Raw genomic sequence first — 229,982 nt, 5'->3', positions numbered from 1 at the left:
GACCGCAGGGACGGCCGTGGGCAGCGACTACGACCCCATGCTGGCCAAGGCGGTGGCCTGGGCCCCCGATCGGGCGGGCGCGCTCGCGGCCCTCGACCGGGCGCTGGCCTCGACCGTGATCCTCGGGGTCACCACGAACATCGGGTTCCTGCGCGCGCTGCTGGCCGACCCGGAGGTCGCGGCCGGGCGGCTCGACACCGGGCTGGTCGAGCGGCGGCTCGGCGACCTGGTGACCGGCGGGGTGCCGGACGAGGTGCTGGCGGCGGCCGCGCTCGTCTTCCACGCCGGGTTCCACGTCTCCGGGCGCACGACGGACGACCCGTGGGACGTCGCGGACGGCTGGCGCGTCGGGGAGCCCGCCTGGACCGTGCACCGGCTCGGCGTGCCCGTACGGGTGCGGGGCGCCGCCGATGACGCGGAGATCGAAGTTAACGATCGTTCACTCGGTCGTGCGCGGTTGCAGTGGACCGGCTCCGATGAGGCGACGGTCACCCTCGGTGGCGTCACCCGGAGGTACGCGGTGGCCCGGAACCGCGACACGGTGTGGCTCGCCGAGGGTGGCCGCGCATGGCCCGTCACCCGGCACGATCCCGGCGACCCGAAGGACCGGGAGGGCGGGGCGCTCGCCGGCGACGGGGTCGTACGCAGCCCGATGCCGGGAACGGTGCTGCTCGTGAAGGCGGCGGAGGGCGACCGGGTCACGGCGGGGCAGCCGCTGGTCGTCGTGGAGGCGATGAAGATGGAACACACCCTGACGGCGCCGGCCGACGGCGTGCTCGCCGAGCTGCGGGCCCGGCCGGGGCAGACGGTGGAGCTGGACGCGGTCCTGGCGAGGGTGACGCCGTGCGAGTGACGATCTACGAGGTCGGCCCGCGCGACGGCCTGCAGAACGAGTCGGCCGTCGTGCCCGTCGAGGTCAAGCGCGAGTTCATCGGGCGACTGGCCGAGGCCGGGCTGACGACCGTCGAGGCGACGAGCTTCGTCCACCCCAAGTGGGTGCCCCAGCTCGCGGACGCGGGCGAACTGCTGGAGAGCCTGCCCCGGGTGCCGGGAGTCCGTTACCCGGTGCTCGTTCCGAACGAGCGGGGTCTCGACCGCGCGCTCGAGCAGGGGGTGACCGACATCGCGATCTTCGGCAGCGCCACCGAGTCGTTCGCCCAGCGCAACCTGAACCGGACCGTCGAGTCGCAGTTCGAGATGTTCGCCCCCGTCGTCGAACGGGCCCTCGCCCACGGCATGCGGGTCAGGGCGTACGTGTCGATGTGCTTCGCCGACCCCTGGGAGGGACCGGTCGCGCCCGAGCAGGTCGCACGGGTCGGGCGCAGACTGCTCGACCTCGGCTGCTACGAGCTGTCGCTGGGCGACACGATCGGCGTCGGCACGCCCCGGCACGTCGAGGCGCTGCTCGACGCCTTCGCCGAGACCGGCGTCGGGCCCGACCGGCTGGCCGTCCACTTCCACGACACCTACGGGCAGGCCCTCGCCAACACGCTCACCGCGATCAAGCGGGGGATCACGGTCGTGGACTCCTCCGCCGGCGGCATCGGCGGCTGCCCGTACGCCAAGAGCGCCACCGGCAACCTCGCGACCGAGGACCTGGTCTGGATGCTCGACGGTCTCGGCGTCGAGACCGGGGTGGACGTCAGGTCGCTGACCGCCACCAGCCTCTGGCTCGCCGAGATCCTGGGCCGGCCGAGCCCCTCCCGCGTCGTCCAGGCTCTGGCCAAGGAGATTTGAGATGCTCAACGACGAGCACGTCGAACTGCGCAAGTCGGTCGAGGAGTTCGCCCGCGAGGTGGTGGCCCCCGTCATCGGGGACTACTACGAGCGGTGCGAGTTCCCGTACGACATCGTCCGCAAGATGGGCGCGATGGGCCTGTTCGGCCTGCCCGTCCCGGAGGAGTACGGCGGCATGGGCGGCGACTACTTCGCGCTGTGCCTGGCCCTGGAGGAGCTGGCGAGGGTCGACTCCTCGGTGGCGATCACCCTGGAGGCGGCGGTCTCGCTGGGCGAGATGCCGATCCTGCGGTTCGGCACGGACCCCCAGAAGCAGCGGTGGCTGCCGAAGATGGCGGCGGGGGAGACCCTCGGGGCGTTCGGGCTGACCGAGCCCGGCGGCGGGTCGGACGTGCCGGGCGGCATGCGCACCACGGCCGTCCTCGACGGCGGCGAATGGGTGATCAACGGCTCGAAGGCGTTCATCACCAACTCGGGCACCGACATCACCGGCGTCGTCGCGGTGGCGGCGATCACCGGTCGCAGGGAGGAGGGCAGGCCGGAGATCTCCACGATCCTGGTGCCGTCGGGCACGCCGGGCTTCATGGTGTCGAAGAAGTACTCCAAGGTCGGCTGGTCGGCCTCGGACACCCGGGAGCTGTCGTTCGCCGACTGCCGGGTGCCGGAGGAGAACCTGCTGGGCGAGCGCGGCCGGGGCTACGCGCAGTTCCTCCAGACGCTGGACGAGGGCCGGGTGGCCATCGCCGCGCTGTCGGTGGGCCTCGCCCAGGGCTGCGTGGACGAGTCCCTCCGGTACGTCCGGGAGCGCCGGGCCTTCGGCCAGGAGATCGGCCGCTACCAGGCCATGCAGTTCAAGATCGCCGATATGGAGGCCAGGGTGCACACGGCCCGGCTGGCCTACTACCACGCCGCCGAGCGCATGCTGGCCGGTCTGCCGTTCAAGAAGGAGGCGGCGATCGCCAAGCTCGTGTCGTCCAACGCCGCGATGGACAACGCCCGCGACGCCACCCAGATCTTCGGTGGCTACGGCTTCATGAACGAGTTTCCCGTCGGCCGCTTCTACCGGGACGCGAAGATCCTGGAGATCGGCGAGGGCACCAGCGAGGTCCAGCGCATGCTCATCGCCCGCGAACTCGGCCTGCCCGCCTGAGCCCGTTCCGCCTGGTCCGGATCACTCGCCCCCGGCCGTGTGCCCGTTGGTCGACTGACTTCGATTCCTCCCCGTCGTCCCAAGGGACCGGCGGGGATTTTTCCGTGCGGTGTGGCGAACCCTGGTATCAGAGAGTAGTGACCCCCGCACGCCTCGTACTGTTCCTGGACTACCAGAACGTTCACGGCTCGGCCTTGCGTGCCTTCTGGCCTCGTGGCACGCACCCGGCAGAAGGCCACGTCGACCCTCACCGCCTCGGCACTCTCATCGCACGTGCACGTGACGCCCGTGGTGTCACTGGCTGAGCGAGGAGGGCTGCCACGCCGTCCCCGATTCCATCGACTATGGCCGGTCACGAAGCTGAAGGACGCCGGAGGGGTTCAGCGGGTGGCGAAACGCCGGAAACCTGTCCGGGGCGTCGAGCACCGTGGGTGCCTGCGGGGAACGGAGGGCCGGCATGGCGGTCGAGATCGTGTACGAGACACATTCGATCACGGAGGACAACGGGAGGGGCATCGCCACGGGATGGCTGCCGGGCAGGCTCTCCGAAGCAGGGCGGCGGCTCGCGGCCGAGCTCGGCGAGCGGCGCGGGAACACGGGCCTCGCGGCCGTGTTCGTCTCCGACCTGCACCGTGCGGTGGAGACGGCCCGGATCGCGTTCGAGGGCACGCCGATCCCCATCCACCTGGATCCACGGCTGCGCGAATGCGACTACGGCCCGCTCAACGGCGGGCCGGTCTCGCTGGTCGCCGCCCGGCGGGCCGCGCACATCGACGTGCCCTTTCCCGGCGGCCAGAGCTACCGCCAGGTGGTCGAGGCCACGGAGAGCTTCCTGCGTGATCTGGCCGCCGACTGGGACGGCGCCCGCGTGCTCGTCATCGCCCACTCGGCCAACAGGTGGGCGCTGGACTGCCTGCTGACCGGCGCGCACCTGGAAGACCTGGTGGACGCCCCCTTCGACTGGCGCGAGGGCTGGCATTACACGCTACCCACCGGCTGGCGCGGGTCCGGAGACTGATCCTCCATCGGTGCGGGCGCCGCCGACGTCGTCCGCTGCGCGCCGCTACCCGATCCCCGTGCCGCCTCAGCCGGTCGATGGGCCGATCCACGGCGGTTGGCGGAACGTCGCCTCCGCATAGGGCGTGGGGCTGATGATCCGGTGTGCGCCGCCTTGGACCTGGAAGATGAGGTGCGCCTGACCGAGCGAGGGGTCGGCGATCTCGTCGGGGAAGGCCACGCTGGTCTGCCCGCCCCGGTCGAGGTCGTAGACCCCGTTGACGCCGCGGTAGACGAGTGCGCGCAGGTCGCGGGCGACGGCGTCGAAATCTTGGGGGCGCCCGCACGATGCCCAGGCCAGGGCCAGCAGGTTGATCTGGTCGTAGGCCGCGCTCGCCACGGCCCTGCCCGGCGCGGCGCCGTACTTCCTGGTGAAGCGGTCGACGAAGGCGCGACCCCGGCTGTCGCCGTAGAGGCCGGTGACGGTCGCCCACACGACGCCTTCCGCCGCTTTCCCGGCCAACCGCAGGAATTGCGGTACGGCCGGCGTGTAGACCATGTAGACCAGCGTCGGCGACGGCTCGCGCACGAACTCCCGTTGGAACGCGGCCGCCTCCTCTGCCAGGTGATGCGTGATCATCACCGCGCCCGGCGTGTGGGTGCGGATGGCGCGCAGCGCCTCGTTCCAGTCGTCGTACGGCGGGGTGAGCCTGACGACGAAGTCGATGGTCAGCCCCGCCTGTTCGATCAGCCGCGAGGTCTCCTCGTTGAACGCCTGCGTGTCCGGCATCGTGGTCTCGACGAAGCCGACACTCCGCCGACGCGGTCTGAGCTCGTGCAGGAAACGGGCGAAGCCCTTGCCGTAGTTGCCGCGAGTGGGGCCGGTCTGGAAGATCCGGCCGAACCTGTCCGGCTCCTGCCGCACCCACGCGGCCTGCAGATCGCTGGTGGCGATGTTGAGGTAGGGCGCGCCATAGTCGGCCACGATCTCGTACGAGGCCCGCTCGTCGGTCAGCAGATAGCCGCCGACGATGGCCGACACCTCCCTGGCCGCGAGCTCCGCCAGGCCCGCCGAGACCGACTCGGCGTCGAGCGCGTCCACAGCGGTGACATAGGTGCGCACAGGCCTGCCCGCCACGCCGCCGCGCGCGTTGAGTTCCTCAACGGCCAGCTCGGCTCCGCGGCGCATCTGCTCGCCGTCGTCCCCCGAGGCGCCCAGCAGCGGCAGCAACAGCCCGACTTCGTGCGGCGCGACCGCGACCGGCCGGCGTGGCACCACCCCGAAGGTCGCGAACGCGGGCAGGGGCCCCGCGGTGTGCATCAGCTTGTCCACGGCACCCACCGCGAGGGCGGCCAGTTCCGGACAGCGGCCGGGGAGCGGCAGCCGGAGAAGGCCGTGGTCGACCGCGAAGGCGGCGGCGCCGCTGCGGGTCGCCTGGCCGAGCTTGGCAAGCACGCTCTCCACCTGTTTGGAAACCGTGCGCGGACTGGTGCCCAGATAATGCGCCACGTCGGTGTTGGTGAGCCCTCCGGCCAGGAGGGTCAGCACGTCGAGCTCGCGCGGGGTGAGCCCGTACGGCGGCGGCACCTCGACCGCGGACACCACCACGTCGTCCGTCTCGCGCGCGACCGTCATCGAGACGTGCGTCCAGCACTCGTCCCGCTCGACCTCCAGGAAGGTGAGGGCGTCGCGTCCCGCCCGCAACAGCGCGATCGCCGCCCTTACCAGCATCGGCCTGCCGGAGAGGTCGACGCCGATGTCGTCCAGCCGCATCACCGTGCCGTCGGCGCAGACGCGTGCCATCCCCGGCAGGGAGGACACATCCACGGGCGTCTCCTCGTACTTCAGGCGGTGCGGTCCCGGCAAGGGTTGTCCATAGGGTAATCGACGTATTGCCGCAGATAGTAGGCCATGTGACCGTTTCTCCAATCGACAGAGAGGACTGCGATGAGACTCGGCGTGGAGTGCGGCGGAACCTTCACCGACCTGGTGTTGCTCGATGACGTCGGACGGCTTGTCGCCACTGGGAAGGTGTTCTCCACCCCGGCCGACCCGTCCCTCGCTGTGCTGGAGGCCATCTCCCGTCTGGAGACGGTTGACCTGTCCGGTACGCCGCTCCTGCATGGTTCCACGGTCGCCACGAATGCCGTCCTCGAGCGGAAGGGACCGAAGCTCGGCCTCATCGTCACTCAGGGCTTCCGCGACGTCCTTGAGCTGCAACGGCACGACCGCGACGTGATGTACGACCTGCATTACCGCAAGCCGCGGCCACTCGTGCGGCGTGAGCTGGTGCGCGAGGTGCCGGAGCGGCTCGACGCGAACGGCAAGCCGCTGGTCGCGCTCGACGAACAGGCCGTCCGTGAAGCGGTGTCCGAGCTGGCCGGGCTCGGCGTCACCTCGATCGCCGTGTGCTTCCTGCACAGCTACCGCAACCCCGCCCACGAGCAGCGGGTCCGTGAGCTCGCCGCCGAGGTCGCGCCCGCCCTCGACGTCTCGCTGTCCAGCGAGGTCGTGGCGGAGTTCCGCGAGTACGAGCGGGCCAGCAGCACCACCATCGACGCCTTCGTCAAGCCGACGGTCGACAGCTACCTGAGCCGCCTGGAGCGTTCCCTCGCCGAGCGTGGCATGGGCGCGGTGTCGATGATGCAGTCGAACGGCGGTGTGGTGCCCGCCGCCTACGTACGGCGGCGGCCGATCCACGTGCTGCTCTCGGGCCCGGCCGCCGGGGTTGCCGGCGCCGTCGCGGTCGCCGCCGCGGCGGGCATCGGCGACATCGTCACCATGGACATGGGCGGCACCAGCACCGACGTCTGCCTGGTGACGGGAGGCCGGCCCCAGATCACCAACGAGTCCATGATCGACAGGATTCCGGTCAAGCTCTCCATGGTGGACATCGCCACCGTGGGTGCGGGCGGCGGCAGCATCGTCCAGCTCGATCCGGGCGGCATGCTCCAGGTCGGCCCGCGGAGCGCCGGCGCCGACCCGGGTCCCGCGTGCTACGGCCGAGGGGGAACGGTCCCGACCGTGACGGACGCGAACGTCACCCGCGGACTGATCCGTCCCGGTCATTTCCTCGGCGGCAGGCACGCGCTCGACCGGCCGGCCGCCGTGCGGGCGCTCGACGTGCTCGCCGGTCCGCTGGGACGTACGCCCGCCCAGCTCGCCGAGGACGTCTTCCGCATCGCGAACGTCGCGATGGCGGGAGCGATCAGGCTGGTCTCCACCGAGCGCGGTCACGACCCTCGCGATCACACGCTCGTCGCCTATGGCGGCGCCGGCCCGCTGCACGCCGCCGCGGTCGCCGGCGAGCTGGGCATCAGGACCGTGCTGGTCCCGCCGCACGCCGGCCTCATGTCCGCGTACGGCCTGCTCAGCTCCGACTTCCAGCGCCGCTTCGCGGTCACCCGGGTGGCGGACCTGCACGAGCTGGCACCGGGCGAGCTCGACGACGTCTTCGCCGAGTTGCTCGCCGACGCCCGCGCCGAGATCGCCGCCCAGGACATGAACCCGGACGACATGCTCGTCGAACACGAGCTGGATCTGCGTTACCGGGGCCAGGGCTTCGAGCTGACGGTCCCGGTGCCGAGGGGATCGGGGCCGGCCGAGGCCGCCGAGCTGTTCCACGATGCCCACACCCTCAGGTATGGCCATGCCACTCGGGGCAAGCCGGTTCAGGTCGTCACCTACCGGCTCACCCTCCGGCTGCCCCGGCGCGACACGGCGTTGCCCGCCGTACAGGTGGAAGGCTCCGCGCGCCGCGAGGACCTGCCCGTCGTGATCGACGGGAGGGAACAGACCTGCGCGTTCCTGTGGAGGGCGGGGCTGCCGCCCGGCTTCGCGATCAACGGACCCGCGGTGATCGAGGAGGACTCCGCCACCACCTATGTGCCGCCCGGCTGGACAGCCGCCGTGGACGACGCCACCAACCTGCTGCTGACGCGAGGAGCCTGACATGACGGTCGATCCGGTCACCCTGAACATCGTCGGCACCGCGCTGGCGGCGATCCCCCGGGAGATGGCGGCGAACCTGCGGCGTGCCGCGTTCTCCTCGGTCGTGCGGGAGGCACGGGACTACGCGGTGGCGCTCGTCGATCCACACGGCAACGTGGTCAGCCAGGCCGAGGCCATCCCCATCATGACCGCCGGCATCTCGCATGCGATCGCCGCCGTGCTGGCCGGCAACGACCCGCGCACTCTCACGGCCGACGACGCGATCCTTTACAACGATCCCTTCAACGGCGGTCAGCACCTGCAGGACATCTATCTGTTCACACCCGTCTTCCATGAGGACCTGCTCGTCGGGTTCGCGGCCAGTGTCGCGCACCACGTGGACATCGGAGGCGGCGAGCCGGGACTGACCATCAACGCCAAGGAGGTCTTCCAGGAGGGGTTGCGCCTGCCCGGCCGGCCGTTCTCGGTCTCCCGTGACTGGCACGGCGGCTTCGTCGAGCAGCTGTTCCGGCTCAACGTCCGGGTTCCCGACCTCGTGGTGGGCGATCTGAACGCGCAGTTCGCGGCCAACAGCGTCGCCGCGGAACGGCTGCGCGAGCTGGTCTCCAGACATGGGGCCGAGCTCACCTTCGCGGTGATGGAGGAACTGCAGAACTACGCCGAGCGGCGGCTGCGTGACTCCATCTCCGAGATCCCGGACGGCGACTACTCCGCCGAAGAGATCATCGACGCGTCGTCCTGGGGAGGCGATCGGCACCACGTCAGGGTCTCCGTCCGCGTGCGGGGCTCCGACATCGAGGTCGACTTCGCCGGCACCGACCCTCAGGTCGGCGCCAACCTCAACTGCCCGTTCGCCTCGACGGTCTCCTCTGTGCAGAGTGCGATCCGCGGCCTGCTCAGGGACAAGGACATCCCGTTCAACGAGGGCTGCAACCGGCCCATCACGGTGAAGGCCCCTTACGGCTCGATCCTCAACCCGGCCGCGCCGGCCGCCGTCCGGGCCAGGCTCACCCCGGCCAGCCGTGCGTTCGACGCGGTGATCCGGGCGCTCGCCGACGCGCTGCCCGACCGTGTGGTGGCCACGGGCTACGACACGACCAGCGCCGCGGCGCTCAGCTACCTCGACCCCGACAGCCACGAATACCAGGTGGTCCTGGAGGTGCTCGGCGGCGGCTGGGGCGCGGGTCCCGGACAGGACGGCGCGGACGGGCTCGACAATCCGATCTCCAACTGCGCCAGCGCCCCCGTCGAGGCGCTGGAGATCGACTACTCGCACTTCAGGGTGACGGAGTTCGCCCTCGTCCCCGGCTCGGGAGGCGACGGCCGCAACCGCGGCGGCCTCGGCTTCGTGCGTACGTACGAGGCGACCAGGGACGGCGTCACCTTCTCCGCCTACTCCGACCGGCACCGCTACGGCGCCCGCGGCCTCTTCGGCGGCGGCGACGGCGCCACCGGCGGGCTCGAGGTGACCAGGTCCGACGGGACCATCCAGCGGCTGTCCCACATCGACGCGGTCAAGCTCGCCGCCGGTGAACGGATCAGCCTGCGCACCGGCGGAGGCGGAGGCTACGGCCCGCCCGCCGAGAGGCCGGTGGCAGACCGCGAGGCCGACCTGAGGGACGGCTTGATCGTGAAGGAGACCCCCCAATGACGAAACCGCAGATGCGCCGTGTGGCACTCGCGTCCGCGCTCGGCACGAGCATCGAATGGTACGACTTCTTCATCTACACGACCGCGTCCGCGCTGGTCTTCAACAAGCTGTTCTTCCCCACGCTGTCTCCGATCGCGGGCGTGCTGTCGGCATTCGCCACGTACGCCGTCGGCTACGTCGCCAGGCCACTCGGCGCCGTCGTGTTCGGTCACTTCGGGGACCGGATCGGGCGTAAGAAGTCGCTTGTCTGGACGCTGCTCATGATGGGCACCGCGACCTTCCTGGTCGGCTGCGTGCCCACATACAGCGGCATCGGCGCGCTCGCACCTCTGCTGCTCGTCGTCCTGCGCTTCGTTCAGGGCCTGGCGGTCGGTGGTGAGTGGGGCGGCGCGGCGCTCATCTCCGTCGAGCACGCGCCTGCGCGGCGGCGCTCGTTCTTCGGCGCGTTCGCGCAGATCGGCTCGCCGGTCGGGCTGCTCCTCGCCACCGTCATGTTCACCGTGCTCAACGGCCTGCTGACCGCCGAGCAGTTCGAGAGCTGGGGCTGGCGTCTCCCGTTCCTCGTCTCCATCGTGCTGGTCGTGGTGGGCTTCCTGGTGCGACTGAGGATCGAGGAGACCCCCGACTTCCAGAAGTCCACGCGATCGGACACGCTGCCCATCGTCGAGTGCCTGCGCACCTCATGGCGGCAGATCGTGGTGGGCCTGGGCATCTTCGCGGGCGGCTTCGTCGCCTACTACCTGCTCACCACGTTCATGCTCGCCTACACCACGACTCAGCTGGGCCTGCCCAAATCCACCGCACTGGCCGGGCAGATCGTGGCAGCGGTGGTCGAGGCGGCGCTCATGTTCGTCTTCGCCGCCATGGGCGACAAGCACGGCAAGGCCAAGGTGATCGGCTGGGGCGCCGTGGCGGGGCTCCTTTGGGCGGTGCCGCCGTTCTGGCTCTTCGGGACCGGCAGCGCCTTCTGGCTCTGCGTGGGCGTCGGCGTCGGGCTCATCGGCGTGACCGCCACCTACTCGGTGGGCGCGGCGTACGTGGCCCAGTTGTTCGCGCCGCGCGTCCGCTACACCGGCATGTCGCTGTCCTACCAGCTCGCCGGGGCCATCGGCGGAGGCGTCGTGCCGCTGTTCTCCACCGCGTCGCTGGAGTGGACCGGCGGCCACTACTGGCCGGTCGCCCTGACAACCGTGCTGTTCTACGCGTTCACGCTGGTCTGCCTGCGCATCGGGCGCGTCCGCGAGGGCGCGGCCGTGCCCGCTCCTGCCGTGGGGGTGGCGCGGTGACCGTCAACGGAGGCGTGTCGTTCTGGTATCGCGAGATCGGCCTGCCCAGCCGTCGCAGGCCGCTCGACCGGTCCCTCGACGTCGACGTGTGCATCGTCGGCGGCGGCTACACCGGCCTGTGGACCGCGTACTACCTGAAGAAGGGCGATCCGGCCCTCCGGATCGCGGTCCTCGAGCGCAGCTTCGCCGGCTACGGCGCCTCCGGTCGCAACGGCGGCTGGATCACGGCGGCCCTCGCCGGGTCACGGCGGCGCTTCGCCGCCACGCACGGCCGGCAGGCCGTCCTCGACCTTCAGCGGGCGATGAACGGCAGCGTCGACGAGATCGTCGCGGTGGCCGCCGCCGAGGGGATCGAGGCCGACATCGTGAAGAACGGCATGCTGCGCGTGGCGCACGCACCCGCCCAGCTGCCCAGGCTGCGTCAGCAGGTCGTCACCGCCCAGGCGTGGGACGACGACGTGGTGCTGCTCGACGCGGAGGAGACGGTCGCCAGGATCGGCGTCGCCGGTGCGCTCGGCGCGTCCTACACCCCGCACTGCGCCCGGGTCCAGCCGGCCAAGCTGGTCCAAGGGCTGGCACGGGCCGTGGAGGGGCTGGGCGTCGAGATCTACGAGTCCACCCCGGTGACCGGAATCGCCCCCCACACGGCCGAGACGCCGTACGGGACCGTCAAGGCCCGGTTCGTGATCAGGGCGACCGAGGGATTCACCGCCGGACTGCCGGGTGAGCGGCGCACCTGGCTGCCGATGAACTCCTCGCTGATCGTCACAGAACCGCTCGGGGAGCGGTTCTGGGCGCGGATCGGCTGGACGGGCAGGGAACTGCTCGGCGACGTGTCCCATGCGTACATCTACGCGCAGCGGACCGCGGACGACAGGATCGCGATCGGCGGGCGGGGCTGGCCCTACAGATTCGGATCGAGGACGGACAACGACGGCCGAACCCGGGCGGCGACCGTACGGCAGTTGCGGGACGCGCTCGTCAGGCTGTTCCCGTCCACCGCCGACGCCGAGATCGCGCATGCCTGGTCCGGCGTGCTCGGCGTGCCCCGTGACTGGTGCTCCACCGTCGGGCTGGACCGGCGCACGGGACTCGGCTGGGCGGGAGGCTATGTGGGGCACGGCGTGGCCACGGCGAATCTCGCCGGCCGCACGCTCCGCGACCTCGTTCTGGGCGCCGACACGACGCTGACCAGGCTGCCCTGGGTGGGCAGGAAGGTCAGGAAGTGGGAGCCCGAGCCGTTGCGCTGGCTGGGCGTGCAAGGGATGTACATGGCCTACCGCGAGGCCGATCGTCAGGAAGTGGTCGCCGGACGGGTGACCTCTTCGCCCCTCGCCAGAATCGCCGACAAGGTCGCCCGCCGCGACTGATTGTCACCGACGGTGCCGGGCACTGCGCCTGCGGCGCGCGGCGGGGTCCCCGCGGGCGAACGCGGATCTCTACGGCATGGTCCGGGGCGGGAGGACGGTGAGGTACAGCGGGGCGTGGCCGTCGTAGCCGAGCCCGTGCTGGTTCCACGGGACGTCCGCGGGCCGGGGCTGGACGTTGCCCGCCTTGTCGCGGGCCCGCGACATCACGCGGTATCGCCCCGGCCGCGCCCCTCGCCACGGCACCTCGAACCGCACCCAGATCAGCGGTTCGGGCGGGGTGAGGAGTCTCGCCCCGCGCCAGGGCGTCTCCGCCACCCAGCGCCCGGGGGCGATCAGCCGCTCGATCGCGACGTCGACGTGGTCGATCGCCCCGGCGCCGGACCAGGCCCGGCCGTGCAGCGTGTGGTCGCCGGGCGGGAGCGTGACGCCGTCGTCGAGTTCGAGGGCGCTGCGGATCCGGCCGACGGTCGGCCGGACGGGGGTGGGATAGGAGGGGCCCACGAGCACCTGGTTGCGCTGGAGCCCCTGCGCGGGCAGGCGCCGTACGGACGCCTCGATGGTGCCGAGCCACTTGACCGCCGTGTTGGCGCCCCACCCGGACATGAGGGCGCGCAGCGGGTAGCCGTGGTCGACGGGCAGGTCGGCTCCGTTCATGTGATGCACCAGCAGGCTGTCGTCCCGCAGGGCCTTGCCCGCGGGGATGACCTCCGAGTAGTGCACGGTCCCCTCCGGGGTGGCGATCTCGTCCAGGCCGGTGAACCGCACGTCCACGGCGTGGCCGAGTCCGGCCGCCGCGAGCACGTCCCTGACCCGTACGCCGGTCCACTCGGCGGCGCCGACCGCGCCGAAGTGCCACTGCGTGTAACCGGTGGGAAGCCATCGGCCGTCGCCCGACGGCGGGAGCTCGGGGAAGAAGGCCGAGCAGTTCGCGCCGCAGTCGAGGGTGCGGCGCAGGGTGACCTGGGGCAGCGCGAGCAGGTCCGCGTACGAGAACGACCTGGGACGCGAGACCGCGTCACCGGTGATCTCCAGGTGCCACGACGAACGGTCGATGTGCGGCGGACGGGCCCGGTTGTGGATATAGAACCGGTCGTTGGGAATCAGGTCCCCATATCCGCCGACCGGACCCCACTTCATCTCTTCCGAGCCGTTTCCCCGGTGGGAGAAGTATCGGGACGGGGTCTCCTGCACGACGAAGTCCTGCCGGGCGGTCCCAGGGGCGGCCTGCCGCGGTGGCGCCTGCCGTACGGCGGCGAGGGCCAGCGGTCCCGCGGCCGAGTAGGCGAGGAACCGGCGGCGGGAGCAACCCGTCTCTCCGCTCTCGGCCCAGTCCTGTCGACGACGATCTTCCATGGCCCTCACCCCGACCTATACCTGCCCATTCCTGGACAAATGCCTCGTCGGGTCCGCGGGTTCGTTCAGGCGATGGTGTAGCGGAGTTCCGGGCGGCCCGGGCCGCCGTACTGCGGGACCCGGCGCGCGACGCCGGTGTCGACGAGGTGTTCCAGGTAGCGCCGGGCCGTCACCCGGGACACCCCCACGGCCGCGCCCACGGCCTGGGCCGACATGCCGCCGGCGGCGTTCCGCAGCGCGCCCGCCACCGCCTCCAGGGTGTCGCCCGTCATCCCCTTGGGCAGATGGGGGCGGGCGGTCCCGCGCAGGGTGGACAGCGCCCGGTCCACCTCGCCCTGGCCGCTGACCTCGCCCGGCCCGCTGATCGACGACCGGAACGCCGCGTATCGCTCGAGCTTCTCCTGCAGCAGGGCGAAGGTGAAGGGCTTCAGCAAGTACTGCACGACCCCGGCGGAGACGGCCGACCTGACCACCGACAGGTCCCGCGCGGAGGTGACGGCGATGACGTCACAGGGAAGGCCCGCGGCCCGCATGGCCCGGCAGACGTCCAGCCCGTGCATGTCCGGCAGGTAGAGGTCGAGGAGCACGAGATCCACCGGTTCGCGGCGCAGCGCGCGGACGGCCTCGCCTCCGGACCTGGCCACGCCGGCGACCCGGAAGCCCGGCACCCGCTCGACGTACAGGCGGTTCGCCTCGGCCGTGAGCTCCTCGTCCTCCACGATCAGGACCGTGATCACGGCCGCACCTCCTCGCGCGCCGGGTCGCCTGTCACGCCATCGTGGGCCGGCCGGGGCGGCAGCGGGAGCCGTACGGTGAAAATCGCGCCCTGACCACCGGGGCCCTGACCACCGGTGCCCACCTCGATGCCGCCGCCCAGGCGCCGGGCCGCCTGCCCCGCCATCGCGAGGCCGAGCCCCCGGCCGTCGCCCTTCGTGGACCAGCCGCGCCGGAACACGTCCCGTACGACTCCGGGGTCGAGCCCGGGACCGCTGTCGGCGACCCGGATCAGGAACGTGCCGTCCTCGGCGCGCAGGTGGACGCGGACCCGGGCGGGCGGCGCGCCCTGCACCGCGGCGTCGATCGCGTTGTCGATCAGGTTGCCGACGATGGTCACGAGGTCGCGGGCGTCGAGGGCGACGTCGTCGAGCTCGCTGCCGGGACTGATCACGAGGTCGACCCCGCGTTCGGCGGCCGCCGCGCTCTTGCCGAGCAGCAGCGCCGCGAGGACGGGTTCGCGGACCGCGCCCACCACGCGGTCGGTGAGCCGCTGGGCCGCCCGCAGCTCCGCGGTGGCGAACTCCACCGCCTGGTCGGCGCGGCCCAGCTCCACGAGCGCGACGACCGTGTGCAGCCGGTTTGCGGCCTCGTGCGCGGCCGAGCGGAGCGACTCGGCGAAGCCGCGTTCGGCGTCGAGCTGCCCGGTGAGGGCCTGCAGCTCGGTGTGGTCGCGGAGCGTGACCACCGTGCCGAGCGAGCGCGTACCGGAACGGACCACGGCGGCGCTCGCCACCAGCACGCGCTCCCCGGTCAGGTGGATCTCGTCGGACCGGCTCTCCCCGGAGCCGAGCATCGCGGCCAGCGAGGGCGACAGGCCCAGGTCGCCCACGTGCCGTCCCTCCGCGTCCGCGGGCAGGCCGAGCAGCTCGCGGGCGCCGTCGTTGGCGAGGGTCAGCCGGCCGTCGCGGTCGACGAGCAGCAGCCCCTCGCGCACCGCGTGCAGGATCGCGTTGTGGTACTCGTACATGCGGCTCAGCTCAGCCGGGCCCAGCCCGTGCGTCTGACGGCGCAGACGGGCGCCCACCAGGTAGGCGCCCGCGATGCCCGCCGCCAGGCCGAGCAGTCCGGTGAGTACGGCCGAGCCGATCTGTTCGCGCACCTCGGCACTGATCTTCGCCACCGTGATGCCGGCGCTGACCAGTGCCCGGACCCGGCCGGTGGCGTCCCGTACGGGGGTGACGGCCCGTACGGACGGCCCCAGGGTGCCGGTGTAGGTCTCGGTGAACGTGCGCCCGGCCAGCGCGGGCGCGATGGTGCCGAGGAAGCGCCCGCCGATCTGCCGGGGGTTGGGATGCGTGTACCTGCGGCCATCCCTGTTCATGATCGTGATGAAGTCGAGCCCGGCCTCCGCGCGCACCCGCTCCGCGTACGGCTGGAGCACGGCCGAGGGGTCGGGGTCGTCCAGCGCGTCGAGCACGGTGGGCGCGTCGGCCACACTGATCGCCACCGCCCTGGTCGTCCTCGCGGCCTCGTCGCCGAGTAGCTCGCTCGTACGCAGGAGGCCGAGAAGCGTGGCGCCGGCCACGGTGATCCCGACGACCAGGATCTGCAGCACGAGCACCTGCCGGGCCAGGCTCCAGCGTCCGAGCCTGGTGGTCATCGTCGTCACGGCCTCAGCGTCCTCGTTCCACGTGCGGGTCTGCGCGGGTTCACCGGGGCGCGCCGGTGAAAACCGCCGTGAACGAAATGTACGCAATAGTGACCCAGGTCACTACCGCGGCGCATAGTCACCGACCAGATCGCATCTCCGCCCGCGCCGTCGCGGGCCCGCATGAGGACGAGGAGGGTCGTGTGACGACCACGATGAGCCGGGCGCCCCGGGACCGGACCCATTATCTGTACCTGGCGGTGATCGCCGCGGTCGTCCTCGGCATCGCCGTGGGGCTGGCGGCGCCGGACGCCGGGGCCGCGCTGAAGCCGCTGGGCACGGCCTTCGTCGCCCTGATCAAGATGATGATCAGTCCGATCATCTTCTGCACGATCGTGCTCGGCGTCGGATCGGTGGCCCAGGCCGCGAAGGTCGGCAAGGTGGGCGGGCTGGCCATCGGATACTTCATGGTCATGTCCACGGTGGCGCTGGCCATCGGCCTGCTCGTGGGCAACGTCCTGCACCCCGGCGAGGGGCTCCAGCTGACCGACGAGCTGCGCAAGGCCGCCGAGGAGCAGGCGGCCAAGGGCGGCGAGAGCGACACGACGTCGTTCCTGCTCGGCATCATCCCGGCGACCTTCGTCTCGGCGTTCACCGAGGGCCAGGTGCTGCAGACCCTGCTGGTCGCGCTGCTGACCGGCTTCGCGCTGCAGGCGATGGGGGAGCGTGCGGCGCCCATCCTGCGAGGGATCGGCCACCTGCAGCGGCTCGTCTTCCGCGTCCTTGCGATGATCATGTGGGCGGCCCCGGTCGGCGCGTTCGGCGCCATGGCCGCCGTGGTCGGCGCGGGCGGTTTCGACGCGCTGCGCAGCCTGGCCGTGCTGATGGGCGGGTTCTACCTGACGTGCCTGCTGTTCGTGGGGGTCGTGCTCGGCGCGGTGCTGTGGCTGGGCGCGCGGATCAACCTGCTGTCGCTGCTGCGCTACCTCGGCAGGGAGTTCCTGCTCATCCTGTCCACGTCCTCCTCCGAGTCGGCGCTGCCGCGCCTGATCGCCAAGATGGAGCACCTGGGGGTGAGCCGCACCGTCGCCGGCATCACGGTCCCGACCGGCTACTCCTTCAACCTCGACGGCACCGCCATCTACCTGACCATGGCGACGCTGTTCGTGGCCCGCGCGACCGGTGCCCCGCTCTCCGCGGGGGAGCAGATCGGCCTGCTGGTCTTCATGATCATCGCGTCCAAGGGGGCGGCGGGCGTCACCGGTGCGGGCCTCGCCACGCTGGCGGCGGGCCTCCAGTCGCACCGGCCGGCCCTCGTGGACGGCGTCGGCCTGATCGTGGGCATCGACCGGTTCATGTCGGAGGCCCGGGCGCTGACCAACTTCGCGGGGAACGCGGTCGCCACGGTCCTGATCGGCACGTGGGTGGGCGACTTCGACCGCTCGCGGGCGGAGGAGGTGCTGGCCGGCCGGGCCCCCTTCGACGAGGCGACGTTCGTGGACGACGAGGGCGCCGCCCCGGCCCCCGAGGCGGGCCCCGCCCCCGCCCCCGCCCCGGCGGCCCACCCGTAACCGGATCAGCGGGCGGGCGGCGCGAACTCCGGCTGGTCGAGCACCCGCAGCCAGCTTCCGTCGGGCTGGCGCCGTACGACCTGGGCCCGGGCGCCGGCGCCGTCCTTCGGCGGGGTCGAGGTCAGCGCGATGTCGCCGCTGACCAAGGTCGGCAGTGGCTCCTCGGGCTCGAAACGGGGGCGGTTCGCCAGCACCTTCTCCCACAGGGCGCGGATCGCCTCCCGGCCGACCGTCACGCCGCCCGGCGGGTAGGCCAGCACCGCGTTCTCCTCGTACAGGGCCGCCACACCCTCGGCGTCCCCGGCGTTGGACCGCTCGACGAACAGGCGGGTGATGTCCTCCGGCCGCATGGCCTTCTCGTACTCCGGCATGGGTTCCTCCCGATCTCTCGTACGGCCTCCAGCCTGCCGATCCGCCCGTCAGAAGTCCAACAGATAGATCTGATGGGAACTAGAATCAGTAGTTATGGAACTGCGCCAGCTGGAGTATTTCGTCGCGGTCGCCGAGGAGCGCAACTTCACCCGGGCCGCCGAGCGGGTGCACATCAGCCAGTCGGGCGTCAGCGCCCAGATCCGGCAGCTCGAACGCGAACTCGGCGCCGAGCTGTTCGACCGGTCCGCGCGGAGCGTCACGCTGACCGTCGCGGGGAAGGCCGCGCTCGACCACGCCCGCGCCGCGCTCGCCGCGGCCGGGGCGCTGGGGCAGGCGGTGGGCGAGGTGACCGGCCTCATCCGGGGCCGGCTCACCGTCGGGATGGTCGTCGGCTGCACCGTCACGCCGCTGTTCGACGCCCTCGCCGCGTTCCACCGAGCCCACCCGGGGGTCGAGATCTCCCTGCTGGAGGACGGCTCCGACCGGCTCGTCGAGGGGGTGCGCTCCGGCGCCCTCGACCTGGCCCTCGCCGGGCTCGCCGCCGCTCCGGACGGCCTGGAGACGCTGACGGTCATCAGCGAGCGGCTCGTCGCCGCCGTCCCGCCCGGCCACCCCCTCGCGGGCCGGGACGGCGTCACCCTGCGCGACCTCGGCTCGCACCCGATCGTCTGCATGCCGTACGGCACCGGCCTGCGCGCGGTGTTCGACGAGGCCTGCGCGGCCCGGGGCCTCCAGCCGGTGATCGCACTGCAGGCCGGGGCGGCCGACGCCGTCGCCGGCCTCGCGGCCCGTGGGCTCGGCGTCGCCGTCCTCAGCGAGTCGATGGCCGCGGCTCACCGCGACCGGCTCACCGCGCTCACCATCGAGGACGTCGAGACGCCCGCGCTGCTCGCGCTGGTGTGGCGCGGCGGGCAGGGCCCCGCCGTACGCGAGTTCGTGCGGCACGCCCGGCGGTCCTTCGCCGTCACCGCCGTCTGAGGGGCCTTCCCGTCTGCCTCCGGTCTCGGGACGTGGGCTTGGATTGGACGTATGTGCCCAGGTACTCCTAGAGTCCCTTTCATGACGTCTGGTGATCTCCAGCTCCGGAGGGCCGAGAAGACCGACGCGGACGAGATCTTCGCGCTCGCCCGCGAGTTCGCGCTGACGTTCCGGCCCGAGCGTGCGCCGTTCGACGCGGCGCTGCCGCAACTCCTGGAGAACGAGGACGCCTTCCTCATCGTCGCCACGGTCGAGGGGACCGTACGCGGCTACCTGCTGGGCTTCACCCACCTCACGCTGTTCGCCAACGGCAGGGTCGCGTGGGTGGAGGAGGCGATGATCGAGAGCGGCTATCGCCGCCACGGCATCGGGCGGCGGTTGCTGGAGGAGTTCGAGACGTGGGCGCGCTCACGGCAGGCCGGATACGTCGCGCTGGCGACCCGGCGGGCCGCCGAATTCTATGGCGCCCTCGGCTACGAGGTGTCGGCCACCTACTACCGCAAGATGCTCAGACCGAAGATGTGAGCCCGTTATCCGGGGCTCGCGGGATCCGGAAACTCCTGATCGCCGTGAGGGCGGCGATGATCGAGTCTATGATTCCCGGATGTCCCCAAGATCCCTATTGCCACTTCTGGTGCTTCTCAGTCTCCTCGCCGGCTGCGGCGCGGCGGCCCGCACGAGCGGCGCGGACGACGTCGTGTCTCCGGAGCCGTCCGCCTCGCCCGCGGAGTCGATCCAGGGACGCTGGTGGACGTGGGCGTCCTCCGAGACCGAGAGCACCAACCCCGTCGCGGACGACACCGGAGAGTTCTGCGATCGCAACCAGCCGGAGGACGTCTGGTTCCTCGCCGGGACCTTCGGCGGCACCGTACGCCGGACGTGCGCGCTTCCCGCGGGGAGGCCGCTGGTGTTCCCGCTGGTGAATCTGGTCGGCGACCAGGCGGACTGCGAGGACTTCATGGCCACGGCGAAAGGCGGCGCCGTCCTCGACGGCCGGCCGGTCACACCGGAACGGATGGAAGAGGACGACGTCGCCGTGACCGGTGTGGCGGGCAATCCTCTGACCGGTGTGGAGGGAACGGAGACGTACTACGCGTGCGGGCTCTGGGCGCGTCTGGACCCACTGAGGCCCGGCCGCCACACGCTGACCATCCACGGGTCCTCCGGAGGCTTCCGCGTCGGCGCAAACTACACGCTCATCGTCGGGACCGGGCTGCGGGCATGACCCGACCGGCCCTTCCGGAGAGATCCCGCGCGTCGCGCCGTACGCCACGCGCCGCAGGGACGGTCAGACGGTCGAGGTGAGCTGGGCGTCCAGGCGGTAGCCGTCCACGGTCACGTAGACCGAGTCGCCGGGCCGCGCGTTCAGCCGCATCAGGACCGGCTGGAGCGAGTCGAACACCGGCTGCCGGTCGCGCCACACCAGCACGACGGCGTTGTCTCCCGGGCCGGTGACCGACAGCAGCGTCCCCGGGCGCATGCCGAGCTGGGCGGCGTACCCCTCGGGGACCGCCACCGGCTCGCCGCGCAGATGGCCGCTGGTGACGTCGATCCGCTGCCAGCGGCGGGGGTCGGAGGCCGGGCTGGAGGTCGGGCGGGGGTTCGGCACCAGATGCGGCCGGGGCACGCCCCCCGCCAGGTTCCCGTTCAGGTTGCCGTTCGTGAGCGCGTTGAGCGCGGCGAGCGCGGTGGCGGCGTCGGGCCCGTTGTTGGCCTGCGAGGGGATCGGGACCCCGCCGCGGCCGTGGTGGTGCCCGTTCGCGCCGGGCGTACGGCGGGGCAGCGGCGTGGGCTTCGCCGTCTGGTCGGGGCCGTGCCGGGTGGGCAGGGGGCCGGGCTCGGACGGGGAGCTCGCCTGCGGCATCGAGTCCAGCCACGCCTTGGCGGAGTGGGCGCGGATGCCGAGCTGGCCGAGCAGCTCCACGACGTCGGCGTCCGCGGGCTTGCTCGCCAGCAGCTGGCGGGTCTTGTCCCGCAGCCCCGCGAGGTCGCCCACCACGAGCCAGCCGTCCTGCAGGCGGCGGTCGGGCATCAGCGTGACCAGCACCCGCCACAGCGGCGTGCCGAGGGCCGGGACCTCGATGGGGTGGGACGGGTCCGCCGAGATGAGCTGCTCCTGGGTGGCCGCGGCGCCCAGCCACTCGGTGAGCCCGAACAAGTGGCCGGTGAGCGGCGCGGAGTCGGGGGAGCGCAGCCACAGCAGCACCCGCTCCTCGGCCGTGCGCTGGGCCTGGGAGAGCAGTTCGCGGTCCACGTTGAGGTTGTGCGCCAGCGTGCGCAGGCTCACCGGCTCGGCGGCGAACAGCCGCTCGGCCGCGACGGCCCTGGCGAGCGGGTCCCAGCCGCGGAACAGGCCTTCGACGACCGCGACCATCGGGTGCGCGCTGAGGTCGGCCGGCTGCCGCTCCCGCGCCGCCTCGGCCGCGGGCTGCTGGGCGGGGGCGGCCGCGGGCGGCGGGATCGAGGCCCCCGGCTGCCGGGCGAAGGGCTGGGTGGCGGGCTTGGCCGGCTCCGCGACAGGCGCCTGCGACGGCGCGCCCCGCCCGGGCCGGACGGGTGCCTGCCCCTGCTGAGCGGGCGTCTGGGTGGGCGTCTCGGCGGCCTGCCCGGGCGCCGGCGAGGCAGGCCGGCCGAACGGCTGCGAGGTGGTTCCCGGGGCGGCGACCTGCGGGAAGGGCTGGGAGGAGGTCCCGGCCTGCGGGAACGGCTGTGACGTTGTTCCCGGCGCGACCTGGGGGAACGGCTGAGACGTCGTCCCGGGCGCGGCCTGGGGAAGGGACTCGGAGGCGGGACCGGCGGGTGCCTGTGCCTGTGCCTGGACCTGTGCCTGTGCCTGTGCCTGGACCTGTGCCTGGGGCGCGGGCTCGCCCCCTGCGAGCGCCTGCTCGGACCGCCCGGACGCCAGCTCGCTCTCCAGGCGCCCGAACACCTCCCGGAACACGGTGGTCAGGAGGACCTCGGGCGAGGCGGGAGCGGCCGGGGCCTGGAGATCGCACGGTGTCAGGCGGCGCAGCCGATACCACCCGCCGAGGTGGTTGACCACCGTGCGTACGGGATCAGGCCAGCCGGGCATGGCCGGGTCCACGGTGTGCACCTGGAGCGCCGGGAGCAGGTCGGTGAGGGGCAAATGATCCCAGCGGCCGACGGCGAGGCGGGCGAGCCGCTCGCAGAGCCAGTCAACGCCGGTCGCCCGCATCGCGCGGCCGATCCCGACGGAGGCCCACCAGCCGCCGGGCAGGCGCGGGTCGGCCAGCATCTCGGCCACCTGCTGAGGACGGCTCCAGCGCAGGGCCGGGACCAGGTCGCTCAGGCAGATCGTTGACTCGGCGTCCATCGGTATGACCGCACCCTCCCGAGAGTGACGCATGTTGCTAATGGTGCAGCTTACGCCGCAAACCAGCAATTGGTGTCAATAGGGTAAAGTTCCCAGGATCCGGCCGGGCGCCGACCTGCGCGACCGCCGCCGCGCCCGCCTCACACCCCTTGCGCAGGGCTTCCTCGGGCGTGCTCCCGGCCATCGAGGCGACCAGGAACCCCGCGGCGAACGCGTCTCCCGCGCCCGTCGAGTCGACCACCTCCGCCGGGGGCGCGGCCGCTCTGGCGACTATACGGCCATCGCGGGCCAGCAGGGCACCGCCGGCCCCCAGCTTGACCACCGCCGTGCCGTAGTGGGCGCTGAGGGTGCGGGCCGCCGCCTCGGGATCCACGGCGTCCGCGAGCAGCAGCGCCTCCTCCAGGTTGGGGATCACGACGCTCGCCGGGGCCGTCTCGCGGAGGAACCGCTCGGTGCCGAACGCGCGCAGGGGCCCGCAGGAGGCCGGATCGACGCTGACGGGGATCCCACGCCCGGCGGCCTCGCGCATGGCGAGCCGCACGAGTTCCAGGCCCGGCTCGGCGAACATCGTGTACGCCGACAGGTGCAGATGCCCGACCCCGTCGAGCAGGTCGGGCGTCCAGTCGCCGACCCCGATGTGGCCGCTCGCCCCTCGGTTGGTGAGCATGGACCGCTCCCCGGTGGAGTCGACCATGGCGATCACGACGGCGGAGGGCCGCTCCGGGTCGATCCGCAGGTGCGGCCGGACTCCGGCCTTGGTCAGCTGGGCCGCGTGCCACTCGCCGGTGTCGTACCCGGCCCGCGCCAGCAGGCGGGTGTCGGCGCCGAGCCGGGCGGCCCAGGAGGCGGTGTTCGCCCCCGAGCCGCCCGGGCGCAACGCGATGTCGGCGGGCGTGTCGGTGCCGGTGGCCGCGGGGCCGTCGTGCAGCGCGACGACGTCGGTGACCACGTCGCCGATCACCAGCAGACCGCTCACCCGGCCGCCCAGGCGGCCGCGATCTCCCCGGCCAGGCGGGTGTTGCCGCGTACGGCCGCGAGGTTGGCCTCCAGCGACGCTCCACCCGTGCCCTCGACCAGGTATTCCAGCAGGAACGGGGTGATGGCCTGCCCGGTGACCCCGCGCTCCTCGGCGGCGCGCAGGCCCTCCGCGAGCACCCGGTCGTGCAGGTCCGGGTCGAGCTGGAGATCGACGGGAACCGGGTTGGCCACGATCAGCGCCGTGTCCAGCCCGCCGAGCGTGTCCTGGGCGCGCATGACGCCGGCGGCCTCCTGCGGCGTCTCGATGCGCCAGTCCACCGGCTCGCCGGAGCTGTGCAGGTAGAAGCCGGGGAACTCGTCGGTCCGGTAGCCGACGACGGTGACCTGCTTGGTCTCCAGCCGCTGAAGCGTCGCGGGCACGTCGAGGATCGACTTCACGCCGGCGCACACCACGGTGATCCTGGTGCGGCTGAGCGTGTCGATGTCGGCCGACTCGTCCTGCACGGTGGTCCAGCCGCGGTGGACGCCGCCGAGACCCCCGGTGGCGAACACCCGCACACCCGCCCTGGCGGCCAGGAACGAGGTGCCGGAGACGGTGGTGGCACCGCTCAGCCCGAGCGCGGCGGCCGGGGCGAGGTCGCGGAAGCCGAGCTTGCGCAGGCCCGGCTCGGTCGCGATCCGCTCCAGCCCGTCCTTGTCCAGGCCCACCCGCGGGACGCCGTCCAGCACCGCCACCGTCGCCGGCACGGCCCCCGCCTGCCGGACGATGTCCTCCAGTTCGAGGGCGACCTGGAGGTTGCGGGGCTGGGGAAGCCCGTGGGAGATGATGGTGGACTCCAGGGCGACGACCGGACGGCCGGCGGCCAGCGCCTCGGCGACCTCATCGGAAACGCGCATGTCTCTCCTGTCTCCCGCTTGGGGTTCTTTCGTTGGCGGAGGATTGTCCGCTTCGGCATATTCTGCCCGGGTATTGCGGGGGACTTTGCGATACGTTGCGGGCATCCGCTCAGGTCCGCCGACGCCACATCCTCCCGTCACCCCTCCGAGACCCTCCCACGCCCGCCGCCGCGACTCGCATCCGGCCCGCATACAACCGCGACACCGAGCCACGTACGACCCGGGAGAACGCTCCATGCCACGCTCGCACTACGACGTCGTCATCGCCGGCGCCGGGCACAACGGCCTCGTCGCCGCGGCCTACCTCGCCAGAGCCGGGCGCAGCGTGCTGGTCCTGGAACGCCTCGATCACGTGGGCGGCCTCGCCGTGTCGGCCCGCGCGTTCCCCGGCGTGGACGCGCGGCTGTCGCGCTACTCCTACCTGGTCAGCCTGCTGCCCACGAAGATCGTGAAAGAGCTCGGGCTGCGCCTCGACCTGCGCCGCCGCCGCTTCGCCTCCTACACACCGGTCGGCGACACCGGCCTGCTCGTGGATAACGAGGACGCCGCGCGCACCGCCGCCTCCTTCGAGGCGGTGACCGGAGGACGGCACGACCTGGCGGCCTGGGAACGGTTCTACGGGATGACCGCTCACGTGGCCCGGCGGGTCGCGCCGACGCTGCTCGAACCGCTGCGCGGCCGTACGGCCCTGCGGGAGGTCGTGGGGGACGACGAGGCGTGGCGGGACCTGTTCGAACGGCCCGTCGGCGAGGTCGTGGACGAGCGGTTCGCCGACGACACGGTGCGCGGGGTCGTCCTCACCGACGCCCTGATCGGCACCTTCGCCGATCCGGCCACCGACCTGCTGGCCAACCGGTGCTTCCTCTACCACGTCATCGGCGACGGCACGGGTGACTGGAACGTGCCGGTCGGCGGCATGGGCGCGGTGACCACCGAGCTCGCCGAGGTCGCCCGGCGGCACGGCGCCGAGATCCGCACCGGGGCCGAGGTGCTGGCGATCGACCCCGGCACCGGGGAGGTCACGTTCGACGACGGTGCGGAGCACGCGGTGACCGCGGGCAAGGTGCTGGCCAACCTGCCGCCAGCCGTGCTCGCCCGGCTGCTCGGGGAGACGCCCGAGCGACCCGAGGGCGCGCAGCTCAAAATCAACATGGTGCTGTCGCGGCTGCCCCGGCTGCGGGACCCCGCCGTGGACCCCGCCGAGGCGTTCAGCGGCACCTTCCACATCAACGAGAGCCGCGACCAGCTCGCCGCGGCGTACGCGCAGGCCGCCGCGGGGAAGGTGCCGGACCTGCCGCCCGCGGAGGTCTACTGCCACTCGCTCACCGACCCCTCGATCCTCGGTTCGGAGCTGCGGAAGGCGGGGGCGCACACGATGACGCTGTTCGGCCTGCACATGCCGGCGCGCCTGTTCGCCGACCCGGCGGCCAAGCGGGAGGCGCTGGCCCGCACGCTCGCCTCCATCGACTCCGTGCTCGCCGAGCCCATCGAGGACTGCCTGCTGCGCGCGCCCTCGGGCGAGCCCTGCCTGGAGGCCAAGACCCCGCTCGACCTGGAGCGGGACGCGGGCCTGCCCGGCGGCCACATCTTCCACCACGACCTGTCCTGGCCGTACGGCGAGGAGCGCGACCACGGGGCTCGGCCTGCTCAGTGGGGCGTCGAGACGGCGCACGAGCGGGTGCTGCTGTGCGGCGCGGGCGCCCGGCGCGGCGGCGGCGTCAGCGGCATCCCCGGGCACAACGCCGCGATGGCGGTATTAACGGAACCTTCATGACGCTCGGGTAGCTTGTGCCGGTGCGTGAGGAATCGGCGAAACTGCTGGTAGTGGACGACGAGCCCGCCCTCAGGGAGGCGTTGCGCAGCAGCCTGGAGTTCGAGGGCTACACGATCGAGACCGCCCCCGACGGGCTGACCGCGCTCGACCTCCTCGACCGCGCAGCACAAAACGGGGGCGCGTACGACGCGGTGCTTCTCGACGTCATGATGCCCAGGCTCGACGGGCTGACGGCCTGCCGGCGGCTGCGCGCCTCGGGCAACCGGCTCCCCGTCCTCATGCTGACCGCGCGCGACGCCGTCGGCGACCGCGTCTCCGGCCTGGACGCCGGGGCGGACGACTACCTGGTGAAGCCGTTCGAACTCGACGAGCTGCTCGCCCGGGTGCGGGCGCTGCTGCGGCGCGGCGGGCAGTACGCGCAGGACGACAGCGGCGGCGACGTCCTCGCCTTCGGCGACCTGCGCATGGACACCGTGAGCTGGGAGGTCACCCGGGCCGGGCGCAGGCTCGACCTCACCCGCACCGAGCACCTGCTGCTCGAACTGTTCCTCACCCACCCCCGCCAGGTGCTGACCCGCGAGCAGATCCTGCGTGAGGTGTGGGGCTTCGACTTCGAGCCGTCGTCGAACTCGCTCGACGTGTACGTGATGTACCTGCGGCGCAAGACCGAGGCGGGCGGACTGCCCCGTCTGATCCACACCGTGCGCGGTGTGGGCTACGTGCTCCGGTCGTCGCCATGAGACACCGATCCCTCCGGTCCCGCCTCACGCTGCTGATCGCGGCCGCGGTCGCCCTGGCCGTCGCGGTGGCGGCGGCGGTGTGCTGGCTGCTCGTCCGGGGCGAGATGCGTGGTCAAATCGTCGACTCGATCACGCACCTGCAGCCGCCGGCGCAGCAGGTCGGGTTCGCGCTGCGGGACTGCGCCGGTCAGGGACGCAGGGAGGGCCACCCGAGGCCCGACTGGGACCCCTCCGGACGCAGCTGGCAGGTCGTCCTGGCGGACGGCTCGGTGTGCGTCGCGTCCGGATCGGCGCGGGTGACGCCGACGGCGCGGGAGCGGGCGATGGCCTTCTCCGGCGGCACGCCCGTGCTGCGCGACGCGGTCACCACCGACGGCACCTCCGTGCTCGTCTACACCTTCAGGTATGAGCCGCGTCTCGGCGGCCCGCCTGGCGACGCCGCGCAGTTCGCGGAGCCGCCCCTGCCGCAGGGCCCGGTGACGGTCAGCGTGTTCCGCTCCACCGCCGAGATGGACCAGACGCTCCGCATCCTCGCCCTCGTCTTCGGCTCCGTCTGCGTGCTCGGCGTGCTCGGCGCCGCCGTGGCCGGCCTCTGGCTGGCCCGTACGGCCCTGCGCCCGGTGGGGCGGCTGACCCGCGCGGTCGAGCACGTGGCCAGGACGGAGGACCTGAGCGTGACGATCCCGGTGGAGGGGGAGGACGAGATCGCCCGCCTCAGCCGGTCGTTCAACACGATGACCGCCGCCCTGTCCAGCTCGCAGGAGCGCCAGCGGCGGCTCGTCGCCGACGCCGGGCACGAGCTGCGCACCCCGCTGACGAGCCTGCGCACCAACATCGACCTGCTGCTGCGCAGCGAGAACACCGGCCGCGCCATCGAGCCCTCGGCCAAGCGGCGGCTGCTGGCGAACGTCAAGGAGCAGTTCGAGGAGATGTCGAGCCTCATCGGCGACCTGCTCGAGCTGTCGAGGAAGGCGGAGAGCGGCGAGCTGTCGTCCGACATCGACCTGCACGAGGTGGTCGCGTCGGCGGTCGAGCGGGCCAGGCGGCGCGGGCCCGGGCTGCGCTTCGACGTGGACCTGGAGCCGTGGCAGGTCCACGGGGACGCCCGGGGTCTGCAGCGGGCCGCGGTGAACGTGCTCGACAACGCCGTGAAGTTCAGCCCGCCCGGGGGTCTGGTGACCGTGCGGCTCAAGGGCGGCGTGCTGACCGTGCGCGACGAGGGCCCAGGCATCCCCGAGGACGAGCTGCCGCACGTCTTCGAGCGGTTCTGGCGCTCGCCGTCGGCGCGGAGCCTGCCCGGCTCGGGTCTCGGCCTGTCGATCGTGGCGCAGGCCGTACGGGACGCCGGGGGACGGGTCGCGATCGAGAACGCGCCCGGCGGCGGCACGCTCGCCACGGTCGAACTCCCCGGCGGACCGCCGGGGGCCTGACCTGGCTCGGGCTTCTGCCGCCGGCGTCGCCGTGGCCGGGCCGGGGCTCGAGGGACCAGCGTCAGGGAGCCTCGGCGTGACGGGCCGGGCACGCCCCGGCGTTCCCGATTCGGCGGAATACGCAGGTGACGACCACTAGGGTGGCGGGTTAACGCGACGGGAACGACGGATGACGAGATCCCGCTCGCTCCACCAGATCCGAGCCCGTCCGGGAGACGCGACAGGATGACCAGCCCGAAGGCCACCGTCGACGTGGTGGTGCTCACCATGAACGACCGGCCGGAGCCGTTCGAACGGGCGATGGAATCCCTCCTGGCCCAGCGGGACGTCGACCTGCGCGTGGTCATCGTCGGCAACGGAGTACAGCCCGATCACGTGCCCGCCGGGGTCCGCACGGTGGTCCTGCCCGTCAACGAGGGCATCCCCGCCGGGCGGAACGCCGGCGCCGACGCCCTCGCCGGGCCGGACGCCGGCGAGTTCGTCTTCTTCCTCGACAACGACGCCGTCCTGCCCGCCACCGACACCCTCGCCCGGCTCATCGCGGTCGCCCGCCGCCACCCCGGGGCGGCGTACATCCAGCCGCGCATCGCCGACCCCGGCACCGGGGTCACGCTGCGCCGCTGGGTGCCCCGCCTGCGCGCCGGCACGGTCACGCGGCCGGGCACCATCACCGTCATGGCCGAAGGCGTCGTCCTCGTCCGCCGCGCCGACTACGAACAGGCCGGCGGCTGGCCGGGACACTTCTTCCTCTTCCACGAGGGCATCGACCTGAGCTGGCGGCTGTGGGACCTCGGGCGCACCGGCCACTACGCGCCGGACATCGTCATCCACCACCCCGCGACGAACCCGGCCAGGCACGCTCCCTTCTACCGACTCGTCGCCCGCAACCGCGTCTGGCTCGCCTACCGCCGGCTCCCCGTCCCGCTCATCCCCGTCTACCTGGCCGTCTGGACCGTGGTCAGCATCGCCCGGATCCGCTCCCGTGCGAACCTCGCGGTCTGGTTCCGGGGGCTGCGCGAGGGCCTGAGGGGCGGGCACGGGCAGCGCGCCCCGATGTCCTGGGCCACGGTGGCACGGCTCACCCGCGCGGGCCGTCCCCCGATCGTCTGATCGGAGCCTCTCGGGGCGTTCTCATCCGGGCTTAATGAACGCCTCAGGGCCGTCCCATCCCCGCCCGCGAGCGTGGGCCCATGAGCGAGCGAAGTGAGCGACTCAACAGGCACAGCGCGATTTGCGCCGGCGTCATCGGCGCGCCTCCGGCGCGACGCCACTCCGAGCCGTCTGGCGAGGAGGAGGCATGAGCATGACGATGGTTGCCGGGCCGGCGGCGGGGGCGTCCCGCAGGACCCGCCTGGTCGAGGTTGTCGTCCCCGTGTACAACGAGGAGCGGGTCCTGGCCGCGAGCGTGGGGCGGCTGCACGCCTACCTGAGCGGTGACTTCCCGTACGGCTTCCGCGTGACGATCGCCGACAACGCGAGCACGGACGGCACGTGGACGATCGCCCAGCGGCTGGCCCGGGAGCTGCCGGAGGTGCGGGCCGTCCACCTCGACCAGAAGGGCCGGGGCCGGGCGCTGCGGCGGGTGTGGGAATCCAGCGACGCCGACGTGGTCGGCTACATGGACGTGGACCTGTCGACCGACCTGGACGCGTTCCTCCCGCTGATCGCGCCGCTCATGACCGGCCACAGCGACCTGGCGATCGGGACCCGCCTGTCCCCGTGGTCCAACGTGGTGCGCGGCCCCAAGCGCGAGATCATCTCCAGGTCGTACAACCTGCTGCTGCGCTCGCTCATGGGGGCGCGCTTCTCCGACGCGCAGTGCGGGTTCAAGGCGGCCCGCACCGAGGTCGTGCAGGCTCTGCTGCCCGCCGTGCAGGACGAGGCGTGGTTCTTCGACACCGAGCTGCTGCTGCTGGCCGAGCAGCACGGGCTGCGCATCCACGAGGTGCCGGTCGACTGGGTGGACGACCCCGACAGCCGGGTGGACATCGTCAGGACGGCCGTGGACGACCTCAAGGGCATGTGGCGGGTCGCCCGGGGGAGCCTCTCGGCCCCCGCCCCGTCGCCGTCCCGGACGTCGGTGCGCACGCAGATCCCCACGTTCGCGCTGATCGGGGCGATCAGCACCGTGGCGCACCTGGCGCTGTTCTGGCTGTTGCGCTCGGTGCTGCCGCCCGTGGCGGCCAACGCGATCGCGTTGTTCGTCACCGCCGTCGCCAACACCGCGGCCAACCGCCGCTTCACCTTCGGCGTACGGGGCCGGGCTGGGGCCCTGCGGCATCACCTCGGCGGGCTCGTCGCGTTCGTCGCAGGCCTCGCGCTGACCAGCGGCGGCCTGGCCGCGCTGCCCGGTGGCGCGTCACGGGCGGCCGAGCTGGCCGCCGTCATCGTGGCGAACGGTCTCGCCACCCTGCTGCGCTTCCTGCTCCTGCGATCCTGGGTCTTCGCGCCCCGGAAGGACTCCCGATGACCCTTCTCGCCTCCGTGACCCCGGTACGCCACCGGGCTCCGGCGGACAAGGCGACCCCGCTCCTGCGCTGGGGGAAGTGGGCCGTTCTCGTCCTCGCCGCGGTGCTCTACACGTGGGCGCTCGGCCGCAACGGGTACGCCAACGACTACTACGCCGCCGCGATCTACTCCGGCACGAAGAGCTGGAAGGCGTTCTTCTTCGGCGCGCTGGACGCCGGGTCGTACATCACGGTCGACAAGCCGCCCTTCGCGCTGTGGGTGATGGGCCTGTCGGCCCGGATCTTCGGGTTCGGCACGTGGAGCATGCTGCTGCCGCAGGCGGCTGCGGGGGTGGCGTCGGTCGCCCTGGTCCACTCCGCCGTACGGCGGGCGCTGCGCGGGCTCGGCGCGGGTGCGGCCGGGGCCGCGGCCCTGCTGGCGGCGCTCGTCATGACGCTGACCCCCATCACCGTGGCCATCAACAGGGACAACAACCCGGACACCGTCCTGGTGCTGCTACTGGTCGCGGCCGGATGGTTCTGCCTGGAGTCGATCCGCACCGGGCGCCTGCGCACGCTGCTGGTCACCGCCGTGCTGGTGGGCCTCGCCTTCAACACCAAGATGCTCCAGGCGTACCTCGTGCTGCCGGCGTTCGCGCCGACCTATCTCCACGCCGCGCCGGGCACGTTCGTACGCCGGATCGGGCGCCTCCTGGCCTCCGGGGCCGTTCTCGTGGTCGCCAGCGGGTGGTGGATGGTCGTGGTCGACCGGTGGCCCGCGTCCTCGCGGCCGTACATCGGCGGCAGCACGGACAACACCGTCTGGGACCTGGTGATCGGATACAACGGCCTGGGCCGGATCTTCGGTGGCGCGGGCAACGGCGGCGGCCCGGGACGACTTCCCGCCGACGCTTCGGAGGGAGTGACACGGGCCTTCGCCGGCGGCATGGGCGGCGGCCCGGGTGGTGGCGGCTTCGGCGGCGCGTCCGGCGCGGGCAGGCTGTTCAACGACGTCATGGCCGGGCAGATCTCCTGGCTGCTCCCGTTCGCCGCCGTGGCCCTCGTCTGCGGCCTCGTCCTGGTCGCCGGGCCGGCGCTGGGGACCGCCAGGGACGCGGTGCGCGCGTCGCTGCTGCTGTGGGGTGGCTGGCTCGTCGTGCACTACGCCGTCTTCAGCTTCTCCAGCGGCACCTTCCACCCGTACTACACGACCGCGATGGCTCCCGCGGTCGCCGCGCTGACCGGCATCGGCGGCGTGCTGATGTGGCGGGCGGCACGCGCCTCGGCCGCCTGGCGGCTGATCCTGGCCGCCGCGGTCGCCCTGACCGGGGCCTGGTCGTTCGTCGTGCTGCGCCGTACGCCGGAGTTCGTGCCGTGGCTCGCCTGGGCCGTCGTGGGCGGCACGGTGGTCGCGGTGCTCGCCCTGGCGGTCACGGCGCGCGCCGCCACGGCACCGGACGCGGGAAGCGGTGGCCCGGCCGGGCGTGGGGGCCGGGCGGCCGCGCGGATCACGGCGGTGGCGCTGGCCGCGGCGGTCGCGGCCGGGCTGGCCGGTCCGGCGGCGTACGCGGTGACGCCGCTCGGCGCGGCGATGAACGGCAGCAACCCCACGGCGGGGCCTTCACAGGGCGTGGGAGGACCGTTCGGCCGCGGCGGCTTCGGCGGCATGAACCCGCCGACGGGCATGACTCCGCCCGGTGGGAACAGGCAGGACGGGGCCGGGCAGGACGGGGCGGCGCGGGGCGGCCGCGGCATGCGCGGTCCCGGCGGCCAGGTGGACGCGGCGATGGCGGCGTACCTGAAGCGGAACAAGGGGAGCGCCACCTGGCTGGTGGCGGTGGACAGCGCGCAGAGCGCGTCGTCGCTGATCCTGTCCACCGGCGAGCCGGTCATCGCGATGGGCGGGTTCACCGGGTCCGACCCGGCGATGACGGTCGAGAAGCTGCAGCGGTACGTGACCGAGGGGAAGCTCACGTACATCCTGATCGGCGACGGCGGCTTCGGGCCCTCCCGCGGCGCGAGCTCCGACGTCACGGCGTGGGTGAAGAAGCACGGCACGCAGGTCGAGGCGGCGGAGTACGGGGGCACGGACGGTAGCGGCTCCTCGCTCTACAAGCTGGGCTGACGGCGTTCGGCCGCCTCCTCAGCGGGTACGTGATGGGCCTTCCAACCGACGAAAGGACGACGTCAGATGGACACGGAGGGCTTCATCGCCCTGCTCAACGAGGACCTGGAGAGCGAGTACCGCTCGATCGTGCAGTACGTGCAGCACGCGGCCACGATCAAGGGCGCGGAGTATCTGTCGATCATCGAGGAGCTCAAGCAGCACCTCGGCCAGGAACTCAACCACGCGACCACGCTGGCCGAGCAGATCGACTTCCTCGGTGGCGTCCCGAGCGTCCGCGTTCCCGAGGTGCCGGTGGCGACCGACGGCGCCGACGCCCTCCGGCTCGACCTGGAGTTGGAGCAGGAGCAGCTGCGCCGCTACCGCGAGCGCGTGGAGCAGGCCCAGGAACTCGGCCTGAGCGACGTGGCCGAGGCGCTGCGCCCGCTGCTGCAGCAGACGCAGGACCACGTCATGGACCTGCAGACCGCCCTGGGGAAGTGACGGACGGCCGCGGGTGGAGCGAGGCGGGACGTCGCGGCCGGGGCCGGGCCGCGACGGACCCGCACGGCGCGCTTCGCGGCCGCGCGCGCGTTCGCGAGGAGCGGCGCTACGCCGTGTGCGCGGCCACCGGGCCGGTTCCACCGCCGCCGAACATCGTCGCCGCGGTCTCCTGGCCTATCGCCTGGTTCTCCTCCACGTAGGGCCGCAGTTCCGCCTCGTAGGCGGCGAAGGCGGCCGCGTGGTCGCCGCCCGCCGAGGCCAGGGCGCGTGCCAGCGTCCGGGCGCCGATCAGCGCCTGTGAGGTCCCCATGCCGCTGGTCGGCGCGGCGCAGTATCCCGCGTCGCCGACCAGGGCGATCCGGCCCGACGACCAGTGGTCCAGGTGGACCTGGCAGGTCGAGGAGAAGTAGAAGTCGTCGGCCTCACCCATCGCCTCAAGCAGCCGGGGCACCTGCCAGCCGCGCCCGGCGAAGGCGGCCCGCACCGCCTGCTCCTGCTCGTGCCGGGGCCGCCGGTCGAGCGCGGGTGAGTCGGTGGAGAAGGAGAGGCTGACCGTGAGCCGCTCGGCGTCCCCGGCGCTGAGCAGGAAGATCGCCCTGTCCTTGCCGTGCTGCAGCATTCCGCTGCGGCGCAGGCCGAGGTGGTTGGCGGTGCTGAAGCAATCGGCTACCACTTCGGCTCCAAGGACGCCCTGCTCACCCAGGCCCTGGTGGAAGCGGTCGACGAGCTCTCCCAGGAACTCGCCTCTCGTGCGCCGTCCGGCAAACCCGAGGACGGCTGGCAGGCGCTGATCGACAGCTTCACCACCCACCGGGCGTTGTGGGTGGCCCAGCTCGAGGCCGTGGTGCAGGCCGAGCGGTCACCGGAGGTACGCGAGCACCTCGCCAAGGGGCAGCGCGAGGGACGGGAGGGACTCGGCGGCTCGGTGCCGCTCGCCCTGCTGACCGGCCTGATGCTGCAATGGCTGGTGGATCCGGACCGCGCGCCCAGCGGCGCGGAGGTGATCGCCGGGCTTCGCTCGCTCGCCGCCGAGCTCTGACCGGCTCCGGGCCCGCCGACCCGCCGAGGGGACCTCTCGGTGAGCGTACGGCAGGCGGGTCAGCGCGGCCGGGCGTAGTCGTCGAGGGCACGCACGATCAGCGCCCTCGCGTCGTCGCGGAAGGCCGCCACCTCGCAGAACTCCTCGAACGCCTGCGCGTAGAAGGCGATGTCCTCGGCGTCGCGCAGCAGCAGGTCCCTGGTCCTGGTCGCCACCCCGACCATGCAGTCGTCGTAGATCCAGAACGAGTTCATCAGGGCGGACGGCAACTGCGCCTCGAACGGCAGCAGCCCGAACTCCACGTTCGGCAGCGTGGTCACCGCGATCAGCCGGTCGAGCTGGCCGCGCATCACGTCCGGGGGCGCGAGCCGGTAACGCAGCACCGCCTCCGGCATGACGAACCGGAACCGCCGTGCCGGGTCGTACAGGATCTCCTGGCGCCGCATGCGGACGCGGATCGCGTCGTCCACGTCGTCGGTGGACTCGTACACCCGCCTGACCTTGCCGAAGATGTGCCTGGCGTACTCGGTGGTCTGCAGCAGGCCGATCACCACGCCCGGCTCGAAGGCCCGGAACAGCCGCGTGCGCGTCTCCAGGTCGCGGACGTCCTCCTGCAGCGCGGCGAGGCCGTTCCTGTGCCGCTGCCGCCAGGAGTCCTGCCGCTCCAGCAGGCCGGCCGCCTGCCGGATCAGGCCGTCGATCGTCTGCGGGTCGGCCTCCACGGCCTTTCCCCACAGGGCCACGTCGTCCTCGGTGGCGGTCTGCCGGGCGTTCTCGATCCGCGAGACCTTCGACGGCTGCCAGCGCAGCCGCTCGGCGAGGTCCTTCCCGGACAGACGGGCGTTCTCCCGCAACTGGCGTAGCTGGGCTCCCAGGTCCATGCGGGCCTGATGGAAACCGCTCAATGCCACCTCCGGCCGTGGTGCGGTCCAAGGTAGACCCGGCACGCCGGATCATGCCAGAGGGAAGCTCTCAATCGTGATCGGGCAGGACCCGCCGGGCGATCTCGACGAGGAGTTCTCTCGGCACCTCGACCGCGGTCTCCCCGTCGAGCACGTGGCGCAGGTCGGCGCGGGCCTCGCGGTCCACGACCTCCAGGCCCTGGACGACGATCGTGCCGCGGTCGGTCTCGTAGAGGGAGGGGCAGGCCCCCGCCTCCGACGTGGAGCCGAGAAAGCGCAATCGCATGTCCTTCCCCCCAATTCGCACCCGATCGCGGGCAATCCTAGTCACGCGGGAATGGGCACGCACACGGCGCGAAGACGCTCGCCGAGCGCCTTCGCCTGGGCGTCGAGGAGCGGGCTGGCCGCGACGCCTCTGCCCAGCAGTCCGTGGACGACGAAGTTGAGCGCGTGCAGGTTCGGCAGCGCGAACCGCTCGATCGGCAGATCGCCGACCTCCGGCAGCAGGTCCCTGAGCCGATCCACGGTCAGGAACGCCGCGAGCCACGGATAACGGGCGGGGTCGCGCACCCAGACGCCGAGGTTGGCGTCGCCGCCCTTGTCGCCCGAGCGGGCGCCGACGACCGTGCCGAGCGGCGCGACCGGCCCGGCCGCGAGATCCCCGGCGTACGGCGGAATCGCGGCGCCGGCCGCGTCGCCGGGCGGTGGCCCGCCGGCCTGCTCACCCAGCACCGGACCGGACGGCGGCACGTGCGGCACCTCGACGCGGACTCCGTCCACGGTCACCACCGGGAGCACGGCCCGCGCGTCGGCCGACGAGGGCCAGTAGACGCCGTAGGGCGAGGCGTCGCCGGGCGGCGTCAGGCCGTAGAAGCCGGGGTAGCTCGCCAGGCCGGTCTCCACCACGGCGGAGGAGAACGCCCGCCCGGCCCTGCGCGGATCGGGGTCCATGACCGTGATCCGCAGCAACGCGGTCCCGGCGTCGTCCCCGCGATCCACCTCCGCACGGTCGCCGCTCTCGCCCACGCCGAGGGGGGTGAGCTCCACGTGGACCCGCTCGAACGACTCGCGGGGGACGCGGGCCCAGACCGCCTCCTGCGCGATCCGGGCCTTGGCCGCGATGTCGAGGCCGGTCAGCACGAGCGTCATCGTGTTGCGGTAGCCGCCGAGGTAGGTGACGGCGACCTTCAGCGTGTCCGGCGGGGGCTCGCCGCGCACCCCCGTGATCCTGACCCGGTCGGGCCCCTCCTGCTCCAGCCGGATGGTGTCGAAGCGGGCGGTCACGTCCGGCCCGAGGTAGCGGGGCGAGGCGATCTCGTACAGCAGTTGCGCGGTCACGGTGCCGGTCGAGACCAGCCCGCCGGTGCCGGGGTGCTTGGTGATCACGCTCGACCCGTCGGCGTACAGTTCGGCGATGGGGAAGCCGCAGTGGGCGAGGTCCGGCACCTCCTCGAAGAAGGCGTAGTTGCCGCCGGTCGCCTGGCAGCCGCACTCGATCACATGCCCGGCGACGACGGAACCGGCCAGCGGGTCGAGGTCGCCAGGATCCCAGCCGAACCACCACATGCCGGGCCCGGTGACCAGCGCGGCGTCGGTGACCCGCCCGGTGACGACGACGTCCGCGCCGTGCTCCAGCGCCACCGCGATAGGCCGGCCGCCGAGGTAGGCGTTGGCGGTGAGCGGGGTCGCCCGCAGGGTCTCGCCGGTGTCCGCGTTGACCGGCGGCTCGGCGAGCGGCATGAGGTCGTCGCCGGTGACGTGGGCGACGGCCGCGCGCAGCCCGAGCCGGTCGGCCAGGGCCGAGACGGCCTCAGCGCAGCCGGCCGGATCGAGGCCGCCCGCGTTGGCGACGACTCTGATTCCCCGGTCGAGACAGGTGCCGAGGACCTGCTCCATCTGGGTGAGGAACGTACGGGCGTAGCCGGGGCGGCCCTTGAGCCGGTTGCCGGCGAGGATCGACATGGTCAGCTCGGCCAGCCAGTCGCCCGTCAGCACGTCGATCGGCCCGCCCTCGACCATCTCCCGGGCGGCCGACAGCCGGTCGCCGTAGAAGCCGCCGCAGTTCGCGACCCGCATCGGTCCCGGCCGCCCGGCCTCCGCGGTCATCGCCCGGCTTCTGTTGCCGGGGCCTCGGCGGGAACCCAGGCCGCGGGCCGTTTCTCCGCGAAGGCCCGGATGCCCTCCTGCCCCTCCTCCGAGGTGAAGCGCTCGGCCGACAGGGCGGCCATCGCGCGGAACCCCTCCTCGACCGGCAGCAGCGGCACCTCCCGCACGAGCCGCTTGGTGATCGCCAGCGCCTCGGGGCCGCCGCGCAGCAGCATGCCGGTGTAGTGCGCCACGGTCGCGTCGAGGTCCTCCTCCGGGACGGCCCGGGTCAGCAGGCCGATCTCCACCGCGCGTCCGGCGGTGAAAACCTCGCCGGTGAGGAAATACTCGGCCGCGGCCCGGGGCTCCAGGCGGCGCAGGCAGGTGACCGCGATCATCGCGGGGGCCACCCCGAGCCGCACCTCGGTGAAGGCGAACGACGCGGTCGCCGGGGCGATGGCGAAGTCGCAGGCCGCCACCAGGCCGAGGCCGCCCGCTCGCGCCGTGCCGTTGAGGCGGCACACGACCGGCTTCGGGCTCTCCCAGATCCGCAGCATGATGTCGGGGAACGACGCGGTGACCGGCGCCCCTCCGCCGCGCTGCTCCTTCAGGTCGGCGCCCGCGCAGAACACCGGTCCCGTGCCGGTCAGCACGACGACCCGTACGGCGGGCTCGTCCAGCGCCCACGACAGGGCGTCGTCGAGCTGCCGCAGCAGCCGGGACGACAGGGCGTTGCGGTTGTGCGGCGAGTCGAGCGTGATCGTGGCCACGCCGCCCGCCTGCTCCCGGCGGACCAGCACCTCCTGCGGTTCGCTCACGGCCTCGTCGCCTCCCCGCCGATCTCCCTGCCGATCTCTGGACCCCCTTGCGTGCCCGGGTCCGCGCCCGTCTCGGTGCCGGAAGGAACTGCCGCCTCCAGGCCCGGCCCCGGGCCGGTTGCCGTCCCCGGACGCCCGCCCGTGTCCGTTCCCGTCGCCGGGCTCGTGTCCGGGCTCGTCTCCGGTCCGCCTTCCGCGCCGAGGTGGTCGCCGCGATCCGGGTCCGAACCCGCGCCGGTCGCTGTGCCGGGCTCCGTCGCGGGCTCCGTTCCGGTGCCTTCCGCGTGCGGGCCGCCGTCCGGTCCCGGCCGCGACGGCTCGATGACGGCGAGTGGCACGCCCGCCTCGACCTGCGCGCCCGGCGTCACGTGCAGCGCGGCCACCGTGCCCGAGGCGGGGGACACGATCAGGTGCTCCATCTTCATCGCCTCCAGCACGACCACCGGCTGCCCGGCCTCGACCACGTCACCGGGCTTGACCTCGACACGCAGGACCGTACCCGGCATCGGGGCGGGCAGCGCACCCGGCGTCACCCGCGCCTCCGGTTCGGGCAGCCGCTCGACCGGGATGAGCCGCACCGGACCGAGCGGAGAGTCGACGTGCACCATGCCGGGGTCCGTGCCGGGGCCCATGCCGGGGTAGGCGGCCACCTCGAAGGTGCGCCGCAGACCCGCCGTCTCCAGCACCACCCGGCCGGGTTCCGCCGTCACGAGCGTGACGTCCTCGAAGCCCTCGGCCCGCAGCCCGTCCCTGGTCAGCCGGTAGGCGACCTCCAGGCGTCCGCCGTCGTCGGTGCCGAACGCCGTGCGTTGCGGCTGGGAGGGGACGTTGCGCCAGCCGCTCGGCAGCCCGCCCAGCACGCCGTGGCGCCGGGCGGCCGCGCGATTGGCCGCCGCCCCGGCGAGCGCCGCCGCGAGCGCGGACAGCCGTACGGCCTCGGGACCGGCGAGCGGGGCCGCCGCGGGATGCCGGTCCAGGAAGCCGGTGTCGAGCGCCCCGGACAGGAAGTCCGGGTGCCGCAGCACTCCCACGAGCAGGTCGCGGTTGGTCGTCAGCCCGTGGATGCGCGCCCGCGCGAGCGCGTCCGCCAGCCGCCGGGCCGCCTCCGCCCGGTCCCGGCCGTACGAGACGACCTTGGCGAGCATCGGGTCGTAATGGACGCCGATCTCGGTGCCGGAGACCACTCCGGAGTCGAGCCGCAGCCGTGCCCCGAGACCGAACTCGCCGTCCACGCCGGGGATCTCGAAACGGTGCAGCACGCCGCTCTGCGGGCGGCCTCCGGAGTCCTCCGCGTACAGGCGGGCCTCGATGGCGTGCCCGACCGGGCTCGGCGGCAGCGCGGCGAGGTGGGCGCCCTCGGCCACCTCGATCTGCAGCCGGACCAGGTCGACCCCGTAGACGCACTCGGTGACCGGGTGCTCCACCTGGAGGCGGGTGTTCATCTCCAGGAAGAAGAAGCCCTCGTCCGACAGCAGGAACTCGACGGTGCCCGCGCCCTGGTAGCCGATCGCGCGGGCGGCCCGGATCGCCGCCTCGCTCAGCTCGCGGCGCAGTTCGGGGGTGACCGCGGGGGACGGAGCCTCCTCGATCACCTTCTGGTGGCGGCGCTGGATGGAGCACTCGCGCTCGCCGAGCGCCCAGACCGTGCCGTGGGCGTCGGCGAGGATCTGCACCTCGATGTGGCGGGCGCCCTCCAGCAGGGGCTCGGCGAACAGTGTCCCGTCGCCGAAGGCCGACAGCGCCTCCCGCCGGGCCGACTCGACGGCCCCGGCCAGATCGGCCGGGTCGCGCACCACCCGCATGCCGCGCCCACCGCCGCCCGCCGACGCCTTGACCAGCACGGGAGCCGTTATCTCCACCGGGCCGTCCGGGGACAGCGGGATGGTCGGCAGGACCGGCACCCCGGCCTCCGCCATCAGCGCCTTGGCCTCGATCTTCTTTCCCATCGCGGCGACGGCCTCGGGGGAGGGGCCGATCCAGGTCAGCCCGGCGTCCAGCACGGCGCGGGCGAACCCGGCGTTCTCCGACAGGAAGCCATACCCCGGATGGACCGCGTCGGCTCCCGTCCTGCGGGCCGCCTCGACGATCCGCTCCGGGTCGAGGTACGCCAGGGGGGCGCCCAGCCGTACGGCCTGGTCGGCCTCGGCGGTGTGCGGGGCGGACGCGTCGGCGTCGGTGAAGACGGCGACCGTCTCGATCCCCAGCTCACGGCAGGTGCGGAAGACCCGGCGGGCGATCTCCCCGCGGTTCGCGACCAGCAGCCGCCCGATCATGACCTCTCACCCCCGTCGATCTGCGTGAACACGGTGCCGATGAACACGGTGCCGATGAGCATGCCGGTCACATCCGGAAGACGCCGTAGCCGGCCCGGCCGGGGTCCGGCGCTCCCGCCACCGCCGACAGGCACAGCCCGAGCACCGTACGGGTGTCGCGGGGGTCGATGACCCCGTCGTCGTACAGCCGACCGGACAGGAAGAACGCCGCCGACTCCGACTCGATCTGCGCCTCGACCGCCGCGCGCATCGCCGCGTCGGCCTCCTCGTCGTAGACCTGCCCCCGCGCCTGCGCGGCGGCCCGGCCCACGATCGACATGACGCCCGCGAGCTGGGCCGGTCCCATGACGGCCGACTTGGCGCTCGGCCAGCTGAACAGGAAGCGGGGGTCGTAGGCCCGCCCGCACATCCCGTAGTTGCCCGCGCCGTAGGAGGCGCCCATGACGATCGTGATGTGCGGCACGGTCGAGTTGGCCACCGCGTTGATCATCAGGGCGCCGTGCTTGATGATGCCGCTCTGCTCGTACTCCCTGCCGACCATGTACCCCGTGGTGTTCTGCAGGAAGACCAGCGGCGTACGCGACTGGTTCGCGAGCTGGATGAACTGGGCGGCCTTCTGGGACTCCGCGCCGAACAGCACGCCGCTGGCGTTGGCGAGGACCCCGACCGGGTGGCCGTGGACGCTCGCCCACCCGGTGACCAGGCTCGGCCCGTAGAGCGGCTTGAACTCGTCGAAGTCGCTGCCGTCCACCACCCGGGCCAGGACCTCGCGGGGGTCGAAGGGGACCTTCAGGTCCTCCGGCACGATCCCCAGCAGTTCGTCCTCGTCGTACCGCGGTGCCGAGTAGCCGGAGGCCGGAACGTTCCCGGTCTTGCGCCAGCCGAGCCGCCGCACGATGCGGCGGCCGATCCGCAGCGCGTCGTACTCGTCGGCGGCGAGGTGGTCGGCCAGCCCGGAGGCCCGCGCGTGCATCTCCGCGCCGCCCAGCGACTCGTCGTCGGACTCCTCGCCGGTCGCCATCTTCACGAGGGGCGGGCCGCCGAGGAACACCTTGGCCCGCTCCCGCACCATGACGACGTGGTCGCTCAGGCCCGGCACGTACGCGCCGCCCGCGGTGGCGTTGCCGAAGACCAGCGCGATCGTCGGGACGCCCTCGGCCGACAGCCGGGTCAGGTCGCGGAAGACCTGGCCGCCGGGGATGAAGATGTCCTTCTGCGACGGCAGGTCCGCACCGCCCGACTCCACCAGGTTCACGTACGGCATGCGGTTGCGCAGCGCGATCTCGGCGGCGCGCAGCGTCTTGCGCAGCGTCCAGGGGTTGGACGCGCCGCCGCGTACGGTCGGGTCGTTGGCCGTGACGACGCATTCGACGCCCTCGATCACCCCGATGCCGGTCACGACGCTCGCGCCGACGGGATACTCGGTGCCCCAAGCCGCCAGCGGGGACAGCTCCAGGAACGGCGAGTCGGAGTCGACGAGCAGTTCGATCCGCTCGCGGGGGAGCAGCTTGCCGCGCTCCCGGTGCCGCTCGACGTACTTCGGCCCGCCTCCGGCGACGGCCTTGGCGTGCTCGGCCTCGAGCTCGGCGAGCTTCGCCAGCATGGCCTCGCGCCGCGTGCCGTACTCGCCGCTGGAGGTGTCCAGCCGGCTCACGAGCACTGTCATGGCACCACCGAACCGAGTTCTGTCACCTGATGATCCTCCGTGGTGAGCCGCCGTCACGTCAACGAGCCGGGTCCGGCTCCGTCTGAGCCGGCCCCGACGTCCTCAATCAGCCCCAACGATCAGCCTCAACGATCAGCCCTGGCGATCAGCCACAGTGTGACCACGTGCTGCTCCAGGCGGCGGTGCCGTAGCCGCCGCCCCAGATGACGCACTTGCCCTTGGCCGGCAGCCGGAGCGGCCCCGCGTAGGTCGTGTAGGAGCCGGAGTCGGCGGCCGACGAGCCGTTCTGGACCTTGAGCACGGCGCTCATCTTGATCTTCCCGGGCACGACGTACTTCGACATGGTGATCACGCAGTTGTAGCCGTTGGACGAGTTGTAGAGCAGGTACGTCGTCGCCTGCCCGTAGGAGTGCGAGTCGACGACGGCGTAGCCGCTGCCGCACACGCCCTTGGCGGTGTAGGGGTTGAGCTTGGGCGCCGCGGTCTTCGTCGGGGTGGCCGTCGCCGTCGCGCTGGGCCTGGGCGCCGTGGTGGTCTTCGTCGGCGCCGGGGTGGCCTTGGGTGGCGCCGTCGTGGCCTTCGCGGACGGAGTGGTCTTGGGGGCGGGACTGGGCTTGGCCGGGGTCGGGACCGCGTGGGAGGGCGACGGCTGCGACCGGCGGGTGTGCGTGGGGGAGACGGGCGGTTTCGCGCTGACGCTGGGCCGCCGTGCCGCCGGACTCGGCGAGGGTTTCCTGGTCTTGGGCCGCGCGGGGGCGGTGACCAGCTCGGACGGCTGCGGGATGGGCAGTTCGTCGTCCTGGGACGCCGTCACCGTGGGCGACGCGGTGGGGCCGAGGGCGTCCTCGGAGGAGATCTGCTGGGTGGACACCCACGTCGGCACGAGGAAGGCCGCCGCCGCGAGGGCCGACACCCCGATTCCGGCCGCCGTCCACGTCAGCACCGGCCGCCGCGGCCTCGACCTGTCGGGGCCGGGCCCGCGCCGCACGGGCGGCGTGGGCGCTCCGGCACCCCGAGGTCCCGGTGCGGGTGCGTGCGGGCCGGGCGCCGGCGCGGGACCCTGATGGCCCGGCACGGGGCCATGCGGTGCGGCGCCCCGCGGTCCTGCCGGGGGCACCTGCGGCCCGGGCCCGGGGGCCTGCGGTCCCGGCGCGGGCGGGTGCGGTGCGGGCGCAGGCGCTGCGGCGGCGGGCCGTACAGGCACGGTGGGCTGCCCGGTGAGCCGCGCGACCACCGCCTCGGCCGAGGGGCGCAGCGCGGGGTCCTTGGACAGGCAGGCGGCGACGATGTCCCGCAGCGGCGCCCCGAGGTCGCCCAGGTCGGGCTGCGCGTGCAGGATCCGGGTGATCACCGAGGGAATCGAGTCCGCTCCGAAGGCGGGCCTGCCGGTGGCGGCGAACACCATCGTGACGCCCCAGGCGAACATGTCGGCGGACGCGCCCGCCGTGCCGCCCGAGAGCACCTCGGGGGCCAGGTAGGCGGGTGTGCCGATGGACGCGCCGGTCGCGGTGGACTGGGGCGAGTCGGGCGCCCTGGCCACCCCGAAGTCGATGACGACCGGGCCCTCGGGGCCCATCAGGACGTTGGCCGGCTTGAAGTCGCGGTGGGTGATCCCCGCCCGGTGGATGGCGGCCAGCGCCGTCGCCGTGCTGATGGCGAGCCGTTCGAGCGCGGCGCCCCGGCGCGGCCCCTCCCGGTCCACGAGCTGCCGCAGCGACGGCCCGGACACGAACTCGCTGACGATGAACGGCTGGTTGCCGGCGAGGTCGGCGTACAGGACGGGGGCCGTGCAGAAGGGCGCGACCCGCTGCGCCAGCGCGACCTCGCGCAGGAACCGCTCCCGTGCCTCGGGATCGGCCGTCAGCCGGGTGTGCAGCAACTTGATCGCGACCTGCTCGCCCGCCGGGCCGCGCCCGAGGAAGACGACCCCCTGGCCGCCCTCCCCGAGCCGGTCGACGAGCGTGAACGGGCCCAGGCGGTCGGGATCCCCAGCCTCTAACGCCACCATCGCCCCCGATTACCCCTGCAACCTGACAATGGCACCAAACGCTACCAGTGGTCAGATCGCCTTACCGGGGTTGAGGATGTTCAGCGGGTCGAACACCTGCTTGATGCCCTGGTGCAGTTCAGCGGCCACCGGGCCGGTCTCCAGGCCGAGCCAGCGCTTCTTCAGCAGGCCGACACCGTGTTCGCCGGTGAGTGTCCCGCCGAGGTCGAGCGCGGCGCGGAAGACCTCGTCGGCCGCGGCCCAGACCTCCTCCGGCGGCTCGGCGAGGCCGCGGTCGAACACGAACACCGGGTGCACGTTGCCGTCCCCCGCGTGGGCGACCGTCGCGATCATCACGCCGTGCCGGGCCGCCACCTCCTCGATCGTGGTGATCATCTCGGGGAGCGCCGAGCGGGGCACGCACACGTCCTCCACCAGGCACTGGCCCAGTCGCTCCTTGGCCTGGTAGGCCAGGCGCCTGATGCCGATGAGCTCGGCGGCCTCCTCCGGCGTGGACGAGACCGCGACGAACGACGCGGCTCCGCACAGGTCCGCCATCCGGGCGGCCATCTCGTCCGCCGAGCCCTCGGCCTGGGCGATGAGCATCGCCCTGGTGGACGGCTCCAGCCCGATGTTCTTCCAGTCGTCGATGGCCTGCAGGGTCGTGCGGTCCATCAGTTCGAGCATCGACGGCTGGCAGCCCGCGGCGACGATCGCCGACACGGCCGCCGCGGCGTCACGCAGCGAGGTGAACTCGGCGGCGACCGTGGCCATCTCGAGCGGCGCCCGCCGCAGCCGCACCGTCGCGGCCGTGATCACGCCGAGCGTGCCCTCCGAGCCGACGAACAGGCCGGTCAGGTCGTAGCCGGTCACGCCCTTCATGGTCCGGCGGCCGGTGTTCAGCACCCGCCCGTCGGCCAGCACGACCTCCAGGCCCAGCGCCGAGTCGCGGGTCACGCCGTACTTCACGCACCGCAGGCCGCCCGCGTTGGTCGCCAGGTTGCCGCCGATGGTCGAGATCTCGTACGACGAGGGGTCGGGGGCGTACATCAGGCCGTGCTCGCGGGCCGCCCGGTCGAGGTCGGCGGTGATGACGCCGGGCTCCACGACCGCGATCTCGTCCTGCGGCGACAGCTCGCGGATCGCGGTCATCCGCGCGAGGGACAGCACGACGCAGCCGTCCACGGCCGTCGCCCCGCCGGCGAGCCCGGTGCCGGCGCCGCGCGGAACCACCGGCACCCGGTGCTCGCTCGCCCAGCGCATCGTGGCCACGACGTCGTCGCGCGACTGCGCGAGCACCACGCCGAGCGGCCTGCCCGGCGGCACGAACGTGCGGTCTCTGGCGTACGAGTCGATGACGTCGGGATCGGTGAGGACTCGCCCGTCCGGCAGCGCCGCGGCGAGCGCGGAGGTCAGCTCGGTCACGTCTGGACTTTACGGCACGGTTCGGTATCGGGTGCCATCCGGAATTATTAACGGTTTTCGGTACAGATCACATTTTGACAACCATGCCGGTTGCCTCTTTACCCGCCCTTTACCCCCTCGTTTAAGGTCCCGCATGCGCGCTCATCCCGGCGCGCCGTGCATGGGTGTCCGGGGAACCCGGACGGGAAGGGATCTCGTTGTCCAGAAGAATCCGGCGTCTCGCCGCGATCGTGCCCGCGCTCGGGCTGGCGGCAGGAGGTCTGGCGGCGGCCGGTGCGGCTGCGGCGCCCACGGCGGGCTACCAGCCCTCCGCCAAGGACCACTACATCAACTACGCGCCGCCGCGCGTGCAGGGCGACTTCACCACGACCGAGGAGAAGGTCCCGGCCAAGGGCGCCAAGCGCACCGCGGCCCTGGCGCAGGCCGTCGACCACAAGTTCGCGAGCGGCAACCCGGTCGCGGCACGTGTGCTGGCCAAGCACGAGAAGCAGGCGATCAGGACCGGGAAGAACCCCTTCGACTTCATCTACAAGAAGGCGAAGACGACCCGGACCGCCAAGCTCCTCACGCTGCTGGTCGAGTTCAACGACCAGGCCAACGACGACTTCTCCGGCTGGTCGCACCCGAAGACGATCGACGACGTCGACGACTGCGTGACCGAGCCGCCGGGCACCAAGCTGAACGGCCCGCTGCACAACAAGATCCCCAACCCCGCCACCGCGGGCGGTGGGGGCAAGGACAACAACTCCATGTGGGTGGCCGACTTCAACACGGCCCACTACAACAACATGCTCTACACCTCCAAGGGGATCACGACCCGGGTCCGCCCGGACCTGACCGACCCCCGGGACGGCAAGAAGGGCATCGACATCTCCGGCTCCACCATGAAGAACATGTACGAGGAGATGTCGAAGGGCGCCTACACCGTCACCGGTGAGGCCGTCGGCTGGATCAAGGTCCCGCACTCCGAGGCCTGGTACGGCGCGGGCAAGTGCCACACCTACCCGCAGGACATGACCGGCCACCCGGACAACCCGCGCGGCGCCGCCCAGCTGGCGGTCGACGCGGTCGACGCGCTCGTGAAGTCGAACCCGAACTTCCCGTGGGCGGACTACGACGTGGAGGACACCTCCGACGCCGACGGCGACGGCAACTACGACGAGCCCGACGGCGTCGTCGACCATCTCGTGCTGATCCACGCCGGCGAGGACAAGTCGGGCGGCGGCGGCGCCGAGGGCACGATGGCCCTGTGGGCCCACTCCAGCGACGTGGCCGGCGGCTACACGGTCCCGGGCACGAACGTGAAGATCTCCAACTACATCCTCCAGCCCGAGGACTCCGGCGTCGGCGTGTTCGCCCACGAGTACGGCCACGACCTCGGCCTGCCGGACCTGTACGACACCACCGGCGCCGGCGACTCCGACGTCGACTTCTGGGACCTGATGTCGAGCGGCTCGCACTCCGGGCCGATCTTCCAGTCCCTGCCCACCCACATGGGCCTGTGGGACAAGTGGGTGCTCGGCTGGGCCAACCCCAAGATCATCGAGCCGGGCGGCAAGAACCAGCTCGTGGCGGTCGGCCAGACCTCGCGTACGCCGAAGGGCACCGAGGACGGCGTCCGGATCAACCTGCCGGACAAGCTGAACATCATGTCCACCCCGCACAGCGGATCGAACCTGTGGTGGTCCAACAGCGACCAGGACTGGGCCGACAACAAGCTGAGCAGGACCGTCGACGTCCCGGCCGGTCCGGACGCGAAGTTCTGGTGGTGGAGCGACTGGGGCATCGAGGCCGACTGGGACTTCGGCTTCTTCGAGATCTCCGCCGACGGCGGCGCCACCTGGACCGAGCAGAAGATCTACAACGAGGACGGCAGCCTCGCCAGCACCGGCGACGACTACACCGACCCCAACGGCCGCCTGAAGGACTACGGCGGCAAGAAGTACGGCCTCACCGGTGAGAGCGGCGGCTGGCACCACCTGTACGTCGACCTCGCGCCGTTCGCGGGCAAGTCCGTCCAGATCCGCCTGCGCTACGCCACGGACGCGGCGTCCGTGCAGCGCGGCTGGTTCAACGACGACTTCTCGCTGAACAACGGCGCCACCGCGGTCTGGACCGACGACGTCGAGGGCGGCGCCAACGGCTGGACGACCGCCAAGGGCACGTTCACCGACACCACCGGCGCCGGCTGGGTCATCCACTCCGGGCAGGAGCAGGCGGCGCAGTACTACCTGGCCGAGTGGCGCAACTTCGACGGGTTCGACAAGGGCCTGCAGTACGCCTACGACACGACCTGGCTGCGCGACGGCGCGTGGAAGGTCGAGAAGGTCAAGTACAACGCTCCCGGCCTCCTCGTCTGGTACCGCGACACCTCCGTGGCCAACAACGACGTCTCGGGCCGCACGTTCGACCTGCCGTCGGTGGGCCCGAAGGGCGAGCTCCTCATCGTGGACTCGCACTTCGACCCGCTGCGCCGTACGGGTGAGGCGGCCGCGCACGACCCGAGCACGCTGAAGAACCTGCAGTCCCGCCCGCAGTCGTCCAACGCGGCGTTCAACTTCGTCGGCACCTACCCGTTCAAGGAGTGCGTCGAGGGCGAGCCGTTCACCGAGTACTGCACCTCGTTCGGCAAGCAGGCCGCGGTCACGACGTTCACGGACGCCAAGGGCTGGTATCCCGGCCTGGAGGTCCGCGACGGCAGCCTGTACTACCGTCAGCGTGACTCCTCGGCCGTCGTCCCGTCCAAGGACAACCAGCCGTACTCGACCCGGATCGTCCACGCGGACGGCACCCCGGCGACGGAGCTGTACGGCACCGACATCGGCGGCGCGATCCTCGGCACCGGCAACCCCGGCGACGAGGGCAAGCAGCTCGGCGTGCAGATCAAGCTGATCAGCCCGCTGCCGGCCAACATGGGGGCGATCGTCCAGATCACTCCGGCGAAGAAGTAACCGCCACCGGCTCGTAGAGCACGTGGTCTCCGTGCCCGGCCGCCGTCCGCTCCGGACGGCAGCCGGGCACACTCATGTGCGGGTTCCGCGGAATGCGCGCCCGCGCCCGGCGGCCCCTAGCATGTGAGCGTGCGGAGCAAGGCGGATCACACGGCGGCAATCCACCGCGAGCGGAGGGCCGCCGTCGTCGTGAACACGAAGTCCCGGCGAGGCCGCCGCCACTACGCCGAGGTGCTGCGGCTGCTGAAGGAGCGGGACTTCCGGCTCACCGGCGTCCACCCCGTGACCGACCCCTCGCGGCTGCGCGACATCCTGACCCGCGCGCTCGACTCCGGCCCCGACCTGCTCGTCGTCGGCGGCGGCGACGGCACGCTGAGCAGCTCGGTCAGGCACGTGGCGGGCCGCGACGTCGCCCTCGGCGTGCTGCCGCTCGGCACCACCAACAACTTCGCCCGCAGCCTCGGGCTGCCGCTCGACCTGGCCGGGGCGATCGGCGTGTTCACCGAGGGCAAGGTGGCCGACATCGATCTCGGCGTCTGCGGCGACCGGCCCTTCGCCAACCTCGCGAGCTTCGGCGTCTCGGTCGAGGTGGCGGGCACCGTCAAGCCGTGGCTCAAGCGGATGCTCGGCCGGGCGGCCTACCCGCTGACCGCGCTCACGATCCTGCCGAGGCACCGTCCGTTCCGCGCCTACATCACGGTGGACGGCAAACGTCACGAGCTGCTGACCCACCAGCTCAACATCGCCAACGGCCGCTTCCACGGCGGCTGGCAGATCGCCAGGGACGTCAGCATCGACAACCGCAAGCTGGTGGCCTACCAGCTCGGCTCCGGCAAGCGGCTGCGCCTGCTCGGGGAAACCCTCGTGCGGGCGACCACCGGCAAGTGGACCAGTCTCGCTGGCGGGCCGTTCGTGACCGGCCAGGAGATGCTCCTGGAGACCGACCCGCCGATGGCGGCCGACATCGACGGCGAGGTGCGGCTGCGCACGCCGCTCGTGCTCAGGACCATCCCGAACGGCGTGCGGGTGATGGTTCCGCAGAGTTTCGAGGACACCTGACCGCTGCCCCCTACTCGGCCCCCTCGTTCTCCTCGTTCCCCTGGGCCGCGAGGGTCCGGTACGCGGGCCGCAGCAGGTCGAGCAGCGGGATGTGCCTGGCCTTGACCTGCGGCGGGTCCAGCGCGCGCAGCAGCAGGTCGGGAGGCGACCCGGGGTCGGCCGGCGGGCCGAGGCGGGCCGGTGAGGCGCCGGACTCGTAGAAGTCGCCGACCCGATCGGCGAACGGGACGTCGGCCACGTCGAGAAGCCCGGGTATCCCGCCGCCAGGCCCACCCTGAACGTCGCCGCCGTGGCCGCCTTCGCCGGTGGCGCGGAGGGCGTCGAGCAGCGCGTCCCTGGCCATGCCCCGCCAGGCCAGCACCAGGAACGGGTCGTCGTCGAACGCCTCGGCCAGCAGGTAGAGCACGGCCGACAGATGCTTGCACGGGAAGCCCCAGTCGGGACAGGAGCAGGCCATGTCCAGGCCGCGCTCGCCGGGAAACAGCGGCAGCCCGCACCCGGAGAAGACGTCCTCGATCTCCGGCGGCATCTCCCCGGCGAGCAGCTTGGCCCGGTGGAGTGCCTGCGCGGCCAGCGCCTCGACCAGCCCCGCCCACTCCCGCGCGCCGTACGCCGTGATCCGCACGCTCACGTCGTACGGCGTCGGGCGCGAGCCCTGCACCCGGGCCTTCACCAGGCCGGGACCGAGGTCGAGGTCGAGCACCTGGCCCCGTCGCGCGTACGCGCGCCCCCGGCTCAGCCTGCCCGCGTCGCAGACACGCTCCAGGATGTCGATGAAGCGCCGCGACCACCACCGCTCGCCGATGGACCCCCGCTTCGAGCGCGCCTTGATGCCGCCCTCGACCCTGATGGGCCGCGCGGCCTCGAACCAGCCGTCCCGCCCGACCGGCATTCAGCTCACCGCCTCGGGGGACAGGCGGAACAGCTCGCGCAGCTCCGCGGTGGACAGCCCGGCGATCCAGTCCTCGCCCGTCCCGACGACGCTCTCGGCCAGGGCCTTCTTGCGCTCGATCATCTCGTCGATCCGCTCCTCCAGCGTCCCCGCGCAGATGAACTTCCTGACCTGCACGTTGCGGGTCTGCCCGATGCGGAAGGCCCGGTCGGTGGCCTGGTTCTCCACGGCCGGGTTCCACCACCGGTCCACGTGCACGACGTGGCTGGCGGCGGTGAGGTTGAGCCCGGTGCCGGCGGCCTTGAGCGACAACAGGAAGATCATCGGTTCGTCCTCGGTCTGGAACCGCTCCACCAGCGCGTCACGCGTCTTCTTCGGCAGCCCGCCGTGCAGCCACAGCACCGGGCGGTCGAGACGCGCCGCCAGGTAGGGCTGCAGCATCGAGCCGAACTCGGCGTACTGCGTGAAGACCAGCGCCTTGTCGCCCTCGCTGAGGATCTCCTCGGCCAGCTCCTCCAGCCGGGCCAGCTTCCCCGACCGGCCGGTCAGCCGGGAGCCGTCCTTGAGCAGGTGGGCGGGATGGTTGCAGACCTGCTTGAGCCTGGTCATCGCCGCGAGGACGTTCCCGCGCCGCTCAATGCCCTCGCTTCCGGCGATCCTGTCCATCATGTCCTCGACCACCGCCTGGTAGAGGCTCGCCTGCTCAGGGGTGAGCGTGCACCAGACCTTCATCTCCATCTTGTCCGGGAGGTCTGAGATGATCGTCTTGTCGGTCTTGAGGCGCCGGAGCACGAACGGGCCCGTGGCCCGCTTGAGCGCGGCGGTCGCCGTCTCGTCACCCCGCCGTTCGATCGGCTCCTGGTAGCGGTCGCGGAAGGCCCTCGCCGATCCGAGCAGGCCGGGGTTGCAGAACTCCATGATCGACCACAGCTCGGCCAGATGGTTCTCGACCGGTGTGCCGGTCAGCGCCAGCCTCGTCCGCGCCGGCAGCGAGCGCACCGCCTGGGCCTGCCGGGCGGCGGCGTTCTTGATGGCCTGGGCCTCGTCGCACACGACCCTGGCCCAGGTGAACCCGGCCAGGGCGTCGCGGTCGCGCAACGCCGTGCCGTACGTCGTGAGGACGAGGTCGGCCCCACCGATCCGCTCGGCCAGTTCCTCGCCGCGCAGGCGGCCCGTGCCGTGATGGAGGTAGACGTCCAGCGAGGGCGCGAAGCGGGCGGCCTCCTTCTGCCAGTTGCTGAGCAGCGACATCGGGCACACCAGCAGCGTCGCCCCGGCCCGCTCGCCCGACTCGCGCTCTTTCATTAGGAGTGAAAGCGTCTGGGCGGTTTTGCCCAAGCCCATGTCGTCCGCGAGGATGCCGCCGAGTCCGATCTGGGACATGAAGCTGAGCCAGGCAAGGCCCCGCTCCTGGTAGGGCCGCAGCGTGCCGTGGAAGGCGGCCGGGGTCGCGACGGGTTCGAGACGGCGGTCGGCCTCGCCGGACAGCAGGTCGCCGAGCAGGCCGTCGGCGTCCACCTCCACGAGCGGAAGCTCGTCGTCCCCGCCGTGGACCACCTCCTGGATGACCTCGCCGATCGTCATCTGTCCCGAACCGCGGCGCTCCACCGCCTTCAGCGCGGCCCCGAGCTGCCGGGCGTCCAGCTCGACCCACTGCCCGCGCAGCCGGACCAGCGGCACCTTGAGCCGGGCCAGCTCGGCCAGCTCCGCCTCGCTGATCGTCTCGTCGCCGACGGCCAGCTCGGCCCGGAAGTCCACGAGCTGCGCCAGCCCGAACCCCTGGTCGGCGGCGGCGCCCGGCCCGGAGCGGGACCGTGCGGTGAGCTTCAGGCCGAGCCGGGCGCGGCCCGCCCACGCGGGCAGCTGCACACCGAACCCGGCCGACTGGAGGAGGGGCGCGGCGTGCCGGAGAAAGTGGAAGGCCCCCTCCACGTCGAGACCGACGTGCGCCGGCCGGGCCTCCCGGAGCGCCTCGTCGATCCTCGGGTAGAGACGGGCCGCCCGGCCCAGGCCGGCGAGCAGCGTCTCGTCCGGCCGCCCGGGCAGGCCGGGCACGGTCTCGCCCGCCCAGACGAGGGGAGCGGGCACGTAGAGGCTCGGGTCCTCGGCAGACTGGAGGGCGAACTCGACCCGCCAGCCCGCCGCGCCCGCTCCGGCCGCGGCGTCCCTGTGCGATGCGGTATCCGCAGCGGCCGTGGTGCCCGCCTGGGTCCTGATGTCTGCCCGGGCTAGCGGCTCCGCCTGGGCCGCGGCGTCGTCTGCCGCCCCCGGGCTCGCGGTCGCCTCGTGGCCCGGCTGCTCCTCGGCCAGGAGGGGCTCGACGAGGCGGAAGCACACCTTGACCGGGCCGTCGAGCTGGTGGGCCGCCCTGAACCAGTCCTCCAGCGGCCGGGCCAGCGCCTCCGCCTCCTCCCGGCGCGCGCCGGGAAGGGCCGCCGTGTCCCCGGTGAGCGCCACCGTCCACCGGTCGGCCAGGGGGCTGCGCGACCCGGGACGGTGCCCGCCGAGCAGGCGCTCCGGCAGCGCCTGCCGTACGGCGGCGTCGGCGAGACCCGCAAGCGCCTCGATCAGCACATGGGCGGACGGCCGCTCCTCGCCCACGGCACGGCAGACCGGCGGCATGGCGGCGGCGAGTTCGCGGACGCGGTCGGCGTGCGCGCCGGTCAACACCGGCCGCCAGCGTGCCGCGTAGCCGCCGTCCTCCGCGACGAGCTGGGGCAGCACCCGGCCGCGCCGCACCAGGTCGCGGGCGTGGGCGGCGACGATCGCGAGATAGCGCAGGGACGGCCCGGCGGCGGGCGGCGGCTCGAACGCCCCCGTCAGCAGCCGCAGCGCGGGCCCCGGCTCGACCAGCAGCGCGGGCACCCGCCACGGACTGATCCTCGGGCGCCGCGCGGTGATTCGCAGACCGGTCTCCGGCGAGGGAAGGGGACTCGTCGCCGAACTCGGCAGCAGCAGCACCGCCTCGCCGGACACGGCCTTGCCTGCCGCCTCGGCCGCGGCGTCCCCCCAGCGCGACAGCTCGGCGGCGAGGGTGGTCGCGGGGGCGGCGAAGGGGTGGGGGCGCACCTCGGCGCGGGAGGCCACCGGCTCCGCGCCGGCCGTCTCCTCCGCCCAGAGCACGAGTTTCCCGCCGTTCCAGGCGGCGTGGATCACGAGCACGCCGTCTCCTTCGCCCGGAGTGCGAGCCGCCCGCTGTCGCAGGCCACGTGTATCACGAGCACGCCGTCTCCTCCCGCCATCCGGAACGCTAGCAGCGGAAACGGGGCTCCCGATCCGCTCCCGCCGCGCCTGTGGACAACGCTCCGCCCTCGCATGGCCGGAGCGGAACCGCATCAGGCGCCGCGGCCCCGCTCGGGCATGGTGGTGTAGCCCGTGAATCCGACCACGTTGCCCCAGGAAGCGGCGACCTCGACGGTCCAGCCGCGCGGAAAGGCATGCCGAGCTGTGGTTCGGCGCGGGCGAGCGCCGAAGCCCGGCCGAGGCTGTTTAGCCGCGCTAAACGTGTCTTGAGACATTGGGCGTTGTCGGGCCGGAGCGGTAGCTGCCAGCGTGTCGGGGGGCGCGCAGGAGATGCTGCTCGTCCATCGAATGCGGCCTGCTCAGCTGCCCGTCGCGCGGCGGTCGATCGTCGGCCTGGCCGCACCCCTTCCTGCTCTGGAGGAGTCCCGACATGCCCCTACGTGAACAGGTGACCTTCGCCGGTGATGCGGCGAAGCTCGCCGGTCACCTCTTTCTGCCCGATGCCGCGGGCACTGACGACGCCGCCCCGGTGGCGGGTGTCGTGGTCGCCGGAACCTGGACCAGCGTCAAGGAACAGATGGCCGACCGGTACGCCGAGCGACTGGCCCGGCCGCCATCCCGGACGGCGCCCGCCGCTTCCACGACAACCTCGCAGGGCCCAGGCACTTCCTGTGGACCGAGGGCACTCAGTTCGACTTCTACGACCAGTCACCCCAGGTCGACTTCGCCGTGGACGCGGCGGCCGAGCACTTCGCCCGCACGCTGTGAACACCTCGCACCCACACCTACTTCGTCGCCCCGACAGGAGTCCCTTCGCCATGTCCGAGTCCTTCGAGGCCGCCGCGCCGTCCCCGGCCGAGACCAGGATCGAGGTCGCGGAAACCTGCACCCGGATGGCCGTTCACGCGGACCGCCGGGAATGGGGGTCCCTGCGCAGGTTGTTCGCCGACGATGTGCTCCTCGACTACACCAGCCTCAACGGCGGCGAACCGGTCCGGCTCACTCCTCAGGAGATCGTCGATGCCTGGTCGGCGACGCTCGGCGGCTATGACGCCACCCAGCACCTGATCGCCAACCACCTGGTCGAAGTCGAAGGGGACCGTGCCGTGTGCACCGCCTCCTTCCAGGCCACCCACCGCCTCACCACCCCCCATGGGGCTCCGCTGTGGACACTCGGCGGCGACTACCGCTGGGAATCGGCACGGACCGGCGGTCGATGGCTGATCAACTCCGTGGTGATGACGGCGACGTGGGGTGACGGCAACAAGGACCTGCCGGCACAGGCAGCCCGCTGCCCACGCCTCACGTCGGGCGGCGGGGCCCGCGCCGTCCGGGTCCCCTCACTTCACCGCGCCAGGGTGCTCCCGCTGCCAGCCGACATGTCAGCGGTCGCCCCTGACCTCCGATCTCGGTTGCACATCTACACGAACGTCTCAGGAGTGCCTTGGTGAAACCCCTGCTCAAGTCCTCCCCGGCCGCCGGCGCCGAGGCCACCGCGGGCGCCGCGCCGGAGGCGGCGCGCGGCGGATCCCCTGTGGTCCTGGGAGCCGCTCTGCTGGGCTTCTTCCTCATCTCGTTGGACGCGCTCATCGTCACTGTCGCGCTGCCCGACATCGGCCGCGGCCTCGGCGGCGGGATGTCGGGCCTGCAGTGGGTGGTGGACGGATACACGCTGATATTCGCCGCCCTGATGCTCTCCGCAGGCGCCCTCTCCGACCGCATCGGGGCCCGACAGGCGTACGGCGGCGGGCTGGTGCTCTTCGCGCTGACCTCGGCCGCGTGCGGGCTCGCGCCCAACCTCGGCGTGCTGGTAGCGGCGCGGCTGGTGCAGGGGGGCGCGGCGGCCGTGATGATGCCGGCGTCGCTGGCGCTGGTCCGGCAGGGCTTCCCGGACCAGGCGAAGCGGGCGAGGGCGATCGCCATCTGGACCGTGGGCGGCGCGGCCGCGGTGGCGGCCGGGCCGGTGCTCGGCGGAGCACTCACTGCCTCCGTGGGCTGGCGGTGGATCTTCTTCGTCAACCTCCCCGCAGGTCTGCTGGCGCTCGCCCTGCTCTCGCGCGTGCCGGCCTCCCCGCGGCTGCCCGCCCGACTGGACGTGGCCGGGCAGGTGACGGCGGTGGTCGCGATGGGCGCGCTGACCTACGGCGTGATCGAGGGCGGCGACAAGGGCTTCGGCCGGCCGCTCGTGGTGGTGTCGCTGCTGGTGGCCGTGGCCGCGGCAGTCGCCTTCCTCATCGCGCAGGCCAGGAACGCGCACCCGATGCTCCCGCTGCCGCTGTTCCGCTCGCGGGTGGTGGCGGTGTCCATGGTGGTCGGCTTCATGCTCAATGCCGCCTACTACGGCGGGGTGTTCGTCTTCAGCCTGTACTTGCAGCAGGAGCGCGGGCAGACGGCTCTGCACGCGGGCCTGATGTTCATACCGATGACGGCACTGGTCGCCCTGGTGAACCTCGCCTCGGCGAAGCTGGCCGGGCGGTTCGGCCCGCGAGTGCCCATGGTGGCGGGACAGCTGATCGGGGTGGCCGGGCTGGTGGCGCTGCTCACCGTCGGCGCGCACACCAACGTGTGGGCGGTGGCGGCGCTGATGGTGCCGGTCGGCCTCGGCGGGGCGCTGACGGTGCCGGCGCTGACCGCGATGCTCCTCGACGCGGTGCCCGCGGACCGGGCGGGCACCGCCTCCGCCGTGCTCAACACCGGCCGCCAGGTCGGCGGAGCGATCGCGGTGGCAGTCTTCGGGGCGCTGCTGGCGGGGGCGGACACGTTCCTCGCCGGAATGCGATGGAGCATGCTGCTCGCGGCGGCCGGGCTCGTCCTGACGGCGGGCACGACACTGACCCTGCCGCGGGGCGGGCACGGGGACACCGAGGCGTAAGACATGCCGCTGGCCGGCCCTCCCCGTTCCGGCGGCGCCCGTGCCGGATGAGGCGGCCCTGGGGGGTGCGGCAGGGGAAGAAGGCGTCGCGCCAGGCGCGGGACACCCCGGCAGCCGTGATCAGCGGCAGGACCGAAAGGTCCTCCGGCGACACCGTTTCCTGTGTCGCCAAGGGGTGGTCGGCGGGCACGACGAGGGCGCGGGGTTCGGAGAACAGGACGGGGCCCACGGTGATGGCCGGATCTTCGACGGGAGGCTCGGCGACCAGAAGGTCGATGTCCCCACTCTGCAACGCCGCGATGGCCTGGTCGTACGTCACTTCCTGCAGCTCGACGGTGAATCGGGGATGGCGCTGGTTGAACGCCTCCGACGCCCGCACGATGAGGGCACCGGACCATGAGGCGGTGAATCCGACGCGCAGCACACCGCCAAGGCCCCGAAAGGCCGCCGAGGCCGCGTCTGACCGTCTTCGGCAGGATGCCGCGCTTGCGGGACACCTTCGACAGTTCCGGCGAAGTCGGAGGCGAACATCCGCGCCGTCTCGCTCGCCACGCCGTGATGATGCGCCGCATGATCGCGCGGCATTCCCTTCCGGAGGAGGCGTCCCCCCGAGCGTCACTCGGTGGGCGGGATCCGTACGGCGGTGTAGCGGCGCAGATCGTCGCCGTCGAGCGGAGTTCCGGGGAGGGGCGATCCCCGGTCGGCGCGCAGGCCGTCCAGCATGATCTCCACCACGCGCGCCATGGCCGGCTCGCCGGGCAGGGCCGGTGGCGTGTAGACGTTCAGGGTCATCAGGACGGCGATGTCGCCGGGGCCGACGTCGGCGCGCAGCGCGCCGTCCGCCTGCGCCCGTTCGATCATCCGCAGGACGGTGGCGATCACCCGCTGCCGCATCTCGTGGAGGTCGGGGCCGACGCGCATCCGCTGATGCAGGTGCGGTTCGAGCTTCGCCGGCAGCACGCCCAGCCGCAGGGCGACCGAGCCGCGCAGGAAACGGCACAGCGCGTGCCAGGCGTCCGGTTCCTCGCGCCAGGCCGTCTCCGCCAGGTCCACCAGGCGGCGCAGGCTCTCCTCGCCGACCGCCCGGAGCAGCGCGTCCCGGTCCGGGAAGCGGCGGTAGAGCGTGCCGACGCCCACGCCGGCCCGGCGGGCGACCTCCTCCAGCGGCACGTCGACGCCCTGCTCCAGGAACAGCTCCTGGGCCGCGGCGACGATCAGGTCCCGGTTGCGGCGCGCGTCGGCGCGCAGCCCCTTCTCCACTGCCACCTCTCTTCGAGCGGGATCTGGACGATTTTCCTCCGGTTAGGATACCGTCGTTTATGCGGAGGAAAATCTTCCGGTTAGGGGGTACGTCATGAGCACAGTGTTGATCTCGGGGGCCGGGATCGCGGGGCCGACGCTGGCCTACTGGCTGGCCGGGCACGGATTCCGGGTCACGGTCGTGGAACGCGGGGGGAAGCCCCGGTCCAGCGGCAACCCGGTGGACGTCAGAGGGCCGGCCGTCACGGTCGCGGAACGGATGGGCGTCATGCCCCGGCTGCGCCGGGCCGCCACCGGCACGACCGGGGTCAGCTTCGTCGACGCGGCGGGCAGACAGGCCGGCCGGATGGACATGCGCGCGGTGCAGCGGCCGGACGAGGTCGAGGTGCCGCGCGGCGACCTCGCGTCGATCCTCTACGAGGCGAGCCGCGACCACGCCGAGTTCCTCTTCGACGACTCCGTCACGGCGCTCGGCCAGGACGAGCACGGGGTGGACGTCACCTTCGAACGCGCCGCCCCTCGCCGCTTCGATCTGGTGATCGGGGCCGACGGCCTGCACTCGGTGACGCGGCGCCTCACGTTCGGCCAGGAGACGGGGACGCCGCAGAGCGGGCTCGTGCGCCACATGGGGCTGTACGTCGCGACGATGCCGCTCGGCGACGGAGCGGCCGGGGCCGGCCGGGACATCCTCATGCACAACACGCCCGGCAAGGCGATCGCCGTCAATCCCAGGCCCGCGGTCGCGTTCTTCCTCTACCGGAGCCCCGAGGAGCCCGGCTTCGACCACCGCGACACCGAGCAGCACAAGCGGATGCTGACCGACGCCTTCGCGGACGTGTCCTGGCGGGCGCCGGAACTTCTCGAACGCGTACGCGCCGCCGACGACCTCTACTTCGACTCCGTCAGCCAGGTGCGCCTGCCCCGCTGGTGGAAGGGCCGCGTCGCGCTCCTCGGCGACGCCGCCTCCTGCGTGTCGCTGTTCGGGGACGGCTCCACCCTGGCCATGGCGGGGGCGTTCACCCTCGCCGAGGCACTGGCCGCCCACTCCGGCGACCCCGGGGCGGCCTTCCGCGCGTACGAGGCCGCGCACCGGCGCCTGGTGGACCCCAAGCAGCGCAACGTCGCGCAGGCGTCGGCCCTCCTGGTCCCCGCGACGCGAGGCGGCATCCTCGCCCGGAACCTGGCCACCCGCCTGTGGCCGGCCATGGCCGCCGCCACACGCCTCAGGCACGCCCTCGCGTCCTGAGGGCGGGTGAGGGCGGCGGCCGCCACCGGGCAGAACCCGCGCGTCGTCCCGTCAGAGGCCGGACGTCCGCCAGGTGGCGCCGGCGGCGGTGACGGCGAAGGCCTCGTAGCCGTCCAGTTCCTCCACCCACTCCCGGGCGGCACCGCCCATGGCGAAGGCGCCGGTGGCGTACGCGTCGGCCAGGGCGAGGTCCGGCCCGACGACCGTCACCGAGGCCAGCGCGGTCGCGGGCCTGCCGGTGTGAGGGTCGACGACGTGCGCCCCGCGCTCCGCGGTGCCCGAGGTGGCGACGGCGAGGTCGTTGCCCGACACCACGGCGGCCAGGTCTCCCGGGCGGAGCGGGTGGGCGACGCCGACCCGCCAGGAACGGCCGGGGCCCGCCGAGCCGGACAGCCGCACGTCCCCGCCGCCGTTCACGCAGTGGTCCGGCACGCCCGCCTCGCGCAGCATGGCGGAGGCCCGTTCGACCGCCCATCCCTTGACGATGGCCGAAGGGTCGAGCCGGCCCCCGGGGTAGGCGGTGAAGTATCCGTGCGACCGGTCGCTCACCGATTCGCACATGCGGAGGATGTCGGCCACCTCAGGCGGGCAGTCGGCCAGGGTGATCTCGCCCCGGCCCAGCCGGCTGACCGGGCTGTCCGGCTTGTAGGTCGAGAAGACCTCGTCGACGTGGTGCAGCCAGGCCACCGCCTCCGCGACACACGGCTCGGCGTCGGCGTGGCGTCCGTCGGAGCGGCGTACGTCGAAGGAGAAGACGGTGCCCATCACGTGCTCGACGTGGCGGGTCAAAGGCCGGCCTTGTCGAGCGCGCTCTGCAGGGAGCGGATGTACCCGTCGCTGGTGTAGGTGGCGCCGGAGACCGTGTCGATCTGGGCGGACTGCGCCGACAGCGCCTCCTCGTTCAGGATCGGCAGCGCCTCGTTGTTGATCTCGAGGTCGCGGCGGTTGTTCGCGGGAGCCACCGGCACCTTGATCCCGGCCAGCTTCCCGCCGGAGATCACGATCTGCACCTGCACAGGTCCCCAGCGGGTGTCGGCGGAGTCGCCGGTGACGGTCTTCTCGCCGCTGGTGGCGCCCGCGGTGGCGCCCTGCCCGGTCCACGCCGACCCGGAACCCGAGGAACCCGAGGAGTCCGGGGAGCCCTCGCCGAAGCGGTCCCCGTTCCCGCCGCCGAACTCGTCGTGGCCGTGGCCGAAGAATCCGTCGCCCGGGCCCTGCCCGGCTCCCTCCTCACCGGGGACGCGGTCGCCGTCGCCGGAGTCCCCGCCCTGGGTGACGGCGGCCGGACGCTCGGCCAGCGAGGTCACCTCGTGCGGTTTGAAGGACAGCAGCAGCACGAGACCGACGGCGGTCGCGAGCACGGCCAGAATGGCTCTGCGCATGGAACTCCCATCCAGGGTGATCAGAACTCGAACGATTCGTGGTGGATGCGGCGCTTCGGCATCCCGGCGGCCCGCAGGGCGGCGGTGACGGCGCTCGTCATCTCGGCCGGCCCGCACACGTACGCCTCGTGGCCGGGCAGGCCGGGCACCAGCCCGACGAGCGTCGCGGGCGTGAACGGGTCGCCGATCACGGCCCGGGGGCCGACGCAGTAGTGCAGGGTCGCGCCGCGCGCCGTGGCGATCTCCTCGAGCTCGGCGCGGAACACCAGGTCCCGTTCGTCGCGCGCGCGGTAGAGGAGGGTCAGGTCGCCGGGGGCGGCCGGCACCGACTCGAACAGCGCGCGCAGCGGCGTGATGCCGACGCCGCCCGCGACCAGCAGCACCTTGCGCGCCCGGCGCCCGCTCGCGGTGAACGCGCCGTACGGCCCCTCGGCGAGCACCCGGGTGCCGGGCCGCAGGCCGGCGAGAGAGCGGCTCTGGTCGCCCAGGTCCTTCACCGTGATCCGCATCTCGCTCGCGCCGGGCGGGGCGGACAGCGAGTACGGGTTGGGGGACCACCACAGGTCCCTGGTCAGGAACCGCCAGCGGAAGAACTGGCCGGGCTCGGCCCGCAACCGGTCCAGGCGCCGCCCGGTGACGTACACGGAGACGACCCCCGGAGCCTCCGGCACCACCCGGGAGACCCTCAGGCGGTGCCGTACGGCCAGCCGTACGGGCGTGAGGAAGCGATACCACACGATCAGCGCCGCGACACCCCAGTAGAGGGCGTACCAGGACGTGCGGGCGACCGGGGCCACGGCGAACTCCGCGCCCGTGGCGAGCTGGTGCCCGAAGGCCAGCCACGCCGCCAGGTAGGTGTAGAAGTGCAGGTGGAACCACGTCTCGTAGCGCAGCTTCGGGCGGATCTTCCGGGCGGAGACGACACCGACGCCCACCAGGAGCAGCAGTGCGACGGTGGCCTTCAGCACGTCGGGATAGGTGAGGTTCAGCGTCACCGTCTCGCTCACCACGTCGGTGCGGTCGGTCAGCGCGTAGCCCCAGATGATCAGCAGCATGTGCGCCACCGCCAGGCCCACGACGTAGCGGCCGCCCATCGAGTGCCACCGGGCGAGCCGGTCGGAGCCGACGCCGCGTTCCAGCGCGGGCACCCGGGCCATCAGCGCCAGCAGCACGGCGATCGCGTATCCGGCGAGCAGCCCGGTGATGCGCCCCGCGTTCGTCAGCCAGTCGTCGAAGCCCCCGACGCCGGGCGTGTTCGCCCACCACATGCCGATGACCGCGACCACGCCCGCGGCGATGAGCGCCAGGACGGCCTCGGGGCGGGCGCGCACGCTCCGTCGTTGCGGACGAGCGTGCCCGGTCGTCACCGCTGTCCCCGGGAATGTCGTGGTCACGGATGTCTCCTCGTCGTCATCACGCGACCCACCGTGCCAACCGAACCTCTTGTTTTCCTATGAACCGGGGCATCTGCGGACCATTCATAGGATTCTCTGAGGCGGCTCACAGGGTGTGCCCGGTGAGCGGGGAGGACCCTGTAACCATCATGCGTAAGACTTCGAACGACCAGCCCGGACTGGTCCGCCCCGACGGAAACCCCGTACGCGTCCTCGTGGTCGACGACGAACCGGACCTCGTCGAGGTCCTCGGCGCGGTGCTGAAGTACGAGGGATGGGAGGTGCGTACGGCGGGCGACGGGACGTCGGCCGTGCAGGAGGCACGGGAGTTCCAGCCCGACGCGGTGCTGCTGGACGTGATGCTGCCCGACTTCGACGGGCTGGAGGTGCTGCGCCGTCTGCGTGCCGAGGCCCCGGACGTGTGCGTGCTGTTCCTGACCGCGCGCGACGCGGTGGAGGACCGCATCGCGGGCATCACGGCGGGCGGGGACGACTACGTGACCAAACCGTTCAGCCTGGAGGAGGTGCTCGCCCGGCTGCGCGGGCTGCTGCGCCGCGCCGGCATGGCGCGCACCGCCGAGGGCGACCGGCTGGTGGTGGGCGACCTGGTGATGGACGAGGACGCCCGCGAGGTGACCCGGGACGGTGAGCTGGTCGAGCTCACGCCGACCGAGTTCGAGTTGCTGCGCTTCCTCATGCGCAACCCCCGCCGGGTGCTGAGCAAGGCGCAGATCCTCGACCGCGTCTGGTCGTACGACTTCGGCGGGCAGGCGCACGTGGTCGAGCTGTACATCAGCTACCTGCGCAAGAAGATCGACGCCGGCCGCAGGCCGCTGATCCACACGGTGCGGGGCGTGGGATACGTCCTGCGGCCGTGACCGGGCCACCGTGACAGGCCGGCCGCTCCGGCGCCGCCTCCTACGCCTGGCGCCGACGACGCTGCGGGCCCGCCTGGTGGTGGGCACGCTGGTGCTGCTCGTGCTCGCCTGTGCCGCGGCCGGAGCGGCCTCGTCCCTCCTGCTCGAACGGTTCATGGTCGAACGTCTGGACCAGCAGCTGTCCGTGACGGCCGGGCGGTTCGCGGCGAGCCTGGTCCACGAGGAGCACGAGCACGGGTATCCGCGCAATCCGTACGGCGAGCGCGGGGACTCGCGCGGGCAGGCGACCGGCACGCTGGGCGCGTTCGTCCGGGACGGAGAGGTGGGCGCCGCGGTGGTGGGGCGGGCCGACCCGGTCCTGTCGGCGGCGGACCAGAAGGCGTTGTCGGCCGTCCCGCCCGACGGGCTCGGGCACACGGTGGAGCTGTCCTCCGGCGGCCTCGGCGACTACCGGGTGATGGGCCTCCGCGATCCCGACGGGGATCTTCTCGTCACCGGCCTGCCGCTGGACGACGTGCGCACCACCGTGCAGCGCCTGCAGATCGCCGAGATCGGGGTGTTCGCCGTCGTCGTGCTCGTGACCGGGATCGCCGGGGCCGTCTGGGTGAGGCTGTCGCTGCGCCCGCTGGACCGGGTCGCGGCCACGGCCCGGCGCGTGGCCCGCCTGCCGCTCGCCGACGGCGAGGTGGCGCTGCCGGAGGGGGTGCCCGACGAGGACCCCCGCACCGAGATCGGCCAGGTGGGGGAGGCGTTCAACCGCATGCTCGGCCACGTGGGTCGGGCCCTTGTCCACCGTCACGCCAGCGAGCAGCGGATGCGCACCTTCGCCGCCGACGCCAGCCATGAACTGCGCACCCCGCTCGCCACCGTCCGCGCCCACGTCCAGCTCGCCCGGCGCGACGAGGAGGCCGTCCCCGGCGCCGTACGGCACGCCCTGGAACGCATCGACGCCGAGTCGGCCCGCATGGGCACGCTCGTGGACGACCTGCTGCTGCTGACCCGGCTCGACGCCGGCCGCCCGCTGGCGCGCGAGGAGGTCGACCTGACCCGCCTGGCCATCGACGCCACCGGCGACGCCCGCGCCTACGGGCCCGACCACCGCTGGAGGCTCGACCTGCCCGAGGAGCCGGTCACCGTGCCGGGGGACCCCGACCGGCTCCATCAGGTGGTGGCCAACCTGCTGGGCAACGCCCGCGCGCACACCCCGCCCGGCACCACGGTGACCGTGGCCTTGCGCGTGCCCGGCCCGGACAAGGCGGAGCTGACCGTGACCGACGACGGCCCCGGCATCCCCGAGGACCTGCAGGGCGAGATCTTCGAGCGGTTCGTCCGCGCCGACAGGGCCCGCACCCGGGCCTCGGGCGGCAGCGGCCTGGGGCTCGCGATCGTCAAGGCGGTGGTGGCCGCGCACGGCGGCACCGTCGACGTCGAGAGCCGTCCCGGCCGTACGGCGTTCCGCGTCGTGCTGCCCGCCGGCCCTGTGGCGTGGGACAAGGCGCTTCTCGATTGATCCTGACCGGTGGTGATCGGTTCCGGTAATGTCACGTCCGATACGGGAGGGGACATGGCGGGGTTACGGGCGCTTCGTGCCGACGATCCGCGGCAGGTGGGCCTCTACCGGCTGGTCGGCCTGCTCGGCGAGGGCGGCCAGGGGACCGTGTACCAGGGCCTGGCCCCGGGCGGCGAGCCGGTGGCGGTGAAACTGCTGCACGCGCGGTTCGCCGGGGACGACCGGGCGCGGGCGCGGTTCGCGGCCGAGCTCGACCACGCGCGCAGGGTGGCGGTGTTCTGCACGGCGCGGGTGCTGGACGCCGACGTGGCAGGGGATCGTCCCTACATCGTGTCGGAGTTCGTGGCGGGGCCGTCGCTGGGCGAGGTGATCGCTTCGGGCGGGCCCGTGACGGGCGGCGCGCTGGAGCGGCTGGCGATCGCGACGGTGACCGCGCTGGCGGCGATCCACGAGGCCGGTGTGGTGCACCGGGATTTCAAGCCGGGCAACGTGATCATGGGCCCTGACGGGCCCCGGGTGATCGACTTCGGGATCGCGCGGGCGCTTGACGCCACTGGCACCATGTCCAGCGCGGTCGTGGGCACCCCCGCCTACATGGCCCCGGAGCAGATCGCCGGGCAGGCGGTCGGACCCGCCGCCGACGTCTTCGCCTGGGCCTGCACGATCGCCCACGCCGCCACCGGGACCACTCCCTTCGGGCAGGACTCCATCCCCGCGGTCATGAACCGCATCCTGCACGCCGACCCCGACCTCGGGCCTTCGGCCGGCGCCCTGACCGGGCCGCTGCGGGAGATCCTCACCGCCTGCCTGGCCAAGGACCCCGCCCGCCGCCCCACCGCCCGGCAGATCCTGCTGAGCCTCCTCGGCGCCGGCCACCCCGCCGACACCCTGCTCGCGGAAGGCGCCCGCGCAGCCGCCCATCCCGCCGCTCGCCCCGGTCCCGGCGCCGCTCCGCCGCCGTACGACGGGTCGCGGCCCTCCGACGCCCCGCCGCGCACGCTGCCGCTGTCCTCCGCGCCCCCGGCCGCCGCCGGCGCACGGCCCGCGTCCCGGGTGCTCGACGCCCCGCCGCTGATCGTCGCGGCGGTGCCGGCGCTGGGCGGGTTCATGGTGCTTCTGGACGGCACCATGATGGGGACGGCCGTGCCCACACTCTCCATGGAATTCGGCGCGTCGTACGCGGACGCGCAGTGGGCGATCACCGCCTACCTGCTGGCCGCGACGGTGGCCATCCCAGTGACGGGGCGGCTGGCCCAGCGGTTCGGGGCGGCGGCGGTGTGGATCACCGCACTCGTCCTGTCGCTGGTCGGCTCGGCCCTGTGCGGGCTGGCCTGGTCGTTCGGCGCCCTCGTCGCCTTCCGCGTGTTTCAGGGACTCGGCGCCGGGATGGTCTTCCCGCTGACCCGCATCCTCGTCCTCGAGGTCGCCGGCCGCGAGCGGCGCGGCCGGGCGGTGGCCCTGATGGCGGTAGCCGTACAGGCGGCGCCCATCGCCGGGCCGGTCGTCGCGGGAGCGGTCGTCGACGTGTTGTCGTGGCGGTGGATCTTCTTCCTCACCATCCCCCTGCTGCTGCTGACGAGCATTCTGTCGGCCGTGCTCCTTCCCTTCGCCCCCGACCGGGCGGCGCTCGCGGGGTGGGCGGCCCGATCCGCCGGGCCCCGGGTGGTGGACCCGCGCCTGTTCCGCGACCGTGCGTTCGCCGCCTCGGCCTCCGCGTCGCTGCTCCACCACGTCGCGCTCTTCGCCGCGGTGTTCCTGGTGCCGCTGTACCTCCAGACCGTCGGCGGCCTGTCGCCGCTGCAGGCCGGGTGGTTGTTCGCCGCGCAGGGGGTGGGCACGATCGTCGCGGTGCTCCCGGCCGGGCGGCTCGCCGACGTCTCGCGCACCTCGCGCCTGCCGGTTCTCGTCGGCCTCGCCCTGGTCGCGGCGGGCACGCTTCCTCTCGCGCTCGCCCCGGCGGTCGTGAACTCGGCGCCGCTGCTGGTCGCGGCATTGTTCGTCCGCGGCGTCGGGCTCGCGTTCGTCGGCACGCCTCTGATGACGGGCCTCTACCACTCACTGCCCGAGACGCGGGTTCCGGCGGCGTCGACGGCCGACGCGATGGGTGCGCAGGCCGGCGGCGCGGCGGGGACGGCGCTGATCGCGGTGGTGCTGGGGTGGTCCACCGTCCCCGGCGTCGCGAACCTGGGCTCGGGATTCCCCACGGCGTTCTGGGTGATTCTGGCGGTCGTCGCGGTCACCGTGGTCCCCGCCCTGTTCCTGCCCGCGGGCAAGCAGCGCCGGACGGGCTCCTGACCTCGACCCCATTCGAGAGGGTGCTGTCGAGGGGGTGCTGTGAAACAAATGTTGCATATGAGGAATACTTAGTCGTTGGGGGGGCAGGGGGGTCTTTCTGAGCGGAGGTCCCTCCGCGACAAGAGAGGTGTGCAATGACCGCGACTGCTACCGAGCGCCGCACTGCTGACGGGCTTACCCACCCATGGCCGGATGACCGCTACGAGGTCAGGTGCGACAGGGAGAGCCCGTTCACCGGTAGCCGTGACCGTTACCACTACGCGAAGAACGCCGTGGAGTCGGCGAAGGCGCTGGAGAGAGCGGGACTCGCCCGCCGCGTTGTGGTCGTCAGGCTGGCGGACGAGACCGTCATCTACGACCGTGTCGGCGACGTGAACCTGCCTCCGGAGGCCTGGTGATCCGGTAAGTCACGGCGTGACATGTACGGTCGCGTCCAGTTCGTATAACGGAAGACGACGATCCCCCGGGAGTGTGTCCCGGGGGATCGTCCGTGTCTGGTCGCGCCTGTCGCGGTCCCGCCGGTCAGACGGGCGTGCCGGTCAGACGGGCGTGCAGGTCACGTCGGGGGCCTTGCCGCCGCCCAGGCGGGCGGTGAAGCCGAAGACGGTCGAGCCGCCGATCGGCAGGTCGCCGTTGTAGCTCTCGTTGCCGAACGCGTACATGCCCACGACGCCGATCACCGGGAGAGGCACGGCCCCCCACACCTGCGTGATGACGCTGCCGTCGGTGAAGCGCCACGACACACGCCAGCCCTTGATCGCGGACGACCCGGTGTTGGTCACGGTGACCTGCCCGAGCACGGCGGCGTCCCGGGTGCCGGGCCATACGCTGGTGATCGTGTAGCTCGCTTCGCAGCCGATCGAGTCCGCGGCCGCCGGGGCGGCCGTGAGTCCCGCGGCCGCCAGGACCAGGGCTGCCGTGGCGATCGTCCGTCTGATCATCGATCTCACCCTTTCTCGGCACTGACGTGGATGCCCGCCTTCCCCAGAGAGGGGTCCGTCTGGGGAAGGCGGGCGACTCGGGCGAGCCCGGGAGCGCGGGCTACGCGGGGGTGCAGGTGACGGTGGAGGGAGCGGTGCCCGAGCCGGTGCCGGTGAAGCCGAAGCTCGTGGTGGCGCCGGGGCTCAGGCTGCCGTTCCAGGACAGGTTCTTCACCGTGACGTTCGACCCGCTCTGGCTGACGGTGCCGCTCCACAGCTGGGAGACGGTCTGGCCGTTCGGGAACGACCAGGCCACCGTCCAGCCGGAGACGGCAGAGGTGCCGGAGTTGCGTACGGTGACGTCCGCCTGGAAGCCGCCCTGCCACGAGTTGGTGACCTTGTACGTGGCGGTGCAGGCCTTGCCGTACACCGTCGGGCTGGGCGACGGAGACGGCGACAACGGCGGGTCACACGGGCTGCCGCTGTTCGCCGGCGGGCACGTCGGCGTCGGCGACGGGGACGGCGAGACGGAGGGGCTGGCCGAGGGAGACGGGGACGGCGAGACCGAGGGGCTGGGCGACGGGGACGGCTCGGTCCCGGGCGCGTTGCCCCAGATCTTGGTCGATCCCGAGTACAGCGTCATGTTCTGCACCGTCACCGGCGTGGACGGCGTGGTGGACACCCCGGTGTACGACCAGTCGTTCGACGGGTCCCACGAACCGGAGCTGGCGATGCGGAACTGCACCTCACGCCGCGACTCCGACTGCCCCTGCGGCGCGATGACCTGGCCGGAGCAGTCGATCGTGACGTAGTAGACCTTGCCGGAGAACTGCGTCGGGCCGGTCGGCGGCTTGCACTGGTTGTAGTTGGCCGTCAGCGTGATCTGGCTCGGCGTGGTGTCGCCGTCGAGGGTGAAGTAGTAGCGGAACGAACCGTCGGTCAGCGCACGGGCGGGCCAGGCCGAGTGGTTGTAGACCAGCGTCTTGATCTCGGTGAAGTTCTGGCCGGTGGCGTTGAGCGCCGCCTGAAGGTAGATCTCCGGGCCGTCGGGGGTCTCCGCGACCGGGAAGTTCGCCAGCGGCGTACCGCCGTACTCCTTGTACAGCCGCACCAGCGCGCTGGTGAAGCCGGCGTTGTAGTCGGTGGCGACCTCGTTCATCGTGTAGTCGGCACGGCTGTCGGTGTAGGCGTCGTCGGCTGACTTGGGGCCGCCGACCAGCGCGCCGTACAGGATGTGCCGGCTCTGCTCCGGCTCGCCGTTCAGGTTGTTGGTCCAGGTGCCGTGCGCGGTCCTATGGTGGGGGTTGCGCGGCGGGTTGGTCCCGAAACCGATCTCGTACGACGACTTGCGCGGGTTGTCGCCGAGCGCGTAGTTGATCTGCCGCACGGCGAAGTCGTGGTAGCGGGCCTTGCGGGTGGCGTCGGTCAGCCCGTCGCTGTAGTAGAGCGCGACGAACGCGGTGTTGGCGGCATAGCGGAGCGAGCCCCACGAGTCGAGCACGGCCTGGCCGCCGGGGGAGTAGTTCACCCTCTGCCCGTTCACGCCGACCGTCCACCAGTCGAGCCACCGGTTCGCGTCGTCGGCGTACTGCTGCTTTCCGGTCAGCCTGGCCAGCAGCGCGTAGGAGCCGTACGACTTGTCGTCCCAGGCGATCGTCCACTTGTACGACTTGGTGGTCGACTGCGGCTCGGTGCCGAGGTTGGCGTAGTACGACTCGGCCTTGGCGAGGTAGGAGGAGTCCTGGGTGGCGCGGTAGAGCCAGATGGCGCCCCACACCAGCTCGTCGTTGTAGCCGCTCCAGGACTTGTAGAAGTTGGCCGCGTCGGTGATGCAGTCGCTGTACTTGCCCCGCACGGTGTCGGCGAACGTGTACAGCTGCTTGGCGTGGGTGAGGAGCTTGTCGGCGTACGACGGGTCGGTGGGCCGGAAGACGATCGAGGAGGCCGCCATCGCGGCCGCCGTCTCACCGGCCAGGTCGGATCCGCCGCACGAGGAGTCGATCTTGTACGAGGGTCTGCTCATCGGCAGCACCTCGGCCGCCCCCCACCAGGCGTGGTCGGCGTTGCCGCTGCCGACCTGGCCGTACAGGACGTTGGGGGAGGGGTGCGCCTTGACGAAGTAGTCGTTGACGAAGCGCAGGCTGTTGAGCAGGTAGGTGAGCTGCCCGGACGAGGCGTAGGCGTCCCGGTAGTCCACCGCGCCCCACGCGAGCATCGTCGCGCTGAACGCCATCGGCAGGCCGAACTTGACGTGGTCGCCGGCGTCGTACCAGCCGCCGGTCAGGTCCACGCCCACGTCCTTGCCGTCGTTGAGCGCCGAGTCGCCGCGCCAGGTGACGCGGTTGGTGGACGGCAGCTTGCCGGACTGCTGGGCCTCGTAGAAGAAGAGCGACTTCTGCAACGCCTCGCCGTAGTTGAACGCCGGGGCCGCGGAAGCCGTGGTGGGGACCGCCGCAGGGACGACCGCGGTGGAGATGATCAGCGCCGCCAGTGCCGGGAACGTACGCCGCATGGAGATGTGCCTCACATAGGTGGGGGGTCGGGGGCGCGGCGGCGGGGCAGGCGCCGCCCCGCCCCGGCTTAATCGGGCGTGTGCCCCGGGGCCCAGTCCATGGGGGGCGGGGAAGGGTCAGGCGACACCGCACCCCGGCTTACGGGGCGTGCTCAGCCGTTGGGGAAGAGCAGGCCGTACTGTCCGAGCGCGGTGGCCACGTCGGTCTGCGCCCAGAAGCGGTGATAGCGGAAGACCGGCGCCGATCCGCCGTTCAGGTACGACTGGACCTTCGGCCAGTCCGGGTCGTTCTTGTACCAGGACCGGATGGAGATGAAGGTCGAGTTGCTGTTGATCGGGTCGCCGTTCGGCATCTTGCCGCTCCAGCCGGAGGGCACGTAGATCGGGTCGTCGAGGCGGTTGTAGTCGGCCTTGGTCTCGTTGACCGACACGCCCTTGGCGTCCTGGTTGTTCTTCCAGATGCCGTCGAGCAGCGCCTTGGCCGTGCTCTTGGCCTGGGCGTTGCCCGACTTGGCCGCGTAGAACATCAGCGTCTTGGCGTACGAACCGGCCACGCCGATGTCGTCGGTGTAGTCCTGGATGGTCACGTGCAGACCGGTGTTGGCCGGCGGCATCCCCGAGCCGCTGAAGCTGGCGTCCGGCTGGCCGGTCCACCGCAGCGTCGACGGGATCTGGAATGTGCCGTTGGAGTTGATCGTGGTGCCGGACAGCGCCCAGGCGACCCACTTGTCGAGGATGCTCTTGGCATCGGCGTTGCCCGTGGCGTAGTAGTACTCCGCCACGCGCTCCATCGACCAGGCCTGGAAGCCGAACCACTGGTTGGACGGCGGGTCGTGGTAGACCGGCTGCCAGTCGTAGGCCATGCCGAAGAACTTCGGCAGGCTCGACGGCGGGGCGGCGTAGTGGCCCTCCCAGCTGTTGGTCGCGCCACCGGCGATGCCGCCCTCGGCCGACTGCAGCCACTTGTAGAACTGCAGCTGGCGGGTGAGGCTGGTCGACCAGTCGGTGACCGCGGTCGAGCCCTTGGGCTTCAGCGCGCTGACGTTCGACAGCGCCCAGGCCGCCATCGGGTTCTGGTAGCCCGAGTGGTTGTGGCTGGAGCCGATGCGCCAGGCCCAGCCGGCCGACGTGTCGGTCGCGCCGCCCCAGGCGTAGTACCAGGACAGCAGGTAGTTCGACGCGTTCTTGCCGGTGCCCGCCGGGCAGGAGGTGCTGGTGCAGTTCGGCTGCTTGAAGTACTTGTCGTACATCGCGTAGCGCAGGTAGTCGCCCATCTTCGCGGCGTTGGCCACCGCGGTGGAGATCTGCGACTGCTTGCCCTGCTCGGTCGCCCAGGTCAGCGCCCAGTAGGCGGCCTGGACGGCGCGGGCGTCGGCGTCCGGCGCGTTGGTGTACTTCCACTGCTTGGCGTAGCTGCTGTCGCCGGTGAACAGGTCGAGGTACCCGTTCGGGCCGCCGAACTTGAAGGTGTCGCACGACGGCTGCGGGATGGTCTCGAAGACCGACTCCTCGGGCCCGCGCTGGTAGGTGTTGATGTACGCCGGCTTGGTGGTGCCGTCGCCGCAGCGCCCGTAGCCGTAGACGTTGTCGACGTCCAGCAGCCAGTGCATGCCGTAGATGTCGGAGGTGCCGTAGGCGGACTTCAGCTCGCCCGCGATCGGGTCGCTGCCGACGCTGACGCTGTTGTCGAGCCTCGACGGGTACTGGCTGATGTCGTTCCACTCACCCGCGTACGTCGCCGGCTTGCTGGCGTCGTACTTGTCGTTGGTGGGCTGGTCGGCGTGCGACGGGATGATGTACTTCTCCATCGTCGTCCACGCGGTGTTGAACTTCGACCAGTCACCGGTGATCTTGCCGTACATCGCCTCCAGCCACAGGTAGTAGCTGAACGCCTCGGACGTCGTCTCGTGGCCCTGGTCGGGAGCCTCCACGAGCAGCGTCTCGACCGAGTGGTACGGCACGCCCTGGGGCGAGAAGTACCCGTTGGCCGGGTCGTGGATCTTGTTGTACATCGTCATGAAGTTGTTGATGTACTGGTTGTTCCCCGGCGAGGGGCTCGTCGACGGCGACGCGGAGGGCGACGCCGAAGGCGAGGCGGAGGGGGACGCCGACGGGGAGGCCGACGGCGACGCGGATGGCGACGCGGACGGGCTGACCGAGGGGCTTGGGGACGGGCTGACGGTCGCCCCACAGGTCACGCCGTTGATGGAGAACGAGGCGGGCTTGTTGTTGCTGCCCGACCACGTTCCCTGGAACCCGATGTTGGTCGTGGCGCCGGTGCCGAGGTTCCCGTTCCACGACATGTTCGTGGCCGTGACGGTGGCGCCGCTCTGGCTCCAGTTCGCCGACCAGCCGTTCGACAGCTTCTGCCCGTTGGGGAAGTCGAACTTGAGGGTCCAGTTGCTGATTGAGTCGCCCAGGTTCTTGATGTCCAGGCTGGCCGTGAAACCGCCCGATCCGGAACCCCAGGAGTTAAGCGCGTACTGGACGTCGCAGGCCACGGCGGCGGACGCGGGGGTCTGCGCCAGCCCGACGAGGAGGCCGCCGGACACGGCGGTGGCCGCCAGCAGGGCGAGGCGTCTCCGCGATCGTGGGAGCGCTCCCGTACTCAGAGCTCTCGTTCGCATTTGTGGAGGGTCTCCAAAGTGGGTTGGGGTGGGAGCATCGGGTGAAGAAATGCCAGGTAGCGGATTTCGTGGCCGATGCGGGCAAGGGTGGATCTGAATCGATACGATGGGAGCGCTCCCACCTCAGGATTGTGGATTGGGCCCCCGGTATGTCAATGACGGGTTGCCGGCGCCTCACGCGGCGGCCCCCTCGGGCGGTGAGCCGGGGCCCCTTACTGGCCTTTTGCCCGCCTCTGGCGGATGTGGCGCTAATTCATAACTGAAACTTTCATCTGTAACAGCCTGGCCGTTCACCCCGCCGAGGCCCGTGGTTAGGGCTCTCGGCTGCGGGTAGGCGCTTCCCAACCCTGGAAGGGAGGCAGGCCATGACCATCCAGAAGGAGTCGCTGTCCACGGGCGAACTCGTCCGCCGGCTGTCCGAGGACGTTTCCCGGCTGATCCGCGACGAACTGCGGCTGGCGCGGCTGGAAATGACTCGCAAGGGCAAACGCGCGGGCATGGGCGCGGGCCTGCTCGGCGCCGCGGGTCTGATCGCGTTCTACGGCGGAGGAGCCCTCGTGGCCACGGCGATCCTGGCGCTCGCGCTGGTGCTGCCGGCCTGGGCCAGCGCCCTGATCATAGGTGCCGCGCTGCTGGCGCTCGCCGGGCTGATCGCCCTGGTGGGCAAGGAGCAGGTGTCCCGGGCGGCGCCGCCCACTCCCGACGAGGCGATGCGCAGCCTCAAAGCAGACATCGACGTCATGAAGGAGAGTGCGCGCAGATGACCGAGACCGACCCCGGAGCGGCCCGGCCGAACGCCGGGACCGTGGGGGTGCACAGACAGGACGTGTCCGAGCCGGTCACCGAGCCGGAGTCGCTGAACGCCGTACGGCAGTCGAGGCCCGGTCCCGAGCCCGTCGCCGCGGCCCGGGACACCGAGACCGGACGGGAACACGAGGAGAAGGGGCACGACGAGATCGCCGAGGTCCGCCAGGAGATCGAGCGGACCCGCGACCACCTCGGCGACACGATCGAGGCCCTGGCCGCCAAGGCCGACGTGAAGGGGCGGGCGCAGGAACGCGTGCACGCGACCACCGCGGCCGCGCGGGCCAGGGTGGCCGGTGTCACCGGCCGCGTGCGCGAGGCCACGCCGGAGCCGCTGCGCGGAGCCGTCGGCAAGGTCGGCGAGCAGGCGAAGCGCCGTCCCGCCCTGATCGCCGCCGCCGGAGCCGCGGGCACCGCGCTGCTGCTGCTCCGCCGGATCACCCGGAGCCAGGGCCGCACGGCGAGGCCCGGCATGTCCGGGATGCTCCAGAAGCCGGGCATCTCTGGCAAGGCGGGCATGCGGGGGATCCGCGGCCTCGGCAGCGCCCGCATGGGCAGGGGAATGTTCGGCACCTCCGGCAAGATCGGCATGCCGCGTGGCGGAGCCCGGATGTTCGGCGCCAAGAGCAGGTTCGGCGGCATGGGCCCGCTCGGCGGCAAGGGTGCGTTCGGCGGCAAGGGTGCGTTCGGCGGGAGGAGAACGCGCGGCATGAGCATGCTCGGCCGCAAGAGCATGTTCGGCGGGACGAGCATGCGTGGCATGTTCGGCCGGTCCGGCATGTTCGGCGGTCGCCGGATGTTCCCGCAGGCACGTCGCACGCTCATGCGGAGGTTCGCCCACCGATGACCGACCCCGAGGACGAGCAGGGGCCGCTTGAGAGGCTGTCGCGCCGCGACTGGATCGGAGTCGTCAAGCGCACGGCCAAGGAGTTCAAGGAGGACAACGTCCCTGACTGGGCGGCCTCGCTGACGTACTACGCCGTCCTCTCGATCTTCCCCGGGCTCATCGTGCTGGTGTCGATACTCGGTCTGCTGGGGCAGAGCGCCACCGACCCGCTGCTCGGGAACATCAAGTCGCTGACGCCGGGGCCGGTCCAGCAGATGCTGCAGACCGGCCTCGCCAACGTCCAGGAGCACCAGGGCACCGCCGGGGTGTTCGCCGTCACGGGTCTGCTGCTCGCGCTGTGGGCGGCCTCCGGTTACATGGGGGCGTTCATCCGGGCGACCAACGCGATCTTCGACATTCGCGAGGGCCGTCCGTTCTGGAAGGTGACCCCGCTGCGGGTGGGGCTGACGCTCCTGCTGGTGATCCTGATGGCGGCCTCCGTGCTCGCCGTCACCTTCACCGGCCGCCTCGCCGAGATCGCGGGGAACCTGCTCGGCCTCGGGCCCGCCGCGGTGACGGTCTGGGGCATCGTGAAGTGGCCGGTCCTCGTGCTGCTCGCGGCGGGCATGATCACTCTGCTCTACTACGCCGCGCCCAACGTCCGCCAGCCCGGCGTGCGCTGGCTCAGCCCCGGCAGCCTGTTCGCCGTCGTGGCCTGGGTCGTGGTGTCCGCCGGCTTCGGGCTGTACGTCGCCCGGTTCGGCTCCTACAACAAGACGTACGGCACGCTCGCGGCCGTGGTCGTCTTCCTCATCTGGCTGTGGCTGTCGAACCTCGTCATCCTCAGCGGCGCGGAGCTCGACGCCGAGCTCCAGCGCGGCCGGAGGATCGCCGAAGGCGAGTCCCCCGCGGAGCCGTACGTCGACCCCCGTGATCCCCCGAAGGACCCCGAGCCCGAGGAAGGGCTGAGCGAGGCTCCCGGGACACGGCGCGAAGCGCGCCAGGAAGCCGACGCTCCTTAAGGCCCATGACATCGAAGTCTCGCCCCGACCGAGAGGCGTCGTGAGGAAAGGCCCGGCCCGGTGCCGGGCCTTTCTCATGGCTACGGCGCCCGCGTCCGGCCCTCGTCCGCGCCGGGCGGGGCGGCGGTGCGGCGGGCGCGGAGCGCGCGGACCCTGCCCCGGCTCGCGCACGCGGGGGACGGGCACCAGCGCCGGCGCCCCGGGGGGTCGATGAAGACGCCCCTGCAGTCGGGCTCGGGGCAGCTCTTCAGGGCCAGCCGGTCGGAGCCGGTCATCTGGTCCACCGCCTGGCGGGCGATCCGGGCCAGGGCGTGCGCCGTGGTCGCCGGGGGCTCGCGCCGCAGCCGGTCGTCCGCGCTCAGCCGGATTGGATCGTCGTGCTCGCCGAGGAAGGCGGCCAGGTGGGCCACGGCGTCCGCCGGTGGCGGCCGCTCCTCGACGGTGGCCAGCGCGAGCGTACGCAGTGCCTCCCGCAGCGCCCACGTGCGGTGCAGGTCGTCCTGGCCGGGTGGCCGGGCGGGGGACAGCTCGCACCGCTCCAGCCACTCCGCCAAGCGGGCGGGAGTGGCCAGCCGTTCCACCGGCGCCACGCTGAACGTGCGGCCTTTGGTGGCGAGCAGGTTCAACCAGACGGCGCCGCAGTCGAAGCGGAAGGCGAGCTTGTCGTCTCTGGTCACGAAATCAGGGTAACGCTTCAGCCGTTACATCCACTACAGTCCTCCTCGTAACGCCCGAAGCGTTACATCGGCGAGGAGGAGTGGGACGTGACGACGAGGCAGGAGTCGCGGGAGCGGCTGACACGGACCCGGCTGGACCGCGAGGAGGGATACCGGCTGCTCGGCCTCCTGCAGGACGAGGCGCTCGGCGACGCGGAGCGGGAGTCCGGACGGTGACGGCGGCCATCCGGACCGTGCTCGGAGACATATCGCCCGAGGACCTGGGGGTCTGCGACGCCCACGATCACCTGTTCCTCGCCTCGCCCGCCCTGCCGGGGCAGGAGCTGGACGACGCCGGGGCCGCGCTCGCCGAGCTCGACGCCTTCGCCGCTCTCGGCGGGCGTGCGGTGGTGCAGTGGACCCCCTGGGGCTTGGGGGCGCGGGCGGGAGAACTGCCGGGCCTGTCCCGGCGGTCCGGCGTGCACATCGTCTCCGCCACCGGGCTGCACCAGGCCGGGCACTACGACCGGGACGAGTTGCGGCGCGTCCACGGCGGGCTGGCCGGCCTGTTCGTCCGCGAGCTCACCGCCGCTCCGGTGAGAGCCGGCCTGATCAAGGTCGCCGGCGCCTATCATCGGCTCGACGACCACGCGCGGCACGTCATGACCGCCGCCGCTGAGGCGCACCAGGCCACCGACGCGCCCATCGGCGTCCACCTGGAGGCCGGAACCGCGGCCATGGACGTGCTCGACCTGCTGTGCCGTACGCACGGGGTCCCTCCGCACCGCGTGATCCTCGGGCACCTGCACCGCTTCCCGGACACGCGCATCCACCGGGAGGCCGCCGAGGCCGGCGCCTTCCTGGCGTTCGACGGTCCTTCTCGGGCGCACCACGGCGGCGATTGGCGCCTGCTGGACTGCATCGAGGCGCTCGCCGGCGCGGGACACTCCCGCCAGATCCTGCTCGGCGGTGACACGGTCACCGCGGCGGCCCGGTCCGGCGCAGACGGCCCGGGCATGCCGTTCCTGCTCGGCGGCCTGCGCCCGCGGATCGAGCGGGAGCTCGGCCCCGGCCTCGCATCGGCGATCTTCGTCGAGAATCCGGCCCGGGCGTTCGCGGTCCACTGGCGGCGGCCGTGACCCCGGGAAGGCTCGGTCGACCCATGGCCCCGCCTTCTCGACCGGAAGAGAGGGCGGGGCCGGTCGGTGGCAGCCCGACAAAATCCGAACGCTGCCGCTTTGCCGAAACCCGACCGTGGGACACGCGTGACGGTGCCCGGCGGGCTCATCCCGCCGGGAGCTGATCCAGAATAGTATTCTGGTGTGACGGTCCATGAAGCCCGCATCGGGCGCTACTACGAGGACTTCGTGGTCGGCGACGTCTACCAGCACCCGCTCGGCCGGACGATCAGCGAGGCCGACAACACCTGGTTCACGCTGCTGACGATGAACACCAACCAGAACCATTTCAACGCGCATTTCGCCGCTCGGGCTCCGGTCGGGAAGATCATCGTGAACTCGGGGCTCTCGGTGGCGATCGTGCTCGGGCTGTCGGTCGTCGACGTCAGCCAGACGGCCATGATGAACCTCGGCTGGGACGAGATCAGGCTGACCCACCCGGTCTTCGTGGGCGACACGCTGTACGCCGAGTCGATCGTGGTGGACAAGCGCGAGTCGAGGTCCCGGCCGTACGCCGGCATCGTCACCTGCCGCACCCGTGGCCTGAACCAGGACGGGGACGAGGTGATGTCGTGGCGGCGCGCGGTGATGGTCTACAAGCGCGACGCGCCGCACGACAAGGGGTATTTCCCGCGTGCCAAGACCGGCCCGATGGAGGCGTAGTGGACTTCGAACTGAACGAGGAGCAGCGGCTGTTCCGGCAGACGCTGCGGGAGTTCGTGGACAAGGAGATCGTCCCCGTCGCCTCCGAGTGGGAGCGCAGCGGGCGCTACCCGGAGGAGATCGTCCGGCGGTTCGCGCAACTGGGACTGTTCGGCATCACCGTCCCGGAGGAGTACGGCGGGCTCGACCTCGACCGGGTGTCGTTCGCCCTCGTCTTCGAGGAGATCGCCCGGGGCTGGATGGGCGTGGCGGGCATCCTTGGCTCCCACTCCCTGTCCACCTGGATGATCGCCAGATACGGCACCGAGGAGCAGCGCCGCCACTATCTACCCGACCTGGCCACCGGCGCCCGCCGTACCGGGATCGCGCTGACGGAGCCGGGCGCGGGGACCGATCTGCAGGGCATCGCCACCCGGGCGGTCCGCGACGGCGACCACTACGTCGTCACCGGGGCCAAGACGTGGATCACCAACGCGCGGCACGCCGACCCGCTGCCCGTCCTGGTGAAGACCTCGATCGAGACACCCGCCCACCGCGGGATGTCGGTGCTGCTGGTGGACGCCGGCAGCGAGGGCCTGACCGTCAGCCGCGACCTGCCCAAGCTGGGCTACAAGGGCACCGAGACGTGCGAGGTCGTCCTCGACGGTGTGCGCGTGCCGGCGTCGCGGCTGCTCGGCGGCACGGAGGGGCGCGGCATGCAGCAGGTGCTGTCGGCGCTCGAACTCGGCCGCCTCAACATCGCCGCCCGGGCCGTCGGCGTCGCCCAGTGCGCCTACGACGCGGCCCTGGGGTACGCCCGCGAACGGCGCGCGTTCGGGCAGCCCATCGCCGGCTTCCAGGCGATCCAGCTCAAGCTGGCCGACATGGCGACCGAGATCCAGGCGGCCAGGCTCATGACCTACTGGGCCGCCGTGCGGTCGGAGGCGGGGCCGGTGCGCAGCGAGGCCGCGATGGCGAAGTACTTCGCCTCGGAGGTGGCGCTCAGGGCGACGATGGAGGCGATGCGGATCCACGGCGGGTACGGCTACTCCCAGGAGTTCGTGGTCGAGCGTCTCTATCGGGACGCGCCGCTCATGGCGATCGGGGAGGGCACCAACGACGTGCAGCGGCTGATCATCGCCAAGACCCTCGTCGAGGGCGACGCCACGCTCGGCTGGTGACCGTGGGCGGCTGCGTGTTCTGCGAGATCGCGGCGGGGGAGCGGCCCGCCCACGTGGTCCTCGACGACGAGGTGGCGGCGGCCTTCCTCGACACCCGGCCGGTGTTCAAGGGGCACGTGCTCGTCGTGCCGCGCGGCCACGTCGAGACCCTGCCGGACCTTCCGGCGGAGGAGGTCGGACCGTTCTTCGCCCGGGTCCAGGCCGTCGCGCGGGCGGTCGAGGCGGGCACCGGCGCGGCCGGCACGTTCGTCGCGATGAACAACCGCATCAGTCAGAGCGTGCCCCACCTGCACGTCCACGTCGTGCCGCGCAACCGCAAGGACGGCCTGCGCGGCTTCTTCTGGCCCCGCGTCACGTACGACGGGGACGCCGAGATCGAGGACTACGCCGCCCGCATCCGCGCCGTGCTGGGCGAGTCTCCCCGCCCGTGAATCTACGACGTAAAGGCCAAGCCATGGACTTCCTCCGCACCCCCGACGAGCGCTTCGCCGACCTGCCCGACTTCCCCTACGAGCCCCGCTACGCCGAGGTGACCGGCGGGGCCCGCATGGCGTACGTCGAGGCGGGCCCGGCGGACGGCCCGCCGGTGCTGCTGCTGCACGGGGAGCCGAGCTGGTCGTTCCTCTACCGGCACGTGATGGCCGTGCTGGCCGAGGCGGGCTGCCGGGCCGTCGCCCCCGACCTGGTGGGCTTCGGCCGGTCGGACAAACCGTCCCGCCCGGAGGACCACACGTACGCCCGGCACGTGGAGTGGACGCGGTCGCTCGCCTTCGACGCGCTCGACCTGCGCGGCGTGACGCTGGTCGGCCAGGACTGGGGCGGGCTGATCGGGCTGCGGCTCGTGGCCGAGCACCCGGACCGCTTCGCCCGGGTCGTCGCCGCCAACACCGGCCTGCCGACCGGCGACATCCCGATGCCCGAGGTGTGGCACCGCTTCCGGGAGGCCGTCGAGAAGGCGCCCGCGCTCGACATCGCCCGGTTCATCCAGTCGGGCTGCGTCACCGGCCTGCCCGAGCCCGTACGGCGGGCCTACGACGCGCCGTTCCCCTCAGAGGAGCTCAAGGCGGGGCCGCGGGCGATGCCGGGCCTGGTGCCGATCACCCCCGACGACCCGGCCGCTCCCGCCAACCGCGCCGCCTGGCAGACCCTCGTCACCCTCGACCTGCCGTTCCTCGTCGCGTTCTCCGACCGCGACCCCATCACCGGCGGGATGGCGCCGATCCTGAAGAAGTCCATGCGCGGCGCGGCCGGACTCGACCACCCCGTCATCGCCGGCGCCGGCCACTTCCTGCAGGAGGACGCGGGCCGCGAGCTGGGCGAGGCCGTCGCCGCGTTCGTCCGCAAGACGCCCGCCCGGTAGGCCCCGGGATCGCCGGCGCCGCCGGGGGGTCTTCGCCGCGCGAAGCGCTGTCACACCTGCCTGTACGGCTCCCACAGGGCCGCGAGCACCGCCACGACCGCGAGGGCCGGGACCTGTATGACCACGATGCCGTTGCGTCCACGCCGCCGGGCGACGACCAGACTGGCGGCCAGGATCGCGGCCACGACGGTGTAGGAGCCGTACGCGACGGTGGAGCGGAAATCCATCTCCGCCTGCCACTGCGCGAAAGTAGGGTCCCCGCCCGAGCAGAACACCGCGCCGCCGTCGCACAGCACACCGCGGTCGCGTGCCCGGCCGATGGTGTGCCCCGCGGCCATCAACAGGACGAGATCCATGATCAGGATTGCGACGGCGGTGATGACACGTGCGGCGGGATGGTCCGTCTTCACGAAAATGAGCCTAAGAGCGTGTTTGAGAAGGGTCGATAACGGTCTGCGCATCTCACCGCCGTAACTGCCTTCGGATCGCGATCATGGTTGGGTGCCACGTGAGCGCCGCTATCCCTCCGACCTGACCGACGCCCAATGGGCTCTGGTCGAGCCGCTGCTTCCCGCACCCAACACCCGGCGGGAGGCCGGAGAAGCATCCGCGCCGGGACATCGTCGATGCGATCCTGTACGTGGTGCGTACCGGGTGCGCCTGGCGTCAGTTGCCGTTCGACTCCCCGCCCTGGCAGGCCGTGTACTGGTACTTCGTCTACGACACGACGAGCGTTTGCATCTAGATGATCGATCGCCGCCCGGGCCGTCGGCGTCGCCCAGTGCGCCTACGACGCGGCCCTGGGGTACGCCCGCGAACGGCGCGCGTTCGGGCAGCCCATCGCCGGCTTCCAGGCGATCCAGCTCAAGCTGGCCGACATGGCGACCGAGATCCAGGCGGCCAGGCTCATGACCTACTGGGCCGCCGTGCGGTCGGAGGCGGGGCCGGTGCGCAGCGAGGCCGCGATGGCGAAGTACTTCGCCTCGGAGGTGGCGCTCAGGGCGACGATGGAGTGGCACAACGACCAGAGCGGACAGCCCGTCCTGCGCTCACTGACCGCCTACGACCACTAACCCTCCGGACCGATCATGTACTTGGACGGTGCCAGCGTGCGCAGGACATCGAACTCGTTGCCCTCGGGATCGGCCATGACCACCCAGCTCCGGCCGGAGCCCTGCCCCACGTCCACCTTGGCGGCGCCGAGGCCGAGCAGCCTGGCCACCTCGTCGTCGGTACTGCCGTCGATCGGGCTGACGTCGAGGTGGAGCCGGTTCTTCACGGTCTTGCCCTCAGGCACCCGGATGAACACCAGAGTGGGCGGCATCTGGCGGGCCCGGACCTCCTCGACGGTCGGCTCCCAGGAGCCGATCTCGACCTTGCCCTCGCTCCGGTCGATCACCTTGAAGTCCAGGACCGCGCACCAGAAGGCCGCGAGTCGCTCCGGATCGTGGCAGTCGACAACCAACTCGGTGAACCTACTGGTCATGACTCCCCCAGACAGTGCGGACGGGGACTTAGCCTATGGGGCCGCGCCACCCGTCCGGCAAGTCCGGGATCGCTACGACCACTAACCCTTGGAAGCGATCATCTAGCCGCGACCCTAGTGGTTGATTCGATCAGGCCGCGAGGGTGAGTTCACGGAGCCGTATCAAGGGTGTCGATCTGATGATCGGGGTTCTGACCGGCGGTGAGACCCGCGCGTAGCCGATGAGCATGGTGTCGGAGGCGATTCCCCGAGCTGCGGCTGGCGGGCGACCCTGAGCCCGGGGTGGCTCGGCTGCCGGACGCGGCGGCTGAGAGCCGAGCCCCTGCTGTGTGACTGCTTCTGGCAGAGGCGCCGTGGCGGAACCGGGTGTCACTTGGTCCAGATGGCGGCGTAGATTCCGTTTTCGACGCTGATCTGGAACGGGTAGAAACCCTTGGCCTTCAGTTCGTTGAACCGGCTCTGGTAGCCGGCGGCGGTCATGCCGACATAGGAGTACCAGGAGCCGGGCTTGTCGTCGTCGCGCCAGACGGTGGTGTAGCGGGCGTTGGGCCACACCGTGATGACGGTGGGGCGCCACGCGCCCAGCGCCGTCGCCTCTTTGAACTCGACATTGTGCTTTTCCTGGGTCAGGGCGTAGCTGACATGCCATCCGAAGCCGCCGGGCTTGGAGGACCAGACCGCAACATATCGAGGGGCATCAGCGGTGCCGTACACGTCAACCGAGGTCAGCCACAGGCCGTCCTTGCGGGCGGTTGCGGTGGTGCTGTCCAGCTCTTTAGGGGTGATGTTGTGCTTGGCGATGTACCGAACGCCTGGCTTTTTTACAAAGATGGCGGCGAAGCGGGCGCCTGCGCCGGAGCCGGTGGCGCTGACCACGGCGGGCAGGTAGCCCTGGGCGGTGTACTGGTCGAAGCGCGTCTGGTAGCCCGCTGAGGACATGTCCTGGTACATGGCCCAGGGGAGGTCAGCGCCCATGGCGCCACCAGAGGTCGACCACACCGCGGCGTAGCGGGAGCGGCCCGAGCTGTCGGTTGAGATGCTGACCGTGATGGGCTGGTAGCCCTGTGCGGACAGGGTATTGAACCGCTCGGTCTGCTGGGCCGAGGTGAGTCCGTGGTAGGCGACAATCGACGGTGCCGTCTGCGCATGCGCATTCTGCGCCTGGGTGGCGCCTGCAGGCGTCGCCTGTGCGGGCGCCGCCACCGAGATGGCGGCGGCGGTCACGGTCAGGACGGCTGCGACGTTCTTGAGGGTACGCATGACTCTCCTGATTAGGTGGTCGTTCCCGATGAGGTGGTCGCCGGGCATGATCCCGGCGGCGGCGGAGGAGTCCGGAACGGAGACGGGGAGTCCGGCGGCCGCGAGTGCGGCCACTGCGAGGACGGCGCGTTTTTTTTGGTCTTCTCCTTGGTGTCGGAGTCCGGGTCGAGCCCGTGATCGCCGGGGTCGGTGGCTGACTCTTGCGTCCCATCCGCAGGCCGGGCCCTTTGTGAGTGAGCGCCGCCGGCAAGCACGATCCAGCCCTGCCGCGTGGGTGTGATCCTCCGGGGTTGCCCCCGGAAGGATCATGGGATCCGCCCCGGCCTCAGCAGTGCTTGCTCAGTGACATGTGCTTGACGAGGTCGAACAGGGAGGGGTCGAACTCGCCCCAGGCGATCCATCGGTAGCTTCGCGTATGGTTGGGCAGGTTCTTGACGAATTTGGTGCTGCTGCTTCGGTACACCCGTATGTCGCCGAGCACGGCCTTGCGCCCGTCCAGCAGATGCGCCCACATCAGCCAGGCGTCGTTGTCGTCAAGACTGAAGACCGTGGCGTCCAGGCGCGCCGTGCCGTCCGAGTACAGAGTCCATTTGGCGCCGGGTTCGATCGTGCATGAGCCCGCGGTGAGGTAACCCCTCCAGGTGAACGTCACCTGATCGGGGGTGGACGCGTTGGCTGTCCCGGTGGTGGGGAGCGCCAGCGCGAGGGTGAGGGCACCCATGCTCGCGGCTACACCTGCTACCCTTCGGATGCTTTTCACGGCGCCTTCCTTTCGTTGGCAGCTGTTGATAGCTGACGGTCGTTGATCGGGTGGAGCATGGTGGTCTTTACACATCACTGCTACGGCCACTGGGTTGCAAATCGCTTGATTAGCGCTTTCGCACGCTCCTATAGAGCGTGTTCGAGAAGGGTCGATAACGGTCTGCGCATCTCGCTGCTGTGACCGTCGGCGGATCGCGATCATGGTTGGGTGCCACGTGAGCGCCGCTACCCCTCCGACCTGACCGACGCCCAATGGGCGCTGGTCGAGCCGCTGCTACCCGCGCCGAACACGGGTGGAAGACCGGAGAAGCACCCGCGCCGCGACATCGTGGACGCCGTCTTGTACGTGGTGCGGACGGGCTGCGCCTGGCGGCAGTTGCCGTTCGACTTCCCGCCCTGATAGACCGTGTACTGGTATTTCGTCCGCTGGGAAGAAGCCAAGGTCACCGAGCGCGCGAAACGAGCCTAAGGTCCCCCGACCGGACGCCCTCGCCCGAACGTCCCGGCGCGTGGTGAGGACCGTTCACCGCCGCGCGAGCGGGCGGGCGGCGGACGGGGGGTAGGCTGCGGCGGCGTGGAACCGGTCGTCACCGCGCTCGTCGTCGCCGTCCTCGTCGCCGTGCCGGCCGTCGTGCTGTGGCGGGTGCTGCGTGGCCGGCGCGACCTCGGCAGCAGCCCCGCCGAACGGGCGACGTTCGAGACGCTGCACACCGCGTCGCTGGCCGCGCCGCCGCTGCGCGCCGGGCTGACCCAGGCCGGGACGCTCAAGGCGTCACGGCACCTGCGTGAGCTGCTCGGCTCCCCGGCCATCGCCATCACCAACGGCGAGGAGTTGCTGGTGTACGACGGCGCGGGCGACCACCACGCGGCCGAGGCGTTCGAGCATGCCGCGGAGACGCTGAAGGACGGGCGCACCCAGGTGCTCGCACTCGACTGCCCGCGGCCCGAGTGCCCCGTCAGGCACGCCGTGGTCGTGCCGCTCACCACCGACGACCGCGTCGTCGGCTCGCTCGCGGCGTACGGCGACCACGCCTCGGCGGGGCTCGTGCGGGCGGCGCAGGAGGTCGCGCGGTGGGTCGACTCCCAGCTGGAGCTGGCCGAGCTCGACCGCTCCCGGACGATGCTGATGGAGGCGGAGGTCCGGGCGCTGCGGGCGCAGATCTCGCCCCACTTCATCTACAACTCGCTGACCACCATCGCGTCGTTCGTCCGCACCGACCCGGAGCGGGCCAGGGAGCTGCTGCTGGAGTTCGCCGACTTCACCCGCTATTCCTTCCGGCGGCACGGCGACTTCACCACACTGGCCGAAGAACTGCGCTCGATCGACCGCTACCTCACGCTCGAGCGGGCCAGGTTCGGCGACCAGCTCCAGGTCACGCTGCGCATCGCGCCGGAGGTGCTGCCCGTGGCCGTGCCGTTCCTGTGCCTGCAGCCGCTGGTGGAGAACGCCGTACGGCACGGTCTGGAGGCCAAGCCGGGCGTGGGCCGCATCACGATCGTCGCCGAGGACGCGGGCGCGGAGTGCGGCATCACCGTCGAGGACGACGGCGTCGGCATGGACCCGGAACGGCTGCGGCGGGTGCTCGCCGGGGAGGACCGCTCGGGCGCGGGCGGCATCGGCGTGGCCAACGTGGACGAGCGGCTGCGCCAGGTCTACGGCGACGAGTACGGCCTCGTGGTGGAGACAGGCGAGGGCGCCGGCACCAAGGTCACCGTGCGGATCCCCAAGTATCATCCCGGGGCCTCCCTCCACTGACACCGTCTCGTGACAACGGGAGGCGTTGACTTACCGACGTTGTGGTCATCACTCTCTAGGGGATCGGTCGGTGAAAGGGGTGATCGTGAGCGGTCTGCGGGTTCTGGCGGTGGACGACGAGCAGCCCGCGCTGGAGGACGTCGCCTACCTGCTGCGCGCGGATCCCCGCATCGGCGACGTGCTCACCGCCCGCGACGGGGCCGCCGCGCTCCGGCTGCTCGACCGCGCCATCGCGGACGGCAGGCCGGTGGACGCGGTCTTCCTCGACATCCGCATGCGTGGGCTCGACGGGGTGGTGCTGGGCCGGCTGCTGACCCAGTTCACCCGCCCGCCGAAGATCGTTTTCGTGACGGCGTACGAGGACCACGCCGTGGACGCCTTCGAGCTGAAGGCCGAGGACTACCTGCTCAAGCCCGTACGGCCGGAGCGGCTCGCCGAGGCGATCCGCCGGGTGTGCGGCAGCCGGGGCGAGGCGGGGGAGGGGCCGCAGGCGGACACGATCCCGGTCGAGCTGGGCGGCGTCACCCGGTTCGTGGCGAGCACGGAGGTGCGCTACGTCGAAGCGCAGGGCGACTACGCGCGGCTGCACACGGCGACCGGCAGCCACCTGGTCCGCATCCCGCTGGCCACGCTGGAGGAGCGCTGGGCGTCGGCGGGGTTCCTGCGCGTCCACCGCAGCCACCTCGTCGCGGTCAAGCACATCGACGAGCTGCACATCGACTCGGGCAAGTGCGTGGTGCGGGTGGGGGACACCGAGATCCCGGTGAGCCGCCGCCACACCCGGGAGCTGCGCGACCTGCTCGTCCGCCGGGCCCGCAGGGGCCAGGGCCGGTGAGCGGGCGGTGAGGGCGCGATGACCGGCAAACCCCGCAGGGCGGCGGCGGCCGGCACGCGCGGGCAGGGCGAGGGGGCGGCGGCGACCGGAAAGCCCCGCAGGGTGGTGGTGACCAGCCCGCGCACTGCGGCGGCCCGCAGGCCGCGGCATCCGCTCACCCGGGAGATCGACGAGCAGACCCGCCTGGGCGAGGTCTACATGGGCTCCCTGGTGCGGACCCAGTTCCGCCTGGCGCTGTTCGTGTGCACCCTGCTCGCCTGCGTCGTGGGCGGGTTGCCGCTGCTGTTCCTGCTGGCCCCGGAGCTGCGCGCGGCCGAGCTGTTCGGGCTGCCGCTGCCCTGGGTCGTGCTCGCGGGGCTGATCTACCCCGCGTTCGTCGGCGGCGCCTGGCTGTACGTGCGGCAGGCCGAACGCAACGAGCGCGACTTCGCCGACATCGTGGAACGGCGATGAGGACGGTTCGCCGATGAGAGCGGTGCGGGCGGTTCGCCGATGAGGGCGGTGCGGGCGGTTCGCCGATGAGGGCGGTGCGCCGGTGAGCCAGATCGCCGCGGTCGTCCTGGTGATGCTGGCGACCGTCCTCATCGGCGCGTTCGGCATCCGGGTGTCCCGCACCACGTCGGACTTCTACGTCGCCTCCCGCACGGTCTCGCCCCTGTGGAACGCCTCGGCCATCGGCGGGGAGTACCTGTCGGCGGCCTCCTTCCTCGGCATCGCGGGGCTGATCCTCACCTTCGGCGCGGACATGCTGTGGCTGCCGGTCGGCTGGACCGGCGGCTACCTCGTGCTGCTGGTGCTGGTGTCGGCGCCGCTGCGACGCTCGGGGGCCTACACGCTGCCCGACTTCGCCGAGGCGCGGCTGGAGTCGATGGCGGTGCGGCGGCTGTCGAGCGTGCTCGTCGTGCTGATCGGCTGGCTCTACCTCATGCCGCAGTTCCAGAGCGCCGGGCTGGTCTTCCGTACGATCACCGGGGCGCCGCCGTGGACGGGCAGCCTGCTGGTGGCGGTGGTGGTCGCGACCAACGTGCTGTCGGGCGGCATGCGGTCGATCACGTTCGTCCAGGCGTTCCAGTACTGGCTGAAGCTGACCGCGCTGGCGGTTCCGCTGGCGTTCATGCTGGTCGCCTGGTGGTCCGACGGAAGGCCGGGGCTGGCCCCGGGGGACGAGTGGGTGCTGCCGCTCCACGGCCGCGACCACCCGGTCTACGAGACGTACTCGCTGATCCTGGCGACGTTCCTCGGGACGATGGGGCTGCCGCACGTGCTCGTCCGCTTCTACACCAACCCGGACGGCCGGGCCGCCCGCCGCACCACGCTCGTCGTGCTGACGCTGCTCGGCGCCTTCTACCTGATGCCCGCGGTGTACGGCTACCTCGGCCACGTCTACGGCATGCCGGAGAGCGACACCGTGGTCATCGCGCTGCCGGGGCGGCTGGTCGGCGGGCCGGTGGGCCAGTTCCTGACCGCGCTGGTGACCGCGGGGGCGTTCGCGGCGTTCCTGTCGACCTCGTCGGGCCTGACGGTTTCGGTCGCCGGGGTGATCGCGCAGGACATCCTGCGCGGCGGGGTGCGCGCGTTCCGCGTCGCGACCGTGCTCGCGGTGCTCGTGCCGTTCGCGCTCGCGGGCGTGGCCAGGTCGCTGCCGGTGGCGACCGTGGTGGGGCTGGCGTTCGCCGTGGCCGCCTCGTCGTTCTGCCCGCTGCTCGTGCTCGGCATCTGGTGGCGCAGGCTGACGACGGCGGGGGCGATGGCCGGGCTGCTGGCCGGGGGAGGGCTGGCCTGCGCGGCGGTGGCGATCACGATCATCGGCGGCCCGCACACCGGGTGGGCGGGGTCGCTGCTGGCGGAGCCGGCGGCCTGGACGGTGCCCGTGTCGTTCACGGTCATGGTGGTGGTGTCGCTGCTGACGCCGTCGCGAGTGCCGCGCGGCGTGGCGCGCACGATGGTCCGCCTGCACACGCCGGAGACGCTGAACGTCGACCGGGGCGACTGGCGCCCGCGTTTCATGTAGCCCGGCTGTTCGCGTTTCATGTAACGCGGCGTGTGACCGTTCGGCGCGTGCAACCGACCACTCGTCGCACGGATGCGCCATGTGAACGAGCGGGCGGTACGGCTGGGCGACTCGGCGGGCATCGGGACTCGTCGGCGGACACGGCGCGCTCCTACGTTGAAGTGATCCAGATCACTTGCCGAAGGAGATCTTGTGACCGTCCAGCACGATCCATCGGTCTACGAGCGTATACAAGCGGGTGAGCAGTTCCAGGAGCTGCGCCGCCGCTACCGGTCCTGGGCCTTCCCCATGACCATCGCCTTCCTGGTGTGGTACCTGCTCTACGTGGTGCTGTCGGGCTTCGCCCGGGACTTCATGGGCACCAAGTTGTTCGGCAACATCAACGTCGCCCTCGTCTTCGGTGTGCTGCAGTTCGTGTCGACGTTCCTGATCGCGTGGGCGTACTCGCGGCACGCGGCGGCCAAGCTCGACCCGATCGCCGAAGAGCTGCGCGGCGGGGCCGAGAGCCGCGACGAGATCGGGGAGGGCGCCAAGTGAGTCACGAGACGCTGTCCACGATCCTCTTCCTGGTCTTCGTCGCCCTCACGCTGGCGATCACGTTCTGGGCCAGCCGCAACACCAAGAGCGCGGCGGACTTCTACGCCGGCGGCCGGTCGTTCAGCGGTCTGCAGAACGGGCTGGCGATCGGCGGCGACTACATGTCGGCCGCGTCGTTCCTCGGCATCGCCGGCATCATCGCGCTGTCGGGCTACGACGGCTTCCTCTATTCGATCGGCTTCCTCGTCGCCTGGCTGGTCGCGCTGCTGCTCGTCGCCGAGCTCATGCGCAACTCCGGCAAGTACACGATGGCCGACGTGCTGGCCTTCCGGATGTCGCCGCGCCCTGTCCGTACGGCGGCGGGCGTGTCCACGATCGTCGTCAGCATCTTCTACCTGCTCGCGCAGATGGTCGGCGCGGGCGCGCTCGTCGGCCTGCTGCTCGGCGTGCACTCCGCGGCGGGCAAGATCTGGACGATCATCGCGGTCGGCCTGCTGATGATCATCTATGTCGTGTTCGGCGGCATGAAGGGCACCACCTGGGTGCAGATCGTCAAGGCCGTCATGCTGATGGTCGGCGCCGCGCTGATCACCCTGCTGGTGCTCGGCAAGTTCGGTTTCAACCTGTCCGGGCTGCTCGGCGACGCCGCCACCCAGAGCGGCAAGGGCGACGCCTTCCTCAATGCGGGCCTCAAGTACGGCACCGCCGCGCAGGGGATCTGGGGCAAGATCGACCTGATCAGCCTCGGCCTGGCCCTGGTGCTCGGCACCGCCGGTCTGCCGCACGTCCTCATCCGCTTCTACACGGTGCCGACCGCCAGGGACGCCCGCAAGTCGGTCCTGTGGGGCATCGGCATCATCGGCGTGTTCTACCTGCTGACGCTGGTGCTCGGCTTCGGCGCCGCCGCCCTGGTCGGCTCGAAGACGATCGCCGCGGCCGACAAGGCCGGCAACACGGCGGCCCCGCTGCTCGCCCAGAAGGTGGGCCAGGACATCTTCGGCGACGTCGGCGGCACGGTCCTGCTGGCGATCATCGCGGCGGTCGCGTTCGCCACGATCCTCGCGGTGGTCGCGGGCCTGACCCTCGCGTCCTCCTCCAGCTTCGCCCACGACCTGTACGCCCACGTGTTCAAGCGGGGCGCCGCCACCGAGCGCCAGGAGGTCGTGGTCGCCCGCGTCGCCGCCTTCGTGATCGGGGCGATCGCGATCGCGCTGAGCATCTTCGCCCAGTCGCTCAACGTGGCCTTCCTCGTGTCGCTGGCCTTCGCGGTCGCCGCGTCGGGCAACCTGCCGGCGATCCTCTACAGCCTGTTCTGGAAGAGGTTCAACACGGCGGGCGCGGTCTCGGCCATCTACGGCGGCCTGATCTCCGCCGTGGTGCTGGTGATCTTCTCCCCGGTCGTCTCCGGCTCGCCCACGGCGATGCGCCCCGAGATGGACTTCCACCTGATCCCGCTGTCGAACCCGGGCATCTTCTCGATCCCGATCGGCTTCCTGTGCGGCTACCTCGGCACGATCCTGAGCAAGGAGTACAACGCGTCGAAGTACGCCGAGATCGAGGTCCGCTCGCTCACCGGCCTCGGCGCCGAGCAGGCCACGGGCCACTGACGCCGGCTCCCGGCCACACGTCGCCGGCCTCCCGGCGGTGCCACCCACCGCCGCCGGGGAGCCGGCGTCCCCCTACGCCCGGTCGCCGGTTCACCGGCGGCGGGCGGGCGTATGCCTGCCCTGTCCCTCGCGTCATGGTGTTGGGGCACCCACTCTGGTTATGGTTCGGTCCGTGGACAGCCCTCTCCAGACCGCCAAGGCGTGGTCGCGCTCGCGGAGAAGGAAGCAGCCGCCCGACGGCGACGCCCGCACGCGCATCCTCGACGCCGCCGAGGAACTGTTCGCGGGCGGCGGCTACGAGGCCACGCCGACCGCGCGCATCGCAGAGCTCGCCGGCGTGCCCAAGGGCCTGGTCTTCCACTACTTCCCCCGCAAGATCGACGTGCTGATCTCGCTGGTGGACGAGCGGACCGTGGTGATCGAGGAGGAGGTCGAGGCGGTCCCCGGCGACGCGGCCGGCGCGCTGTCAGGGCTCGCCCGCAGGCTGCCGCTGCGCGCGTCCCCCGCGATGCGGCGCATCCTGTTCCGGGAGGCCGACACCCACCTGTCCGTACGGGAGCGCCTGGGCCGCCTGAACACCGAGATCATCCGCCGGGCCAGGTTCGCCCTGGAGCTCGCTCTGCCTGGTGGCCGCGGCGACGCCGCCCGGCTGGAGGCCGCCGCCGCGACCTTCGCCGCGGTCCTGCTGTACCAGGAGAGCATCTGCCTGCTCACCGGCCATCACATCGATCCCGACGCGGTGGCCGAGCTCATCGCCAACGCCCTGCACTGACGCGGGCCGCACTCCTTCCCGGCGTGCCTCCGGCGCGACTCCCTTGCGCGCCTCCGGCGCGACCCCGGCCGGTCAGGCGGGGACCATCTCCTCCCGCTCCTGCCGCTCGTCCAGGGGCCGCACGGGAGCCGCGCCGCCCTGTGAGGCCGGGTCGTGCGGAGCCGGGTCGTTCGGGGAGTCGTCGAGCAGGGCCAGGAGTTCGTCCATCGCCTCGCGCAGGTGGCCGATCATGCTCCAGACGTCCGGCAACCGGGTCGGGCAGGCGACGACGCCGAAGTCCAGCCGCCCGTCGTACGACGCGCAGGTGATGCTGATCCCCCCGGTGGCGTCGGTGACCACCGACAGAGGATGGTAGGCGAGCATCCGGGCGCCGCACAGGTACAACGGCAGGCGGGGACCGGGCACGTTCGACACGATGAGGTTGACGCCCGCCCCCGCCACTCCCGCGAGGCGGAACACCACCGGCGTGGCCAGCGCCGCGAAGGCGTTCGGCACCATCGCGCACACGTCGTCCAGCCAGGTGCGGTGGGAGACGGCGAAGCGCCGCTTGGCGGCGGCCAGCGTCGAGCGGACGGCCGCCAGGCGCTCCCTGGGGGAGGCGACGTCCGTGGCCAGCGGCGTGATCATCGCCGAGATCCGGTTGCCGACCCGCCCGTCCGAGGCGTCCCGGGACGACCCGCCGGCGCCCGGCGATCGCAACGCCACCGGCACCGCCGCCACCAGCGGCCGGTCGGGCAGCGCGTCGTGGGCGAGCAGCCAGCGCCGCAGCGCCGAGGCGCACAGCGTCATCACCACGTCGTTCGGGCCCATGCCGAAGGCCCTGGCCACCCTCCTGACCTCCGCCAGCGGCACCGAGCCGAGGGCGACCTCCCGCTCCCCGGAGATCGGCCCGTTGAACGGCGTGCGCGGCGCGACCAGCGGCGGCGTCTCGGGCAGCGGGCGCGAGTCCCCCGCGAGCGCGCGGGCGGCCTGGGCCACGAGCCGGGCGTCGGGCAGCGCCGCCACCACCGGGATCGCGTCCAGGTCGGCGGCGGCGCGGGCCAGCGAGCACAGCGTCTCCACCGGCTGGACGATCGACCGGGCGATCGCCCCGGCGAGCATCGTGAGCAGTCCGGGCGGCTGCGGCGACGCCGGGGCCGGGGGCGCCTCCACCCGGCGCGGCTGCGGCGACGGGTCGAGCAGCGCGGTCAGGATCTCCGAGCCCGACACGCCGTCGATCGCACAGTGGTGCACCTTCGTGTAGAGGGCACAGCGGCCGCCCTCCAGGCCGTGGACGAGGTGCGCTTCCCACAGCGGCCGCTCGCGGTCGAGTCGCCGCGCGTGGACGCCCGCCACGTACGCCGCGAGCTCCCGTTCTCCGCCGGGTGCCGGGAGGGTGGTCTCGTGCACGTGCGCGTCGAGGTCCACGTCCGGGTCGTCCAGCCAGTACGGCCGGTCGAGCCCGAAGGGCACGTCGGCCAGCCGCATCCGCAGCGGCGGGGCGAGGTGCAGCCGCTCGCGCAGCAGGGCGAGCAGGGCCTCCCTGGTCAGGGCGCCGGAGGGCGAGGTCGACGGGTCGAGTATGGCGACACCCGCCACATGGGCCGCGGTCGTCGCCGACTCCACGCTCAGGAACTGCGCGTCGAGTGCCGTCAACTGGCGCATCTCGTCATCCTCCCGCTCACGCCGCCCGATCCGCCGCCGGTCCGCGGCCGGCCTCGCCGTCCGGGACCACTGCCTGGGATCATCGGCTCCGGCGCCGGGCGTCGGCGCCGGGAGCCGCACACCCGCGACGATCCCTGGCGCACGATAATCACCCGCCTGCGCACCGTGACCATCATCGCCGCGCCGCGTTACCACCGCATTTCTCCCACGTGCCGCCGGGGGATGTTCAGGCGCGCCCTTGACTTCCTCCCGGCCCTAACGCCGCCCGTACCGCTGGGTTTTGTACTTCAGCTGGCGGCGGAACTCCCCCCGCCCGCAGTCGGAGATGGCCCGCGCCAGGCAGTGGTTGCGGACCATTCCTTTGACGTTGAGGTCTTCGATCACGATCAGGTCGTGGTCACGGACCAGCCGCGTGGACGTGCGGTGCAGGAAGTCGGCACGGGCGTCCCGCACCTTGGTGTGGGCGCGGGCGACCTTCGCCCTGGCCCGGTTGTTCGACCCACACTGCTTGCGGGCCATCCTGCGCTGCGGGCCAGGTTGCGAGCCTTGCGCTCCAGGTGGCACGGGTTGGGGATCTTCTCGCCGGCGGACAGGACGGCGAAGTCGCTCACGCCGAGGTCGGCCCCTGCTTCATCGCCGGTGGCGGGCAGCGGCTCGGGTCCGGTCTCAGTCTCCACCGCCAGGGAGGCGTACCAGCGGCCGTCGCTGTCGCGGGAGACGGTCACCGTGGCCGGGTCGATTGGCGGGGTCGACCTCGGGCCAGGACCACACGAACGCGATCGGGTCGTCCATCTCGCCAGGACCGTGTTCCAGACCAGGCGTACGCAGCCGAACGTGCGGTTCAGCACCGCGGCTTGCTCGGAGGTGGGGTAGACCCGCACCTTTTCGCTCGTACGCATGTTCGCATTTTGTCATCCTCTTGCCTGGGCGCAGGGGGAACCGGCGTCGTCCGAGAGGTGGGTCCGGGCTAGAGTTTGCGCGCGACGCCGCCGAAGCAGGCCACCTCGCGGGGCTCGCCCCACGGGTTGTCCTCCGACCGCCACCGCGACACCGACACGATGCCGGGTTCGAGCAGTTCCAGGCCGGTGAAGTAGCCCTCGATCTGCTTGGGGCTTCGCGGCGTGTAGGGGGTGGCGCCGCTGCCCGCGTTGTAGCGGCCGAGCGCCTCGACGTACGCCGGGTCGGTGTCGGAGCCGTCGTAGAGCGCGAGATAACTGCCCGAAGGCAGGGCCGCCAGCAGTCGGCTCACGATGTCCCGCGCCTCGTCGTAGTCCGCCACCAGGCCGAGGATGCCCATCAGCATGAGCGCGGTCGGCCGTTCGAAGTCGAGCGTTCTGGCCGCCTCCCGCAGGATGCGGCCGGGGTCGCGCACGTCGGCCTCGATGTAGTCGGTGGCCCCCTCGGGAGTGCTGGTCAGCAGCGCCTGGGCGTGCACCAGCACCAGGGGGTCGTTGTCGACGTAGACGATCCGGGACGCCGGGGCCAGCCGCTGGGCGACCTCGTGGGTGTTGTCGACGGTGGGCAGACCCGTGCCGATGTCGAGGAACTGGCGGATTCCCGCCTCACCGGCGAGGTATCCGACGGTTCGCACGAGCATCTGCCGGGACTGGCGGGCGATGTCCACCATTCCGGGGAAGACGGCGCGGATCCGTTCCCCCGCTTCTCTGTCGACGGGGTAGTGGTCCTTGCCGCCCAGGAAGTAGTTCCAGACGCGAGCCGAGTGCGGCACGCTGCTGTCGATCCTGCGGACGCCGGGGTCGTCGGCGGTAGGGGTGTCACTCATGGGGGCCTCGGAGTGGTCGGAACGGAGAGGCGACCGCACCCGCGTCAGTGATCTCCGCTCGTGGCAGATCGCGCGTCGCGCCCATCCTTTCCGATCAAGCCCCGGCACGCAACACATCGGTCGGGGTCGAAAGCGCGATTACAGCCCGTTCGCCCCGATAACATCCCGTCCCGGAGGTGTCGGCGTACGGCCGGCACCAGCGAGACCCGTATCGGGGAGGACAGGATGATCTCGGCTCGACCGGAGGCTGCGACTTCTCCGGACGGACGGCCGGTTCAGCCGCGGGGCGGGCCGACGGTGGTACGTATGATGCTCGGCGCCCAGCTGCGCCGGCTCCGCGAGGCCAGGAACATCAGCCGCGAGCAGGCCGGGCACGCCATCCGCGCCTCGGCCTCGAAGATCTGCCGGCTGGAGCTGGGCCGCACCCCCTTCAAACGGCGCGACGTGGTCGACCTGCTCACCCTGTACGGCGTCGTCGACAGCGGCGAACGCGAGACGATGCTGGTGCTCGCCGAGCAGGCCGGCACCCCCGGCTGGTGGCACCAGTACAACGACCTGCTGCCCGGCTGGTTCGAGGTGTACGTCGGGCTGGAGGAGGCGGCGGCCACCATCCGCACGTACGAGGTCCAGTTCGTGCACAGCCTGTTGCAGACCGAGGACTACGCGCGGGCGGCGATCCGGCTGCGGCATCGCGGGACGCCCGAGTCCGACGTCGAGCGCCGCGTCGGCCTGCGCATGCGGCGTCAGCGGCTCCTGGACCAGGCCGACGGACCCCGCCTGTGGTCGGTGGTGGACGAGTCGGCACTGCGCCGTCCCCTGGGCGGCCGGGCCGTGCAGCGCCGCCAGATCGAGCACCTGATCGAGGCCGCCGCGCGTCCGGACGTCACCCTGCAGATCCTGCCCTTCCGGGCCGGCGGTCACCCCGCCGTGGGCGGCCCCTTCACCATCCTGCGGTTCGCCGAGCCCGACCTGCCCGACGTCGTCTACCTCGAACAGCTCAGCAGCGCGCTGTACCTCGACAAGCAGGAGGACGTGGACGACTACACCGCGGTGATGAACGACCTCAGCGTGCAGGCCGAGTCGGCTCGCGACACCGTGACGATGCTGCGCGCGATGCTCCGGGATCTGTGAGACGGGCAGTCGCGCGGCGAGGTCAGCCCCTGCCCAGGTGGGCGAGCAGGCGGTCGAGGGGCCAGGTGTTCACCACGTCGTCCGGGGTGAGCCAGGCCCGCTGCGCGATGCCCACGCCGAACCTCTGGTGGGCCAGATGCGGGACGGCGTGGGAGTCGCTGTCGATGGAGAACTTGACGCCGTGGTGGCGCGCGAGCCGTACCAGGTCGGAGGGCAGGTCGGCCCGGTCGGGGTAGGAGTCGATCTCCATGATCGTGCCGGTCCTGGCGGCGGCGCGAAACACCGCGTCCCAGTCCGCGTCCACCGGCGGCCGCTTGCCGATCTTCCGTGTCGTGGGGTGGCCGACGACGTGGACGTGCGGGTTCTCGCACGCCGCGATGAAACGGCGGGTCATCTCCTCCCGCGACTGGGTGAAGTGCGAGTGCACCGACGCGACGCAGACGTCGAACCCGGCAAGCACCTCGCCCGGCCAGTCCACCGAGCCGTCCGGGGCGATGTTCAGCTCGCTGCCGTGCAGCAGCCGCATGTCCGGATATTTCGCCTGTAGCTCGGCGATGCGGGCGCGCTGGGCGAGGGCCTTGTCGAGGGTCATCCGCTGCATGACCAGGTCGGGCGCGTGGTCCGTCACCGCGTAGTAGGAGTAGCCGCGCATCGCGGCGGCGGCCACCATGTCCTCCAGCGAGGCGATCCCGTCGGTGAGGTCGGTGTGGGTGTGCAGGTCGCCCCGCAGGTCGTGCAGCTCGACCAGGAGCGGCAGCTCGCCCCGCAGCGCGGCCTCGACCTCGCCGCCGTCCTCGCGCAGCGCCGGGTGCACCCACGCCATGCCGAGCGCCTGGTAGATCTCCTCCTCGGTCTCCGAGGCGATGAGCCGGTCGCCGTCGAAAAGGCCGTACTCCGACAGCTTCCAGCCCTTCTTGACCGCCATCTCCCGGATGCGGACGTTGTGCTCCTTGCTGCCGGTGAAGTAGATCATTGCGGCGCCCCACGACTCGGCGGGGATCAGCCGCAGGTCGACCTGAAGGCCGCGGTCGGTCCTGACCGAGGTCTTCCGCTCGCCCTTCGCGACGATCTCGGTGACGTACGGCTGCCGCGCGAACAGCTCCATCAGGCCGGGGTCGCCGACGGCGAGGATGTCGATGTCGCCGATCGTCTCGCTCATCCGGCGCAGCGACCCGGCGAAGGCGATCCGGTCGGCGGGCAGCGAGGCGATGACCCGCTCCGCGAGATCCGTCGCGACGCCGAGGTGGACCCGGTCGCCCGACCGCTCCATGTGCTCGATGCCCTTGAGCAGGTTCTCCTCGGTCTTGGCGCCGAAGCCGCGCAGGCCCTTCAGACGGCCGGCCCTGATCGCGTCGGCCAGCGCGCCGGGGGAGTCGATGCCGAGCTCCTGGAACAGGAACAGCGCCTTCTTCGGGCCGAGCGAGGGAATCCGGGTCAGCCTGCGCACGCCCTCGGGCACCTTGCCTCGCAGGTCGTCGAGCTGGCGGAAGCTGCCACGCTCGAGGAACTCCTCGACCTTCTTGGCGATCGCCTCGCCCACGCCCGGGATCGACCGCACGTCGGTCTCCCCGAGATCCCCGGGGAATCCCGCGATCGACTTGGCCGCCTTCTGGTAGCTGCGCACGCGGAAGGCGTCTCCGCCGTTCAGCGCGAAAAGCTCGGCGTACTCCTGCAGCGCCGCGGCTGCCTCGTCATTGGCCCGTCCCATGCGTCTCAGGGTAGGAGAAGTGGCAGCGCGCGTTCGAACGAACGTATCCAGTACGGCCAGGTGTGGGTGCCGTTTCCGTAGAAATCCGTCGTCACCGTCACCCCGGCCTTCTTCGCGGCCCTGGCGAAGTTCAGGTTCTGCCGCATGATCGCGGCCTCGGTGCGATCGGTCGCCCCGTCGCCTTGGTGCTGCGGGTCCAGCGGACCGGGCTCGCCGTCGCCTGAGGACGCGTAGAGGCGCACGCCCTTCAGCCGTCCGGCAAGGTCGGCGGGATTGTGCTCCGGCCAGGCGCTCGGGTCGCCCCACAGGTCCTCGGTGTCCACGCCGTTGTCCGCCATGAACGCCCGATATCCGGGGACGTCCTCGCGGGTGTCGAGCACCCCGGAGAACGACGCCGCGGCCTCGAACACACCCGGATGCCGGGCCGCGTAGACGAACGCGCCGAGGCCGCCCATGGAGAAACCGGCGACCGCACGGCGCGTCCCGACGCCGTACCGCGGCTCGACCAGGCGGGGCACCTCGGTCATGTGGAACGTCTCCCAGGCGGGGCCGTCCCGCCAGTCGGCGTACCAGCCCATCGAACCGCCCTCGGGGACGATGACGACCGCGTCGAGGCGGGCGGTCAGCCGAGCCACCTCGCCCGTCCTGAGCCAGTCCCAGCCTCCACCGGCGCAGCAGCCGTGCAGCAGGTACAGCGCGCGCCAGCCGGTGGAACCCGGCTTCCACGCCTCAGGCTTCAGCACCCACACCGAGCGCCGCCCGCCCGTGGCCGGGGAGTCGATCACGAGTTTGTCCGTCCGCCCGTCCACGGCCTCCTGCGAGACGACCGTGGCCTGGGCAGCGGCGGGAGAACGGGCGGGCGGCGGCGCCGCGGACTCGGCTGTGCCCTGGCAGCCGGTCACCATGACGACGAGCACGAGCCACGTCAGGATCTTCTTCACGTGGAGCTGAATGACATACCGATCAACCGTCGTCAACCCCGGAAAAGGGCGTCGCGTAGGCGAAAAGCCCGCTCGGCGGCGGGACCGGTCGCTCGAACACCCGAACCTGGAAGAACTCGCCCCACCCCGGGTCCGGCGCAGTCACACCGTACGTCTCCGAGTGCTCGAAGCCGAAGCGCGCGTAGTAGGCGGGGCTGCCGAGCAGCGCGACCAGCGGCTCGCCGAGCGCCTCGGCCGCCCCGAGCACGGCGTGCACGAGCGCCGAGCCCACGCCCCGCCGTTGGTAGGAGGGGTGCACGGCCAGGGGGCCGAGCCCCAGCACGGGCACGGCCCCCACGTGGGCCCTCGTGCAGACGACGTGACCCGCGATCCCGCCGTCCGGCGCCGGTGCCACGAGCGACAGTTCCGGCAGCCAGCCGGGGTCGGTGCGCAGCTCGTCGAGCAACGTCACCTCGACCGGCAGCCCGTCCGGCCGGTCGGGGTTGCGGGCCGCCTCGTAGGGCGCGAAGGCGGCGGCGACGACCGAGCGGACAGCCTCGAAGTCGCCGGGGTTCTCCCGTCGGATCAGCATCCGGCCAGCCTGCCGCCCGTCCCGGCGACCCGGCAACACGTTAACGGGCCGAGCCTGGCGAAAGCGGATCGGAACGCGCGGAGCGGCCACGAGCTTCTTCGCGTGACCAGGCGAAATATAGCGATAAGTGCCAGCATTGCCTTTTCGTGAGGGTTTTATGAGCGGACTGGTGCGAAATTCGATTCGCGGGGGTTGACCGGGTGCGGGGCGCAGCCGGCCAGTGATCGGCCGCCCCGCTTGACCGGACACCGGTGGGCGAATACCGTCTCTCCGAAAATTACTATAAATACCACGAAAATTTCGGTGGCGGTTGGCGGACAGTGATCACCATCTCGCCGTGGTCACGGGGCCGCCCATGTGTCCGCCTGTCTATTGAGAGACAGCAGTAAGGAGCACGATGCCAGAGCTGACGGACCCCGAGCCGGTCGCCAAGCCCATCCCGCGAATCAACACCACGATTCCGCATCCGGCCCGGATATACGACTACCTGCTGGGCGGCAAGGACAACTTCGCGGCCGACCGTGAGGCGGCAGAACACCTCCTGAAAATTTCGCCGGGTACTCGCGAGGGCGTTCGCGCCCACCGCGCCTTCCTCCGCCGGGCGGTGCACCATCTCGCCACCGAAGCGGGCATGACGCAGTTCCTCGACATCGGCACGGGCATCCCCACGCAGGGCAACACCCACGAGGTCGCTCAGCGGGCCAACCCCGAGGCCCGGGTGGCGTACGTGGACAACGACCCCATCGTCCTGGTGCACGGCCGTGCCCTGCTGACCGGCAGCGCCACGGGGATGACCTCGGTGATCGAGGCCGACATGCGGCAGCCGGAGAAGATCCTGTCCCACCCGGAGGTCCGGGCCGTGATCGACTTCGACCGTCCGGTGGCCGTCATCATGGCGGGCGTCCTGCACTTCATCACCGACGAGGAGGATCCGTACGGGCTGGTCGAGGCCTTCAAGGCCGCCGTGCCCTCGGGCAGCCGTCTGCTGCTGTCGCACATCACGCTCGACTTCGCCCCCCAAGTGCGCGAGGAGGAGTTCACCAAGCCCTACGACAACAGCACCGCGCCCATGGTGCCCCGCACCCTCGACCAGGTGCTGCGCTTCTTCGAGGGCTGGCAGGTGATCGATCCCGGCGTGGTCGAGGTGGTGCGCTGGCGGCCTGACGAGTACGAAGGCCGGGAGCGCATTCCCGGAGGTCACGCCTGGGCCTACGGCGCCCTCGCGGCGAAGCCCTGACCAGGGAACGACAAGGCACAGTGCGGTCCCACACGCGCGGCGGGCGAGTGGCGATGGCCTCCGGTGCGGCGGGTCGCACGCACCGGAGGCCATCGCTTGCGGCTGGAGGGAAAGGGTCAGCAGGTGGAGCCGGCCTGGGTCAGCGGCCCGCCGGGCTCACTGCGTGAAGGTCCACTTCTGGTTGTTCCCGCCCCAGCAGGAGTACAGCTGGATCTGGGTGCCGTTGCCGGTTCCCTGTCCGACGGCGTCCAGGCACAGCCCGGACTGGACACCGACGATGGAGCCGTCGGAGTTGAGGCGCCACTTCTGGTTGTCGCCGCCCCAGCAGGAGTAGATCTGGACCTTGGCGCCGTTGCCGGTGCCGGCGGCGTCCAGGCACTTGTTGCCGTACACCCGGAACTCCTGCGCGGAGGTGTAGGTCCAGGTCTGGTTGGTCTGGCCGTTGCAGTCCCAGATCTGCAGTTGGGTGCCGTCGGTGGTGCTGACGTTGGGCACGTCGAGGCAGCGGCCGGAGCCGACACTCCTGATCGGCCCGGTACCGTTCCCGCCACCGGGGGTGGGCGAGGTGCCGGGGCTGGGAGAGGTGCCGGGGCTGGGAGAGGTGCTCGGCGTGGCGGCGTTGAGGGCGTTCAGGACCGAGGTGTAGGCGGCCTTCTTGTTGCCGTTGCCGTCGAACAGCAGCGGGCTGGTGTTCGCACCGAGCCAGGAGTCGCTGTCGCGCACGCCCCACACGGTGATGCCGATGCACCGGGAGACCGCCAGGCAGTCGTTGACCACGCTGGCGTAGGTCGAGGCGGAACCGCCCTGGATGTCCAGCTCGGTGATGGCGACGTCCACGCCGAGGGCGGCGAAGTTCTGCAGGGTCGTCCGGTAGTTGCTGGGGTAGGGGCTGTTGCTGTTGAAGTGGGACTGGAAGCCGACGCAGTCGATCGGGACGCCGCGGGCCTTGAAGTCCTTGACCATGTTGTAGACGCCCTGGGTCTTGGCCCAGGTCCAGTTGTCGGTGTTGTAGTCGTTGTAGCACAGCTTGGCCGCGGGGTCGGCGGCGCGGGCGGTGCGGAAGGCGACCTCGATCCAGTCGTTGCCGGTGCGCTGCAGGTTGGAGTCGCGCCGGCCGCCGCCGCTGTCGGCGTAGGCCTCGTTGACCACGTCCCAGTAGGGGATCTTGCCCTTGTAGTGACCCATCACGCCGTTGATGTGGTTGATCATCGCCTGGCGCAGCGCGCTGCCGGACAGGGACTGCATCCAGCCGGGCTGCTGGGAGTGCCAGGCCAGCGTGTGCCCGCGCACCCGCTTGCCGTTCTGCGTCGCCCAGTTGTAGATCCGGTCGGCGTTGGTGAAGTTGAACTGGTTCTGGTTGGGCTCGGTGGCGTCGATCTTCATCTCGTTCTCGGCCGTCACCATGTTGAACTCACGGTTCGCGATCGTGGTGTACGCCGAGTCACCCAGCCTGCCGCCGGCGATGGCGGTGCCGAAGTAGCGGCCGGTTTGAGCGGCCGCCGCGCCGAGCGTGCTCGCCGCGGCGTCGGCGGGGACCGTCACCGCCACCACTGCCGTGGCCGCGGTGAGAACGCCGAGAGCGCCGGCGACCAGAGCCCGGCGCAGCCGGGTCCCGGGCGGGGGCATGACGTTTACGCCCATGTCTGAGCCTCCATAACTGAATCACCGAGGGGAACGTGGAGGTTCCCGTAAGACCGACGCCGCGCATCCTCCCTTGAGGGCGCACACCACCGGGGCGTCGTGGTCGGCGGCCCCCCTGCCGTGCACCACCACTTGGGAGCGGGGGACCGCCTTGGAGGATCAGTGTGGAAACCTGCCCGAAACTTGTCAAGCCTTCTATGGAAACTTTCGGCTGCATGATCGAGGCAAGCATGGAAAATCGGTTAAGTAGTCGGCATCTGCGGACCCGAAACTTTCGGCGATCCAGAGATCGAGCGGGAGAGGGGAGATGAAAGTTTCAGGACAGTGCTCTCGCCGGTTTTCGGGCCATCGCGATAACGCCCAGTTGGACCATGCTCAGACCCCGAGCGGCGACGCGACAAGGTAACCGGGCCATTGACAGCGGCTGTCTGCCTCGTATTGGCTCCGCCCCACACCACCTCCACCCACCCCGATGGAGAGGAGAGCCGATCGGGAGACGAATTGTGAGCGCTAACAGCATGGTGTTCCAGGGGCCGGCAGCCGAATCCGAGCCGCCGGCTCGGGACGACGCTCGGCCGATGTGCGAGCACCTCGATGATCGATCGGGCGGTGCCGGGGAGGAGGGCGGTGGCACTACCCTGCCAGGGTGAGCCTGGAAGTGTCCGTGGTGGTCCGCTATCGCAAGGCCGTGACGTACGGCGTGAACGCGCTGCTCGGCGCGCTGGAGACCGCGAAGGCCGAGTGCGATCTGCGGCTCGGGACCACACCCGAGGAGACCGCGGAGCACATCGCGGCCAGCCCCGCGGACCGTGTCCTGGTCCTCTGGTCGTTCTACTCGCCGGACGCCGAGGCGATGGCCGCCGAGCTGGCCACCGTACGGGCCCTCGCCGACGACCCTCGCGTTCTGCACATCGCCGGCGGGGTGCACGCCACCGCCGAGCCGCAGCAGGTCATCGACGCCGGCTGGGACCTCGCCGCCATCGGTGAGGGGGAGCCGACGATCGTCGCCCTGGTCGAGGCGCTGCGCGCGGACCGGCCGCTCACCAGCGTGCCCGGGCTGGCGGTGCGCGACGGCGACGGCACGGCGCTGCGCACGCCACCGGCCCCGCAGCTGCCGCTCGACGCCTTTCCGTCCTTCCCCGACCGGCGCCGTCACTTCGGGCCCATCGAGATCACGCGGGGGTGCGCCTACACGTGCCGCTTCTGCCAGACGCCCTTCATGTTCGGCGGCAGGTTCCGGCATCGCAGTGTGGACAGCGTGCGCGAGCACGTCCGCCGGATGGCCGCCCACGGCCTGCGCGACGTCCGCTTCATCACCCCCACCTCCCTCTCGTACGGCACCCAGGGGCCGGAGCCGGCGCTGGACGCCGTGGAGGAACTGCTCGCGGGCGTGAAAGCGGAACTGCCCGCGAACGGGAGGGTGTTCTTCGGCAGCTTCCCGTCCGAGATCCGCCCGGAGCACGTGACGCCGGAGGCGATGCGGCTGCTCAAACGTTACGTGGCGAACGACAACATCATCATCGGCGCGCAGTCGGGCTCCGACCGCGTGCTGGCGGCGGCCGGTCGCGGCCACGGCAGCGAACCGGTGCGCGACGCCGTGCGGATAGCCGTGGAGCACGGCTTCCGCCCGAACGTCGACTTCATCTTCGGGCTGCCCGGCGAATCACCCGAGGACCAGGACGCGTCCCTGCGGCTCGCCGCGGACCTCGCCGATCTCGGGGCGCGCATCCACACCCACACGTTCATGCCACTTCCCGGCACGCCGTGGCGGGACGCGGAACCCGCGTTCATCCCGCTCGCCACGATGCGTGAGCTGGACCGGCTCGCGCAGCGCGGCGACGCCTACGGGCACTGGCGCAAGCAGGCCGAGCACGCGACGCGGCTGGCCGAGACGGCCAAGGCCTACCCGCGCCGTGCCCGGCGCCGCCGCACCACCGACAGCTGACGTCCCCGCCCTGAGACCCCGCCCGCCGAGCCCTTCCCGGGCCCGGCGAACGCGGGGCCTCGCGATCAGAACTGCTGCGGCCGGGCCTGGTACGGCTCCTCCAGGAAGGCGATCTCCTCATCGGTGAGCTTCAGCTCGACCGCGGCGAGGGCGTCGTCCACGTGGTGCTCCTTGGTCGCGCCGACGATCGGAGCGGTCACGGCCGGGCGGCTGAGCAGCCACGCGAGGGAGAGGGTCGCGGGGGAGACGCCCCGCTCCTCGGCGGTGCGCGCCACCCGCTCCAGGATCGCCTCGTCGGCGGGCCCGCCGTACAGCTGCTCCTGCCTGGCGCCGTCGCCGACCTGCCGTACGGTGTCGGCCGGCTTGCCCGCGCGGGCGAGCAGGCCGCGCGCGAGCGGGCTCCACGGGATGAGCCCCACTCCCTGGTCGAGGCACTGCGGGATCATCTCCCGCTCCTCCTCACGGTGCAGCAGGTTGTAGTGGTTCTGCATCGAGACGAACCGGGTCCAGCCGTGCCTGTCCGCGGCGTGCTGGGCCTTGGCGAACTGCCAGGCCCACATGCTGGAGGCGCCGATGTAGCGGGCCTTGCCGGCCCGGACGATGTCGTCGAGCGCCTCCATGGTCTCCTCGATCGGCGTCTCGTCGTCCCACCGGTGGATCTGGTACAGGTCGACGTAGTCGGTGCCGAGGCGGGCGAGTGAGGCGTCGATCGCCGACATGACGTGCTTGCGGGACAGGCCGTAGTCGTTGCGGCCCTCGCCCATCGGGAAGTAGACCTTGGTGGCGAGCACGTAGTCGTCGCGCCGGGGGAAGATCTTGCGCAGCAGCCGCCCGGTGACCTCCTCGCTGACGCCTCCCGAGTAGACGTCGGCGGTGTCGAAGAAGGTCACGCCGCCCTCGGCCGCCTTGCGCACGATGGGCTCGGCCTGCTCCTCGTCCAGGACCCAGCCGCCCCACTTGGCCGGTTCGCCGTAGCTCATCATGCCGAGGCAGACCCTGCTGACCTTCATGCCTGTGGTGCCAAGTCGTCGGTATTCCATGCAGGCACCCTATTTCCCCCATCGTTTCGCCGGGTGGGACGGGTGTCCGCCGGCGGCTGCCCGGAGGACTGTCGCCGTGAGTCACCAGCGCAGCGCGGTGAAGTCGATCGGCCGGGGTGAGAGTCGCCCGGTACGGCCGGCCAGGTCGTGCAGCCGTCGGGCGAACTCGTCGGCAGGCAGCCGCTTGCGGTCGCCGTGGCCGGGCAGCAGCCATTCGAAGCGCACCCGCGGCGCCGTACGGGCCAGTGACACGGCCAGTTCCGTGATGGAGTACCAGGTGACCGAGTCGGCGACGGCGATGTCGCCGGTGGTGCGGGACCAGTAGAAACTGTCACCGCTGAAGCAGTAGGTCTGGTCGGCGAGATACAGCACGCTGCCCTCGGTGTGCCCGGGCAGCGGATGCGCTGTCACGCCGCCGGCGATCTCGATCGGCTCGGTGCCCCGGAGAACGCGGTCGGCGTCCGGCGCTGCGGCCAGGTCTCCTTCGTGGATCCACAGACGGGCGCCGAACCGGTCGGCGTATTCGCGGCCATGCGCGGCGTGGTCGCGATGGGTGAGCAGCACGTCGGTGATCGGGCCGAGAGCGGCGTATTTGGCGGCCAGGCCGGAACTCCAGCGCGGCGTGTCGATCATCATGAGGTTTCCGGCAGGCCGGCGCAGCAGATAGGAGTTCGCGCCGGCGGTGTGCCGCGAGTTGTGCCCGCACAGGTGCACGTGCTCGGAAAGACGCAGAGGGAAGGGATCGAACGCCGGGTCCGGACCGCGCGCGCCGCGCCGGATCGACCGGGTGTGACACGCGAAAGCCGCGGCGTACAGCGCCCTTTCCTCCGCGTCGGTGCGCGGCTGGCGAACGACAGAGGAGCGGCCGTCGACCTCGGCGACCAGTTCCGGTGCGAGTTGCCGGGCGACGTCGCAGTTGGTGCAGCGGTGATCGACGTGCCAAACGGCGCCGGCCGAGTGCTCGTTCATGACATGGTCCCTCCGCGGGTGAAATTCGGCGACGAATTGAGTATCACAGGCTCTGCGAAAGAACAAATCAAAGTATGCTGTTGACTTTTGTGGAGGAGGTCGCTCTCGGATGCCTCTTTCGTATGCGGTTGACAATTTCGAAAATAGTGCTCTGTCTGCCGTCTGCGGGCGAAAGCGCCTCTTCAGTCGCGGTGCACGAAGTTGACCCGATCAAGATGCGGTTTGTATTCTGCGGGGCCGGCGATCAGCTTCTCTCTGATCAGTTCGAGGTCAACGGTGCCGGAGAGATCGGCTCGCTGGTAGACCACCTGGGTCTCGGCGCGCTTCCGCTGCACGATCACGTGCTTTTCGTCGTACCAGCCGGCGAAGGCGTGGATGTCCTTGCCGATCCGGTGAACGACTTTCCCGGTCGACGCCTCGACGATGCCGATCTGGTGGCCGTTTTCGCCTTCGCGTACGAACGTGGCGAACAGTCGCCCCGAGGGTGAGAAGGGCGTCACCGTGTGCCATTCGTCGAGATCGCCGACGCCGGTATAGACCCTGCGCCGTTTCCCGTCCAGGTCGTAGACGGCGATGCGGCGCTTGCGCGGCGCAACGTCCCTTTCGTCGTGCATGGCGAGCACCCCATCCGCACCGCCAGTGAAGTAGAAGCGGAAGCTACGCCCGATGTCCCAGTCGGCCACGCGGTGACGCGGTCCCGTCTCAACCAGGCGCGGAGTGCGGTCGGTCACCGTCAGGGTGATGAAGCCGATTATCGTGAGGCTGCCATCGCGGCGGGGCTTGTAAGCGGTGAGCAGGAGGGTGCTGCCGTCCGGAGACCATTCGGGAGAGGTCACAGGTGCGGGCATGGGAATCGTGTACTTCCGGCCGCTCGTGCGATCGATCAGGTCGATCCGCTTCACTGCCAGCCAGAGCCGGCTGTCCGGGATTCCGGCCACCCACCTTTCCCCGGGCGCTACCAGCGCCTCCCGGTAGGGGGTCCTGACGAATCTGTCACCCTCGCGCAGGTAGCCGTAGTGGCCTTGGCCTGCATCGAAAATGAGGGAATACGAGGCCAGACGGACCGGGCCCCCCGGCACGTCGTTGAGTTTGGCGGACGTGCCCGCAAGCTTGACCCATGGTCCGGACGTGATGGATTGGGCACTCGCCCTGGGTGCGCTTGACCTCGGTGTTCCTTGTGTGTGCGAGCTTGCCGGCTGCGTGCCGAGCATGGCGGTCACTGTGGCCGCGACAGCGAAAGTCGCGACGGACTTGAGGTTCATATTCAATCCTCCTCGTTCGTCCGACGGACAAGCGAGCGGACAAGTTCGCGGTTGACGGGCGTGAAAATCGTCCTCGGAGGCTGTCCGCGGGCCGGCACCATTCGGGTGCCGGTCAATCCGAGCGTCTTCGCAGGCCAGGACCACCGGAGCCTTGTTGGCGCAGATCCAGCGTTTTCACAGATTTCCGAACGGATGCTTCGCACGTGTGAACGAGGGCAGACTCATCGGCTTTCGGGTGTTCGGCGCCGACGGCCGTGTGCCGGGTGGCGAGTGCCGCTGATCGTGGGTGACTGCTCGGGCGTTTCGCATCCGCTGGCGATGTACGGCGCGGGGCCGCCTCTAGAATCTTGTTCCATGGCGATGTACGTCCCCCTCGGCCAGGGCCGATACCAGGCGACGGAGCACACACAGGGTCCGTGGGATCCACGGCATCAGCACATGGGACCGGTCACCGCGCTGCTGGTGCACGAGCTCGCCCGCGTTCCCAGCCGTTTCCCCGGCCTTCCTCTGGCGCGGCTGGCGGTGGACGTGTTCGCCCCCGTTCCGGTCGCGGAGGTGGAGGTCCACACCGAGATGATCAGGGACGGCAGGCGCGTGCAGTGTCTCGGCGCCTCCGTCGTCTCCGGCGGGCGTGAGCTGGTCAGGGCGACCGCGTGGCGCATCAGGGAGGCCGAAAGCCCGGCGAGCGAGGCCGTGCCACCGCCCGCGCCGGTCCCGCCACCCGCCCCGGGCGACGCGGACTCCTGGATCGCGCGGGGATTCGGGTACGGCAGGGCCACGGACTGGCGGTTCGTCAAGGGCTCCCCGGACGAGACCGGGCCGGCCGTCGCGTGGGGCAGGGCGCGGGTGCCGCTGGTGGAGGGCGAGGAGATCACGCCGCTGGAACGGCTCGCGATGTTCGCCGACAGCGGCAACGGCATCAGCGGCGTCCTGGACTTCGACGCCTACCTGTTCGCCAACGTGGATCTCACGATCTCGCTGTTCCGTGCCCCGGAGGGGGAGTGGATCTGCCTGGACGCGGCCACGACGATCGGTCCCAGGGGACGGGGGCTCACCCGCACGACGCTGTTCGACCAGTCCGGCGAGGTCGGCGCGGCCACGCAGGCCCTGTTCGTCGGGCCACGCTGACTCGAGTAGGGCGTCAGGCCGCCGTGCAGGTGACGGGCGACGGCGTGCCGTTTGCGCCGCCGGACCAGCTGCCGGTGAAGCCCGCCGTCGTCGACGCGTTTGGTGCCAGCGCGCCGTTCCAGGACTCGTTGGTGACGGTCACCGTGGATCCCGACTGGGTGTGCCGGCCGCCCCACAGCTGAGTGATGCTCTGGCCGTTGGGGAAGGCGAAGGTGACGGTCCAGGAGGAGATGGCTGCCGTTCCCGAGTTCCGCACCGTCAGCTCGCCCTGGAAACCGCCCGGCCACTGGTTGGCGATCCGGTAGGCCGCGGAGCATGCGCGTGGCCCGGCCGGCGGCGACGCGCTGGCGGAGGGCGAGGGGCTGGGGGAGAACGAGGGGCTGGCGGAGGGCGAAACGCTCGGCGACGCTGAGGGGCTGGGCGATGTCCCGCCCGCGGGCGGGACGCGGATGACGCGGTCGTCGTCGGCGGCCGGGGTCCCCCTGCCGTCGCGGTTGTTCGTCATCACCCAGAGCCAGCCGTCCGGGCCGACGGTCGCGGCCCGCAGCCGTCCGTACGTCCCCTGGAACTCGGCCACCGGAGTGCCCGTCCTGCTGCCGGCGCTGACCGGCACCGTCCACAGCCGCCTACCGGCGAGGGCCGCGGCGAAGAGCGTGCCGTTGGCGTACGCGACACCGCTCGGCGAGGCCTCGGAGGTGCTCCAGGTCTGGATGGGATTGGTGAAGCGGGAGTCGCCGCACATGCCCTCGCAGGTCGGCCAGCCGTAGTTGCGACCCGGCTGGATGTAGTTGATCTCGTCCCAGGTGTTCTGGCCGAACTCCGTGGCGTACAGGCGTCCGCCCTCGTCCCAGGCGAGCCCCTGGACGTTGCGGTGGCCGTAGCTGTAGACGCGCGAGCCGGAGAACGGGTTGTCCGGGGGAACCGTGCCGTCAGGCCGCATCCGCAGGATCTTGCCGCCGGGGCTGTTCAGGTCCTGGGCGTTCGCGGAGGTCCCGGCATCGCCCGTGGTCACGTACAGCATCCCGTCGGGGCCGAACGCGATGCGCCCGCCGTTGTGGAACTGGGCGCGAGGAATGCCGGAGAGGATCACCTGCTGAGTCTGCGGGGCGCTGAGCCGGAATCGGACCACCCGGTTGTCGGATGCCGAGCTGAAGTACGCGTAGACCCACTGGTCCTGGGCGTAGGTGGGGGAGATCGCGATGCCGAGCAGGCCGCCCTCACCCTGCGGTGACACGTTCGGGACGGTGGCCACCCTCGTCGGCGCGGATCCGGGACGCACCTGCGCGATGGTCGCGGTGTCGCGTTCGGAGACGATGGCGCTGCCGTCGGGAAGGAAGGCGATGCTCCAGGGGGCCTGCAGACCGGTGGTGGCGACCTGCGCACGCGTGAAGTCGAACCCACCGGTCGCCGCGGTCGCGGATGGCGGTTGGGTCACGACCAGCGCGGCGGCGGTCACGGTGCTGAGGGTGGTTGCGAGTGCCACGGCGAGACGCTTGGGCATCAGAGGCTCCAGGTCGAGACGTCGGGTTCCAGCTCATGAACGATCGAAGGCGTGCGCCGCGCCCCGTGCAATCACCCGTGCAATCACCCGGGCAATCAGCGCGTCGGGTCTGCCCCACTGACCGGGACGGCGTACAGGGCCGGGAAAATTTCATCGATGCAGGCCGGGCGCGGGCACGACGGACAGGCGTCAGGTGGCCGTGCAGGTGACCACCGGCACCTCGACGGTGCCACCGGACCAGCCGACCGCGAATTCCAGCGTCACCGACGCGCCCGGTGGCAGCACGCCGTTCCAGGACTGGTTGTTGGCGGTCACCGTGGCTCCCGGCTGGGCGTAGTGCCCGTCCCACATCTGCACGTAGCTCAGCCCGTTGGGGACCTTGAAGGTGACGGTCCACGAGGAGATGGGCAGGGTTCCCGTGTTCCGCACCGTCAGCTCGCCACGGGAGGCCGCCGTCCACGTGAGGCTGAGCCGGATCGTCGCCTCGCACGATCGTGTACCTGACGGGCTGGGCGACGGTGTGGGCGAAGGGCTGGCCGACGGCGACGGGCTGGGGGACGGCGAGGGGCACGGCGAGGGGCTCGGTGATGGCGAAGAGCTGGGTGACGCTGAAGCGCCGAGCGAAGGGGAGGGGCACGGCGAGGGACTGGCCGGCGGCGTGGGCGAGGGGCTGGGCGGTGAGGGGCACGGCGACGCGCTGGGAGACGGCGAGGGACTGGGGGACGGTGAGGGGCTGGGTGACGGCGAGGGTGAAGCGCTGAGCGTAGGTGAGGCGCTGGGGGACGGTGAGGGGCTGGGTGACGGCGAGGGTGAAGGGCTGATCGAAGGGGAGGGGCACGGCGAGGGACTGGGCGACGGCGAGAGCGAGGGACCGGCCGACGGTGAGGCCGACGAGCCGGCCGACGGTGAGGGCGACGAGCTGGATGGCGGCCACGGGTAGCCGGCGGGCGGGATCCGGATGATCAGATCGTCGCCGGAGCCCGGAGTCCCCCTGCCGTCGCGGTTGCTCGTCGCCACCCAGAGCCAGCCGTCCGGGCCGACGGCCACGGTGCGCAGCCGACCGATCCTTCCTTGGAGCTCGGCCACCGGAGTGCCCGTCCTGTAGCCGCCGCTGACCGGCACCGTCCACAGCCGCTTACCTGCGAGGGCCGCGGCGAAGAGCGTGCCGTTGGCGTACGCCAGGCCGCTCGGCGACGCCTCGCTCGCGCTCCAGGTCACCAGGGGGTTCGCGAAGTTCGTGTTGCCGCACACGCCCTCGCAGGCCGGCCAGCCGTAGTTGCGACCCGGCTGGATGTAGTTGATCTCGTCTGTGGCGTTCTGGCCGAACTCCGTGGCGTACAGGCGCCCGGCCTCGTCCCAGGCGAGCCCCTGGACATTGCTGTGACCGTAGCTGTAGACCGGCGAGCCGGGGAACGGGTTGCCCGTGGGGATCGCGCCGTCGCGCGTGATGCGCAGGATCTTGCCGGCCAGGCTGTTGCTCTGGGCGTTCGAGGGGTTCCCGGCGTCGCCCGTGGCCACATACAGCATGCCGTCGGGGCCGAACGCGATGCGCCCGCCGTTGCGGAGCTGGCCGCGGGGGATGCCGGGGAGGATCACCTGCTGGGTCTGCGGGGCGTTGATCCGGAACCGGACCACCCGGTTGTCGTAGGCGGAGCTGATGTACGCGTAGACCAACTGGTCCTGTACGAACGTGGGGGAGAGCGCGATGCCGAGCAGGCCGCCCTCACCGGCGGGATACACGTTCGGGACCGAGGCGACCTGTACGGGTGAATAGCCGGGACGCACCTGCGTGATGGTCGCGGTGTCGCGTTCGGAGACGAGGGCGCTGCCGTCGGGGAGGAAGGCCATCCCCCAGGGCACCCGCAGCCCTGTGGCGACGACCTGCGCCCGGGTGAAGTCGAACCCGCCGGTGGCCGCGCCCGCGGCGGCCGGTCGGGTCAGGACGAGCGCCGCGGCGGGGGTCACCGCGCTGAGAATGGCCGCGAGTGTCACGATGAGGCGCTTGGGCATCACACGCTCCCGGGACGGGACGGGGGCAACCGGCTCGTCAACCATCGAAAGCGTCCGTGGCGGCCGAGGCAATCAACCGGCGGACGCCTCTCCGTCGGCCTGCGCGTACGTCCGCCGCCGGGGTCCGGTTGAGGAAACTTTCACGAGCGGGCGCTCGGGCGGGCTGCGCGTCAGCCGATCACCTGGGTCGTCCAGTCGCGTTCGTCGGTGCCGAGCAAAGTGATTCGGTCGAGCAGCCCCCGCGGACCGCCGATCGCGCGCAGCGACGCGGGCACCGGGCCGTCGACCTGCACACACAGGTCGAGGCCGGTGGCGCTCGTGCAGGTGCTCTGCGGAGGCTGCGGGGAGCCTCCTGCCGGGCTGACGCTGACGGTGACGGGGAGGCCGTTCGCCGAGAGGAACAACTGGAGATCCCACGCGCCGGTGCCGCGCAACGGCGGCCGCCACAGCTGCACTTCCTGTACGCGGAAGCCGGTAGGCAGGCCGCCGATGCGTAGCGGCAGCGGCACGGCGCGGTCCCCGACGGTCACGCCGGCCGCGACGCGCAACAGGACCTCCTGCGGATCGGCGACGTTCAGGTAGTAGGCATGCAACTCGGCCCACCGGCCGCCGGCGGTCTGCCAGCGCAGGTAGGTGTCGCCTCCGTTGAGCGGGTCGGAGGTGTCATGGGTGAGCCAGTAGGCGGGGCGGCCGTGGACCCGGGCGGGCACGGCGACCCCTTCGGCGCCGTCGGCGAACCTTCCCGGCTCCGGCTCCCGGTCACCCGAGTAGAGGCTGAGGATGATCCGCGCGCCGGAGTCGCCCCTTCCCCGGGCCAAGATCTGATCTCCGTGTGGTCCCGCCTGGTAGCCGACTCCGGCGATCGGCTCGGGCAACCAGCCGAACGAGGCGTGCGCGATCAGCGGGGCGGATCCGGCGGACAGCGTCACCGCCGTAGCCGGCTCCGGCGCCGGCCTGACGAGCGGCATGGCCGTCAGACCGGCCGCCAGGGCGGCGGCGCCGGCGCCGCCGATCGTCCAGGCTCGGCGACGGCGCCGCCGCCTGCGTCCTGTTTCACGTGCACGGGCGAGGTCCAGGGTCATCGGGGGCGCGGGTGCCTGCGCCAGCGCCTTGAGTTCGGCGGCCAGGTCCGCGATGTCGCCGGTCATGCTCGATACTCCTCTGGGGAAGCGACGGGACGGGTTCGGAGGAGACGGCGCAGCGCGTCGATGCCGCGTGCCGTCTGGCTCTTCACGGTGCCGGTCGAGCAGCCCAGCGTCCGGGCGGCCTCCTCGACGCTGAGGTCGCAGAAATACCGCAGGACGACGGCCGCCCGCTGGCGTGGGGGCAAAGCGGCCAGGGCCGCCCGCAGGTCGAGCGCCGCGTCGAGGTCGCCCTGGTGGTCCGCTACGTCGTCCTGGGCGTCGCGCAGCACGGTCAGACGCGCCCACGGCGCCCGCCGCTCGGCCAGGAAGGTGTTGACGAGTGTCGTACGGGCGTAGCCGTCGACGTTGTCCGCCCGACCGGCGCGATGCCAGTTGGTGTACAGCTTCGTCACGGTGGCCTGTACGAGGTCGTCGGCGGCGTGCCAGTCGCCGCACAACAGGTAGGCGACTTTGCGCAGCCACAGCGCCTTCGCCGTCACGTACTCGGTGAACTCGGCGTCGCGCGCCGGACTTCCCCCCACGTGCGTCCGCCCCCCTTTCCGTACCCGCGGGCGTACTCGCCTCTCTGATGCGTGCGATGCCGCGGAGGTTGCACGGCGGGCCGAGATCGCTCTCGTGGGCGCCACGGGGATTCACCCCGTCCCTCTCGTACGGCTCGCCGAAGGCGTGCCGGCCGACCGGCTTCTTGGAGCAGCGGTGAGGTGCCGCCAATTCTCCGCCAAGCCGCCCACAAGTCGTGATGCGTACAAACGGTGGCGTGAACGACTACGACATCCGGCGGCCGACGCTCGCCGACGCGGCGACCATCCACGAACTGGTCGCCGAGCACGACATCGAAGTCACCGGCAAGCCCGACTGGACGCTCGACGACATCGCCGACACCCTCGGGGAGCTGGACCTGGAGCACGACAGCTGGGTGGTCCGCTCGGGCGGGCGGCTCATCGGCTGGGGCTATGCCAGGCGCAAGGGCACGAGCGACAACGTGGACGTCGACGTGCAGGCGCGGGAGCCAGGCGCGGCCGCCCTGCTGTGGGACCTGGTGCTCGGCCGGGCCGGCGACCTTGCCCGCGAGGCAGGGCACGACCACGCGGTCGTCGACGTCAGCCTCTACGAGCAGGACACGGCGATGCGCGAGGCCGCCAAGGATCGTGGTTTCGCGCCCGCGACCAGCTTCCACCGAATGCGGGCCGACCACGCCGGCGTACGGCCCCTCTTCCTCGCCGGTGTCACGGTCGAGACCGGCTCCCGCGAGAGCGAGGAGGTGCTGCGCGCGGCGCACGCCGTCCAGCAGGAGGCGTTCGCCGAGCACTTCGGGTTCGTGCCGAAGACGTTCGACGAGTGGGCCGACGAGATGGAGGCGTCCAGCGCGAACGACTGGACGCAGCTGCTGCTGGCCCGCGTCCACGGCGAGCCCGCGGCCATGCTGCTCGGCACCAACCACTTCGTGCCCGACGAGAACTGCGGCTACGTCCGCACGCTGGCGGTGCGGCCCGCCTTCCGCGCGCGCGGTCTCGGCCGGCTGCTGCTCACGCGGGCCTTCGAGGCCGACGAGCGGCGCGGGCGGGTGGGCACGATCCTGCACGTGGACAGCAACAACACCACTCCCGCCCTCGGCCTCTACCGGTCGGTCGGCATGCGCGCGGTGCTCGTCATCGACGTCTGGCGGGCCCTCGTGCGTCCCACGCGCTGAGATGTGGTTGCTCACAGCCTGGATACCTCTACTGTGAAATGCGGAGGAATCAGACATCAAGGGAGTGGTTGATGCTGCACGAGAGGCTCGAGGCGGTCTATGACAACGTCCTGCGCCGCAATCCGGGTGAGATCGAGTTTCACCAGGCCGTACGCGAGGTGCTGGAGAGCATCGGCCCGGTGTTCGGCAAGCACCCCGAGTACGCGGAGCAGAAGATCATCGAGCGGATCTTCGAGCCGGAACGGCAGATCATCTTCCGGGTGCCCTGGGAGGACGACCGGGGCGAGGTGCACATCAACCGCGGCTTCCGGGTCGAGTTCAACAGCGCGCTCGGGCCGTACAAGGGCGGGCTGCGCTTCCACCCTTCCGTCTACCTCGGCATCATCAAGTTCCTGGCGGTCGAGCAGATCTTCAAGAACAGCCTGACCGGCCTGCCGATAGGCGCGGGCAAGGGCGGCGCGGACTTCGACCCGAAGGGCCGCTCCGACCGGGAGATCATGCGCTTCTGCCAGAGCTTCATGACCGAGCTCTACCGGCACCTGGGTGAGTACACCGACGTGCCGGCGGGGGACATCGGGGTCGGGGGACGGGAGATCGGCTACCTGTTCGGCCAGTACAAGCGCATCACCAACCGGTACGAGTCCGGCGTCATCACCGGCAAGGGGCTGACCTACGGCGGCGCCCAGGTCCGCACCGAGGCCACCGGCTACGGCTGCGCGTTCTTCGTCGAGGAGATGCTCAAGGCCCGGGGCACGTCGTTCGACGGCAAGCGCGTGGTCGTCTCGGGCGCGGGCAACGTCGCCGTCTACGCCATAGAGAAGGTGCGCGAGCTGGGCGGCGTCGTCGTGGCCTGCTCCGACTCCTCCGGCTACGTGGTGGACGAGAAGGGCATCGACCTCGACCTCCTCAAGCAGGTCAAGGAGGTCGAGCGGCGCCGCCTCAGCGACTACGCCGAGCGCCGGGGCGCCGAGGCGACGTACGTCCCCGGGCGCAGCGTGTGGGAGGTGCCCTGCGAGGTGGCGCTGCCGTCGGCCACGCAGAACGAGATCACCGGCAAGGACGCCGAGGCGCTGGTGCGGGGCGGGTGCATCGCGGTCGGCGAGGGCGCCAACATGCCGACCATGCCCGAGGGCATCCGGGTGTTCCAGGAAGCCGGGGTGGCCTTCGGCCCCGGCAAGGCCGCCAACGCGGGCGGCGTGGCCACCAGCGCCCTGGAGATGCAGCAGAACGCCAGCCGCGACTCGTGGACGTTCGAGTTCTCCGAGCGGCGGCTGCAGGAGATCATGAGCGACATCCACGCCCGCTGCCTGGAGACGGCCGACGCGTACGGCATGCCGGGTGACTACGTGGCCGGCGCCAACATCGACGGCTTCAGGAGGGTGGCGGACGCGATGCTCGCCCTCGGCCTCATCTGAGCGCTCACCAAGGGCTCATCGGCGGACCCGGTGGGTGCGCAGGAGGGGCAGCGCGCACCCGCCCGCGGCCAGCGACACCGCGGCCAGCCACAGCGACGTCACCGTGGCGGCGTGCGCGGACGGAGCGAGGCTGAGGAACAGCGTGCCGAAGACGGCCACGCCGACGACCTGGCCGAGCTGGAGCATCATCGCCAGCAGGCCGCTGGCATCGGCCGCGTCGGCGGGCGCGACCCGGGCCAGCGCCACCGCCATGAGCGGGCTGAACGTGCCCGCCATGCCGGCCCCGATGGCCACGAAGCTGATCTCCAGCAACGGCTCGCCGTGGCCGCCGCCGGCCAGCGCCGCCGCCAGGGCCAGCTCGCCCGCGGCGGTGACGACGGCGGACGCGACGATCACCGGCCGGTGCAGGCGGGCCGGCAGCCGCTTCCAGTTGAGGCTGGTCAGCCCGAACGCGGCGGCCGCGGGGATGAACAGGCAGCCCGCCCGCAGGGCGCTGTCGCCGAGGCCGCCCTGCAGGTGGAGGGCCATGGCGAACATCCAGCCGCCGTACGCCGCCATGACGAGGAAGATGCCGGACGCGGCGGCGGCCACACCGGGGGCGCGCAGCAGGCGGCCGGGGACGAGCGGATGCGCCGCCCGTCGCTCCACGAGCAGGAACGCGCAGAACGCGAGAACCGACAGGCCCATCGCGACCCACCCCCACAGCGGCCAGTCCTCCTCGTGGCCGAGCACGAGCGGCACGACCAGCAGGCAGACGGCGAGCGACAGGGTGACCAGGCCGGGCACGTCGAGCCGCTGCTCACGCCGCACGTGCACGGCGGGCAGCGTCCGGGCGCCGACGGCCAGCAGCGCGAGCCCGATCGGTACGTTGACCAGGAAGACCGGCCGCCAGGCCGTGCCGAACAAATCGGCGGTCACCAGCAGCCCGCCGAGGACCTGCCCGACGACCGCGCCGACCGAGATGACCGTGGCGTAGACGCCGAGCGCCCGCCCCCGTGAGGCGCCGTCGAAGGTGACCTGGATGAGGCTGAGCACCTGGGGCACCATCAGGGCGGCTCCCGCGCCCTGCACCAGCCGGAAGGCGATCAGCACGCCGGTCGACGGGGCGAGCCCGCACATCAGCGACGCGGCCGTGAACACCGCGAGCCCGGTGAGGAACAGCCGCCGATAGCCGAGCAGCCCCCCGAGGCGTGCCCCGGTGATCAGCAGCATCGCGTACGCCACGGTGTAGCCGGAGATGACGAGTTGCAGCCCGGAGCCGGTGGCCCCGAGGTCGGTGCGCATCGTGGGCGCGGCGACGTTGACGATGGTGGCGTCGAGGGTGGCCATGAACTGCCCCGCCAGGATGACGGTGAGCAGCAGAGCCGACGAGGTTCGCCGCGCGGCCGGCGCGCGGGTGGTGACAGTGGTCATGGCGGCAACGATGCGGCCGCCGCGATACCGGTAACGAGAGCCTGTCGATACTGGTACTGACACCACCTGGCAACGCGGTCGCGCACTCGGCACGATGGGGAGGTGACGACGGGGATGAGGACCAGGCACACCAGGCGTGAGGAGCTCGCGGCCTTCCTGCGCAGCAGGCGCGAGCGGATCCGGCCCGAGGACGTCGGCCTGCCGCCCGGCCTGCGCCGCCGTACGCCTGGCCTGCGTCGGGAGGAGGTCGCCCAGCTCGCGGGCGTGGGCGTGACCTGGTACACCTGGCTGGAGCAGGGCCGCCCCATCAACGCGTCGGTGCAGGTGCTCGACGCCATCGCCCGTACGCTGCGGCTGGACGCGGCCGAACGGGAGCACCTCTACCGGCTGGCGGACCTGCCGGAGATCGCCGATCCGGCAGGAGACGGGGACGGCCTCGACGCCGAGGTGCACACCATTTTGCGCCAGCTCGACCCGCTGCCCGCGTGCGTCTACAACGCGCGCTACGACCTGCTGGCCTGGAACGCCGCGTACGGCACGATCTTCGCGTCCGTGGTCGGCCGGCCGCGACTCGAGCGCAACGTCCTGTGGCGGGTGTTCACGATGCCGGAATGCTGCTGCCCGCTCGTCAACAAAGAGGAGGAGCTCCCGCAGATGGTCGCCACGCTGCGGGCGGCCTTCGGCAGGCACGTGGGCGAGCCGGCGTGGACGGGCTTCGTCACCCGGTTGTCGGCGGCCAGCCCGGACTTCGCCCGCATGTGGGCGACGCACGACGTGGCCAGGCCGGGCGTCCGGATGAAGCTGTTCAAGCACTCGTCGGTGGGCCTGATCCGCCTGACGTCCACCAGCATGGCGCTGGCGGCGCCCCCGGAGACCCGCATCGTGGTCTACACGCCGATGGACGACGAGAGCAGGCGGCGGCTCGAATGGCTGACGATCCATCCGGAGGTCGCCCACTGTCCGCTGCATGGGGAGCCCGTCAACGGGTAAAGCCGCAGTCATGGCCTGTCGTATCAGTGAACTCGTCGTCGACTGCCACGATCCCGAGCGGCTCGCCGCCTTCTGGTGCGAGGTGCTGGGTTTCGAGGTGATCGAGCGCAAGGACGGCTGGGTGGAGATCGGCCCGCCGGGCATCGGCTTCGGCGGTCTCCAGCCGACGCTCATCTTCGAGCCGGTGCCCGAGCCCAAGCGGGGCAAGCTGCGCCTGCACATCGACGTCAACCCGACCGACCGCGACCAGGAGGCCGAGCTGGAGCGCCTGCTGAAGCTCGGCGCCGTGCCGGCCGACGTGGGCCAGACCGGCGAGGAGGACTGGCACGTGCTCGCCGACCCTGAGGGCAACGAGTTCTGCCTGCTGCGCCGCCGCCTGTGAGCCTCGCGCGGGCCGATGCGGTAGCGTCCGGAGAGTGGCGAGGATCTTCACGGTCGACGAGGCCAGGTCGCTGATGCCGGTGGTGCTTGAGCACGCCCGCGCGTTCGTCGCCGTACGCGCCGACCTGGCCGAGCTCACCCACGACCTGCGGCACGCGGGCGCCTCACCTCTCGGCGGCCTGCCGGAGGCCAAGGGGCTGGAGGCGCGGATGGACGAGCTGCTGGGCTGGTTCGACGCCGAGGACATCGAGATCAAGGGCGTCGCCCCGCTGCTCGTCGACTTCCCCGCCGTGCTCGGCGAGGTGTCCGTACGGCTGTGCTGGCTGGAGGGGGAGACCGCCCTCGGCTGGTATCACCGCAGCGACCTCGGCTTCCCCGGCCGCCGCCCTCTGCCCTGACTTCGCGGCTACCGCCGTGCCTGCTTGTCGTGGCGGCTACCGCCGCCGCTGCGCCGACCTCGGTCGCGCCGATCGCGCTTTCGCCGCGATGGGTGCGGCGGGGATCATAGGCGGGTGTCGCGGAACTCGCTGGATCGGGCCCGTCGGCTGTGGGCGGGGCTGGCCCGTGTCCCTGTCACGTTTCCTGAGCCCGGGGATGTGACCGTGGTGGTCTCGCCCGAGTCATGGATCTGCCCGCCGGGATGGACAGGCGTCGTGACGCTGGACGGCGCCGTCCTGGTCACCGTGCCCGACGCCGACCTGGCCGACCCGTTGCGCGACGCTGTGCTCGCCGGCCGTATGGACCTTTCCGAGCTCCCCGCCCTGCTCCCCACCCGGCTTCCCGCCCGGCTTCGCGTCCGAGAGGTGCTGGGCCCGGCGACGCTCGCGTACCTCGACGCCCCCGACTTCGCCCCCGCCCAGACCGGCGCCCGGGTCGAACGTCTGCAGGCGGGCCATCCGGACGTCGGCGGCCTGGTGACCTCGGTGGCCGGGCAGGACGCCGAGGAGAGCGGCGTGGAGGAGATCACCTCGGCGGTCTGCGTGGTCCGCGACGGCCGGGACGTGGTCGCCGCCGCCGGGTATCGCCCGTGGCTGAACACGGCGGCGCAGCTGTCCGTCCTGACGGCGGCGCGGTGCCGCGGTCGTGGCCTGGCTCGCGTGGTGGCCTCGGCGGCGGTGGCCGACGCGCTCGCCGACGGGCTGCTGCCGCAGTGGAGAGCGCGCGCGGAGCCGTCGCGACGAGTCGCCAGGGCCCTCGGGTTCCGGGAGACCGGCGCCCAGGTCAGCGTCCTCGTGCGGCGCTGACCGCCGGCACCGCTTTCACTCCGACAGGTCGTCGAAGCCGTCGAAGCCGCCGAAGGCGGCGCCGTACCGCACGCACACCATGCGGGCCACCGATTCGTGCGCGCCGAGGGGATCGGCGCACCCGGCGCCGATCGACTCGGCCGCCGTCGTGATCCGCTCGCGGTCGGCCTCGGGGCCGATGACGTACGGCACCATGGCAAGCCGGTTGGCTCCGATGTTGCGCAGGCGCTCGGCGGCGTCGCGCACGCTCGGCTGGCCGTCCAGCGCGGCGGGGACGACGGGGAGCGTCAGGCGGGCGGCCAGCAGGACGGCCGTCGCGTCGGCGCCGCGGGCGGCCTCGTCGCCTCCGGCGGTCGCGACGATGATCCCGTCGACCGGCGACGAGACGTTGAACAGGCGCATCCGGTCGGCGCGGGCCAGGCCCGCCTCGGCCAGGCGTACGTGCAGGGCCTCGGCCAGCAGCGGATGCGGGCCGAGCGGCTCGGTGATCCGCACCGCGGCCTCGCTCTGCGTGACGGCGTCCCGTACGGCGCGCAGCACGCGCGGATGGGGCCCGGTGACGAGCGGGACGACCACAGCGGCCGGCCCGTTCGCGGGCCGCTGCGCGGCGATGGAGGCGAACTCCTTGGTGAGGTCGGCGCCGCCGTCGGCCAGCGAGACGATGCGAAGGTCGATCTGCGGGTTGTCGAGCTTGACGATGGAGGCGACCTCCATGGCCACGTCCCCGCTCGTGCCCACCGGGTCTCCGGCCTTGCCCGGCACCGCCAGGACCAGGGCGGGCGCGTCGGGCGGCAGGTCGGCGGGGAGCGGCCGTCGGTGGCGGCCGGTCCCGGGCCGAGGAGAGCGCTCTCTGGTAGGGAGCTTCGGCGGGTCCTCGTGACCTTCGTTCACATCGGCGGATTCTAGGGCGAATCTGGTCGAAGAGCAGAACCAACGCGCGGCTTGTTGCGGCTTGGTGATCTAGGCGGTTTACGTGTTCGTTACTTGACGCTCCCCAAGGGACCCGGTTTGATATGGACTCATCCGGCCGTAAACGTTTACAGACCGCTGTGCGTTACCGGCTGGTAAACGATTACAGGACACTCTCTTCCAAGTGAGGTGCCGTTGACCGAGGGTCCCACGATCACCACGATCGCGCAACGCGCCGGTGTGTCGATCGCCTCGGTGTCACGGGTGCTCAACGGGCTGCCGACACGTGAGGACACCGTGCGGCGCGTCATGCGCGCGGCCGACGAGCTCGGCTACGTCCCCAACTCGGTCGCCCGCTCGCTCCGCAACCGCCGCACCGACCAGATCGCCTTCGCGATGGCCGACATCGGCAACCCGGTCTACGTGGCGATGGTGCGCGAGATCCAGCCGGTGCTGAAGGAGGCCGGCTACCGGCTCCTGATCCACTCCACGGACGGCGACGCCGAGGACGAGCTCGGCGTGCTGCGCGGACTGCGCGAGCGTTACGTGGACGGCCTCATCATCAGCCCCCTGCGTGGCGTCACCGAGGAGCACATCGAGGCCATCGTCGCCGCGCGCGCCCCCGTCGTCGTCATCGGCTCGCTGCCCGAAGACATGCCGGAGGGCGTGCTGGTGGACAACGTGCGGACGGACTCCAGGACCGGTGTCCGGCTCGCGCTCGACCACCTGCACACCATCGGCAGGCGGCGCATCGGCTTCCTCAACGGCCCGCTCGACACCGTTCCCGGCGCCGCCCGCGCCGCCGCGTACCGGGAGGCCCTGGAGGCGCTGGGCCTGCCGTACGACGAGGACCTCGTCGAGGTGGGCGACTTCTACCGCGACAGCGGCGCGCGCGCCGCGCGGGCACTGCTGTCGCGCGTGCCCGGGGTGGACGCGCTGATGTGCGCCAACGACCTCATCGCGCTCGGCGCGCTCGACGTGCTGCGCGAGCAGGGCAGGGACGTCCCCGGCGACGTGGCGGTGGTCGGCATGGACGACACCGACCTCGCCTCGGTGACCTGGCCGACGCTGACCAGCGTCTCGCTCGGCTCGGCCGAGCGCGGCAGGGCGGCCGCCGGGCTGCTGCTCGACCGGCTGCAGAACGGCCCGCGCGAGCCGCGGGTGGCGGTCGTGCGGCCAAGCCTCACCATCCGCGGCTCGACCACTCTTCCGGACACCCCGGGAGGTGGCCGATGACCGTGCTCGCCGAGCGGCCGTACGGCCGCGCCGGAGGCGGGTCGCGGCGCGGGCCGCGGTCCGGGGGCGGGTTCGCGCTGCTGCTCCCCGCGCTCGTGCCGGTGCTGGTCTTCAGCGTGGGCCCGCTGATCTACGGCATCCTGCTGGCCTTCACCGACGCGCGGTCCGGCCGCAACACCGAGACCTCGTTCGTGGGCCTGGAGAACTTCGCCGAACTGCTGTCGGACGGCGACTTCTGGGAGTCGTTCCGGATCGGGATGATCTGGGGCCTGTCGGTGACCGTGCTGCAGTTCCTCGCCTCACTGGGGCTCGCGCTGCTGCTGAACCAGGACCTGCGCCTGCGCGGTGTCGCCCGGGTGCTGGCGGTCGTGCCGTGGGCCATGCCGCCCGTGGTGGTCGGCCTGATGTGGCGGCTGGTGTATCACCCGGACGCGGGCCTGCTCAACGGCCTGTTCGGCTCGCACGTCGACTGGCTGCACGACTTCTCCCTCGCGCTGCCCGCGGTCATCGTCGTGGGCGTCTGGACCGGCATGCCGCAGACCACGGTCGTGCTGCTCGCCGGCCTGCAGAACGTGCCGAAGGAGCTGTACGAGGCGGTCAGCGTGGACGGCGCGGGCCCCTGGCGGCGGTTCTGGAACGTCACGCTGCCGCAGTTGCGGCCCGTGATCGTGGCCATCACCTCGCTCGACTTCGTGTGGAACATCAACCAGTTCAGCCTGGTCTACGTGCTCACCCAGGGCGGGCCGGGCGGGCGGACGAGGCTGCCCATGCTGTTCGCCTACGAGGAGGCGTTCCGCTACGGCTTCTTCGGCTACGCGGCGACACTCGGCGTGGCGATCACGATCGTCGTGCTGGCCGTGCTGGGCCTGTACCTGTGGCGGCAGGCGCGGGAGGGAGACTGACATGACCCGCGCGCTGAAGTACCTCGCCCTGCTGGGATACGTCGTGTTCCTGGCGTTCCCGTTGCTGTGGCTGCTGTCCACGGCGCTGAAGACGCCACAGGAGATGGCCGCCCTCGACCCCACGTGGATCCCGCGCCGGCCCACGCTGGCCAACTTCGCCGACGCCTTCGCGGAGCAGGACCTGGTCGGCGCCGGTCTGCGCAGCCTCGTCGTCGCGGTCGCCACCGCCCTGATCGCGGTGGCGCTCGCGCTGCCCGCGGCGTACGCGCTGGCCCGCTTCCGCGGCGTGGCCGGAAAGATCGCGATCGGCTGGGTGCTGGTCAGTCAGGTCTTCCCGGTCGTCCTGATCATCATTCCGCTGTTCATGGTGCTGCGGCGGCTGGAGCTGGTGAACACCCTCGCCGGGCTCACGGTCGTGCACGTCACGTTCGTCATGCCGTTCGCGCTGTGGATGCTGCGCGGATACGTGCGGGCGGTGCCGCGTGAGCTGGAGGAGGCGGCGGCCGTGGACGGCGCGGGGCGGCTGCGCGCACTGGCCGCCGTCGTCGCCCCGCTGCTCGCGCCCGGTGTGGTCGCGACACTGCTGTTCAGCTTCATCTCGTCCTGGAACGAGTTCATGTTCGCCCTCGTGATCCTCAAGGATCCCGAGGTGGAGACCCTTCCGCTGACGCTGGTGCGCTTCGTCGGCCCGGAGGGGGTCGCCCGGCTCGGCCCGCTGGCGGCGGCGTCGCTGCTCGCGACCGTGCCGAGTCTTGTCTTCTTCGCCATCATCCAGCGGCGCCTGCGGTCCGGCCTGATGGCCGGGGCCGTCAAGGGCTGACCCGCACGGTGACCTTTGTAAGGAGGTCTCAATGAAGAGATTGAGTGCCGCGCTGGCTGTGGCGGCGGTCGCGCTCGCCGCCGGATGCGGGAGCGGCGGCGACGGCGGTGGCGGCGACGCCGCGTCCGGGGAGCCGGTGAAGCTGCGCTTCCTCAGCCTGGCCTGGCAGAAGGAGTCGATCGAGGCCAACAAGCAGATCGTCGCCGACTGGAACAAGGCCAACCCGAAGATCCAGGTCGAGTACGTCCAGGGGAGCTGGGACAACGTCAACGACCAGCTCGTGACGTCGTTCGAGGCGGGCGACCCGCCGGACGTCATCCACGACGACTCCCCGGCGCTGTCGAGCTTCGCCTCGCGGGGCTTCCTGCTCGACCTCACCGGCAAGGTCCCCGCCGAGCTGAAGAGCGACATCCCGCAGGCCGCGTGGGACACGGTCACCTTCTCCGACGGCAAGAGCGGCCAGGGCGTGTACGGCGTGCCGTTCCTGCAGGAGTCGCAGGTGCTCATCGCCAACAAGAAGCTGCTCGACGGCGCCGGCGTGCGCGTGCCCACCCCGGACTCCCCGTGGACGTGGGACGAGTTCGCCGACGTGGCGAAGAAGCTCACCAAGAAGGGCGCGTACGGCGTGGCCTGGCCGATGAAGTCGCCGGTCAACAAGGTGCTGAACCTGGCGCTCAACTTCGGCGGCACCTTCTTCGACACGCAGAACGGCAAGACGACGGTGAAGGTCGGGCCGCAGGAGCGCGAGGTGCTCCAGCGCATCCACGACCAGCTCTACACCGACAAGTCGGCCGACCCGTCCGCGCTCGGCATGGGCACCGCCGACCCGCTGCCGGGCTTCTTCGCCGGCAAGTACGCGATCGTCCCGGCCGGGGTGTACCTGCGCCAGCAGGTCGCGGAGCAGGCGCCGAGCGGGTTCGAGTGGGTCACACTGCCGCCGCTGAAGGGCGTCACCTCCCAGCAGGGCGCGGTCTCCCAGACGCTGTCGGTCGCGGCCGACAGCAAGCACCCCGACGAGGCGCTGCAGTTCATCGCCTACTTCCTGAACGGCCCGAACCAGGCGAAGCTGGCCAAGGGCGACTGGCTGCTGCCCACCAGCACGACCGCCGCGAAGGACCCCGCGCTCACCACGAAGGAGAACGGCTGGGACGTCGCCACCGCCTCGGCCAAGGACCTCGTCGTCGCGCCGTTCCTCAAGGTGAACGGGTTCGACGAGTGGAAGAGCAAGGTGGCCACGCCGGCGATGCAGGAGTACTTCGCCGACAAGATCAGCCTGGACGAGCTGGCCAAGCGGCTCGTCGAGGAGGGGAACAAGGTGCTGGAGCGGTACTCCCGGTGATCTCCGTCCGCGACCGCGCCCGGGGCTGCCTGCTCGGCCTCGCCGCCGGCGACGCCCTGGGCGCCCCCGCGGAGAACCTCGCCCCGGAGGAGATCGCCGCCCGGTGGGGCGTGCTCACCGAGATCGAGCGTGGCGGCACCGACGACACCGAGTACACGATCTTCGCCGCCACCGTGCTCCTGCGCCACGGCCACGCGCTCACCTCCGAGGACGTGGCGCGGGCCTGGCGCGAGGAGATCGTGGCGCGGCTCGACGGGCCGATGCGCGGCGCCGGGTTCTCCGAGCTCGGCACCGTCGAGGCCCTGCGCCGCGGCCTGGAGCCGCCGCTGACCGGCCGGTGGCACGCCCACGGCTGGTCCGACGGCCTGGCCATGCGGGCCGCGCCGTACGGGATCTTCGCGGCGGGCGACCCGGACGAGGCGGCGCGGCTGGCGGAGACCGACGGGCGGGTGAGCCACACCGGCGAGGGGATACTCGGCGGCCGGGCGGTGGCCGCGGCGGTCGCGGTCGCGATGACCGGCGCCCCGCCAGGAGAGGTGACCGAGGCGGCCCTGCGGGCGGTTCCGGAGGACTCCTGGACGGCCCGCAGCCTGCGCGCCGCGCTCGACGTCGCCGCCCGCACGCCCCGCCCCCTGTTGGGGCGTGCGCTGCACGACACGGTCGTGGTCAAGCACTACCCGTGGACGGACCTGGCGCCCGAGGCGGTCGCCCTCGCGTTCGCCGCCTACGCGGCGGGCGGCGGGGAGGTCGAGGCGTCGATCGTCACGGCGGCCAATCTCGGCAGGGACGCCGACACCACCGCCGCCGTCGCCGGGGCTCTCGCGGGGGCGGGCCGGGGCGAGGCGGCGGTGCCCGCGCGCTGGGCAGAGCGCATCGGCCCGGTGGCGGGCCGGTGCCTGCCCGTGGTCGCCGGGCGGGACGTTCGCGACGTCGCCGACGAGATCGTGAGAGGACTGTAGGACCAGATGCCCTCGGGGGAAAGACAGGATCGGTGGGACAGGCTCGACCGTGTGCGGGGGGCATTCGCCGGTCTCGCCGCCGGCGACGCGGCCGGGTGGCCGGCCGCCCGGCACCGGTCCACGCTGCTCGCCGGCTGGAGCAGGCGGCTGCACCGGGAACTCGACGCGTTCGCCGAGGAGCATCAGGTCACCACGCTGCCGGTGCCGTTCGCGCTGAACCAGCCGGTGGCGCCGCTGGCAGTCGGGCCGTCCGACGACGCCGAGTGGCTGGCCTGGACGGCCCTGACCATCCGGGAGGACCGGGCCGAGGCGTTCGGCCGCCTCGCGGGCCGCGACGACCTCCGGGCGCGCATCTCGGTGTGGGCGGCGCTCGACAACCTCGCGGCGGGCAAGCGCCCGCCCGCCAGCGGGCACGACAATCCCCACCACTTCGACGACGCCGCCGCCGTGCGGGCCGTCGCCTTCGGCGCGGCCGGGCTCGACCCGCGGGAGGACGCGTGCGTCACCAACGCGGAGGACGGCGTGCTCGGCGCGGTCGCGATGGCCCGGGCGGTCACGGCGCTGGTGGACGGCGCGCCGATGGCCGACGCGGTGGAGGCGGCGCTCGGCGCGCTGCCCGCGGGCACGGCCATCGGGCACGCGGCGCGCGAGGCGCTCGCGGCGGCGCGGGCGGCCGGATCGCCCTTCGCCGCCGTCCCGGCCATGGACGCCGCCGTGCTCGACCACGTCTACAGCTACGGCGTGGCCGCCGCGCAGACGGTGCCGATCGCGCTGGCCCTCGCGGACGCCGCCGTCTCCTCCGCCGGAGGGACGCCCGGTTCGGAGAAGTTCGGTGCGGAGAAGTTCGGTGCGGAGGCGTTCGGTGCGGGCGTCTCCGCGGCGGCCTGCCTCGCGGCGGTCGCCGACTCCGCGCCCGCGCTCACGGGCGCGCTGCTCGGCTGCGCCGTGGGGCACGACGCGCTGCCCGCCGCCTGGCGCGAGCGGGTCCGCACCCTGGCCGGTTGCTGCCTGCCGGAACTCGCGGGAACCGACCTGCTGGACATCGCCGGGCGACTCGCATGACGCCCGTCGCATCACGCGTACGGACAAGGGGGAGGACTGGATGACGCCGCAGGAGGACCTGCCGGATGATGACCTGCTGGCCGATCGCGCCGTGGGGTGTGTGGCGGGCGCCGCGGTGGGCGACGCGCTCGGCGGAGCCACCGAGGGATGGACGCCCGAGCAGATCCAGGAGCGCTACGGCGGCCGTGTCCGCGGCGTCGTCCCTCCCTTCAACGAGGACTGGCGCAACGCCCGCCCGATCGCGCCATACCACAAGGGCGACGGCCACGTCACCGACGACACGTTGATGACGCACGCCCTCATCCGGGTGTACGAGCGGGCCGGCGACCACCTCGACGCCTACGCCGCCGCCGAGCACCTGGTCCCCGAGATGATGGGGGAGAAGCGGTGGATCCCGGAGCTGGAGGCCGAGGCGCTGCCGCTGCACCGGGTGTTCCTCGCCGAGAAGTGGCTCGTGCTGCGGCTCCACTACGGCCACGCCGACCCCCGCGAGGCCGGCGTCGGCAACATCGTCAACTGCGGCGCCGCGATGTACATGGCCCCGGTCGGCGTCGTCAACGCCGGCGACCCCGACGGCGCGTACGCCGAGGCGATCGACCTGGCCGGGGCGCACCAGTCGAGCTACGGCCGCGAGGCGGCGGGGGTGCTCGCGGCGGCGGTCGCCGAGGCGATGCGGCCGGGGGCGACGCCCGACTCGGTCGTCGCGACCTGCCTGCGGCTCGCCCGCGACGGCACCCGGGCCGCCATCGACGCGGTGTGCTCGGTCGCCCGGGGCCTCGGCCACTGGGAGGGCTCGTTCGAGGCCCTGCGGGCCGCGATCCGGCCGTACGACACGGTGGCCGACACCTACCGCGACCAGGGCCTCGGGGCGCGCAGACCGAGCCGGCTGCACAGCATCGAGGAGCTGCCGCTCGCGCTGGCGTTCCTGGTGATGGCCAAGGGCGACTACCGCGAGACCGTGCTCGGCGGCGTCAACTACGGGCGCGACGCCGACTCGATCGCCTCGATGGGCGGCGCCGTCGCCGGGGCGCTCGGCGGGCGGGCCGCCGTCCCGGCCGACTGGCTGGAACAGGTGGCGACGGCCAGCCGTACGGACCTGGTCGGGCCGGGGCTGGCGCTCGCGGCCGTGGCGCGGCGGGTCCACCGGGCCGACCGGGAGCGCCGCCGCGCGCACGAGGCCGCGTTCGACGCCCTGCTCGCGCCGCGCGGGGAGGAGGACGCGCGATGATCCGGCTGACGTGGGTGCAGCCGGAGGACCTCGTCGGCCACGAGCTGCGGCAGGCGGCCGAGGACGGACGGGGGGCGCTCCCGGAGGTGACGGCCGTCGCGGCGCGCTGGCGCGCCGCCGGGGGACACGACGCGCCGCCCCGAGCGGGCGCCTCCCCAGGGCCCGCCCCCGAAGAACTGCGCACGCTGGCGGGGGAACTGCTCGACGCACTCGCGGCGATCCCCTCGCCGCTGCCCGAGCCCTCGGAGCTCGAGGAGATCGTCGCGAGCAGCCCTGACTGGCCCGCCTCCCGCCCGCAGATCCGTCCGGAGCCCGGCCGCGTACGCGGAGCGTGGTGGGGCCGGGCGGCCGGCTGCCTCCTCGGCAAGCCGGTGGAGAAGATCCCCCGCGAGGGGATCAGGGCCATCGCCGAGGCGACCGGCAACTGGCCGATCCGCGGCTGGTTCACCGCGAAGGGGCTGCCGCCGGAGATCGCGGAGCGGTGGCCGTGGAACCGCCGCAGCGCGGCCACCAGCCTCGCCGAGAACATCGACGGCGTGCCCGAGGACGACGACCTCAACTACGCGCTGCTCGCGCTCACCGTGCTCGAACGGCACGGACCGGACTTCACGACCGAGGACGTGGCGCAGACCTGGCTCGACGCGCTGCCCGCCGGGCGGGTCTTCACCGCCGAGCGGGCGGCGTACCGCAACCTGCTCACGGGTCTCGAACCTCCCGCGACCGCCGTCCATCGGAACCCGTTCCGCGAGTGGATCGGCGCGCTGATCAGGGCCGACGTGTACGGCTGGGCCAATCCGGGCGACCCGGCGACGGCCGCGTCATGGGCGTGGCGGGACGCCCGGCTCAGCCACACGGCCAACGGGATCCACGGCGCGATGTTCGCCGCCGCCATGTGCGCGCAGGCGCTCGTGGCCGGGAGCGTGGGCGAGGTGATCGAGGCCGGGCTGTCGGTCGTGCCGCCCGGCTCGCGCCTGGCCGAAGCCGTACGGCAGGCCGTCGCGGACGCCGCGGCGGAGCCCGACTTCGAGCGGGTCGCAGACCGGCTGTACGCCCGGCACGGGCACCTCCACTGGGTGCACACGGTCAACAACGCGGCGCTGCTGGCGGCGGCCCTCGTCCACGGAGCCGGGGACTTCGCCGCGACCGTCGGCGCTGCGGTGGCGGGAGGCTGGGACACCGACTCGGCCGCCGCCACGGCCGGGTCGATCGCCGGGGCGCTGGCGGGCGGCGTCCCCGAGCGGTGGACGACCCGGGACCGGGTGGCCAGCAGCCTGCCCGGCTTCGACGGCGTCTCGATCGAGTCGCTCGCCGCCCGCACGCTCGCGCTCATCGAGGGGGGCCGACGGTGATCTCGGTGTTCGGCAGCGCCAACATGGACCTGGTGGCGTACGTCGCCCAGGCTCCCAAGCCGGGGGAGACCATCACGGGCCGGGAGTTCCGCACGATTCCCGGCGGCAAGGGAGCCAACCAGGCGATCGCCGCGGCCCGCGCGGGGGCGCAGGTCGCCTTCCTCGGGGCCGTGGGGGACGACGCGTTCGGGCCGGGCCTGCGGGCCGCGCTCGCCGAGGCGGGCGTGGACGTGGCCGGGCTGCGGGTCGTGCCCGGCCCTTCGGGTGTCGCCCACATCGTCGTGCAGGACGGCGGCGACAACTCGATCATCGTGGTGCCCGGCGCGAACGGCGCGGTCACCGGGCCCGCCGGGCAGGACGCGGAGCTCATCGCCCGGTCCGACGCGCTGCTGCTGCAACTGGAGCTGCCGATGGACGCCGTGGTCGCCGCGGCACAGGTTCCCGGCGTCGAGGTGATCCTGACCCCGGCCCCGGCGGTGCCGCTGCCCGCCGAACTGCTGGAGGCCGTCGACCTCATCGTGCCCAACGAGCACGAGGCGGCGGCCCTCACCGGCCGCGACGATCCCCGGGACGCGCTGGAGGCGCTGCTCGACCTCGTCCCCGAGGCCGTCGTCACCCTGGGGGCCCGGGGCGCCCTGTACGGCTCGCGCGACGGCACCCGCCTGCACCAGGCCGCCGTGCCGGTGCGGGCGGTGGACACCACGGCGGCGGGGGACACCTTCGCGGGGGCGCTGGCCGTGGCCAGGACCGAGGGGGCCGACCCGGCGCGGGCGCTGCGCTTCGCCTCGGCCGCGGCGGCGCTGTCGGTGCAGCGGGAAGGCGCCAGCACCTCCATGCCGCACCGCCACGAGATCGACCGTCTTCTGGAGGGCCGGAACATGGAGGCGCTGTGAACGGGCCGCTCGACGGCGTACGGGTGATCGACGCCGCGACGCTGTTCGCCGGGCCGACCGCGGCGATGCTGCTGGGCGACTACGGCGCGGACGTCGTCAAGGTGGAGCACCCGCGCAGGCCGGACCCGTCGCGAGGGCACGGGCCCGAGGGGCTGTGGTGGAAGATGCTCGGCCGCAACAAGCGGACGATGACGCTCGACCTGTCCACAGAGGAGGGCCAGGACCTGATGGTCCGGCTGATCGAGGACGCGGACGTGCTCATCGAGAACTTCCGCCCCGGCACGCTGGAGCGCTGGAACCTGTCCTGGGACCGGCTCAGCGAGGTCAACCCCGACCTGGTGCTCGCCCGGGTCACCGGGTTCGGGCAGTTCGGCCCGTACGCGAGGCGGCCCGGCTTCGGCACTCTCGCCGAGGCGATGAGCGGGTTTGCCGCGATGACGGGGGAGCCCGCCGGGCCGCCCACGCTGCCGCCGTTCGGGCTCGCGGACGGCATCTGCGCGCTGGCCACCGCGTTCGCCGTGATGACGGCCCTGCGGTCGGGGCGCGGGCAGGTCGTCGACCTGTCGATCATCGAGCCGATCCTGACCGTGCTCGGCGCCCAGCCGACCATCTACGACCGGCTCGGGGTCGTGCCCCCGCGTACGGGCAACCGCTCGGTCAACAACGCACCGCGCAACACCTACCGGTGCAGCGACGGCTCCTGGGTCGCGGTCTCCACCTCGGCGCAGAGCATCGCGGAACGGGTGATGCGCCTGGTCGGGCGGCCCGACCTGGTGGACGAGCCGTGGTTCGCCACCGGCGCGGGCCGGGTGGCGCACGCGGACGAGCTCGACGCGGCCGTGGCGGCGTGGGTCGGCGAGCGGACCCGGGAGGAGGTGCTGCGGGCGTTCGAGGAGGCGGAGGCCGCCGTGGCGCCGATCTACGACGTGCGCGACGTGCTGGCCGACCCGCAACTCGCGGCGCTCGACGCGGTGACCACCGTGGAGGACCCCGAGCTGGGCCCGCTGCGGATGCAGAACGTGATGTTCCGGTTGTCGGAGACTCCGGGACGCATCCGGTGGACCGGCCGTCCGCACGGCGCCGACACCGACGAGATCCTGCACGACCTCGGCCTGACCGGCGCGGAGATCGAGGCCCTGCGCACCAAGGGAGTGGTGTGACATGTCACATCGTGGCCGGGCATGAGTGGCGATCTTCCGGAAAGGGGCACAGGGGATTCGCGAGGAGTTGACGCCGTGCCTGCTGCCGAGGTTTCTTCCGGGCCTGCTGCCGCCCCCCTGACGTGGTTGTATGTGCCCGCCGATCGCCCCGACCGGATCGGCAAGGCCCTCGGCGGCGAGGCCGACATGGTCGTCGTGGACCTGGAGGACGCGGTCGCACCGGAGAACAAGGGCGTCGCCCGGGCCGGGGTCGTCGCCCTGCTGGCCACGCCGCAGCCGCGGGTGGAGGTCCGCGTCAACGACGTCCGCACGCCGTACGGCCAGGCCGACCTGCACGCGCTCGGAACGCTGCTGCACGGCGGCGGTGGCCTGCGCATCCCCAAGGTGGAGTCGGCCGACGAGGTCCGCTGGATCGCCGACGCGGTGCCGGGCGTGCCGCTGCGCCCGATCATCGAGTCGGCCCTCGGGCTGGAGCGCGCCTTCGAGATCGCCACCGCCTCGCCGGCCGTCGCCGGGATCGGCCTGGGCGAGGCCGACCTGCGCGCCGACCTCGGCGTGACCGACGAGGCCGGCCTGGCCTGGGCGCGTTCGCGTATCGTCGTCGCGGCCCGGGCGGCGGGGCTGCCGGCCCCGGCTCAGTCCGTGTACACGAACGTCCGCGACCTCGACGGCCTGGCCGCGTCCTGCGCCGCGGGCAGGGCCATGGGCTTTCGCGGCCGGGCGGCCATCCACCCCATCCAGCTTCCGGTGATCGCGGCGGCCTACCGCCCCACCAGGGAGGAGATCGTGGCCGCCCTGGAGGTCGTCTCCGCCGCCGACCAGGGCGCGGTCGCCCTCGCCGACGGCCGCTTCGTCGACGAGGCCGTCGTCCGCCAGGCCCGTCGCCTCCTCGGCGACGCCGGCGACCGCTGACATGCTTCACGCCGTACGCCGCGCGACGAACACGAACTCGCGGCCCGGGCGATCGGGGGCGTCCCGCACGTCCAGCACGCGATAGCCGTTCGCGGCCAGGCTCGTCTCCACCTCGTCCCGGTCGCGGAACCGGAGGGTCGAGTCCGACGCGACGACCGTGCCGTCCGCAAGGAAGGTGTAGGTGTAGCGGAAGGACACCAGCGGCGGGCTCACGTCGGTGACCTCGAGGCGCCGCTCCACGACCCCGGCCTCCGGAAGGTCGAGGACGACCGGATCGGGGTCGGAGGCCCACTCCTCCCACGCCCGGCGTTCGGGACGCCTGGTCTCGAAGACGAGGTGCCCCCGGGGACGAAGCGCGCCGTGGATGCCCCGGAGAGTCCGCGTCCACTCGTCGTCGGTGAGGAAGACCTGCGCCACGTTTCCCGTCATCACGGCGAGGTCGGCGCCGAACGCCGGGAGCGTGGTGGCATCGCCGTGGACCCAGGTGATGCCTCCGGTCCGATCCTTGGACCGGGCGACCCGCAGCGACGCCTCGGCGGGATCGACGCCCATGACCGTGCGTCCGCCGCCGGCGAGCAGGACCGCCAGGGACCCCGTTCCGCAGCCGACGTCGAGCACGCGGTCCGCGCCCAGTTCGTCGGCGATGTCGAGGTAGGCGCCCAGGTCGTCGCGGTCACCGTCGAAGGCGTCATAGACGGCGGCCAGGCGAGGGTGGGCGAAGATCGGGTCAGGCACTTCGCGACCATATCCCGCGAGCCGCGCGCCGCCACGCCCGGAGGGCGATCAGTCTCCCGAGGGGAGGGGACCGAGGTCGCGGACGACCGCGGCCAGGGCCCGGACGAGCTCGTTCTCCGTCTCGCTGCGCCACACCAGCGCGTACGGCAGCGGCCCCATGTCGGTGACCGGTAGGCGATGTCCGGCCTCACCCAGTAGCGGCTCATGTGGGCGGGAAAGAGCACGACAAGCCCGGACATGCTGGCGAAAGTGATGGCCTCTTCCGCGTCTCGCACCACGGGGCCACGTTCGATCGGGCGGCCACGGCGGGGCTGGCGCGGAGCATAGGCGTCGTACCAGTAGTCGGGCCCGGTGTCGGCATGCGGATGCTGGAAATCGGCGACCATCTCCAGCGAGACCGACGTGTGCAGGGCGAGCTCGTGATCGGTGGCGACGGCCAGCACCCGAGGCTCGGCGAACAGGATCGGTCCGACGGTAAGGTCGGGCTCGTCGAGAGGTAGCCAGCTGACCAGGACGTCGACGTCCCCGCGGCGCAGCGCGGCGAAGGCGTCGCTGAACTGTGTGCTCTGGATGCGCAGCCGCCACTGCGGGTGACGGTGGCGGAAGACCTCCCAGTAGTGGCGCAGGTCGTAGGCGTTGAGGGGCATCATGCCGACGCGCAGCGTGCCGGTGATGCCCTGGCCGGCCATCCGGGCGCGCTGCACGCTGCCTGCAGCCCGGCGTAGAGAGGCTGGAGGTCGTCGCGGAGCTGCCGCCCGACCGGCGTCAGCCGTACCGCGCGATTGTTGCGTTCGAACAGCGGGGCGCCGATCTGCCGCTCCTGCTTCTGGATCGCCTGGGTGACGCGGGCGGGCGACAGGCCGAGCCGGGCGGCGGTGCGGCCGAAGTGCAGTTCGTCGGCCAGGGTCAGGAAGATCTCGATGTCGGCGGGCCCGCGTGATCGCTCATGTGGCCGGCCGCCCGCTTGTTTCTTTGGAGCGGTACGCGAGTTCGTCCGGCGGGTCCGGGTGCCGGGCGCTCCGGGCGGCCTGGTTCTGCCGCCACTCCTGGATGACCCGCCGGAAGGCCTCGCTCACGAGGACAAGGAGTTCGGCGGAGGACTCGAATCGGGAACCCGCGGGGGTCGTGGCCCCGAGAATCTCCGCTCCGCGCTGTGACGCGGCCGCCAGGGCCTCGTTCATCTGCAGAGACGCGAGCATCGATCGGATCCAGATCTCGTCGTCGATGACGTAGCGTTCGCGTCGCGTGCCGGGAACCCGTTCCCGCCTGAGCATTCCCTGCTGTTCGAGGAAGGCGACGGCGTGCGAGACCGACGCGGGGCTGACGCGAAGCCGCTGGACCAGTTCGGCGGCGGTGAGAGCGCCGGAGTCGGTGACGTACAGGCAGGCCAGCACTCTGGCCTCCATCCGGGGCATGCCCTGCTGGACCAGGAGAGCGATGAAGGACTCCGTGAAGTCCTCGACGGCTCGGGGGTCACGCCCGTGGCCGCCGTCGGGGGCCGGCGGGGCGGGAGGCCGAGCCTGCCCGTGCCGGCGCGCACGATGCCGCGTGGCTTCGTGCGCCCGGTCCGCCCCGTAATCGTCGGGTCCGCCGTTGCGGGTGACCTCCCGCATGATGGTCGAGGCGGGCCGCCCCAGACGCCGGCCGATCTCCGCGTATCCGAGCCCCTCGGCCAGCCCTGCGGCGATGTGCTGACGGTCCTCGCTGGTGAGTCTGCCTCCGGGCATCGGTGCTCGTCTCCTGTCTGCCGACATGCGCGGAGCCCTCCGCCCGCACACCCGCTGCACAGTATGCATTCACTCGGATCTCATTGCAATGCACGGCCCGATCGTCCATTGCGTTCAGCTTCACATTCATTGCAAAGCATGCTCTGTCATCCTGATGTACTAGGCGGAAAGCCGTTCTTTGTCTGTTGACTGTTTTCTGAACGCAATGTACTGTCATGAACGTTCAGGGATTTCCGAACACCGAAGACTATGCGTGAGGGGATTCATGATGAACACGAGCGGCTTCTCCCCGGCAGGGCTGCGCAGGGTGCGCGAGGTGCTGCACCGGTATGTCGATTCCGGGAAGATCCCCGGGCTGGTCGCCCTGTTCAGCCGGGGCGACGAGACACACGTCGAAGCGATCGGGACGATGCGTCATGACGGTGGCGCGCCGATGCGCCGGGACACGATCTTCCGGATGGCCTCCACGTCGAAGCCGGTCACGATCGCGGCGGCGATGGTCCTGCTCGACGAGTGCCGGCTGCGCCTGGACGACCCCGTGGACCCGTGGCTGCCCGAGCTCGCCGACCGGCGGGTGCTGAAGCGGTTCGACGGCCCGCTGGACGACACCGTGCCGGCGCGGCGGCCGATCACCGTCCGGGACGTGCTGACCTCCACGTTCGGGCTCGGCATGGACATGACGTCGCTGGGCACTCCGATCATGAACGCGGTCTTCGAGCGGGGGCTCACGCCCAACCTGCCGGTGCCGATGCCCGAGCCGGACGAGTGGATGCGCCGCCTGGGCGAGCTTCCGCTGATGCACCAGCCCGGAGAGCGCTGGCAGTACCAGATCAGCAGCGACCTGGTCGGTGTGCTCGTCTCCCGGGTCACGGGCCAGTCGTTCGAGGAGTTCCTGCGCGAGCGCGTCTTCGGGCCGCTGGGGATGACCGACACCGGCTTCCACGTGCCCGCCGACCAGATCCACCGGCTGCCGCCCCTGTACGCCCCCGACCCGCAGACCGGCGAGTTCCTCGTCTGGGACGAGGCCGAAGGCGGGCGCCACAGCAAGCCTCCGGCGTTCCAGGGCGGCGGCGGCGGGCTGAACTCCACCGCCGACGACTACCACGCCTACTTCCGGATGCTGCTCGACGGCGGCGTGCACAAGGGCGAGCGAATCCTGTCGCGGCCCGCCGTCGAGCTGATGACCACCAACCGCCTCACGCCCGAGCAGCAGGCCGCCCGGCACGCGATGGCCGTCGACAACGTCCACATCTCCCACGGCCAGGGACAGCACGGTGGCTGGGGCTTCGGCATGGCGGTGCGCACCTACCGCGGGGACTACGCGCCGATCGGCCAGTTCGGCTGGGACGGCGGAAGCGGCACCGCGACCTACGCCGACCCGGCGAACCAGCTCACCGGAATCCTGCTCACCCAGGTCGGGGCGTCCACCCCGGACTCGATGCGGCTCATCCACGACTTCTGGACCACGCTCTACCAGGCGATCGACGCCTGACGCCGGGCCAGCCTCCCGGTAGGCCCGCCCTCGGCCCCTGGCGGGGCGTTCCACCATTCGCCCGTTCACCCGACCTCGGAACAGTTGTAAAGGATCACACCACCATGTCCGTCACCCTTACCGACCAGGACAAGATCACCCTGCGGACCGCCGCCTACGGCGCCGTCTCGCTGCTGGCCGCCGCCGACGCCGCCGGCAAGCCCCACAAGGTCGCCACCGAGGGCTCCATCGCCCTGGCCTCCGCGACCGGCGTGGTCGGTCACGTGCTCGCCGACAAGTCGACGGGCGTGAACCTGAACGGCAAGTCCGTCGCCGAACTCGCCGACCAGGTGCTGCCGGCCCTGACGGCGGCCATGAGCCTGCTCGGGAAGCAGGATCCGGCCGAGGCCGACAATTTCCGCAGCACCGTCAACGTCGCCGTCGAAGCAGCCGCCCGGGCCCACCAGGGGGAGCCCGGGCCCGTCATGGCGGAGATGGCCCGCAAGATCGCCCAAGCCCTCGACGCCGCTCCGGCTCAGTAGACAGGGCCGGGCACCGCCGAACGGGCCACGCCAAGCTCAGCGAGCTTGGCGTGGCCCGTTCGCATGCGCGGACGCCGGGCCGATCTCTCCGAGGGACGGAGCCGGCCGAGGAGGTGCCTGCTCGGCGGCGGGGCGGGCGTGTGGGGTCCGACGCCCGATTGCCATCACCCTACAAATTTGGTAGGAAATACCTGTGTATCCGGCATCGTGGTTGGTCCGGCGTCGGCACGTCGACCTGTGCCGTCTGAACGGCTCGGCCTGTCGCTCCTGAACCTCGACCTCCCGGTCGGCGCGGTCACCTTCGCCGGCCGTCCTCCCCTCCCGTTGTCCCGCCGTGCCCGCATTGGAGCGGCGCGGCCCGGCGCCCTCGCCTCCGGAGCGACCACTGTGACGTCATCCCCCTCCAGATCCGTCTCCGCCGATCCTCCCCCTCTCACTGGCGGCCCTCTCATGCCGGACGAGGTGCCCGAGCCCGCCGGCGCACCGCCCGCCGAAGGGGTGCGTACGGTCTCGACGCCGGGGCCGCGGGGTCGCAGGGCCCGCCGGATCGGTGTGCGGGTGCTGTCGCTGCTCGCCCTGCTCGGGCTGTGGCAGCTCGCGGCGGTCGCGGCGGGCAATCCGTCGTTCGTGCCCGCGCCCCGGGCCGTGTGGGACCAGCTCGTCCTGCTGTCCACCACCCACGAGGGCGTCCGCGGCTACGGCGGTCACCTGCTCGTGGAGCACCTGGGAATCAGCCTGCGCCGCATCCTCATCGGCTCGGCGCTCGGCGTGGCGGCGGGGCTCGTCCTCGGCGTGGTCCTGGGCACCGTGCCGTGGATCCGCCTCGTGGCCGAGCCGGTCGTGACGTTCGTACGGGCCCTGCCTCCGCTGGCGTACTTCAGCCTGCTCATCATCTGGTTCGGCATCGACGAGACGCCCAAGCTGTGGCTGCTCGCCATCGCCGCGCTCCCGCCGGTGGCCGTGGCCACCGCCGCGGCCGTCCACGGCGCGCCGACCGGCCTGGTGGAGGCGGCCCGGGCGCTGGGCGCCTCGCGATGGGACGTGATCAAGGATGTGGTGCTGCCCGCCGCGCTGCCGGAGATCTTCACCGGCGTCCGGCTGGCCGTCGGGGTCGCGTACTCCTCGGTCGTCGCGGCGGAGACCGTCAACGGCGTGCCCGGCATCGGGGGAATGGTCCGCGACGCCCAGCGCTACCTGCAGACCGACGTCGTGGTGCTCGGACTGCTCGCCATCGGGCTGTCCGGACTGCTGATCGACGGCCTGCTGCGCGTCGCGGAGAACCGGCTCATCCCCTGGCGCGGCCGCGTCTGAGCCCCTGCCAAGCCTCGTCGATCCCCCACTGCAAAAGGAACTCTCCGCCATGTCACGACCACGTCTCACGCGCCTGCTCCCCGTCGTCCTGGCCGCCGCGACGGCCGCCGTCCTGGCCGCGTGCGGCAACGGCACGGCCTCCGGCGGAGGCGGTGGCGGCGGTACGGCGGACCGCACCATCCGCGTCGCCTACCAGGCGTTCCCCAGCGGGGACCTCATCGTGAAGAACAAGGGATGGCTGGAACAGGCGCTGCCCGGCTACACGATCAAGTGGACCAAGTTCGACTCCGGCGCCAGCATCAATACCGCCTTCGTGGCCAAGAGCGTGGACATCGCGGCCATCGGGTCGAGCCCGGTCGCGCGCGGGCTGTCCGAGCCGCTGAACATCCCCTACCAGGTGGCGTTCGTGCTCGACGTGGCCGGTGACAACGAGGCCCTGGTCGCCCGCGACGGCACCGGCATCTCCTCGGTCGCGGACCTGCGCGGCAAGAAGGTGGCGACGCCGTTCGCCTCGACGTCCCACTACAGCCTGCTCGCCGCGCTCGACAAGGCGGGGGTGCCGGAGTCCGCGGTGAACCTGGTCGACCTGGAGCCGCAGGACATCCTGGCGTCCTGGACCCGCGGCGACATCGACGCCGCGTACGTCTGGCTGCCCACGCTGGACGAGATCAAGAAGACCGGCAAGACGCTCATCAGCAGCCGCGAGCTGGCGACCGCGGGCAAGCCGACCCTCGACCTGGGCGTGGTGTCCACCGCGTTCATCCAGGCGCACCCCGACGCGGTCGACGCCTGGCGCAAGGTCGAGGCCAGAGCGCTCGACCTGATCGCGGACGATCCCGACGCCGCGGCCCAGGCGGTGGGCGCGGAGCTCAACCTCGGCAAGGACGAGGCCAAGGCGCAGCTCAGCCAGGGCGTCTTCCTCAAGCCGGCCGATCTGGCCTCTCCCGAGTGGCTCGGCACCCCGGACAAGGTCGGCGGCCTGGCGCAGAACCTGGTGAGCGCGGCGCAGTTCCTCAAGGATCAGCAGAAGATCGACGCGGTGCCCGACCTCGCCACGGTGGAGCGGGCGATCTACACCAAGGGGCTTCCCGGTGCCCTCACGTCCTGACCCGGCCGCCGCCCCGGCCACGGCGGACGAGGACGTCGCCGCCGTCCACCTGCACGAGGTCGAACACGTCTACGGCGGCGCGGGAGGTCCGGTCGCCGCCCTGGGGCCGATCTCCCTGACCGTCCCTCCCGGCACGTTCCTCGTGCTCGTCGGGGCGTCCGGATGCGGCAAGAGCACGTTGCTGCGCCTCGTCGCGGGCTTCGAGAGGCCCACCTCCGGCACCGTACGGATCCGTGCCGCCGAGCCCGTCCCGGGCGGGGGTGCCGAGCCCGTCCCGGGCAGGGGCGCCGGGATCGTCTTCCAGCAGCCGCGCCTGTTCCCGTGGAAGACCGTGGGCGGCAACGTCGAGCTGGCCCTGCGCTACGCCGGCGTGCCCCGTGCGGAACGCGCCCGCCGGGTGCCGGAGCTGCTGGAACGGGTGGGCCTGCACGACGTGGCGGACCGCCGGATCTGGCAGATCTCGGGAGGACAGCAGCAGCGCGTGGCGATCGCCAGGGCGCTCGCCGGCGACGATCCGCTGCTGCTGCTCGACGAGCCGTTCGCGGCCCTGGACGCGCTCACCCGCGAGCGTCTCCAGGAGGACCTGCGCCGGGTGAGCACGCAGACCGGCCGCACGTCGGTGTTCGTCACCCACAGTGTCGAGGAGGCCGTGTTCCTCGGCAGCCGTGTCGTCGTGCTCACCCGCAGACCGGGCCGGATCGCGCTCGACCTGGACGTCGACCTCCCGCGCACCGGGGTGGGACCGGACGAACTGCGCGCCCTTCCCGAGTACGCCGCGCTCCGCGCCGAGGTCGGCCACGCCGTACGCGCCGCCGCCGCGTGAAGCACCGCACCAACCACGAGGAGAGTGAGATGACCACACCGACCGCCGTGAAGCTGGACCTGCGGCCCCTCGGGCCCCACTTCGGCGCCGAGGTCCAGGGACTGGATCTGGCGACCGCCACCGACGAGGAACTGGCCGCGGTGCGTGCCGCCCTGGTCGATCGGAAGGTGCTGTTCTTCCGCGAGCAGAGCCTGGACGACGACGGGCAGGTGGCGCTCGGCCGGCGTCTCGGCGAGCTGACCGCCTCCCACCCGGTCGTCGGGGGCGTCGACGAGGCGCATCCCGAGATCTACGCCCTCGACAGCGCCGACAACGGCTTCGCCGACGTCTGGCACACCGACGTCACGTTCATGCCCCGCCCGCCGCTCGGCTCCATCCTGCGCGCCGTGATCCTCCCGCCCACCGGCGGCGACACGAGCTGGGCCGACAGCCAGCTCGCCTACGACTCGCTGTCCGCCCCCGTGAAGGAGCTGGCCGACCAGCTCACCGCGGTCCACGACGGCAACCGCGAGTTCGGTTACTACCTGGCCCAGCGCCGCGCCGGCAAGGGCAACGTCTGGGACGGCGAGATCGTCACCCGGCTGGAGCCGGTGGAGCACCCCGTGGTCCGCGTCCACCCCGAGACCGGCCGCAAGGGGATCTTCGTCAACCCCGGGTTCACCTCCCACATCGTCGGCGTTTCCGAGGCCGAGAGCCGGGCCATCCTGGACCTGCTCTACGCCCACCTCACCAAGCCCGAGCACATCGTGCGTCATCGCTGGAGGGTCGGCGACGTCGCGATGTGGGACAACCGGAGCACCGCCCACTACGCCAACCGCGATTACGGTGACGCGCACCGCGTGATGCACCGCATCACCCTCCGCGGCGACCGCCCCTTCGGCCCCGGCCGTACGGACGGGTGAGCGGGCGGCGGGACGCGATCGGCTCCGGCTCCGCAGGAGGCTCGGTGGCGGTTCCGGCTGTCCCGGCGATTCACGCCACGCCGACCCAGCGGTGATAGGCGTCCATGTCGACGTTGCTGCCGCACACGATGGTGACGACGTGCCGCCCGGCGAAGCGGTCGCGGTCTTCGAGGATCGCCGCGATGCCGAGCGCGGCCGACGGTTCGACGACGAGGCCGGCCTGGTGGAGGAGCAGCCGCATACCGGCGATGATCGATGCCTCCTGAACCAGGACGGCGTCGTCGGCGACCAGGAGGAGGTCGTCCAGGACGGCCGGGATGGGGTGCCGGCCGGCGACGCCGTCGGCGATGGTGGTGGTCGAGTCGGTGGTGACGACGCGCCGTTGGCGCCACGAGTGTGTCATCGCCGGTGCGCCCAGCGGCTGGACGCAGATCACCTCGACTTCGGGCGCGCAGGCCTTCACCACGTGACCCACACCGGTGGCCAGCGCCCCGCCGCCGAGAGCGATCAGGACGGCGTCGAACGACGGCACGGCGTTCACCAGTTCCAGGCCGATCGTCGCCGCGCCCTCGCAGGTCTCGATGTCCAGGCTGTCTTCGACCAGCCGGATGCCGTCGTGCCGTGCGACGGCCGCCGCCCGCTCGCGAGCCATGTCGAAGTCGCCGTCCACCAGCTCCAGCCTGGCGTCCAACGCGCGGATGCGATCGAGCTTGGCCGCGGGCGCGAAGCGGGATGCCACGACGGTGACGTCGAGCCCCCGGCCGCGACCGGACCACGCGAGGGCTTGGCCGAGGTTGCCCGCGCTGGCGCACACCACGTCTCGCGAGCCATTGCCGGCGAGCAGGCTCGCGACCACCTCGGTGCCGCGGGCCTTGAAGCTGCGGACCGGGTTCGCCGTTTCGAGCTTGATGCTCACCGCGCACCCGAGGCCGGGCTCCAGCGCCTCGCAGCGGTACAGCGGAGTGTCGAGAAAAATCGGGTCGATCATCCGGCGAGCCGCCCGGATCCGAGCAGTGTCGAGGCGCGTCTCCTGCACGGCACAGCAGCGTAGTGCCGCCGACGCTGTTCTGTTCGGGCGGACGCCCGGCGACCCTCGGCGTCGCGCTCATCAGCGAACCGCGCGGCGAAGGCACCCACCCTCCGGACGTGGCTGGTAGGCGTCAGGGGAGGACGGCGGGCCTGAGGGTCTGGGCGCACCGAGGGGGGCCTTGCGGCCGGCGTCGACGGCGTCGGTGAAGACGCCCTTCTCGCGGATCGAGTCGGCCTCCTCCAGGAGGTTCTCGAAGAAGGAGGGGCTGGCCAGGGCCCGGTAGGCGACGCCGGTGCCGGCGATGAGGTCGTCCATGGCGAGGGACGCGGTGACGAGTCCGGTGCGTCCGGCGAGCGGGGTGCCGCGGCCGAGCGCGGAGACGCCGACGACGTGGCCGACCACGCTCGGTCTCCACCCCCTCGGCATCCCCTCCCGCTGCCGCCACTGACCATCGGCATTGCCTGGCATCCCCGCCACGCGGCCGACGGAGGCCACCGCCGGCTCCGCGACGCCGTACGCGGGACTCTTCGCGCATCCGGAAGCCCGGCCGCCTGACGCGGACGGGCCTCCCGGCGCACATCCCGCCTTACCGCCGATCCCCCTCATCAGCACGCCTTGTGTGACCGGAGTCCCGTCGCGGCGCTGGTGAGCAGCATGTCCAGTGCGGTGGGGTAGGCGCTGTCGTTCATGTCGGCCACCAGCAGGGGCGCGACCGCCGCGATGTTGGGGTGGGTGGCGGGGGACAGGCGGGCATAGGTCGCCTGCCACATCTCCTCGTCCGCCCTGCGCGCCTGCTCCGGCAGCGCGAGGGACGCCGCGTCCAGCGCGGCGAACGCCAGCGTCATGTCGATGAAGGCGTGGTAGACGCGGACCGCCTCACGGTCGGGGAAACCGGCGCCCCGCAGCAGCCCGAGGATCGCCTCGTCGGCGGCGATCTCGTGGGATTTGCCGCTGATGCGGTTGGCGGTGAGCACCGCGGCCTGCGGGTGTTCGAGGTAGGCGGCATGGATGCGCAGGCCCAGCGCGCGAAGGTCGGCGCGCCAGTCGCCGGTGCCGTGCCAGCCGGCCATGGCCCGGCCGATGAGCATGTCGCCGATGGCCAGGGTCAGGTCGTCGATGCCGGCGAAGTAGCGGTAGAGCGTGCTGGGGTCGGCGCCCAGGGCGATGCCGAGCCGCCGTACGGTCAGTCCGGCGGAGCCGTGCTCGCGCAGCATGCGCAGCGCGGTCCGCACGATCAGGTCCTCCGAGAGAACGACTCCGTTCTTCGTCGGACGGCGCCGTCGGCGCGCCGACTCCGAGACCACCGGCTTGGGCATGGTGCGCTCCTTTCCGCCTGCTCCGGTTCCCGTGCACCTTATGCCAACACCATTGACGTTTCGTGTGGCGGTGACGTTGGATTTGGTGCACCAAAGCAGTCTTTGTCCCGAAAGGGCGGTTTTGTCATGCGTGTTCTGCTCGTCGGCGCCGGTGGGGTGGGTACGGCGATCACCCGGATCGCGGCCCGCCGCTCCTTCTTCGAGCACATGGTCGTCGCCGATTACGACCTGTCCCGCGCGGAGGCGGCGGTCGCCGCGCTGGGGGAGGCGGGCGCCCGCTTCAGCGCCCGGCGAGTGGACGCGAGCGACGAGGCCGCGGTGGTGGCACTGCTGGCCGAGCACCGCTGCGACGTCCTGCTCAACGCCACCGACCCGCGGTTCGTCATGCCGCTGTTCCGGGCGGCGCTGTCGGCCGGTGCGCACTACCTGGACATGGCGATGTCGCTGTCACGGCCGCATCCGGAGCGGCCGCACGAGGCGTGCGGGGTCAAGCTGGGGGACGCCCAGTTCGCGATGGCCGCCGAGTGGGAGAAGGCGGGCAGGCTCGCGCTGGTCGGCATCGGGGTGGAGCCGGGGCTGTCGGACGTCTTCGCCCGCTACGCCGCCGACGAACTGTTCGACCACATCGAGGAGATCGGCATCCGCGACGGCGCCGACCTCACCGTCGAGGGGTACGACTTCGCGCCCTCGTTCAGCATCTGGACCACGATCGAGGAGTGCCTCAACCCGCCGGTCGTCTACGAGGCAAGCCGGGGCTGGTTCACCACTCCGCCCTTCAGTGAGCCGGAGGTGTTCGACTTCCCCGAGGGCATCGGCCCGGTCGAGTGCGTCAACGTCGAGCACGAGGAGGTCCTGCTCGTGCCCCGCTGGATCGACGCCGAGCGGGTGACCTTCAAGTACGGGCTGGGCGCGGAGTTCATCGACACGCTGCGGACTTTGCACCTGCTGGGGCTGGACCGCACCGAGCCCGTCCAGGTCGCCGCCGGGGGCGGCGCCGCCGTCAAGGTGTCCCCGCGCGACGTGGTCGCGGCGTGCCTGCCCGACCCGGCCACCCTCGGGGATCGCATGCGCGGCAAGACGTGCGCCGGCACCTGGGTCAAGGGGGCCAAGGACGGCCGCCCGCGTGAGGTCTACCTCTACCACGTGGTCGACAACCAGTGGTCCATGCGCGAGTACGGCTCCCAGGCGGTGGTGTGGCAGACCGCCGTCAACCCGGTCGTGGCCCTCGAACTGATCGCCGCCGGCGTCTGGTCCGGCGCCGGCGTCCTGGGCCCCGAGGCCCTGCCGCCCCGGCCGTTCCTCGACCTGCTCACCGCGTACGGCGCCCCGTGGGGCATGCGGGAGCAGTAGGCGGCCTGTTCACGCTCCTGTCCTCAGCGCCCCTGCGCTGAGTTTCCCCCCGGGGGCGGACTCGTGGGGCTCTTGGGGCCGCCCCGCGCCTCGCCGCGCCGGCGCACTGCGGCCAGGACGACGGTCAGGACGAGCCCCACCAGGAGACAGGCCACCCCGGCCCAGAACCTCTGCCCGGGCAGATACCACTCCGGAGCGGGCTCCACCCCCTCGGGCGTGGAGATGGCGTACAGCGGCTTCGGCTCCACCCACGCCACAAGAGCGAGCACCCAGAAGACCGCGGCGCTCAGGAAGAAGATGACGGGGATCACGTACCACAAGACCCTCGATCGAGGCATGGGCCGCTGGGCGCGATATCCGGACACGATTGACGATAACCAGACAGGCGCGCGATCCACGCTTACCCGAAGGCGACGAGAGCGCGCCTGCGCGGCCATCGTCTTCTGCCGACGTTCAGCGGCCGAGGTGCCGGTCGAGGAAGTCGCGGACGGTCTCGGCGAGTTCGAGGCGGTGGTCGGACAGGGCGTGGTCGGTGACGAACACGCGGTGCTCCAGGCGCGGCACCGGATAAGCGGTGTAGGCGGCCACCACGGGATCGTGGTGCCGGGCGGCGGGGGTGACGGTGTCGCGCCCGGCCGTGCCGACGAGCAGGACCGGCCGGTCCGCGAGCTTCGGGGCGAGCGCGGACAGGCTCCACGCCTCGCCCGCCGCGACCATCTCGTCCACGAGCGCCGCGCCGCTGGTTCCCTTCAGGGGAAGCAGGTCGTCGCCGAACCCCTCGACGTACGCCGCCCGAAGCGCCGCGTCCTCCCGGCAGGCGACCGCGACAGAGCCGAAGTCGAACGCCGACACCGACGCGACGGCGCTGACGCCCGGATCGGCCGCCGCGGTCGTCAGCGCGGCGAAGCCGCCGAAGCTGTGCCCCGCCAGCGCCAGCCGGTCCGGGTCGAGGCGGTGCGCGGCGGCGAGACCCGGCTCACGTACGGCCGCCGCGACGCGGGCGGCGTCCTCCAGCGCGGTGGCCCACGACCAGGAGCCGCCGACGCCCCAGGACCCGCGGTAGTGGAAGACGAGGGCGGCGTACCCCGCACGGCGCAGATGCTGGGCCAGGTCGAAGTTGCGCTCGTGCCCGGGGAAGCCGTGCAGCAGCACGACGACCGGATGCGGTCCCGGCCCGGCCGGCAGGTGAAGGACGCCCAGCAGGGTCTCGCCGTCACTGTCGAAGGTCACGGCGGCGTTGGCCGCGGGAATCTCGGGGGTCATCCGTCCTCGCAGAGATCGAACCGATCGGTACGATCAAAGGCTACCGGATTCGCTCGTAGCGCTGCCGTCGGGGTGAAGCTCGTCAGCCGGAGGCGCAGGCGGTCGACGACACGCTGGAACTTCGCGCCAGGTTGAGGACCGAAGGGCCGTCACGCGGCTTCCGCGTTGAGGACGCGCCCCGCGGGCTCGCGGGTGTGGGCCCACGCGGGGAGCGCGGTCAACCCCGCGATGGCCAGCAGGACGGCGAGCGCGGCGGTGAGCAACCACGATCCCGGGGGCGTGACCGGCGCGGCGAAGAGCCAGTACAGGCCGAGCCCGGCCGGAATACCCGCCGCCACTCCGGGCACGGCGGGCAGGAGTTGCGTCACGCAGTGCGCGGCGACGACCTGGCCGGGGGTGGCGCCGAGGGTACGGGTGATGGTCAGAGCGCGCCGGGCCTGTACGGCGGTGCCCCAGCTGAGGAGCACGGTGTTGAGCGTGGACAGTGCCACCAGTGTGAAGGTGACGGCGAGCAGCACCTGCCCGGTCTGGTCGGTCCGCACCTGGATGGGGCCGAACCGCTTGAAGGCGGGGGCCGCGTCGAGCTCGGCGTGGAAGGTGAGCAGCGCGGTGACCATGATGGTGGTGGCGGCGGTGCCGGCGGAGGCCAGGACGGCGCGGCCGGGCCGGCGGGCGAGCAGCCGGACGCCGAGCAGCAGCGAGGTGGGCAGGTAGGCCGTGACAGCGTTCAGGCGCGGGTGCGGGTGGTGCGTGAGCGTGTGCGCCGGGTCGGCCAGGGCCTGGACGGTGCTCCTGCGGGCGGCGCACACGGCGGGACCGAGCGCACCGGTCACGGCGACCACGACGGCGAGGAAGACCGCGGCGGAGACGGTGCCGGCGTCCGGAGGGCCGACGGTGTCGAGCAGTCCGGCGCTGGGATCGACCACGTGGGGCGCGGCCAGCGTCCCGGCCGCCAGTCCGAGCGCGGTGGCCACGAAGGTCAGCAGCAGGTACTGCGCCAGCAGTACGGCGGTGACGGTGCCGGGGCCGGCGCCGACGGCCTTGAGCAGCGCGGCACGCCGGTTGTCGCGGGCGGCGCGTGCGGTGGCGAGCGCGGCGAGGGTGACGATCGCGGCTGCGGCGAGCAGCCAGCCGCCGACGATCAGGGCAGGCTGGGTGTTCCTGATCATGGCGGCGTCCGTTTCGAGGACGGTCTGCCAGTCGTGGGTGTTGACCCAGGAGTCGCCTCCGCGGTCGTCGGTGAACACGGTGTCGCTCCAACGGAGAGATTCCGTGGGGTCGGTCAGCTTCAGGTGGATCAGGTAGACGCCGGGGGTGTCGCCTGCCGCCACGCGGGCGTCGGCGGTGGTGAGCCAGATCCTGCCGCCGTAGTCGGACGGCCCGGGCCCTTGAGCCCAGTCGCTCCACGGATACACCGGGGTGGCCGCGCTGATCGCGATGCCGGCGACCGGATAGCCGCGCTTGCCGATGGTGACGCGGTCGCCGACGCGCACGCCGAGTGCCTGCGCGAAGCCGCGCTCGACCACCGCGCCGCCGGGACGCACCCAGGTCCCGGAGGTCACCAGCGGCCGGTCCAGGGCGGACGGTGAGCTGTCACGCCCCTCGACCGAGGAGTGCGCGGTCCGACCGTGTGCCCGGATGGTGGTGTCGAACGCGAAGACCGGGTCGGCCTGCGTGGCCACGCCGGGCGTGTCCGCGAGGCGTCCGGCCAGGCCGGACGGGTCCGTGGCCGTGGTGATGGCGGTGATGTCGGGGCCGGCGGTGGCCGCGCGGGTCTTCACGTACGCGGTGGCCAGGGCGTTGTCGGTCGCCAGTCCGAGGGTCAGGGAGGCGGTGGCGACGGTGACGGCGATCAGGAACACGAGGGCCTCGGCGGGGCGGCGGCGTAAGTCGTGCAGCATGAGACGCCACGTCAGCAGCACGTGTCCCACGGTCAGTCCTCCCAGCTCAGCAGCGCGCCGAGCCCTGTGCCGCCGCCGTGGCCGTGCCTCGTGCCGCGGCCGGTGCCGTCAAGGCGGGTGTCGTCGGCCAACGTCCCGTCGCGCATGGAGACGACGCGGTCCGCCGTGGCGGCGACCCGCTCGTCATGGGTGACCATGACCAGGGTCTGGCCGGCGGCGCGTAGCTCGTCGAAGAGCCGGAGGATGTCGTGGGTCGCGGCGCTGTCGAGGTTCCCGGTGGGCTCGTCGGCGAGGACGACCAGCGGATCGTTGGCCAGGGCGCGGGCGATGGCGACCCGCTGCCGCTGCCCGCCGGAGAGCTCGGAGGGCAGATGCCGGGCGCGGCCGGCGAGCCCGACCTGGTGGAGGAGTTCCGCGGCACGGTGGCGGGCGGCGCGCGGTGAGGCGCCGGCGAGCAGCGCGGGCAGCTCGACGTTCTGCGCCGCGCTCAGCTCGTGCATCAGGTGGTAGGCCTGGAAGACGAACCCCACGGCGCGGCGCCGCAGCCGGGCCAGCGCCCGCTCGCCGAGCTGGTCGATGCGACGGCCGCCGAGCCACACCTCGCCCTCGCTGGGCCGGTCGAGCCCGCCGAGGAGCTGGAGCAGCGTGGACTTGCCGCAGCCGCTGGGTCCGGTCACGGCGAGCGTCTGCCCGGCGGGAACATCGAGGTCGACCCCGTCGACGGCCCACACCAGGCTCTCGTCCTCCCCGTACATGCGCGTCAGGCCGACCGCCCGCAGCGCCGGGCCGGCCGCCTCGGCGGGCCGGTGGCCGGCCGGTCCCGAGCCCGGGCTGTCGTCCGTGTCACTCCGCAACGACCGGCCCATGACCCGCGGCACGACTGTCTTCATCCTTTTCCTTCGCCTTCCCCGCGTGGGGCGCGGGCGGACCAGGCCCGCTCGCACGCCTCCAACCAGCGCAGATCGGCCTGCAGCCGGAGCGCGATGCCCTCCAGAAGCAGTCCGGCCTCCGAGTCCGTGTCGTGAGCAAGGGCGGCGTGCTGGGCCTCGGCGAGGCTGCGCATCAGCTCCCGCCGCCGCGCGTCCACGAGTGCGAGCGGATCGGCCAGACCAGACTCCGCGGCGGCCACCAGCTTCAGATGGAACTCCGCCACATCCGCTCTGGGCCCGGCGCTCTCGGCCATCCACACGGCCACCCGCTCCTGCCCGGCCGCGGTCAGCGCGTACACCTTGCGCCGCGGGCCGCGCACCGGCGCGTCCTCACGCTCCTGGACGACCAGGCCCGACTTCTCGAGCCGGGTGAGCGTCACGTAGATCTGCCCCGCGTTCAGCGTCTCCCCCAGCGGTCCGAGCGCAGCCGCCAACCGCTGGCGCAGGTCGTACCCGTGCGACGGCTCCTTGGTCAGCAGCGCCAGCACCACGTCCTGCACGGACCACCCTCCTCTGCGACCCCTCAATAGATAGCGGTTAGCTAAAAGGGCGTCAATCCGGTCCGTGAACCCCATCCGCGGCCGGGGAGGCGCACCGGGAACGGCCCCGTCCGCGCCGAGGCGCGGGCGGGGCCGCGATGAGGTGCCTACCGTGTCAGGCCCGGCGCGGAACCGGCCACCTGGGCGTAGCCCGCGGGGCGGCTGGTGAACGAGCCCCTTCCCTGGGTCCGGCCGCGCAGCCGGGTCGCGTACCCGAACAGCTCGGCCAGCGGCACGGTCGCGGTGACCACGACGGTGCCCGCCCGCGCCACCGAACCGGTGACCCGGCCACGTCTGGCCGCGAGGTCGCCCAGCACCCCGCCGACGGCGTCCTCGGGCACGGTGACCGTGACCTCGGCCAGCGGTTCCAGCAGAGCCATCTCACCGGCACGCAGCGCCTCGCGCAGGGCGAGCCGCCCGGCCGTGCGGAACGCCATCTCCGAGGAGTCCTTCGGGTGGGTCGCGCCGTCGGTCAGTGTGACCCGCAGGCCGGTCACCGGATGACCTCCGAGCGGGCCCTCGGCGAGGGCGTCCCGGCAGCCGGCCTCCACCGCCCCGACGTATTCGCGCGGCACCCGGCCCCCGGTGACCGTGGACCGGAACACGAGGCCCGCGTCGTGCTCCAGCGGCTCCACGTCCAGCACGACGTGCGCGAACTGCCCGGCGCCGCCGTCCTGCTTGACGTGCCGGTACAGGAGCCCGGACACCCCGCGGACGACCGTCTCCCGGTAGGCGACCCGGGGCCGTCCGACGGCGACGTCGAGCCCGTGGGCGCGGCGGAGCTTCTCCACCGCGACCTCCAGGTGCAACTCGCCCATCCCCGACAGCAGCGTCTGGCCGGTCTCGGCATCGGCGCGGACCGACAGCGAGGGGTCCTCGTCGGACATCCGGGCCAGCGCGGTCGCGAGCCGGTCGGCGTCGCCGCTCCCGCGCGGCTCGACGGCCACGGAGACCACCGGCGAGGCCGTGACCGGCGGCTCGAGGACCAGCGGCGCCCCGGGGGCGCAGAGGGTCGCTCCGGCGCGGGCCGCCTTGACCCCGGCCACCGCGACGATGTCCCCGGCCGTGGCGCGGTCCGTCTCGGTGTGCCGGTCGGCCTGCACCCGGAGGATGCGTCCGATCCGCTCGGTGCGCCGGGCGCCGGCGTCCAGCACGACGTCTCCTCTCCTGATCGTCCCCGAGTACACCCGCAGGTAGGTCAGCCGCCCGGTGGGGGCGGCGTGCACCTTGAAGACCAGCGCGGCGAACGGCGCCGCCGGGTCGGCGGGCCGCTCCTGCTCGGCCCCGTCCCACGCGGCGCGTACGGGCGGCACGTCGGGCGGTGCGGGCAGGTAGGCGACGACGGCGTCCAGCAGCGGCTCGACGCCCCGGTTGCGGTACGCCGACCCGCACAGAACCACCACGGCCTCACCCCGCAGGGTCAGGTCGCGCAGGGCGGCGGTCAGAGTCGTTGCCGAGATCTCCGGCCGGGCGCAGAACTCCTCCAGCGCCGCCGGATGGAGCTCGGCCACCGTCTCCTCGAGCAGGCGGCGGCGCCGGCGGGCCTCGTCCCCGAGAGCCTCCGGCACCGGCCCCTCCGTGACCGTGTCACGGCCGGCGTCCCACACCAGCGACCGCATCCGCAGCAGGTCCACCACGCCGGTGATCCCGTCCTCCCGCCCGATGGGCAGCTGGACGACCAGCGGGGTGACCCGCAGCCGCTCGCGGATCGAGCCGGCCGCCGTGTCGAGGTCGGCCCCGGCGCGGTCCATCTTGTTGACGAACGCGATGCGCGGCACGCCGTACCGGTCGGCCTGCCGCCATACCGACTCGCTCTGCGGCTCCACGCCGGCGACGGCGTCGAACACCGCGACCGCCCCGTCGAGCACCCGCAGCGACCGCTCCACCTCGTCGGAGAAGTCCACGTGACCCGGGGTGTCGATCAGGTTGATCCGGTGGCCGTCCCACAGGCAGCTCACGGCCGCGGCGAAGATGGTGATCCCACGGTCGCGCTCCAGGGGGTCGAAATCGGTGACGGTGGTGCCCTCGTGCACCTCGCCGCGCCGGTGGACGGCGCCGGTGAGGTAGAGGATCCGTTCGGTGACGGTGGTCTTGCCCGCGTCGACGTGGGCGAGGATGCCCAGGTTGCGGATGCCGGTCGGCGGGACGAGGTGATCGCGGTTCAGGTCGGCGCGCATGGCCATGCCCTTCGGGAAGGTTCCTACGGTGGCGGGCGCGATTGGCCTGACGAGACGGACCGGCCGGATTCGGGCCGGACGCGACCCCTGGGGCGGACACCATGACTGGACCGCGGAGACCGGTGGGAAACCACCCGCGGGGCACGCGGAGTCGGAACGCGGGCCTACACGCGGTCCCGGGGCGGCCTCAGGGTGGCCTCAGGGCGGCACAGCGTGGGCACAGGGCAGGCACAGTGCGGCCACAGTGCGGCCACAGTGCGGCCACAGTGCGGCCACAGTGCGGCCACAGTGCGGCCACAGTGCGGCCACAGTGCGGCCACAGTGCGGCCACAGTGCGGCCACAGTGCGGCCACAAGGGCGGCTCCAGTGGGGCCCGGTGCCCGCTCAGTCCTGACCAGGGGCGCGGGGTTCGTCAGGAACGTCCGGTGGCGGCCGCGCGGCCGCCACCGGGGAGCGACGTAGACACCAGGATCACCTCGTGCCGTGACCGGAGGACGACGACCGCGATGCGCTGGCGCACGGTCAACTCCCCTCTCTCGGTCAAGGCGCGCGCCGCGGCGTGGCGGCGCGCGTGATCAGTGGCGAGTGTACGGAAACCGCCCCGGGGCCGGAAAACGGTTTTCCGCTTCGTCGGGGCGGCCTCGCACGCGGCCCTACTCCTGCGGGTACGCGCCGGTGGCCAGGCCGTAGGCGACGGCGTAGCGGTGGCCGAGGACGCCCGCGACGTTTCCCCGGCCGACGACGGTGCCGGGGGGAAGCTCGCGGGCCAGCACGCCGAGCACCTCGTCGTCTCCGGCCGGACCGCCCACGACCACGACGCTCCCTCCGCCACGCCCGCCCGGAATGTTCAGGGTGTTCAGCGCGCGGCGTACGGTGGCCCCGAGGACCTCGCGCTTCACCGCGAGGCGGAGGGTGCGCCATTCGGCCGGGCTCATGGCGCTGGAGAACGGCAGCGGCCCGGCCGGGCCCGGGACGGCGAGCCAGCCGACCGAGCCGGGCGGGGCGGGCGAGTCGAGGAACACCCGCGAGCCGTCCTCGCCCAGTGAGACGTGAGGCGTCTCGAGCCGTACGCAGGGCCCGCGCTTCACCCAGTCGGCCGCGCCCCGGGGGATGCCGAGCACCGCGGCCACGGCCGCCGTGAGCAGGTCACCGGCGCCCGCGGCCACGACCTCGCCCGGCGGGCCGACGACGTCGACCGTGCCGCCGCCCAGGTCCACGACCAGGGAGTTCCGATCCGCGCCGGGGGTGGTGAGGGCTCCCGCACGGGCCGCCGCCGCCTCGCTCGGGGCCCGCCGTACGGAAACCGTCCCGCTGCCCGCGAGCCGATCCGCCGGCGTGCGGGCGGCGGCCTCGTCCGGCCGCGCCGGCCCCGACGAGACGGCGGGGCCTGGTGATCCCATGTCGAGGCGTACGGGCGGCGCGGCGGGGGCGGAGGCCGACATCTCGGCCACCAGCAGGGACCTGGATCGGCTCGTCCCCGCGCGAGCACCAGCCGCCGCGGCCACCCGGCTCAGGTCGGCCACCGCCCGCTCGACCGTCGCTTCCGGAGCATTTGGTCCGACCGAATCGGCCTGGCGCCGCGCGAACCGGGCGACGACGGCGCAGGAGACGTCGTACAACTCCGTACAGATCGCGGGCGCGTCGTCCCGCTCGCCGAGGCGCGCGGCGACGAACAGCGCGTCGGACAGGTGGCGCAGCGGACGCCCTGGCGGGCGCACCTCAACGGCGACCCGTTCCGCGGCGGCGACCGCCGTGACGTCGACCTGGTCGGCGACGGGCAGCGGCCTTCCGATCCGGTTCGCGATCAGGCGGCCCTCGTCGCCCTCGGCCAGCACGCCCAGCAGTGGAATCCCGGCGTCCAGCGCCGCTCGGATGAGCCGGGCGGCCTCGGCGTATCCCAGGTCGCGCGGCACGAGCGCGATCACGTCCTCACCGCGGGGCAGGTCACCCGGCGTCAGGAGCAGGGGACGCCCGACCGCGACGCCCTCCCCTCCGGGGGTGGGGCTGCCCGCGGCGACGATCCGGAGGCGTCCGGTTCCGGCCGCGACGACGGGCACCTCCACGGTGGTCGTGCACACCGGGCGCATGGGGGCCATGACGACCTCGGCCGCGGCCTCGCCCAGCCCCCGCTCCAGGCGGCGCAGCAGGGCCGCCGCCCCGGCCAGCGACGACGGCGAGCCCTTCGGGCCGCGCGTGACGACCCTGTCCCAGGCCACCGGAACTCCGTCGCGGACGATCACGATCTCCGTGGTCGCGTTGCCGACGTCCACGCCCGCGACGAGCCCGCTCACCGGGTCAGGCCCCGCCGTACGTACACGTCCCGGGCCTGCCGGACGAGCGCGGCGTTGCGTGGGCAGCCGTGCTCCTCCAGCCAGCCGGCCAGCGCGGACAGCTCCCCGGCCGTGGCGCGGCGCGGGCGCAGCGCCTCGTAGACGCGCATCACCTCCTCGTCGGAGATGCGGGCCAGTTCGGCGGCGCGGCGCAGGTTGGCGGCGAGCTGGGGGTTGCCGTGCCGCTCGGCGGCCACGGCCTGCGTCTCCAGCGTCTCGGGGTGGATGCGCAGGTCGTCGGCCGACACCTCGCCCCGCCGCACGGCCTCCAGCGTCACCGCCTCGACCGGCCGCCCCGAGTAGGCGCGCAGGCGCGGGTTCATGCCGGTCATCGGCCGCCTCTTCCGCCGTTCCCGGCGAGCGGACGGCCCGTGCGAGCGCCCGCGTGAGCGTACGTCAAAGAACCAACTCCTCGGGCAGGGCGCCGGGCCGGCAGTGGGCGCGTTCGATGGCGACGAGCGAGACGACCTTCGTGTGGTAGCGGGCCTCGATCGCCTCGTCCGTATACGGGTTGCGGGCGGGCTCGGGGGCGCCACCCTTGGCGTGGCGGCCCGCGTTCACGCCCATGAGCCGATAGTCGGCGGCCGACAGCACCGGGGCGATGCTGTACAGCTCCAGGTTGGCCAGCGGCGCGAGGTCACGGCGGTGGATGAGCGCGGTGCCCTTGGCCTGAAGGCCGATGCCGATGCCCGAGCCCGCGAGCCGGGCAGCCGACAGGCCGATCATGCCGAGGTCGATGGTGTCGCAGAAGCGGACGATCCGGGCCGTGCAGCCCTCCTCCTCCAGCCCGGCGAGCAGTTCGCGCAGGACGTCCACCACGGGCAGCCCCGAGAGCGTGACCCAGATGTCGCGGCCGGTCGCGGGGGAGACGCCGACGACGACCTCGCGCGGGTCCCCGCCCTGTCCGGCCGGGCCCGCCGGGCGCAGCGCGTCGCGGGCGTGGGCGGCCTGCTCGCGGCGCAGGTCCTCGACCGAGCGCTGCTGCCGGATCGCGTCGATCTCCGCCTGCCGTTCGGGCGAGGGCTCGTATCCCGTGCCCGGCCCGGAGTAGTCGTTGGGATCGGTGACCAGCGACAGCACGCGCATGTCCGGCGTGAGGATGGCCGCCGTCTGCAGGCAGTCGCCCGCGACGCGCACCTTGAGCATGTCGAGCAGCCGCTCGGCCTCCGGCTCGAAGCCCGTCTCGTACAACGCCGTCACCACGTCGGCCATGGTGAGGCCGGTCTCGCGGATGGTCCGGGCGGCGTGGGTGACGGCGACCGGGTCCCCGGGGGCGAGGTCCTTCGAGCCGGCCGCGTCCACGGCGGCGGCCACCTGCTCGTCGGTGAAGTCGGCCAGGCCGAACCACTCGTACACCGCGCGCACGGCCTGCGCGGCGCGTTCGCGCAGCGCCGCGACGTCCGTGGGGTCGGCCGTGCGCAGCCCGCCGTCCACCCCCCAGTCGCGCTGCATGGCGAGGTAGTCGTCGACGTCCTCGGCGTTCCAGTTGGACGGGCCGAACATGTTGTCGTACCGCTGGATCGAGCCGAAACCGCTGCAGATGAAGTCGGAGCCCGCCAGGAAGATGGGCAGCGTGCGGGAGGTCCTGCGCACGTCCGACTCCGACATCAGCGCGTCGTTGCCAGAGCAGGACTCCAGGTTCCTCGCCATCACCATGACGTTCTCGGCCATGAGTTCGCGCACGCCGCGCGGCACGGCGCCCGCGACACTGGCGCCGTCGATGCCGCCGTTCTGCACGCCCTGCGCGCCCATCGCCCGGGCGAGCGACACGCAGCGCGACTCCAGGTAGAGCATCGACCGGCGTTCGGCCCCGCCCATCAGCACCTCGGCCCCGGCCCCGGACGAGACCCGCATCTTGATGCCCCGGGAGGCGTACGCGCTGGTCAGGAAGGCCTTCGACCACGGCGTGTCGTCGCCGTCGGTGAAGACCTGCTCGGTGCCGTAGAGCGAGACCGTCTCGGCGTACGACACGAAGCCGCGCAGGCCGAGCTCCAGTTCGAGCGCCTCCTCGACCGAGCACTGCACGAGCACGCCCGGCGAGCCGACCGCCGCGCCGATCGAGACGGCGACCGCGTTGGACGGCGCGTCGGCCAGCACGGGCACGGTGGTCTCCAGCTCGCGGAAGCCGAAGGCGGCGGCGGTCGCCGCGTCGGCCGCGAGCAGCAGCGGGTCGTCGAGCCGGTTGGTGACGTGTGCCTGGTTCGACGGGGTGCGCCGGGCCCGCAGCTTGGTCATCGCCATCACCAGCTCGGCGGGCCGCAGCAGCGCCAGCACCCGGGCCAGCTTGGCCGGGGTCGTCCCGGCGCACAGCCGTACGACCTCGGCGCGGGGCACGCCCGGGTCGACCATCATGCGGGCAAGTGCGACGTCGGGCAGCGCCATCGCCTCGGCGGCCACCGCGAGGTCGAGGCCGTGCGCGGCGATGAACGCGTCGACGGAGTCGAACTCGTCCGCCCGGACGCCGTCCATCTCCACGACCACGCCGTCCTCGACGACCAGGCCGGGCTCGGGGTCGTACGGCGAGGCCAGCGCGACCAGGCCCAGCTCGGGGTTCTCGACGGCGAACCCGTCGAGGTTGACCCGCTGGGCGTCCATGAACCTGACCCGCCCGACGGGCCGCTCCGCATGAGGACCGGTCACAGGGCAGCCGCCATCGCGCGCAGCCGGGCGTGCGCCCCGCCCATGGGGGCGGCGCCCTTCAGCACGGCCTTCGGCAGCTTGGCGGTCATCGTGTAGACCGTGTCCACGACGTTGGCGACCGGGGTGAGCGCCGCCTGCGAGACGAGCTGGTAGGCGTCGAGCGTGGACAGCCCGGTCTCGGCGGCCAGCCACTTCGTCAGCTCCGCGTGGGCGATGCGGAACGCGTCCTCGAGCGGTTTCGCTGAGCCGGTGGTGATGATGAAGTCGTCGTTCTCCAGCCGGGGCCAGGGACAGGGCGCCCCCTTGATCAGGTCGACGATCACGACCGTGTCCATGGCCGTCTCGACCGCGACCCCGCAGGTCTCGCCCTCGCCCTGGCGGGCGTGGCCGTCGCCGAAGGAGAACAGCGCGCCCTCGACGTTGACGCCCAGGTAGCAGGTGGTCCCTGCGCGCATCTCCGGGGTGTCCATGTTGCCGCCCCAGTCGCCCGGCGCGAGCGAACTGCGCACCTCGCCCAGGGCGGGCGCCACGCCGACCGTGCCGTGCATCGGGTCGAGCGGCAGGTCCACCTCGTAGGGCGACTCCAGGGCGCTGTAGCGGACGAGGCGGGCCTGCCGGTCGATCTCGTAGATCCAGGTGCGCTCCGGCAGGGCCTCGTGCAGCAGCGCGGTGGTGCCGGTGCCGGTGAGCGCGCCGAAGAAGGGCACGGTCGTGCTGACGCCGCGCGCCTCCCTCGGCTCGATGGACACGAAGTGGACGGCGAGCGTGTCCCCGGGCTCGGCCCCCTCGATGTAGAAGGGGCCGGTCTGGGGGTTGATGAACCGCGGGTCGCAGACCTCCGAGACCCGGTCGCTCGCCGACCTGACCCGGCCGGCGAAGCAGTCGCGGGTCCAGGTCGACAAGGCCGTGCCCGGTTTGATCGACAGCACGGGCGCGGCGCCGCCGAAGGTGTAGGTCAGGCCCGCCGGGTCCGCCTCGGGATCGAGGTCGTACGACACCGTCATCGTCTACTCCTTAGTCGCGCTCGACCGTGTCCTCGAGGACGATTCGGCCGATGATCTCGTACTTCACCGGGTTGCGGGCCCTGAGGTAGAGGGCGAAGCCGCCGCCGAGCACCGCGAAGGCGAGCACGATGTAGGGGATCAGCGTGAAGAACAGGGTGTTGGACGCGTCGCCCGCCGCGGCCTCCTGGTTCTGGAACAGCAGGAAGACGACGTACAGCATGGCCAGGCCGCCGACCAGCGGGGCGAGCAGCGTGCGCCAGAAGCTCTTCGTCTCCGGGTGCTTCTTCTTCACGTGGAAGAAGCCGATGACGGAGAACGAGCACATCGCCTGCACGATGAGGATCGCCAGCGTGCCGAGCACGGCGAGCAGCGTGTAGATGTGGATGTAGGGGTCCATCCCGGCGAAGAAGAACGCCAGCACGATCACGACCGAGATGCCGGTCTGCACGAAGCCGGCGATGTGCGGCGAGCCGTGCTTGGGGTGGGTGGCGCCGATGGTCTTCGCGGTGCCGGGGAACAGGTTCTCCCGGCCGAGGGCGTAGAGGTAGCGCGAGGCGCAGTTGTGGAACGCCATCGAGCAGGCGAACGACCCGGTCAGGATCAGGATCTTGAACAGGTCGACGGCCCAGGTGCCGATCATCTCCTGTGTGGGGTTGAAGAAGATGCCGGCGAACTCCTTGGCGGCGATCTCCGGCGCCTTCACGCCGTTGGCCGCGACCACCATCCACGACACGAACGTGTAGAACAGGCCGATGCCGACGACGGAGACGAGCGTGGCCCGGGGGACGATGCGCTTGGGGTCGCGCGACTCCTCGCCGTACATGGCGGTGGACTCGAAGCCCACCCACGACCAGAAGCACATGAACAGGCCGAGACCGACCGCGCCGGCGGCCAGGCCGTTGGTCGCGAACGCGTTGATCGGGTTGATCGAGGAGGCCATCAGCCCGTCGGGACCGCCGCCGTGGAACAAGGTCACGACCGCGGTCAGGCCGAGCATGAAGATCTCGGTGACCAGGAAGACGCCGAGGACCTTGGCGGTCAGGTTGATGTCGAAGTAGGTGAGGATCGCGTTGAGCGCAAGGCCGAAGAAGGCGAACCACAGCCAGTGGATGTCGACGCCCGCCATGGTCTTGAAGGTGTCGTTGGCCGAGTAGGCGAAGAACCCGATGATCGAGGCCTCGAACACGACGTACGCCATCGTCGCGAGCATCCCCGCGACCATTCCGGCGACCTGGCCGAGGCCGTGGGAGATGTAGCCGTAGAAGGCCCCGGCAGCGGTGATGTGCTTGGCCATCGCGGTGTAGCCGACCGAGAAGACGGTCAGCACGATCGTCGCGAACAGGTAGCCCGCCGGCGCCCCCAGGCCGTTGCCGAAGCCGAGCGCGATGGGCACGTTGCCCGTCATGGCGGTGATGGGGGCGGCGGTGGCCACCGCCATGAAGATGACGCCGACCAGTCCGACGGCGTCCTTGCGCAACCGGCTGACGCCCGGGGTCTCGGCGGATGACGTCACCGCCTGTGTCTCAAAGGTGCTCAAAGCAGTGCCTCCGGGAGACCATGGTGGGGGTGGGGGATATGTGTGACATGTCACACAAGGTGCGCAAATCGTGCCACTCCATGGTTTGCCCGGGCAAGACCCTTGGTGTTTCGTAGTCCTCACTACGAGAACCGTTGACGTTTAAGGTGTGACCGGTGTCTTATTTGGTCCTACCGATTCACGGACCGATGGGACCGGGATGCTGGACTACGGGCTGTTCACCTTTGCGGACAAGGACGAGGTTCTCGAGAAGTCCTCGGCGTACTGGAACCCGGGGAAGACCCAGTTCTGGATCGACTCCGGTGTTCCGCTGGTCATCGACCGCAGAGAGGGCTACTTCCTCTACGACGTCTCCGGTAAGCGCCTGATCGACGTCCACCTCAACGGCGGCACCTACAACCTGGGGCACCGCAACCCGGAGGTCGTGGCCGCGCTGAAGCAGGCGATGGACCACTTCGACATCGGCAACCACCACTTCCCCTCGCTCGCCCGCACCGCGCTGGCCGAGGCGCTGATCGAAACCGGTCCCGAGGGGCTGAGCAAGGTCATCTACGCCAGCGGCGGCGGTGAGGCCATCGACATCGCGCTCAAGACGGCCAGGCACGCGACCGGCAAGCGCAAGATCGTCTCCATCGTCAAGGCGTACCACGGCCACACCGGCCTCGCGGTCGGCACCGGCGACGAGCGCTTCTCCCGGCTGTTCCTCTCGGAGCGGCCGGAGGAGTTCGTCCACGTGCCGTTCAACGACCTGGCCGGGATGGAGGAGGCCCTGCGGGGCCGCGACGTTGCGGCCGTCATCATGGAGACGATCCCCGCGACCTACGGCTTCCCGCTGCCCGACCCCGGCTACCTGGAGAGCGTCAGGCGGCTCTGCGAGACGTACGACGCGCTCTACATCGCCGACGAGGTGCAGACCGGCCTGATGCGCACCGGCGAGCTGTGGGGCATCACCAAGCACGGCATCAGGCCCGACATCCTCGTCACCGGCAAGGGCATCTCCGGCGGCCTCTATCCGATCGCCGCGGTCCTGGTCAGCGAGCGCTGCGCCGGCTGGCTGACCGAGGACGGCTTCGCCCACATGGCGACGTTCGGCGGTGGCGAACTCGGCTGCTTCGCCGCCATGAAGACGCTGGAGATCTGCAACCGGCCCGAGACCCGCTCGATCGTCCACCACGCGTCCGACGTCATCGGCCGCGGACTGGAGCGGATCAGGGACGACAACCCGGGCTGGTTCACCGGCATCAGGCAGAACGGCCTGATCTTCGGCCTGGAGTTCGACCACCCCGAGGGCGCCAAGTTCGTCATGCGGCAGCTCTACGACAACGGCGTGTGGGCCATCTTCTCCACCCTCGACCCCCGGGTCCTGCAGTACAAGCCGGGCATCCTCATCGATCCCGTGCTCACCGAGGAGTTGCTCGACCGTACGGCCGTCGCGATCGCACGGGCCGCGAAGGAGGCTGGAAAGTGACGTCCGGGATGCTGGAGCGGGCACGCTGGGCCGCCCGGGCCTTCGCCCGGTACGACAAGGCGAGCGTGGACCGCATCGTCGCCGCGGTGGCCAGGGCCGGCGCCGACAACGCGACCCGGTACGCGGAGTGGGCCGTGCGCGAGACGGGCTTCGGCGTCGCCGAGCACAAGGCGCTCAAGAACGTGGCCTGCTCCACCGGCCTGGTCGAGGAGTACGCCGGCCACGACTACGTCTCCCCGCGCACGGACGCGGCTCAGAAGATCGTCTCGATCCCGCGGCCGGCCGGGGTGGTGTTCGCGCTGACCCCCTCGACGAACCCGGTCGCCACCGTCTACTTCAAGATCCTGCTGGCGCTGATGACCAGGAACGCGATCGTCATCAGCCCCCACCCGATGGCGAAGGAGTGCTGCGCCGACGCCGCGAGGACGCTCGCCGCGGCGGCGGCCGAGGCGGGCGCGCCGGACGGCGTGATCCAGGTCGTCGAGGAGCCCGCGCTGCCGCTGATCGAGTCGATGATGGCCGACCCCAGGGTCGACGTGATCGTCGCCACCGGCGGCACGCCGGTCGTCCGGGCCGCCTACCGCTCGGGCAACCCCGCGCTCGGCGTCGGCCCCGGCAACGTCCCCGTGTTCGTGGACCGCACCGCCGACCTGGAGTCGGCCGCGCGGCTGATCGTGGACAGCAAGGCGTTCGACAACTCGATCCTGTGCACCAACGAGTCGGTGCTCATCGCGCAGGACGCGATCGCCGACCGGCTGGTCTCGCTGATGCGCGGCGCTCACCTGCTGTCGGCCGCCGACCGCGACCGGGTGCGCGAGGCCGTCTTCCCCGGCGGCCGGTTCGACACCCGCTTCGTCGGCAAGGACGCGACCTGGATCGCCCAGCAGGCCGGCGTACGGGTGCCGCCCGGCACCCGCGTGCTGCTCGCGCCGATCGACCGGCCCATGCCGGAGGAGCCGCTGGCGCACGAGAAGCTCTGCCCGGTGCTCGCCCTGCTGCGCGTGCCGTCCGCGCGGGCCGGGATCGACGCGGCCAGGGCCGTGCTGCGCATCAGCGGCGCCGGCCACTCGGCCGCGATCCACAGCACCGACTCGCGCACGATCATGGAGTACGGCGCGGCCGTGCCGGTGCTGCGCGTCTCGGTCAACTCCGGCAACAGCCTGGGCGGCTCCGGCGTCCACACGAACCTGCCGATCTCCATGACGATCGGCACCGGCTACGTCGGCGGCTCGTCGGCGGGCGAGAACCTCCAGCCGGGCAACCTGGTGAACTGGACGAAGCTCGCCTACCACGTGGACGCGCCGTTCGGCGACTTCGCCGGGCTCGATCCGTGGTCGCCGCCCGACGGCCCGGTGCCGCGCTACCCCGAGCCGTCCAACGCGCGTACGGCTCCCGCCTCCCCGGCGGCCCCGGCTCCACAGGCCGACGTGCTGCGCGAGGAGATCAGGCGGCTCATCCTCGAAGAGCTCGCGTCGCTGGTGAGGTCGTGACATGGCCGAGCTGCGTTCCTTCATCTTCATCGACCAACTGCAGCCGCAGACCATGTGCTACCTCGGCACCTGGATGCGCGGCGCGCTGCCCCGGCTGAACCAGGCCGCGCAGATCATCGAGATCGCCCCCGGGCTCGACATCGAGCCGCTGACCGACGTGGCGCTCAAGCACGCCGACGTGAAGGCCGGCGTGCTGGTGGTCGAGCGGCAGTTCGGCTACCTGGAGTTCCACGGGCAGATCGGCGAGGTGCGGGCGGCGGCCGACGCCGTGCTCGACGCGCTCGGCGCGAGCGCCGCCGACGCCGTGCCGCCCCGCATCCTGGCCTCCGAGATCGTCTCCAGCCTGGACGGGCAGCACGCCTTCCTCATCAACCGCAACCGCGTCGGCTCGCTGGCCCTGCCGGGCGAGTCGCTGTTCGTCCTGGAGTGCCAGCCCGCGTCGTACGCGATCCTCGCGGTGAACGAGGCCGAGAAGGCCGCGGAGATCAAGGTCGTGGACTACCGCATGATGGGCGCGACGGGCCGGGTGTACCTGTCCGGCCGCGAGTCCGACGTGCGCCAGGCCGCCGACGCCGCCCGCCAGGTGCTGGGCGACAGGGCGGGAGCCGTGCGATGACCGCGCTCCCGGCCGACGAGCTGCGGCTGCTGGTCCGCGAGGTGCTTCGCGATCTCCTCCCCGCGATCTCCGCCGCGACCGGGCCGACCGGGTTCGGGTCAGCCACGCCGGCGACACCCGGTGACGCGTCCGCGACCGGCGGGCGGACCGGGCACGTGTCCATGGCCACCGCGCCGGCCGGACACGTGCCCGGTGCAACCGCGGAGACGACCGGCGGAGCGCCCGCGGCCGAACCCGTCGTGATCGGCGGCGACGACGACCTCAACGCGTTCGCGCTGCGGGTCCTCGACCTCGCGGCGGACCCGGCCCGCGCCGCCGCCCTGCGGTCGGGACGGCTGCGGTTCCGCCTGGCCGCCCCCGCACCCACCTCCGCGCCTGCCGCCCAGCCCGTTGTTCAGGAGGCCGTACGCCAGGAGACCGTACGCCGGGAGGTCGTGCGGCACGAGAAGGGGGCCGTCACCGAGCGGCACGTGGCGGCGGCCGCCGCCGCGGGCGCCCGGCTGGTCCTCGGCCGCCGCGCGGTGCTCACGCCGCTCGCCAGGGAGCGCGCCCGCGCCTGCGGGCTCACCGTGGAGAGGGAGGACTGATGCTGCGCGGCACCGTCACGTCGAGCGTGTGGTCGACCAAGCGGGTCGAGGGCATCCCGGCCGGGGCGTTCCTCGAAGTCGAACTCGACGGGGGAGCCCGGCTGATCGCCTTCGACGTGCTCGGCAGCGGCATCGGCGAGCGGGTCCTGATCGTGCAGGGCTCGGTGGCCGCCTCCTGGTTCCCCGCCCAGAAGTCCCCGCCGATCGACGCACTGATCATCGGCTCCATCGACGAAACCGTCTAACCGAAGGAGAGGCACATGGCCAACAACGCGATCGGCCTGATCGAGACCAAGGGCTACGTGGCTGCGCTCGCCGCCGCCGACGCCATGGTCAAGGCGGCCAACGTCACGATCGTCGGACGCGAGCAGGTCGGGTCGGGACTGGTGGCCGTCACGGTCATCGGCGACGTCGGCGCGGTCAAGGCCGCCACCGAGGCCGGGGCGGAGACCGCCTCGAACGTCGGCGAGCTGGTCTCGGTGCACGTCATCCCGCGCCCGCACGCCGACCTCGCCCGCGCGTTCAACCTCTCGACCGGTGAGTAGCGCCGCCCCTGCCCCCCGTTCCCGTGCGCGTGCCGCCGCCAAGGCGGCGGCTCCCGCGGAGCGGCGTACGGCGGAGCTGCGGGTCTACCTGCTGGTGGAGAACCTGCGGCGGCAGTTCACCGCGGCGATGGCCGCGCCCACCAGGGCCCGGGGCTACCCGCCGTACGAGGGGCAGCACGCGCTGATCGTGGAGGTGGCCCCCGGCCTCGCGATCGAGCGGGTCATCGACCTCGCCCTGCGCGCCGTGCCGTCCGTCGAGCCCGGCATCCTGTTCGTCGAGCGGCAGTTCGGCGTGCTGGAGGTGCACGGCTCCTCGCTGGAGGAGGTACGGCGGGCCGGGCAGGCGATCCTCGACGGCATCGGCGCCTCGGCGGGCGACCAGTTGCGGCCCCGGATCCTCTACACCGACGTCATCGAGGACATCACGGACCAGCACGCGGTGCTCATCAACCGCAACCGGCAGGCCTCGATGGTCCTGCCGGGGGAGACGCTGCTGGTCTGCGAGATGACCCCGGCGCTGTTCGCGACCGTGGCGGCCAACGAGGCCGAGGCGGCGGCGCCGGACATCACGCTGGTGGACGTGCAGATGATCGGGTCGGCCGGGCGGCTCTACATCAGCGGCCGCTCCTCCTCGGTGCGTACGGCAAGGGACGCCATCGTCCGCGTCCTCGAGTCCGTCGAGGGCCGCGACCACTGACCGCATCCGCCCCAGACCGAGCGAGCCGACGAGCGACGCGGGAAACACCGAGCGAGCCGGAGGGGCGCGCCGCCGATCTGGACTGAGGAGCGCGCGGGAGCGAAGCGACCAGAGCGCGACGAAGGAAGACGGCGGGTGTGAGCATGGTGAAGCGGGAAACACCGCGCGGGGGAAGATCTGACGGACACTTCCACAGGACCCTTTAGGAGAACGCATGCAGGTCCACGACCTGTCCGGCGGCGACGACGTCCTCGCCCGCATCGAGGGGGTCGCCCGCCGCGCCCTTCGACACTACGACGTTTCCCCCGACGCCTCCGTAACGCTGCTGAACGTCTCGGAGAACGCGACGTTCACGGTCGGCGACGGCGGGCGCCAGGCGATCCTGCGGGTCCACCGGCTCGGTTACCACTCGCTGGAGGCCATCGCCAGCGAGCTCGCCTGGCTGGACGCGCTGCGCGACGAGGCCGGGATCGTCACGCCGCGTGTGCTGCCCGCCCGCGACGGGTCGCGCGTCGTCACCATGCGGGAACCGGGCTCCGATCCTCGCCACTGCGTGATGTTCGAGTTCCTTCCGGGAGCCGAGCCGGCCGAGGACCGGCTGGTGGAGGAGTTCGAACGGCTGGGCGCGCTGACCGCCCGCATGCACCGCCACGCCCGCGCCTGGGCGAGGCCGGCGTCCTTCACCCGGTTCCATTGGGACCTGGACGCCGCCTTCGGCCCGCAGGCGCGCTGGGGCAGGTGGCAGGACGGCGTCGGCGTGGACCGGGAGGCGCACGACGTGCTCGCCCGGCTGGAGGCCGAGCTGCGCCGCAGGCTGGAGCGGTTCGGCAAGGGCCCCGACCGCTACGGTCTCATCCACGCCGACCTGCGCCTGGCCAACCTGCTCGTGGACGGCCAGGCGGGGACCAGCGTCATCGACTTCGACGACTGCGGCCTCGGCTGGTATCTCTACGACCTCGGCGCCGCCGTCAGCTTCATCGAGCACCGGCCCGAGGTGCCGCACATGGCGGAGTCGTGGGTGCGCGGCTACCGGTCCGTGCTCGACCTCCCGAAGGAGGACGAGGCCGAGATCTGGACGTTCATCATGTTCCGCCGCCTCCTCCTCGTGGCGTGGATCGGCTCCCATTCGGCCGCCGACGTCGCCAGGGAACTCGGCGCCGGCTACACCCAGGGCAGCTGCGAGCTGGCCGAGCGTTATCTCAGCGGATCACTCTAAGGAGTCCATGTGTTCACCCCAGTGGCCGGGCGGTCGGTCGTCGTCACCGGCGGCAGCAAGGGCATCGGCAAGGGCATCGCGCGGGTCTTCGCCCGCGCCGGTGCGAACGTCCTCATCGCGGGGCGGGACGAGGAGGCGCTGAAGGCCGCCGCCACCGAGATCGGCGCGTCGTACGTGGTCGCGGACGTTTCCAGGGCCGCGGACTGCGAGCGCATCGCCGAGACGGCGACCGAGCGGCACGGCGGCGTCGACGTGCTGTGCGCCAACGCCGGCATTTTCCCGGACAAGAAGCTCGCCGAGATGACCGAGGCCGACATCGACGAGGTCTTCGGCGTCAACCTCAAGGGCACCATGCTCTGCGTCCGCGCGTGCCTGCCCGCGCTGGAGGCGTCCGGCCACGGGCGGGTCATCCTCACCTCCTCCATCACCGGTCCCTTCACCGGGCTGCCGGGCTGGTCGCACTACGGCGCCAGCAAGGCGGGGCAGCTCGGGTTCATGCGCACCGCCGCGATCGAGCTGGCGCCGAAGGGCATCACGGTCAACGCCGTCCTGCCCGGCAACATCCTGACCGAGGGACTGGCCGACCTGGGGGACGACTACCTGCGCGGGATGGAGGCCGCGATCCCCATGCGGCGGCTCGGCTCGGTCGAGGACATCGGCAACGCCTGCCTGTTCCTCGCCACCGACGAGGCGGCGTTCATCACCGGGCACTCGCTCGTCGTGGACGGCGGCCAGGTCCTGCCCGAATCGCAGGATGCGGTGATCGGATTGTGATCGGTTCTTGGCCGCAGGGATCCGGCATCAGCCGTGGATAAGCCCATTCCCCGCGATCCTCAGATATCAGGTAGCTCTAAGCCGCATACTGTCTGTCGTGGCTGTAGCCCTGTGGTCGAACAGCAACGTCGTCTTCCAGTGGGCATTCGGTGTCGTGTGGTGCCCAAGTATCGGCGGCGCGTACTGGGCGGCCGGATCGAAGAACGTTTGAAGGAACTCATCCGCGAGGTGATGGACGAGAAAGGGGCATGGCTGGTGCAGACGGAGGTCATGCCCGACCACGTTCATCACGGCGTGCACCGGCTGGTTAAGGCCATCAAGGGTCACTCGTCCCGCGTGCTGCATGAGGAGGTTCCCTCCCTGAAGTCCCGGCTCCCGACGTTGTGGACGAACTCCTACTTCTTCGTGGCCACGGTCGGCGGCGCGCCCCTGGCCGTGGTGAAGCGGTACGTCGAGCAGCAGAAGGGCCGTTGAATGCTGACCGGCCGCCGCTACCTGCTGGCGTTCACCTCCGAACAGGAGACCTTCGCCGAACTCGTTGGCGATGTCTGCCGTGCGGTGTGGAACACCGCGTTGGAGCGGCCGCGGCAGCGTGGGGCGTTCATCGGCTACGTAGAGCAGGCCCCCCACCTGCGCGCCGAGTTCGCCCGCCTGCGTTCCCGGTTGCCCATGCTGTGGTCGAGGTCCTCCTCGCGTTACATCGAGACGCAGGACGAGCGCGTCCCCAAGGTGGGTGGCCGTGCGTAGGTCGTACAAGTTCCTGCTGCGCCCCACGGCCAAGCAGGCTGCCGCGCTCGCCGCGTGCCTGGAAGATCACCGGCAGCTCTACAACGCCGCCTTGGAGCACCGGCGCACCGCCTACCGCACGGCGGGCGTCACGGTTCGGTACGGTGACCAGTCCGCAGACTTGACGGACATCCGTGCCGATGACGCCGAGGGTCAGGGCCGGTGGTCGTTCTCCTCTCAGCAGGCCACGCTGCGGCGGTTGGACAAGGCGTTCGCGGCGTTCTTCACGCGGGTCCGCGAGGGCCGTACGCCGGGGTTCCCGCGGTTCAAGGGGCGCGGCTGGTTCGACACGGTGACCTGGCCGAAGGACGGCGACGGCTGCCGGTGGGACTCCCAGCCCGGGCACCCAACCGCGACCTACGTGCGGTTGCAGGGCATCGGCCACGTGCGGGTGCATCAGCACCGCCCAGTCCAGGGCCGGGTGAAGACGATCGCGGTGAAGCGGGAAGGCACCCGCTGGTACGTGATCCTGTCGTGCGAAGACGTGCCCGCGCAGCCGCTGCCCGCGACCGGCGCGGCGGCCGGGATCGACATGGGCGTCGTCTCGCTCGTCACCACCAGTGACGGGGACTCCCTGGCCAACCCGCGCCACCTGAAGGCGTCCGCGGGACGTCTCGCGGCGGCCCAGCGGGCCCTCGCCCGCAAGAAGCGGGGGTCCAAGCGGCACCGTGAGGCGGTGGCGAGGGTGGCGGCGCTGCACGCGAAGGTCCGCCGCCAACGTCTTGATACCGCGCACAAGGCGGCGCTGACCCTGGTTCGCGGCCATGACGTGATCGTGCATGAGGACCTGCGGATCGGGAACATGACCCGCTCGGCTTCGGGCACGATCGAGGCCCCCGGGCGGAACGTCGCGGCCAAGTCCGGGCTGAACCGGAGCATTCTGGACGCGGGTTGGGGGGTGTTCTTGCGTGTGCTCGCGTACAAGGCTGAAAGCGCCGGTCGCGAGCTGATCGCAGTTGATCCCCGCAACACCTCCCGCACCGGCTCGCGTTGCGGGCACTGTGCGAAGGAGAACCGCGTCACCCAAGCCGAGTTCGCCTGTAGGGCGTGTGGGCATGCCGCGCACGCCGACGTGAACGCGGCGATCAACATTCTCAGGGCAGGGCTTGCCCTTCGCGACGCTGCGGAAGCGGCCTAGCGAGAAGCCGCTCCCTTCAGGGAGCGGAGGAGTCACGCTCTGTCATGGTTCGTCCCTGTGAGACGGAAGGGTGAGCAGGTGTCCCGCGACCCGGATGGCGAGAGCGCGGTCGAGGCGGTGCGGCGGGAGGTCCTTCGGCTCATCACGAGCGGCGAGCTCCGGCCGGGCCAGCGGCTCGGCTCGGAGCGCGAGCTGTCCACCCGCATGGGAGTCAGCCGTACGACGCTGCGCCAGGCGCTCGGGCTGCTGGAGCAGGCGGGCGCGGTGCGCCGGGTGCCCGGCAGGGGCGGCGGGACGTTCGTCAGCGGCGGCAAGGTGGAGCGCGACCTGTCGAGCGTGGTCGGCGTGCCGGCGCTGCTGCGCGAGCAGGGCTTCACCGCGGGGTCGCGGGTGGTCAGGGCCACGATCGCGGGCGCCGACGAGGCGACCGCCGCGGCCCTGGGCATGCAGCCGGGCGACCTGGTCACCGAGATCGTCCGCATCAGGTTCGCCGACGGGGTGCCGCTCTCGCTGGAGCAGGCCCGGTTCCCCGCGCTGCGCTTCCCGGGACTGCTGGAGCAGCCCCTCGGCGGGTCGGTCTACGAGCTGCTCGCCGAGCGGTACGGCGTGCGCCCCGCCGACGCGCTCGAACGCATCGAGGCGGTGGCGGCGGGGGAGGAGGAGGCGGCGGTGCTCGGTGTCGAGCCCGGCGTGCCGGTCCTGGCCATCACCCGCACGACCTCCGACGAGCAGGGCCGGGCCTTCGAGTTCTCCCAGGACGTCTTCCGGGGTGACCGCACCCGTGTCCTCGTCCACGTGAGCGGCGCGACCGGCGCCACGCACTCCGCCCGCGAGCAGGGCCGGCTCGTGCGCTTCCCGGAGGTGACGGGGTGACGGCGCACGCGGCCCCCTGGGCGGTGCGGGTGGCGAGCGCGCCCGTCAACTTCGGCGTCTACCGGGCCGACGGCGCGCCGGTGGGGCCGGAGGAGATGCTCGCGACGATGCGCGAGGCAGGGTACGACGGCACCGACTCCGGGCCGATCGGCTACCTGGGCACGGCGCGGACCCTGCCCGAGCGGCTCGCGGCGTACGGCCTCGGGCTCGCCGGCGGCTGGGTGGACCTCCGCTACGACGACCCGGACGGCTTCCGCCAGGACCTGGCCGCGCTGGACGCCGCTCTCGACGTGTTCACCGCCGCCCGCGACGCCGCGCTCGGCGCCGGTTCCGGCGGCACGGAGGGCGGACGGGACGCACGGGCGACCGGGGCGGCCGATCCGCGCTTCGCGCCGCGGCCGACGCTCGCCTGCCCGGACCGGCCCGAGCGGTTCGCCCGCCCCGGCATGCCGGCCGACACCCGGCTCTCCCTGCCCGACGGCGACTGGCCCGCGTACGCCGGGCGGATCGGTGAGGCGGCGGCCCGCTGCCGCGACCGCGGCCTGGAACCCGTCTTCCACCACCATCTGGGCACCGACGTGGAGACGCCTGAGGAGATCGAGCGGCTGCTCGACCTGACCGACGTCTCGCTGTGCCTGGACACCGGGCACCTGTGGCTGGCCGGGGGCAACCCGGTGGCGGCGATCCGCGAATGGTCCTCGCGCATCCGTCAGGTGCACGTCAAGGACGCCTCCCGGGACGTCCTCGCCCGGATCCGCGCGAGCGGCGGCGACCTGTGGGACCTGGTCGCGGCGGGCGGCTTCCCGCCGCTCGGGCAGGGCGACCTGGACCTGCCCGCCGTGCTGGCCGAGCTGCGGCGGTCGGGTTACGAGGGCTGGATCGTGATCGAGCAGGACGTCCCTGCCTTCCGCGCCTCGGACGCCGAGGCCCTGGCGCGGGCCGTCGCCGACCAGCGGGCCAACCGCACCGCCTTCGGCGAGGCCCTCCGCGCCGCAGGCCTCGCCTGATCCCGCCCCACCATCGCGCGTTGGAGGCAGGATTCGACGACGATGGCGGTATGACGACCGCCGCGAATTACGCCGAGTTCGCCGCACGGGAGGCGCACGGCGTGTCTCCGGCGTACGAGCGCCTGGCGCTCGCGGTCTCCCGCGACCGGGAGATGCTCGCGCTGCTCGGCGCGCTCCCGCCGGCGAAGCGGCAGCCGAACCTGCTGTTCGGCGTCGTACGGTTCCTCGGCGGCCCCGTCGAGGACCCCGCCGCGTTCCGCGACTACACCATGGGGAACTGGCCGGCGGTCGAAGCGGAGATGCGCACCCGGGCCACGCAGACGAACGAGGCCGGTCGGTGCGCGGTGCTGCTGCCGGTGCTCGCCGCGCTGCCGCAGCCGCTCGCGCTGCTGGAGGTCGGGGCCTCGGCCGGGCTGTGCCTCTACCCCGACCGGTACGCCTACCGCTACGGCGACCACCTGGTCGGCTCCGGCGAACCGGTCCTGGACTGCGCCGCGACCGGAGTGGCGCCGCCGGCCCGCCTACCCGACGTGGTGTGGCGGGCCGGTCTGGATGTGAACCCGCTCGACGTGACCGATCCCGCCGACGTCGCGTGGCTCGACGCCCTCGTCTGGCCGGAGCACGAGCGGCGGCGGGCCCGGCTGAGGGCGGCGGCGGCCGTCGCCGCGTCCGAGCCGCCGCTGCTCGTGCGCGGCGACCTGGCGGACGACCTGCCGGACCTGGCCGCGAAGGCCCCGGCAGGCGCCACGCTGGTCGTGTTCCACACCTCGGTGCTGTACCAGGTGCCGGCGCCGCGGCGGGAGGCGTTCGCCGAGGTGGTCCGCGGGCTGCCGGGGCATTGGATCGCGAACGAGACCCCCGATGTGCTGCAGCATTGTGGTCTGCCGCACCCTGGTCTGCCGGAGCCGCCCGGCGCCGCGCTGTTCAATGTCCTCGCGCTGGACGGGACGCCGCTCGCCTGGACCCTGTCGCACGGGCAGGCGATGATCTGGTTCGCGTGACCTCGCCCGCCGCTCGCCGCGGGGTGGCTGGTTTGTCGCCCGTCACTGCTATGAATTGCGCCATATTCTGATCTTCACGGAAACGAGTCGTTCGATGGCGTCAGTGATGTTTCGCGATGAGACCGCGACAGGCCGCGCTCTTGCCGAGTTCTCCCTTCCGGACCTGCCCGACCGGATCACGGCCCGTGAGCTGGTGCGTCTGCGCGTCCGTGAGGAAGTGGCCCGTCACAACGCGTCTCCCGCGCCGTACTTCCGCGGTCTGGTCACGCCGACGGACGCCGAGGCGGAGCTGAACGGCTACCGCATGCGCACCACCCGCACGCTCGACTGGGAGAGGCAGGCCGACGCCGCCGAGGCCGCCTTCGCCCGGAACGGCTTCCTGCTGCTGGTCGGCGACCGCCAGATCGAGGACCTCGACACGGAGATCGACCTGACCGCCGATCCCGTGGTGTCGTTCGTCAAGCTCGTCCCCCTGGTCGGAGGCTGACGGTGGACGCGTGGGGCTACCTGAGCCAGGCCGACAAGGACGAGTTCGAGCGGCTGGACGCGGTCTTCGCCCGGGATGAGCCGATGCCCGGCGAGCGGAGCGAGACCTTCGGGCTGTGGGCGCACACCCGGTTCTGCGCCAACCCGGACGACCCGCGCCGTCTCGCGCTCCTGCAGCAGGTGATCGACCACCCGCCCGCCTGGTCCGGGGACACGGTGAGCGGCATGTGGCGAACGGTCTGCGACGCGACGTACCAGTCGGCGGAGGGGGCGGAGGCCCTCTGCCGCCTGCCGCTGGCGGCGACGGCGCGGCTGTCCTATCCCGACAGGCGGGTCGCCCTGCACTGGGTGCCCGACGGCTTCCGGCAGTACCGCGAACAGGTGTGGCCGCTCCTGCGCGACCGGCTGACCGAACTGTTCACCGAACCGGAGACCGGCGACCCCGCCGCCGCCGTCCGCAACGTCCTGTGGGACGACGACGCCTTCACGACGACGCTGGCCGCCGAGTTCGCGTCCCGGCTGGGCACTCCCGAGACGCTGCCGCTGCTGCGGCACTGCGTCACGGCCACCGCGTCCAAGCCCAGCGCCAGGTGGCTCGCGCGTACGGCCCGGCTCCTCGACGCGCGGGCCGGCGAGCTGATAGCCGACGTCCTGCGGCGGCTCGTCGCCCATCGCGAGCACCGGATCCGGCATCCCTACCAGGACGAGGAGTGGACGGAGACGGTCTTCCTGCGCGAGCGCACCGCCGTCGCGCTGCGCGGCATGGTCTGGGCCTGTGAACTCGTCGACGAGCCCTGGGTGACCGGGCTGCTGGGCGACGTCGCCGTGACCACCGGCACCGGGATGGGCGGCTCGGGCGCGAACGCGCGCAGCGAGATGCTGGCCAACGCCGCCATCGGCGTGCTGGCCCGGCGCGGCGGGATCGAGGTGGTCGCCCAGCTGGCCCGCGTCCAGGCCAAGGTGCGGAAGAGGACCATCCTGGCCCTGGTGGACCGCACGCTGGAGGCGGTGGCCGCGCAGAACGGGCTCTCCTCCGAGCAGCTCCTGGAACGCACGGTCCCCACCTTCGGCCTCGATCACGACGGCACGCGCACCGAGCAGGGGCTGCGGCTGTCCCTGACCGGTGCGATCACCTACAACGGCCGCAAGACCATCCCCACGACCGTCGACCGGGAGGTCCTGGCCGAGTTCCGGGCCACCGCGAAGGAGCTGAAGAAGGCGGTGCCCGCCGAGCGCTTCCGGGTCGAGCGCGCGCTGGCCGCCCGGCGGACCTGGTGCTGGAGCGAGGTGTGCGACTACTACCTCGACCACCCCGTCACCGGCTCCTTCGGGCGCAACCTGATCTGGGAGATGCCGCAGGGCCCGGCCGGACTCCCGGTGCGGGGCGACGGGGCCTGGGAGCTCGCCGGCCCGGCCGGGCGGCGCGTCCGGCCGCGCCCCGACGACGAGGTCGTGTTGTGGCATCCGATCGCGCACACCGTGGACGAGGTGCGCGCCTGGCGGGACCGCCTGCTGGAGATCGGCGTGCGACAGCCGTTCAAGCAGGCCTTCCGCGAGGTGTACCTGCTCACCCCCGCCGAGGAGGAGGCCGGTGACCGGTCCCGCCGCTTCGCCGGGCACCTGCTGCGGTACGGCCAGGCCAAGGCGCTGCTGACCGGGCGCGGCTGGACCGGGCTGTCGCTGGGCCACTGGGGCTGGGAGTACGGCTCCGACGAGGCGGAGGCGGCCAGGGAGCTGCCCGGCGGGCTGGCCGCGCACTGGGACTTCCACCTGGACGAGGAGTCGTTCGAGCGCGACGGCGCGGGCAACACGGCGTCCGTCTGCGTCAGCGGCGAACTCTGGTTCACCTCGCCGATCGGCGCGCGCCTTCCGCTGCCGGAGGTGCCCGCGCTCACCTTCTCCGAGGCGCTGCGCGACGCGGACCTCGCGGTCGGCGTCACCTCGACAGGACTGGATCCGGAGGGCCAGGGCGACTACTGGCGGTCCTACGGCTTCGGGGACCTGTCGGAGAACGCCCGGGTGCGGCGTGACGCGCTCGCCCGGTTGCTGCCGCGGCTGGCGATCGCCGATCGGTGCGCGCTGACGGATCGTTTCCTGATGGTGCGGGGTGAGCTGCGTACGTACAAGATCCACCTGGGGTCGGGCAACATTCTGATGGAGCCCAACGACGCCTATCTGTGCATCGTTCCGCGGGGATCGGGCGACCGGGTCTTCCTGCCCTTCGAGGAGGACGGCGGCATGTTGTCGGTCATCGTGTCCAAGGCCTTCCTGCTCGCCGCCGACACCGATATCACCGACCCCACGATCGTCCGTCAGATCCGTCCGTGACTCACCGCGCTGCGGCGCAGCCTGCGCAGGAACGCCCGGAGACCGGACCTCGGGTGCCAGTCGCCGCCGTTTTCCCCGCCGTCCTGCGTGCCGTCCTTCAGGGCCGGTGGGGACGGCTCACCGCCGGATTCGGGCCGGGGCGTGCCGGGGAAGCTCCGGCTGAGCTCGTAGTGCACGGGCAGGGAACGCAGCGTGCGTACGAAGGGGGAGGGACGCCAGGGAAGCCGGTCGGCCGGAAGCGCCGGCTTCAGCGCCGAGAACCGGTCGAGCAGGCGGCGCACCGCGATCGTGGACATCTGCATGGCCAGCCGCTGGCTCGGGCACCTGTGCGGGCCCGCACCCCACGCCAGGTGGGCGCGGGTGCTGCGGACGGTGTCGCGGGTGAGCGCGTCGGCGAACCGCGGGTCGGCGTGCGCGCCCGAGATGGACAGCATCACCGGGTCGCCGGCCGCGAGCGTGAAGCGGCCGAGCTTCACATCCGTCCTGGCGTAGCGGAAGGTCAGGTTGGCCAGCGCCGGGTTGGCCAGGGCGACGCGGTTGACCGCCTCCTCGATCGCGCCGACCGACACGGTCTCCCTGAGTCGCCCGGTGATCACTTCGAGGAGGACGTTGCAGATCAGGCTGCCGGTGAAGTCCAGGAAGCCGGACAGCATGAACAACTCGCGGGCGAGTTCCTCGTCGGTGAGGCCCGGCTTCGCCTCGATCATGTACGACGGCAGGTCGTCGCCGTGCCGCTGCCGTTTGAGCGTCGCCAGTTCCAGGAGTGCGGCGTACAACCGCTGGTACGCCCCGGCGGAGTCGGGGCCGTCCAGCAGGCGCCACTGGTCCTCCACCATGTCCTCGCCCCGCTCGATGGTGACGCCGAGCATGTGGTTGGCGACGAGCAACGGGAACGGCCGCCCGTACTGCGCGGCGAGGTCGGCCTGCCCGGTGGGCCCGCCTTCCGCCATCGCGTCGATGAGGTCGTCGCAGTACCTCACCATGGCGCGTTCCAGTCGCTGCGCCTGCTCGCTTCCGGGCTCCTGGAACGGCCGGAGTCCCGCGATCCAGGCGCCGCGCAGGCCCCGGTGCCTCTCCCCGTCGTGGAAACCCGAGTTGTCGGCCTGCAGGAGGGCGAGCAGCGGCCAGTCGGCGGGAACGCGCCCCTCCGCGTACGCCCGCCAGTTGTCCACGCGCTTGCTCCACACGTCGCGCGCGTTCTGCATGACGTGCAGCACCTCGTCGTAGCCGAGCACGAACCAGACCGGCACGCCGAGAAGGTCGACCGGGGCCACCGGGCCGTACCGGGCGCGCAGGCGCTCGTGGACGAGCGCGGGATCGGCCTCGTAGTCAGCGGTGAGCAGGGACTCCAGGGGTAACGAGATGAGCCCTTCCACGGCCGACGCGGACCATCTTTCCGAGATCAAGGGCCTGCGCCTGCCTTTCCTGCCGCATGTCGGGTACGGGCGGCGATCTTAGAGCGTCCACCCGCGAATGTCAGCGCCCCGGCTCCACGCGTGCCGCCGGACGGGCGCGGAGCTGGGACGTAGTGTGGCGGCATGACGCTGGAGCTCGACGGCAGGATCGTGAAGATCACGAATCCGGACCGCGTGGTCTTCCCGCGGTCCGGGCACACGAAGCTCGACCTGATCTCCTACTACCGGGTGGTCGCCGAGGGGGCGGTGCGCGGCGTGGCCGACCGGCCGGTGATACTCAAGCGCTTCGTGCACGGCGTCGACAAGGAGGCGTTCTTCCAGAAGCGCGCGCCCGCCAAGCGCCCCGAGTGGGTGGAGGTCGTCGAGCTGAGCTACCCCTCCGGCCGCACGGCGGAGGAGGTGGTGATCCGGGACCTCGCCCACCTGCTGTGGACGGTGAATCTGGGCTGCGTCGACCTCAACCCTCATCCCGTGCGGGCCGATGACCTCGACCACCCGGACGAGCTGCGGATCGACCTCGACCCCGTGCCCGGCGTCGGCTGGGAGCAGATCGTCCGGGTCGCCCTGGTCGCCAGGGACGTGCTGGAGGAGCACGGCCTGACCGCCTGGCCCAAGACGTCGGGCTCGCGCGGCTTCCACGTCTATGCCCGCATCGAGCCGCGCTGGACCTTCCGCGAGGTACGGCGGGCCGCCGAGGCCGTGGCCAGGGAGGTCGAGCGCAGGGAGCCGGACGTCGCCACCAGCCGATGGTGGAAGGAGGAGCGGCAGGGCGTCTTCGTGGACTACAACCAGAACGCCCGCGACCACACCGTCGCCTCCGCCTACTCCGTACGGCCGACCGGCCTCGTCTCGGCCCCGCTGGCCTGGGGCGAGGTGCCCGGGTGCCGGCCGGAGGACTTCACGCTCGCGTCGATGCCCGACCGGTACGCCGAGGCGGGCGACCCGTGGGCCGGGATGGACGAGCGGGCGGGTTCCCTGGAGGCTCTGCTGGAGCTGGCCGAGGCCCAGGGGCCGCGGCCGGACAGGCCCGCGGCCCCGCCCAGGCAGGGGCGGCGTCAGTCCGTCATGCCGCTCGTCGAGATCGCCAGGGCCGCCACGCGGGACGAGGCGATGACCGGGCTCGAACGGTGGAAGGCCCGCCACCCCGAGGTGGCCCGCCTCCTGCAGCCGGCCGACGTCCTGGTCGACTCGATGCGCGGGCGCAGCTCGACCTGGACCAGGATCCGGGTCAACCTCCGGCACGTCCCCGAGCCCGATCGGCCCGGCCAGGAACCGCTGGAGGTCGACTACGACCCCTACGGCAGGGATCAGCCCGGGCCGTAGACGTCCCACAGCTCGCCGAGGAAGAACCGGCAGAAGCGGGTCACGGCCGCCGCGCCGTCCGGCCCCGCCGTACGGAAGGTCGTGAGCATCCGCACGAGGTCGGACGGCAGGATGCGCAACGTCCCCGCGGCGACCACGGCGGCGTGTTCGTCCCCGTCCTCCTCGACGTGCCCCTCCAGCAGGCGGGCGTGCAGGGTGGAGGTGTCCAGCCACAGGCGGGTCGGCGCGCCCGGCAGGATCTCCTTGTGCCCGGCCAGCGTGCGGGGGCGGCCGTCGGCGTCCCAGAAGTGCAGGCGGTAGCACATGCGCCGCTGCCCGGCCGTCTCCCCGGGGACGAACAGGTTGAACGAACCCCGGGCGAGCGGCCGCCTGCCCCCGCACAGGTCGGCCTCGATCCAGCCCTCCGCCCTGGCCTCGTGCTCGGGCTCGGTGAGGAAACGGCCGATGTCGTCGATCGTGATCGTGAGGCGGAAGGCGAACGGGAACCCTCCGGCACTCCCGCGGGTCGCACGGCCGGGCGGGCCGGGCATCAGGAGCCCCCGCATCTCCTCGACGAACCACAGCGAGGTCCGGCCCTCGAACACGCTCGGCTCGTCCGCGGGCCCGGCCGCGAAGGGCCGGCGGCCGGAGACGGCGGACGGCGCCTCCGGGCGGGCCTGCGTTTCCGGCGTTCCCACCGTATCCACCGTATCCACCGCCTCCGGCCGCGCCGCCGCCGTGCCCACCGGCACGGCCTGCGCCCCCACCTGGATCGGCGGCGCGGCGGACAACTCCACGGCGGATGCCGCGAGGGACGCGCGGGTCTCCAGGATCCGGGTGCTCATGCGGTCGGCGAGCGCGGCGATCGTCAGCGACGGGTTGGCGCCGACCGGCCCCGGCAGGGCCGCGCCGTCCGCGACGTACAGCCCGGGGAAGCCGAAGACCTCCCCGTACGCGTCGCAGACCCCCTCGCCCGGATGGCGGCCCATCGGCGCCCCGCCCAGCGGATGCACGGTCATGACCCGCCTGCGCCACCACGGCGGGCTGTCCACGTACTCCGCGCCGAGCACGTCGCCGATCCTGCGCATGATCGCGCGCAGCCGCTCGTAGTAGTCCTCGCTGGTCTCGGCCGTCCAGTCCACGTCGAGGCGGCCGTCGCGCAGGCGCAGCCTCCCGTCCGGGACGTCACGGCCCATGCCGAGCAGCGGCAGCGAGGTGCCCGACAGCTCGCCCCGGCCGATCAGGTCGGCGAACTCCGCCGACAGGTTGGTGTCGTGGGTGAGGACGTTGCGCAGCCGCCGTAGCAGGAACCGGGCGATCCGGCCGGGCCCCATGTCCGCGCCCTCGACCAGGTAGTCGACGAACTCGGGATAGCCGCCGTCCTCGATGTAGGCGCCGCGCCCGTCCGCGCCGTCGTCGAGGCGTATCGCGCTGGTGATGACCGGTCCGCGGCTCGCCCGGATGGGCCGGGTCCTGCTCCGGTCGGTGGCCCGCAGCAGGAACGCCAGCATGTCCCCGTTGCCGCAGAAGCGGGTGCCGAGCGTCCCGCTCAGGCCCGGGAAGGCCGCCCGGTTCTTCAGCAGCAGGTAGGACGTGCCGTACGTGCCGGCGGCCAGGACGAGCCGGTCGCAGCTGATCGTGTGCGGCCCGGTCCACCGCGGCAGCCCGTCGGCCTCCTCGCCCGCCTCGTCGCCGCGGGGCATGTGCTCGACGTACTGCACGTCGTAGCCGCCGCCCACGCGCGGCCTGATGCGCCGCACCTCGTGCAGCGTACGCAGGTCGGCCCCGTGGTGCCGGGCGGCCGACAGGTAGGTGTGGTCGAGGCTGTTCTTCGCGCCGTCGTTGCAGCCGAGGTCGCACTCGCCGCACAGCCGGCACGTACGGCGCGGCACGCCGTGCAGGTTGCCGTACGCCGGCCCGGCGATCGGCATGCCCTGGCAGGGCTCCGCCCCGGGCGACGGCGCGAAGCTGACGGCCAGCGGCGGAAGCCGCCAGTCGAGTCCCAGTTCGGCCGCCGCGTCCCGCATGGCGAGCGTCTTCAGCGTGTCGTCGAAGCCGGGATGGCTCAGCGGGTAGGGCGACACGCCGATCATGCGCTCGACCGCGTCGTAGTGCGGATCGAGGTCGGCCCTGGTCACCGGCCACGACTCGTAGCCGCCGCCGGGCAGCGCCTGCTCGTGGACGAACCAGTCCTCGTCCTTGCGCAGCATGACGTTGGCGTAGATGAGCGAGCCGCCGCCGAGGCCGCTGGCGACCACCGAGTCGCAGTCGGAGAAGCTCCAGATGTCGAACATCCCGTACAGGCCCTCGGCCGGGTCCCAGAAGGCGCGGCCGAGCTGGGCCGGGCCGCGCGGGAAGTCCCCCGGCGCGTACGCCCTGCCCCGCTCCAGCACCACCACCGACAACCCCGCCTCGGCGAGGCGGTAGGCGGCGACCGCGCCGCCGAAACCCGAACCGACCACGACCGCGTCGACGTGTTCCATAAGTGATCTTTCGGTGTCGCGTCAGCGACCGCTGTGTCGCTTCAGGAAGTCAAGGATGTGCGGGAAGACGTCCCGGTGCGCGTTCGCCCCGATCAGGGGGTCGATGTGCCCATACCCGGGCAGAATCCGCAGCTCGTGCCGCCCCGGCGCCGCCTTGGACAGGACGCGGTGGCAGACGATGTTGGAGTCGGTGAAGACGTCGTTGTGGTCGCCCGTCAGGAACAGGATCGGCGTGTCGACCTCGGCCGCGTTGACCAGGTAGTCGTCCGGCAGCGCGGCGTACCGCGGGTCGCCGGTGTCGTACTTCACCGCCCGCCCGGCGGCCACCATCTTCCGCACGTGCCGGTAGTAGTGCAGGTCGCAGGCGCCGTTGAGGTCGGCGAGCCGCTCGTGGAGGTGCGTGCTCGGCGTCAGGTTGCGGTGGCGGTACATCGCGGGCCTGCCGCTGCCCCACATGAAGCTCTGCATGTGGCAGGCCGCCTCCCGGCACTCCGGATGGAAGAAGGAGACGGCCCGGGCCAGCAGCCACCGCCGCGTCAGCGGAGGCGCGTCCCTGAACCGCGGGTCCAGGTAGGACAGGCCCGTGCCGTACTCCAGCAGCGCGGGGCCGAGGGCGAGCTTGAGGCGGGCCCAGGGGTGCACCCGGGGCGTCAGCGCGACGCTGTTGGCGACCACGCTGGCGATCCCGCTCACGGCTCCGGAGAACAGGCTCATGTGGAAGGTCACCGACCCCAGGCAGTGGGCCACCACGTGGATCCGCCGCGCCCCCACGTGGCGGCGGATCTCGCGCAGTGCTGCCGGGTGGTCGTACTGGGCGATGTCGTCCAGCGTGTGCCTGCGGGTCTCCATCGTGTACGGGAACCTGTTGCTCATCCGGAAGTCCAGCGTCCACACGTCGCCGAACCCGCTGTCGTGCAGGAACCCGACCAGGTTCGTCTGCTCCGGCATGATGAACATGTCGCTCGACGAGGTCAGTCCGTGCACGAGCAGCACGACGTCGTCCGGCGCCCCCTGCGCCGGCGTGTCGTCGCGGCGGAACCGGGTGAGCTGTAACCCCAGCTCGTCCTCGGTGGCGAACGGATGAACCGTGACCTCGGCGTCCCGCACGCCGTCGAGCGTGAACCGGGGTATGCGGTGTTCCATCCGATCGCCTTTCTGCCGGGGTTTACGATCGCAGGACCACCCGTACCGGCGGCATCGTGGAAAACCCGTACTTACCGGCACTCACCGCGTGAGGGCGGTCGCCACGCCGACCCGGGAGGTGACCTCCAGCTTGGCGAAGATCCGCGACAGGTGCGTCTCCACCGTACGGACGCTGAGGAAGAGCCGCTCGGCGACCTGCTGGTTGGTCAGCCCCTCGGCGACCAGCAGAGCCACCTCCAGCTCCCGTGGCGACAGTCCGAACCTGGCCGCCTCCCCGCCCGCGGCCGTGGTCGCGCCGCCGCCCACGCGTACGCCGAGGCGGCGCAGTTCGCGCTCGGTGCGCGCCTTGAGCGCGCGGGCGCCGCAGGCGTCGAAGACCTCGGCCGCGGCGCGCAGATGCTCCCTGGCGCGGCTCCGGCCGCCCGGCGTCGCGAGACGCGCGAGCCCGGCGGCGAGCAGGGCCCGGCCCGCGTCGAGCCGCCGCTCGCCCGCGGTCAGCAGGCGGGCCGCCTCCTCCGCGGCCTCGGCGGCGGCACCCGGGTCCTGACGGGACAGCGCGTGCGATCGGGCGAGCGCGGCGAAGCCGCAGTAGGCCGGCAGGCGCGGCTCCTCCAGCCGCACGGCGAGCGCCGCCCACTGCGCCGCCCGCGCGGCCCCTTCCGGGTCGGCCTCAGTGCCCGTCTCCCGGGCGGCGTCCGCGTAGGCGAGTGTCTCGCACGCCTGGAGCAGCGTCCCCGGGTCCACCCGCGGCGACTCGAACCGGTTGCACGCGTCCAGCACCGCCTCGACGCCCTCGGCGTACCGGCCCGCGTTGACCAGGGCCTGTCCCCGCGCGTAGCGGGCCGTGGCCTCCCAGGTCTCGCCCGCCCCGACGCCGCACCGCACGGCCTCCTCGCCGGCGCGCAGGGCCGCCTCGTCGTCACCGCTCCACGACTCGGCCAGGCAGACCTGGGTGAGCGCGAAGACGAGCTGCTGTCCGGAGTCGAGCAGCCTGGCCCCCTCGACGGACTCCTCCGCGGTAGCCCTTGCCTCCGCCAGGCGGCCCGTCGCCACCAGCGTCTTGGCCCGGCCCGCGAGCAGGTTGGTCAGGATGTAGGTCTGCCCGGTCGACCGCGCGACGGCCGCCGCCCGATCGAAGTGCCGCAGCGCCTCGCCGTACCGGCCGAGATAGGACTCGGCCCAGCACAGCCAGGCGATGGCGTCCAGCCACTCGGACAGGTGCTCGTCCGGCGCGTCCGCGAGCAGCTTGCCGGCGATCTCGGCGTAGCGCAGCGCGTCGTCCGTACGGCGGGCGGCCAGGGCGGGCATCGGGCGCAGCGCCGCCACCGCGACCGCGAGCCCCGGCTCCCAGTCGTCGGCGCTGTCGGGCATGAGGTCGAGCACGGCCTGGGCGGCCCGGAAGTCCACCCGCATCATGCTCTCGGCGACCAGGCGCATCCGCATCGGCACGGCGGCGGCCGCCCGTGGGTTGGGCATGCGGCTCAGCTCGTCGAGCAGCAGCGCCCTGGCCTCCTGCGGGCGGTCGAGCTGGCGCTCCATCAGCGCGCAGACGCGGGCCGCGCGGCCCCTGCGGGGGTAGTCGTCCTCGGGCAGCCTGCGCAGCAGGTCGCGGGCGGTGTCGCGGCCCTCGGCCAGCCTGCCGCTGATCCCCTGGGCCCAGCTCAGCTCCAGCATCAGGGCGAGCCGGTCCTCCCGGTTCGCGGCGTCGTCCGGCATGAGCCGCAGCGCCGCCTGCAGCCAGTGCGCCGAGGTGGCCGGCGCGTGCGCGGTCACCGCGCGGGCCGCGGCCACCAGCACCTCCACGGCCCGCTGGTCGCCGAACGACCCGGAATGCTCGACGTGGTGGGCCTGTACGGTCGCCGGGGCGCCCAGCTCGGCCAGGTGGGCCGCGATCCTGGCGTGCGCGCCCAGGCGCCAGCCCGCGGCCGCCGACTCGTAGACGGCGCGCCGCACGAGGGGGTGGCGGAAGCGGAACCGCCCGCCCGCGCTGCGGACGATGTCGCGCTCGACCAGTTCGTCCAGCGCGGCCAGCGTGGCGGCCGGCGGCACCTCGGCGGCGACGGCGGCGACGGCCGGTTCGAACTCGTCGGCGGCCACCGCGGCGGCCTGGGCCACCAGCAGCGCGCCGGGGGACAGGTCGCCCAGCTCGATCCGGAGCGCGGCGAGCACGGTCGGCGGCAGCTCGGCCACGTCGGTGCCGCCCATCCGGGCCAGCGCCTCCAGGTAGAACGGGTTTCCGCCGCTGGCCTCGTACAACGCCATGCCGCGTCCCCGGCTGACGTCGGGGCCGAGGAACTGCCGGACCTCCGCCGCGCTGAGGGGACCGACCGCGACCTCGTGCCCGCGCGGGCCGGCCGCCGCGGCCAGCCTGGCCACGCGCGGGGCGGCCTGGGCCGGGCGGAAGGCCACCGCCATCAGCACCGGGCCCGCGGGCGGATGCCGCACGACGTGGTCGAGGAACTCGAGCGTGCCGTCGTCGGCCCAGTGGACGTCGTCGAGGACCAGCAGCAGGCCGGTGGGCCCGGCCAGCGCGCCCACCAGGTGCCGTACGGCCCGGTAGAGCCGATATCGGGCCAGGCCGCTGCGGTCGTCGGCCAGCGCGGGCTCGTCGCCGGCCGGGCCCCCGTCGGCGGCGAGCCCGGGGAAGACGCCGGACAGCAGAGCGGCCTGCCCGGACCCCACGGCCCGGACGACCTCCTCCCGGCGTGCGTCGAGATGGTCGTCGAGCGCGTCCACCAGCGCGCTGTAGGGAAGCATCTGCTCGTACTCGGCGGCGCGTCCCCACAGCGGGGTGAAGCCGTCCCCGCCGGCCATCGCCGCGAGCTCGCCGAGGAGCCGTGTCTTGCCCGCGCCCGGCTCGCCGACCAGCGCGAGGAACTGGAACCCGTCGCGGCGGCTCGCGGCCATCGCGCCCCGCAGCGCGGTCAGCGCGTCCTGTCGTCCGACGAGTGGCGCGGAAGTGCCCGTGACGACCGGACCGGCCGTACGTCCGTCCATCAGAACCTCGGCAGGGGACCGTCGCCTTCAGGCGACGGGGGAATGCCGTCCCTGTCTGGTGTTCTCTCTGGGCTCATCGCGGATGCCTTTCACCGGTGGATTGGATGGACGGTGCTTTTTATGGTGATCGTGTGACTCGTCAGGTGCGCGCCTCCTTCAGCGCGCGTATGACATCAGGTGCCACGTGGTGCGGGGGACCGCGGGCGGCCGTCCTGGCCGCAGGCTGGCGGGATTGGTCTGGTCGACATACCAGGAGGTCACGTCCACCCAACTCGCGCGGAGGAGGCGGCCTGCTGGTGCGGACCGGTGATTCCGCGCTTCCTGTCTCCGGTTTTGTCGGCGCCATCGGGCATGTCCGGGTCCACCAGCACCGCCGTGTGGTCGGCACCGTCAAGACGATCGGCGTCAAGCGGGAAGGCGCCCGCTGGTATCTGATTTTGTCCTGTGACGACGTGCCCGCCGAGCCGCTTCCGCGAACGGGCGCGGCCGTCGGGATCGACCTGGGCGTGGCCTCGCTGGCCACGACCAGTGACGGTGCCCCCCTGGCCAACCCGCGCCACCTGGCCGCGTCCACCGGCCGTCTGGCGGCGGCCCAGCGGGATCTGGCCCGCAAGAGGCGGGGGTCCAAGCGGCACCGTGAGGCGGTGGCCCGGGTGGCGGCCCTGCACGCGAAGGTGCGCAGGCAGCGCCTGGACTACGCGCACAAGCAGGCGCTCACGCTGGTCCACGCGTATGACGTGATCGTGCGTGAGGACCTGCGGATCGCGAACATGATCCGCTCGGCGTCGGGCACGATCGTCCAGCCTGCGCGGAACGTCGCGGCCAAGTCGGGGCTGAACCGGAGCATCCTGGACGCGGGTTGAGGGGTGTTCCTGCGTGTACTCGCGTACAAGGCTGAAAGCGCCGGTCGCGAGCTGATCGCGGTGAAGCCCGCCGGCGCCTCCCGCACCTGCGCGCGTTGCGGGCACCGCGCGAAGGAGAACCGCGTCACACAAGCCCGGTTCCAATGCCAGGCGTGCGGCCACACCGCACACGCCGACGTGAACGCGGCGATCAACATCCTCAGGGCAGGGCTTGCCCTTCGCGATGCTGCGGAAGCGGCTTAGCGAGAAGCCGCTCCCTGCCGGGAACGGAGGAGTCACTCGCACCCCACACGCGAACGCGCGGGCCGCCCCCGCCGGTCGCGCCGACAACACTCAGTAAGTGCACTTTACAGATCAGGGGACCTCTGGAGGAGACCGGTCCGACATTGACACCCTATGGAAAGTATTCGAAAAGGAACCGGTCAGTTCGGGCGATACCGGGATCAGGGGTGCACGGCACCGGGTACGGGACGCCTCGTTCACACATCGTCACCGCGGAGGTGCCAGGTGCTGGACCGGATCGCCGATCCCAGGGGGCGGCGCACGCCGTACGGGCCTCCCGACGCGGTGGAACGGCTGGCCGCGGCCCTGCCGAGCCACATGCGCGACGCGCTTCCCCCGGTCATCCGCCTCGGCAGCCCCTGGCCGGTGCGTGTGGACGTGTTCCCGGAGGACGGCGTCGCCGGGCCGGACGCCGAGCGCTGGGTTCCCGCCGTCTCCGCGGCGGGTTCCAACGGCGACGCCCTCGACCTGGCGGTGCGCGGCGGCCGGGTCGTGGGCGTACGCGGCCGGGCCGGCGACCGCGTCAACCACGGCAGGCTCGACCCCCGGGAGTGGCACGCCTGGCAGCCGCGCGCGGGCCGGCTGACCTGCCCCCTGGTTCGTGAAGGCGGGGTTCGTGAAGGCGGGGTGCGTGCGGGCGGGCGGCTGGTCGAGACGACATGGGACGCCGCGATGGACCGCATCGTCGCGAGGTCGCGGGAACTGCTCGCCCGTCCCGGCGGCTGGGGCCGCCTCGCCTTCTACACGGGCCCGCGGTTGTTCCTCGAGGAGCACTACACCCTCGCCGTCATCGGCAAGGCGGGGATCGGCACCCCGCACATGGACGGCGACACCCGCTGGGGCGCGGCGGCGGCCGCTGCCGCGCTCGCGGCGAGCTTCGGCACCGACGGCCAGCCCGGCTCGTACACCGACGTGGACCACTGCGACGCGCTCGCGCTGTGGGGGCACGACTGCGCCGCCACCCATCCCGTGCTGTGGGAGCGCATGCTCGACCGCCGGCTCGGATCCAGACCGCCCGCCATGATCGCGGTGGGCCCGGAGGGGACGGCGGCGGCCAGGGAGGCCGACGTTCACCTCGCCGTGCGTCCCGGCACCAACGTGGCCCTGCTCAACGGACTGCTGCACGAGCTGATCGCGGGCGGCTGGCACGACGCGGCCTACGTCGCCGCGCACACCGTCGGGTTCGAACGGCTGTGGCGGGTCGTCGAGGCCTACCCCGCCAAGCGGGCGGCGGAGATCTGCGCGGTGCCGGTCGGGCAGATCGAGCAGGCCGCCGAGATCCTGGGTGCGGCCGAACGGCTGGTGTCGACCGTGGGCCAGGCCTTTCTGGGCTCCAACCAGGCGACCGCCGCCGCCTGCCAGGTCAACAACGTCCACCTGCTGCGCGGCATGCTCGGCCGTCCGGGGGCCGGGCTGTTCCAGCTCGGCGGGCCCGGGTGCGACGCGCTGGAGGCGGGCTCGGCCGCGGACCTGCCCGGGTTGCGCAACTGGGCCGACACGGGGCACGTGCGCGAGCTGGCGGACCTGTGGAACGTCGCCCCCGCCGTCATCCCGCACTGGGGGCCCGCCACGCACGCGACCCAGATCCTCAGGTACGCCGAGGAGGGCTCGGTCGGGCTGTTGTGGATCACGGCGTCCGATCCGGCGGCCACGGTGCCCGGCCTCGACCGGATCCTCGCGAGGGAGGACCTGTTCGTCGTCGTCCAGGATCCGTACCTGACCGAGACCGCGCTGCTGGCCGACGTGGTGCTCCCGGCGGCGGCCTGGGGCGAGAAGACCGGCACCGTCACCGGCGCCGACCGCACGGTGCACCTGTGCGAGAAGGCGGTCGAGCCGCCGGGGGAGGCCAGGACGGACCTCGACATCCTGCTCGACTACGCGCGGCGGATGGACCTGCGCGACCGGGACGGCCGGCCGCTCGTGCACTGGACCGACGCGGAGTCGGCGTTCGAGGCGTGGAAGGCGTGTTCCAGAGGCCGTCCGTGCGACCACACCGGGATCACCTACGAGCGGCTGCGGGCCGGCGGGGTCCAGTGGCCCTGCCTGCCGTCCAGCTCCCACGGGGTTGAGCGTCTGTACGCCGGGGGGCGCTTCGCCACCGGGCCGGGGCACTGCCAGACGTTCGGGGCCGACCTCGCCACGGGGGCCGAGTACGGCGAGGAGCGATACCGCGCGGAAAACCCCGGGGGACGCGCCTTCCTCCACGCGGCCGACTTCGAGCCGTCTCCCGAGGTCGCCGACGACGCGCACCCCCTCGTCCTCACCACCCGTCCGGCGCCGCGCCGCTTTCCGGCCCGGCCGGCTCGTCGTGGCGACGCCCCGTCCGAGCCGTTCCCGGCCCAGCCACACCTGGAGCTCCACCCCGGCGACGCCGCGGCGCTCGGCGTCGAAGACGGCGACCTCGTCCGGGTCGAGTCGCCCCTCGGCGTGCTGGATGCCGTCGCGCGCCTGTCGGGCGTACGCCCGGGCGTCGTGCTCCTGCCGCTCGACGGGCAGGACGAGGCCGTGACGTGGGCGGCCGCGGAGCTGACGCTCACCGCGTGGGACCCGGTGTCCCGCAGGCCGCTGCGCACGGCGGCGGCGGTCCGGCTGGTGAAGGCCGGGCGGCGCGGGGACGCCGCCGTGGGGGAGGGCCTCTACTCGGCCGCCGCCACGCGCCTCGGCCGTGGCGTGACCGCGCGGCCCGAGGTGACGGCCGCGGCCGGGGGAGGGGAGGCGCCGGAACGGTACGAGGAGGTCTGACGTCCGCGATCGCCGGAGATGAGGTGGGTCGGCCTACCGGAAGGAAGCGACGACATATGGCCCTTGCAGGCACACGCACCGCTTGGGGGGACGCCGCCCGCGGGTGGGACGATCCGTGACCGAGCATCTGGCGCGCTACCTGGAGACGCTGTCCCGCGCGCAGCACAGGCTGTCGTCCGGGTTCCGCGCGCTGCGGCGCGGCCATCCCCGTGAGCCGGACCTGTGCGGCGTCTGCGAGCGCCTGGCCGCGCAGTGCCACGATCACGCCGAGCGGCTCGCGCCCTTCCAGCGGCGATACCGCTCCGGGGGCCGACGTGATCGCGTCAAGCCGCCGGGGCTGGAGGTGCCGCGCCTGGAGACCTCGGGTTTCGACACCGGGGGGTTCGATGCCGGGGGTTTCGACACCGGGAGGTACGACGCCGGAGGGTTCGATGCCGGAGGGTTCGACGCCGCGAGTATCGACGGCGGAGGTTTCGACCCGGCCGGCCTGGAGCCGGCGGACCTCCAGCGGGTGGTCCGCGGGGCCGTGGAACGGGAGCGGGCGGTCGCCGAGGGCGCGGACGCCGGCGCGCCACGGCGCCCCCGCGTGACACCGGGACGGGGCGGCGGGGACGGCGGCGGCCTCGCGCTGCTGCGGGACCTGCACGGCCTGTACCTGCTCGCCACCGAGTGCGACCTGTCGTGGAGCGTGGTCGCGCAGGCCGCCCGCGGGCTCAGGGACGACGAACTGCTCGACCTCGCCCGGCACTGCGCCGCCGAGACGGCCGTCCAACTGCTCTGGCTGCGTACCCGGATGCGCCAGGCCGCGCCGCAGGTTCTCGTCGTCCCGTCCTGGTAGTCCGGGAAAAGGCCGACAAAGTCCGCCATTAAGAGGAAATCTAGACAAGTCTTGTATGATTTCCGGTTGCATGGATTGTGTCGGCGTGGGGGTAATTGATAGAAGATTATCTCGGTGCCGGCGACCGGCAGGGATCGGCCGTGCCCATCGTGATACCGGTGCTCATGGCGGGGGCGTACCGGTGGTGGCGGGAATGGCTCGCCGGAAAAGGCGAGCGCCGTGCCGCGATTTCTCGGCGGCGCCGGCCGCATTCGGCGGCCGGCGCCGCCGCGGATCACAGAACGGCTGGAGGTCCGCGCAGGCCCGGGCGCGTCCGTCCGTGGACGTCAGGCGGATGGCTGTGGGATTCGAGAATTCGGCCGCCCGAGTTCTCCTTCATGTCGGCTTCCGAATAGAGGAACTGGGCGCTGCCCGAGTCCTACGAGGGCCGAGAGCACTTCCCGCGTTGTGGCCGCGGCCTATGGAGTGGGCCGCCCTGGGCGATGATCTGGTCGAGCGATCGCGAGGCGACCGGCTTCCACGACGGTCCGGGGCTGCCGTCCCACGCCGGACTCGTGTCCGCTGCCGGATGTGACCAGGTGGGGAAACGACGAAACCCCGGCCTCGGCCGGGGTTTCTGTGGCTGGTGGACGATACTGGGATTGAACCAGTGACCTCTTCCGTGTCAGGGAAGCGCTCTCCCGCTGAGCTAATCGTCCGTGCCCGGATCTCGTCCGGGCTCCGAGCGGAAGACGGGATTCGAACCCGCGACCCTCACCTTGGCAAGGTGATGCTCTACCACTGAGCCACTTCCGCAGCCATCGCTCGGGGTTTCTCCCGGCGACGCGTGAACAACTCTAGCGGATCCCGGAGGGTGCCGGTGCCAACTGCCTTCAATCCCCGGCGCCCACGCGGCACGTGACCGAAGCGGGGCGAGACGTTGACCTGCGGGGGAGGCCGCGCGCAGGATGAGGCGGCAACGGTACGCAGGAGGGGGTTACGCGATGGCGAAGGTGCTCATCATCACCGGCGACGCGGCCGAGGACCTGGAGGTGATGTACCCGTACCAGCGGCTTCTCGAGGAGGGCTACGAGGCGCACATCGCGGCGCCGTCCGCCAAGAAGCTGCAGTTCGTGGTGCACGACTTCGTCGGCGGCTTCGACACCTACACCGAGAAGCCGGGCCACACCTGGGCGGCCGACGTCGCCTTCTCCGAGGTGAACCCGGACGAGTACGCCGCGCTGGTGATCCCCGGCGGTCGTGCCCCCGAGTACATCCGCGGCGACCGGAACGTCCAGGAGATCGTGCGCCATTTCGCGGACGCCGGCAAGCCGATCGCCGCGCTCTGCCACGGGCCGCTGGTGCTCGCCGCCGCCGGGGTGCTGAAGGGCCGCGAGAGCAGCGCGTACCCCGCCTGCGCGCTCGACGTCGAGAACGGCGGCGGCACGTGGGTCGACAGCGAGGCCCACGTCGACCAGAACCTCGTGACCGGGCGGGCCTGGCCCGACCACCCGGCGTGGATGCGCGAGTTCATGAAGGTGCTGCGCGCCGCCGCCCCGGCGACCTGATCGCCACGCTGACCGGCGGGGGCGGCTCTCCTCGGATCCGCCCCCCGAACGCCTGTGACCCCGCCCGGTGCTCGCCGCGTTCGCCGAGCCCGTGCGGGCCGCCGGCGCCGGGCCCGCCGCCGGACTCGGGCGTGGCTACCACTCGCGCGCCGAGGCGAGCAGCACCTCCCGGACGAGGGAGACATGGGGGCGCTCCGGCGCGCCCGCGCGGCGGGCGAGAAACGGGGTGTTGATAGGCGGGTCGCCGGGGTCGAGGAGCGGCACGACCTCCCCCGCGCGCAGCTCACGAAGGCACAGGTAGCGGGGGAGGACGCTGATCCCGGCACCGGCGGCGACCGCGGCCAGCACCCCGCGAAGGTCCGGCACGACCACGGACGGTGACATCGGCGGGCGCGTGTGGAACACCTGCCGCCAGTACCTGCGGATGATGGGCAGGTCCTCGGCGTAGGCGACCAGCGGGACTTCGCGCAGGGGGCCGGGATCGTCGCAGCCGACGGGACCGATCCGCGCGGCCCAGGCCGGTGCGGCCACCAGGACGAACTCCTCGTCCATGAGCGGTTCGGCGACGACCGAGCGCCCGCGCGGACGTACGGCGGACAGCACCAGGTCGAAGCGTCCGGCGCGAAGCCCGTCGAGCAGGTCGTCGGCGAGACCGGTGGTCACCCGCAGCCGTACGCCCCGATCCACCAGCGGCGCCAGGACGGGCAGCACCCGCACGCACAACAGTTCGGCGGGGCCGCCCAGATGCACCGGCTCGGAGGAATCGCTTCCCGGCAGGCCCCGCTCCGCGACCGCGGCCAGTGCGTCGAGAGGCCCGGCGACCTGTGCGGCCAGCTCGTCGGCCACCGGGGTGGGCGCCACCCCTCGGGGCAGCCGTTCGAACAGCTGGCGCTCCAGCTGCTGTTCGAGGCCGCGTATCTGGCCGGTCACGGTCGGCTGGGACAACCCGAGGAGCTGCGCCCCGCCGGTGAGGGAACCGGCCCGGTACACGGCGAGGAACGTCCGCAGCAGCGTGAGGTCCAGCGGGCCGCGATCGGGGACCCGCTCATCGGATTCTTGATGGGTCATAGTGGCAAAGCTATTGGTCCTCTGATGGGATGGCGACCTACTGTCGGATCGTCGCCGCCGGCGAGCCGCCAACGGCCGCCGGCTCACCGCGCCTCGCGTACGCGCCGAGGCCCGTCGAGAGAGCTACCGCAAATGGCACAGATCCTTTTCGTCATGACCGGCGCCGACCGTCTGAGGCTGGCCGACGGAACTTCGCACCCCACCGGCTACTGGGCGGAGGAGTTCCTCGCGCCGTACCGCGCGTTCACGGAGGCGGGGTACGAGGTCGTCGTCGCGACCCCGGGCGGTGTCGTGCCGCCGGTCGACCCTGCCAGCTTGGCGCCGGAGTTCAACGGGGGACAGGAGGGTGCGGACGCCGCCGCCGCGGCACTGGAGGCCGCCGTGGAACTACGCCGCCCGATCGCTCTGGAGAAGGCCGACCCGGGCGAGTACGCGGCCGTGTTCTACCCGGGCGGGCACGGGCCGATGGAGGACCTCGCGTCCGACGCCGACTCGGCCCGGCTGCTCACCGCGGCGATCGGGTCCGGCACGCCTCTTGGCCTCGTCTGCCATGGTGTGGCCGCCCTGGTCGGCACCGCGGACGGTGACGGGACCTCGCCCTTCGCCGGCTACCGCGTCACCGGCTTCACCAGGGCGGAGGAGGAGCAGGCCGGCCTCGCGGACCGGATGGAGTGGGTGCTGGAGGACCGGCTGGTGGCGCTGCGCCTGCGCTTCTCCGCCGGCGAGCCGTGGGCGCCGCACGTCGTCGTCGACCGCACCTTGCACACCGGGCAGAACCCGGCTTCGTCCGCCCCGCTGGCCGCCGCGCTGCTGAAGACGCTGAGCTGACCCCGACCCCAACCCCGGCCCTGGTCCTGTCGTGGCACTGCCTGCCGCGGGCGGTCGCGACACTGCCTGGCAGGGGATCTCCCGACCGGCAGGGGCGTTTGTGGGAAATTCAGATTTCCCCAATTCGACGACGTTTGCCGCCGGGCCGGGGCTCTATCTAGATTGTTCGCCCAGGTGTTGTGCGTACCAGTGTATTGCTGATACAAGTTCACGTGACATCCCGCATACTCGCGAACGGGGTATTGGTGAGAAAGTCGCGAAGCGTTCTCCTGGCATTACCGACGGTTTCCGCACGGTGACCGGGGAGGGGCAAAGCGCTGGTAGCCGCCCTGGTCGTGGCGGTGCTCGCGACGGGGAGCCTACCAGTGGCGACAGTCCGGACTGTTGGATAGTCGTGGTGACATCGGAGTGAGTCTCCGGTGTCACCACGACCCACGTCACATCTGACGATAGGGACAGTCGTGAAGTGCATCAAGATATGCGCGTCGATGGTGGCCGTCCTAGCCATGAGCATCGCCTGCGGGGCGACCTCGAAGCCGTTGCCCCGATCAAGCGGGGATTTTTCGCCGGCGCATCTGGTGACCGTTCTCCGTGGCGCCATCGTGATCAGCAATCCCGGTACGCCTTTGCTGGTCAGTGACTCCAGGCTTCAGCGGATCCCGGGCGGTTACGAATTCAGGGTGTCCGGGGAGGAGTGGTCGGGATATTACCAGGCCAGTACACCGGTCATGGACATCGACCATCCTCTGACGGTCACTCTGGACCACAGCGGGAACGTCAGAGATATATCGAAACTCCCTTTCAGTAGGCTGGACGGCGCGCTCAGAAACTTCGGTCGAGGCGCGGGAGACGAAAGTGACTGGATCCTACCTCGCTTGTCGGCGGGTATCCGGGTGCGGGCGGTAGCGGAGTTCGAAATCCCGATGTCCGAGAGAGAGCTCGCTTGGAACTACCAGTCCAACCGATATTTTCTGTCGCGGGGATCCGGAAGTGGTCGGCCGATATATTGGGGAGGGGATATCGAGTGCCCCGCACCCTCTGTGCGGCGCGACTGTGACAGCCATTCCGCGATCGACACGTTTCGGGCCTGGGTTGGGCAGTTGACCGAGAAGGACAGGCTTATCTTAGACAAATTTGGCATCTCTCTGGACGCCCTTCGCGTCACCGCTAAGGAGGGTCGCATCTACGGCCTGATCCAGCAGGCGTCGCCGCAAGTCATCCGGCAATTCAAGAAGAATCGAAATGTGCGATCGCTGTGGATCGTCGACATGTGGCCGTGCCGTAAGAAGGAAGCGTGTCCTTGAGCTGGTCCTCGCGCATCGCGGAATCCTCGCCGCGGAATAAAGTCGACTTTCACCTCCCGCGCCGATACTTCCGGGAGCGTGCAAGGGGGCCAAGGGTGTGATGGGAACCTTGAGACGCGCCGTGACCATGATGGCTGTCGCGATCACGATCGCGAGCTGTGACGTCTCACCGGAGATGATGGCGCGATCCTCCCTGGACGAAGCGGTGCCGTGCTCGTCGGCCATGTGTGCCCACGTGGAAGAGGTGCTGACCACCGGGATGATGATCGCGAATCCCGAGTACGTGGTGGAGCCCTGGTACGGCGGACCCTCGGTGAACGGCGGTGAGATCACCGTCGGAGTGTTCGTGCGACCGAGATCCGTCCCTGACGCGTCGATGCAGCAGGTGTTCGAGGTCGTACGGAAGGACTCGGGTGAGGTTCGTTTTCCGCATCTGCCTTACACGGACATGGCGCCGCTCCTCTTCGGTGCCGCACCCGAGGTGTCACACAACGCCCAGGTGCTCCTCGACCGGCTGCCGAGCAACGTCACCGTGACGGTGGTCGTCGAATTGAAACACCCCATGCGCATGGAGGAGCTCAAGAAGACCACCTTCCTGATGTCGCTGGACCTCATCCTGTCGCCTCTGAGACCCATGACGCGGCCGGGCCTTGACGGCTGGAGAACGAGGCCCCTGTACTGGCCCAGCGGCCTGGCCTGTGAGGAGCGCGATCGACCCCAATGCGACGACACTGACCAGATGTCCCAGTTCCGCAGCTGGGTGGCCGCATTGAGGGACGATGATGCCATCATGATCAAGACGATGGGTTTCGATCTGTCGCGACTACGATCCGCTGCCTCCGCTGGGCTCGTCTACGGATGGATCGTCTACGGCCAACCCGAGGTGGTGCGGCCCAGCGTAGCGGGGCCGCTGGTGAAGGCGGCCCGCATCGCAGACATCACACCTGTTCGCGATAAAGATCAGGTGGTCGTGCCGTTGCCGCGCAGTTACTGACCAGCGTGTCCTCCGGTCTTTTCGGAGCGGTGGGACCCCGCTGCCTCTGTAAAAGAACGAGGGATTTCACGGCCTTCCACTCATCGGAATTCGGCTGAATGGCTCGAGGTGAGAACTCTCCGGGCCCCGCAGTGCCGGCGCCACCCGCGGCAGGGGCGCCGCCACCGTGATGCTGGGCCTGCAGTTTTCGACCGCCGAAGCGTGGGCCTCATGCGTCGTCGACCGTGCCCTGCACACCGGGCAGAACCGGCCTCCTCCGCCCCCGGCTGGCCGCCGTTCTCGAAAAGAAAAATCGCGCTCCGGACCACGATGTGGGTCTCGAATGATTCTGCCGTGGCGAACTGCTGCCAGAGCGCCGGCTGTCGATCGCTACCGTCAGACATCCGCCGGTAAGTTCCATCTCAGAAAGGGTCCGGGAAACGTAGCGCTGAAGAGTATCGTTCTCAACGGCAACTGGGTGTGGTACTGGCACCGCAGTCGAGTAGTTGTGATTGACTGAACCAGGGCGAGGCGCCCTCGCGCCTCGCCCTGAGTCGTTCTGAATTTCATGAGGAGTATCTGTATGCGGGTCCGTCTGCTCAGCGCCCTCGTCGTCTCCCTGCTGGCCACCAGTGCCTGTGGCGATTCAGGGACCTCGAGCGCTTCGCGGCCGTCGGTGCCGTCTCTTGGGCACGCGGAGCTGGTCGTGAAGGCCGCGGCTGCGATAACGAACCCCGGACGTCGGCTAGACCTACGGAACTGGCACCAGGAGTCGCGCGGGAACAGTCACCGGATGGGGCCGACAGGTGAGTTATGGTCGGGTTACCGGGGGCCGGTGCGTCTCTCCCCAAGTTCCTATGTCGTCACCTTGGATGCGGCAGGGGGAGTCGTCGAGGTGCCGAGCCCGTCACAGGATTCGATTTCCCGTGCGCTTCTCGGGCTTGGGACGGGAGCCGGCTTCGGCACGGGGGCGAAGGGCGACGGCAGCGCCTGGGTGGTGAAGAGCCTTCCGGCGGGCTTGACGGTAGAAGCGATCATCGAGTTCAAGAAGCCCATGACGGAGAAGGCACTTGGTGTGGAGAACGGGCCTCCGGAGCGCGTGCTTCTGTCGCGATCCCGGAAATCCGGATCGCCGCTCTATTGGGACGGCGATGAGGGATGCGCGCCAGGCTCTCGATGCGTGGAATGGTCATCGGTCGAGCAGTTCAAGAGCTGGGTCGCGCGACTCGGTGGTGCCGATGAAGCAATCCTGCGCAAGTTTGGTTTGAATCTGGGAGAATTAAGAAAGGCGGCCGTGGATGGGCTGATTTATGGAGTCATCACGGAATCGTCGCCGACGCGTGTGCGTGAGATGATCCGTGACAAGAATGTGCTGGGAGTATGGGTCACGGGGATGTGGCCCTGTCCCAAGAAGGAACCCTGCCCCTAGAGGCCTGCAGGAGCCCTGTTGCGTTTTTGGCGAAGTGATCGCACTCGTCGGGGGGAGGAGACCAACCGGCGCCATGGCTGGATGATCTGTTGATCGGCCAGCTTGCCGGCGCGCGGAATCCGCTCTGGTGGCTGTCAGTAGCGCCCTTTGGATGGATCAGCCATTCGGGAGGACTCAGACTATGCGCGCGATCGGCCTGATCGGTCTGGCGATATGCGTGACGCTGGCCGGGGTCGCCGTGTGGCTCGTTTCGACGTCCGAGAGGCGGGCGCAGCGGATGCTGGCGGTTCTCGGGAATGCGACGCAGGTCGCCCACCCGGAGTATCGAATGCGCTTACAACCTCCGAATGGACTGTTCTCCCTCCACTCTCCCTCTGTCCTTCGAGCGGCAGTCTTCCGGTGACTCGAACGGCCGGCAGGACGTGATGGAGAACGTGCTCGGCGACCTCACCTCCGTTCCCTCGTTCCCCGACACGGATATGACCAGGTATCTGTGGGGCTTCGCCGGCGGCAAGGGGGTGGATCCTGCCATGAGGAAAGCGGCGGAACGAGAGATCGGAGGGCTCGGGAAAGCGGTGCGGGCGACGGCTCTTGTGGAACTGGCGAGGCCGGTCGCCGAGCCGGAGCTCGTCAAGGAGATGAAGCCGTATGGCTTCGGTCCGCAGGACATGGACAAGTACTTCTTCATGTCGCCGCTGATTCCAACCATGGCGAAGCCGGTCTTCTGGTCGGCTCTCGGCGGTTGCGCCGAACGTGGATTGGACGATTGCGACGAGAGCTCCGCGACGAAGCAGTTCCAGCAGTGGGTCGGCTCGCTGGCCGATGACGACCTGCACAATCTGCGCAGGCTCGGTCTTGATCTGAAGGTTCTCCGCGACGCCGCCGCGGACGGCCATGTGTACGGATTCGTCGTCAACTGGATGACGGGGGAAGACCTCTTGAGCCTGCTGAGGAAGCCTGACGTCCGCAACGTCTACATCGTCGAGGCGGTGCCCGACCCCGATCGCGTACCGCACTGAGTGGAAGGCGCCGATGAAAGGGCGAACACACAGGAAGCGGCCACTGATTCTTCCTGTCGCCATAATCGCGATGCTCGTGGCCGGGATCGGCGGGTGCTCCGCGCGCGCGGGTGACGGGCAGGCGGTCGCTGTGTGGAGGAATCTCCTGGCGGTGACGAATCCCGATTACCGCGTGGTCCAATTCGGCGGAGCCGGCGACGACTACCGTGAGGGCTGGACCACAGTCGAAGCCCGGCGGCCGTCGCCCTCCACGGGCTCGGAATACGGGGGGTGGAGCACTCGGCTCGACGACGCCGAGGGCGCGGCGGACGTCTCGAGGAACCTGAGCGGGTGGAGCCTGACGGGCGCACTTGTGAAGCTCACCGCGGACCCGCTGCAGGACGAGGACGAGAGACGGCAGGTGAAGCGTGTGCTGCGGTCGCTCGGCCCGTCCGTGAAGGTCGAGGTGGTCGTCGGGTTGCGCGAGCCGCTGCCCGAGCCCGAGGTGAGGAAGATCACCGTCAGGACGCCGGATGTGCTGCTGTTCTCCACCGGGCCGAACGGAAAACCCCTCTCCTGGGACGGCTCCACGTACTGCGACTCCCGGGGCTTCGACGCCTGGTGCTCGTCGCGAGTGCAACCGTCGTACACCCGGGAGTTTGAGACCTGGATCTCTCTGCTCGGGCCGGGTGACGAGAAGGCGCTGACCGCCTTCGGACTGAATCTGGACGAGCTGAAAACTGTGCCCGCTCGTGGCGTCCACGGCTTCGTCCTCAGCGGGTGGCCCGCGGACCTGCTGACTCTTGTCGATGACCCCACAGTCATGTCGCTTCGTGTGGCCGACATCGCCGTGGACGTGTGAGAAGGCGCGCTGGGGTGGCGCGCAGGGCGATCTCCGGACTGATCCTGCCCGAAAACGGGCAGGAAACTTGTTAGTCGGCATCAGTGCTGCGTTAGGGTCCTGCTCTGTGTCCACGGCACGGCATCCCTTCGAGGATCTGATCGGCCACCTCACCCGGACCACCTCACTGGGGCCGGGTGAGGCGGCCCGCGTGGTGGCCGACGTTCTGACGTACTTCGGCGAGCCCGCGGAAGAGTACGTGCGGCGCCGCCACGGCGAACTCAAGTCGAGGGGGCTGACCAACGACCAGATCTTTCCCAGAATCTCCGCCGAGCTCGCGGGAAGACGTGTCGCGGCACCGGAGCTGACCTTGCGCCAGCTCCGGCGGATCGTTTACGGATAGGAGCGGTTATGTGCGGAATCGTCGCTTATGTCGGGCCGAAGGATGCGGCGCCCATCCTGCTCGAAGGTCTCCAGCGACTGGAGTACCGGGGCTACGACTCGGCCGGCCTCGCCGTCGTGAACGCCAAGAGCCTCAAGACGCGCAAGGTCAAGGGCCGGGTCGCCGACCTGGCGGCGGCGGTACCCGCGAAGTTCAAGGGCACGATCGGCATCGGCCACACCCGCTGGGCCACGCACGGCGCGCCCAGTGACGTGAACGCGCACCCGCACCTCGACCAGGAGCAGCGGATCGCCGTCGTGCACAACGGCATCATCGAGAACGCCGACGAGCTGCGCCGCCGCCTGGAGGGCGAGGGCGTGAAGTTCGAGAGCGAGACCGACAGCGAGGTGCTCTCGCACCTCATAGGGCGCCTGGTCAAGGACACCGACTCGCTGCGGGAGGCCGTCCTGCGGGCGCTCAAGAGCGTGGTCGGCACGTACGGCATCGCCGTCATCGACGCGCAGCGCCCCGGCGAGATCGTGGTGGCCCGCAACGGCAGCCCGATCGTGCTCGGCCTCGGCGAGAAGGAGATGTTCGCCGCCTCCGACGTCGCCGCGCTCATCCGCTACACGCGCCAGGTCGTCCACCTGGAGGACGGCGAGCTCGCGGTCATCAATGCCGACGGTTTCAACACGTTCACCAGCGACGCCAGGGAGACGGCCAAGGAGCCGTTCACCGTCGATTGGGACGCCGGTCACTACGACAACGGCGGCTACGAGCACTACCTGCTCAAGGAGATCTCCGAGCAGCCCGACACCGTCGCCCGCACGCTGCGCGGCCGTATCGACGACCGGTTCCACATCGCCCATCTCGGCGGCCTCAACATGGACGCCCGCGAGACCCGCTCCTTCCGCCGCGTGAAGATCATCGGCTGCGGGTCCGCGTACTACTCCGGCCAGATGGGCGCGCAGCTCATCGAGGAACTGGCCCGCATCCCCGCCGACGCCGAGCCCGCGTCGGAGTTCCGCTACCGGAGCCCCGTCGTCGAGCCCGACACGCTGTACGTCGCGATCAGCCAGTCGGGTGAGACCTACGACACGCTCGCCGCCGTGCAGGAGCTCAAGCGCAAGGGCGGCCGGGTGCTCGGCATCGTCAACACCGTCGGCAGCGCCATCGCCCGGGAGACCGACGGCGGCATCTACCTGCATGCCGGTCCCGAGGTCTCGGTGGCCTCCACCAAGGCGTTCACCTCCACGGCCGTGGCGTTCGCGCTGCTCGCCCTGCACCTCGGCCGCGTACGCGACCTGTCGCCTGCCGACGGCCGCAGGATCTGCGAGGGCCTGCGCCGGCTGCCCGAGCAGATCAAGGAGATCCTCACGCTGGAGGACCGGATCAGGGAGCTGGCGAAGAAGTACGCCGACTCGCCGGGCATGATGTTCGTCGGCCGGGTGCGCGGCTACCCGGTGGCCCGCGAGGGCGCCCAGAAGCTCAAGGAGATCTCCTACGTCCACGCCGAGGCGTACCCGGCGAGCGAGCTCAAGCACGGCCCGCTCGCGCTGATCAGCCCCGAGCTGCCGACGGTCGCGATCGTCCCCGACGACGAGCTGCTGGACAAGAACCTCACCACGCTGGGCGAGATCCGGGCCCGGCACGGGCGCATCCTCATGGTCGGCCACCGCACCTCCGAGGCGGCCGACGACTGCATCGTGGTGCCCAAGAACGAGGTCGAGCTCGACCCCATCCTGCTCACGATCCCGCTGCAGCTGTTCGCCTACCACGCCGCCGTCGCCCTCGAGCGCGACGTCGACCGCCCGCGCAACCTCGCCAAGAGCGTGACCGTCGAGTAGGACCCCGTTCGTCCCGTACGGCCCGCGCCCGCCCGGCGCGGGCCGTACGGGCATGTCCGGGTGCCCCTCGCATCAATCACCGCAGCCGTAACGTCCGTTATGTGGTGACATGGTGTAGTTACTCATAGTCTGTGCGTGTAAGGGACTCTTCGGGTAGGAGGGTGCCGACATGCGACGCCGTACGGTCCTCGCCCTGGGAGTCCTGGCCCTCGCGGGCGCGTGCGGCGTCCAGGCGCCGCCGCACCGGAGGGAGCTCTCCCTGGCCGTCCCGGGCCCGCCCGGAGGATGCGGGGACGGCGTCGCCGCCGGGATCAAGGCGCTCGTCGAGGGGCGCGGCTGGGCCCGCGCCGTACGGATCAGGCGGGAGGCCGGCGACGGCGGGACGGCTCTCGCCCGGCCGGGCGGGCCGCGGACCGACCTGGTGATCGCCGATCCCGCGCTGCTCGCCGCCTGCGCGCTGGGCCGCGACCCGCTCCTGGTGACCAGGGCGGTCCCGCTCGCGCGGCTGGCGGGGGAGTGGGAGGTGCTGGTCGCCTCACCCGACTCGGGTTATCGCACGTTCGAGCAGTTCGCCGCCGCGCTGCTGCGCGACCCCCGAGGGCTCAGGGTCGCGGGCGGCGCCGACCGTGGCCCGGAGCACCTGCTGCTCGGCATGACCGCACAGGGCCTGGGAGCCGACCCCCGCCTGCTCGACTACGTCGCGTTCGACAGCAGGGCGCAGGCCGTCGCCGCGGTCCTCGACGGGCGGCTCGCGCTCGGATTCGGCAGCAGGCGCGAGGTCGCCCCCCACGTGCGCACCGGACGCCTGCGGCCGCTCGCCGTCTCCTCCGCCGAGCGGCTGCCCGGGGTGGACGCACCGACGCTGTCGGAGTCGGGCGTGCGGATCGTGTACGCCGACTGGACGGGGCTGATCGCCCCGCGCGGCACGCCCGAGCGGGACGCCCTGCTCGACCTGTGCCGGGCCGTCGCCGACACTCCGGGATGGCGGAGCCTGTGCGACCGCAACGACTGGACGCTGATGTGGCTCGACGGTGACGACTTCCGCCAATGGCTCGTCGGCGAGGCGCGCCGTACGGCCCTGCTCCTCAATGATCTCGGACTCCGTTGAATTCATCCGTTTTCGGCGTACCCGTAAAGGGCAAAGGGAACGCCATGACGACGACAGGGGGCGCCGTCACAGCGGCAGCGTGGAACTGGGTGACCTTGGCGATCGCCGTGGCCGCCGCGATCGTCGCGGTGGAGCTGGTCCGGCGGGTGCTGAAATCGCGCCTGATAGGGGAGCGGTGGCCGCTCGCCGGGCCGTTCGTGCGCCGGTGCACCTGGCCGGGCTTCGCCTCGGCCGTGGTGGGCACCGTCAAGGCGGCCTACGACCCCGACATGCCCGGGTCGGACTCCCACGGCTTCCAGCGGGTGCTCGCGCTGCTGCTGATCGCCTGCGTGACCTGGCTGATGATCCAGGCGGCGTACGCGGTGACCGACGTCGTCCTCGACCGGCTCACCCGGGTCGAGGGAGAGCGCAACCGCCGGGCCCGGCGCATCCGCACCCAGATCGCACTGGTGCGCCGGGTGTCGGCGGCGGTCGTCGTGGTGCTCGCGCTGGGGGCGATGCTGTTCACCTTCCCGCAGGTGCGGGCGCTGGGCGCGGGGCTGCTCGCCTCCGCGGGCATCGCCGGCGTGGTCGGCGGCATCGCGGCCCAGTCCACGCTCGGCAACATGCTGGCCGGGCTGCAGCTCGCCTTCAGCGACGCGTTGCGGCTCGACGACGTGGTCGTGGTGGAGAACGAGTGGGGCCGCATCGAGGAGCTGACCCTCACGTACGTGGTGCTGCGGCTGTGGGACGAGCGGCGGCTCATCCTGCCGGTGTCCTACTTCACCACAAACCCGTTCGAGAACTGGACGCGTCACGAGAGCCGCATCCTCGGCAGCGTGTACCTGCGGGTGGACTGGTCGATCCCGGTCGAGGAGGTGCGCACCGAGCTCTACCGGGCGCTGCGGGAGAACCCGCTGTGGGACCAGAAGGACTGGACCCTGCAGGTCACCGACATCACCCCCGAGGGGCTGGTCGAGCTGCGCGCCCTGATGAGCGCGGCCGACTCGGCGAGCGCCTTCGACCTGCGCTGCGACATCCGCGAGCACCTGGTCGGGTTCATCCGCGAGAAGTACCCCGAGAGCCTCCCGCGCCTGCGCGTCGACGCCCCCGCGCGCTGATCGTCTCATCCGCCCTCTCGAACCGGGCCGTGAGCGACGGGGTCAGGGGGCGTTGGACGGCCGCAGGAGCCTGCTCCCACCCGCGATGAGCGCGGTGGCGAGGATCCAGCCCGCGGCGATCAGGCCGTTCGCCAGCCACTGGGTCCATCCGGCCGGCTCCCAGGCGCCCCGCTGCTCGAACACGCTCACCGGCACGAGCAGGTCGAGGGTGTAGACGAAGGCGTTGAAGTGGCGCGACTCGTCCAGCCCGATCTGGTGGGGCGGCCACTGCGTGAAGACCGCCGTGCCCGTCGCGAGGAGCAGCGCGGCCCACAGGCCGGCGAGCCAGGGCCGGTAGCCGTACCCGACGAGCAGGTCGAGCAGCCGGCCCCACAGCCGCCCGGGCAGCCGCAGCGTCCGCCGCCGCGCCCGCTGCCTGGCCAGCAGCACCCGGCGCGCGTCCGGCTCGTGCCCGATGCGCCGGCAGTAGGCGGCCAGCTGCTCGTACGGCTGGGGCCGGTAGCCTCCGGGATCGCGCCGCAGCCAGGAGAGGCGGTCCGCCAGGGTCGCGGGCCCGCGCAGCGACTCGTACGTCAGCCCGTTGAGCCGCACGTCGCCCGGGTAGCTCTCCGGACGGTCGAACAGCACGCCGAAGCGGGAGTAGCCGAGGTTGACCTCGCCCTCGATCGACTCGGGCAGCAGGATGAGCTCGTCCGCCTGCATGTGGCTCAGGTGCAGCACCCGGCCCCGCGCCCGCAGCACCGCGCCGTGGAACGACAGGACCCCGCCGATGCGCGCGCCGCGCAGCCGTACGGTCCCGTGGGCGGTGAAACCCGCGCCGAGTTCGGCCGCGGCGGCCTGCAGGTGGTCGGCGTGCAGGGCGGGGGTGGCGTCCGCGGTGACGACGGCGCCCTGGAGGTAGAGCCCGCTGGAGAAGCGGGCGCCGATCAGCCGCAGGCCGCCGGTGGCCCGCATGTCGCGTAAGAAGGCGCTGCCGTCGACGACGAGCCCGCCGGCCCACAGCGCGACCGACTCCCAGGTCCGCGGCTCCTCCGATCCCTCGGGTCCGTTCCACCGGGTCGGCTCCAGGGGCGGCTCCAGGGACGACGCCCCGGGCGGCATGCCCTGGTTCTGCGCCCCGCCGGGGGTGCCCACCCGCGTGCCGGAGAGCCGGAGCTGCCCGGTCACGTGGGCGTTGTCCAGGCGCACCCCCGCGTGGACGACCGATCCGTCGAGGTCGAGGAGGCCGTCGACCCTGGCCCGGCTGGCCCGGAAACGGAAGATGTCGCAGCGCCGCAGCCGTACGCCCCTGGTCCTGGCGTCGTTGAGCGAGACCGTTCCGGCGATGTGGCAGTCGAGCAGGTGAACCTTCGCCTCGATCGTGGCGTCGGACAGGTTGAGGTCGCCGACGATCCGGGCTCCGGCGAGCCGGACGCCCGGCACCCGGGCCGATCCGCCGGTGCCCCGGTCGAGCACCAGGGTGGAGATCACCTCCGCCCGGACGACTCGGGAGCGGCCCCACAGGCCTCTTGAACCCCATGCGCCGCCGGAGGAGGAGTCCGTCTCCCGGCCATGGCGCAAGTCGACCCAGGCGCCGGTGGGGTAGGCGTCCCAGAGCCGTCGCTCGGCGGGGGTGAGCCGGCGGAAAGGGGGCCGCGATCTTCCCATGTGCCGACGATATCGCCGATCTTCGAATGGGCCGCCGCCGCACCGGCGAGGTGACTCGCCGCGTACGGCACGAGAGCGACCACCGCGACGGAGAGCTGTTCCCCGAAGGACGACGGTGTGAGCGGGTCCCGCATGGGCTGGAGGAGACCGCGGGCCTCCCTGGACAATGACGTGGTCTTCGTCGCGGGGACGACCGGGCCGTTGAACGCGATCACCGATGTCGAAGGCGTTCTGGTGGGTCACACCACGGCACGACGGCGCCGACATCCATACCGGGGTCACCGCCGTCGTCCCCCGCCAGCTGACCACCGGGCGGCGAGGGCTGCCGGCGGCCGTCCACTCCGGCAACGGGTACGGCAAGCTGGTCGGCTCGACCCAGGTCGACGAACTCGGCGTCCTGGAGTCACCCGTCGTCCTGACCGCCACGTTGTCGGTGTTCCGAGCCGCCGACGCGCTGCTCACCGAATCCTCGCCGGGCGCCAGGTGCCGGGTGTCAGGAGCCGCAGTCGCAGCAGCAGCCGTCCCCGCAGCACCCGTCGCCCGAGCAGCAGTCGGAGCACGACGAGCAGCAGTCGCAACAGTCGCAGCAGCCCGAGCAGTCGCAGCCGTCGCAGAAGCAGCGCTCGGTCCACGGCGAGTCCCGGTGTTCGCTCCACGGCGGGCGGTAGAGCCCGCAGGTCAGGAAGACCGCCACCCCGGCCACCACCGCCAGCCCGAGCCCAGGAGGCCCGGCCGGCGGCTCCCCGAGGGGCCCCGGCGGATCCTCGGGTGGCGCGGGGGAGGTTCCCTCGGTTCGCGCACGGTCGGCTTGCGCACGGTGCGACGCGCAGGCGGCGCCGTGGGCGCGCGGCCCGAACGCCCGGTCGACGGCGCGGCGGGTCTCGCCGCACAGCAGCGCCTCGACCAGGTGCCGCTCTTCCAGGTCGAGATCGCGTACGGCCAGGCGCAGCCCGTGCAGCGCCTCCTCGCACACCCGCCGGGCCTCGGCGGGGGAGGTGCCGGTCGCGTCCAGCGGGTTGTACGCCCCGCGGGCCCGGTCCTCGGCGAGGTCCTCGACGGCGTCGATCAGGTGGGCGAGCCGGCCGAAGAAACGACCGGCCTCGCGCAGGCCCTCGGCGTTGCCCGGCCGGCCCGCGAGCACGGCGGTGTGTGCGAAGGCCGCGGCCACGGCGGTCTCGGTGGGCTCGGTGATCTCGAGCAGGCCACGCCCCGGGGACGCCTCCAGCAGCGCCTGGCGGGCGGAGACCTCGGTCAGGACGGCCGTGTCGAAGCCGATCGACTCCGCGCCGCGCCGGGCGGCCGAGGCCCAGGCGGCGGCGGTGGCGCGCATCGGGACGCCGGCCACGCGCCGGGCCGCGATCCCGTCGCCGTCGGACGCGTGGTCGCGAATCTTGCCCGAGGCGAGGGCCAGCGAGACCACGGCGGCCAGGCGGGCGCCCCGGTCGTCCGACCGCACCACCTCCGCCGACCGGAAGCCGCGCAGCGCGCAGGGCCCCGCGGTCCGCCGGTTCGGCGCGGCCCCCGCCCGTGACTGAGCCTCTGATCGGGCCGCTGACTGGGCCTCGGTCAGGACGGACAGGATGAGGCCGTCGTAGTTGGTCGCCATGCGGGCCAGATGCCCGTGCCGGTCCCGCAACGTCAGGCAGAGCCCGCACAGGTGTGCGCGCCAGGCCTCGTGGACGGACGGGCAGGAGTGGCGGGCACACGGCCGGAGGATCCCGAACACCCAGAGACTCCTTGGGGGGTCATGCGTACGGGATCGTCCCGTTGCGCGGCGATTATGCCATCACCGCCGGGACCCCTGCCGGAGCAACCGGGCGGGCGACCTGGAGAATCGAGGGATGGAAGTTACCGACGGGTTCGAACTGGCCCTCGACGAGCACGTCGCCACCCTCACCCTCAACCGCCCCGCCAAGCGCAACGCCGTGACCGCCGCCATGTGGCGGGCGCTGCCGGGCATCCTCGCGGACCTCGCCGCCGATCCGAAGGTACGTGTCCTCATCCTTACCGGAGCCGGGGGAACTTTCTGCTCCGGTGCTGATATTTCGGAAATTCATGAGCTTGGCGATAACGACGATGACACCGGTCTTACCGTTGTCGCGGAGCACGCACTCGTGACCTTTCCCAAACCCGTGGTCGCGATGATCGAGGGATACTGCGTCGGCGGCGGATGCCAGCTCGCGCTCGCCTGCGATCTGCGCATCGCGGCGGCCGGGGCCCGCTTCGGCGTCACCCCGGCCAAGCTCGGGATCGTCTACCCGCTCAGCTCCACGCGGCGGCTTGCGGAGATCGCCGGGCCCGCCGCCGCGAAGCTTCTGCTCTTCTCCGCCGAGCTCATCACCGCAGATCACGCCTTGCGTACCGGTCTCGTCGACGAGGTCTGCCCGCCGGAGGACCTGCGCGATCGCGTGTACGGCCTGGCGGCCACGATGGCCGGCAGGTCACGGCTCACGCTGGCGGCGGCCAAGCAGATCATCGACGGCAGGGCCGGGGAGGCCGAGGTGCGCGCCTGGCAGCGCGAGGCCAGGGAGAGCGGCGAAATGGCCGAAGGTGTCCGGGCATATCGGGAGGGGCGTTCCCCTGGATTCTCTTGGGATGCAAAATAGGCATAAACGGGACTCGCAGTGGTAATGACCCTGTGAGGTGTGAGATGTCGCAGAATCCATTCGCCAGGTTCGCCCGCTGGCTGGGACTTGATAGGAATCCGCTTCGGCGCCGGTGCGACCGGGTCGAAGCGGTGGTACGGCTTGCCGCGGTGCTGGGAGTCGTGGCCGCGATCGTGTTCGGCGTGATGCTCGGCATGCGCGAGTACGGCAACGGCCTGAGGACCGAGGCCCAGCATGCGCGCACCCGGCATCAGGTCGTCGCCACGCTGACGGGCGACGTGACGACGCCCCGGCTGTCGGTGGCCGGAGCGGCGGTCGGGCACGCCCAAGCCGCCTGGGTGGCCCCCGACGGCACGGCGAGGGCCGGTGTCATCGAGGTCTCGCCCAGCAGACATGTGGGCGAGACCGTGCGCATATGGACCGACGACAAAGGCGTGATCACGCCCCGGCCGCAGGACCGGGAGACCACGGTGGTCGCCGCGCTGACCGTCGGCACGGGCGTCCCGCTGGCCGCCGCCGCGATGCTCGCGCTGCTGGTGACCTGCACGCGCCTGGTCAACCAGCGCCGGGCCCGCCGGGTGTGGGAGGCCCAGTGGACGGTGGTCGAGCCCATGTGGCGGATCAACGGCCGCTGAGCCGCTCGCCGCTCACGGACGGGCGGGCTCAGCGGTCGACGATCTCGTTCTTCCCGATCACGACCACACCGCTGCGGGTCACCGCGAAACGCTGGCGGTCGTACTCCGGGTCGAAGCCGATCCGGGCGCCGTCGGGGATGACGACGTTCTTGTCGATGATGGCCTTGCGGACGATCGCGCCCCTGCCGATCTTGACCGAGCCCATCAGCACCGAGTCCTCGACGTGCGAGTGGGAGTGCAGCACCACGCCGGGGGACAGGATCGAGCGCAGCGCGGTGCCGCCCGACACGATGACCCCGGGCGACACGAGCGACTCCAGCGCGTGTCCCACCCGGTCGCCCTCGTTGTGCACGAACTTGGCCGGCGGCAGCGGATCGTTGCCGGTGTAGATCGGCCAGCGGTCGTTGTAGAGATTGAAGACCGGCTGCACCGAGATGAGGTCCATGTTGGCCTCGTAGTAGGCGTCGAGCGTCCCCACGTCGCGCCAGTAGCCGCGGTCGCGCTCGGTGGAGCCGGGCACCACGTTGTTCGCGAAGTCGTACACCTCGGCGCCGCCGCTCTTGACGAACATCGGGATGATGTTGCCGCCGAGGTCGTGCTTGCTGCTGGGGTCGAGGGCGTCCTCGCGCAGGGCCTCGATGAGGGCCTGGGTCTTGAAGACGTAGTTGCCCATCGAGGCGAAGATCTGGTCGGGCGCGTCGGGCAACCCCACCGCGTCCTTCGGCTTCTCTCTGAACGCCACGATCCGGCGGCCCGAGGGGTCCGCCTCGATGACCCCGAACTGGTCGGCCAGTTCGAGGGGCTGGCGGATCGCGGCCACGGTCACGTCCGCGCCCGAGTCGATGTGCTGGTCGACCATCTGGCGGGGATCCATCCGGTAGATGTGGTCCGCGCCGAAGACGATCACGTGATCGGGCATCTCGTCGTAGATCAGGTTGAGGTTCTGGAACAGCGCGTCGGCCGATCCGGCGAACCAGCGCGGCCCGAGCCGCTGCTGCGCGGGCACCGGGGTGACATAGTTACCGAGCATCGACGACAGCCGCCACGTCCGGGAGATGTGCCGGTCCAGGCTGTGGTTCTTGTACTGCGTCAGTACCACGATCTGCCAGTAATGCGCGTTCGCCAGATTCGACAGAACGAAGTCGATGAGCCGGTAGATGCCGCCGAAGGGCACGGCGGGCTTGGCCCGGTCCGCGGTCAGCGGCATCAGCCGCTTGCCCTCTCCACCCGCAAGCACGATCGCCAGGACCTTCATAGGCAGGACCTTAACCCGCGAAATGGCTAACAAACACCAGGGACACCGGCAAACAGTGCGGATCAGGGACTCTAAGCTCACACGTATGCGTGTCGATCTGCTGAGCCGTGAGTATCCGCCCGAGGTGTACGGCGGCGCCGGAGTCCATGTCGAGTACCTCGCGCGGGAGCTTCGCGGGCTGGCCGACGTGCGGGTTCGCTGCTTCGGCGCCCCGCGCGAGGAGCCCGGCGTGCGGGCCTACCCGGTCCCCGGGGGGCTGTCCGGCGCGAACGCCGCCCTGCAGGTGCTCGGCGTCGACGTCGAGATGGCGGCCGGCTGCGAGGGCGCGGACGTCGTGCACAGCCACACCTGGTACGCGAACTTCGCCGGCCACGTCGCGAAGATGCTGTACGGCGTGCCCCACGTGATGACCACGCACAGCCTGGAGCCGCTGCGCCCGTGGAAGGCCGAGCAGCTCGGCGGCGGCTACACGCTCTCGTCGTGGGCGGAGCGGACCGCGCTCCACGCGGCCGACGCGATCATCGCGGTGTCCGAGGGCATGCGGCGCGACGTGCTCACGGCCTACCCGGAGGTCTCCGCCGAGCGCGTACGGGTGATCCACAACGGCATCGACACCGAGGAGTACGCGCCCTCCCGGGGCACCGAGGCCCTGGTCAAGCACGGCATCGACCCGGCCGTGCCGTACGTCGTCTTCGTGGGGCGGATCACCAGGCAGAAGGGCCTGGTGCACCTGCTCCACGCGGCCCGGTCGTTCGACCCGGGTGCGCAGCTCGTGCTGTGCGCGGGCGCGCCCGACACGCCGGAGATCGCCGAGGAGGTCACGGCGCTCGTGCGCGAGCTGTCGGCCTCCCGCAAGGGCGTGGTGTGGATCTCCGAGATGCTGCCCAGGCCCGAGGTGATCCAGATCCTCACGCACGCCACCGTGTTCGTGTGCCCCTCGGTGTACGAGCCGATGGGCATCGTGAACCTGGAGGCGATGGCGTGCGAGACCGCCGTCGTGGCGACCGCGACCGGTGGCATCCCCGAGGTCGTCGCCGACGGCGAGACGGGCCTGCTCGTCCCGATCGACCAGGGCCGGGACGGCGAGCCGCACGACCCGGAGGCGTTCGCCGCGGCGCTGGCCGAGCGGGTGAACACGGTGCTCGGCGACCCGCGCCTCGCCGCCGCGATGGGCGAGGCCGGGCGCGTGCGCGCGATCGACCACTTCTCCTGGCGCCGGATCGCCGAGCGCACCCACGAGCTCTACGCGTCGCTCACCGGCCAGGGATGATCATGGTGACGCCCGCGTGCGCGCCCGGCCGGGTCAGCGCGTCCGGCGCGTCGTCCAGGCCGATGGTGCGGGTGACCAGCAGGTCGGGGCGGAGCACGCCCGCCGCGATCAGCTCCAGCATCGGGGGATAGGCGTGGGCGGCCATCCCGTGGCTGCCCACGATCTCCAGCTCGTGCGCGATCACCCGGCCCATCGGCAGGGCCGTCTCCCCGGGAAGCAGGCCCACCTGCACGTGGCGGCCCCGCCTGCGCAGGCCGCCGATCGACGCGGCGCAGGTGGCGGCGCCGCCCAGCGCGTCGAGGGAGACGTCGGCGCCGCCCCCGGCCGCCGCCCTGACCCGCGCGGCCGCCTCCTCGGGCGAGTCGCCCTCGCCGAGCAGGACGCACTCGGCCGCGCCGAACCGCCGGGCCAGGTCGAGCGCGGCGGGGGACACGTCCACCGCGACGACCCGGGCCCCCACGGCGGCGCCGATCATCACGGCCGACAGCCCGACCCCTCCGCAGCCGTGCACGGCGAGCCACTGGCCCGCCCGCACCCGCCCCTGCCCGACGACGGCGCGGAACGCGGTGGCGAAGCGGCAGCCGAGGCTCGCCGCCGTGGCGAACGCCATGCCGTCCGGCAGCCGCACGAGGTTCACGTCGGCGTGGTCGATCGCCACCAGTTCGGCGAACGACCCCCAGTGGGTGAAGCCGGGCTGCGTCTGGCGCTCGCACACCTGCTGGTTGCCGGCCACACACTCGCGGCAGCTCCCGCAGGCGCAGATGAACGGCACCATCACCCGGTCGCCAGGCCGCCAGCGGCTCACCCCCGGGCCGGCCGAGTCCACCACGCCCGCCAGCTCGTGCCCCGGCACGTGGGGCAGCGCGGTGATGTCCGCGTCGTGGCCCATCCACCCGTGCCAGTCGCTGCGGCACATCCCGGTCGCCTCGACCCTGATCACGACGCCGTCCGGCGGCGCCACCGGGTCCGCCACCTCGCGCACCTCGGCCCGCCCGCCGAACTCCTCGTACACCACCGCGCGCATGTCACGCTCCTTTCCCAGGCCGTACGCTAATCGGGTGATTGCGATCGACCGGGTACGGATGGCCTTCACCGACCGGCACGGCGGCGTGAGCGCCGGGCCGTACGGCACGCGCAACCTCGGCGGGGCGGTGGGGGACGACCCGGCGGCGGTCGCCGAGAACCGGGCGAAGACGGCCGCGGAGTTCGGGCTCGACCGGGTGGTCTTCATGCGCCAGGTCCACGGGACCGACGTCGCCTACGCGGAGGGGCCGTTCGGGGACGACCCGCCCGCGCTGGACGGGGTGTTCACCGACCGTCCCGGGCTCGGCCTGGCGGTCCTGGTCGCCGACTGTGCGCCCGTGCTGGTGGCCGACCCGGTGGCCGGCCTGGTCGGCGGCGCCCACTCGGGGCGGCCGGGCACGGAGGCGGGCGTGGTCCCCGCCCTCGTCGAGGCGATGGCGGCGCGGGGCGCACGGCCGGAGCGGATGGTGGCCGTGATCGGGCCGTCGGCCTGCGGGCTGTGCTACGAGGTGCCGGAAGACCTGCGCGAGCGCGTCGCCGCCCGCGTGCCCGAGACCTGGTCGCGGACCCGGCAGGGCACGCCCGCGCTCGACATCCGGGCCGGGATCGCGGCCCAGCTCAGCCGGGCCGGCGTGGCCGACGTGCGGCACGACGACCGCTGCACGATCGAGACGGCCGATCTCTACTCCTACCGTCGTGAGCAGCGCACCGGGCGCTTCGCCGGCTACGTCTGGCTCGCCGGCGGCTGAGACCGCTCCGCCGATGGCGGCCGGAGGCGTATCAGGCCCGTGCCCGCGGCTCCAGCCCGGCGTACGCCTTGCGGAGCAGCGTGTGCAGGGTCGCCCGCTCGTCCTCGTCCAGCGCGGCCAGCAGGTCGTCGCGCACCTCGCCGGCCTCGCGCAGGGCCGCCTCCAGCGTGGCCCGGCCCGCGGGGCTGACGGCGACCCGATATCGCCGCCGATCCTCGGGGTCGCGCTCGCGCTCCACGAGGCCGAGCGGCACGAGCGTGTCCATCACCGCCACGAGGTCGCTGGGGTCGATGCCCAGCCGGGCGCCGAGCTCGCGCTGGGACGCCGGGCCGAAGTCGCGCAGCGCGGCCAGCACGGCCATGTCCCACAGGCCGATGCCGTGCCCGCGCAGCCGGTCGCCCATGCGGCGCCGCCCGGCGATGCCCACCTTCGAGAGCAGGAACGCGGTGATCCCGAGCAGGGACGGGGGGAGTTGCGGCACGTCGCTCACGTGAGCAGGATAGGGCACAACCAATAGTTGGTTCCTACCAAGGGATTTCCATGGACGCTCTCTATCCCCGCGTGCTCGCCTCCCGGTTCGCCGAGTGCTTCCGCTTCTACGACGGCCTGCTCACCGCGGTGGCGGGCGCGCACCTCGTCAAGGGCGCCGAGACGGGGCCGTACGCCAACTGGGACCGGGACACGGAGGCGGTGCTGGCCCTTCTCGACCGCGAGATGCTCGCCAAGGTCACCGGCGTGGACCTCGACGGCGGAGGCGACGGGACGATGCTGGTCCTGACCGTGGACGACGTCGACCGGGCCGCGGCCGTGGCGGCCGCCCACGGAGGCCGGGTCGTGGCGCCGCCGGGCGCCCGGCCCGAATGGGGGCCGACCTGCCGCACCGCCCACCTGCGCGACCCTGACGGCAACCTGCTGGAGCTCCAGTCCTACTGAGCGCCGCCGCGCCGTCCGCGCAGCGCGGCCAGGAGGCCGAGGGTCCGCGTCCGCTCGCGCGCGTCTCCGAAGGGGCTCACCACGAGTTCGGTCGCGCCCGCCTCGGCATAGGCCCGCACGGCGCGCTCGACCGCCGACTCGTCCCCGGCCACGACCGTCTCCTCCACCCCCGACCTGCCCTGGCGGTCCAGGATCGCCCGGTAGCTGGGCAGGTCGCCGACGGGTCCGAGGGACTGCGCGACCCGCCGCCGTACGCCCTCGGGGTCCGCGGTCACGCTCACGATCACACCGGCGACGACGCGTGGGCGCGGCCGTCCGGCGGCCGCGGCGGCGCGGGTGACCGCCGGCGTCACATGGTCGGCGATCGTCTCCGGGCCGGTCCAGACGGTCACCGCGCCGTCGGCGAGTTCGCCGGCCATCCGCAGCATGACCGGCCCGAGGGCGGCCAGCAGGACCGGCGGCGGCTCGGCGCCGGGCACCTCGACCCGCCCCGCCGCGGTCAGCGTCTCCCCGCGGTAGTCGACCTGCTCGCCGCGCAGCAGCGGCACCAGCGCGGAAAGGTATTCGCGGACGTGCCGGGCCGGTCGGTCGTACGACAGCCCGAAGTGCGTCTCGATGAGCGGCCCGTGGCTCGGCCCGATGCCGAGCGTGAAGCGGTTGCCGCTGGCCGCCTGGGTGGTGAGCGCCTGCCCGGCGAGCGCGAGCGGATGTCTCGGGTAGGTCTGGGTCACCGCCGTGCCGACGGCGATCCCGGGCACCTCGCGGGCGGCGAGCGCCGCGAGCTGGACGGCGTCCCACGACAGGACCTGGTTGAAGTAGGCGCTGTCGAGGCCGGCCTCGGCCGCCTCGCGCACCTGCCCGATCAGCTCGTCCAGGCTCAGGCCGTTCCCTCCGGCGAGCACTCCGAGGTTCATCGCGCCTCCAATATGAAGCGGAAATTCCGGTTCCGATTGTGCACTCTACAATAAGCTGAATCTCGGATTCCGGTTGGGGGAGACTTGTGCGAGCCGACGCCCGGCGCAACCGCGCGCTCATCGTGGACGCGGCCGTCGACCTGTTCACGGCCCGGGGCCCGGAGGCCTCGATGGAGGAGATCGCGCAGGCGGCCGGGCTCGGCGTGGGCACGCTCTACCGCCACTTCCCGGACCGGCGGGCGTTGCTGGAAGAGATCGCGGCCGGCGCGCTGCGGACCCTGCTCGAGGCCGCGCGGGAGCACGCCGCCCGCCCGGTGAGCCGGTGGGACGCGCTGGTGGCGTGCGTCCGGTGCGGCGCCGACCTGCCACTGGCCCTGACCAAGTCGCTGTCGGACGGCGCCGAGGCCCATCCGGAGCTGGGCCCGCTCGTACGCGACCTCGACGCCATGCTCGAAGACCTGGCCGCGGGAGCCCAGCGGGAGGGCGCCGTCCGCGACGACATCACACCGCGCGAGGTCGTCGGGCTGCTCAGCGTCGCCGTGTGCCGCCCCGGCGCCCGGCCCGACGACGCGCTGACCACCGTCATCCTCGACGGACTCGCCACACGGGTGGCCTCGCGCGTGGCCCGGACCTGACGTCCGGCACGACCTGCGGCGGGGGCCGCGCCGGGCTTGCGGGCGGGGATGCGGGGCGAGTGGGGCGCCGCCCGCGCCGGTGACCGGCCGGACGGTCCGGGGACGGGTTCACCTGCTGGGCACGATGATCTCGGAGTTGCCCGGGGCGTAGACGGTGATGCCCTGGGGCAGTGACTTGAGCTTGTCGATGTCGGCGCAGGCCGGGCACCGCTCGTAACCCGACTGGCGGGCCCGGTCGGCCTTGGCCCTAGCCTCGGCCGAGTCGACCTCCGCCAGCGCCTCGGCGACCCGCGCGCTCGCGGCCAGCGCCTTGGTGACCGCCTGCTGCACGTCCTGGGGCAGCGTGACCCGGACGAGGCTGAAGCGCACGCCCGTGAGGAACCGGTCGCCGAGCGTCTGGGCGAGGTCGTGCTCCAGCGTGGTATTGACCGCGTTCTGCACCCGGGTGATGCCGCCGTTCGCGTCGTGCGGCTCCAGCCTGACCCCCTGCCGGGCCTTGTCGACCAGGGCGCAGGTGGGGACGAGGTCCGCGCACCGCATCGCGCCAATCTGGGCGCGCAGCGCGTTGTCGACCACCGGCCGTACGGCCTGGCCGAAGAAGGCGGCCCAGCCCTCGTCGCCGTCCCAGGCGTGGCGCTGCTCCCCGTCCTGCCCCCGGAAGGTGCGGGTGCCGAACTTGTCGTCGAACCGCTTGATCGTCCCGTGGTCGAGGTTGAGGGTGAAGTAGAGCGTGCCCTCGATGCCGAGGTCCACCCCGTCGCTGCTCGGCACCGTCACGACGTCCACGCCGAGGGTCGTGGCCCGCTTGGCGTCGGCTGTGATGGTGTAGAAGCGCTGCTGGGCGGGGTAGCGGTGCGCCGACGACCACAGGCCGGTCCACGTCAGTCCCGATGCGGGATCGACGATCTGCCGGATGCCGCTGTCGTCGAGCGGCCCGCCGTCGCGGATCACCGCGACCTCGCCGCCGTCGGTGCGTTCGAAGCCCGTGACCGCGCCGAAGAGCGTGACGAGCGCCGCCACGACGGCGACGGCGAGGCCGGTGACCCCGAGTGCCCGCATCGGTCCCATGGAGATCGCTCCTTAGGAGAGGAGTTTCCTCCAAAGTAAAAATCGTTCAACAAGTCGACAAGGGACTTGGAGGATGATTTTTGCCCGCAGGCGCCTTGCGGGGTGCTTGCAGCGGTTGCGGAAAGCCTGCGGCAAGGGGCGTGCAGGCGAGCGGGCCTATCACTGAGGTGCACGGACCCGGCGGCGACGGCCGGACCGGGACCGCCGATCAGCACCCTCGTCCCGCAGCAGCACAGGAGACTGTCATGAAGCGCACCCTGCTCGGCCTGGCCACCGCCACGATCGCCGGTCTGGCCGTCACCGCCCCCGTCACGCTCATGGCCGGCCCGGCCTCCGCCGGCGGCGACTTCGGCCCGAACACCTGCCTGGAGGGCTACGTCTGGCGCGAGGCCCGCTCGGGCGACGTCGTCTGCGTGACGCCCGCGACCCGCACGCAGACCCTCGCCGACAACGCCGCCAAGGCGTCCCGCTGGACCTCCGGCCCGTTCGGCCCGCACACCTGCGTCACCGGGTACGTCTGGCGTGAGGCGTTCACCGGCGACGACGTGTGCGTCACCCCCGCCGTCCGCGCCCAGGCCAAGCTCGACAACGGCAAGGCGGCCGACCGCAGGGTCTCGGCCCGGCTGTGGATCAGCCGTTACACCGTTCCCCCGGTGGACAACGGCGACGGCACCTCCACCAGCACCTCGGTCGACGACATCCCGCGTCTCAAGATCAACGGCGACCACTTCAACATCGGTCAGGTCAGGCTCTACATCCGGTACAACAACGGCAGGCTCTACTGGAGCGGCACGGTGAGCGCGAGCGCGCACAGCGGCTACGCCGGCGGCAGCTTCGGCAAGAAGACCGGCGTGTTCGACTGCGCCGCGGCCGGCAAGGCGGCCAACGCCTACGCGCAGGCCCAGGACGTCGTCTCCGGCCGCTGGTCGCCCCGCCTTCCCGTACGCGTCGGCTGCGCCGTCCTGTGACGGCGGCTCGTCGACGGCACCGGCGGTGCCGCGACACGGAGGACCGGTCCGGTCGGGCCGGTCCTCCGGCGCGTCGCGGGACAGCCGCCGCCCAGGTCAGGGGATCTTCTGGTAGGCCTGGCGTTCCAAGCATCGTGATCGGGGTAGTCGGTGGGCCTGCGGGGACCGCCGGAGGCCGGCCCGCGACCCGGCCCCCGGTGGTCCCCACCCCCTGACGATGTGAGGACTGACATGGGAACCGCGACCCCGGTGCCGGAGACCAGGAGCATGAGCGGCGACGAACTGTCGGCCGACGACGCCTACGCCGCGATACGACGGTACGGCGGCTGGCACCTCATCCGTGACGCGTACGTCCGGTTCAGGTACGGCGACGGCACGAGCAACGCCCGTGCCTTCGCGTTCCAGATCTGCCTCGCGATCATCCCGGGAGCGATCGCCGTCGTGGGCCTGAGCTCGGTGCTGCACCAGGAACACCTCGGCGAGCTTCTCGAGCTCACCCTGCGGCGGCTCACTCCCGGTGCGGGCTCACAGGTCATCCAGGAGACGCTCAGCCAGAGCCACCACGCCTCGGGCGCGGGGGAGAAGCTCGCCCTGTGGCTCGGTCTGCTGACCGCGCTGGTGTCGCTGACCACCGCCATGGGCCAGTTCGAACGCGGGGCCAACCGCATCTACGGCATCGAGCGCGACCGCCCCTTCCTGGCCAAGTACGGCAGGGCGCTGCTGATGGCCGTCACGGCGGGCCTCCTGATGAGCGTCGGCTTCGTCATCCTGGTCGGCGGCGGCGCGGTCGGCGAGGCCGCGGCCCACGTCTACGGCTGGAGCGACACGACCGAGCGGCTGTGGGGCTGGCTGCGCTGGCCGATCGGCTTCCTGCTCGCCGTCCTGTCGGTCTCGGTGCTGTTCCGCTCCTCGCCCCGGCGCAAGCAGCCCGGCCACACCTGGCTCGCGGTCGGGGCGACGGTCGCCGTGCTGCTGTGGACGCTGTTCACCTGGCTGCTCGCGCTCTACACCGCCAGCAGCCACACCTTCGGCGCGACGTACGGCCCGCTCACGGCGGTCATGGCGCTGCTGCTGTGGTCGTTCCTCAGCTCGATGGCGCTCTTCCTCGGCCTTTCCTTCTCGGCGCAGCTGGAGGCCTGCCGCGCGGGCCGCGGCGAGCCGGCAGAGCCCGACCCCGGCCCCGCCCCGGCCTCGTCGCGGGAGCGGCAGCCGGTCGGGAGCGGCCGATGAGCTGGTGGCGCAGGCGGCTCGACCCCGAGCGCGGACTGGGCCTGCGGCTGACGGTGGCGACGGCGGCGCTGGCGCTGATCGGGGTGCCGTTCACGGTGCTGCTGGTCTTCGTCAAGACCTCCTTCGGCCCGCTCACCGAGATCGACGAGGGCGCGGCGTGGGACCTGCACGCCTACGCGATCGGCAACCCCGGGTTCGCCCGGCTGATGCAACTGACAAGCGACGTCTTCGCGCCGCTGACCTGGCGCATCGCGGTCGGCGCCGCGGTCGCCTGGCTGGTCTGGCGGCGCGCCTATCACCTGGCCCTGTGGGCGGCCACCACGATCACGGTCGGCGGCCTGCTCGGCCTCGCCCTGAAGGTCATCGTCGCGCGGGCCCGGCCCAGCCTGCCGGACCCCGTCGCCATCGCCCCCGGTGCGTCGTTCCCCTCGGGACACACGGTCAACGCCACGCTCGGCGCCGGGATCCTGCTGCTGCTCGTCCTGCCCCTCGTACGGGAACGCGGGCGGGCGGTCGCCTGGACGCTCGCCGTGCTGATTCCGCTGGCGGTCGGCTTCAGCCGGATCGCACTCGGCGTGCACTGGTTCAGCGACGTGGTGGGCGGGCTGGTGTTCGGCGTGGCGGTGGTGGCGGCCACGGCCGCCGCCTTCGAGACCTGGCGCCGCCGCGACGTGGGCCGCCGGCCCGCCCAGCCGTTACGCGAGGGCGTCGGGCCCGAGACGAAGAGGGAGATCGCCCCCCAAGGAGGACGAATTGGACGCCGTTCGTAAACGTGGCACGGCCCGGAGCACCCGGTCGTCCTCCGTGCCCATTCGACGCATGCCCACTCGACGGGTGGCCGCGGAGACGGCGCGGCGGGTCCTGCTCCCGCTCGCGCTCATGGCCCTGGTGACCCTCGGGCTCGGCCTGCTGCTCACCAGGGTCCTGGAGCACTCGACGCTCGTCGCGCAGGACGAGGCGGTCAGCCGCGAGATCGCCCAGGAGCGCACGCCGTTCTGGAACGAGGTGACCCACTACGCCTCGATGCTGTCCGACACCCCGGTGATCATCGTGGTCACGACGATCATGGCGATTCTCTTCCGGGTCGTCTACAAGCGCTGGCGGGAGTCGGTCTTCCTGGTGGCCGCCGTCTGCGCCCAGTCGGCGATCTTCCTGCTGGCGACCGTGTTCGCGCAGCGGGCCCGCCCGCACGTGCCGCACCTCGACCCCGCGCCGCCCACGTCCAGCTATCCGTCGGGGCACACCAGCGCCGCCGTGGCGTTCTACTGCGGCACCGCGCTCGTGCTGACCCTGCACACCCACCGCCACACGATCCTGAACGCGCTGTGGTGGCTGCTCGGCGCGGGAGCGGCCCTGGCGGTCGGCCTGGCCAGGCTCTACCGGGGCATGCACCATCTGACGGACGTGAGCTGGGGTTACGTGCTCGGGATCTTCTGCGTGGTCGTGCTCGCCCAGGCCCTGCTGCTGCGGCCGATCGCGGCGTCGCGGCGCGCCGCGCCGAAGCGTGCCGTACGCGGGGCCGCGCTGACCTGACCGGCTCACCGATCATCGTTCTCGGCCACCGGCTCCGCAGTGAGCCGGTGGCCGAGGTGGTCAGGCCGACAGGCCGGTGAGGCGGCAGGCGTCCGCCCAGCGTGCGGGATCGACCGCGGCGGGGGCGGGCTCGGCGGCTTCCGCGGCGGACTCGGTGGTGGTTCCCGTGGCGGTTCCGGCGGCGGGTCGCAGCAGGGACCAGCAGTCGGCGATCGCGTCGGCCAGCAGATCGCGCAGCAGCGGATCGGGGTCGGGCACGCACGCCTGAGCGATGCCCCGCACCGCGAGCTGCACCGTGTTCGGCGCGGCGTACCTCCGGAAGCCCTTGGGCGAGACCCGCACGCCGCGCCCGAAGGTGTAGGCCCAGCGGGTGGCGTCCGGCACCTGGGCCAGCGCCTGCCTGCTGCGCTCGTCCAGGTCGCCGGCGGGGCGGCCCTCCAGCTCGGCGAGCACGTGCTCGGCCGACAGGATCGAGACCGCCATCGCGAGCTGGCGCTCGTGCGCGACGACCGGCAGCGCGGCCCTGGCCGAGCAGAGGGCGATCCGCGCGTCGAGGCGCGGATCGTCGCCCGTCAGGCCGATCACCGACGGGATCAGCTCGGCCAAGCGGGGCCGGGCGGCGTCGGAGGTGTGGTCGTTGACGAGACGGGCGAGCCCGGCGAGCAGCGGGTGTGTACACGACGGATGGTCGCTCCACCGCTCACCTGCGAGGTAGGACGCGAACTCCATGAAGCAGGCGCCCTTGCTGGGATTGCGATGCTTGCCACGAGAGAGCATGGGCATCGCTGGAGGCATCTGACCGTGCACGAGCTACTCCACGCTGAATCGCCTGTTGTGTCCCTTTCAGTGTGCGCCCGCTATCGGACGTTGAGAAGAACTCTTACGTCGACTTGTCCCTCGCATGACGGAACGCACCGGTGGCGGCCATGGGCGACGTCGACCTTGATGCCGAGCGGTGCTCCGTCACGGCATCAGTTCCACCTGGACAACTTCGATGCACTGGGGCGCGAAGAAGCCGGCACGAGGATGAGGCATGCAGGGCTCTGACGTGACAACGGACGCGACCTGGTCCGCGGCGTCCACCCGCCGCTGCCGGCCGCGCCGATGGCGTCTGACACACCGAATCATGCGTCAGCAGCGCGATCGGAGCGCCGACGATCGTGGAAGCGGAGGTGCCGTGCGTCGCGTGATACGCGCTCCGGCAGCCGAACCGGTTCTCGAAAAACAGAGGTGGAGACGGGATTTGAACCCGTGTACGCGGCTTTGCAGGCCGCTGCCTCGCCTCTCGGCCACTCCACCAGAGCGAGGCCCGCAGTCGTGACCTCTCGGAGCGGAAGACGGGATTCGAACCCGCGACCCTCACCTTGGCAAGGTGATGCTCTACCACTGAGCCACTTCCGCGTCCGCCTTGCGGCGACGTGGCTACTGTACCGGGTTTTCGGCTCCGGTGTGTACTCAGAACGGCCGGGCGCTCGGCCTGCGGAAAGCGCGGTCGGCTCCGCGCTCGATCGCGGGCAGGGTCAGGAAGATCTCCAGGATTCGCGTGAGCCGGTGCACCTCGTTCCGGTGGAAGGCAGGCCCCTCCGCCCTGGCCAGCATCAGCGACAGCGCCAGCGGCGGCAGCGGTGCGACGATCACGTGCAGGCCCGACGACAGCGTGGCGGCCGTCGGCCGGGGCGGTGTGTCCTCCGGGAACGGAATGTCCTCGGGCGCCCGCCAGCTCGCGTACACGGTGACTCGCGGGTCCTTCTCCGTCGCCGCCGCTGCCCAGTCGGCGCTGAACAGCACCGGCATGGAGTCGATCAGCGTGCCGAGCGCGCGGTCGCCCGCCGTGGTGAGGAACTTGAGGATCTCCAGCTCCGGATAGGTGCCGGGCGCCTCCCTGGTGCCCCAGATGCCCTCGATCCTGACCTCGTCCACGCCTTCCAGGGCCCGTACGAGGTCTTCCCGGGGGGTGGAGTCGGGCCAGTAGACGGTGAAGTCGTCGAGGGCGCGGCCGTCGCCCCGGTCGAGCACCGTCACCTGCGTGATGTCGGCACCCGCGGACCCGAGGATCCCGGTCACCTGGCTCAGCGAGCCCGGACGATCCGGCAAGGCGATTCTCAGCCGCAGCAGCATGACGACCTCCCCCACCGTTGGTCCAGGTCAGATTAACCGGGTCAAAAGCCTTACGTCCATGATCTTGTACGGCTCACAGCCCGCAGCGGGGAGAATGAACGAGTGAAAGTCGGCGCACTCGAGGTCTGGCCCCCGGTAGTGCTCGCTCCCATGGCGGGCATCACGAACATCGGTTTCCGCACGCTGTGCCGGGAGCAGGGCGGCGGCCTGTTCGTGTCCGAGATGATCACTTCGCGGGCGCTGGTCGAGCGGGTGCCGCTCACGTTCCAGATGATCCGGTTCGGCGCGGACGAGTCCCCTCGCAGCATCCAGCTGTACGGCGTCGATCCGGCCGTCATCGGCAAGGCCGCGCGGATGATCGCCGAGGAGGACCTGGCCGACCACATCGACCTGAACTTCGGCTGCCCCGTGCCCAAGGTCACCCGCAGAGGCGGCGGGTCGGCCCTGCCGTACAAGCGGAACCTGCTGCGCGCCATCCTGCGCGAGGCGGTGGCCGGCGCCGGACCGCTGCCGGTCACGATGAAGATGCGCATGGGCATCGACGAGGACCACCTGACCTATGTCGAGGCGGGACGCATCGCCGTGGAGGAGGGCCTCGCCGCCGTCGCCCTGCACGCCCGTACGGCCCGCCAGCACTACGGCGGCACCGCGCACTGGGACGCGATCAAGCGGCTGAAGGACGCGGTGCCGGAGATTCCGGTGCTCGGCAACGGCGACATCTGGAGCGCCGACGACGCGCTGCGGATGGTCGCCGAGACCGGCTGCGACGGCGTGGTCATCGGGCGGGGCTGTCTGGGGCGGCCGTGGCTGTTCCGCGACCTCGACCTGGCCTTCCGGGGCTCGGCCGAGCGCGTCCGGCCCCGCCTGGGTGAGGTCGGCGCGATGATGCTGCGCCACGCCGAGCTGTTGTGCGAGGTCATCGGCAGTGAGCCGCACGGGCTGGCCGACTTCCGCAAGCACGTCGGCTGGTATCTCAAGGGCTTCGTCGTCGGAGCCGAGACCCGCCGCGCCCTCACCTCGGTCACCCGGCTGTCGGAGATGGCCGAGCGGGTGGCCGAGCTCGACGCGGACCAGCCGTGGCCGGACGAGGCCGACGGCCCCCGCGGCAAGAGCGGCGAGAGGTCGAAGGTGTCGCTGCCGCACGGCTGGCTCGACGACCCCGACGACATGACGATCCCCGGCGCCGGGGCCGAGGACCCCACCTCCGGCGGCTGACCCGCGTTCATGGCGCCCGCTCCGCTCGCGCGGTTCATGGCGCCCGCTCCGCTCGCGCGGTTCATGGCGCCCGCTCCGCTCGCGCGGTTCATGGCGCCCGCTCCGCTCGCGCGGCTCATGGCGCTCACGCCGCGCGTAGTCTCGGGGCATGGCGAACGCGATCATCACCGCCCGTGGGGTCGGGCTGGACCTGGGCGGCGTGCCCGTGCTGCGCGGCGTCGATCTCACCGCCGCTCCGAGCGAGATCGTCGCCGTCATGGGGGAGAACGGCGTCGGGAAGTCGACGCTGCTGCGCTGCCTGGCCGGCCTGCACCCCTCGCCGCGCGGCGAGGTCGACGTCCTCGGCGGGCCGCCGGCGGACCTGCCGGACTTCTGGCGGCGGGTCGTGCAGGCCGGTGACGAGCCCGCCTGGTATCCGGGCCTGAGCGTCCGCGAACACCTGGAGCTGATGAGGGCCGTCCAGCAGGGCGCCCGCCTGACGGTCGACGAGGCGCTGGAGACCTTCGAGCTGAGCGCCCGGGCCGATCTCGCCCCCTTGTCGCTGTCCACCGGTCAGCGGCAGCGGCTGTCGCTGGCCATGGCGCTGCTCCGGCCGAGCCGCCTGCTCCTGCTCGACGAGCCGGAGCGCGGCCTGGACGCCGGATTCAGGCAGCACCTCGCGGGGATCCTGCGCGGCTACGCCGCCGAGGGCGGCACGATCGTGATGGCCACCCACGACGCGCGGCTGGCGCAGGACGCGGGAGCCCGTGTGATCACGCTGCGGGCGGCGTCGTGATCCCGGCGATCGAGCGGACGCACCCCGCCCTCGCCTACCTCCGTGCCCGCCGTGGGCGGCCGGCGACCTGGTCGGACCGATACACCCGCGTCTTCGGCCTGCTCGTCGCCGCCGCGGTGCTCGGCCGCCCGATCGCGGATGCGCTCACCGGGCTGGCCCGTCACGCCGATCCCGCGCGGCTCGGCCCCGGGCTCGCGCTGGTCGCGGCGGCCTACGCGGGCTTTCTCGCCCTGGCACGGGCGCTCGGACCCGTCGTGCTGCCCGCCGCCGACGCCTCGTGGCTGGTGACGTCGCCGCTGCCCCGCCGGGCCGTGCTCGGCCGTACGGCGCTGCTCCTGCTGTCGGCGGCGGTGCTCGCCGGGGCGGCGCTCGGGCTGACCGCGCTGTCGGTGTTCGGGGCCCCCGACCAGCTTGGTGTGCGTCTCGCGGCGGCGCTGGTGCTCGGCGTCGCGGCGGGCGTGGGCGGCATGGCCACGGCGGTGCTCGGCCAGCAGTCCCCGGCGTCGGACGCCCGGCTGCAATTCCTGATCGCCGGGGCTCTTTCCGTGGCCGTGCTCGTGGCCGTGCTCGGCGCGGGCCCCGGCCGCCGGATCCTCGCCGCAGTCGCCGAGGCGCCCGCGTCCCTGGGCGCGGCGGTCGCGGGCGTCGCCTCCGTCGTGGCCGCCTTCCTCGTACGGCGGGCCTGGGCGGCGCTCGACCGCATCCCCGCCCGCCGGATCCTGGCCTCCTCGACCAGGACGGCGCGGGTGACCTCGGCGGCGACCACGCTGGATCCCGGGATGCTCACCTGGGTCGCGGAGGACGCCCACTGGCGCGGCCGTGCGCTGCGATCCCGCCCCTGGCCCCGTCTCTTGCCGCGGCTCGGCGCCGCGCCCGCGCTGGCCTGGCAGGAGTGGCTGCGGGTGGGCAGGCGGCCGGGCCGCCTGGCGGCGCTGCTCGGCGCGGCGGCCCTGCCCGCCGTCTGCGCGAACGCCACCGGAGGCGGGTCCGGGCCGGCCGCCGGGATGCTGTTGTGCGGGGCGCTGACCGCGGCGGCGATGTGCACCGGAGGGGTCCGGCGCGACGGCGGCGACCCGGCCCTGGCCCGGATGCTGGCCGTGGACGGCAGGGCCGTGATGGGCGCCCGCGCGGTGTTGCCCGCGCTGCTGGCCGCCTCCTGGTCGGCGCTCGCCCTGGTGGGCCTTCAGGCCGCGGGCACGCTGCCGGCGGGGGCCTGGTGGATGCTCGGGCCGGCCGCCGCGCCCGCGCTCGCCGCGGGCGCGCTGCGGATGGCCCGGCGGCGGCCCGTCGACCACTCCATGCCGGTCATCGACACCCCGGGCGGTGCGGTGCCGACCGGACCGCTGATCTGGGCGGCGACCGGCGTGGACCTCGCGCTGCTCGGATCCCTGCCCGCGCTCGCCGCGCTGGCGTCGCGGCCCGCCTCGGTGGTGCCGTACGTCGCGGCGCAGGCGATCGCCGGGGCCGCGGTGCTCGCCGCATACATCCTGCGGACGAGCCGCGGGAACCGCGCATGAAAGCGGGGTTCGGATCACCCCCGGGCCCGCCGTGCCGGCTGCCGGGCAGCCGGGCGGCCCCGCCATGAGCCGCGGTCGCAGACGCAGCAGCGGTCGAAGCCGAAGGGCCGGTCGCCCGACTCTCGCCAGATTCCGGCGCTGTACGGGTCCTTGGACGCCGGGTTCACCAACCTGGCGATCACGAGGGCCACGACCGCCGTGGCGCCTCGGCCGATGAGCGCAGACGCGGCGCTCTGCACGTGCGCGCCGGACACGAACAAGTCATCCACCAGCAGCACCCGTGCGCCCTTCATCACGTCGCCCAGCACGCGAAACGCGGCTGAGTGGGACTCGCGCGCAGCGAGCACCGGAGCGTACGCGTCGTCGGCCTGCAGCAGGAGGGGCCGATGAAGGCGGGTCCACGCACCGACCTTGCCGATGACCTTGTCCATGTGATGGAACGCCTCGATGGGGCGCTCGGTGCGTGTGCTCGGGATCGTGGCCACCATGGTGAAGGGCCCGCCGGCCAGCCCCTGGAGGCAGCCGGCGTGTTCGCGGAAGAAATGCGTCACGGTCGCGGCGAGGAAATCCAGGCGGTTGCGCCGGCCCGCGACGCCGAAGGGGTCTTTCCTGCGAACCAGGACGTCGTACAACTGCGTGTCCCTGGCGGTCAGTGAGATCGGCACGACGTGCTCGGTGTAGCCGCTCAGGTTCTCCGTCGTGCGTTTGCAGCTGGCGCAGGTGGGCCAGGGTTCGCCGTCCCCGCGGTCGTTCGGCCCGGAATGACAGATTCGGCAGACACCTGGTCGTGTGGGCGGGACGGCACGGAACAGCGGCAGGAAATCGCGAGTGAACGCCTCGGCGTCACCCATGATCAGCAGGTGTTCGTTCGGGGGGCCATATCTACGAGATTCACCGCCTGCGTGCACAGGTCGTCAATGTCCTGAACGGCAGTCATGCCTCCCCGCGCGGCCACTCGCCGCGCCCACGGCTGTTCCTGGTGAAGCCGCTGGGACACGAACACATGCTTGCCGGTGTGCAGCGCCTCCTTGACGTGCCGGAAGGAAGGGCCGCCGTCGGCGCCGTCCACGACGTACAGGCAGTCGGCCAGTCCGCAGGTCACGACGCGGGCGCAGTCGGCGGCGCGGCTGCTGGGGGCGGTGTCGGGCCAGCAGGAGGACACGATCGCGCCGCGCTCGGCTATCCGCTCGGCCACACTGGCGTACTCCCCGAGGGCGGCCGGCTCTCCGACACCGCCCGCGGGGACGCCCACGGTCCGCCCACCGGCGGCCAGCGCAGCCCGGTGGACGGCGGCGTCCACCGGAGTGCGCAGGGGCGCGACGACGATCAGCCCGGCCTCGGCCAGCGCCCGCGCCGCGGCGGCGGCGTGGCCGATGTCGTGGTCGGCGATCACGGCGACGGCCCGATGGTCTCCGGCCTGGAACCCGCCGCGTACCCAGAGGAACGGGGGCCGGTCGTACGCCCAGATCAGGTTGCCGGGGTAGTCGGCGTCGAGCACGGTGACGAGGTGGACGCCGTCGGCTCGCATGGCGGCGATGAACTCGCGCCCCCACGCGAGGTCGGCGGGCCGGACCCGGGCGGCGATGGCGGCGGCGTGCGCCCGGTCGTCCTCGTCCCGGCTCGCGCACCCGCCGTCGAGCAGCTTCAGCGCGCCACCGGCGTCGAGGATGACGCGTGCGGTGTAGAACCAGGGCTCGCCGTGCGTGGCTCTGGTCAGGGCGAGGACGGCTGCCTGCTCGTGCATCGTGGTCATGGTCATCACCAACTCTGACGTGCTTCCGGCGTGAACGTACGCCCCGGCACCGACATTCGCGGACGGGATCGTGGTGGTGCGGTGGCTATCGTGCCGAGACCGGCGGGACGGCGCGTGGTGTTCACGCGAACGGGCCATGCCGTATCGGGCTTTGACAGCCGAGGCCTCCTCTCGTGACGGACGGCTGGGCGGTGAGCGCACGATCCGCTCCGGACGGTCCGGCGACGGATCCGACATGGAGGAGTAGGAGTGGGACTACGGTCCGTGACCGGACTGTGATCCGTATTGTGACAACAGGAAGTCAAATCCGGCGTACTTTGCGGTCAAGGGATTGCCGCACCGCAGGGGAGACGCGTGACCGAGACCCGGCACGAGACGTCGGCGGAGAACCTCGTCGCCGAGTTCGACGCGGAGCGTCCCGCCCGGCGTCTGTCCGGCCGCACGGCGGCGCTCGTCACGGTCGTCGCGCTGGCCCTGTCGCTCTACGCGCTCTACCAGACCTTCCGGCCGGGGGCGGTCCTGCCCTACCGGATGGCGTTCCTGGCCGTGGTGCTGCCGCTGGCCTTCGTCTGCTACAAGGCGCGGCGTGGGGGCCGGGACCGGCCCGGCCCGCTCGACTGGGTGCTCGCGGTGCTGTCCCTGGCCGTCTGCGTGTATCCGCTCGTCGTCTTCGACGACCTCATCCGCCGGGCGTACGCGCCGACGCCGCTCGACGTGGCGGCGGGCGCGCTGCTCACGCTGCTGCTCCTTGAGGCGTGCCGGCGGACCGTGGGCTGGATCCTGCCCGTCGTGTGCGTGCTCTTCGTCGCGTACGCCTACTACGGCGGCTACCTGCCCGCCGACTGGGCGCTGGGCCACCGGGGCTACGACCTGGACCGGATCGTGGCGGCGTTCACGATGGGCACCGAGGGCGTGTACGGCGTGCCCCTCGACGTCGCGGCGACCTACATCATCCTGTTCACGATCTACGGCGCGGTGCTCGACCACTCGGGGGCGGGGCGGTTCTTCGTCGACGTCTCCTTCGCCGCGTTCCGCCGCTCGCGCTCCGCGCCGGGGCGGACCGTCACGCTCGCGGGGTTCCTGCTCGGCACGGTGAGCGGTTCCGGCGTGGCGACCACGGTGAGCGTGGGCAGCGTGGCCTGGCCGATCCTGCGCCGGGCCGGCTATCCGCGCGAGCAGGCCGGGGGAGTGCTGGCGGCCGCCGGGATCGGCGCGATCCTGTCGCCCCCCACGCTGGGCGCGGCGGCGTTCATCATCGCCGAATACCTGCGGGTGAGCTACCTGACCGTGCTCGTCTACGCCACGATCCCGACCGTCCTGTACTACCTGGGCGTCTTCCTCGCGATCGAGATGGACGCCCGCAGGTACGGCACGCGGGCGGTTCCGGTGGACGCGGGCGGTCCCTGGACGCTGATCAGGCGCTTCGGCTACCACTTCAGCTCGCTGTTTGTGATCATCATCCTGATGGCCCTCGGCCAGTCGCCGTTCCGCGCGGTCGTGCACGCCACGCTGCTGGCCTTCGCGCTGTCGTTCCTCGACCGGGAGAACCGGCTGACCCCGCGCCGCGCCGTACGGGCCCTGGCTGCGGGCGCCACCGGTGTGCTGCCGGTCGCGGTCACCTGCGCGGCGGCGGGCACGATCGTCGGCGTGGTCACGCTCACCGGGCTCGGGCTCAAGGCCGGCTCGCTGATCGTCGGCCTGTCCGGCGGGAACCTCGCGGCCACCGCCGTGGCCTGTGCGCTGGCCGTGCTGCTGCTCGGGCTGGCCGTGCCGGTCACGGCGTCCTTCGTCATCGCCGCCTTGATCATCGGGCCCGCGCTGCTGAACCTCGGCGTCACCCCGGCCGAGGCGTACATGTTCATCTTCTATTACGCCGTGCTGTCCGAGGTGAGCCCGCCGACGGCGCTGTCCGCCTTCGCCGCCTCGGCGATCACGGGCGGCAACGCGCACCGCACGATGTGGGCCACCTGGAAGTACACGCTCCCGGCGTTCCTCGTGCCGTTCGCGTTCGTGCTCACACCGTCAGGCGCGGCCCTGCTGGCGCAGGGCCCGATCGGCGAGGTCGTGGTCGCCGTGGCCGTGTCCGCGCTGGCCGTGGCCGTCCTCGCGGTGGCCACGGGCGGCTGGATCACCGGCCCCGCCGGTCCGGTCGAGCGGGGCCTGTGCGCGCTGGCCGCGGTCCTGCTGCTCGTCCTGTCGCCCTGGCCCGTGCTGGCCGGGCTGGGCGTCGCGGCCCTGGCGCTCGCCGTCCACTTCGTCCGCAGACACAGGGAGGCGCATCCGTGAGGTTCAGGATCGTGACGGTGCTGGCCGTCACCGCGGCACTGCTGGCCGGCGGTTGCGGGGGCGACCGGTCGGCCACGAAGGGCGGCACAGGCGGCGGGACTCGCCTGTCGATCGCCACCGGCAACACCACCGGCGTCTACTACGTGCTGGGCGGCGGGCTCGCCGAACTGATCGACAAGTACCTGCCGGGCCATCGGGCGACCGCGGAGGCCACCGGCGCCTCGGTCGAGAACATCCAGCGGGTGGTCAGGGGACAGTCGGACATCGCCTTCACACTCGCGGACACGGCCGCCGACGCGGTGCGGGGCACCGGCGCCTTCACCGCCCCGCAGCCGATCCGCGCGCTCGCCCGGCTGTACGGCAACTACACCCACGTGATCGCGCGGAGCGACGCCGGGATCAGGTCCGTCGCCGGCCTGCGCGGCAAGCGGGTGTCCACGGGCTCGCCGAACTCGGGAACGGAGGTGATCGCGCTGCGACTGCTGCAGGCCGCCGGGCTCGACCCGGACAAGGACGTCAGGCGTCAGGCGCTGTCGCTGCCCGAGACCGTGCAGGGGCTCAAGGACGGCACTCTCGACGCGCTCGTGTGGTCGGGCGGGCTGCCCACCTCGGGCATCACCGACTTGGTGACGAGCATGGGCGACGAGGTGACCTTCGTGCCGCTGAACGACGTGCTGCCCGCCGTACGCGCCGCCCACGGCCCGGTCTACACCGAGGGCGTGATCCCGAAGGGGGCGTACGGCACGCGGGCCGACGTGCCGACCATCGTCGTGCCGAACCTCCTCGTGGTGAACGCGGCGATGGACGCCGCGCTGGCGGAGAGCCTCACCCGGCTGCTGTTCGAGCACAAGGCCGACCTGGAGAAGGTGCACGCGTCGGCCAAGGAGATCAGCCAGACCGACGCGCCGAAGACCGACCCCGTGCCGCTCCACGAGGGCGCCAGAAGGTTCTACGGCTGACGTCCCAGTGATGCGCAACCGGATCACAAGAGCGCCTCCTGATGCTGGGTTGCCCTGAGGGGCAGTAGCGAGGGAGGAAATCGCGGTGCGACGCAAGATAGGCGTGTTCGGCGCGGGGATCGCGGTCGGAGCGGTGCTCGGCTTCTCCGGCGTGGCGGTGGCGGCCGGGGCGGCGGAGGAGACGACGAAGATCTACGCGTGTGTCAGCGGGAATGGATCGGTCCGGGTCCTGTGGTCGGACTCGCCCGAGCCCAGCCCCAACCCCAGCCCGGTTCCGTCGCCGGGCTGCTATGCGGGCGAAAAGAAGATCGTCTGGAACCAGGTGGGGCCGGCAGGTCCCGTCGGCCCGACGGGACCTGCCGGAGCGGCGGGCCCCCAGGGCGCTACAGGACCGGAAGGGCCTGCGGGTCCCGCAGGGCCGCAGGGCGCCACGGGACCGGCCGGGCCGCAGGGCGCCACCGGACCGGCCGGGCCTGCGGGACAGCCGGGAGGCCTCGCCGGGATCGAGCAGGTCACCAGGACGGTGACCGTCGGGGCGGGCCGGGGCACCGTCGCGATGGCCGCCTGCCCCGAGGGGAAGGTCGCGCTGAGCGGTTCGTACCACGCCAGGACCGCGACCCAGCTCGTCTATTCGGACCTCAAGGTGGCGCGCATGGGAGTCGACGTGGGCACGCCCCCGACGTCCTGGAGCATGTACGCGTTGAACGCGGGGACGGTCACCGCCACCGTCGACGTCACCGTCACCTGCGCGACCGGCGCGGCTGAGAATTCGTAGAACACGCGGCAGGCCCAGGGGCCGGGCGCGGGGCCCCGGCCCGCCCGTGAGGCGCCGGAGAGTGTCCCGTGATCTTCTGCCGCGATGGCTCGGAGAGATCACGGGGCACGACCTAGATGTACTCCCCAGAGAGGTTGGTGACGCGGCTGATGGGTGGCTGGCCTTTCAGCGCGGTGTGTCCGCGGTGATGGTTGTACATGTGCAGCCAGGGATCAAGTGCGGCGCGGCGTTCGGCTTCTGAGGCATACGGGCGGGCGTAGGCCCACTCGTCGGCCAGGGTGCGGTGGAAGCGTTCGACCTTGCCGTTGGTCTGCGGCCGGTAGGGGCGGGTGCGCTTGTGGGTGATGCCCGGTCCGGTGCAGGTGGCCGCCCACACGTGGGACTTGTAGCAGGCGCCGTTGTCGGTGAGCACGCGCTGGATGGTCACGTTGCGGGCGGCGAACCAGGCCGCAGCTCGCGCCAGGAAGCCGGCCGCGGTGTCTTTGCGCTCGTCGGGCAGGATT

204 protein-coding genes, 4 tRNA genes and 7 pseudogenes (1 of these 215 running past the window's edge) are annotated in these 229,982 nt (G+C 72.0%); 127 read left to right on the top strand and 88 right to left on the bottom strand.

The genetic code is table 11. The features are described from left to right. The 4 genes from IL992_RS11205 to IL992_RS11190 all read left to right on the top strand — a co-directional run. Window positions 1–853 carry the 3' end of an acetyl/propionyl/methylcrotonyl-CoA carboxylase subunit alpha gene (locus tag IL992_RS11205; RefSeq protein ID WP_193203428.1) on the top strand. It extends 1,097 nt beyond the left edge of the window, so only the last 853 of its 1,950 coding nucleotides appear in the window; its start codon lies off the left edge, out of view; the stop codon is at window positions 851–853. Beyond that, window positions 844–1,737 (top strand): hydroxymethylglutaryl-CoA lyase, encoded by an 894-nt coding sequence (locus IL992_RS11200; protein ID WP_193203257.1) that lies wholly within the window; start codon window positions 844–846, stop codon window positions 1,735–1,737. The genes IL992_RS11205 and IL992_RS11200 overlap by 10 nt, the downstream gene beginning before the upstream one ends. Window position 1,738: 1 nt before the next feature. Continuing rightward, window positions 1,739–2,887 (top strand): acyl-CoA dehydrogenase family protein, encoded by a 1,149-nt coding sequence (locus IL992_RS11195; protein ID WP_193203256.1) that lies wholly within the window; start codon window positions 1,739–1,741, stop codon window positions 2,885–2,887. Window positions 2,888–3,344: 457 nt separating this feature from the next. After that, window positions 3,345–3,905: a histidine phosphatase family protein gene (locus IL992_RS11190; protein WP_193203255.1), complete on the top strand. Its 561-nt coding sequence runs from the start codon at window positions 3,345–3,347 to the stop codon at window positions 3,903–3,905. A gap of 66 nt (window positions 3,906–3,971) precedes the next feature. Here IL992_RS11190 and IL992_RS11185 read toward each other — a convergent pair whose 3' ends face one another. Further along, window positions 3,972–5,711 (bottom strand): ABC transporter substrate-binding protein, encoded by a 1,740-nt coding sequence (locus IL992_RS11185; RefSeq protein ID WP_193203254.1) that lies wholly within the window; start codon window positions 5,709–5,711, stop codon window positions 3,972–3,974. Between the two features lie 120 nt (window positions 5,712–5,831). Between IL992_RS11185 and IL992_RS11180 the strand changes: the two genes are divergently transcribed. From IL992_RS11180 to IL992_RS11165, 4 genes are read left to right on the top strand one after another with little or no spacing between them, the layout of a single operon-like run. After that, window positions 5,832–7,835, top strand: a complete 2,004-nt coding sequence (locus tag IL992_RS11180) for a hydantoinase/oxoprolinase family protein (protein WP_193203253.1) — start codon at window positions 5,832–5,834, stop codon at window positions 7,833–7,835. A 1-nt stretch (window position 7,836) separates the two neighbouring features. Further along, entirely contained in the window at window positions 7,837–9,486 is a 1,650-nt protein-coding gene (locus IL992_RS11175; RefSeq protein WP_193203252.1) for a hydantoinase B/oxoprolinase family protein, read from the top strand. Then, the gene (locus tag IL992_RS11170; protein ID WP_193203251.1) at window positions 9,483–10,772 is read left to right on the top strand and encodes an MFS transporter; all 1,290 of its coding nucleotides are present in this window, start codon (window positions 9,483–9,485) and stop codon (window positions 10,770–10,772) included. Before IL992_RS11175 ends, IL992_RS11170 begins: the two co-directional genes overlap by 4 nt. Next, a complete protein-coding gene (locus IL992_RS11165) occupies window positions 10,769–12,142 on the top strand; it encodes an NAD(P)/FAD-dependent oxidoreductase (RefSeq protein WP_193203250.1) in 1,374 nt (457 codons plus the stop codon). The genes IL992_RS11170 and IL992_RS11165 overlap by 4 nt, the downstream gene beginning before the upstream one ends. Before the next feature lie 69 nt (window positions 12,143–12,211). Here IL992_RS11165 and IL992_RS11160 read toward each other — a convergent pair whose 3' ends face one another. From IL992_RS11160 to IL992_RS11150, 3 genes are all read right to left on the bottom strand, one after another. After that, window positions 12,212–13,495 (bottom strand): molybdopterin-dependent oxidoreductase, encoded by a 1,284-nt coding sequence (locus IL992_RS11160; protein ID WP_193203249.1) that lies wholly within the window; start codon window positions 13,493–13,495, stop codon window positions 12,212–12,214. Between the two features lie 65 nt (window positions 13,496–13,560). Then, window positions 13,561–14,232, bottom strand: coding sequence for a response regulator (locus IL992_RS11155; RefSeq protein WP_193203248.1), 672 nt, complete (start codon window positions 14,230–14,232; stop codon window positions 13,561–13,563). Further along, a complete protein-coding gene (locus tag IL992_RS11150; protein WP_193203427.1) occupies window positions 14,229–15,872 on the bottom strand; it encodes an ATP-binding protein in 1,644 nt (547 codons plus the stop codon). Before IL992_RS11150 ends, IL992_RS11155 begins: the two co-directional genes overlap by 4 nt. Before the next feature lie 191 nt (window positions 15,873–16,063). On the opposite strand from IL992_RS11150, the gene IL992_RS11145 reads away from it, so the two are divergent. Then, the gene (locus IL992_RS11145) at window positions 16,064–17,431 is read left to right on the top strand and encodes a cation:dicarboxylate symporter family transporter (RefSeq protein ID WP_319018481.1); all 1,368 of its coding nucleotides are present in this window, start codon (window positions 16,064–16,066) and stop codon (window positions 17,429–17,431) included. Window positions 17,432–17,436: 5 nt separating this feature from the next. Here the strand turns inward: IL992_RS11145 and IL992_RS11140 are convergent, their stop codons facing one another. Continuing rightward, entirely contained in the window at window positions 17,437–17,802 is a 366-nt protein-coding gene (locus IL992_RS11140; protein WP_193203247.1) for a YybH family protein, read from the bottom strand. A gap of 94 nt (window positions 17,803–17,896) precedes the next feature. Between IL992_RS11140 and IL992_RS11135 the strand changes: the two genes are divergently transcribed. From IL992_RS11135 to IL992_RS11125, 3 genes are all read left to right on the top strand, one after another. Then, window positions 17,897–18,781, top strand: coding sequence for a LysR family transcriptional regulator (locus IL992_RS11135; RefSeq protein WP_193203246.1), 885 nt, complete (start codon window positions 17,897–17,899; stop codon window positions 18,779–18,781). An 81-nt stretch (window positions 18,782–18,862) separates the two neighbouring features. Further along, window positions 18,863–19,306, top strand: a complete 444-nt coding sequence (locus IL992_RS11130) for a GNAT family N-acetyltransferase (RefSeq protein WP_193203245.1) — start codon at window positions 18,863–18,865, stop codon at window positions 19,304–19,306. A gap of 109 nt (window positions 19,307–19,415) precedes the next feature. Further along, entirely contained in the window at window positions 19,416–20,006 is a 591-nt protein-coding gene (locus IL992_RS11125) for a signal protein (RefSeq protein WP_226872709.1), read from the top strand. Window positions 20,007–20,069: 63 nt separating this feature from the next. On the opposite strand, the gene IL992_RS11120 is transcribed toward IL992_RS11125, so the two are convergent. Genes IL992_RS11120 through IL992_RS11110 form a run of 3 tightly spaced genes read right to left on the bottom strand, consistent with a single transcriptional unit; the run spans window position 20,070 to window position 23,990 of the window. Continuing rightward, window positions 20,070–22,115, bottom strand: coding sequence for a hypothetical protein (locus tag IL992_RS11120; RefSeq protein ID WP_193203244.1), 2,046 nt, complete (start codon window positions 22,113–22,115; stop codon window positions 20,070–20,072). Window positions 22,116–22,152: 37 nt separating this feature from the next. Continuing rightward, window positions 22,153–23,091 carry a carbohydrate kinase family protein gene (locus tag IL992_RS11115; RefSeq protein ID WP_193203243.1) on the bottom strand — a complete coding sequence of 313 codons (939 nt, stop codon included), beginning with the start codon at window positions 23,089–23,091 and terminating at the stop codon, window positions 22,153–22,155. Beyond that, window positions 23,088–23,990, bottom strand: a complete 903-nt coding sequence (locus IL992_RS11110; protein WP_193203242.1) for a pseudouridine-5'-phosphate glycosidase — start codon at window positions 23,988–23,990, stop codon at window positions 23,088–23,090. The genes IL992_RS11115 and IL992_RS11110 overlap by 4 nt, the downstream gene beginning before the upstream one ends. Before the next feature lie 235 nt (window positions 23,991–24,225). On the opposite strand from IL992_RS11110, the gene IL992_RS11105 reads away from it, so the two are divergent. The 7 genes from IL992_RS11105 (at window position 24,226) to IL992_RS11075 (ending at window position 32,989) form a co-directional block, all read left to right on the top strand. Next, window positions 24,226–25,764 carry a phytoene desaturase family protein gene (locus IL992_RS11105; RefSeq protein ID WP_193203241.1) on the top strand — a complete coding sequence of 513 codons (1,539 nt, stop codon included), beginning with the start codon at window positions 24,226–24,228 and terminating at the stop codon, window positions 25,762–25,764. Between the two features lie 20 nt (window positions 25,765–25,784). Further along, a complete protein-coding gene (locus IL992_RS11100) occupies window positions 25,785–26,504 on the top strand; it encodes a response regulator transcription factor (protein ID WP_193203240.1) in 720 nt (239 codons plus the stop codon). Next, window positions 26,501–27,934 (top strand): sensor histidine kinase, encoded by a 1,434-nt coding sequence (locus IL992_RS11095; protein ID WP_193203239.1) that lies wholly within the window; start codon window positions 26,501–26,503, stop codon window positions 27,932–27,934. The genes IL992_RS11100 and IL992_RS11095 overlap by 4 nt, the downstream gene beginning before the upstream one ends. Before the next feature lie 225 nt (window positions 27,935–28,159). Beyond that, window positions 28,160–29,044 (top strand): glycosyltransferase family 2 protein, encoded by an 885-nt coding sequence (locus tag IL992_RS11090; RefSeq protein ID WP_193203238.1) that lies wholly within the window; start codon window positions 28,160–28,162, stop codon window positions 29,042–29,044. Window positions 29,045–29,231: 187 nt separating this feature from the next. Further along, the gene (locus IL992_RS11085) at window positions 29,232–30,404 is read left to right on the top strand and encodes a bifunctional glycosyltransferase family 2/GtrA family protein (protein WP_193203237.1); all 1,173 of its coding nucleotides are present in this window, start codon (window positions 29,232–29,234) and stop codon (window positions 30,402–30,404) included. Beyond that, on the top strand, window positions 30,401–32,506 hold the full coding sequence (locus IL992_RS11080; RefSeq protein WP_193203236.1) for a glycosyltransferase family 39 protein: 2,106 nt from the start codon (window positions 30,401–30,403) through the stop codon (window positions 32,504–32,506). Before IL992_RS11085 ends, IL992_RS11080 begins: the two co-directional genes overlap by 4 nt. Window positions 32,507–32,572: 66 nt before the next feature. Next, a complete protein-coding gene (locus IL992_RS11075; protein WP_193203235.1) occupies window positions 32,573–32,989 on the top strand; it encodes a ferritin-like domain-containing protein in 417 nt (138 codons plus the stop codon). 106 nt (window positions 32,990–33,095) lie between these two features. Here IL992_RS11075 and IL992_RS48280 read toward each other — a convergent pair whose 3' ends face one another. Further along, the gene (locus IL992_RS48280; protein WP_319018480.1) at window positions 33,096–33,662 is read right to left on the bottom strand and encodes an FAD-dependent monooxygenase; all 567 of its coding nucleotides are present in this window, start codon (window positions 33,660–33,662) and stop codon (window positions 33,096–33,098) included. On the opposite strand from IL992_RS48280, the gene IL992_RS11065 reads away from it, so the two are divergent. Then, complete coding sequence (locus tag IL992_RS11065; protein WP_226872708.1) at window positions 33,630–34,028, top strand: hypothetical protein; 399 nt, start codon at window positions 33,630–33,632, stop codon at window positions 34,026–34,028. The two genes, IL992_RS48280 and IL992_RS11065, sit on opposite strands and share 33 nt — an antisense overlap. 59 nt (window positions 34,029–34,087) lie before the next feature. Here the strand turns inward: IL992_RS11065 and IL992_RS11060 are convergent, their stop codons facing one another. The 8 genes from IL992_RS11060 to IL992_RS11025 form a co-directional block, all read right to left on the bottom strand. After that, window positions 34,088–34,933, bottom strand: a complete 846-nt coding sequence (locus IL992_RS11060) for a helix-turn-helix domain-containing protein (RefSeq protein WP_193203234.1) — start codon at window positions 34,931–34,933, stop codon at window positions 34,088–34,090. Between the two features lie 67 nt (window positions 34,934–35,000). Next, complete coding sequence (locus IL992_RS11055; RefSeq protein ID WP_139574895.1) at window positions 35,001–35,216, bottom strand: hypothetical protein; 216 nt, start codon at window positions 35,214–35,216, stop codon at window positions 35,001–35,003. A 41-nt stretch (window positions 35,217–35,257) separates the two neighbouring features. Continuing rightward, a complete protein-coding gene (locus IL992_RS11050; protein ID WP_193203233.1) occupies window positions 35,258–37,036 on the bottom strand; it encodes an acyclic terpene utilization AtuA family protein in 1,779 nt (592 codons plus the stop codon). Beyond that, window positions 37,033–37,833, bottom strand: a complete 801-nt coding sequence (locus IL992_RS11045; RefSeq protein ID WP_193203232.1) for an enoyl-CoA hydratase-related protein — start codon at window positions 37,831–37,833, stop codon at window positions 37,033–37,035. The genes IL992_RS11050 and IL992_RS11045 overlap by 4 nt, the downstream gene beginning before the upstream one ends. Continuing rightward, window positions 37,830–40,106: an ATP-binding protein gene (locus tag IL992_RS11040; RefSeq protein WP_193203231.1), complete on the bottom strand. Its 2,277-nt coding sequence runs from the start codon at window positions 40,104–40,106 to the stop codon at window positions 37,830–37,832. The genes IL992_RS11045 and IL992_RS11040 overlap by 4 nt, the downstream gene beginning before the upstream one ends. Before the next feature lie 67 nt (window positions 40,107–40,173). Beyond that, window positions 40,174–41,772 carry an acyl-CoA carboxylase subunit beta gene (locus IL992_RS11035; protein ID WP_193203230.1) on the bottom strand — a complete coding sequence of 533 codons (1,599 nt, stop codon included), beginning with the start codon at window positions 41,770–41,772 and terminating at the stop codon, window positions 40,174–40,176. 145 nt (window positions 41,773–41,917) lie between these two features. Next, entirely contained in the window at window positions 41,918–43,780 is a 1,863-nt protein-coding gene (locus tag IL992_RS46030) for a serine/threonine protein kinase (RefSeq protein WP_226872707.1), read from the bottom strand. Between the two features lie 51 nt (window positions 43,781–43,831). Further along, on the bottom strand, window positions 43,832–45,184 hold the full coding sequence (locus tag IL992_RS11025) for an FAD-binding oxidoreductase (protein ID WP_319018479.1): 1,353 nt from the start codon (window positions 45,182–45,184) through the stop codon (window positions 43,832–43,834). 197 nt (window positions 45,185–45,381) lie between these two features. On the opposite strand from IL992_RS11025, the gene IL992_RS11020 reads away from it, so the two are divergent. Together IL992_RS11020 and IL992_RS11015 are read left to right on the top strand one after the other, a co-directional pair. Beyond that, the gene (locus IL992_RS11020) at window positions 45,382–48,135 is read left to right on the top strand and encodes an immune inhibitor A domain-containing protein (protein WP_193203229.1); all 2,754 of its coding nucleotides are present in this window, start codon (window positions 45,382–45,384) and stop codon (window positions 48,133–48,135) included. Window positions 48,136–48,264: 129 nt separating this feature from the next. After that, a complete protein-coding gene (locus IL992_RS11015; protein ID WP_193203228.1) occupies window positions 48,265–49,194 on the top strand; it encodes a diacylglycerol/lipid kinase family protein in 930 nt (309 codons plus the stop codon). Window positions 49,195–49,204: 10 nt separating this feature from the next. On the opposite strand, the gene IL992_RS11010 is transcribed toward IL992_RS11015, so the two are convergent. Then, on the bottom strand, window positions 49,205–50,086 hold the full coding sequence (locus IL992_RS11010; protein ID WP_193203227.1) for an SWIM zinc finger family protein: 882 nt from the start codon (window positions 50,084–50,086) through the stop codon (window positions 49,205–49,207). Beyond that, a complete protein-coding gene (locus tag IL992_RS11005) occupies window positions 50,087–53,248 on the bottom strand; it encodes a DEAD/DEAH box helicase (RefSeq protein WP_319018478.1) in 3,162 nt (1,053 codons plus the stop codon). Between the two features lie 899 nt (window positions 53,249–54,147). On the opposite strand from IL992_RS11005, the gene IL992_RS11000 reads away from it, so the two are divergent. Next, window positions 54,148–54,780 carry a nuclear transport factor 2 family protein gene (locus IL992_RS11000; RefSeq protein ID WP_193203225.1) on the top strand — a complete coding sequence of 211 codons (633 nt, stop codon included), beginning with the start codon at window positions 54,148–54,150 and terminating at the stop codon, window positions 54,778–54,780. After that, complete coding sequence (locus tag IL992_RS10995; protein ID WP_319018477.1) at window positions 54,777–56,201, top strand: MFS transporter; 1,425 nt, start codon at window positions 54,777–54,779, stop codon at window positions 56,199–56,201. The genes IL992_RS11000 and IL992_RS10995 overlap by 4 nt, the downstream gene beginning before the upstream one ends. A 91-nt stretch (window positions 56,202–56,292) precedes the next feature. Here the strand turns inward: IL992_RS10995 and IL992_RS48905 are convergent. Further along, window positions 56,293–56,625: pseudogene (locus tag IL992_RS48905) on the bottom strand (substrate-binding domain-containing protein); the annotation flags it as partial. A gap of 191 nt (window positions 56,626–56,816) precedes the next feature. After that, on the bottom strand, window positions 56,817–57,467 hold the full coding sequence (locus IL992_RS10985; protein WP_193203224.1) for a TetR/AcrR family transcriptional regulator: 651 nt from the start codon (window positions 57,465–57,467) through the stop codon (window positions 56,817–56,819). An 88-nt stretch (window positions 57,468–57,555) separates the two neighbouring features. Between IL992_RS10985 and IL992_RS10980 the strand changes: the two genes are divergently transcribed. Next, a complete protein-coding gene (locus IL992_RS10980) occupies window positions 57,556–58,707 on the top strand; it encodes an FAD-dependent monooxygenase (RefSeq protein ID WP_193203223.1) in 1,152 nt (383 codons plus the stop codon). A gap of 51 nt (window positions 58,708–58,758) precedes the next feature. On the opposite strand, the gene IL992_RS10975 is transcribed toward IL992_RS10980, so the two are convergent. The 3 genes from IL992_RS10975 to IL992_RS10965 are packed head-to-tail and all read right to left on the bottom strand — an operon-like array spanning window position 58,759 to window position 61,483. Next, window positions 58,759–59,496 (bottom strand): FAD:protein FMN transferase, encoded by a 738-nt coding sequence (locus tag IL992_RS10975; RefSeq protein WP_226872706.1) that lies wholly within the window; start codon window positions 59,494–59,496, stop codon window positions 58,759–58,761. Then, window positions 59,493–60,089 (bottom strand): FMN-binding protein, encoded by a 597-nt coding sequence (locus tag IL992_RS10970; protein ID WP_193203222.1) that lies wholly within the window; start codon window positions 60,087–60,089, stop codon window positions 59,493–59,495. Before IL992_RS10970 ends, IL992_RS10975 begins: the two co-directional genes overlap by 4 nt. Before the next feature lie 20 nt (window positions 60,090–60,109). Continuing rightward, window positions 60,110–61,483, bottom strand: a complete 1,374-nt coding sequence (locus IL992_RS10965; protein ID WP_319018476.1) for a ferredoxin reductase family protein — start codon at window positions 61,481–61,483, stop codon at window positions 60,110–60,112. Between the two features lie 149 nt (window positions 61,484–61,632). On the opposite strand from IL992_RS10965, the gene IL992_RS10960 reads away from it, so the two are divergent. The 4 genes from IL992_RS10960 (at window position 61,633) to IL992_RS10945 (ending at window position 66,564) form a co-directional block, all read left to right on the top strand. Beyond that, window positions 61,633–62,361: a response regulator transcription factor gene (locus tag IL992_RS10960; RefSeq protein ID WP_193203221.1), complete on the top strand. Its 729-nt coding sequence runs from the start codon at window positions 61,633–61,635 to the stop codon at window positions 62,359–62,361. 10 nt (window positions 62,362–62,371) lie between these two features. Continuing rightward, the gene (locus IL992_RS10955) at window positions 62,372–63,871 is read left to right on the top strand and encodes a sensor histidine kinase (RefSeq protein WP_193203220.1); all 1,500 of its coding nucleotides are present in this window, start codon (window positions 62,372–62,374) and stop codon (window positions 63,869–63,871) included. 54 nt (window positions 63,872–63,925) lie between these two features. Continuing rightward, complete coding sequence (locus tag IL992_RS10950; RefSeq protein WP_193203219.1) at window positions 63,926–66,166, top strand: bifunctional serine/threonine protein kinase/MFS transporter; 2,241 nt, start codon at window positions 63,926–63,928, stop codon at window positions 66,164–66,166. A 134-nt stretch (window positions 66,167–66,300) separates the two neighbouring features. Continuing rightward, window positions 66,301–66,564, top strand: coding sequence for a hypothetical protein (locus IL992_RS10945; RefSeq protein WP_079317574.1), 264 nt, complete (start codon window positions 66,301–66,303; stop codon window positions 66,562–66,564). 141 nt (window positions 66,565–66,705) lie between these two features. Here the strand turns inward: IL992_RS10945 and IL992_RS10940 are convergent, their stop codons facing one another. From IL992_RS10940 to IL992_RS10930, 3 genes are all read right to left on the bottom strand, one after another. Further along, window positions 66,706–67,107 (bottom strand): cellulose binding domain-containing protein, encoded by a 402-nt coding sequence (locus IL992_RS10940; RefSeq protein WP_193203218.1) that lies wholly within the window; start codon window positions 67,105–67,107, stop codon window positions 66,706–66,708. 100 nt (window positions 67,108–67,207) lie between these two features. Further along, window positions 67,208–69,598 (bottom strand): glycoside hydrolase family 9 protein, encoded by a 2,391-nt coding sequence (locus IL992_RS10935; protein WP_193203217.1) that lies wholly within the window; start codon window positions 69,596–69,598, stop codon window positions 67,208–67,210. Window positions 69,599–69,750: 152 nt separating this feature from the next. Further along, window positions 69,751–72,225, bottom strand: a complete 2,475-nt coding sequence (locus IL992_RS10930) for a glycoside hydrolase family 48 protein (protein ID WP_193203216.1) — start codon at window positions 72,223–72,225, stop codon at window positions 69,751–69,753. A 365-nt stretch (window positions 72,226–72,590) separates the two neighbouring features. Here IL992_RS10930 and IL992_RS10925 point away from each other — a divergent pair, with 365 nt between their 5' ends. The 3 genes from IL992_RS10925 to IL992_RS10915 are packed head-to-tail and all read left to right on the top strand — an operon-like array spanning window position 72,591 to window position 74,877. Beyond that, window positions 72,591–72,989, top strand: coding sequence for a phage holin family protein (locus tag IL992_RS10925; protein WP_193203215.1), 399 nt, complete (start codon window positions 72,591–72,593; stop codon window positions 72,987–72,989). After that, a complete protein-coding gene (locus IL992_RS10920) occupies window positions 72,986–73,876 on the top strand; it encodes a DUF3618 domain-containing protein (RefSeq protein WP_193203214.1) in 891 nt (296 codons plus the stop codon). Before IL992_RS10925 ends, IL992_RS10920 begins: the two co-directional genes overlap by 4 nt. Then, the gene (locus IL992_RS10915) at window positions 73,873–74,877 is read left to right on the top strand and encodes a YihY/virulence factor BrkB family protein (RefSeq protein ID WP_193203213.1); all 1,005 of its coding nucleotides are present in this window, start codon (window positions 73,873–73,875) and stop codon (window positions 74,875–74,877) included. Before IL992_RS10920 ends, IL992_RS10915 begins: the two co-directional genes overlap by 4 nt. A gap of 80 nt (window positions 74,878–74,957) precedes the next feature. Here IL992_RS10915 and IL992_RS10910 read toward each other — a convergent pair whose 3' ends face one another. Further along, window positions 74,958–75,554 (bottom strand): CGNR zinc finger domain-containing protein, encoded by a 597-nt coding sequence (locus IL992_RS10910; protein ID WP_193203212.1) that lies wholly within the window; start codon window positions 75,552–75,554, stop codon window positions 74,958–74,960. An 87-nt stretch (window positions 75,555–75,641) separates the two neighbouring features. On the opposite strand from IL992_RS10910, the gene IL992_RS47560 reads away from it, so the two are divergent. From IL992_RS47560 to IL992_RS10885, 6 genes are all read left to right on the top strand, one after another. Next, window positions 75,642–75,770: a hypothetical protein gene (locus IL992_RS47560; RefSeq protein WP_264294960.1), complete on the top strand. Its 129-nt coding sequence runs from the start codon at window positions 75,642–75,644 to the stop codon at window positions 75,768–75,770. Next, entirely contained in the window at window positions 75,767–76,672 is a 906-nt protein-coding gene (locus IL992_RS10905; protein ID WP_193203211.1) for a phosphotriesterase family protein, read from the top strand. Before IL992_RS47560 ends, IL992_RS10905 begins: the two co-directional genes overlap by 4 nt. Window positions 76,673–76,855: 183 nt before the next feature. Continuing rightward, the gene (locus IL992_RS10900; protein ID WP_193203210.1) at window positions 76,856–77,374 is read left to right on the top strand and encodes a MaoC family dehydratase; all 519 of its coding nucleotides are present in this window, start codon (window positions 76,856–76,858) and stop codon (window positions 77,372–77,374) included. After that, window positions 77,374–78,534 carry an acyl-CoA dehydrogenase family protein gene (locus IL992_RS10895; protein ID WP_193203209.1) on the top strand — a complete coding sequence of 387 codons (1,161 nt, stop codon included), beginning with the start codon at window positions 77,374–77,376 and terminating at the stop codon, window positions 78,532–78,534. The genes IL992_RS10900 and IL992_RS10895 overlap by 1 nt, the downstream gene beginning before the upstream one ends. Beyond that, window positions 78,531–78,965, top strand: a complete 435-nt coding sequence (locus tag IL992_RS10890) for an HIT family protein (RefSeq protein WP_319018473.1) — start codon at window positions 78,531–78,533, stop codon at window positions 78,963–78,965. Before IL992_RS10895 ends, IL992_RS10890 begins: the two co-directional genes overlap by 4 nt. A 23-nt stretch (window positions 78,966–78,988) precedes the next feature. Further along, window positions 78,989–79,894, top strand: coding sequence for a haloalkane dehalogenase (locus IL992_RS10885; RefSeq protein WP_193203208.1), 906 nt, complete (start codon window positions 78,989–78,991; stop codon window positions 79,892–79,894). Window positions 79,895–79,944: 50 nt separating this feature from the next. On the opposite strand, the gene IL992_RS10880 is transcribed toward IL992_RS10885, so the two are convergent. Further along, a complete protein-coding gene (locus IL992_RS10880) occupies window positions 79,945–80,304 on the bottom strand; it encodes a hypothetical protein (RefSeq protein WP_193203207.1) in 360 nt (119 codons plus the stop codon). Between the two features lie 64 nt (window positions 80,305–80,368). Here IL992_RS10880 and IL992_RS10875 point away from each other — a divergent pair. Together IL992_RS10875 and IL992_RS10870 are read left to right on the top strand one after the other, a co-directional pair. Further along, window positions 80,369–80,609, top strand: a pseudogene (locus IL992_RS10875) (transposase); the annotation flags it as partial. A gap of 37 nt (window positions 80,610–80,646) precedes the next feature. Then, the gene (locus IL992_RS10870) at window positions 80,647–80,967 is read left to right on the top strand and encodes an acyl-CoA dehydrogenase family protein (protein WP_319018499.1); all 321 of its coding nucleotides are present in this window, start codon (window positions 80,647–80,649) and stop codon (window positions 80,965–80,967) included. Here the strand turns inward: IL992_RS10870 and IL992_RS10865 are convergent. From IL992_RS10865 to IL992_RS10855, 3 genes are all read right to left on the bottom strand, one after another. Further along, on the bottom strand, window positions 80,964–81,380 hold the full coding sequence (locus IL992_RS10865) for a VOC family protein (protein ID WP_193203206.1): 417 nt from the start codon (window positions 81,378–81,380) through the stop codon (window positions 80,964–80,966). The genes IL992_RS10870 and IL992_RS10865 overlap by 4 nt on opposite strands. Before the next feature lie 369 nt (window positions 81,381–81,749). Beyond that, window positions 81,750–82,640: a hypothetical protein gene (locus IL992_RS10860; protein WP_193203205.1), complete on the bottom strand. Its 891-nt coding sequence runs from the start codon at window positions 82,638–82,640 to the stop codon at window positions 81,750–81,752. A 325-nt stretch (window positions 82,641–82,965) separates the two neighbouring features. Beyond that, a complete protein-coding gene (locus IL992_RS10855) occupies window positions 82,966–83,361 on the bottom strand; it encodes a DUF6294 family protein (RefSeq protein ID WP_193203204.1) in 396 nt (131 codons plus the stop codon). 249 nt (window positions 83,362–83,610) lie between these two features. On the opposite strand from IL992_RS10855, the pseudogene IL992_RS10850 reads away from it, so the two are divergent. The 8 genes and pseudogenes from IL992_RS10850 to IL992_RS10815 form a co-directional block, all read left to right on the top strand. Continuing rightward, window positions 83,611–83,799: pseudogene (locus IL992_RS10850) on the top strand (transposase); the annotation flags it as partial. A gap of 177 nt (window positions 83,800–83,976) precedes the next feature. Then, the gene (locus IL992_RS10845) at window positions 83,977–85,158 is read left to right on the top strand and encodes a sensor histidine kinase (RefSeq protein WP_193203203.1); all 1,182 of its coding nucleotides are present in this window, start codon (window positions 83,977–83,979) and stop codon (window positions 85,156–85,158) included. Window positions 85,159–85,243: 85 nt separating this feature from the next. Further along, on the top strand, window positions 85,244–85,993 hold the full coding sequence (locus IL992_RS10840) for a LytR/AlgR family response regulator transcription factor (protein WP_193203202.1): 750 nt from the start codon (window positions 85,244–85,246) through the stop codon (window positions 85,991–85,993). Between the two features lie 18 nt (window positions 85,994–86,011). Continuing rightward, window positions 86,012–86,446, top strand: a complete 435-nt coding sequence (locus tag IL992_RS10835; RefSeq protein ID WP_226872705.1) for a DUF485 domain-containing protein — start codon at window positions 86,012–86,014, stop codon at window positions 86,444–86,446. Between the two features lie 82 nt (window positions 86,447–86,528). Further along, the gene (locus IL992_RS10830) at window positions 86,529–88,004 is read left to right on the top strand and encodes a sodium/solute symporter (protein ID WP_239108278.1); all 1,476 of its coding nucleotides are present in this window, start codon (window positions 86,529–86,531) and stop codon (window positions 88,002–88,004) included. 192 nt (window positions 88,005–88,196) lie between these two features. Continuing rightward, window positions 88,197–88,541 carry a DUF485 domain-containing protein gene (locus IL992_RS10825; RefSeq protein WP_193203201.1) on the top strand — a complete coding sequence of 115 codons (345 nt, stop codon included), beginning with the start codon at window positions 88,197–88,199 and terminating at the stop codon, window positions 88,539–88,541. After that, window positions 88,538–90,148: a solute symporter family protein gene (locus IL992_RS10820; RefSeq protein WP_193203200.1), complete on the top strand. Its 1,611-nt coding sequence runs from the start codon at window positions 88,538–88,540 to the stop codon at window positions 90,146–90,148. Before IL992_RS10825 ends, IL992_RS10820 begins: the two co-directional genes overlap by 4 nt. Before the next feature lie 172 nt (window positions 90,149–90,320). Continuing rightward, on the top strand, window positions 90,321–90,920 hold the full coding sequence (locus IL992_RS10815; RefSeq protein WP_319018472.1) for a TetR/AcrR family transcriptional regulator: 600 nt from the start codon (window positions 90,321–90,323) through the stop codon (window positions 90,918–90,920). Window positions 90,921–90,992: 72 nt separating this feature from the next. On the opposite strand, the gene IL992_RS10810 is transcribed toward IL992_RS10815, so the two are convergent. From IL992_RS10810 to IL992_RS10795, 4 genes and pseudogenes are all read right to left on the bottom strand, one after another. Continuing rightward, window positions 90,993–92,564, bottom strand: a complete 1,572-nt coding sequence (locus IL992_RS10810; protein ID WP_193203198.1) for a wax ester/triacylglycerol synthase family O-acyltransferase — start codon at window positions 92,562–92,564, stop codon at window positions 90,993–90,995. A 255-nt stretch (window positions 92,565–92,819) separates the two neighbouring features. Continuing rightward, window positions 92,820–93,083, bottom strand: a complete 264-nt coding sequence (locus tag IL992_RS10805) for an RNA-guided endonuclease InsQ/TnpB family protein (protein WP_226872704.1) — start codon at window positions 93,081–93,083, stop codon at window positions 92,820–92,822. Window positions 93,084–93,400: 317 nt separating this feature from the next. Beyond that, window positions 93,401–93,463, bottom strand: a pseudogene (locus tag IL992_RS47555) (helix-turn-helix domain-containing protein); the annotation flags it as partial. A gap of 68 nt (window positions 93,464–93,531) precedes the next feature. After that, window positions 93,532–94,347 (bottom strand): SAM-dependent methyltransferase, encoded by an 816-nt coding sequence (locus IL992_RS10795; RefSeq protein ID WP_193203195.1) that lies wholly within the window; start codon window positions 94,345–94,347, stop codon window positions 93,532–93,534. Window positions 94,348–94,572: 225 nt separating this feature from the next. Between IL992_RS10795 and IL992_RS10790 the strand changes: the two genes are divergently transcribed. After that, window positions 94,573–95,478 (top strand): helix-turn-helix domain-containing protein, encoded by a 906-nt coding sequence (locus tag IL992_RS10790; protein WP_193203194.1) that lies wholly within the window; start codon window positions 94,573–94,575, stop codon window positions 95,476–95,478. Window positions 95,479–95,500: 22 nt separating this feature from the next. Here the strand turns inward: IL992_RS10790 and polX are convergent, their stop codons facing one another. From polX to IL992_RS10775, 3 genes are read right to left on the bottom strand one after another with little or no spacing between them, the layout of a single operon-like run. Continuing rightward, window positions 95,501–97,186 (bottom strand): DNA polymerase/3'-5' exonuclease PolX, encoded by a 1,686-nt coding sequence (polX, locus tag IL992_RS10785; RefSeq protein ID WP_193203193.1) that lies wholly within the window; start codon window positions 97,184–97,186, stop codon window positions 95,501–95,503. Window positions 97,187–97,191: 5 nt separating this feature from the next. Beyond that, entirely contained in the window at window positions 97,192–98,127 is a 936-nt protein-coding gene (locus tag IL992_RS10780; protein ID WP_193203192.1) for an alpha/beta hydrolase, read from the bottom strand. Between the two features lie 22 nt (window positions 98,128–98,149). Continuing rightward, window positions 98,150–98,698: a GNAT family N-acetyltransferase gene (locus tag IL992_RS10775; protein WP_193203191.1), complete on the bottom strand. Its 549-nt coding sequence runs from the start codon at window positions 98,696–98,698 to the stop codon at window positions 98,150–98,152. 397 nt (window positions 98,699–99,095) lie between these two features. On the opposite strand from IL992_RS10775, the gene IL992_RS10770 reads away from it, so the two are divergent. Then, window positions 99,096–99,935 carry an SAM-dependent methyltransferase gene (locus IL992_RS10770; protein WP_193203190.1) on the top strand — a complete coding sequence of 280 codons (840 nt, stop codon included), beginning with the start codon at window positions 99,096–99,098 and terminating at the stop codon, window positions 99,933–99,935. A gap of 156 nt (window positions 99,936–100,091) precedes the next feature. Here the strand turns inward: IL992_RS10770 and IL992_RS10765 are convergent, their stop codons facing one another. Further along, window positions 100,092–101,576 carry an endo-1,4-beta-xylanase gene (locus tag IL992_RS10765; protein WP_193203189.1) on the bottom strand — a complete coding sequence of 495 codons (1,485 nt, stop codon included), beginning with the start codon at window positions 101,574–101,576 and terminating at the stop codon, window positions 100,092–100,094. A 646-nt stretch (window positions 101,577–102,222) separates the two neighbouring features. On the opposite strand from IL992_RS10765, the gene IL992_RS10760 reads away from it, so the two are divergent. Next, on the top strand, window positions 102,223–103,521 hold the full coding sequence (locus IL992_RS10760; RefSeq protein ID WP_193203188.1) for a TIGR04013 family B12-binding domain/radical SAM domain-containing protein: 1,299 nt from the start codon (window positions 102,223–102,225) through the stop codon (window positions 103,519–103,521). 65 nt (window positions 103,522–103,586) lie between these two features. On the opposite strand, the gene IL992_RS10755 is transcribed toward IL992_RS10760, so the two are convergent. From IL992_RS10755 to IL992_RS10745, 3 genes are all read right to left on the bottom strand, one after another. After that, entirely contained in the window at window positions 103,587–104,561 is a 975-nt protein-coding gene (locus tag IL992_RS10755) for an aldo/keto reductase (protein WP_193203187.1), read from the bottom strand. 81 nt (window positions 104,562–104,642) lie between these two features. Then, entirely contained in the window at window positions 104,643–105,530 is an 888-nt protein-coding gene (locus IL992_RS10750) for an MBL fold metallo-hydrolase (protein WP_193203186.1), read from the bottom strand. A 182-nt stretch (window positions 105,531–105,712) separates the two neighbouring features. After that, entirely contained in the window at window positions 105,713–106,792 is a 1,080-nt protein-coding gene (locus tag IL992_RS10745; protein ID WP_193203185.1) for a TolB family protein, read from the bottom strand. Between the two features lie 354 nt (window positions 106,793–107,146). Here IL992_RS10745 and IL992_RS10740 point away from each other — a divergent pair, with 354 nt between their 5' ends. Continuing rightward, complete coding sequence (locus IL992_RS10740) at window positions 107,147–107,920, top strand: thioesterase family protein (protein ID WP_193203184.1); 774 nt, start codon at window positions 107,147–107,149, stop codon at window positions 107,918–107,920. Between the two features lie 13 nt (window positions 107,921–107,933). Here IL992_RS10740 and IL992_RS10735 read toward each other — a convergent pair whose 3' ends face one another. The 4 genes from IL992_RS10735 to IL992_RS10720 all read right to left on the bottom strand — a co-directional run bounded on the left by IL992_RS10735 (window position 107,934) and on the right by IL992_RS10720 (window position 113,097). Continuing rightward, on the bottom strand, window positions 107,934–109,421 hold the full coding sequence (locus IL992_RS10735; RefSeq protein ID WP_193203183.1) for a PQQ-dependent sugar dehydrogenase: 1,488 nt from the start codon (window positions 109,419–109,421) through the stop codon (window positions 107,934–107,936). Between the two features lie 189 nt (window positions 109,422–109,610). Then, the gene (locus tag IL992_RS10730; RefSeq protein WP_193203182.1) at window positions 109,611–111,431 is read right to left on the bottom strand and encodes a PQQ-dependent sugar dehydrogenase; all 1,821 of its coding nucleotides are present in this window, start codon (window positions 111,429–111,431) and stop codon (window positions 109,611–109,613) included. A 170-nt stretch (window positions 111,432–111,601) separates the two neighbouring features. Beyond that, window positions 111,602–112,579: a hypothetical protein gene (locus tag IL992_RS10725; protein WP_193203181.1), complete on the bottom strand. Its 978-nt coding sequence runs from the start codon at window positions 112,577–112,579 to the stop codon at window positions 111,602–111,604. Further along, window positions 112,576–113,097, bottom strand: a complete 522-nt coding sequence (locus tag IL992_RS10720; RefSeq protein ID WP_193203180.1) for a SigE family RNA polymerase sigma factor — start codon at window positions 113,095–113,097, stop codon at window positions 112,576–112,578. The genes IL992_RS10725 and IL992_RS10720 overlap by 4 nt, the downstream gene beginning before the upstream one ends. A gap of 236 nt (window positions 113,098–113,333) precedes the next feature. Between IL992_RS10720 and IL992_RS10715 the strand changes: the two genes are divergently transcribed. Together IL992_RS10715 and gdhA are read left to right on the top strand one after the other, a co-directional pair. Continuing rightward, window positions 113,334–114,266, top strand: a complete 933-nt coding sequence (locus IL992_RS10715) for a GNAT family N-acetyltransferase (RefSeq protein WP_319018471.1) — start codon at window positions 113,334–113,336, stop codon at window positions 114,264–114,266. Window positions 114,267–114,337: 71 nt separating this feature from the next. Continuing rightward, on the top strand, window positions 114,338–115,681 hold the full coding sequence (gdhA, locus tag IL992_RS10710; protein WP_193203178.1) for an NADP-specific glutamate dehydrogenase: 1,344 nt from the start codon (window positions 114,338–114,340) through the stop codon (window positions 115,679–115,681). A gap of 15 nt (window positions 115,682–115,696) precedes the next feature. On the opposite strand, the gene IL992_RS10705 is transcribed toward gdhA, so the two are convergent. Then, window positions 115,697–117,094, bottom strand: a complete 1,398-nt coding sequence (locus IL992_RS10705) for an MFS transporter (protein WP_193203177.1) — start codon at window positions 117,092–117,094, stop codon at window positions 115,697–115,699. Window positions 117,095–117,208: 114 nt separating this feature from the next. On the opposite strand from IL992_RS10705, the gene IL992_RS10700 reads away from it, so the two are divergent. The 4 genes from IL992_RS10700 (at window position 117,209) to IL992_RS10685 (ending at window position 119,709) form a co-directional block, all read left to right on the top strand. Next, window positions 117,209–118,084 carry a helix-turn-helix transcriptional regulator gene (locus IL992_RS10700; protein WP_193203176.1) on the top strand — a complete coding sequence of 292 codons (876 nt, stop codon included), beginning with the start codon at window positions 117,209–117,211 and terminating at the stop codon, window positions 118,082–118,084. Window positions 118,085–118,094: 10 nt separating this feature from the next. Further along, window positions 118,095–118,466, top strand: a complete 372-nt coding sequence (locus tag IL992_RS10695; protein ID WP_193203175.1) for a VOC family protein — start codon at window positions 118,095–118,097, stop codon at window positions 118,464–118,466. A 34-nt stretch (window positions 118,467–118,500) separates the two neighbouring features. Next, window positions 118,501–118,863: a DUF2203 domain-containing protein gene (locus IL992_RS10690; protein ID WP_193203174.1), complete on the top strand. Its 363-nt coding sequence runs from the start codon at window positions 118,501–118,503 to the stop codon at window positions 118,861–118,863. A gap of 255 nt (window positions 118,864–119,118) precedes the next feature. Beyond that, complete coding sequence (locus IL992_RS10685; RefSeq protein ID WP_319018470.1) at window positions 119,119–119,709, top strand: GNAT family N-acetyltransferase; 591 nt, start codon at window positions 119,119–119,121, stop codon at window positions 119,707–119,709. 15 nt (window positions 119,710–119,724) lie between these two features. Here the strand turns inward: IL992_RS10685 and IL992_RS10680 are convergent, their stop codons facing one another. Beyond that, on the bottom strand, window positions 119,725–120,600 hold the full coding sequence (locus IL992_RS10680; RefSeq protein WP_193203172.1) for a sirohydrochlorin chelatase: 876 nt from the start codon (window positions 120,598–120,600) through the stop codon (window positions 119,725–119,727). 213 nt (window positions 120,601–120,813) lie between these two features. On the opposite strand from IL992_RS10680, the gene IL992_RS10675 reads away from it, so the two are divergent. From IL992_RS10675 to IL992_RS10625, 11 genes are all read left to right on the top strand, one after another. Next, the gene (locus IL992_RS10675; RefSeq protein WP_193203171.1) at window positions 120,814–121,854 is read left to right on the top strand and encodes a LacI family DNA-binding transcriptional regulator; all 1,041 of its coding nucleotides are present in this window, start codon (window positions 120,814–120,816) and stop codon (window positions 121,852–121,854) included. Continuing rightward, window positions 121,851–122,756 (top strand): carbohydrate ABC transporter permease, encoded by a 906-nt coding sequence (locus IL992_RS10670; RefSeq protein ID WP_193203170.1) that lies wholly within the window; start codon window positions 121,851–121,853, stop codon window positions 122,754–122,756. Before IL992_RS10675 ends, IL992_RS10670 begins: the two co-directional genes overlap by 4 nt. Window position 122,757: 1 nt before the next feature. Further along, complete coding sequence (locus tag IL992_RS10665) at window positions 122,758–123,576, top strand: carbohydrate ABC transporter permease (RefSeq protein WP_193203169.1); 819 nt, start codon at window positions 122,758–122,760, stop codon at window positions 123,574–123,576. A 31-nt stretch (window positions 123,577–123,607) separates the two neighbouring features. Beyond that, complete coding sequence (locus IL992_RS10660) at window positions 123,608–124,915, top strand: ABC transporter substrate-binding protein (RefSeq protein ID WP_193203168.1); 1,308 nt, start codon at window positions 123,608–123,610, stop codon at window positions 124,913–124,915. Then, a complete protein-coding gene (locus IL992_RS10655; protein WP_193203167.1) occupies window positions 124,912–125,874 on the top strand; it encodes an ADP-ribosylglycohydrolase family protein in 963 nt (320 codons plus the stop codon). The genes IL992_RS10660 and IL992_RS10655 overlap by 4 nt, the downstream gene beginning before the upstream one ends. A gap of 51 nt (window positions 125,875–125,925) precedes the next feature. Then, a complete protein-coding gene (locus IL992_RS10650) occupies window positions 125,926–126,936 on the top strand; it encodes an ADP-ribosylglycohydrolase family protein (protein ID WP_319018469.1) in 1,011 nt (336 codons plus the stop codon). A gap of 40 nt (window positions 126,937–126,976) precedes the next feature. Then, window positions 126,977–128,164, top strand: a complete 1,188-nt coding sequence (locus tag IL992_RS10645; RefSeq protein ID WP_193203165.1) for an ADP-ribosylglycohydrolase family protein — start codon at window positions 126,977–126,979, stop codon at window positions 128,162–128,164. Continuing rightward, a complete protein-coding gene (locus IL992_RS10640) occupies window positions 128,161–129,513 on the top strand; it encodes an ADP-ribosylglycohydrolase family protein (protein WP_193203164.1) in 1,353 nt (450 codons plus the stop codon). The genes IL992_RS10645 and IL992_RS10640 overlap by 4 nt, the downstream gene beginning before the upstream one ends. Beyond that, window positions 129,510–130,406, top strand: coding sequence for a ribokinase (gene rbsK, locus IL992_RS10635; protein ID WP_193203163.1), 897 nt, complete (start codon window positions 129,510–129,512; stop codon window positions 130,404–130,406). The genes IL992_RS10640 and rbsK overlap by 4 nt, the downstream gene beginning before the upstream one ends. Then, entirely contained in the window at window positions 130,403–131,566 is a 1,164-nt protein-coding gene (locus IL992_RS10630; protein WP_193203162.1) for a CaiB/BaiF CoA transferase family protein, read from the top strand. Before rbsK ends, IL992_RS10630 begins: the two co-directional genes overlap by 4 nt. 132 nt (window positions 131,567–131,698) lie before the next feature. Further along, window positions 131,699–132,478: an HpcH/HpaI aldolase/citrate lyase family protein gene (locus IL992_RS10625; RefSeq protein WP_319018468.1), complete on the top strand. Its 780-nt coding sequence runs from the start codon at window positions 131,699–131,701 to the stop codon at window positions 132,476–132,478. Window positions 132,479–132,484: 6 nt separating this feature from the next. On the opposite strand, the gene IL992_RS10620 is transcribed toward IL992_RS10625, so the two are convergent. The 4 genes and pseudogenes from IL992_RS10620 to IL992_RS10610 all read right to left on the bottom strand — a co-directional run bounded on the left by IL992_RS10620 (window position 132,485) and on the right by IL992_RS10610 (window position 134,940). Continuing rightward, window positions 132,485–133,213 carry a class I SAM-dependent methyltransferase gene (locus IL992_RS10620; protein ID WP_193203160.1) on the bottom strand — a complete coding sequence of 243 codons (729 nt, stop codon included), beginning with the start codon at window positions 133,211–133,213 and terminating at the stop codon, window positions 132,485–132,487. Between the two features lie 203 nt (window positions 133,214–133,416). Then, a pseudogene (locus IL992_RS46015) lies at window positions 133,417–133,860 on the bottom strand (substrate-binding domain-containing protein); the annotation flags it as partial. Further along, window positions 133,860–134,105: a helix-turn-helix domain-containing protein gene (locus tag IL992_RS46010; RefSeq protein WP_264294972.1), complete on the bottom strand. Its 246-nt coding sequence runs from the start codon at window positions 134,103–134,105 to the stop codon at window positions 133,860–133,862. The pseudogene IL992_RS46015 and the gene IL992_RS46010, both read right to left, overlap by 1 nt. Window positions 134,106–134,157: 52 nt before the next feature. Next, entirely contained in the window at window positions 134,158–134,940 is a 783-nt protein-coding gene (locus IL992_RS10610) for a GbsR/MarR family transcriptional regulator (protein WP_193203159.1), read from the bottom strand. 265 nt (window positions 134,941–135,205) lie between these two features. Here IL992_RS10610 and IL992_RS10605 point away from each other — a divergent pair, with 265 nt between their 5' ends. The 7 genes from IL992_RS10605 (at window position 135,206) to IL992_RS10580 (ending at window position 141,097) form a co-directional block, all read left to right on the top strand. Continuing rightward, complete coding sequence (locus tag IL992_RS10605) at window positions 135,206–136,432, top strand: serine hydrolase domain-containing protein (protein WP_193203158.1); 1,227 nt, start codon at window positions 135,206–135,208, stop codon at window positions 136,430–136,432. 104 nt (window positions 136,433–136,536) lie between these two features. Continuing rightward, window positions 136,537–136,953: a hypothetical protein gene (locus IL992_RS10600; RefSeq protein WP_193203157.1), complete on the top strand. Its 417-nt coding sequence runs from the start codon at window positions 136,537–136,539 to the stop codon at window positions 136,951–136,953. A gap of 193 nt (window positions 136,954–137,146) precedes the next feature. Next, complete coding sequence (locus IL992_RS48900; RefSeq protein ID WP_404804747.1) at window positions 137,147–137,224, top strand: putative leader peptide; 78 nt, start codon at window positions 137,147–137,149, stop codon at window positions 137,222–137,224. Window positions 137,225–137,403: 179 nt separating this feature from the next. Beyond that, window positions 137,404–138,264 carry an ABC transporter permease gene (locus IL992_RS10595; RefSeq protein ID WP_193203156.1) on the top strand — a complete coding sequence of 287 codons (861 nt, stop codon included), beginning with the start codon at window positions 137,404–137,406 and terminating at the stop codon, window positions 138,262–138,264. A gap of 49 nt (window positions 138,265–138,313) precedes the next feature. Then, window positions 138,314–139,372 carry a taurine ABC transporter substrate-binding protein gene (locus tag IL992_RS10590; RefSeq protein ID WP_193203155.1) on the top strand — a complete coding sequence of 353 codons (1,059 nt, stop codon included), beginning with the start codon at window positions 138,314–138,316 and terminating at the stop codon, window positions 139,370–139,372. Continuing rightward, window positions 139,356–140,195 (top strand): ABC transporter ATP-binding protein, encoded by an 840-nt coding sequence (locus IL992_RS10585; protein WP_193203154.1) that lies wholly within the window; start codon window positions 139,356–139,358, stop codon window positions 140,193–140,195. The genes IL992_RS10590 and IL992_RS10585 overlap by 17 nt, the downstream gene beginning before the upstream one ends. 29 nt (window positions 140,196–140,224) lie before the next feature. Further along, the gene (locus tag IL992_RS10580; RefSeq protein ID WP_193203153.1) at window positions 140,225–141,097 is read left to right on the top strand and encodes a TauD/TfdA dioxygenase family protein; all 873 of its coding nucleotides are present in this window, start codon (window positions 140,225–140,227) and stop codon (window positions 141,095–141,097) included. A gap of 70 nt (window positions 141,098–141,167) precedes the next feature. Here IL992_RS10580 and IL992_RS10575 read toward each other — a convergent pair whose 3' ends face one another. From IL992_RS10575 to IL992_RS10565, 3 genes are all read right to left on the bottom strand, one after another. Further along, window positions 141,168–142,133 (bottom strand): threonine ammonia-lyase, encoded by a 966-nt coding sequence (locus IL992_RS10575; RefSeq protein ID WP_193203152.1) that lies wholly within the window; start codon window positions 142,131–142,133, stop codon window positions 141,168–141,170. Between the two features lie 72 nt (window positions 142,134–142,205). Continuing rightward, window positions 142,206–142,529: a Rossmann-fold NAD(P)-binding domain-containing protein gene (locus tag IL992_RS10570; protein ID WP_226872702.1), complete on the bottom strand. Its 324-nt coding sequence runs from the start codon at window positions 142,527–142,529 to the stop codon at window positions 142,206–142,208. 203 nt (window positions 142,530–142,732) lie between these two features. Then, window positions 142,733–143,443, bottom strand: coding sequence for a TetR/AcrR family transcriptional regulator (locus tag IL992_RS10565; RefSeq protein WP_193203151.1), 711 nt, complete (start codon window positions 143,441–143,443; stop codon window positions 142,733–142,735). 126 nt (window positions 143,444–143,569) lie between these two features. Between IL992_RS10565 and IL992_RS10560 the strand changes: the two genes are divergently transcribed. Then, window positions 143,570–144,793, top strand: coding sequence for a saccharopine dehydrogenase family protein (locus tag IL992_RS10560; RefSeq protein ID WP_193203150.1), 1,224 nt, complete (start codon window positions 143,570–143,572; stop codon window positions 144,791–144,793). 23 nt (window positions 144,794–144,816) lie between these two features. On the opposite strand, the gene IL992_RS10555 is transcribed toward IL992_RS10560, so the two are convergent. The 11 genes from IL992_RS10555 to IL992_RS10505 all read right to left on the bottom strand — a co-directional run bounded on the left by IL992_RS10555 (window position 144,817) and on the right by IL992_RS10505 (window position 159,089). Next, window positions 144,817–145,104 carry a hypothetical protein gene (locus IL992_RS10555; protein WP_193203149.1) on the bottom strand — a complete coding sequence of 96 codons (288 nt, stop codon included), beginning with the start codon at window positions 145,102–145,104 and terminating at the stop codon, window positions 144,817–144,819. Between the two features lie 142 nt (window positions 145,105–145,246). After that, complete coding sequence (locus IL992_RS10550) at window positions 145,247–146,056, bottom strand: alpha/beta hydrolase family protein (protein ID WP_193203148.1); 810 nt, start codon at window positions 146,054–146,056, stop codon at window positions 145,247–145,249. Between the two features lie 149 nt (window positions 146,057–146,205). Beyond that, the gene (locus tag IL992_RS10545) at window positions 146,206–147,987 is read right to left on the bottom strand and encodes an ABC transporter permease (protein WP_193203147.1); all 1,782 of its coding nucleotides are present in this window, start codon (window positions 147,985–147,987) and stop codon (window positions 146,206–146,208) included. Window positions 147,988–147,989: 2 nt separating this feature from the next. Then, a complete protein-coding gene (locus IL992_RS10540; RefSeq protein WP_226872744.1) occupies window positions 147,990–148,712 on the bottom strand; it encodes an ABC transporter ATP-binding protein in 723 nt (240 codons plus the stop codon). A gap of 131 nt (window positions 148,713–148,843) precedes the next feature. After that, complete coding sequence (locus IL992_RS10535; RefSeq protein WP_193203146.1) at window positions 148,844–149,386, bottom strand: PadR family transcriptional regulator; 543 nt, start codon at window positions 149,384–149,386, stop codon at window positions 148,844–148,846. 146 nt (window positions 149,387–149,532) lie between these two features. Next, window positions 149,533–151,602 carry an elongation factor G gene (fusA, locus tag IL992_RS10530; protein WP_193203145.1) on the bottom strand — a complete coding sequence of 690 codons (2,070 nt, stop codon included), beginning with the start codon at window positions 151,600–151,602 and terminating at the stop codon, window positions 149,533–149,535. A 653-nt stretch (window positions 151,603–152,255) separates the two neighbouring features. Beyond that, window positions 152,256–153,893: a diol dehydratase reactivase ATPase-like domain-containing protein gene (locus IL992_RS10525; protein ID WP_193203144.1), complete on the bottom strand. Its 1,638-nt coding sequence runs from the start codon at window positions 153,891–153,893 to the stop codon at window positions 152,256–152,258. After that, window positions 153,890–154,264, bottom strand: coding sequence for a diol dehydratase small subunit (locus tag IL992_RS10520; RefSeq protein ID WP_226872701.1), 375 nt, complete (start codon window positions 154,262–154,264; stop codon window positions 153,890–153,892). The genes IL992_RS10525 and IL992_RS10520 overlap by 4 nt, the downstream gene beginning before the upstream one ends. A 64-nt stretch (window positions 154,265–154,328) precedes the next feature. Further along, window positions 154,329–156,572 (bottom strand): propanediol/glycerol family dehydratase large subunit, encoded by a 2,244-nt coding sequence (locus IL992_RS10515; protein WP_319018467.1) that lies wholly within the window; start codon window positions 156,570–156,572, stop codon window positions 154,329–154,331. Next, the gene (locus tag IL992_RS10510) at window positions 156,569–157,576 is read right to left on the bottom strand and encodes an acetamidase/formamidase family protein (RefSeq protein ID WP_193203143.1); all 1,008 of its coding nucleotides are present in this window, start codon (window positions 157,574–157,576) and stop codon (window positions 156,569–156,571) included. Before IL992_RS10510 ends, IL992_RS10515 begins: the two co-directional genes overlap by 4 nt. Window positions 157,577–157,586: 10 nt before the next feature. Continuing rightward, window positions 157,587–159,089 (bottom strand): APC family permease, encoded by a 1,503-nt coding sequence (locus IL992_RS10505; protein ID WP_319018466.1) that lies wholly within the window; start codon window positions 159,087–159,089, stop codon window positions 157,587–157,589. Between the two features lie 223 nt (window positions 159,090–159,312). Between IL992_RS10505 and IL992_RS10500 the strand changes: the two genes are divergently transcribed. The 17 genes and pseudogenes from IL992_RS10500 to IL992_RS48270 all read left to right on the top strand — a co-directional run bounded on the left by IL992_RS10500 (window position 159,313) and on the right by IL992_RS48270 (window position 174,125). Beyond that, window positions 159,313–160,581 carry a class-III pyridoxal-phosphate-dependent aminotransferase gene (locus IL992_RS10500; protein ID WP_193203142.1) on the top strand — a complete coding sequence of 423 codons (1,269 nt, stop codon included), beginning with the start codon at window positions 159,313–159,315 and terminating at the stop codon, window positions 160,579–160,581. After that, on the top strand, window positions 160,578–162,071 hold the full coding sequence (locus IL992_RS10495) for an aldehyde dehydrogenase family protein (RefSeq protein ID WP_319018465.1): 1,494 nt from the start codon (window positions 160,578–160,580) through the stop codon (window positions 162,069–162,071). The genes IL992_RS10500 and IL992_RS10495 overlap by 4 nt, the downstream gene beginning before the upstream one ends. 1 nt (window position 162,072) lies before the next feature. Further along, complete coding sequence (locus IL992_RS10490; protein ID WP_193203141.1) at window positions 162,073–162,687, top strand: BMC domain-containing protein; 615 nt, start codon at window positions 162,073–162,075, stop codon at window positions 162,685–162,687. Continuing rightward, window positions 162,684–163,274 (top strand): hypothetical protein, encoded by a 591-nt coding sequence (locus IL992_RS10485; RefSeq protein ID WP_193203140.1) that lies wholly within the window; start codon window positions 162,684–162,686, stop codon window positions 163,272–163,274. The genes IL992_RS10490 and IL992_RS10485 overlap by 4 nt, the downstream gene beginning before the upstream one ends. Next, window positions 163,274–163,519, top strand: a complete 246-nt coding sequence (locus IL992_RS10480; protein WP_079317478.1) for a EutN/CcmL family microcompartment protein — start codon at window positions 163,274–163,276, stop codon at window positions 163,517–163,519. The genes IL992_RS10485 and IL992_RS10480 overlap by 1 nt, the downstream gene beginning before the upstream one ends. A 15-nt stretch (window positions 163,520–163,534) precedes the next feature. Continuing rightward, entirely contained in the window at window positions 163,535–163,819 is a 285-nt protein-coding gene (locus tag IL992_RS10475) for a BMC domain-containing protein (protein WP_079317476.1), read from the top strand. Next, complete coding sequence (locus tag IL992_RS10470; protein ID WP_256862933.1) at window positions 163,812–164,516, top strand: hypothetical protein; 705 nt, start codon at window positions 163,812–163,814, stop codon at window positions 164,514–164,516. The genes IL992_RS10475 and IL992_RS10470 overlap by 8 nt, the downstream gene beginning before the upstream one ends. A gap of 214 nt (window positions 164,517–164,730) precedes the next feature. Beyond that, window positions 164,731–165,732, top strand: coding sequence for a phosphotransferase enzyme family protein (locus IL992_RS10465; protein ID WP_193203139.1), 1,002 nt, complete (start codon window positions 164,731–164,733; stop codon window positions 165,730–165,732). Window positions 165,733–165,741: 9 nt separating this feature from the next. Continuing rightward, window positions 165,742–166,506, top strand: coding sequence for a 3-oxoacyl-ACP reductase FabG (fabG, locus tag IL992_RS10460; protein ID WP_193203138.1), 765 nt, complete (start codon window positions 165,742–165,744; stop codon window positions 166,504–166,506). A gap of 97 nt (window positions 166,507–166,603) precedes the next feature. Further along, window positions 166,604–166,980 (top strand): annotated as a pseudogene (gene tnpA, locus IL992_RS10455) (IS200/IS605 family transposase). Next, the gene (locus IL992_RS46005) at window positions 166,981–167,253 is read left to right on the top strand and encodes a helix-turn-helix domain-containing protein (protein WP_226872700.1); all 273 of its coding nucleotides are present in this window, start codon (window positions 166,981–166,983) and stop codon (window positions 167,251–167,253) included. Continuing rightward, complete coding sequence (locus tag IL992_RS10445; RefSeq protein ID WP_319018464.1) at window positions 167,246–168,430, top strand: RNA-guided endonuclease InsQ/TnpB family protein; 1,185 nt, start codon at window positions 167,246–167,248, stop codon at window positions 168,428–168,430. Before IL992_RS46005 ends, IL992_RS10445 begins: the two co-directional genes overlap by 8 nt. 57 nt (window positions 168,431–168,487) lie before the next feature. After that, window positions 168,488–169,303, top strand: coding sequence for a GntR family transcriptional regulator (locus IL992_RS10440; protein WP_193203136.1), 816 nt, complete (start codon window positions 168,488–168,490; stop codon window positions 169,301–169,303). After that, on the top strand, window positions 169,300–170,310 hold the full coding sequence (locus IL992_RS48275) for a sugar phosphate isomerase/epimerase family protein (RefSeq protein WP_319018463.1): 1,011 nt from the start codon (window positions 169,300–169,302) through the stop codon (window positions 170,308–170,310). Before IL992_RS10440 ends, IL992_RS48275 begins: the two co-directional genes overlap by 4 nt. Window positions 170,311–170,360: 50 nt before the next feature. Next, a complete protein-coding gene (locus IL992_RS10430; protein WP_193203135.1) occupies window positions 170,361–171,311 on the top strand; it encodes a DUF2332 domain-containing protein in 951 nt (316 codons plus the stop codon). Between the two features lie 106 nt (window positions 171,312–171,417). Beyond that, window positions 171,418–171,798, top strand: a complete 381-nt coding sequence (locus IL992_RS10425; RefSeq protein ID WP_226872699.1) for a hypothetical protein — start codon at window positions 171,418–171,420, stop codon at window positions 171,796–171,798. Window positions 171,799–171,800: 2 nt separating this feature from the next. Then, window positions 171,801–174,125: a DUF4132 domain-containing protein gene (locus tag IL992_RS48270; protein ID WP_193203133.1), complete on the top strand. Its 2,325-nt coding sequence runs from the start codon at window positions 171,801–171,803 to the stop codon at window positions 174,123–174,125. Here the strand turns inward: IL992_RS48270 and IL992_RS48265 are convergent. Next, the gene (locus IL992_RS48265) at window positions 174,110–175,501 is read right to left on the bottom strand and encodes a cytochrome P450 (protein ID WP_193203132.1); all 1,392 of its coding nucleotides are present in this window, start codon (window positions 175,499–175,501) and stop codon (window positions 174,110–174,112) included. The genes IL992_RS48270 and IL992_RS48265 overlap by 16 nt on opposite strands. Window positions 175,502–175,663: 162 nt before the next feature. On the opposite strand from IL992_RS48265, the gene ligD reads away from it, so the two are divergent. Further along, the gene (ligD, locus tag IL992_RS10410; RefSeq protein ID WP_193203131.1) at window positions 175,664–176,863 is read left to right on the top strand and encodes a non-homologous end-joining DNA ligase; all 1,200 of its coding nucleotides are present in this window, start codon (window positions 175,664–175,666) and stop codon (window positions 176,861–176,863) included. On the opposite strand, the gene IL992_RS10405 is transcribed toward ligD, so the two are convergent. From IL992_RS10405 to IL992_RS10395, 3 genes are all read right to left on the bottom strand, one after another. Next, the gene (locus IL992_RS10405; protein WP_193203130.1) at window positions 176,848–179,325 is read right to left on the bottom strand and encodes a GMC oxidoreductase; all 2,478 of its coding nucleotides are present in this window, start codon (window positions 179,323–179,325) and stop codon (window positions 176,848–176,850) included. The two genes, ligD and IL992_RS10405, sit on opposite strands and share 16 nt — an antisense overlap. A gap of 21 nt (window positions 179,326–179,346) precedes the next feature. Then, window positions 179,347–180,468: an alpha/beta fold hydrolase gene (locus IL992_RS10400; RefSeq protein ID WP_193203129.1), complete on the bottom strand. Its 1,122-nt coding sequence runs from the start codon at window positions 180,466–180,468 to the stop codon at window positions 179,347–179,349. Window positions 180,469–180,549: 81 nt separating this feature from the next. Further along, the gene (locus IL992_RS10395; RefSeq protein ID WP_193203128.1) at window positions 180,550–183,465 is read right to left on the bottom strand and encodes a helix-turn-helix transcriptional regulator; all 2,916 of its coding nucleotides are present in this window, start codon (window positions 183,463–183,465) and stop codon (window positions 180,550–180,552) included. 296 nt (window positions 183,466–183,761) lie between these two features. Between IL992_RS10395 and IL992_RS45985 the strand changes: the two genes are divergently transcribed. The 4 genes from IL992_RS45985 (at window position 183,762) to IL992_RS10380 (ending at window position 188,190) form a co-directional block, all read left to right on the top strand. Continuing rightward, window positions 183,762–184,328, top strand: a complete 567-nt coding sequence (locus IL992_RS45985; protein WP_319018462.1) for an RNA-guided endonuclease InsQ/TnpB family protein — start codon at window positions 183,762–183,764, stop codon at window positions 184,326–184,328. 3 nt (window positions 184,329–184,331) lie between these two features. Then, a complete protein-coding gene (locus IL992_RS45980) occupies window positions 184,332–184,571 on the top strand; it encodes a transposase (RefSeq protein WP_319018461.1) in 240 nt (79 codons plus the stop codon). A 264-nt stretch (window positions 184,572–184,835) separates the two neighbouring features. Then, the gene (locus IL992_RS10385) at window positions 184,836–187,352 is read left to right on the top strand and encodes a molybdopterin oxidoreductase family protein (RefSeq protein ID WP_319018460.1); all 2,517 of its coding nucleotides are present in this window, start codon (window positions 184,836–184,838) and stop codon (window positions 187,350–187,352) included. Between the two features lie 115 nt (window positions 187,353–187,467). Further along, a complete protein-coding gene (locus IL992_RS10380) occupies window positions 187,468–188,190 on the top strand; it encodes a hypothetical protein (RefSeq protein ID WP_193203126.1) in 723 nt (240 codons plus the stop codon). A gap of 623 nt (window positions 188,191–188,813) precedes the next feature. Here the strand turns inward: IL992_RS10380 and IL992_RS10375 are convergent. Then, window positions 188,814–188,888 (bottom strand) — tRNA-Val (locus IL992_RS10375). A gap of 25 nt (window positions 188,889–188,913) precedes the next feature. Beyond that, window positions 188,914–188,985: transfer RNA gene (locus IL992_RS10370), tRNA-Gly, on the bottom strand. 188 nt (window positions 188,986–189,173) lie between these two features. On the opposite strand from IL992_RS10370, the gene IL992_RS10365 reads away from it, so the two are divergent. Next, a complete protein-coding gene (locus tag IL992_RS10365; protein WP_193203125.1) occupies window positions 189,174–189,737 on the top strand; it encodes a DJ-1/PfpI family protein in 564 nt (187 codons plus the stop codon). A gap of 135 nt (window positions 189,738–189,872) precedes the next feature. Here IL992_RS10365 and IL992_RS10360 read toward each other — a convergent pair whose 3' ends face one another. Continuing rightward, a complete protein-coding gene (locus IL992_RS10360; RefSeq protein WP_193203124.1) occupies window positions 189,873–190,805 on the bottom strand; it encodes a LysR family transcriptional regulator in 933 nt (310 codons plus the stop codon). A 132-nt stretch (window positions 190,806–190,937) separates the two neighbouring features. On the opposite strand from IL992_RS10360, the gene IL992_RS10355 reads away from it, so the two are divergent. The 10 genes from IL992_RS10355 (at window position 190,938) to IL992_RS10310 (ending at window position 201,615) form a co-directional block, all read left to right on the top strand. Continuing rightward, a complete protein-coding gene (locus IL992_RS10355) occupies window positions 190,938–191,633 on the top strand; it encodes a type 1 glutamine amidotransferase domain-containing protein (RefSeq protein ID WP_193203123.1) in 696 nt (231 codons plus the stop codon). A 461-nt stretch (window positions 191,634–192,094) separates the two neighbouring features. Continuing rightward, window positions 192,095–192,937, top strand: coding sequence for a hypothetical protein (locus IL992_RS10350; RefSeq protein WP_193203122.1), 843 nt, complete (start codon window positions 192,095–192,097; stop codon window positions 192,935–192,937). A 121-nt stretch (window positions 192,938–193,058) separates the two neighbouring features. Then, window positions 193,059–193,931 (top strand): hypothetical protein, encoded by an 873-nt coding sequence (locus IL992_RS10345; RefSeq protein WP_193203121.1) that lies wholly within the window; start codon window positions 193,059–193,061, stop codon window positions 193,929–193,931. A 562-nt stretch (window positions 193,932–194,493) separates the two neighbouring features. Then, on the top strand, window positions 194,494–195,339 hold the full coding sequence (locus tag IL992_RS10340) for a hypothetical protein (protein ID WP_193203120.1): 846 nt from the start codon (window positions 194,494–194,496) through the stop codon (window positions 195,337–195,339). Between the two features lie 425 nt (window positions 195,340–195,764). Continuing rightward, on the top strand, window positions 195,765–196,358 hold the full coding sequence (locus IL992_RS10335) for a hypothetical protein (protein WP_193203119.1): 594 nt from the start codon (window positions 195,765–195,767) through the stop codon (window positions 196,356–196,358). 151 nt (window positions 196,359–196,509) lie between these two features. Continuing rightward, window positions 196,510–197,199, top strand: coding sequence for a hypothetical protein (locus tag IL992_RS10330; protein ID WP_193203118.1), 690 nt, complete (start codon window positions 196,510–196,512; stop codon window positions 197,197–197,199). Between the two features lie 106 nt (window positions 197,200–197,305). After that, on the top strand, window positions 197,306–197,581 hold the full coding sequence (locus IL992_RS10325; RefSeq protein ID WP_079319166.1) for a hypothetical protein: 276 nt from the start codon (window positions 197,306–197,308) through the stop codon (window positions 197,579–197,581). An 8-nt stretch (window positions 197,582–197,589) separates the two neighbouring features. Then, a complete protein-coding gene (gene glmS, locus IL992_RS10320) occupies window positions 197,590–199,407 on the top strand; it encodes a glutamine--fructose-6-phosphate transaminase (isomerizing) (RefSeq protein ID WP_193203117.1) in 1,818 nt (605 codons plus the stop codon). A gap of 169 nt (window positions 199,408–199,576) precedes the next feature. Next, complete coding sequence (locus IL992_RS10315; protein ID WP_193203116.1) at window positions 199,577–200,515, top strand: tripartite tricarboxylate transporter substrate-binding protein; 939 nt, start codon at window positions 199,577–199,579, stop codon at window positions 200,513–200,515. Window positions 200,516–200,559: 44 nt separating this feature from the next. Beyond that, window positions 200,560–201,615 carry a mechanosensitive ion channel family protein gene (locus tag IL992_RS10310; protein ID WP_193203115.1) on the top strand — a complete coding sequence of 352 codons (1,056 nt, stop codon included), beginning with the start codon at window positions 200,560–200,562 and terminating at the stop codon, window positions 201,613–201,615. 42 nt (window positions 201,616–201,657) lie between these two features. Here IL992_RS10310 and IL992_RS10305 read toward each other — a convergent pair whose 3' ends face one another. After that, window positions 201,658–203,262, bottom strand: coding sequence for a hypothetical protein (locus tag IL992_RS10305; RefSeq protein WP_193203114.1), 1,605 nt, complete (start codon window positions 203,260–203,262; stop codon window positions 201,658–201,660). Between the two features lie 217 nt (window positions 203,263–203,479). Between IL992_RS10305 and IL992_RS10300 the strand changes: the two are divergent. After that, window positions 203,480–203,680, top strand: a pseudogene (locus tag IL992_RS10300) (P1 family peptidase); the annotation flags it as partial. Between the two features lie 75 nt (window positions 203,681–203,755). Here IL992_RS10300 and IL992_RS10295 read toward each other — a convergent pair. Next, complete coding sequence (locus IL992_RS10295) at window positions 203,756–204,988, bottom strand: DUF5685 family protein (protein WP_193203113.1); 1,233 nt, start codon at window positions 204,986–204,988, stop codon at window positions 203,756–203,758. A 115-nt stretch (window positions 204,989–205,103) separates the two neighbouring features. Between IL992_RS10295 and IL992_RS10290 the strand changes: the two genes are divergently transcribed. Then, the gene (locus IL992_RS10290) at window positions 205,104–205,868 is read left to right on the top strand and encodes an enoyl-CoA hydratase/isomerase family protein (protein WP_193203112.1); all 765 of its coding nucleotides are present in this window, start codon (window positions 205,104–205,106) and stop codon (window positions 205,866–205,868) included. 44 nt (window positions 205,869–205,912) lie between these two features. After that, window positions 205,913–206,503 carry an Rv1733c family protein gene (locus tag IL992_RS10285; RefSeq protein WP_193203111.1) on the top strand — a complete coding sequence of 197 codons (591 nt, stop codon included), beginning with the start codon at window positions 205,913–205,915 and terminating at the stop codon, window positions 206,501–206,503. Window positions 206,504–206,531: 28 nt separating this feature from the next. Here the strand turns inward: IL992_RS10285 and glgC are convergent, their stop codons facing one another. Beyond that, on the bottom strand, window positions 206,532–207,839 hold the full coding sequence (glgC, locus tag IL992_RS10280) for a glucose-1-phosphate adenylyltransferase (RefSeq protein ID WP_319018459.1): 1,308 nt from the start codon (window positions 207,837–207,839) through the stop codon (window positions 206,532–206,534). Window positions 207,840–207,843: 4 nt separating this feature from the next. On the opposite strand from glgC, the gene glgA reads away from it, so the two are divergent. Next, window positions 207,844–209,028, top strand: coding sequence for a glycogen synthase (glgA, locus tag IL992_RS10275; protein ID WP_193203109.1), 1,185 nt, complete (start codon window positions 207,844–207,846; stop codon window positions 209,026–209,028). On the opposite strand, the gene IL992_RS10270 is transcribed toward glgA, so the two are convergent. Further along, on the bottom strand, window positions 209,012–210,052 hold the full coding sequence (locus IL992_RS10270; protein ID WP_193203108.1) for a zinc-dependent alcohol dehydrogenase family protein: 1,041 nt from the start codon (window positions 210,050–210,052) through the stop codon (window positions 209,012–209,014). The two genes, glgA and IL992_RS10270, sit on opposite strands and share 17 nt — an antisense overlap. 58 nt (window positions 210,053–210,110) lie before the next feature. Between IL992_RS10270 and pgeF the strand changes: the two genes are divergently transcribed. Beyond that, window positions 210,111–210,800, top strand: coding sequence for a peptidoglycan editing factor PgeF (pgeF, locus tag IL992_RS10265; protein ID WP_193203410.1), 690 nt, complete (start codon window positions 210,111–210,113; stop codon window positions 210,798–210,800). 31 nt (window positions 210,801–210,831) lie between these two features. Here the strand turns inward: pgeF and IL992_RS10260 are convergent, their stop codons facing one another. Next, window positions 210,832–211,290, bottom strand: a complete 459-nt coding sequence (locus IL992_RS10260; RefSeq protein ID WP_319018458.1) for a MarR family winged helix-turn-helix transcriptional regulator — start codon at window positions 211,288–211,290, stop codon at window positions 210,832–210,834. Window positions 211,291–211,340: 50 nt separating this feature from the next. Between IL992_RS10260 and IL992_RS10255 the strand changes: the two genes are divergently transcribed. After that, window positions 211,341–211,733 (top strand): VOC family protein, encoded by a 393-nt coding sequence (locus tag IL992_RS10255; RefSeq protein ID WP_193203107.1) that lies wholly within the window; start codon window positions 211,341–211,343, stop codon window positions 211,731–211,733. Here IL992_RS10255 and IL992_RS10250 read toward each other — a convergent pair. After that, window positions 211,727–212,647 (bottom strand): TIGR03564 family F420-dependent LLM class oxidoreductase, encoded by a 921-nt coding sequence (locus tag IL992_RS10250; RefSeq protein ID WP_193203106.1) that lies wholly within the window; start codon window positions 212,645–212,647, stop codon window positions 211,727–211,729. The two genes, IL992_RS10255 and IL992_RS10250, sit on opposite strands and share 7 nt — an antisense overlap. A gap of 86 nt (window positions 212,648–212,733) precedes the next feature. Between IL992_RS10250 and IL992_RS10245 the strand changes: the two genes are divergently transcribed. Continuing rightward, window positions 212,734–213,282, top strand: coding sequence for a TetR/AcrR family transcriptional regulator (locus IL992_RS10245; protein ID WP_193203105.1), 549 nt, complete (start codon window positions 212,734–212,736; stop codon window positions 213,280–213,282). Between the two features lie 108 nt (window positions 213,283–213,390). Here IL992_RS10245 and IL992_RS10240 read toward each other — a convergent pair whose 3' ends face one another. After that, window positions 213,391–214,350 (bottom strand): SPFH domain-containing protein, encoded by a 960-nt coding sequence (locus IL992_RS10240; RefSeq protein WP_193203104.1) that lies wholly within the window; start codon window positions 214,348–214,350, stop codon window positions 213,391–213,393. A gap of 245 nt (window positions 214,351–214,595) precedes the next feature. On the opposite strand from IL992_RS10240, the gene IL992_RS10235 reads away from it, so the two are divergent. From IL992_RS10235 to IL992_RS10220, 4 genes are all read left to right on the top strand, one after another. Next, the gene (locus IL992_RS10235) at window positions 214,596–215,318 is read left to right on the top strand and encodes a hypothetical protein (RefSeq protein ID WP_193203103.1); all 723 of its coding nucleotides are present in this window, start codon (window positions 214,596–214,598) and stop codon (window positions 215,316–215,318) included. Window positions 215,319–215,549: 231 nt separating this feature from the next. Then, window positions 215,550–216,548, top strand: a complete 999-nt coding sequence (locus IL992_RS10230) for a YihY/virulence factor BrkB family protein (RefSeq protein ID WP_193203102.1) — start codon at window positions 215,550–215,552, stop codon at window positions 216,546–216,548. Then, entirely contained in the window at window positions 216,545–217,318 is a 774-nt protein-coding gene (locus tag IL992_RS10225) for a phosphatase PAP2 family protein (RefSeq protein ID WP_193203101.1), read from the top strand. The genes IL992_RS10230 and IL992_RS10225 overlap by 4 nt, the downstream gene beginning before the upstream one ends. Before the next feature lie 49 nt (window positions 217,319–217,367). Then, window positions 217,368–218,081: a phosphatase PAP2 family protein gene (locus IL992_RS10220; protein WP_193203100.1), complete on the top strand. Its 714-nt coding sequence runs from the start codon at window positions 217,368–217,370 to the stop codon at window positions 218,079–218,081. 60 nt (window positions 218,082–218,141) lie between these two features. On the opposite strand, the gene IL992_RS10215 is transcribed toward IL992_RS10220, so the two are convergent. From IL992_RS10215 to IL992_RS10200, 4 genes are all read right to left on the bottom strand, one after another. After that, on the bottom strand, window positions 218,142–218,864 hold the full coding sequence (locus tag IL992_RS10215) for a hypothetical protein (RefSeq protein ID WP_226872697.1): 723 nt from the start codon (window positions 218,862–218,864) through the stop codon (window positions 218,142–218,144). A gap of 445 nt (window positions 218,865–219,309) precedes the next feature. Next, window positions 219,310–219,380 (bottom strand) — tRNA-Cys (locus IL992_RS10210). 30 nt (window positions 219,381–219,410) lie between these two features. Continuing rightward, window positions 219,411–219,482, bottom strand: a tRNA-Gly gene (locus IL992_RS10205). Window positions 219,483–219,536: 54 nt separating this feature from the next. After that, window positions 219,537–220,199: an ACT domain-containing protein gene (locus IL992_RS10200; protein ID WP_193203099.1), complete on the bottom strand. Its 663-nt coding sequence runs from the start codon at window positions 220,197–220,199 to the stop codon at window positions 219,537–219,539. Window positions 220,200–220,301: 102 nt separating this feature from the next. On the opposite strand from IL992_RS10200, the gene dusB reads away from it, so the two are divergent. From dusB to IL992_RS10185, 3 genes are all read left to right on the top strand, one after another. After that, window positions 220,302–221,414 (top strand): tRNA dihydrouridine synthase DusB, encoded by a 1,113-nt coding sequence (gene dusB / locus IL992_RS10195; RefSeq protein WP_319018457.1) that lies wholly within the window; start codon window positions 220,302–220,304, stop codon window positions 221,412–221,414. A gap of 148 nt (window positions 221,415–221,562) precedes the next feature. Next, the gene (locus IL992_RS10190; protein ID WP_193203098.1) at window positions 221,563–222,189 is read left to right on the top strand and encodes an ABC transporter ATP-binding protein; all 627 of its coding nucleotides are present in this window, start codon (window positions 221,563–221,565) and stop codon (window positions 222,187–222,189) included. Beyond that, entirely contained in the window at window positions 222,186–223,706 is a 1,521-nt protein-coding gene (locus IL992_RS10185) for a DUF6297 family protein (RefSeq protein ID WP_319018456.1), read from the top strand. The genes IL992_RS10190 and IL992_RS10185 overlap by 4 nt, the downstream gene beginning before the upstream one ends. Before the next feature lie 14 nt (window positions 223,707–223,720). Here IL992_RS10185 and IL992_RS10180 read toward each other — a convergent pair whose 3' ends face one another. Together IL992_RS10180 and IL992_RS10175 are read right to left on the bottom strand one after the other, a co-directional pair. After that, complete coding sequence (locus tag IL992_RS10180; RefSeq protein WP_193203097.1) at window positions 223,721–224,371, bottom strand: hypothetical protein; 651 nt, start codon at window positions 224,369–224,371, stop codon at window positions 223,721–223,723. A gap of 188 nt (window positions 224,372–224,559) precedes the next feature. Next, on the bottom strand, window positions 224,560–225,459 hold the full coding sequence (locus tag IL992_RS10175) for a DNA-processing protein DprA (RefSeq protein WP_193203096.1): 900 nt from the start codon (window positions 225,457–225,459) through the stop codon (window positions 224,560–224,562). A 354-nt stretch (window positions 225,460–225,813) separates the two neighbouring features. Between IL992_RS10175 and IL992_RS10170 the strand changes: the two genes are divergently transcribed. From IL992_RS10170 to IL992_RS10160, 3 genes are all read left to right on the top strand, one after another. Further along, window positions 225,814–227,745 carry a TRAP transporter permease gene (locus tag IL992_RS10170; RefSeq protein WP_193203095.1) on the top strand — a complete coding sequence of 644 codons (1,932 nt, stop codon included), beginning with the start codon at window positions 225,814–225,816 and terminating at the stop codon, window positions 227,743–227,745. Beyond that, window positions 227,742–228,704: a TAXI family TRAP transporter solute-binding subunit gene (locus IL992_RS10165; protein WP_319018455.1), complete on the top strand. Its 963-nt coding sequence runs from the start codon at window positions 227,742–227,744 to the stop codon at window positions 228,702–228,704. The genes IL992_RS10170 and IL992_RS10165 overlap by 4 nt, the downstream gene beginning before the upstream one ends. An 85-nt stretch (window positions 228,705–228,789) precedes the next feature. Next, the gene (locus IL992_RS10160) at window positions 228,790–229,479 is read left to right on the top strand and encodes a collagen-like protein (RefSeq protein ID WP_193203094.1); all 690 of its coding nucleotides are present in this window, start codon (window positions 228,790–228,792) and stop codon (window positions 229,477–229,479) included. A 112-nt stretch (window positions 229,480–229,591) separates the two neighbouring features. On the opposite strand, the gene IL992_RS10155 is transcribed toward IL992_RS10160, so the two are convergent. After that, on the bottom strand, window positions 229,592–229,982 hold a 391-nt coding region (locus IL992_RS10155; RefSeq protein ID WP_193203093.1), incomplete at its 5' end, for an integrase core domain-containing protein.

Origin of the sequence: Microbispora sitophila (genome assembly GCF_014892245.1) — a bacterium.
GTDB classification, from domain to species: Bacteria; Actinomycetota; Actinomycetes; order Streptosporangiales; family Streptosporangiaceae; genus Microbispora; species Microbispora siamensis.
The sequence above is the reverse complement of the archived record's forward strand: the minus strand, read 5'-3'. Positions and strand labels throughout refer to the sequence as shown.

Coding starts and splice junctions, on each gene's coding strand:
- IL992_RS10835 (WP_226872705.1), top strand. CDS start 86,012: ATGACCGGCAAACCCCGCAGGGCGGCGGCGGCCGGCACGCGCGGGCAG.
- IL992_RS10490 (WP_193203141.1), top strand. CDS start 162,073: ATGGCCGAGCTGCGTTCCTTCATCTTCATCGACCAACTGCAGCCGCAG.
- IL992_RS10430 (WP_193203135.1), top strand. CDS start 170,361: ATGACGACCGCCGCGAATTACGCCGAGTTCGCCGCACGGGAGGCGCAC.
- IL992_RS10980 (WP_193203223.1), top strand. CDS start 57,556: ATGAGCACAGTGTTGATCTCGGGGGCCGGGATCGCGGGGCCGACGCTG.
- IL992_RS11010 (WP_193203227.1), bottom strand. CDS start 50,086: ATGCCGGTCGGGCGGGACGGCTGGTTCGAGGCCGCGCGGCCCATCAGG.
- IL992_RS10865 (WP_193203206.1), bottom strand. CDS start 81,380: ATGACCAGTAGGTTCACCGAGTTGGTTGTCGACTGCCACGATCCGGAG.
- IL992_RS10485 (WP_193203140.1), top strand. CDS start 162,684: ATGACCGCGCTCCCGGCCGACGAGCTGCGGCTGCTGGTCCGCGAGGTG.
- IL992_RS46030 (WP_226872707.1), bottom strand. CDS start 43,780: ATGGTGGCGTTAGAGGCTGGGGATCCCGACCGCCTGGGCCCGTTCACG.
- IL992_RS10285 (WP_193203111.1), top strand. CDS start 205,913: ATGTCGCAGAATCCATTCGCCAGGTTCGCCCGCTGGCTGGGACTTGAT.
- IL992_RS10215 (WP_226872697.1), bottom strand. CDS start 218,864: ATGCCCATGCTCTCTCGTGGCAAGCATCGCAATCCCAGCAAGGGCGCC.
- IL992_RS10645 (WP_193203165.1), top strand. CDS start 126,977: ATGACGCCGCAGGAGGACCTGCCGGATGATGACCTGCTGGCCGATCGC.
- IL992_RS10725 (WP_193203181.1), bottom strand. CDS start 112,579: ATGACCGGCGACATCGCGGACCTGGCCGCCGAACTCAAGGCGCTGGCG.
- IL992_RS11105 (WP_193203241.1), top strand. CDS start 24,226: ATGCCACGCTCGCACTACGACGTCGTCATCGCCGGCGCCGGGCACAAC.
- IL992_RS11040 (WP_193203231.1), bottom strand. CDS start 40,106: ATGATCGGGCGGCTGCTGGTCGCGAACCGCGGGGAGATCGCCCGCCGG.
- IL992_RS11140 (WP_193203247.1), bottom strand. CDS start 17,802: ATGCCGGAGTACGAGAAGGCCATGCGGCCGGAGGACATCACCCGCCTG.
- IL992_RS10425 (WP_226872699.1), top strand. CDS start 171,418: ATGTTTCGCGATGAGACCGCGACAGGCCGCGCTCTTGCCGAGTTCTCC.
- IL992_RS10400 (WP_193203129.1), bottom strand. CDS start 180,468: ATGGAACACCGCATACCCCGGTTCACGCTCGACGGCGTGCGGGACGCC.
- IL992_RS11180 (WP_193203253.1), top strand. CDS start 5,832: ATGAGACTCGGCGTGGAGTGCGGCGGAACCTTCACCGACCTGGTGTTG.
- IL992_RS10220 (WP_193203100.1), top strand. CDS start 217,368: ATGCCCACTCGACGGGTGGCCGCGGAGACGGCGCGGCGGGTCCTGCTC.
- IL992_RS10605 (WP_193203158.1), top strand. CDS start 135,206: ATGATGAACACGAGCGGCTTCTCCCCGGCAGGGCTGCGCAGGGTGCGC.
- IL992_RS10200 (WP_193203099.1), bottom strand. CDS start 220,199: ATGCTGCTGCGGCTGAGAATCGCCTTGCCGGATCGTCCGGGCTCGCTG.
- IL992_RS10235 (WP_193203103.1), top strand. CDS start 214,596: ATGAAGCGCACCCTGCTCGGCCTGGCCACCGCCACGATCGCCGGTCTG.
- IL992_RS10970 (WP_193203222.1), bottom strand. CDS start 60,089: ATGCGCAGAGCCATTCTGGCCGTGCTCGCGACCGCCGTCGGTCTCGTG.
- fusA (WP_193203145.1), bottom strand. CDS start 151,602: ATGCGCGCCGACCTGAACCGCGATCACCTCGTCCCGCCGACCGGCATC.
- IL992_RS11110 (WP_193203242.1), bottom strand. CDS start 23,990: ATGCGCGTTTCCGATGAGGTCGCCGAGGCGCTGGCCGCCGGCCGTCCG.
- IL992_RS11090 (WP_193203238.1), top strand. CDS start 28,160: ATGACCAGCCCGAAGGCCACCGTCGACGTGGTGGTGCTCACCATGAAC.
- IL992_RS10595 (WP_193203156.1), top strand. CDS start 137,404: ATGCCGGACGAGGTGCCCGAGCCCGCCGGCGCACCGCCCGCCGAAGGG.
- IL992_RS10610 (WP_193203159.1), bottom strand. CDS start 134,940: ATGCCCGGAGGCAGACTCACCAGCGAGGACCGTCAGCACATCGCCGCA.
- IL992_RS10230 (WP_193203102.1), top strand. CDS start 215,550: ATGGGAACCGCGACCCCGGTGCCGGAGACCAGGAGCATGAGCGGCGAC.
- IL992_RS10925 (WP_193203215.1), top strand. CDS start 72,591: ATGACCATCCAGAAGGAGTCGCTGTCCACGGGCGAACTCGTCCGCCGG.
- IL992_RS10270 (WP_193203108.1), bottom strand. CDS start 210,052: ATGCGCGCGGTGGTGTACGAGGAGTTCGGCGGGCGGGCCGAGGTGCGC.
- IL992_RS10580 (WP_193203153.1), top strand. CDS start 140,225: ATGACCACACCGACCGCCGTGAAGCTGGACCTGCGGCCCCTCGGGCCC.
- IL992_RS10255 (WP_193203107.1), top strand. CDS start 211,341: ATGGACGCTCTCTATCCCCGCGTGCTCGCCTCCCGGTTCGCCGAGTGC.
- IL992_RS10885 (WP_193203208.1), top strand. CDS start 78,989: ATGGACTTCCTCCGCACCCCCGACGAGCGCTTCGCCGACCTGCCCGAC.
- IL992_RS10745 (WP_193203185.1), bottom strand. CDS start 106,792: ATGAACCTCAAGTCCGTCGCGACTTTCGCTGTCGCGGCCACAGTGACC.
- IL992_RS10740 (WP_193203184.1), top strand. CDS start 107,147: ATGGCGATGTACGTCCCCCTCGGCCAGGGCCGATACCAGGCGACGGAG.
- IL992_RS10695 (WP_193203175.1), top strand. CDS start 118,095: ATGGCCTGTCGTATCAGTGAACTCGTCGTCGACTGCCACGATCCCGAG.
- IL992_RS10700 (WP_193203176.1), top strand. CDS start 117,209: ATGAGGACCAGGCACACCAGGCGTGAGGAGCTCGCGGCCTTCCTGCGC.
- IL992_RS10290 (WP_193203112.1), top strand. CDS start 205,104: ATGGAAGTTACCGACGGGTTCGAACTGGCCCTCGACGAGCACGTCGCC.
- IL992_RS10500 (WP_193203142.1), top strand. CDS start 159,313: ATGCTGGACTACGGGCTGTTCACCTTTGCGGACAAGGACGAGGTTCTC.
- IL992_RS10755 (WP_193203187.1), bottom strand. CDS start 104,561: ATGGAATACCGACGACTTGGCACCACAGGCATGAAGGTCAGCAGGGTC.
- IL992_RS10930 (WP_193203216.1), bottom strand. CDS start 72,225: ATGCGAACGAGAGCTCTGAGTACGGGAGCGCTCCCACGATCGCGGAGA.
- IL992_RS10770 (WP_193203190.1), top strand. CDS start 99,096: ATGCCAGAGCTGACGGACCCCGAGCCGGTCGCCAAGCCCATCCCGCGA.
- IL992_RS11085 (WP_193203237.1), top strand. CDS start 29,232: ATGAGCATGACGATGGTTGCCGGGCCGGCGGCGGGGGCGTCCCGCAGG.
- IL992_RS10335 (WP_193203119.1), top strand. CDS start 195,765: ATGGAGAACGTGCTCGGCGACCTCACCTCCGTTCCCTCGTTCCCCGAC.
- IL992_RS10935 (WP_193203217.1), bottom strand. CDS start 69,598: ATGCGGCGTACGTTCCCGGCACTGGCGGCGCTGATCATCTCCACCGCG.
- IL992_RS10360 (WP_193203124.1), bottom strand. CDS start 190,805: ATGACCCATCAAGAATCCGATGAGCGGGTCCCCGATCGCGGCCCGCTG.
- pgeF (WP_193203410.1), top strand. CDS start 210,111: ATGGCCTTCACCGACCGGCACGGCGGCGTGAGCGCCGGGCCGTACGGC.
- IL992_RS11160 (WP_193203249.1), bottom strand. CDS start 13,495: ATGGAAGATCGTCGTCGACAGGACTGGGCCGAGAGCGGAGAGACGGGT.
- IL992_RS46005 (WP_226872700.1), top strand. CDS start 166,981: ATGCTGACCGGCCGCCGCTACCTGCTGGCGTTCACCTCCGAACAGGAG.
- IL992_RS11075 (WP_193203235.1), top strand. CDS start 32,573: ATGGACACGGAGGGCTTCATCGCCCTGCTCAACGAGGACCTGGAGAGC.
- IL992_RS10550 (WP_193203148.1), bottom strand. CDS start 146,056: ATGACCCCCGAGATTCCCGCGGCCAACGCCGCCGTGACCTTCGACAGT.
- IL992_RS11150 (WP_193203427.1), bottom strand. CDS start 15,872: ATGACCACCAGGCTCGGACGCTGGAGCCTGGCCCGGCAGGTGCTCGTG.
- IL992_RS10735 (WP_193203183.1), bottom strand. CDS start 109,421: ATGCCCAAGCGTCTCGCCGTGGCACTCGCAACCACCCTCAGCACCGTG.
- IL992_RS10855 (WP_193203204.1), bottom strand. CDS start 83,361: ATGGGTGCCCTCACCCTCGCGCTGGCGCTCCCCACCACCGGGACAGCC.
- IL992_RS11135 (WP_193203246.1), top strand. CDS start 17,897: ATGGAACTGCGCCAGCTGGAGTATTTCGTCGCGGTCGCCGAGGAGCGC.
- IL992_RS10640 (WP_193203164.1), top strand. CDS start 128,161: ATGATCCGGCTGACGTGGGTGCAGCCGGAGGACCTCGTCGGCCACGAG.
- IL992_RS11170 (WP_193203251.1), top strand. CDS start 9,483: ATGACGAAACCGCAGATGCGCCGTGTGGCACTCGCGTCCGCGCTCGGC.
- IL992_RS11000 (WP_193203225.1), top strand. CDS start 54,148: ATGTCCGAGTCCTTCGAGGCCGCCGCGCCGTCCCCGGCCGAGACCAGG.
- IL992_RS11035 (WP_193203230.1), bottom strand. CDS start 41,772: ATGACAGTGCTCGTGAGCCGGCTGGACACCTCCAGCGGCGAGTACGGC.
- IL992_RS10670 (WP_193203170.1), top strand. CDS start 121,851: ATGACCGTGCTCGCCGAGCGGCCGTACGGCCGCGCCGGAGGCGGGTCG.
- IL992_RS10310 (WP_193203115.1), top strand. CDS start 200,560: ATGACGACGACAGGGGGCGCCGTCACAGCGGCAGCGTGGAACTGGGTG.
- ligD (WP_193203131.1), top strand. CDS start 175,664: ATGACGCTGGAGCTCGACGGCAGGATCGTGAAGATCACGAATCCGGAC.
- IL992_RS10480 (WP_079317478.1), top strand. CDS start 163,274: ATGCTGCGCGGCACCGTCACGTCGAGCGTGTGGTCGACCAAGCGGGTC.
- IL992_RS10565 (WP_193203151.1), bottom strand. CDS start 143,443: ATGCCCAAGCCGGTGGTCTCGGAGTCGGCGCGCCGACGGCGCCGTCCG.
- IL992_RS10730 (WP_193203182.1), bottom strand. CDS start 111,431: ATGCCCAAGCGCCTCATCGTGACACTCGCGGCCATTCTCAGCGCGGTG.
- glgA (WP_193203109.1), top strand. CDS start 207,844: ATGCGTGTCGATCTGCTGAGCCGTGAGTATCCGCCCGAGGTGTACGGC.
- IL992_RS10915 (WP_193203213.1), top strand. CDS start 73,873: ATGACCGACCCCGAGGACGAGCAGGGGCCGCTTGAGAGGCTGTCGCGC.
- IL992_RS11080 (WP_193203236.1), top strand. CDS start 30,401: ATGACCCTTCTCGCCTCCGTGACCCCGGTACGCCACCGGGCTCCGGCG.
- IL992_RS10940 (WP_193203218.1), bottom strand. CDS start 67,107: ATGATCAGACGGACGATCGCCACGGCAGCCCTGGTCCTGGCGGCCGCG.
- IL992_RS10510 (WP_193203143.1), bottom strand. CDS start 157,576: ATGACGGTGTCGTACGACCTCGATCCCGAGGCGGACCCGGCGGGCCTG.
- IL992_RS11055 (WP_139574895.1), bottom strand. CDS start 35,216: ATGCGATTGCGCTTTCTCGGCTCCACGTCGGAGGCGGGGGCCTGCCCC.
- IL992_RS11095 (WP_193203239.1), top strand. CDS start 26,501: ATGAGACACCGATCCCTCCGGTCCCGCCTCACGCTGCTGATCGCGGCC.
- IL992_RS10540 (WP_226872744.1), bottom strand. CDS start 148,712: ATGTACGGGGAGGACGAGAGCCTGGTGTGGGCCGTCGACGGGGTCGAC.
- IL992_RS11195 (WP_193203256.1), top strand. CDS start 1,739: ATGCTCAACGACGAGCACGTCGAACTGCGCAAGTCGGTCGAGGAGTTC.
- IL992_RS10395 (WP_193203128.1), bottom strand. CDS start 183,465: ATGGACGGACGTACGGCCGGTCCGGTCGTCACGGGCACTTCCGCGCCA.
- IL992_RS11050 (WP_193203233.1), bottom strand. CDS start 37,036: ATGACCGCGGAGGCCGGGCGGCCGGGACCGATGCGGGTCGCGAACTGC.
- IL992_RS10945 (WP_079317574.1), top strand. CDS start 66,301: ATGACCGCGACTGCTACCGAGCGCCGCACTGCTGACGGGCTTACCCAC.
- IL992_RS10705 (WP_193203177.1), bottom strand. CDS start 117,094: ATGACCACTGTCACCACCCGCGCGCCGGCCGCGCGGCGAACCTCGTCG.
- IL992_RS10225 (WP_193203101.1), top strand. CDS start 216,545: ATGAGCTGGTGGCGCAGGCGGCTCGACCCCGAGCGCGGACTGGGCCTG.
- IL992_RS10805 (WP_226872704.1), bottom strand. CDS start 93,083: ATGGCCCGCAAGCAGTGTGGGTCGAACAACCGGGCCAGGGCGAAGGTC.
- IL992_RS10365 (WP_193203125.1), top strand. CDS start 189,174: ATGGCGAAGGTGCTCATCATCACCGGCGACGCGGCCGAGGACCTGGAG.
- IL992_RS10960 (WP_193203221.1), top strand. CDS start 61,633: ATGCGTAAGACTTCGAACGACCAGCCCGGACTGGTCCGCCCCGACGGA.
- gdhA (WP_193203178.1), top strand. CDS start 114,338: ATGCTGCACGAGAGGCTCGAGGCGGTCTATGACAACGTCCTGCGCCGC.
- IL992_RS10340 (WP_193203120.1), top strand. CDS start 194,494: ATGCGGGTCCGTCTGCTCAGCGCCCTCGTCGTCTCCCTGCTGGCCACC.
- IL992_RS10920 (WP_193203214.1), top strand. CDS start 72,986: ATGACCGAGACCGACCCCGGAGCGGCCCGGCCGAACGCCGGGACCGTG.
- IL992_RS10750 (WP_193203186.1), bottom strand. CDS start 105,530: ATGAACGAGCACTCGGCCGGCGCCGTTTGGCACGTCGATCACCGCTGC.
- IL992_RS10795 (WP_193203195.1), bottom strand. CDS start 94,347: ATGAGTGACACCCCTACCGCCGACGACCCCGGCGTCCGCAGGATCGAC.
- IL992_RS10250 (WP_193203106.1), bottom strand. CDS start 212,647: ATGAACCTCGGAGTGCTCGCCGGAGGGAACGGCCTGAGCCTGGACGAG.
- IL992_RS10950 (WP_193203219.1), top strand. CDS start 63,926: ATGGCGGGGTTACGGGCGCTTCGTGCCGACGATCCGCGGCAGGTGGGC.
- IL992_RS10860 (WP_193203205.1), bottom strand. CDS start 82,640: ATGCGTACCCTCAAGAACGTCGCAGCCGTCCTGACCGTGACCGCCGCC.
- IL992_RS10405 (WP_193203130.1), bottom strand. CDS start 179,325: ATGGAACACGTCGACGCGGTCGTGGTCGGTTCGGGTTTCGGCGGCGCG.
- IL992_RS10465 (WP_193203139.1), top strand. CDS start 164,731: ATGCAGGTCCACGACCTGTCCGGCGGCGACGACGTCCTCGCCCGCATC.
- IL992_RS10600 (WP_193203157.1), top strand. CDS start 136,537: ATGTCCGTCACCCTTACCGACCAGGACAAGATCACCCTGCGGACCGCC.
- IL992_RS10355 (WP_193203123.1), top strand. CDS start 190,938: ATGGCACAGATCCTTTTCGTCATGACCGGCGCCGACCGTCTGAGGCTG.
- IL992_RS10315 (WP_193203116.1), top strand. CDS start 199,577: ATGCGACGCCGTACGGTCCTCGCCCTGGGAGTCCTGGCCCTCGCGGGC.
- IL992_RS11175 (WP_193203252.1), top strand. CDS start 7,837: ATGACGGTCGATCCGGTCACCCTGAACATCGTCGGCACCGCGCTGGCG.
- IL992_RS10665 (WP_193203169.1), top strand. CDS start 122,758: ATGACCCGCGCGCTGAAGTACCTCGCCCTGCTGGGATACGTCGTGTTC.
- IL992_RS10475 (WP_079317476.1), top strand. CDS start 163,535: ATGGCCAACAACGCGATCGGCCTGATCGAGACCAAGGGCTACGTGGCT.
- IL992_RS10190 (WP_193203098.1), top strand. CDS start 221,563: ATGGCGAACGCGATCATCACCGCCCGTGGGGTCGGGCTGGACCTGGGC.
- IL992_RS10790 (WP_193203194.1), top strand. CDS start 94,573: ATGATCTCGGCTCGACCGGAGGCTGCGACTTCTCCGGACGGACGGCCG.
- IL992_RS10305 (WP_193203114.1), bottom strand. CDS start 203,262: ATGGGAAGATCGCGGCCCCCTTTCCGCCGGCTCACCCCCGCCGAGCGA.
- IL992_RS10810 (WP_193203198.1), bottom strand. CDS start 92,564: ATGCGCCAGTTGACGGCACTCGACGCGCAGTTCCTGAGCGTGGAGTCG.
- IL992_RS10240 (WP_193203104.1), bottom strand. CDS start 214,350: ATGGGACCGATGCGGGCACTCGGGGTCACCGGCCTCGCCGTCGCCGTC.
- IL992_RS10175 (WP_193203096.1), bottom strand. CDS start 225,459: ATGACCACGATGCACGAGCAGGCAGCCGTCCTCGCCCTGACCAGAGCC.
- glmS (WP_193203117.1), top strand. CDS start 197,590: ATGTGCGGAATCGTCGCTTATGTCGGGCCGAAGGATGCGGCGCCCATC.
- IL992_RS10765 (WP_193203189.1), bottom strand. CDS start 101,576: ATGGGCGTAAACGTCATGCCCCCGCCCGGGACCCGGCTGCGCCGGGCT.
- IL992_RS10520 (WP_226872701.1), bottom strand. CDS start 154,264: ATGACCGGCATGAACCCGCGCCTGCGCGCCTACTCGGGGCGGCCGGTC.
- IL992_RS10560 (WP_193203150.1), top strand. CDS start 143,570: ATGCGTGTTCTGCTCGTCGGCGCCGGTGGGGTGGGTACGGCGATCACC.
- polX (WP_193203193.1), bottom strand. CDS start 97,186: ATGGGACGGGCCAATGACGAGGCAGCCGCGGCGCTGCAGGAGTACGCC.
- IL992_RS11130 (WP_193203245.1), top strand. CDS start 18,863: ATGACGTCTGGTGATCTCCAGCTCCGGAGGGCCGAGAAGACCGACGCG.
- IL992_RS10590 (WP_193203155.1), top strand. CDS start 138,314: ATGTCACGACCACGTCTCACGCGCCTGCTCCCCGTCGTCCTGGCCGCC.
- IL992_RS10660 (WP_193203168.1), top strand. CDS start 123,608: ATGAAGAGATTGAGTGCCGCGCTGGCTGTGGCGGCGGTCGCGCTCGCC.
- IL992_RS11190 (WP_193203255.1), top strand. CDS start 3,345: ATGGCGGTCGAGATCGTGTACGAGACACATTCGATCACGGAGGACAAC.
- IL992_RS11120 (WP_193203244.1), bottom strand. CDS start 22,115: ATGGACGCCGAGTCAACGATCTGCCTGAGCGACCTGGTCCCGGCCCTG.
- IL992_RS10775 (WP_193203191.1), bottom strand. CDS start 98,698: ATGCTGATCCGACGGGAGAACCCCGGCGACTTCGAGGCTGTCCGCTCG.